Below are 222,873 nucleotides of genomic sequence, written 5' to 3' on the forward strand. Positions count from 1 at the left end.
GAGCGCGATCATGCGGTCGACGAAGGAGGAGCCGGGCGCGACGGTGATCTTCACCCTGATCTCGTCCGACAGCACCTGCGTGCCGCCGGTGACTGCCGAGCGGTCGCCGCCGGATTCGCGGATGACGGGGGCGGATTCGCCGGTGATGGCGCTCTCGTTGACCGAGGCGACGCCCTCGACCACCTCGCCGTCGCCGGGGATCAGTTCGCCGGCGGCCACGAGCACGATGTCGCCGACGGCAAGGGTGGTCGCCGGGATCGTCTCCGTCGCGCCGGCGGCGGTGAGCCGCCGGGCGACGAGTTCGGATTTCGTGCGCTTCAGGCTGTCGGCCTGCGCCCGGCCGCGTCCTTCGGCGACCGCCTCCGCGAAGGTCGCGAAGAGCACGGTGAACCAGAGCCAGGCGGCGATCTGGCCGGAGAAGCCGGCTTCCGCGCTGCCTGTGAGAAGATCGCGCAGGAAGAGCACGGTGACGACGGCCGCGACGGCTTCGGTGACGAAGATCACGGGATTGCGTACGAGCTGGCGCGGGTCGAGCTTGACGAAGGCGTCGCGCGCGGCCGGCATGAGGATGGCGAGGTCGAGGAGGCTTGGAGCGTGATGGTCCTTGGACATGGCTCTTTTCCTTAGAAGGTCTGGCCCGCGAGCATGGCGAGGTGCTCGACGATGGGACCGAGGGCGAGCGCGGGGAAGAATTGCAGGCCGCCCAGGATGAGGATGATGCCGATCAGCAGGCCGACGAAGAGCGGCCCGTCCGTGGGGAACGTCCCCGATGACGGCGGCACCTTGACCTTGGCGGCCAGCGAGCCGGCAATCGCCATGACGGGCACGACATAGGCGAAGCGGCCGAGCAGCATCGCGATGCCGAGCGTCGTGTTGTACCAGACGGTATTGCCCGTCAGGCCGCCGAAGGCCGACCCGTTGTTGCCCGCCGTCGAGGTATAGGCGTAGAGGATTTCCGAAAGGCCGTGCGGTCCCGGCGTGCCGATACTTGCCACCGCGAAGGGCAGCATGGCGGAGATGGCGGTGAAGCCGAGGATGGCGAGCGGCAGCACGAGCACGGCGAGCATGGCGTATTTCATTTCGCGGCCCTCGATCTTCTTGCCGAGGAATTCCGGCGTGCGGCCGACCATCAGGCCGGACACGAAGACGGCAAGCAGCGCGAAGACGAGCATGCCGTAGAGACCGGAGCCGACGCCGCCCGGCAGCACTTCGCCGAGCTGCATCAGGAACATCGGCGCAAGGCCGCCAAGCCCGGTGAAGGAGCCGTGCATGCCGTTGACGCCGCCGTCCGAAAGGCCGGTCGTCACGGCGGCGTAAAGCGCCGTCATGGCCTGGCCGAAGCGGACTTCCTTGCCTTCCATGTTGCCGGCCGAACCATCGACGCCGAGCGCGGTGAGGATCGGGTTTCCGGCCGCTTCCGCCCAGTAGACGGTGGCGACCCCGGCGATGAGCAGGACCGCCATGGCGCTGATGATCGCCCAGCCCTGCCGGCGGTTGCCGACGAGTTCGCCGAAGGTGTAGACCAGCGCCGCCGAGATCGACAGCATGGCGAAGATGTTGAGATAGTTGGAGAATGCGGTCGGATTCTCGAAGGGATGAGCGGCATTGACGTTGAAGAATCCGCCGCCATTGGTGCCGAGCTGCTTAATCGCCTCCTGGCTGGCGACCGGCCCGAGCGAGATCGTCTGACTGGCGCCTTCGAGTGTCGTTGCCGTGACGGAGGCATCCAGCGTCTGCGGCAGGCCCATTGCGACGAAGGCGAGCGCCACGACGAAGGCGAGCGGCAGCAGGACGTAAAGTGTCGCCCGGGTCATATCCACCCAGAAGTTACCGAGGGTCGAGACCTTGGAGCGTGCGAGCGCCCGCGTCAGCGCCACGGCGAGCGCCATGCCCGTCGCGGCGGACAGGAAGTTCTGCACCGTCAGGCCCGCCATCTGGCTGAAATGGCTGAGCGTGGTTTCGCCGCCGTAGTTCTGCCAGTTGGTGTTGGTGACGAAGGAGACCGCCGTGTTGAAGGCGAGATCCGGCGCCATGCCGGCAAAGCCCTGCGGATTGAGCGGCAGATAGGCCTGCAGGCGGAGGATCGCATAGAGCGTAGCGAAACCCGTAAGCGAGAAGACCAGCATGGAGACCGTATAGGCGAGCCAGCCCTGCTCCTTGCCCGGCGAAATACCGGAAAGGCGGTAGAGGTCGGCTTCGAGACGCTCGAGAACCGGCGATAGCGCGGTGCGCTCGCCGGAAAAGACGCGGGCCATGTAGAGGCCGAGCGGCTTGACGGTGATCAGAACCGCAAGGAAGAAGATGGCGATCTGTAGCCACCCGATCATGGTCATGGAATTTCTCCTGGAAGCTCAGAAGCGTTCGGGCCGCAGCAGCGTGACCACGAGATAGACGCCGAGGGCGAGAGCGACGAAAAGGCCGAAGAGAGGTTCGATCATGGGGTCGCCTCACAGCCGGTCGAGCGCGCGGGCATAGGCGGCGAAGACGAGGAACGCGCCGCAGCCGAGCGCAAGAAAGATGACATCGGACATGTCCGTTCTCCTGTTGTGCGAGGAGAAGACTAGGCCCGGCCTGGGTCAGGTTTCGATTGGGAAGGTGTCGGGGCGATGTAAGGAAAAGATAAAGGGGCGCCGGCCGCGCCGCCTTATCCCGCGTCGTTCCGCGTCTGCCCGAGGGCGGCCAGCCATGCGGCGCGATAGGCCGCCAGCCCGGCCATTGCGGCCGGCGGGACGGTGGTCTCGGGTGTCGCCACGGGCTGGATGCCGGTCAGCAGGGAAGCGCCCTGGCTGGTGCCCGTCGAACCCGGCACGGCGACGACCGGCCGCCCGGTCAAGGCGGCGAGCAGGGTGAGATAGAGGCCGTTCGTGGCGAAGGGACCTTCGACGATGCTCGGCCCCCCGGCCCCGATCAGGCCGAGGCAGGTCTCGCTCATCAACGCGAGGTAGAGGCAGGCGGCGGCGTGGCGCTCGGCGGCGCTTGCACCTTCGGCATTCAGCCATTGCCGTTCGTGCCCGGGGAAGGGGCCGGAGCCGGGCGTGACATTCGGCGTGAGCATCAGCGTCTTTTCGATCACGGACGGCAGGGCCGCACGGATATCTGCCTCCGCCGCGCTACCGATCTCGGCCGCGAGGATCTCGAATTCCCGCCCGCCCATGAAGCGGGAGGAGGGGACGGCGCGACCGTGGGCGTCGACATTGGCGAGGGTGTCGCGTGCCGGGTCGAGATGTTCCAGATCGCCGCCGACGGCGAAGTTGATCACCCATGTGCCAGTCGATACGACCGAGAAGGGCGCTTTCCGCGTCACCAGATGCGGCAGCAGCGAGGCGTTGGAATCGTGGATGCCGCAATAGACGGGTACGCAGACGCCGAGGGTTTCGGCGATTTCGGGAAGGATGGGGCCAAGGGCATCGAAGGCCGGGCGGATCGGGGCCATCAGCGGGCGGATGCGGAGCGTGTCCACAAGCGTGGAATAGGCGCCGGCCTCGGGATTCCAGAGGTCGGTGTGGCAGCCGAGCGAGGTGACTTCGTTGGCGGCGACGCCGGTCAGCCGCGCCGCCCAGTATTGCGGATAGGTGACGATGGTTGCGACCCTGGCGAAAGCGTCGGGAAACGCGGTCTTCTGATAATGCAGTTGCGCCCCGACATTGAGACCCATCGACAGGCGCGGGGACCGCGTCTCGGCAAAGGGCGGGCGAAGCGCATCATAGGCTTCGCGGATCGCCTGCGGGTATTCGTGCTCGTAGTCGAGCACTGGCAGGGCAAGCCGGCGGTCAGTGCCGAGCAGGGCGGCCGATGCGCCATGCGTCGTGATCGAGATGGCGTCGAAGCCCGGCGTTTTCGCGAAGCTGCGGAGGGCGTCGAGCGCGAAGGTCCAGAGGGTTTCGACGTCGTAATGCGGGTAGGGGCCGTCCTTGAGAACGGTGTTGGCCATCCGGGCGGCGGCGATTTCCGCGCCCGTCGCGGCGTCGAGGACGACGACCTTGGCGTTGGTCTTGCCGATATCGAGGACGGCGATGCGGGAATAGGCGGTCATGGCATGTGGAAGACGGGAACGAGGTCGCTCTGGACCGGGGAATTGTCCGGGTTGGTCTCCATGATATCGGCCATATGCGCCCACCAGCGCTTCATCACGGGATGCTCGGGCAGGGCGGCCATGGTGTGATCCTTCGGCCGGGTGAGGATGCCGAAGAGGATGTTCGTTTCCGGGTCGAGATAGATGGAATAATCGGAGGCGCCGGCCTTGTGCAGCAGATCGACGAGCTCGGGCCAGATCTCGTCATGGCGCTTCCTGTATTCGGTCTCCATGCCGGGATGGAGCTTCATCTTGAAGGCGTGCCGTTCCATCAGGCTTTCCTCGCATGCTTGATCCGGCGGGCGACGATGGGCAGGGCGATGGTGACGATCAGCAGCAGGCCGATGAAGATGGACATGACGATGCCCGGCACGTTGAGAAGGCCGAGGCCGAAGGTGACGAGGCCCATCACGAAAGCGGCAATGACGACGCCGGCGATGGTGCCCGCCCCGCCGAGGATCGAGACCCCGCCGAGCACGACCATGGTGACGATCTCCAGCTCCCAGCCTTGCGCGATGGAGGGCCGGGTGGAGCCGAGCCGCGAGGTGAGGCAGACGGCGGCGATGCCGCTCATCAGGCCCGTCAGCAGGAAGAGGATGAACTTCACCCGGTCGACGGGAATGCCGGAGAAACGCGCGGCCATGGCGTTGTTGCCGATGACATAGACGTGGCGGCCGAAGTTCGTCCTGTGCAGCAGCACGCCGAAGACCACGGCCATGACGAGGAAGAGCACGAATTCGAAGGAGAAGACCCAGACGACATAGCCCTGTCCGAACCAAGCGAAGTCGGCCGGGTATTTGCCGTAGGCCTGGTCGCCGAGCACGATGTAGGAGATGCCGCGGAAGAGGCTCATCGTGCCGATGGTGACGACGATGGAGGGCAGCTTGAGACCGGCGACGAGCAGGCCGTTGAACGCGCCGCAGGTAAGGCCGGTGCTAATGCCGATCAGCACGAGGCCGGGCGTGCCGACGCCCATCTGCACCGCCGCGCCCATGGCGGTCGAGGCGAGCGCGATGATCGCGGCGACGGAAAGGTCGATCTCCCCGGCGATGATCAGCAGCGCCATGGCGAAGGCGACCAGCGCCTTTTCGGTGAAGTTGAACGTCGCGTCCGAGAGGTTCCAGGCGTCGAGGAAATAGGGCGAGGCGAGGGAATTGGCGATGAAGATGAGGACGGCCACGCAGAAGAGCAGCACCTCCCAGCTTGCCAGCAGCCGCTTCATCGGCGTGCCGAGCCGGTCGGGGATCTGGCGGCGGATCGTGGTCTCGGTGTTCATGCCAGCTTCTCCTTGGCGGCGCGGTCGCGCAGGATGATGCGGCCCTTCTTCTTCTCGGCGCGGGCGTTGAAGACGACGGCGAGGATGATGACGACGCCGGAGATTGCCATCTGCGCGAAGGGCGAGATGCCGATGACGGGCAGCGCATTCTTGATGACGCCGAGGAAGAGCGCGCCGAGCACGGTGCCGATCACGCTGCCGATGCCGCCGGCAATGGAGATGCCGCCGATCACGCAGGCCGCCACGCTGTCCAGCTCGAATCCGGCGGCGATGTCGACATAGGCGACCGCATAGCGCGACACCCAGAGATAGCCGGAAAGGCCGGCGAGCGCGCCGGACAGCACGAAGGCGAGGAAGCGCGAGCGGCCGACATCGATGCCGGCATAGACGGCGGCGGTCGGGTTGCCGCCCGAGGCATAGGCGGCGCGGCCGAAGGGCGTGCGCGTCAGCACGAACCACATCATGAGAACGATGGCGATGGCGACCCAGGAGAGGATCGGCAGGCCGAGGACGGGAAAGCGCGGCAGGTTGAGGAAATCGGGCGTCATCTGGTGGGCGTTCACCCAGCCGCCGCCCGAAAGCACGAAGGCCATGCCGCGATAGATGGTGAGCGTGCCGAGCGTCACGACGATGGGCGGAATCTGCAACAGCCAGACAAGGAAGCCGTTGATCGCGCCGAGCGCCGCGCCGATGCCGATGGCGAGCACGATGAGCAGCGCCAAGGGCAGGCCGGGATAGGCCGCGTCCAGCATCGCGACGGCCATGCCGGTGAAGGCGAGGTTCGCCGCGACGGAAAGGTCGATGGATTTCGTCAGGATCACCGTCATCTGGCCGAGCGCGAGGATGATCAGGATCGAGGTGTCGTTGAAGATGCTGGCGAGGTTGGTGGGGGAGGCGAAGCCGGCTGCGCGCGTGGCGAAGCCCGCAATCATCACGAGGATGATCAGCGCCAGCAGGAGTTCACGGTTCTTGAGAAGACGCTGCATGCTCATCCGCCTCTATGCGTTGCCGGTCGCCGCGCGCACCAGCGTTTCCGCCGTCAGTCCGTCGCGGTCGTATATGCCGGCCATCAGCCCCTCGCGCATCACCATCACGCGGTCCGACATGCCGAGGATTTCCGGCAGTTCGGAGGAGATCATGACGATGGAAAGGCCCTCGCCGGCGAGTTCGGAGATGAAGGCATGAACCGCCGCCTTGGAGCCGATGTCGATGCCCTTGGTCGGCTCGTCGAGGATGATGACCTTCGGCCTGGTGGCGAGCCACTTGCCGATGACGACCTTCTGCTGGTTGCCGCCCGAAAGCGTGCCGACCGGCACGGAGAGCGCGGCGGCGCGAAGGTCCAGCCGCTCGGCATATTTGCGCGCCAGCGCGAACTCGTTGATTGCCTTGAGGAAACCGCGCGCCGAGGTGCGGGCGAGCGAGGGCAGCGACATGTTCTGGTAGATCGGCATTTCCAGCGCCAGGCCGTGGCGTCCGCGTTCCTCCGGCACATAGACGATGCCGGCGGCAATGGCGTTTGCGGAGGAGCGGATGGCAATCTCGCGCCCGTCGAGGAAGGTCTTGCCCGAGGCGGGCACGGTCATGCCGAACAGCGACTGGCAGAGTTCCGAGCGCCCCGCGCCGATCAGCCCGTAGACGCCGAGGATTTCACCGCGCCTAAGGTCGAAGGAGATATCGCGGAATTCCGTATCGTGACAGTAGCCTTCGACTCGGAGCACGGTCTCGCCGATGGCAACCTTGCTCTTGGGGAAGACGTCGTGCACGTCGCGGCCGACCATTAGCCGCACGATTTCCTCCTGCGGCGTTTCCTTGAGCCGGCCCGTGCCGACCATGCGCCCGTCGCGGAAGACGGCGTAGTTCTCGGCGATCTCGTAAAGCTCGTCGAACTTGTGGCTGATGAAGAGGATCGCCTTGCCCTGCTTCTTCAGGTTCTCGACGATGCGGAAGAGATCGTCGATCTCCTTGCGCGAAAGGGCGGCCGTCGGCTCGTCCATGATGACGATGCGCGCCTCGACGGAGAGCGCCCGGGCGATCGCCACCAGATGGCGCTGGGCGATGGAAAGGTCCTTCAGCTTGATCGTCGGGTCGATATTGCTTTCGAGCTGGTGCATCAGCGCGCGGGCGCGCTCGTTGATGGTCTTCCAGTCGATGAGGCCGAAGCGCGTGCGCGGCGCGTGGCCGAGGAAGATGTTCTCCGCGACCGTCAGCTCGTCGAAAAGCACGGTTTCCTGATGGATGGCGGTGACGCCGGCATCGATGGCGGCCTGCGCATTGGCGAAGGTGACGGGCTTGCCGTCCATGACAATCTCGCCCTCGTTGGGGCGGTAGATACCGGTGAGGATCTTCACCAGCGTCGATTTTCCCGCGCCGTTCTCGCCGATCAGCGCGGTCACCTTGCCGGGATAGAGGGCGATATCGACGCCGTCGAGCGCCTTCACGCCGGGGAAGATCTGCGAGATGCCGCGCATCTCCAGAATGGGCGTTCCCGCCGCCTCGGCCCTCGCGACCGGAATGGAAGCTGCTGCGTTCGTCATCGACTACACCGGAAGAGGAAAGGAAACCCGGCGGCCGGAGCCGCCGGGAAGCCGTTTCGAAGGATCAGAAGATCTTCGAGAACTGGTCGATGTTCGAGGCATCGTAGACGAAGGGATCGGCCATGGCGGCTTCGCCATTGTCGCCGACCTTGATCTTGCCCATGCGGCCGGCTTCGATTTCCGAGCCCGGCGCGCCGTCCGTCTCGCCCTTGACGAGGCGATAGGCGATCTGGGTTGCGGAATAGCCGAGGTCGATCGGGTTCCAGATGGCGAATTCCTTGGTCGCGCCCGACTTGATGGCGCCGGCCATCTCGGAGGGCAGGCCGAGGCCCGTCACATAGACCTCGCCGATCTTGCCGGCATCCTTGACGGCCTGCGAGGCGGCGAGAACGCCGACCGTCGTCGGGGCGACGATGACCTTGACGTTCGGCTGGGAGGTCAGCAGACCGTTGGCTTCGCGGTAGGACTTGTCGGCAAGGTCGTCGCCATAGACGGTGGTGACGAGGTTGAGGCCCGGGAAGTCCGTGATCTGCCTCTTCATCTCCTCGATCCAGATGTTCTGGTTGGTCGAGGTCGTCGTTGCCGAGAGGATCGCGAAGTCACCCTTGCCGTCCGGCAGGTGGTTCTTGGCGAGCTGCAGGCACATCTTGCCGATCAGCTCGTTGGAGGAGGGGTTGAGGTGCATGATGCGGCCTTCCGGCGCCACGCCCGAATCCCAGGAGATGACCTTGATGCCGCGCTGCTGGGCCTTCTTCAGTGCCGGGACGACGGCGTCCGGGTCGTTCGCGGAGATCGCGATGGCGTCGACGCCCTGGGCGATCAGCGAGTTGATGACCTCGATCTGGCCTTCGGCTGTCGTCGTGGTCGGGCCGGTATAGATGATCTCGACGCCGCCGAGTTCCTTAGCAGCCTCTTCCGCGCCCCGGTTGGCGGCCTCGAAGAAGCCGTTGCCGAGCGACTTGACGAGAAGGGCGATCTTCATGTCCGCGGCATTGGCCGTGGACACCATGGCGGCAAGCGCGAACGCCGCGCCGGCGAGCAGTTTCGTGGTCAGTTTCATGGTCTTCCTCCCAGTGTTGAAATGTTCACTCCTCCCGGCCGCCGCCTTGTCAGGCCGCCGAGGTGGAATCCTCCCTATCGGCCGAAGCCATCGGCTTGACCGTGATGAGCCTTATGCCGGCATGGGCGACCATGGCGGCCGCCTCGTCCGAAATCCTGTCGTCGGTGATGATCGTGGTGACGTTTTCCAGCGGGCAGAGGATGAGGCTGGAGCGCCGCTCGAACTTGCTGGAATCGACCATCACGATCAGCTCTTCCGCCTGGCGCATCAGCTTCTGCTCGCTCTGGATGACCAGCGCGTCCGCCTCCATGATGCCGAGCGCGTTGACGCCCTGTGCGCCGATGAACATGCGCCGCGCATAGAAATTGCGGATCGCGTCGTTGTCGAAGGGCGAGAGGATGAGGCTCTGGTCGCGGTAGATCGCGCCGCCGGGAACACTCACCGTGCATTTGGAGTGCTTCACCAGATGCTCGGCGATGGCAAAGGAATTTGTCATCACCTGCAGGCGGCGGGCCGACATGAAATGCACCATCTGGAACGTCGTGGTGCCGCCGTTGATGATGATCGAGTCGCCCTCCTCGCACAGCTCCACCGCGCGGCGGGCGATAGCGCGCTTGCGATCGATGTTGATCGATTCGGACACCTTGAACGGACGCGCCGCCAGATTGCCGAGCTGCGGCGGATGCACGGCCTCGGCGCCGCCGCGCACGCGGCGCAGCTTGCCCTGCACATGCAGCGCGGCGATGTCGCGGCGAATGGTGGCTTCGGATGCCTCGGTCAGTTCGGCGATATCCTGCACCGTCACGACGGGCTTTTCCTGAATAGCGCTCAAAATGATGCGATGGCGTTCGCGTTCGTGCATGGGTCTCCTCCTAAGTATGATTTATTCGCATTCAATTTATCCTGTCAATCATAAACGATCAAAAAAGATCATGTTGCGCTGCACAATGATCTTTAATGATCAAAATTGATTGACATCGCGAAGGGAGATGCGCCATAGCTCGAAGAAAGGAGACGGGAAGCCGCCGCGGATTCCCGTGATTGGACAGACCAGGGAGGATGTCATGACGGGTCAGACCCGCCTTCTCGAAAACCGTTGGGACGATGCCCATGCCGCAAGGCTCGATGAGCCGGGCAAGCTGCTCTACCGCTCCAATCTCCTCGGCGCCGACAAGCGCATCACCAATTACGGCGGCGGCAACACCTCGGCCAAGGTGCTGGAAACCGACCCGCTGACGGGCGAAAAGGTCCGCGTCATGTGGGTGAAAGGGTCCGGCGGCGACGTCGGAACGATCAAGCTCGACGGCTTCGCCACCCTCTACATGGAAAAGCTGGAAGCGCTGAAGGGCATCTACAAGGGCGTCGAGGACGAGGACCGCATGGTCGGCTTCCTGCCGCATTGCACCTTCAACCTCAATCCGCGCGCCGCTTCCATCGACACGCCGCTGCACGGCTTCGTGCCCTATGCGCATGTCGACCACATGCATCCGGACGCGATCATCGCCATCGCCGCCTCGAAGAACTCGAAGGAACTGACGGCGCGGATCTTCGGCGAGGAAATCGGCTGGCTGCCCTGGCGCCGCCCCGGCTTCCAGCTCGGCCTCGACCTAGAGGCCTTCGTGAAGGCCAACCCGAAGGCCAAGGGCGTCGTGCTCGAAAGCCACGGCCTCTTCACCTGGGCGGACGACGCCAAGGACTGCTATCTGCTGACGCTCGACATCATCAACCGGGCGATCGAATGGTTTGCGAAGGAGACGGACGGCAAGACGATCTTCGGCGGGGCCGTCGCAAAAAGCCTTGATGAAGCCGAGCGCCGTGCCGTCGCTGCGAAGCTGATGCCGGAAATCCGCGGCCGCATCGGCAAGGGCGAGCGCAAGCTCGGCCATTTCGACGACCAGGCCGCCGTGCTGGAATTCGTCAATTCGAAGGACCTGAAGCCGCTCGGCGCACTCGGCACCTCCTGCCCGGACCATTTCCTGCGCACGAAGATTCGTCCGCTGATCGTCGATTTCGACCCGGCAAAGCCCGATGTGGACGCCGTGATCGCCGGTCTCGACAAGGCGCTGGAGGACTACCGCGCCGACTACACGCGCTATTACGAGACCTGCAAGCGCGGCAACTCGCCGAAGATGCGCGATCCGAACCCGGTCATCTTCCTCGTTCCCGGCGTCGGCATGTTCTCCTTCGCCAAGGACAAGGCGACCGCGCGCATCGCCGGTGAATTCTACGTCAACGCCATCAACGTGATGCGCGGCGCCTCGACGGTTTGCGAATATCAGGGCCTGCCGGAGCAGGAAGCCTTCGACATCGAATACTGGCTGCTGGAGGAAGCGAAGCTCCAGCGCATGCCGAAGCCGAAGAGCCTTGCCGGCCGCGTCGCCTTCGTGACGGGTGGGGCCGGCGGCATCGGCCGCGCGACGGCCGAGCGGCTGGCGGGCGAGGGCGCCTGCGTGGTGCTCGCCGACATCGACGCCAATGCTCTGGCTGAGGTCGGCGCGGATTTCGCAAAAAAATACAGCAGCGATGCGGTGCGCACCGTCACGCTCAACGTGACGGACGAGGCGGGGGTCATTTCCTCCTTCGCGGAAGCGTGCGTCGAATTCGGCGGCGTCGATATCCTCGTCTCCAATGCCGGCATCGCCTCTTCGGCTCCGGTCGAGAGCACCGAGCTTTCGATGTGGAACAAGAATATCGAGATTCTTGCGACCGGCTATTTCCTCGTCTCGCGGGAGGCATTCCGCCTCTTCCGCCGCCAGAATCTCGGCGGCAACGTGGTCTTCGTCGCCTCGAAGAACGGCCTTGCCTCCTCGCCGAACGCCTCGGCCTATTGCACGGCCAAGGCGGCCGAAATCCATCTTGCGCGCTGCCTTGCGCTGGAAGGCGCGGAGGCGGGCATCCGCGTCAATACGGTGAACCCGGACGCGGTGCTGCGCGGCTCCAAGATCTGGGGTGGCGAATGGCGCGAGCAGCGCGCGGCGTCCTCGAAGATCGAGGTGGGCGAGCTGGAGGAGCATTACCGCAAGCGCTCGATGCTGAAGCTCAACGTCTTCCCGGAGGACATTGCCGAGGCGATCTACTTCCTCGCCTCGGACCTTTCGGCCAAGTCGACGGGCAACATCATCAACGTGGATGCCGGCAACGCGCAGAGTTTCCCGCGCTAATCCGCGTGGGTCAGGGAGGACGGAATGGCTGAGTTCAGGATCGCAGAGGATGTGGTCGCGCAGGAAAACGACAAACGGGCTTCGGCGCTGAAGGAAGACTACGCGGCGCTCGGCGCGAACCTAGCCCGCCGTGGCATCGATATCGATGCGATCACGCGCAAGGTCGCGGAATTCTTCGTCGCCGTTCCTTCCTGGGGCGTCGGCACGGGCGGCACGCGCTTCGCGCGCTTTCCTGGAACCGGCGAGCCGCGCGGCATCTTCGACAAGCTGGATGACTGCGCCGTCATCCAGCAATTGACGCGCGCCACGCCGACCGTCTCGCTGCATATCCCGTGGGACAAGGCCGACCCGAAGGAACTGAAGGCCAAGGGCGACGCCCTTGGCCTCGGCTTCGACGCCATGAACTCAAACACCTTCTCCGACGCGCCGGGCCAGACGCATTCCTATAAATACGGTTCGCTCAGCCATACGGATGCGGCGACGCGCGCCCAGGCGGTCGAGCACAATCTGGAATGCATCGAGATCGGCAAGGCCATCGGCTCGAAGGCGCTGACGGTGTGGGTCGGCGACGGCTCCAACTTCCCGGGCCAGAGCAATTTCACCAAGGCCTTCGAGCGCTATCTCGCGGCGATGGCGGAGATCTACAAGGGCCTGCCGGACGACTGGAAGCTCTTCTCCGAGCATAAGATGTACGAGCCGGCCTTCTATTCGACCGTCGTGCAGGACTGGGGCACCAATTACCTGATCGCCCAGACGCTCGGCCCCAAGGCCCAGTGCCTCGTCGATCTCGGCCACCATGCGCCGAACACCAATATCGAGATGATCGTCGCCCGCCTCATCCAGTTCGGCAAGCTCGGTGGCTTCCATTTCAACGATTCCAAATACGGCGACGACGACCTCGACGCCGGCGCCATCGAGCCTTACCGCCTGTTCCTCGTCTTCAACGAGCTGGTGGATGCCGAGGCGCGCGGCGTTAAGGGCTTCCACCCGGCCCATATGATCGACCAGTCGCACAACGTCACCGACCCGATCGAGAGCCTGATCAATAGCGCCAATGAAATCCGCCGCGCCTATGCGCAGGCCCTCATCGTCGACCGCACGGCGCTTGCCGGCTACCAGGACGACAACGACGCCCTGATGGCGACGGAAACGCTGAAGCGCGCCTATCGCGCCGATGTGGAGCCGATCCTCGCCGAGGCGCGCCGTCGCACGGGCGGCGCGATCGATCCGGTCGCGACTTATCGAGCCAGCGGCTACCGCGGGAAGGTCGCGGCGGAGCGCCCGGCATCGGCGGCCGGTGGTGGCGGTATCATCTGAGGACCGCCCGGTTCAGGCACCGAGTGAAACGAGGTCCCGCGGCAGCCGGTTCATGGTCTGCGGGCCGTCCGGTGCGATAAGGAACTGTTCCTCGATCATCAGCGCGCCGAGGCCTTCGGCATAGAAGGGGGCCTCCAGCGCCAGCACCATGCCCGGTTCGATGACGATGGCGTTGCCATGGGAGAGGAACGGCCATTCCTCGATGCCCGCCGCCGCGCCCACGGAATGTCCGAAGTGCCCCCGGTAATATTCATGGAAGCCATGCCGGCGCATGGCGGCGAGCATCGTCGCATGCACATCGCCGAAGGTGTTGCCGGGCCGCAGAACCTCGACGCCCGCAAGGAAGGCGTCGAGCAGGGCCTTGTAGATGTCCGCGGCGAGCGGCGACGGCCTGCCCCAGATGAAGGTGCGCGCGCCGTCGGACGAATAGCCGTCAACCAGCGTGCCGACATCCGCCTTGACGAGACCGCCGGGGCCAAGGGTGGCGGCGGCATCCTGCAGGTTCGGGCCGATGGAGATATAGTCCCAGTGGCCGGAAAGCCCATATCCGCCAAGCCTCGCCGCCTCCCGCGCGCCGGCAAGCCAGGCGGCCGAAAGTTCCGCGACACGCACGCCGGGACGCGCCGCCCGCATCAGGCCTTCAAGCCCCGCTTCCGCGCAATGGGCCGCCCGGCGCAGCCGTTCGATCTCCCGGTCGTTCTTGATGAGGCGCAGCCGCCGGAGAATATCGGAGGCGTCGCGCCAGTCGACGCCGGGAATGGCCGCCTTCAGTGTGGAAAAATCGGCGGCCGGCATGAAATCCAGATCGACCCCGAGTCTTGCCCCGGCAAGGCCGTGCTCGGAGAGGAGGTCGGCAAGAAGGCGGAAGCAAGATTGCTGGTCGAAGGTTTCCGGGCGCGGCCCGACATTGCCGCCTTTGCGATAGGCGGCGTCGATATCCGCCACCGTGCGGACCCCCTCGACTGTCACGCCGTCGATCCAGATGCGATGCGTACGGATATCGATTCTTTCCGACAGATGCCTTGCACCGGCCGCCGCGTGGTCGCTCATGACGGCGGCCAATGGCGCTGCGGCATCCGCGGGCACGAGGGCGATGGCCGAGCCGGCGCGACCCCACATGGTCGCGACGCCGGCCGCAAGGCCGGTCGCATAGCGGAAGGCCTCCGGCCGGAAGAGGACCATCCCGTCCAGTCCTTCTGCCGCAAGCAGCGCCTGCGCTCTCGTGCGGTTCAAGTCGCTCATTCGTCCCTCGCATCTTCCATCATGGCGGCCTGCTTCACAGGCGCGAAAACTATCCATGGATTTGCCGGTCCTTGAAAGACAATTCCCTTTAATTTCCGCAAATTGGAGTGGAAACGCATACCGTTGTCCCGTTAGGATCAATACAATCTTCCTCATGGCGGCCTCGATTGCGGCCGCATCGAAACAGGAGAATGCGATGAACGGTTTCAATATCCCCGGCGGAGCCAGGGGCCGCAGCAACAGGGCCGTGACGGCGGCGCTTGCGGCCGCGCTTGCACTGGGCGTTTCCGGCCAGGCCCTTGCCGCGGAAAGCGATCCGGACGCCACGATCAATATCGGCTCGCTCTACGAGCCGCAGAACCTCGACAACACGGCCGGTGCCGGCCAGGGCATCAACGAAGCCTTCAACGGCAATGTCTACGAGGCGCTGTTCCGCCTGACGGATGCGGGTACGGTCGAACCGGTACTGGCGAAGGACACCAAGGTCAGCGACGACGGCCTGACCTATACGTTCACGTTGCAGCCGGGCGTCACTTTCCATTCCGGCGCGCCGCTGACCTCGAAGGACGTCAAGTTCTCCATCGAGCGCGTGACGGCGGAAGCCTCGAAAAGCTCGCGCAAGAACAGCTTGAAATCCATTGCGGGCATCGAGACGCCGGACGATGCGACCGTGGTCGTCAAGCTCGCCTCGCGCTCGATCTCGCTGCCCTACAATCTAAGCTATGTCTGGATCGCCAATGACGAGGCGACGGACTTCCAGTCGAAGGAAGATGGAACCGGCCCCTATGCGCTGCAGGAATGGCGTCGCGGCTCGTCGCTGGCGATTGCCCGTTTCGACAAATACTGGGGTGAGAAGCCGAAGAACGGCGAGGTCGTCTTCCAGTATTTCACCGAGGCGACGGCGCTCAACAATGCGCTGTTGACCGGCTCGGTCGATATCATCACCTCGGTGCAAAGCCCGGACTCGCTGGCCCAGTTCAAGGACAACCCGGAATTCACCGTCAGCGAGGGCAAGTCAACCACCAAGCTGCTGCTCGCCTATAACGACCGCGTCGCGCCCTTCGACAATGTGAAGGTCCGCAAGGCGCTCGCCCGCGCCATCGACGACGAGAAGCTGCTGAAGGCCGTCTGGGGCGATTACGGCACCCTGATCGGCTCCTTCGTGCCGCCGACGGATGCCTGGTATACCGACCTCACCAAGACCGATGCCTACGACCCGGAAGGCGCCAAGGCGCTGCTGACGGAAGCGGGCTACCCCGATGGTTTCACCTTCACCATCGATACGCCGAACTACGATCCGCATCCCATCGCCGCGCAGTTCATCCAGAGTGAGCTGGCCAAGATCGGCGTGAAGGTCAATATCAACGTCATCACGGCCAACGAGTGGTACACGAAGGTCTACAAGGCGCATGACTTCCAGGCGACGCTGCAGGAGCACGTTAACCACCGCGACATCGTCTTCTACGGCAACCCGGGTTTCTATTGGGGCTACAACAACCCCAAGGTCGTCGACCTGATCAAGGAAGCCGAAGCCAGCGCGACGGAAGCCGAGCAGACCGAGAAGCTGAAGGAAGCCAACACGATCATCGCGGAGGACGCGGCGAGCAACTGGTTCTATCTCTACCCGCAGATCGTCGTGTCGAAGAACACCGTGAGCGGCTATCCGGTCAACGGCCTCAACTCGCAGTTCTTCGCCTACGGCATCACCAAGGCCGAATAAGCGCCGGACCGGCATGCTCGACTCGAAACGCCGCCTGAACTATGTTCGGGCGGCGTCTCCATGAGAGGTAGATACCATACTTTCCTATATATTCCGCCGCACCGCCATTCTGGCGCTATCGGTCGTCATTGCCGCCGTTATCCTGTTCATATTGCTGCGTCTTCTGCCGGGAGACCCCGCCAACGCGCTCGTCTCCGTCGGGGCCGACGCCGCGCAGATCGAGGCCGCGCGCAAGCAGGTCGGTTCCGACCTGCCGCTTTACGAGCAGTTCGTGCGCTTTGCCGGCAGCCTTGCCCGCTTCGATCTCGGCAATTCCTTCGTCAGCGGCGCGCCAGTGCTGGAAGAAATCGGCAAGCGCCTCGTCGTTACCGTGCCGCTGACGCTGATGGCCTTCGTCGTCGCCATCGTGCTCGCGGTGCCGCTCGGCATCCTCTCGGTCGTGCGGCAGAACCGCTGGTATGGCGGCCTTATCTCGGTGGTCTCCCAGCTCGGCATCGCCATACCGGTGTTCTGGATCGGCATCCTCCTCGTCACGGTCTTCGCGGTAAATCTGAGGCTCTTTCCTTCCGGCGGCTTCCCCTCGCGCGGCTGGCAGGCGCCCGGTGCCGCCTTCCAGAACCTTATCCTGCCCGTCGCGACCATCGCCCTCGTCATGTCGGCCTCGCTGATCCGCTATGTGCGCTCGGCCACGCAGGACGTGCTGGGCAGCGACTATTTGCGCACGGCCCGCGCCCTCGGGTCCACTTTCTCCGAAGCGCTCCTTCGCCATGGCATCCGCAACGGGGCGGTGCCAGTCATTTCCATTCTCGGCATCGAGCTTGCCTCGACGCTGCTCGGCGCGGTGGTGGTCGAGCGGGTCTTCGCCCTGCCGGGCCTCGGCTCCATGCTGCTGCTCGGTATAGAGCAGCGCGACTATCCCAATGTGCAGGGCGTGCTGTTCGTCTCGACCTTGCTGGTGCTGCTGGTCGGCTTCGCCGCCGATCTCCTGCAAAGGCTGGTCGATCCGCGCTTGCGCGGCCGGGCTGCGGGAGGTGGCGCATGAGCGGGCACGATGCCGTGACGGCGGGCGAAAGCGCCGTGAAAAAAGCCCAGATCCCGTGGCCGCTGGCTGTTGGCGGGCTTCTGGTCGGCCTGCATGTCGTCGTTGGGCTGCTTTCCCTCGTCTGGACGCCCTACGGGGTCGGCGACATGGTGGGTGGACGCCTCGAAGGTCCATCGCTTGCCCATTGGGCGGGAACGGACCGGCTGGGCCGCGATCTCATGACCCAGATCATGATCGGCTCGCGCATCGCCCTTCTGGTCGGCTGCGGGGCGGTGGCGCTGAGCGCGCTGATCGGCGTTGCGACCGGTGTTCTCGCCGCATTCGCCAGCCGCACGCTCGACGATATCCTCGCCGCCGGACTGGATATTCTCATCGCCTTCCCGACGCTCCTCCTCGCCATGCTGATCGTCGCTTCCAGCGACGGGGCGAGCCTCTGGACGGCGATCCTCGCCATCGGCATTGCCGGTTCGGCCATCGTCGCTCGGCTGACCCGCATCCTCTCGAAGCGGGTCCTTGCGATGGACTACATCACCGCCGCGCGGGTCGCCGGCACGGGCTGGGCGGGCATCGTCCGCATCCATGTCCTGCCGAACATCTGGCCGACACTGATCGTCAATTTCGCCCTGCAATTCGGCCTTGCGGTCATCGCCGAGGCTTCGCTTTCCTATCTCGGCCTCGGCGCGCCGCCGCCGAACGCCTCCTGGGGACGGCTGCTGCAGGAGGCGCAGGCCTCCGTCTACACCGCGCCCTTCGGCGCCATCGCGCCCGGCCTTGCGCTGGTCTCTCTCGTCATCGGCCTCAATCTCTTTGCCGACGGCCTGCGCGACATCGCCGATCCCACCCGCAGGAGGAGCCGATGAGCGCGCTTCTGTCCGTCGAAAACCTCGAAATCCGCACGTTTGCCCGCGTGCTCGTCTCCGGCGTCTCCTTCTCGCTCGCTGCGGGCGAGCGGATCGGCCTTATCGGCGAATCCGGCTCCGGCAAGTCGTTGACGGCGCTCGCCGTGCTCGGTCTCCTGCCGGAGACGATGCGCGTTTCCGGTTCCATCGTGCTGGATGGTCAGCAGGTTGTCGGTGCGCGCGACTGTGATCTCGTGCCCCTGCGTGGCCGCAGCATCGCCGCGGTATTCCAGGAGCCGATGACGGCGCTCGATCCGCTGATGCGCATCGGCGATCAGGTCGCTGAGGTGGTACGCCGCCGTTCCCGGCGCGACGGGATCACGCTCGCCAAGGCGGATGTGAAAGCGCGGGTGGCAGAGCTTCTGCAACGTGTCGCCCTGCCGGAGCCGGAGCGCATCGCCCGCGCTTTCCCGCACGAGATTTCCGGCGGGCAGCGCCAGCGCGCGGCTATCGCGATGGCGCTCGCCTGCCGCCCGAAGCTGCTGATCGCGGACGAGCCGACGACAGCGCTCGACGTGACCACGCAGGCCGAAATCCTGAAATTGCTGGAAATGCTGGTGCGCGACGAGGGCATGGGCCTTCTCTTCATCAGCCACGACCTGCCCGTCGTCGCCACCATTGCCGAGCGGGCGCTGGTGATGCGTCAGGGCGAACTGATCGAGCATGGCCCGGTGGATACGCTCTTCGGCCGTCCTGCCCATCCCTATACGCAAGGGCTTGTCGCGGCCGCCCGCGCCTTCGACGAAGCCCTGGAGGCCGCCCTGTGACGCTGCTCGATCTTTCCGGCGTATCCTTCGGCTATGCGAAGGTAAAGACGGTGCTGCACGGCATCGACCTTTCCGTGGCCGCTGGCGACAATCTCGGCATTGTCGGCGAATCCGGCTCCGGCAAGACGACCCTGCTAAAACTGCTGCTCGGGCTGGAGCGGGTCTCCACCGGCGAGATCTCGTTCCGGGGCGATCCCCTCGATACCACTGACCGGACCTTCATGCGCGGTTTTCGCCGCAGCGTGCAGGCGGTGTTCCAGGATCCCTATTCCTCGCTTGATCCGCGCCAGCGGGTCTTCGACATCATCGCCGAGCCGCTGCGCTCGTTGAAGATCGAAACCGATGTCGCGGCGGCCGTGGCGCAGGCGCTGCGGGACGTCGACCTGCCGGCCGATGCCGCGCAGCGCTATCCGCACGAATTCTCCGGCGGCCAGCGCCAGCGCATCGCCATCGCGCGGGCCATCGTCGCCAATCCCGACCTGATCATCGCCGACGAGGTGGTGAGCGCGCTGGACCTCACCACGCGCACCCGGATCATCGATCTCCTGCGCGCCCTGTCGGCCCGCACGACCTTCATCGTCGTCTCGCACGATATCGCGCTCGTCGCGCTGCTTTGCGAACGGCTCGTCGTACTGGAGAAGGGGCGGATCGTGGAGCAGGGCGCAACGCGCGATATTCTCGCGCGCCCGGCCCATCCCTATACGCAGAATCTGCTGGCCGGCACGCCTCGCATGCCCAGGCGGGCCTGACCCCGGTCAGCCCGCACGCTTCATTGCCGCCTCCAGAACGGTGTAGACGCGCGGCTCGATCATATGCGCGACGTTGAAGCGCATGAAGCCGGCCGCGCCCTGCGAGACGCTGAAGACATTGCCGGGCGCGAACACCACCCCCTCGGCGACGGCCGCCTGCGCCACGGGCGTCGAATCCATTCCCTCCGGTAGCTGGCACCACAGATTGAAACCGCCGCGCGGCAGGAGCACCGGCTCAATGCCCAGCCGGTGGAGCCGGTCGGCGGTCTCGCGCCGCGCGCGCACGAGGCGGCGGCGCAGTTCCTCCATGTGCTTGCGATAGCCGCCGCCCGCCAGCATATGCGCGAGGATTTCGCTGGAGACGGGGCTTGGGCCGCCGAAATTGGTGGCGATCTGCAGGTCGACCAGCCCTTCGATCCAGTCGGGCCGCGCCGCGATATAGCCGCAGCGCGCGGAGGCAGAGAGGGTTTTTGAGAAACTGCCGATGCGGATGACGCGGGAAAGCCCGTCGAGCGCGGCGAGCCGGGTCGAGGGTTCCGGCTCGAAATCGGCGAAGATATCGTCCTCGACGATGATCGTGTCGTTCTCCGCCGCGGCATTCAGCAGCCGGTGCGCCACCTGCGGCGCAAGCGTTGCGCCGGTGGGATTGTGGATCGCCGAATTGGTGATGTAGAGCTGCGGGCGCTCGCTGGCGAGCACGGCTTCGAAGGCCGCGATATCGGGACCGTTCACGCCATAGGGCACCCCGACGATCCGCGCCTGATGCGCCTTCAGCAGGGCCTGGAAATTGAAGTAGGAGGGATCGTCGACAAGCACCGTATCGCCCGGCCGCAGCAGGAAGCGGCAGATCAGGTCGAGCGCCTGCGTGCCCGTGCTGGTCAGCATTAGATGATCCGGCCCGGCCTCCATGCCCTCTTCGCCGAGCCGACCGAGCAGCAGGCGCCGCAGCGCCGGCGAGCCGCGGGTGCTGCCGTAGTAGCTGAGGAGGTCGCCGTTACTGCGCGCAAGGCTGCGCACCGCCCGTCGCAACGCTTCGTCCGGCATCCAGTCGGCCGGCAGCCAGCCACAGCCCGGCTTCAGCACGGCCTCGTCCGCATCGAGCGACTGGCGCGACACCCAGAACGGGTCGACCGCCCGCGCCTTAGGCGTTTCCGCCTCCGCCAGTTTCAGGGGCGGCTTGGCGATGTTCGAGACGTAGAAGCCGGAACCCCGCTGCGGCCGGATCAGTCCTTCCGCCGCAAGACGGTCATAGGCTTCCACGACGGTCGACGGCGAGACGCCCATGGAGGCCGCGAAGCGGCGGATCGAAGGGAGGCGGTCGCCCGGTGCGAGCGCACGACCGGCGATCCGTCCGCGTATGGCCGTCATGACATCAAGGGTCCGGTTTCCGGTGGGGTCGGTCTTTGCCTGCATTCCCATTGTGTGGTTCCATGTATCGGTACAGTTTTGCGAAATTGTACTGCTTTGTCTCTGCCTCTGCCAGCCCCTCGGCAGTATGAAAAGGGGGAATGCGAGGTATCATGAAAACATCTTTGGAAGGTTGGGGCAGCGGGCTGCTCGGGGTCGTCATCTTCAGCGGGTCGCTGCCGGCGACGCGCGTCGCCATTGCGGACTTCTCGCCGATATTCCTGACATCGGCGCGGGCGGTCATCGCCGCCCTTCTGGCCGCGGCCCTGCTTTTCGCACTGCGCCAGCCGAAGCCGTCCCGGGCCGACCTCCTGTCGCTGACGATCGTGGCGCTCGGCGTGGTGGTCGGCTTCCCGCTGCTGACGGCTCTGGCGCTGCAATATATCACTGCCGCCCATTCCATCGTCTTCGTCGGCCTCCTGCCGCTGGCCACCGCCATTTTCGGCGTGCTGCGTGGCGGCGAGCGGCCGAAACCGCTCTTCTGGCTCTTCTCCTGCCTCGGCAGCGCCATGGTCGTCGGCTTCGCGCTGAATTCCGGCGCGGAAATCTCGCTTGTCGGCGACCTCCTGATGATCGCCGCCATCATTGCCTGCGGCCTCGGTTATGCGGAAGGCGCGCAGCTTTCACGCCGACTCGGCGGCTGGCAGGTCATTTCCTGGGCGCTGGTGATCGCGCTGCCGCCGATGGCGATCGTCGCGCTGGTCTCGCTTCCCGCGACATGGGCCGGAATTACCGGTGGCGCATGGGCGGGCCTTGCCTATGTCTCCGTCTTCAGCATGCTGGTCGGCTTCGTCTTCTGGTATCGCGGCCTCGCCGTCGGCGGCATCGCGGCGGTGGGACAGTTGCAGCTCCTCCAGCCTTTCTTCGGCCTGCTGCTGGCCGCGGTGCTGCTGCATGAGAAGGTCAGCCCGCTGATGATCGCCACCACGCTCGCCATCGTGCTTTGCGTCGCCGGCGCGCGGAAATTCGCGCGCTAATCCCGTTGGCCGGCGGGTCCCGCGGCGGTGCGCCGCGGGACCCCGTTCTCGCTCAATTGCACCGCGCGAGGGTGCTTGCGCCAAGCTCCTGGCCGTTCACGAGGAAGACCGAACCGCCGGGCTGCGTGATCGAGCTTCCCAGCCAGGGGTTCGTCTCGCAATCGCGGGGTGTGTTCTTGACGGTGACGTCGCCGGAAAGGTCTTCCAACGGTCCCATCAGGTAAATCCCCGCCTGCCTGGCATTGTCGATGACGACATTCTCGAAGGAGATGTCGGCGACGGGGCCGGTCCAGTCGGAGCCATAGAGGAACATGCCGTATGTTCCGGCATTGGTGATCGTCACGTTCTTCAGGTCGATCCCGGAGACGGGGTTGAAGAAGATGCCGGCATTGGTCGGGCCGTCGATCTTCAGGCCATCGACGCTGACATTGGTCGTCTGGCCCACGTCTTCCAGCGTGGAGGCGGTGACCAGCATCAGGCCGTTGATGCCGCCCTTCAGCGACATGTCGGTGATCCTGACATTCGATGTCGCTTGCAACACGACGAGATCCATATCGCGATCCTGCTTCGTGTTGTCGATCGTCACCTTGTTCATGGTCACGCCGTCGGCAGCGACGAGGAGGATGCCCTCGCGGCGCGAACGGGAGATCGTCACATTGTCGATCACGATGTTGCTGGCGAGATCGGTGATGACCGGCGGCCAGCCGCTGTCGTCAATCGCGCTGCCGGCGAAGATGCCGTAGGTGACGCTGTCGATGGTCGTGTCGCGAACCGTGAGGTTCTTCGTGCCATGCGCGCTGATGGCGGCATAGGGCGCGCGGTTAGGGTCGCCGACGGCGAATTCGCAGGTCGTGTTGTTCGTGCAGATGTAGAGATCGTGGATGGTGCTGTTTTCGACGGCAGCGCCGTCGACGCGCGTCAGGCGGATGCCGTCATGGGCGGTGCGGGAGATGTCGACGGTATCGATGACGAGGCCGGACGTGTCGGTGCTGCCGATGCCGGCAAGGCCGCCGGTGATCGCGAGAGAGGAGATCATGCTGCCCGAGGCCATGGTCACGACGTCCTGTGCGGGATTGTAGCCGGTCAGCGTCGTCGCCGCGCCCCTGTTGGTGAACGTGCCGCGCCCACTGCTGGACGCACCCCGCAGCGCCAGCGTTCCGCCCCCGCCAAGCAGCGCCTGGCCCTCGCCCAGCGTCAGCGAACCGTTGAGGCCGAGATTACCGTCCGCCAGGATGAGTGCGCCGTTCCCGGCGCCGGCCATCAGGGCGTTGATGGCGGCGGCGTCGCCGCTTGCGCCGGAGATGTTCAGCACCGTGCCGACAGTCTGCCCGTTGAAGAGGAAGACGGCGTCTTCCAGCGGGCCGCTCGCGGCGACCTCGGTGCGGATGGATGCACTTCGGCGAACGGCCTGCGTCGTTGCGTCGAACGGATCGATCGCCTCGCCCGCAGGTGCGCCGAACGGGATGCGGACCCGCGCCATGACGCCGCCGGTCAGCTTGTCCTCGTTGTCGTAGGAAGCGCTGGCTCCGAAGGAGAAAGTCGATCCGGCGGGAAGGCCGGCGACGTTGGCGACGGTGAGTTCGGCGCGCAGCCTGCCGCCGAACATGTCGCTGACATTACGGCCGTTGTACCAGTAGCTGCCGGCGAAAAGCTTGAGTTCGGCATTGCCATCCGGCGAAACGCCGGGAACCTTGACGCCGATCTCCGCATCCGCGCCCGCGCGGCCTTCTTCGCGCCCCGCCCGGAACTTCAGGGCGCCGTTGACGACCTCGCCGCGTCCGGCTCCGTCCGCCGCCTTGCCGCCGTGTTGCGGCAGGTAGATGTTGGCGCGCGTTTCGAAGACCGGGCCGAGGGCTTCCGCGCCGAAGGAAAGCTGATGGAAGTCGTTGCCGTAGCTGGAGCGCAGATAGTCGTAATAGCCGTAGAAGCCGAATGTCCATTGGCCGGGCGTTCCCAGGCGGTAGCCCGCGCCGAGCGATCCCTGGCGGACCCCGCCCTCGATGAGCGTACCGTGCAGGTCGAGGAAGAGCGACTGGCTATCGTCGAGGTGGAAGGGCAGCATGATGCCGAGGTCGCCCGCCGCCTCGCCTCCCAGCCATCGTCCCTCGAATTCGGTGAAGCCGCGAATGTCCGTGGCATGGGCGTGCGCGATCCCAACGGCCACCGCTGCTAGCGGCCCGGCTAAGCCTTTAACAATGTTCATAAATATCTCCAGTTCGACTATCCGGGGAGCGGATGCGATGGCGGATATTATATATGACTCCAAGAGTCAACTTTATGAATTGAGGGCTGTGGATGACGCTTTTAGGCCGGCATCCGGGTCGTTTTCCGACTTGTCATGGACAGGGTGCCAGATGCGAAGCAAGGCCGCAAAATCAGGCGACCGCCTTCCGGGTGCGGAGGGCGGTCGTTCATTGGTTGCGGGGCGGCGCAGCCTGCCGCATGCCGGCGACGCGGTGCAGCGTTTCAGTTCGCCTTGCGCGCAGGCTCGTCCTGCGCAGCCGTGATTCCTGCCGCCTGTTCGCAGACTTCGACATGGCGGGCCAGCGCCTGATTGGAGAGGATGGCGCTGATCGTGGTGATGTCACGTCCCTGGTGCCTGGGCGTCTGCTGGGCTGCCTTGAGCCTTTCCAGAAGAGCTAAACGGGTCATGACATACTCCTTCGATAACTGGTGATGGGATAGCCGGCTCGGGGGAGCCGGTTTGGTCGAGGTGGTCCTTCGCTTCCGGAGCGCCGGGCATCCGCAGATGCCCGGAAAGAGAGACAATTGGCGTCAGGCGGCCTTCTTGCCGGCGTCGAACGGGATCTCGATGTCGACGGCGAGCGTGGAGACCTGTGCGCCGCGCTCCATCTTGATGGAGACCTTCTCGTCGTCGACCTGCATGTGCTTGGAAATCGCCTTCAGGATTTCGTCGCGCAGCTTGTTGACGAGGTCCGAGTCGCCGGTGGAGGCCCGCTCATGGGCGAGCAGCACCTGCAGGCGCTCGCGCGCTGCCGGGGCCGACTGGCCGCGAGAGAAGAAACGGAAAGGATTCATGCCGCTTTCCTTCCGAAGATCTTGCCGAGGAAGCTGCGCTTGTCGCCGGGAATGGTGACCGGCAGGTCCTCGCCCTTGAGGCGGCGCGTCGCTTCGAAATAGGCGAGCGCCGGGGCGCTGCGGCCGTCGGCCAGCGTCACGGGCGCGCCGACGTTGGAGGCGCGCAGCACATCCATGCTTTCCGGAATGATGCCGAGCAGCGGGATGGAGAGGATTTCCAGCACGTCGTCGACCTTCAGCATGTCGCCGCGCTCGGCGCGCACGGCGTCGTAGCGGGTCAGCAGCAGGTGCTTTTCGATGCGCTCGCCGTTCTCCGCCTTCAGCGTCTTGGAATCGAGAAGGCCGATGATGCGGTCGGAGTCGCGCACGGAGGAGACTTCCGGATTGGTGACGACGATGGCGACGTCGGCATGGCGCATGGCGAGCGTCGCGCCGCGCTCGATGCCGGCGGGGCTGTCGCAGATCACCCAGTCGAAGGCATTCTTGAGGGCCGCGATGACCTTCTCGACGCCCTCGGGGGTCAGGTTGTCCTTGTCGCGGGTCTGCGATGCCGGCAGCAGGTAGAGCGTCTCGACGCGCTTGTCGCGGATCAGCGCCTGCGTCAGCTTGGCTTCGCCCTGGATGACGTTGACGAGGTCATAGACCACGCGGCGCTCGGCGCCCATGACGAGGTCGAGGTTGCGCAGGCCGACGTCGAAGTCCACGACCACGACCTTCTCGCCGTTCTGCGCCAGCGCGGCGCCCAGTGCGGCCGACGACGTCGTCTTGCCGACGCCGCCCTTGCCCGATGTGACAACGATTACCTTGCCCATATGTGTCTCCAGTGCGTTGGATTTCGTCAGCCGAGAGTCGCGGCCTTGATTGTTTCGCCTTCGAGCCAGACCTGCCCGGGCTTGCCGCGCAGTTCCGGCTCCATGTCGTCAGCCGTCTTGTAGAACCCGTCGATGGCGATCAGCTCCGCTTCCAGCTTGCGGCAGAAGATGCGCGCCGAGGCATTGCCCGTCGAACCTGCCATCGCCCGGCCGCGCAGCGGTCCGTAGACGTGGATGGAACCGCCGGCGACGATCTCCGCGCCCGAGGCGACGGAGCCGATGATGGTGACGTCGCCTTCCGGGAAGAAGATCGACTGGCCGGAGCGCACGGGCCGGGAAACCACCAGCGACGGCGTCGTCTGGACCGGCACGGCGGCGACGGGTGCGGGGCTTGCCGCAGGCTTGGCTGTTTCCGTCGCTGCCGCCGGCTCGCCTTCCGGGGCCTCGATGTCGCCTGCCGGGCGTCCATCGGCCATGGCCGGAGGCATGTCAGGACCGAGCAGGGAGGAGCGTGCGCCCTCGATGCCCATGACGCGTACATTGCGCGCATTGAGCTGGTCGACCAGCTCGCGCAGCTCCGCGCGGTCGATGTCCAGCCCCTCGACGTCCAGCACCACCGGCCGGCGAAGGAAGAAGCCGGCCGAACGGGCGGCGAGGTCGTCGAGCCGCCGCAGCCAGTCCGCGAAGGGCAGCTCCGGGGTCAGCGCAAGCGCAAGGAAGGACCGCCCCTTGAGGCGGATCGGCCGGGGTTGAGTTAACACGTCAGTCATCTTGGTTAATTTTCGGTAGCCCCGGTGTAGCGGTGAAATGGTTAACAAATGGTTAATTTACAGGTCAGGCTGGCGCGAGGCATGCCTTCTCGACGCGGATATCGGCGATCCGGTTGCGGGAGGAAACGTGGAGGTAGACGCGCCTTATTTGGCGCGCTCCGTACGGGTGGCGGAGGCGCCTGCGGCGGGCGTCGTGCCGGGTGATTCGGTGGCGGGAAATTGAGGCGTGGCGTTTGGAGCGTTGCCCCTCACCCTAACCCTCTCCCCGCAAGCGGGGAGAGGGGACGTGCCCCACGCGGCGTTGATGATTTGAGGAGAACAGCGCGGCATATCCCTTCTCCCCGCTTGCGGGGAGAAGGTGGCCGACAAGCCGGATGAGGGGCCTGCCCTGAAGAGAATGTCGCGGCGAAACCCGCCGCGACGTAGGATCAGCCGATAGCCATCAGGCTGGCATTGCCGCCGGCGGCGGCGGTGTTGATGGAGGTCGAAACCTCCTCCAGCAGCCAGTTGAGGCAATAGGCTTCCGGATCGCTGGTCAGTTCCGCGGTGGTCGCCGCCTGCACCAGAACGAGCGGGCCGGGAAGGGCGGCGATCTTGCGGTTGACGCGCTGCACGTCCTCCGCCTCGCCCTCGACGAGCGCACCGGCAAACGGGCTGTCCTTCGCCCAGTCCGCCGTCCACGACAGGCGTGCGGCGACGGAGGCGGGAAGATCGGCCAAGACGGGCTTCAGCGCATCGACGCTGTCGATGACGATCTGGTTGCCCGTCGCGAGCGCTGCCGCGACCTGTCGCAGGAGGCCCGCTTCCGTCTTCGGCACGAGGAGGATGCGGCCGCGCGGATGCAGCGCATAGATGTTGCGCTCACCGACCGGGCCGGGCAGTTCCCGTTCCAGGCCGAGCGCGGAGCGGTTGGCGAAGCCGCGTGCCGTTGCGCCTTCCGCCGCCTTGCCCTTGTGGTCGAGCCAGGTGATGAAGTCGCGCAGCGCCGGGTCGGTATGCACCGAATCCTGCTGCGGCGGGACCGGGGCCTTCTGCACGAGGCGGCCGATATAGAGCGGGCCGCCGGCCTTGGGACCCGTGCCGGAAAGGCCGCGTCCGCCGAAGGGCTGCACGCCGACGACCGCGCCGATGATGTTGCGGTTGACGTAGATATTGCCGACCTTGATGCGGCTGACGACATGCGCGATCGTCTCGTCGAGGCGCGTGTGCAGGCCGAAGGTGAGGCCGTAGCCCGAGGCGTTGATGTCGTCGATCAGCCGGTCAAGATCGGCGCGGCGGAAGCGGATGACGTGCAGGACGGGGCCGAAGACCTCGCGCTTGAGGTCGGAAAGCGTCTTCAGCTCGATGATCGTCGGCGGAACGAAGGTGCCGTTCTCCGTGCCTGCCGACAGCGGAAGCTGCTCGACCTTGTTGCCGAGCTCGCGCATATGCTCGATGTGCTTGACGATGCCATCGCGGGCTTCGGCCGTGATGACCGGGCCGATATCGACATTGAGGCTGTCCGTGCGGCCGAGCGTCAGTTCCTTGAGCGCGCCCTTCAGCATGGTGAGTGTGCGGTCTGCGACGTCGTCCTGCAAGCAGAGCACGCGCAGAGCCGAGCAGCGCTGGCCGGCGCTGTCGAAGGCCGAGGCGATGACGTCGCCGACGACCTGTTCGGCGAGCGCCGAGGAATCGACGATCATGCCGTTCTGGCCGCCGGTTTCGGCGATCAGCGGGATCGGCTTGCCGGTTTCCGAAAGGCGCTCGGCAAGCTGGGCCTGGATGAGGCGGGCGACTTCCGTCGAGCCGGTGAACATGACGCCGGCCGTCTTCGACGCGCCGACGAGGGCAGCGCCAACGCGGCCCGCGCCGGGCACGAACTGCAGCGCGCCGACCGGAACGCCGGCCTCGTGCAGGATCTTCACGCTTTCATGCGCGATGACGGGCGTTTCCTCGGCAGGCTTCGCCAGCACCGCATTGCCGGCGACGAGCGCGGCGGCAACCTGGCCGGTGAAGATGGCGAGCGGGAAGTTCCACGGGCTGATGCAGACGATCGGGCCGAGCGGCAGGTGGGACGGGCCGAGCGTGCGGCGCGCCTGTTCGGCATAGTAGCGCAGGAAGTCGACTGCCTCGCGCACTTCGCCGATGGCGTTGGCCGCCGACTTGCCGGCCTCGCGCATGATGATGCCCATCAGCGACTCGATGCGGGCTTCCATGAGGTCCGCCGCGCGGTCGAGGCAGGCGGCGCGCTCGGCGGGCGAGGTCGCGGCCCAGGCCGCGACGCTGTCGGCAGCCATGGCGACGATGCGCTCGGCATGCTCCGCCTTGATCTCGGTGACGCTGCCGACGATGTCGCGGTGGTCGGCGGGGTTCAGTACGTCGCTCGTCTCGCCGGCGGTGGAGCCGTCTGCCAGCAGCGGGGCGGCGTGCCACTGTTTCGCTGCGGTGCCGGCAAGCTGGCCGGCAAGCGCGGCAAGCGTCGTCTCGTTGGAGAGGTCGAGGCCCTTGGAGTTCTCGCGGTTCTTGCCGAAGAGGTCGCCCGGCAGGGCGATCTGGTCGTGCTGCGCGCCGACGACGGGCATGGCGGCGACGATATCGACCGGATCGGCGATCAGCGATTCCACCGAGACCTTCGGGTCGGAGATACGGTTGACGAAGGAGGAGTTCGCGCCGTTTTCGAGAAGGCGGCGGACGAGATAGGCCAGCAGCGTCTCATGCGTGCCGACGGGAGCGTAGATGCGGCAGGGCCGGTCCAGCTTGTCCTTGCCGACGACCTCGTCGTAAAGCGGCTCGCCCATGCCGTGCAGGCACTGGAACTCGTATTTGCCGACGGCGAAATCCGGGCCTGCGAGCTGGTAGATGGTGGCAAGGCTCTGCGCATTGTGCGTGGCGAACTGCGGGAAGACGGCATCCGGCGCGGCCAGCAGCTTGCGGGCGCAGGCGACATAGGCGACGTCCGTGTAGATCTTGCGCGTATAGACCGGGAAGCCTTCGAGGCCGTCGAGCTGGGCGCGCTTGATCTCGGCATCCCAGTAGGCGCCCTTGACGAGGCGCACCATCACACGCCGGCCGGAGCGGCGGGCAAGGTCGATGATGAAGTCGAGCACGAAGGGGCAGCGCTTGCCATAGGCCTGCACGACGAAGCCGAGGCCGTTCCAGCCCTTGAGGTTCTCGTCGAAGCAGAGGCCTTCGAGCAGGTCGAGCGAAAGCTCCAGCCGGTCGGCTTCCTCGGCGTCGATGTTGAGGCCGATATCGTAGCTCTTGGCGATGGCGGCGAGCGCCTTCACCTTCGGCAGCAGTTCGCCCATGACGCGTTCGACCTGCGCGCGGACATAACGCGGATGCAGCGCCGAAAGCTTGATGGAGATGCCGGGGCCGTCATAGATGCCGCGGCCGTCCGAGGCCTTGCCGATGGCGTGGATCGCCTTCTCGTAGTCGCGGTAGTAGCGCTCGGCGTCGGCGGCGGTGGTCGCGGCTTCGCCCAGCATGTCGTAGGAATAGCGGAAGCCGCGGGCTTCGAGCGGCTTGGAGCGCTTCAGCGCTTCCTCGATGGTCTCGCCGGTGACGAACTGCTCGCCCATCATGCGCATCGCCATGTCGACGCCGCGGCGGATGACCGGCTCGCCGGCGCGCGCGATGAGGCGCGTCAGCGCGGCGGAAAGGCCGCGGTCGTTGACGGTGGAGGTGAGCTTGCCGGTGACGACGAGGCCCCAGGTCGCGGCGTTGACGAACATCGACTTGCCACCGCCGATATGGGAGGTCCAGTCGCCTTCGGCGATCTTGTCGCGGATCAGCGCGTCGCGCGTGTCGGTGTCCGGAATGCGCAGCAGCGCCTCGGCAAGGCACATCAGCGCCACGCCTTCCTGGCTCGACAGCGAATATTCCTGCACCAGACCCTCGACGCCGGTGCCCTTGTGCTTGGCGCGCAGCGCCTCGATCAGCGTGCGGGCTGTGCTGCGGATGTCGTAGCGCTCGGCTTCCGTGACGCGCGCGGCGGCGACGAGCGGCGGCAGGCATTCGGTTTCCGGCCGGCGATAGGCGGCGGTGATGGCCTGGCGCAGTTCACTCTGCGGGCGGATCGGCGGGGCGAAATTGGCGAAGGGGTTCTGCATGGAAGGACCTATGAGACGCGGGGTTCGGTAGGAAATCAGCGGATGAAGGTAATCGACGGCTCGTCCCAGTCGGGGACGTCATGGAACTCCGGCGCGTGATGGAGCAGGATGCTCGGCTCACCGCGCGCGGACCGCTCCGCCTTGATGCTGCAGGCCGCAACCAGCGCCCTTATGCCGAGCGGCTTGTAGTGGCTGAGAAGGTCCGGCCGCATGCTATCATCGAAGCTCTTGTCGTGCACCATCATCCCCCTGTGCTTGACACCGGATCGCCGCCTGCGCCGGCCGCATCCAGAACGGCCGGATTTCGCTTGGTAGATCCGGGAAACTGGTGCGGATAATATCACGATGCTGAAAAACAAATGGACTTCAAATTGTCTTAGATTAGGCTGATCGCATCTATTTTTTGAAGAACGGAGGGTGATTTGCCCGATATTTCCCATGTTGATGGGTCGTTGGATGCCTTCGACCGGAAAATCCTCGAGGAACTCACGGAAAACGGCCGTATTCCCGTCGCGGAGCTCGCGGAGAAGGTGGGCTTGTCGAAGACGCCCTGTCAGAACCGCTTCAAGCGGCTGATCGCGGAAGGCTTCATCCAGGGCTTCAAGGCGATCCTCAACCCCTCGAAGATGAACCTCGACCATATCGCATTCGCCGAGGTGAAGCTGACCAACACCCACGAGGAGGCGCTGAACAGTTTCAACGCGGCGGTCAAGAAGATCAAGGAGGTGGAGGAGTGCCACATGATCGCCGGCCGCTTCGACTATCTCCTGAAGATCCGCACCCGCGACATCAAGAAATACCGCCTCGTGCTCGGCGAGCGCATCTCGAACCTGCCCTACGTCGCCAACACCTCGACCAATGTGGCGATGGAGACGGTGAAGGAGCGGGGGTGACGGGGCGTCCTCTCGATCATCCCGGAACATCGGCCGAGGGCGGGCGTTTACGCTGATATCGCAAGGGAGGCTGCCATGCCGGCAAGATCGAAAGCGCAGCAGAAGGCCGCGGGCGCGGCGCTCGCCGCAAAGCGCGGCGATGTGAAGAAGAGCGCGCTCAAGGGCGCCTCACGGAGCATGGAGAAATCCATGTCGGAAAAGGAACTGGAGGATCTGGCCTCGACCAGCCACAAGGGCAAGCCCGAGCACGTGCCGAAATCGGACTGACGTGCCCGCCGTCAATCCTTCGGGCCGCGTCGGGCGGGTTCCGGCGTCAGCTTCGCCTCGATGGCCGCAAGGCCCGCTTCGAGTTGACGAAGGCCATCCGCCAGAAGCCGCGCCATCTCCTCCTCATAGGCCCGGGCAAGCGTGATCATCTCGCCGTAGATGCGCTTTCCCGCCGGAGTCAGTTCCAGATGCTCGATGCGGCGGTCGCTCATGTCCTCGCTGCGCTTCAGCCAGCGCTTTTCCTCCAGCGCCCGGACCGCACGCGATACCTTCGTCTTGTGCATGCTGGAATTAGCGCCGATCTCCGTCGCCGTCATGCGCCCATAGGCGCCAAGGGCGGCGAGCGCCCGCCATTCCGGCCGGGTCATCCGGTAGCGGTCGCGGTATTGTGCGGCAAAGCGCTGGCTCACCCGTTCGGCCGCCTGGTTGAGCCGATAGGGCAGGAAGGTCTCGAGCTTGAAATCCATAGTGGGCCGCCTTGATGGTTACAAAATGGACGGTTACATCTGTAACCATCTGATAAAGAGCCGTGCGGAGGAGGGCAAGCCATGGCGGAGAGCACCAACAGCCTGAAATACATGCCGGGCTTCGGCAACGATTTCGAGACGGAATCCCTGCCCGGCGCGCTGCCGCAGGGCCAGAACAGCCCGCAGAAGTGCAATTACGGCCTCTATGCAGAGCAGCTTTCCGGCTCGCCCTTCACCGCTCCGCGTGGCACCAACGAGCGCTCCTGGCTCTACCGCATCCGCCCGAGCGTGCGCCATACCCGCCGCTTCTCCAATGCGGACTATCCGCACTGGAAGACAGCGCCCTGCCTCGATGATCATTCCCTGCCGCTCGGCCAGCTTCGCTGGAATCCGTTGCCTGCGCCGCAGGAAACGCAAAACTTCCTCGAAGGCATCCGCACCATGACGACGGCCGGCGACGTGCTGACCCAGGTCGGCATGGCCGCGCACGCCTATACGTTCAACGCCGACATGGTGGACGATTATTTCTTCAATGCCGATGGTGAATTGCTGGTCGTGCCGCAACTGGGCGCGATCCGCGTCTTCACCGAAATGGGCATCATGGATGTCGAGCCGCTGGAGATCTGCCTCATCCCGCGCGGCATGATGTTCAAGGTCTCGCGCATCGGCGAGGGCGATGTGTGGCGCGGCTATGTCTGCGAGAACTACGGCGCGAAGTTCACGCTGCCTGATCGCGGCCCGATCGGCGCGAACTGCCTTGCCAACCCCCGCGACTTCAAGACGCCCGTCGCCGCCTACGAGGACAAGGAGACACCCTGCCGCGTCCACGTCAAATGGTGCGGCAAGTTCTACGTCACCGAGATCGGCCATTCCCCGCTCGACGTCGTCGCCTGGCACGGTAACTACACGCCGTTCAAATACGACCTCAGAACCTATTCGCCGGTCGGCGCGATCCTCTTCGATCATCCCGATCCGTCGATCTTCACGGTGCTGACGGCCCCGACCGAGGAGGCTGGCACGGCGAATATCGACTTCGTCATCTTCCCGCCGCGCTGGATGGTGGCCGAGCACACCTTCCGCCCGCCCTGGTATCACCGCAACATCATGAGCGAGTTCATGGGCCTCATCCACGGCCAGTACGACGCCAAGGAAGAGGGCTTCGTACCCGGCGGCATGAGCCTGCATAACATGATGCTGCCGCACGGCCCCGACGCCACCGGCTTCGAGAAGGCTTCAAACACCGAGCTGAAGCCCGTCAAGCTCGACCATACCATGGCCTTCATGTTCGAGACGCGCTTCCCGCAGCAGCTCACGAAGTTCGCGGCCGAACTGGAGACGCTGCAGGACAACTATCTCGAATGCTGGGACGGCCTGGAGCGCAAGTTCGACGGCACGCCGGGTATCAAGTGAGCCTAACCACCTTGCCAGGCCTTCACGGTGTCCAGCGGCCAGACGAGCATCAGGATGTTCAGCGCCAGCCCGTCGCGGATGAGCCAGGTCGTGGTTGCCTCGAAGACGATAATGAGCGCGACGCTTGCCCAGACGGGCAGGCGCGCGGCGAGGAAGAAGCCGACCACCATGGCGAGGATATCCGCGCTGGAATTGATCACGCTGTCGCCGAAATAGTCGAGCGAGATCGTCGCCTCGCGATAGCGGTTGATGATCATGTCAGTGTTTTCGAGGATTTCCCAGGCGCATTCCACGATGAGCGCCAGCGTCAGCCGCACATTGATGCTCGCCTTGGGGAGGATCAGCGTGAAGAAGCCGTAGAACAGGATGCCGTGGATGATGTGGCTCGGCGTGTACCAGTCGGAAAGCTGCTGCGAATTTTCCGAAGAAAACACCACCCCATGCCACAGTTTCACATATCCGCACTTGCAGATGAGCGGCTGACCCATCGTATAAAGGATGGCGGCTGTCGCGGCGATAAAGCCGGCGACGATCAGCAGGGAATTTCGGACCGTGCGGTTCAAGCGGGATTTCCTTGGAGAGGCGATGCGGCGCGGTTGCGGCGCATGCGGGTGGAGACAGGCGGCCGGAAGATGACACGATCCGCCGGCCGGAAACAAGATCGGGAGCGATACGCATGAAACTTGCGACACTGAAGGATTCCACCCGCGACGGCCGTCTGGTCGTCGTCTCGCGCGACCTGACGCGCTGCTCGGAAGTGGGCCATATCGCCCGCAGCCTGCAGGCGGCGCTGGACGACTGGGCGCATGTCGCGCCGCGGCTGGAACGGGTCGCCGAAGGGTTGGAAACCGGCTCGCAGCCGACCGCCCGCTTCCACGAGCACGACGCGACCTCCCCGCTGCCGCGCGCCTACCAGTGGGCGGATGGCTCGGCCTATGTCAATCACGTCGAACTGGTGCGCAAGGCGCGCAATGCCGAGATGCCGGAGAGCTTCTGGACCGATCCGCTGATGTACCAGGGCGGCTCCGACAGTTTCCTCGGCCCGCGCGACCCGATCCTGGCGTCTGACGAGGCATGGGGTATCGACATGGAAGGCGAGATCGCCGTCGTCGTCGACGACGTGCCGATGGGCGCAAGCGTGGAAGAGGCGCGCGATGCGATCCGCCTCGTCATGCTCGTCAATGACGTCTCGCTGCGTGGCCTCATTCCGGGGGAACTCGCCAAGGGCTTCGGCTTCTTCCAGTCGAAACCCTCCTCCGCCTTCTCCCCCGTCGCCGTCACGCCGGATGAACTGGGCGATGCCTGGGACGGCGGCAAGCTGCACCTTCCGCTTCTCGTCTCGCTCAACGGCAAGGCCTTCGGAAAGGCGGATGCCGGCGTCGACATGACGTTCGATTTCGGCCAGCTCGTCGCTCACGCCGCAAAAACCCGCCCGCTCGTCGCCGGCTCGATCATCGGTTCCGGCACGGTTTCCAACAAGCTGGACGGCGGCCCTGGCAAGCCGGTCTCCGAAGGCGGCGCAGGCTATTCCTGCATCGCCGAGGTGCGCACCATCGAGACGCTCTCGACCGCTGCCCCGAAGACGCCCTTCATGAAGTTCGGCGACATCGTGCGCATCGAGATGAAGGACAAGTCCGGCCATTCCATCTTCGGCGCCATCGAGCAGACCGTGACGCGCTACGAAAAGGACTGACCCGATGAGCGAGGAGATCGTGCTCTACGACTACTGGCGCTCCTCCGCCAGCTACCGCGTGCGCATCGCGCTCGAAAGCCTCGGCCTCGCCTACCGGCGGGTCTCCGTGGACCTTCTGGCCGGTGAGCAGCGCGCGCCCGAACACCGCGCCCGCAATCCGCAGGGCCTCGTCCCGGCGCTGGTGATCGACGGCCAGACGTTGACGCAATCCCTCGCGATCATCGAATACCTCTCGGAAACGCGCCCTGAGGCGCGTTTCCTCCCTGCCGACCCGCTCGGGCGGCAGCGCGTTCGCACGCTCTCCTACGCCATCGCCATGGAAATCCACGCCGTCTGCAACACGGGCATCGTCGGCCACGTCATGGATATCACCGGCGGCGGAGACGAGGTCCGTTCCAACTGGATGAAGAAATTCATCGGCGAAGGCCTCGCCGCCGTCGAAACCCTGCTCGAAAATCCAGCCACCGGCACTTTCTGCCACGGCGATACCCCCACCATGGCCGACTTCTGCCTCGTCCCGCAGGTCTACAACGCCAACCGCTGGGGCGTGGACATATCCGGCCTGGAGCGGGTGCGTCGCATCGCGGAAACCTGCCTGGAATTGCCGGCCTTCAAGGCGGCGCATCCGGAGACGGTGAAGGTGGCCTGAGCTTTGAAAGCCGGATACAGCGTGCTATATATACCCCTAGCCATAAAGGGATATACCATGCCGCTCTATGTAAAGGATCAGGAAGTCGACAGGCTCGCCGACCGGCTTTCCACTCTGCGCAAGGTCAGCAAGACCGAGGCGGTGCGACAGGCATTGGCGCATGAACTCGAGCGGGTTGAAAGCGAGCCGACCTTGGTGGAGAAGGCCGTTGCCATGACCCGAGCGTTGAATCAAAAGTACTCTCCGACGGGTCTCAAGGCCGATAAGGCCTTCATCGATGGCCTTTACGAAGACTGATGTTTATCGATGCCTCGACCATCGTCGCCATGATGGCGGATGAAAGCGATGCGACGATACTGTCCGCGCGTTTGATGAGCGTTGATACGAGGGTGACGTCGCCGATGGCGCTTTGGGAGGCGTCTATCGCTTACAGCAGGATTTTCGGACTTGAGCCGCAAGCAGCCCTGCGTGAGGTGCAGGCCTATATTCGTCCCTTCGATGTTACGGTGGCTACGATCGAGCCGGCAATGACGGCCGCTGCCGTCGATGCCTATCAACGCTTCGGCAAGGGGCGTCATCCTGCAGGCCTCAACTTCGGTGACTGTTTCGCCTATGCCTGCGCCCGGCATCTCAACATGCCGCTGCTCTACAAAGGCGACGACTTCTCCAAAACGGATATCGAAGCTGCATAGAGATCGCCCCACTGAGGTGGGGCGATCCGGGATATGTCAGGCGACGTCGCCCATGCAGACGTATTTCAATTCCAGATAGTCGTCCGCGCCGTGGGCGGAGCCTTCGCGGCCGAGGCCGGACTGCTTGATGCCGCCGAAGGGGGCGGCTTCGGAGGAGATGAGGCCTGTATTGACGCCGACCATGCCGTATTCCAGCGCTTCCGCGACCTTCCAGACCTTCTTGAGATCGCCGGCGAAGAAGTAGGCGGCAAGGCCGAATTCGGTGTCGTTGGCCTGCTCTATCACGTCCTCGACCGTGTCGAAGCGGAAGAGCGGGGCGACGGGGCCGAAGGTCTCTTCCTTCGCCACCGTCATGCCGCGGGCAACGCCCTTCAGCACGGTCGGCTCGAAGAAGGTGCCCTTGCCCTCGATACGCCTGCCGCCGGCAATGACCGTCGCGCCCTTGGAAACGGCATCGGCGATATGGGCCTCGACCTTGTCGATGGCGGCTTCCTCGATCAGCGGGCCGATGGTCGTGCCCTTGTCGAAGCCGTCGCCGACCGAAAGCTCGGCAACCTTCTTCGCCAGCTTCTCGGCAAAGGCGTCATAGACGTTCGACTGCACGTAGAGCCGGTTGGCGCACACGCAGGTCTGGCCGGCATTGCGGTACTTCGAGGCCATCGCGCCTTCGACGGCGGCGTCGAGGTTCGCGTCGTCGAAGACGATGAAGGGTGCGTTGCCGCCAAGCTCCAGGCTCACCTTCTTGATCTGGTCGGAGCACTGGCGCATCAGGATGCGGCCGACTTCCGTGGAGCCGGTGAAGGAGATTTTCCGCACCTTCGGATTGAAGCACAACTCCTTGCCGATGGCGGGACCATCGGTGCCGAGGATGATGTTGAAGGCGCCGGCCGGAATGCCGGCCTTTTCCGCCAGCACGGCGAGGGCGATGGCCGAAAGCGGCGTCTGCTCGGCCGGCTTGGAGACCACCGTGCAGCCGACGGCGAGCGCCGGGGCAGTCTTGCGCGCGATCATCGCCGCCGGGAAGTTCCAGGGCGTGATCGTGCCGACGACGCCGACCGGCTGCTTGATGACGAGCATGCGCTTGTCGGCGGAGGGGGCGGGGATCGTCTCGCCGTTGATGCGCTTGGCCTCTTCCGCGTACCACTCGATATAGGAGGCGGCATAGAGAATCTCGCCCTTGGCTTCGGCCAGCGGCTTGCCCATTTCGGCGGTGAGGATGGCGGCGAGTTCATCGGCGTTGGCGATGATGAGGTCGTACCACTTGCGCAGCAGTACGGAGCGGTCCTTGGCCGGGCGGGCGGCCCAGAGCGGCTGGACCGCATAGGCGGCGTCGATGGCGGCGGCCGTTTCGCTCGCGCCCATTTCCGGCAGCGTCGCCAGCTTTTCGCCGGTCGAGGGATTGAGGACGTCGAAGGTCGCGGCGCCGTTGCCGCCGATCCAGTTGCCGTTGACATAGCCGGCATCGCGCAGGAGATCGGTCGACTTCAGGTGCCTCGTGAGAGCATCATGGAGGGCCATGGTTTCGTTCCTTTTGGACACGGAAGGCCAATCACCCGGAGCTATGCCCCGGGTGTCGCCTTGGGAGGATGTGGTTCAGGTTTCGGCTGCGCTCAGGCGGCGCGGGCCTCGACCATGGCGGCTTCGAGAATGTCGAGCGCCTCGGCAAAAACCTCGTCCTGGATGGTGATCGGCGCGAGGAAGCGGATGACGTTGCCGTGCACGCCGCAGGTGAGCAGGATCAGGCCCTTTTCGAGGGCTTTCAGGCGCACCTTGTTGGCGAAGTCGGCGCTCGGCTGCTTCGTGGCGACGTCGTTGAATTCGACGGCGTTCATGAAGCCCGGGCCGCGGATGTCGACGATCTCCGGCACCTTGTCCTGCAGCGAGGCAAGGCGCTGCTTCAGGCGCGCGCCGAGATTTTCAGCGCGGCCGCACAGGTCCTCGTCCTTGATGACGTCGAGAACGGCATGGGCCGCGGCAACGCCGATCGGGCTGCCGGCATAGGTGCCGCCGAGGCCGCCGGGGCCGGGGGCATCCATGATTTCCGCACGGCCGGTCACGGCCGCGATGGGGAAGCCGCCACCGAGGCCCTTGGCCATGGTCGTGATGTCGGCCGCGATGCCGTAATGCTCCATGGCGAACATCTTGCCGGTGCGCGCAAAGCCGGTCTGCACTTCGTCGGCGATGAGCAGGATGCCGTGCTGGTCGCAGATCTCGCGCAGCGCCTTCATGAAGCTGGCCGGAACCGGATAGAAGCCGCCTTCGCCCTGCACGGGCTCGACGATGATCGCCGCGACGCGGTTCGGGTCGACATCGGCGGCGAAGAGCTTCTTCAGCACGCCCAGCGACTGCTCAACCGTCGTGCCGTGCATCTCGACCGGGAAGGGCGCATGGAAGACGTCGGCCGGCATGGCGCCGAAACCGACCTTGTAGGGCACGACCTTGCCGGTCAGCGCCATGCCCATGAAGGTGCGGCCGTGGAAGCCGCCCGAAAAGGCGATGACGGCCTGGCGGCCGGTGGCGGCGCGGGCGATCTTCACGGCGTTCTCGACGGCTTCCGCGCCGGTCGTGACGAAGATCGTCTTCTTGGCGAAGTTGCCGGGGGTGATGGCGTTCAGGCGCTCGGCCAGCTCGACATAGTTCTCGTAAGGCACGACCTGATGGCAGGTGTGGGTGAAGCGGTCGAGCTGCTTCTTGACGGCCTCGATGACGCGCGGATGGCGGTGGCCGGTATTGACCACGGCGATGCCAGCGGCGAAATCGATATAGCGATTGCCTTCCTTGTCCCAGATCTCGGCATTCTCCGCACGGTCGGCGTAAATCTGCGTGGTCATGCCGACGCCGCGGGAAATGGCGGCGTTCTTGCGGTCTGTCAGAGGCGTGGCGGTCATGGCGCTATTCCTGGATCTGGAGGCTTCGTTTCGTCGAAATTGCATTAACTTACATTTTTTCTGCAAGTCTCAAGTGGAATTCCTACATTTTTTCTGCAAGAATGCAACGGCATTTTACAGCGCGCTCATGACGGATTTTTCAAGCCGCCACGCACGCTGCGGGAATGCTATAGAACGATACTACAGAATCAGGGATTTGGCGCGATGGGTTCCGAGGAGCCGGTGCATTACAAGGTGGCGGAAGCCGCGCGGCTTGCCGGCGTTTCGGCCTCCACGCTCAGGCTCTGGGAGGCGCAGGGCCTCGTCGTGCCCGGCCGCTCGGATACCGGCCATCGGCAATACAGCGCCGAGGACGTCACGCGGGTGAAGCGCATCGCCTGGTACCGCACCGAGCGTGGCCTCAACCCCGCCGCCATCCGTGAGGCGCTGGAAGCCGAGGAGCCGGCCACGGATACCGGCTCCTTCGAGGGCGACGCGCCGCAGGGCGTCGGGCGCAAGCTGCGCAGCCTGCGTCATGCCGCGGGCAAGACGCTGGAGCAGGTCGCCGGCGATATCGGCATCGCCACCTCCGTTCTCTCCACCTTCGAGCGCACCTCGCAGGGTGTGACCTTCCGCGTGCTGCATGACCTTGCCGACTACTACGGCACGACCGTCTCGAAGCTGTCGGGCGAGGAGGAGCAGGACAACCGTTCCATCGTCCGGGCGGGAGAATGGAAGCTGTGGCCGGAAACCTCGCCGGGCGTCACCGTGCAGGTGCTGGCGGACGGACGCAACATGATGGATTGCCACCGCTTCGTGCTCGCCCCGGGCGCATCGAGCGACGGCGCCTACCAGCACGACGGCGAGGAGTTCGTCCATGTGCTCGCTGGCCGCATCGAGATCGTGCTCGACGGCCACGAATTCCACGACCTCGGTCCCGGCGACAGCCTCTATTTCGAAAGCTGCCGGGGGCATGCCTGGCGCAACCGCCACGACAGCGAGACGGTGCTGATCTGGATCAACACGCCGCCGACCTTCTGAGCTTGACGCGGTGCCGGCCATGGGGTTTCTGGCTGCAATTCATTGAAAGAGCAGGAGAAAGCCATGGCGAAATCCATCCATTCCATGATCCGCGTGCTGGATGAGGGCAGGTCCGTGGACTTCTACGGCAAGGCGTTTGGTCTTGCGGTCGCGGAAAGGCTCGATTTCGAGACCTTCACGCTCATCTATCTCAGCAATGCGGAAAGCGAGTTCGAGCTGGAGCTGACAGTCAACAAGGGCCGCACCGAGCCCTACCAATTAGGCGACGGCTACGGTCATTTCGCGGTCTCGGTCGGCGATCTCGACGCCGAGCACGCCCGCATGAGCGAGCTTGGCCTGGCGGTTGGCAAGATCGTCGAGTTCAATCGTGACGGCGGCCTCCTTGCCCGCTTCTTCTTCGTTACGGATCCGGACGGCTACAAGATCGAGGTCCTGCAACGCCACGGCCGCTTCAGGTAGAAGGCGCGCGCCGCTTCAGCTGCTGTTCGCGGAAGAAGATGAAGAGGCCGGAGGCGACGATGAAGCCCGCGCCGACCAGCATGGCCGGGCGCGGCATGTCGCCGAAGAACATCCAGCCGAAGACGACCGCCCAGAGCAGCAGCGTGTATTGCAGCGGTACGACGGTCGCGGCATCCGCCAGCTTCAGCGAGCGGTTGACCAGCATGTGCGCGCTCATTGCCACGATGCCGAGCAGGCTGAGAAGGCCAAAGTCGACGCCGCTCACCGGCGCCCAGCCGGCGGGATCGGCAAGGCACATGACGGCGGCGAAGATGCCGGCGCCGGCGATCTGCCAGAAGACCAGCGTCGTGTCGGGCGTCGCGCGCAGCGAACGGCCGAGCACCATGGCGAGGCCGAAGGCCATGCTGCCGGCGAGCGCGATCAGGGCCGGCAGGGTGAAGGTCTCCTTCGAGGGCGAAAGCGCGATCAGCACGCCGACGAAACCGACGATGATGGCTGTCCAGCGCCGCCAGCCGACCTTTTCCCCGAGCATGACGGACGACAGCGCCGCGACATAGATCGGGGCCGCGAGCCAATAGGTCATGGCATCGGCGAGCGGCATGTAGGCGACGGCGAAGTAGAAGCCGGAGGCTTCAACGGCGAAGAGGGCCGCGCGCAGGACGTGGAGTTTCGGGCGCTCCACGTCGATCAGCCGCCGCCATCCCATGCGCCAGAAGAAGGGCGTCAGGACCACGAGCGCGGCAAAGCTGCGGATCAGCATGAGCTGGCCGACGGAATAGGTCGCGACCAGCCATTTGCCGAGCACGTCGTTCAGCGAGAACATCACCATGCCGAGCAGCATCAGCAGCACGCCGAGGCGGGCGGAGCCGGAAGCGGGCGAGGAAGCGGCGATATCGGTCATGGAGGAAACTCGGATCTGGGGATCGCAGGGCTTTGGCACATTCCACCCGGCCGATCCAGTCAGCAATTTTGATGGCTCGATCAGCCGCGCCGGGCGACGAGGATGCCGGCCAGCACGATCAGGCCGCCGACCGCCTGCATGAGGCCGATGGGCTCCGACAGCAGGATCCAGGCGAGAATGGCGGCGACGACGGGCTGGAGGAGCAGCGTCAGGGATGAAAAGGCCGTCGGCAGGTAGGCGAGGGCGTAGGTGACGAGCCCCTGGCCGCCGACATGGCTGATGAAGGCGAGCCCCAGCACCATGGCCCAGCCAAAGAGCGTGACAGGTACGATCCCGCTCTCGAAGAACAGGGCGAGCGGCAGCACCCAGATAGTGGCGGACAAGGTCGTCCAGACCATGATGCGCAGGGTGGAGAAGCGCGAGCGCACATGGCCGAGCGACAGCATGTAGCAAGCATAGAAGATCGCCGCGACGATGGCCGTCGCATCGCCCGCAAGCTGCCCGCCGCCGATGGCCGCCGGCCCGCCCTTCAGCACGATCACGCCGAGGAGCGCCAGCGCCAGCCCCGTCAGGAAGACCGGGGTGATGCGCGTGCGGAAGATGAGCCACGAGCCGAGCGTCACGAAGACGGGCGCCAGATTAGCCAGCAGCGTCGCATTGGCGACGGAGGTCATGGTGAGCGAGAGGTGCCAGGTCGCAAGATCGACGGCGAGGAATGCGCCGGGCAGCGCCAGGAAAAAGTAGTCGCGGAGGCCGGCGGGCGTCTCGTCCGCCTGTTTCGTCACGCGCGAGATCAGGAAGAACGGCATGAGCGCCAGCGCAACGCGCCAGAACGCCGTCGCCATCGGCCCCACTTCGGAAAGCCGCACGAAGATCGGCGATCCGCCGATGGCGGCGCCTCCGACGAGAAGGGCGATCAGGGCAAGGCGATTATGGCGGGAGGCGGCAAGTGACGACACGACGGCAGTCCGAATGGGGAGGGTGCCGCCGGGCTATCAGACCGGGCCGGATTGAACCAGATGGAGGGTGCTAAATTAGGCGGAATCTTTCGGGCGAAAGCAAAAGCGGCGCCCTTTCGAGCGCCGCCTTCAAATCCGGAGGATTTCTCAGGCCGCGTCCGGCCGGTGCACCGTCTTCACTTCAAGGAAGTCCTCGAGGCCGAACATGCCGCCCTCGCGGCCGTTGCCGGACTGCTTGAAGCCGCCGAAGGGGCTGCCGTAGCGGTGCGGGCCGCCATTGATGTGCACCATGCCGGCGCGAAGGCGGGCGGCGACGCGCTCGGCGCGGTCCGGATTGCCCGTCTGCACATAGGCGGCAAGGCCATAGGCGGTGTCGTTGGCGATCGCGATGGCTTCCTCTTCCGTGTCGAAGGGAATGATCGCGAGAACCGGGCCGAACACTTCTTCACGCGCGATGCGCATGTTGTTGTTGACGTCCGCGAAGATCGTCGGCTTGACGAAATAGCCGGTCTCGAAGCCATCCGGCTTGCCCGGGCCGCCGACGAGAAGCCGCGCGCCTTCGGCAACGCCCGCCTCGATCAGCGCCTGCACGCGGCCGAACTGGATGTGCGAGACGAGCGGACCGATATGGCCGCCTTCCTCTTCCGGGTTGCCGACGGTGGCTTCCTTGCCGGTGCGCTCGGCGATCTCGACCACCTTGTCATAGACCGAGCGCTCGACGAGCATGCGGGTCGGCGCGTCGCAGGACTGGCCGGAATTGTTGAAGCATTCGCGGATGGTGCCGGAAACGCGGTCCTCGAGGTCCGCATCGGCGAAGACGAGGTTCGGCGACTTGCCGCCCAGTTCCAGCGTCACGCGCTTAACCGTCTCGGCCGCATCCTTGCTGACGGCGATGCCGGCGCGGGTGGAACCGGTGAAGGACATCATGTCGACGTCCTTGTGCTTGGAAAGCGCCGCGCCGCATTCGATGCCGTCGCCGTTGACGAGGTTGAACGTGCCCGCCGGGAAGCCGGCCTCATGCACCATCTCGGCATAGAGCATGGCGTTGAGCGGCGTGAATTCGGAGGGCTTCAGCACGCAGGTCGAGCCCGTCGCCAGCGCCGGAACCACCTTCAGCGCGATCTGGTTGATCGGCCAGTTCCAGGGCGTGATGAGGCCGCATACGCCGATGGGCTCGCGGCGCACGACGTCGCCGTTCGGCAGCACTTCGCGGCTCTTGAGGCGCTTCAGCGCATCGATGAAGCCCTGGAGGTGGCCGACGCCGACATCCGCCTGCTGCTCGGTGCTCATGCTGATCGGCGCGCCGAGTTCGAGCGTGATGGTGCGGGCCATCTCGTCATAGCGACGCTTGTAGATCTCCAGCAGCTTTTCGAGCAGAGCGAGGCGCTCGTCCACGCTGGTCTGGCTGTAGGTCGCAAAAGCCTTCTTGGCGGCGGCGACGGCGCGGTCGATATCGGCGGCGGTGCCCATGGTGATGACCGCGACCGGCTTTTCCGTCGCCGGGTTGATGACCTGGAGGTCATTGGGCTTCAGCGGATCGACCCACTGGCCGTCGATGTAGAATTTGCGCTTGTCGAGCATGCTTTTCTCCCGTCACTTCTGTTTTTCGTCGAGCCAGCCCCTTATGAGCTGGCGATAGCGTTCCCCGCCGAAGCTTGGAAAATGGCCGCCATGCACCAGCCGCATCGGCAGGGTCAGGAGCCGTTCCATCGAGGCGATATAGTCCGTCAGGTCGGAATGGTAGGTGTCCTCGATCAGCGGGCCATCGTAGACGATGTCGCCCGAGAAGAGAATTTCGGTTGCCTTCTCGTAGAGTGCAATACCCCCTGGGGAGTGGCCCGGCGTGTGGATGACCTCGAACTGGCGGTCGCCGAGATCGATCATGTCGCCATCCTCGAGGATGCGCGTCGCGGGCGCCTTCTTCACGGCGTAGCATTTCGAGCAATAGGGCTCGGGCGGCAGCGCGTCGAAGATCTCGTCGGTGACGTAAGGGTCGGCCAGCGTGTTCTCCCGCGTCGGATTGGCGAGAAGGTCGGCCTCGGCCGAATGCACCGCGCGGCACTCGAATTCGTGGTGGCAGCCGATATGGTCGAAATGCGTATGGCTCGCCACCGCGATCAGGTCGCGTTCCGTGACGAGCGGCACCCATTGCCTGAGCGAGACGACGCCCATGCCGCTATCGACCAGCATGTCGCGGTCGCGCCCGCGGATGTGCCAGACGTTGCAGCGATAGAATTCCTGGATGTAGGGTTCGCAGATATAGGTCACGTCGTCATCGAGGCGACGAACGCTGTACCAATCCTCCGGCCGGATGCGCCGCATCGATCCTAAACTCCCGCCCCGTCCTGAAGCACGACGATGCTATCCGCCTTCAGCCGAAGGTCAAGCTCGGCGCCGACTTCCGGCGTTTCGGTCTGCGGCAGATGGGCGGTAAGCGTCGCGCCGTTGGCCGCGACATGGCAGCGATGATGCGTGCCGAAGAAGGCGCTGCCGGTGATGCGGCCGTGGCCGAGCGAGAGGGTGGGCACATCGGCATTTGCCGAGCGGAAATGCTCCGGGCGAATGCAGAGCGTCACATCGCTTCCGGCAATGGGGAGGCCGGAAACGAAGGTGGAGGCCGGCAGGACAGCGCGGCCAAGCGGGGTCTCCAGTTCGGCTTCGCCGGCGGCGGTGCGCACGACCTTCGCCGGCAGGAAATTGGCCTCGCCCATGAAGCCGGCGGAAAACAGCGAGCGCGGGCGCATGTAGATCGAGGCCGGCGTGCCGACATCCTCGATGTGGCCCTTGTTCATCACGACGATGCGGTCGGCGATCGCCATCGCCTCCTCCTGGTCGTGGGTGACATGCACGAAGGTCGTGCCGACGCGCTTCTGGATCGCCTTCAATTCGTCCTGCATCTGCCGGCGCAGCTTCAGGTCCAGCGCGCCGAGCGGCTCGTCGAGCAGCAGCACGTCTGGATCGACCGCCAGAGCGCGGGCCAGCGCCACGCGCTGGCGCTGGCCACCCGAAAGCTCATGCGGCTTCTTGGCGGATGATGCCCTCAGGCCGACGAGATCGAGATAGGAGAAGGCCTTTTCGTAGCGCTCCGCCTTACCCATGCCGCGCATGCGAAGGCCGAAGCCGACATTGTCGCGCAGGCACATATGCGGGAAGAGCGCATAGTCCTGGAACATGGTGGTGGTCGGCCGCTTGGCGGGCGAGACATATGTCATGTCGCGCCCGCCGATGGCGATCGTGCCGGACGTCGGCTCGATGAAGCCGCCGAGGATGGAGAGCAGCGTGGTCTTGCCGCAGCCCGACGGGCCGAGCAGCACGATGAACTCGCCGGCCGCGATATCGAGCGAGACATCGTCGAGCGCCCGGAACGCGCCGAAGTCCTTGGTGGCGTTCTTGATGGAAACGTCGGCGGTCATGAGGATTTCCCGGTTTTTCTGAAGACCGTCAGTTCCATGAGGATGAGGAACACGACGGAGATGAGGAAGACGACGCTGCCGATGGCGTTGGTCTTGGGGTCGAGGCCGGAGCGCAGCATGCTCCAGATCTCGACCGGCAGCGTCACGTCGAAGCGCGACAGCAGGAAGGCGACGATGAACTCGTCCCAGCTGAAGGTGACGGAGAGGAAGAAGGCGGCAAGGATCGACGGCAGCAGCATGGGCGCGGTGACGAGCAGCATGACCTGCCAGTCCTTCGCCCCGAGGTCGCGCGCCGCCCGCTCGATGTTCACCTGATGCCCGCCCATCGAGGCGTAGATGATGGCGAAGCAGAGCGGCAGGTTGATCACCACATGGCCGATGCCGACCGTCACGAGCGAAAGCCGCATGCCCGTCACGTTCAGCATGGAGAGGAGGCCGAGGCCGATGATCAGCGTGCTGACCGTCATCGGCGCGACGATGAGGCCGCGCAGAAGCGCGGAGGCCGGCAGCGTGTAGCGCGCGAAGGCATAGGCGGCGAGGAAGCCGAGGATGCAGGCGACGGCCGAGGAAATTACCGCCACCAGCAGCGAATTGCCGAGCGCGGCCATCAGCTTGCCATCGGAGAAGACCGCTTCGTACCAGCGCAGCGTCAGCCCGTTCAGCGGTGGCACGGGCAAGGTGCCGTCCTGGAAGGAGAAGAGCACCAGCACCACGACGGGCAGGAAGATGAAGAGATAGATGAGGCCGGCATAGAGCGCGGCGAGCGCAGTGGAAAGGTGTCGCATGGATCAGGTCCTTTCCATCTTCAGCCAGCGCGCGCAGGCGATGTAGGCGAGCGTGACGACTACCATCAGCACCAGCGAGAGCGCTGCCGCCATCGGGAAGTCCGCTCGCCGCCCGAGCTGCAGCATGATGACCTGCGGCAGCACCAACTCGTTGTTGCCGCCGAGGATCTGCGGCGTGATGTAGTCGCCGATGCACAGCACGAAGGTCAGGAACGCGCCGACCATGATGCCCGGCAGCGTCAGCGGCAGTACGACATGCCAGAAGGTCTGGAAGGCGTTCGCCCCGAGGTCCGCCGCCGCGCGGCGGTAGTTCGGCGAAAGCTGGATGAGGTTGGCGTAGATCGTCAGCGTCAGCAGCATGACGAAGAAATGCACGAAGCCGATCACGGTGCCGGTGCGGTTTGCCGAAAGCTCCAGCGGTTCGGTGATGATGCCGATTGAGAGCAGCGCCTGGTTGACGACACCGCCCTTGGAGAGCACCAGCAGCCAGGAATAGGAGCGCACCACATAGGAGGTCCAGAAGGGCAGGATCGCCATGACGAGGGCGAAGCGCTGCCATTTCTTCGGCACCCGCTCGGCGATGATCCAGGCGAGCGGATAGGCGAGCAGCACGGAGATGACGGTGACGGTCGCCGTGATCTCCAGCGAGACCACCAGCCCCTTGAAGAAATGCGCCTTCGCGAAGAAGGCGACGTAATTGTCGAGCGTCCAGATCGCGACGATCTCGCGCCCCTGCCGCGTCCAGAAGCTGATCGCCACCATGTAGGCGAAGGGCACGAGGAAGAACAGCGCTGTCCAGAGCAGCCCCGGCAGGGCAAAAGCCCATGCCTTGCGGCGCTCCGCGCGTTCGAGGGCTGTTGCGGTCATGGGCGGGTCTCCGTTTGCGCTTTACGCCAGCGCCTGCCCCTCATCCGGCCTGCCGGCCACCTTCTCCCCGCAAGCGGGGAGAAGATGATATGCCGTGCCGTTTTTCTCAACCCTCCAACGATGCGTGGGGCAAGTCCCCTCTCCCCGCTTGCGGGGAGAGGGTTAGGGTGAGGGGCAGCCTTGTGAGCAATATGTGTGCGTGGTGCCCTTACTGCTGCAGCATTTCCGTCCAGATATCCTGCATCGCCGCGTCCATGTCGGCATCCGCCACCGGATAGAGCTGCGAATTCTTCAGGTATTCCGGCTGCTTGTCCCAGCGTAACGCCGTCTTCTGCTGGTCGGTGAGGTGCTCGCCGGCCTTGGCGTTCGCCGGCATGGCCCAGTAGCACGAGGATGTCGCAAGCCGCGCCTGTCCCTCGGGGCTGACGATATACTGCACGAATTTCAGCGCCAGATCCTGCTTCTCGGAATTCTTGAACACGCCGATCGACTGTGCCCAGCGCAGCGCGCCCTGCTTGGGGATCGTCCAGTCGAGATTCGGCTTTTCCGCCGAAAGCCCGGCCGTCAGCCACTCGCCGCCGCCGGCGACGATATCCACCTCGCCGGTCGCCAGCGCCGTCTGCGAAGCGACGACGTCGCTCACCTGGCGGGAGACCTTCTTCATCTCGAAGAGCTTTTCCTTGATGGCCGGCAGGTCGTCCTGCGTGAGGTCGGCGGTCTTCTTGCCGATGGCGACGCCCGTCAGGCCGACCATCGGAAGGTAGTAGTCATAGAGCGCGATACGGCCCTTGTACTTGTCAGACCACATGACCGAGAGGTCTTCCATGTCGGCCGGATCGACCTTCGTCTTGTCGTAGGAAAGCGTGTTGTAGCCGAACTTCTCCGTGACGGCGTAGACCTTGCCGTCGCGGGTGGTCGTCTCGTCCATGCGGACCTCGGGGAAGAGGTCGCCGAGCGGCAGCTTGTCAGCCGGCATTTCGCCGAGGATGTCCATGTCGATGGCGCGCGGCACGTCGACCGCGTCGATGACCAGCACGTCCCAGTCGCCGGGACGGGACTGCTCGATGATCGAGATCGCCGCACCCGTGCCCTCGTATTCCTTGAGGTTCACCTTGACGTTGTTGGCCTTCTCGAACGGCTCGACCAGCGCCGGGTCGGTGTGGTCGCACCAGACGAGGGCGTTCAGCTCGTCCTGCGCCATCGCGGCAGGCGAAAGGGCAATGGTGGCTGCGGTGGCAAGAAGCATGTGGCGGGCGAAGCCGCCGGAAACGGTTTTCGTCATCGTCTTTCCCTCTGGCTGAAGGCGCTTGGCCTTGCTGGTGGCGCTCGTTGCGGCGCCTTGAGAAAAAGATTGAACGAGTTCATTTTTTAAGTCAATCTCATTTTTGAAGAGATTCAGTGGAGGTTCCCATGGCCGGATTGCGGGCGAAACAGAAGGCGGACAAGACGCGCCGCATCCTCGATGCCGCGGCCACCCTGTTCCGCGAGCAGGGCTATGACAGCGCCCGTATCGAGGACATCGCGGAGATGGCGGAGGTCTCCGTCGGCACACTCTACAACTATTACCAGAACAAAGGCGATATCCTTGTCGCCACCGTCGCGATGGAGGTGACGGAGGTGCTGGAGGGCGGCGCGCGGATCGTGGCAAGTCCCCCGCTCAATGTCGCCGAGGCCCTGCAGACGCTGATTGAACAATATTACGACCATTCCCTCGTCTATCTCTCGAAGGAGATGTGGCGCACGGCGATGGCGATCTCCATCCAGCAGCCCGAAACCCCGCTTTCCCGCCGCTATACCGAGCTGGACGGCCAGCTTTGCGCCCAGGTCGTGCGGCTCGTCGAAACATTGCAGGCACGCGGCGTCGTCCATGCGGGGGTGGACGCCAAGGCCATGGGCGAGGTCTTCTTCAACAACCTCAACATGATGTTCATCGAGTTCTGCAAGGTGGACGCCATGTCGCTCGAGGAATTGAAGGCGCGCGTCGAGGCCCAGCATGCGCCCATCGCCGCCCTCATCAGCACCGTCAAGATCGTATGACTTCGGAAAACGCATGACCGACACGCAAGCCGCCGTCCTCTCCGCCGCCGATGCCCTGGTCGCCGCCTTCGCCAGGCACGACCGCGACGCCTATTTCGCTGCCTTCGCGCCGCAGGCGACCTTCCTCTTCTACAATCTCGACCGCCCGCTGGACGGCCGCGCCGCCTATGAGGCCGAATGGGCGCTCTGGGAGGAACGCGACGGCTTCCGCATCCACGCCTGCCGCTCGGCGGACCGCCGCGTCCAGCTCCTCGGCGACGTCGCCATCTTCACCCACGCCGTCGAGACCGAGCTTTCGATGGGTGGCGAGAGGCTGACCAACAACGAGCGTGAAACCATCGTCTTCGCCCGCGACCCCGCCGGCCGCTGGCTCGCCGTGCACGAGCATCTTTCGGCGGCGGCCTGACCTTGAGCATTTCCGGTGAACCGGAATTCACCGGATAATGCTCAAGATTTTTGTTTTTATCGCATTACCCGACGCCGAAGCGGTCCCGCTTCGGCTGCAAATGCTTGTCTTATGATTTTCTGTGCCGAGCAGGCAAGAAGTGAGCGCCGGGAGAGGGTCGCAGCCCTCTCGTCGGCGGCGAGGGTCGGATCGGTGAAATGCTGACCGTTTGACGGGTCGAGCTAGAGTTTGATCGCCCTCGTCTTTCCCTTGAGGCCTGAACGGATACCTGCAGCCAGGCTGCGGACGACAAGCACAGGACAAGCGAAAGATGACCAATGATACCATCGGCGTCGACATCTCGAAAGATCATCTCGACGCCCACCGCATGAGCGACGGCGAAAGCCGCCGCTTCGCCAACGACAAGGCCGGGCACCGGGCGTTCGTAGGCTGGGCGGGCCGATGCGGTGCGCCCAGCCTACGAGCCGACCGGTCCCTATCACCGAGCCTTCGAGCGCAGACTGGCGGAGGCGGGCTTCGCCCTCGTCAAGGTCAACCCGCGACAGGCCAGGCGATTTGCAGAAGCCACCGGCAGGCTCGCCAAGACCGACCGTCTCGACGCCGCCATGCTGGCCCGCATGGGCCCGCTGCTCGACCTTGAAGCGCGGCCGGTGCGCAGCCCGATCCTCAACGATCTCAAGGACCTGCACATGGCGCGCGAGGCACTGGTGAAAAACCGCACGGCGGCAAAGAACAGGGCAAAGACGCTCGCCCTTGTCATCCTCAAGCGCCACAACGCCGAGCAACTCAGGCAGATCGAGCGCCAGATGGCCGCGATCGAAGCCGAGATCAAGGCCTTGATCAAGTCCGATCCCGGTCTCGCGCGCCGCTTCGACATCCTCGTCTCTATCCCGGGCGTCTCGACGATCACCGCCTTCGCGCTGATCATCGACATGCCCGAACTCGGCACCCTCGAAAACGGTCAGGCGGCCTCACTTGCCGGACTGGCTCCCGTTGCCCGCCAATCAGGACGATGGACCGGCCGCGCCTTCATCCGTGGCGGCCGCGCCAATGTCCGTCAGGCGCTCTACATGCCGGCTCTCGTCGCCATGCGCTTCAATCCCAATCTCAAGGTGAAATACGACCAGCTCATCGCCGTCGGTAAAGCTCCAAAGGTCGCCATCACAGCCATCATGCGAAGGCTCGTGGTGCTCGCAAACGCACTGCTCAGGGATGGCCGAAAATGGGCCCAAAACCTGCCTTGAACAACACGGATACTCTAGCAGCACCCCGCCTCGCCCTTTCCGCTCGCAAGCTGCTCGAGGATCGGGCAATCCGGCCGGTCGTCGCCGTGGCAATGGGCGGAGAGGTGCTCCAGCGTGTGCACCATTTCCTCCAGCAACCGCATCTTGGCCTTCATCTCGTCGATATGTTCGCTGGCGATGCGCTTGACGTCGGCGGAGGCGCGGGCGCGGTCCTGCCAGAGGGTGAGCAGGTCGCGGATCTGGGCGATGGAAAAGCCGAGGTCGCGCGCCCTTCGGATGAAGGAGAGTGTCGACAGGTCCCTGGGGCCGTAGACGCGATAGCCGGAGCCGGTGCGGCCGGCGGCGCGGATGAGGCCGATCTGCTCGTAGTGACGGATCATCTTGGCGGTGACGCCCGTCGCCTCTGCCGCCTCGCCGATGTTCATGTCCTGTCTCCCTTGAAGCGCTTCAGCCGCAGCGCGTTGGTGACCACGAAGACGCTGGAGAGCGCCATGGCGCCCGCCGCCAGCGCCGGCGAGAGCTGGATGCCGAAGGCCGGATAGAAGAGGCCGGCGGCGAGCGGAATGAGCGCGACATTATAGCCGAAGGCCCAGAAGAGGTTCTGGCGGATGTTGCGCATCGTCGCCCGCGACAGGGCGATGCCGGTGGCGACGCCCCGCATGTCGCCGGCCATCAGCACCACGTCCGCGCTCTCGATGGCTACGTCCGTGCCGGTGCCGATGGCGATGCCCGTGTCGGCGGCGGCGAGCGCCGGCGCATCGTTGATGCCGTCGCCGACGAAGGCGACCTTCTTTGCGCCGCCCGCCGAAAGTTCGCGCACGGCGGCGACCTTGCCGTCCGGCAGCACCTCCGCCATCACCCTATCGATACCGAGCCTGGCCGCGACGGCCTCGGCGGTGCGGCGGTTGTCGCCGGTGATCATCGCGACCTCTATGCCGAGCGCCTTGAGGCGCGCGACCGCCTCCTTCGTCGTCGGCTTCACCGGATCGGTGACGGCGAAGAGGGCGGCGAGCTTGCCATCCACGGCGGCATAAAGCGGTGAAGCGCCCTCGGCGGCCAGCCGCTCGGCATCGCTGGCAAAGGGGGCGACATCGAGCCCGCGCGCCTGCATGAAGCCGACCGAACCGGCTTCCACCCTGCGGCCGGAAACCTCTGCGGAAATGCCTTGTCCCGATGTGGTGACGAAGCCGGATGCCGCTGGAAGGTCGATACCCTCCGCCACCGCCGCCTCATGGATGGCCGTGGCGATCGGGTGCTCGGAATGCATCTCGGCCGCGGCGACCAGCGTGAGGACGTCCCCGCGCGAAAAGCCTTCCGCCGGCACGATTTCCGTCAGCGTCGGATGGCCGAGCGTCAGCGTGCCGGTCTTGTCGACGGCGACGATATCGGTGCCCTCCAGCGTCTGGAGCGCGGTGCCCTGGCGGAAGAGCACGCCGAGTTCCGCCGCCCGCCCGGTGCCGGTGATGATGGAGGTCGGCGTCGCAAGTCCCATGGCGCAGGGGCAGGCGATGATCAGCACGGCGACGGCGTTGACCAGCGCATGGGCGAGAACCGGGCTTGGCCCCAGCGCCAGCCAGAGGCTGAAGGTGATAAGCGCGACGGCGATGACCGCCGGCACGAACCATTGCGTCACGCGGTCGACCAGCGCCTGGATCGGCAGTTTGGCCGCCTGCGCATCCTCCACCATGCGGATGATCTGTGAAAGCACCGTATCGGCCCCGACGCGGGTGGCGCGGAAGGTGAGGGAGCCGGTCGTGTTGACCGTGCCGCCCGTCACCCGGTCGCCCGCCTGGCGCGCGACGGGCATCGGCTCGCCGGTGATCATGGATTCGTCGATATAGGAGTTGCCGTCCGTCACCTCGCCGTCGACCGGCACTTTCTCGCCGGGCCGCACCAGCAAGATGTCGCCGGGCACGACACTCTCCAGCGGCACGTCCTCCGGCTTGCCGTCGCGCAGCACGCGGGCGGATTTCGCCCGCAGGCCGGCAAGGTGGCGGATCGCCTCGCCGGTGCGCCCCTTGGCGCGCGCCTCCAGATAGCGTCCGGCGAGGATAAGCGTCACGATGACCGCCGCCGCCTCGAAATAGACATTGGCCGTGCCGCCGGGCAGCAGGCCGGGCGCGAAGGTCGCGACCGTGGAAAAGCTCCAGGCGGCGGAGGTACCGATGACGACGAGCGAATTCATATCCGGCGCAAGGCGCAGGAGGCTTGGAATGCCCTTGCGGAAGAAACGCAGCCCCGGGCCGAGAAGCACCAGAGTCGCCAGCACGAACTGGATCACCCGGCTCGTCTGCATGCCGAGAGTTGCATGGATATAATGACCGAAGGAGGGGAAGGCATGCGCGCCCATCTCCATGACGAAGAGCGGCGCGGTGAGCACGGCGGCGATCATGAGATCGCGTCGCAGGGTATTCGCCTCGGCGGCCCGCCGGTCTTCCTCGGGTGCGGCGGCCGTCTCGCGAATGGCCCTGTATCCCGTCTTCTCGATCGCGGCGGCAAGATCCTCGAAGGAGGCAGCCCCCTTGAGAAGGCGCACGCGGGCGCGTTCCTGCGCCAGATTGGCGGTGGCCTCCAGCACGCCGGGCACGGCCTTCAGCGCCTTTTCGACGCGGCCGATGCAGGAGGCGCAGGTCATGCCCTCGACGGGAAATTCCAGCACCTCCTCGGTAACGCCGTAGCCCGTCCTGCGCACCGCCTCGGCGACCGCCGTGGCATCGGGTGCGCCGGCAAAGGTCACGTCGGCCTTTTCCGTCGCGAGGTTGACGGCGGCGCCGGTGACGCCCGGCACCTTTTCGATGGCCTTCTCCACCCGGCGCACGCAGGAGGCGCAGGTCATGTCGGAGATGGAAAGCTTGATGGTCTGCTGGTCGTTCGCGGTGGGCATGGTGCACCTTTCATCCTATTCGGATAGATCGTGCACCTTCCCATGATGTCAAGGTCAAGCGTCCTTTCGACGCATCACGCATCGGCCGGCGAATAGCCTTCCGCCTCGATGACGGAGGCGACGGCGGCCCGGTCGCCGGCATTGGCGATGGAGACGCGCTTGGCGGCAAGGTCGATATCGATCTTGGCGGACGGATAGGCGGCGAGAACGGCGTTGGTGATCGTCTTGGCGCAGTGGCCGCAGGTCATGTCGGACACGGTGAAGGCGAGAGTGGTCTCGTTGCTCATGGGTGGTCTCCTGTTTTGTACCGGCATGCTGAAGCCTTCCCCCATGGCAAGGTCAAGAGCCTATCCGAGAAGACGCCGCAGGAGGGTGAGGAACTGGTCGCGGGCGCGCGTGCCGCCCAGCCGCTCCAGACAGTCCGCCTCGAAATCCGCCTCGGCGCGCCGGGCGTCGGCCAGCAGGCTTTCTCCAGCCGGGGTCAGGTGGATCGCGTAGGAGCGGCGGTCGTTCGGGGCGCTGCGTCGTTCCGTCAGGTGGCGGCTTTCCAGCTCGTTCATCAGCACCACGAAATTCGCCCGCTGGATGCCAAGCGCTGCCGCAATCTCCGATTGCTTCCGGCCGGGATTTTGCGCGATCAGGGACAGGACGCTGAATTCGGCCGGGCGCAGGCTCAGCCTGGAAAAGTGCAGCAGGAAACGGTTCGTGAACTGGCCGTGCGCCCGCCGGAGCTGATGCGTCACGCTTTGGGCGACGGTGGAGGTGTCGAGCGCGTCGTCGGCCGGAAGTTCGTAAGTTTCACTTATCTTTTCCAAGGCTTGGCCATCCTCGCCCGTGCCGGGCAGGTCCCGGCACGCGGTCTGGAATGAACCATAAAGGCACGGATGGCCCGCGCAAGATGCGTCTCGCGAGATTGCAGGAATTTTCTACGCGCAATCCATGGGCGAGAAATGATTTTGCCGGAAACCGTATCCGTCTCCACGCCTGACGTTTACTTCAGGCCGGCGTCACTCAATCATGGGTGGCTGTTTCCTCAGTCGAGGACGAATCGCTGGAGACGGTCCTGCAAGAGGCCGATCGTCGCGACATCGGCATTGGCGAAGGCGAAGCGTAGGTAGCCTTCCTGCCGCGCGCCGAAATAGCTGCCGGGAAGGCAGAGGATGCCGGCTTCCTTGGCCAGCTTCTCCGCCACCCTTGCCGAGGAAACGCCATCGAACGGATGGCCGATGAAAGCGAAATAGGCGCCGACCGCGCCGACACGCCAGGCCGGTGCGCCGGCCATGGTGGCGCGCAGCGCCTCCACCCGGCGGGCGATCTCGCGCCGGTTCTCCTCGCGCCAGTCCGCAAGCAGCGGAAGGGCCGTCGCGACGGCGGCCTGCGCCGAGCGCGGCGGGCAGATCTGGAGATTGTCCATGATTTTCGCCACCTGTTCGACGACGGCGGGGCCGGCCGTGATGGCGCCGAGCCGGTGGCCGGGGATGCAGAAGGATTTCGAGAAGCTGTAGAGGCCGATCAACGTTTCTTCCCAGCCCTTGCGGCCGAAAAGCTCGTGCGGACGGCCCGCGCCGACAGGCAGGAAATCGCGATAGGTCTCGTCGAGGATGAGCCAGATGCCGCGCGCCGCACACAGGTCGTAGATGGCCGAAAGCAGCTCCGGCGGATACACCGCTCCCGTCGGGTTGTTCGGGGAGACGAGGGCGATCGCCCGGACGTCCGGCGCGATGGCGGCGGCAAGCGTATCGATGTCCGGCAGGAAGCCGTTCTCCGGGTCGCAGGGCGCGAAGCGCGTCTTGATGCCGAGCATGGCCAGGGTGGTTTCCTGGTTGAAGTAATAGGGGTCGCTCATCAGCACGGCGTCGCCCGCCCCGGCAATCGCCATGGCGGCGCAGATGAAGGCCTGGTTGCAGCCCGATGTGACATGGACGTTGTCGGCTGCAAGCGGCGCGCCGTAAGTCCCGGCAAGATGTGCGCCATAAGCCTTGCGCAGGTTCTCCTCGCCCTCGATGGGGCCGTATCCGGTATAGGCGCGGGAAGCGGCGTTCTCGCCGAGCAGGCGCAACATTTCCGGATGAGGCGGATAGCCGGGCACGGCCTGCGACAGGTCGATCATCGGCCCGTTGCGGCCGTCATAGGCGGCGGCCCAGGCGAAGACGGAGGGGATCGGCGGGGCGGCGAGGGTTTCGACGAGCGGATTGAAGCGGGGCATGGACGTGTCTCTGAAGGTCAGGCGCGGGTCTTGCGCTGGGGGCTGGAGGCGGTCCGGCGCGGGGCCGGGGCCGGGAGGGGGCGATGGGGTTCGGCTGCGCGGCCGCGGCCGCGCAGCAGCATGCGGGCGGAAGCGTGCGGTTCGGGCAGGTTCTCCTCGAGCGAGGCGAAGAGCCAGTCGATGAACACCTTGACGATCGGCGTCTGGCGGGCGGACTGTCGGCAGGTGACGTAGAAGGCGTGGTTGGCCGGCACCGTCAGGTCGAAGGGCACGACCAGCTCGCCCCGGGCGATGAGGTTGCCGGCGGTGATCGTGTCGCCGAGCGCGATGCCGTGGCCGTGCAGCGCGGCCTCCGTGGAAAGGCGGGCGTCGCTCATGAAGTGCTGGCTGCCGCGCACCATGTCGATGGCGTCGGCCGCCGCGAGCCAGGTGTTCCACTCGCGCCCGTCGTCGCCATGGAAGAGCGTGTGGTCGGCAAGGTCGCGCACGGAGCGCAGCGGCCGGCTGTTGAGCAGCGTCGGGCTGGCGACCGGGAAGAGCTGGATGTTGGACCACAGCCGTGTCCAGCAATCCGGCCAGTTGCCGTCGCCGTAGAAGACACAGACGTCGGTATCCAGCGAGCGTAGGTGATCGGCATCGTTGGAGGCGATCAGCGAGACGCGTACGCCGGGAAACTGGTCGGTGAAGGTGTCGAGGCGCGGAAGCAGCCAGAGCGAGAGCAGGGCCGGCACGCAGGCGATGGTGATCTCGCCGCGCGTTTCCGGCTGGCGCATGAGCGCGGTCGCCGCCGCGATCTCCCCGAACGCATTGGTGACGGCCGGCAGCAGCAGCGCGCCCTGCGGTGTCAGCTTCAGCCGCTTGCCGCCGCGCTCGAAGAGCGCCATGCCGAGCGCCTCCTCCAGCGCGCGGATCTGGTGGCTGATCGCGCCGTGCGTCACGCTCAATTCCCGGGCGGCGGCCGAAACGGATCCCCGGCGGACGGTGGCCTCGAAGGCGCGCAGGGGATTGAGCGGCGGCAGGCGCGAGGCCATGAAAACGAACCCGGTATGTGAATTTTTCTCACCGGAAACGCTATAACAATGTCAATTGATTTTCCAGACGTTTTGCAACGATAATACGAAAAACGAGGGCGTAGCCCCGGGGAACGGATCGGGAGGCTCACGGCCCTGCCCTCAAGAGGGCGAAGGCGCGGCGTACGGCAGGCGATGCCGGGCTTTCTTCCCGAAATTCCTGCCCCGGCGGCTTTCGCCCCTTCCGTGCCGGCGACCGGCTGGCATAGAATGGCGACAACGGGAACAAGCCGGGCGGGATCGACCCGCCGGCCTACAAGGAGAAAGACCACCATGCGTGATATCCTCAAGACCAATGCCAGCCGCCGCGCCGTGCTGGGCGCGGGCGTCGCCGGCGCCTCGCTGCTTGCCATGCCCGCGATCCTGCGCGCGCAGGAACGGTCGCTGAAGGTCGGCGTCTACGGCGGCTATTTCAAGGATTCCTTTGACAAGAACATCTTCGCCGACTTCACGAAGGCGACGGGCATCGCCGTGGAATCGGTCGCCGAGCCGACGGGTGAAGCGTGGCTCGTCCAGCTCGAGCAGGCCGCCCGCGCCGGTCAGGCCCCGGCCGACGTCTCGATGATGTCGCAGGTCGCCATGCTGAAGGGCCAGTCCACCGAACTGTGGGCGCCGCTCGACATGGCGAAGATTCCGAACGCCTCGAACCTCATCGAGCATTTCATCAACAAGTACCCGGATGGCCGCGTGGCCGGCATCGGCGCCGTCGCCTGGTACATCACGCTCGTCACCAACACGGATGTCTTCAAGGAAGCACCGACCTCCTGGGCCGCGTTCTGGGATCCGGCGAACGCCGACAAGCTCGGCCTGCTGGCACTCGTCTCCAACTCCTTCCTGCTGGAAGTGACCGCCAAGACCCATTTCGGCGGCACGAACGTGCTCGACACTGAGGAAGGTATCCTCAAGGCCTTCGAGAAGCTCGCCGAGGTCCGCCCGAACGTGCGCCTGTGGTATCGTGACGAGGCGCAGTTCGAGCAGTCGCTGAAGTCGGGCGAAATCCCGATGGGCCAGTACTATCATGACGTGACGGGCCTTGCCGCCAAAGACGGCCATCCGGTCCGCTCCACCTTCCCCAAGGAAGGCGGCATCATGGATTCAGGCTGCTGGGCGCTGTCGCGCGCTTCCAGCAAGGTCGAGGAAGCCCATATCTTCATGAACTACATGAGCCAGCCGTCGATCCAGGCGCTGCTGTCGCGCAAGGTCGGCACCGCGCCCACCGTCAAGCGTGACCTGCTCGACCTCACGGCCGAGGAATTCGCTGCGGTTTCGTCCGATATCGATCCGATCATCCCGCGCTACGACCTCTACACCACCAAGGCCGACTGGCTGAACCAGAAGTGGACGGAAATGATCGTCGGCTGATAAGAGCCTGCCGATCCCGCCCGGCCGCCCGCATGAAGCGGCCGGGCGCAAGAATAACAAGCGCGCCGAGCGGAGAACCAATGTCCGGGCTGACCCTTCAGAACGTCACCAAGCAATTCGGCACGTTTACGGCCGTCAGGAACGTGCAGCTCACGGTGCCACATGGCACCTTCGTCTGCCTGCTCGGCCCCTCCGGTTGCGGCAAGACCACGCTGATGCGCATGGTCGCCGGTCTCGACCTGCCGACGAGCGGCGAAATCCGCCTTGACGATCGGGACATCACCCATGTCCCGACCCACAAGCGCGACCTCGGTATGGTCTTCCAGTCGCTGGCGCTCTTCCCGCACCTTTCCGTCGGCGAGAACATCGCCTATTCGCTGCGCATCCGTGGCGTCGGCAAGGAGGAACAGAAGAAGCGCGTCGACGAGCTTCTGTCGATGATCCACCTTACGGGCTATGCCGACCGCCCCGTCGCGAAACTCTCCGGCGGCCAGCGCCAGCGTGTCGCCATCGCCCGGGCGCTTGCCATCTCGCCAAAACTCTTCCTGCTCGACGAGCCGCTTTCGGCGCTCGACGCCAAGCTGCGCGAGGCCATGCAGGTGGAGTTGCGCCAGCTCCAGCAGCGCCTCGGCATCACCACCATCGTCGTCACCCACGACCAGCGCGAGGCCATGACCATGGCCGACACGGTCGTGGTGATGAACGGCGGCGAGATCCGCCAGGCCGCCCCGCCGGTCGAGATCTACCGACGCCCTGCCGACACCTTCGTCGCCGACTTCATCGGCATGACGAACCTTATAGACTTCTCCGCCGACGCCACGGGCGCCTCGGTTCTGGGCACAACGGTTTCCGGCCTCGCCATCCCCTCCGGCCTCACCTCGGGCATTCTCTCGGTGCGCCCGGAGGACGTGCGTCTCACAGCCCCCGGCAATGGCGCGATCACCGGCACGGTCACCTTCGTGCGCGATCTCGGCGGCACGGTGGAAACCTTCGTGGAGGCCGGCGGCAAGCAGGTCGTCGCCGTCTCCATGCCGAACGCCCGGCCGGATGTCTCCGTCGGCCAGCAGGTCGGCATCCAGCTCGACCCGGCCGATTGCGTGGTGCTGAAGTCATGAGACGCGAAGCCCCGCAGAAGCTTTCCGATTACGGCCCGCTCGTCTTTCCGGCAGGCATGCTGATCGTCTTCTTCGTCGTGCCCTTCGCGACGATGATCGCCGTCTCCTTCTTCAAGCGCGATCCGGCCGGCTTCTACTCGGCTGATTTCGTCTTCGACAACTACGCCCGTTTCCTCAGCCTGTTCTTCGGCAAGGTGCTCGGCTTCTCGCTGCTTCTCGCCGTCACCGTCGCCATCTGCTGCGTGGCGCTCGCCGTGCCCTTCACCTATCTGCTCTCGCGCGCCAAGCGCCGCACGCAGGTGCTCTGGCTGGTCGGCTTGCTGTCGATCCTGTCGCTGTCGGAAGTCATCATCGGCTTTGCCTGGTCGACGCTGTTCTCGCGCACCGCCGGCATCACCAATCTCCTCGTCACGCTCGGCATCATGAAGGAGGCCGTGGCGCTGAACCCGAGCTTCGGCGCGGTGCTGACCGCCATGGTCTACCAGGCACTGCCCTATACCGTGCTCGTGCTCTATCCGGCCCTCGTGCGGCTCGATCCGACATTGACGGAGGCGGCGCGGACCCTCGGCGCGTCGCCGGTCAAATCCTTCTTCACGGTCGTCGTGCCGGCCCTGCGCAACACCATCGTCGCAACCCTGATCATGGTCTTCATCTTCGCGCTCGGCTCCTATCTCCTGCCGCAGATCCTCGGCCGTCCGCAGCACTGGACGCTTTCCGTGCTCATCACCGACCAGGCGATCTACCAGTCCAACATGCCGTTCGCCGCCGCCATGGCCGTGTTCCTCGTGCTCGTCACGCTCGGCCTCGTCGCGCTCACGGTCTATGCCGGCCGCAAGGGAGAAGCCGCATGAACACCTTCCTGCAGCGCGCCTATCTCGGCCTCGTTGGCCTCTTTCTCTCGCTGCCGATCATCGTCGTCGCGGGCGTTTCGGTGAACGAGAAGCAGACGCTCGCCTTCCCGCCGCAGGGCTTCTCGCTGAGCTGGTACGGCGAGATCTTCGCAAATGCCGAATGGCGCAACGCGCTCTTCGCCTCGGTGACGCTCGCCGCCCTTTCGGCCGCCGTTGCGCTCCTGATCGCGCTGCCGCTCGCCTGGTTCCTCTGGCGGCGCGATGCGCCCTGGGCGAACATCTTCCAGCTTCTCGGCATCGCGCCTTTCACGCTGCCGCCGGTCATCACCGCGCTCGGCCTCCTCACCTTCTGGGCGACGACCGGCTTCTACGGTCAGCCGGTGACCGCTGTCATCAGCCACGCCATCTTCTTCGTGACGCTGCCGCTGGTGACGCTCTCGCTGGGCTTCTCCTCCATAGATCGCTCGCTTGTGGAAGCCGCTGCGACCATGGGTGCGGACGACCGGACGATCTTCCGCACCGTGGTCCTGCCGCTGATCCTGCCCTATCTCGTTTCCGGCTACGCCTTCGCCTTCGTGCTGTCGCTCAACGAATATATCGTGGCCTACATGACGATCGGCTTCACCATGGAGACGCTGCCGATCAAGATCTTCAACGCGCTGCGCTACGGCTATACGCCGACGATGGCCTCGGTCACGGTTCTTTTCGTCGCGATCGCCGCCACCATCTTCGGTCTCGTCGCGCGCTTCGGTGACCTGCCGAGGCTGCTCGGCGCGATGCCGTCAAAGGACTAGAAACCATGCGGATCGCCGCCCTCCAGATGCATGCCATCGCCGGCGACGGCGAAGCCAATCTCCAGCGCATCGCGGCTGCCGCCGCCGATGCCGCAGGCGGCGGTGCCAAGCTGCTGATCGTGCCGGAACTTGCCGTCACCGGCTACGGAGCGGGAGACGCTGCCTTCACCCGGCTGGCCTCGCCGGCGACGGGCGACGTCGCGGCCCGGCTCGGCGCCATCGCACGGGACAACGGCATCGCCATCGTCGCGGGCTTTGCCGAGCGGGAGGGTGCGCTGACCTATAACAGCGCGCTCTTCACCGATGGCATCGGCACCAATGCTGTCTATCGCAAGTCCCATCTCTACGGCGATTACGAGCGCGACGTCTTCCAGCCCGGCACTCCCGCCTCGGTCATGGTGGAACTTGGCGGCGTGCGCCTCGGCATGCTGATCTGCTACGATGTGGAGTTTCCGGAAAACGTGCGCCGTCTGGCGCTGGCCGGCGCCGATCTCGTCGTCGTGCCGACCGCCTTGCCGAAAGGCTCTTCCGGCACCTTCATCGCCAACCACATGATCCAGGTTCGCGCCTTCGAAAACCAGGTTTTCGTCGCCTATATCAACCATTGCGGCGCGGACGACCGCTTCACTTATGCCGGCCTTTCCCGCATCGCCGCCCCGGACGGCAAGCTGCTGGCTGAGGCCCCGGCGGAGGGCGAGACCCTGCTCTTCGCGGAAATCCGCCCCGGCGACTATGCGACGTCCCGCGCGGAAAACACCTATCTCGTCGATCTCGGCCGGCCTGACCGTCAGGCCTGATAGGTGATCCGGCCGTCACAGATCGTGGTGACGGGACGGATCTTCGCGAGATCGCCGAAGTCGGCGGTCTCGACATCGGCCGAGAGCACGACGATATCGGCGAGATAGCCGGGTTTCAGCACGCCCTTGCGGTCCTCCATGAACTCCACCCATGCGCCGTTCTTCGTATAGGCGGCCAGCGTTTCGTGGAGGGAGAGCCGTTCGTCCTTCATGCCGCCCTTCCAGACGGTGCGCGTCATGGCGCATTCGATGCAGTGCATCGGGTCGAGCGGGGAAACCGGCCAGTCGGTGGCGAAGACGATGGGCGCGCCGGCGTCGGTGAGCGTGCGCCAGGCGAAGGCATAGGGCCAGCGTTCCTCGCCGATATAGGAGAGATAGGGTTCGAGCGGCAGGCCCGCGCTGCCCGGCGGATGCGTCGGCTGCATGGAGGCGACGGTGCCGAGTTGCTTGAAGCGCGGAATATCGTCCGGATGGACGACCTCGATATGCTCGATGCGATTGCGGCTGTCGCGCTTGCCATTGGCCTCGATGGCGGCCTCGTAGCCGTTCAGCACCATGCGCACCGCGCCGTCGCCGATGGCGTGCACGGCGACCGGCAGGCCGAGCTTGTCGGCGGCAATGGCGATGGCGTCGAAGCTTTCCTGCGAGAACAGGGGGTCGCCCTTCCAGCCGGGCTGGTGACTGTAGTCGTCGACAAAGACGGCGGTGCCCGATTCGGTCACGCCGTCCATGAAGAGCTTGACGAAATCGGAGCGCAGGCGATCGGTATTGAAGCGCTTGCGCCATGCCGCTGCCTTGGCCTCGATATCGGAGAGCGGCATGAAGTTCTTCATGTGGAAGGGCATGCGCACGCGCACCGGCAGGCCGGTGGTCTTCTCGATCTCGTCCAGCATTTCGAGCTGGTAGAGGCTGCCGTCCATGTTCTGCAGCGAGGTGATGCCGAGCGAGGCGACATAGGCGAGACCTTCCTTGAGAATCTCGATATCCGCGGCGCGCTCTTCAGCCGTCACATGCTCCGGGTCGCCGCCGGTGCCGACGCCGAGCATCTCGCGCCCGCCCGTTTCGCTGAGCGCGGAGACGGGGCGGATGGCGTTGCTCTCGCGCAGCTCCCCGTTGGCCAGCCCGTCCTCGCCCATGACGATTTCGTTGCCGATGCCGACGTCACGCCCTTCGAGGATGCCGCCCATCTTCAGCGCCAGCGTGTTGGCCCAGGCGGTATGATGGTCCGGCGCGAAGATCAGCACGGCGCGATCCGGCAGGATGCGGTCGAGATGATGGCGTGTCACGCGTTCGTCGTCGGAAAGGATCGTGTAGTCGGCATGCTGGGCGATCAGCACCGCGCGCTGCGGATAGTCGGCCGCATAGGCCTTCAGCGCCGCCGAGAGCGCGTCGAAGCCCTTCACGCCCATCAGCGAAAGCTCGCGCAGTTCCGCCGAGCCGCCGAAGATGTGCATATGCGCTTCGTTGAAGCCGGGTAGAACCGTCGCGCCCTTCGCGTCGATCACATGGGTGTCGGGGCCGGAATAGGCGTCGATCTGCGCCTCGGAACCGACGGCCAGGATGCGGTTTGCGGAAACGGCGAGCGCGGCGGCACGCGGATTGGCGTCGTCCATGGTCAGCACCCGCGCGTTGCGGATGATGAAGCTCGCTTCGGTCTGCATGGCGTGTTCCTCGCGTCAGATGGCCCGGCCGCAGAGCGCCCGGAAGAAGGTGAAGATATCCTGGTTCTCTTCGTCGCCGAGCGGTTCCGGCTGGGAGGAGAGCTTGACGATGACCGTCTCGGTGCTGGGATCGACATAGAGCCATTGGCCGTGGATGCCGATAGCACAAAAGGCGTGGTCTGCTTCGCCGGACTGGTACCACTGGCTGCGGTAGCGCCCGTTCGGCAGATCGACATTGCGGCCCTCCCGCCAGGCCTCCCGGTCGCCGTTCTCCTGCATGTCGCGGATCCAGCCTTCCGGAACGACCTGCCGGCCGGCCCGGACGCCATGGTTGCGCAGCAGTTCCCCGAGGCGGGCGAGGTCGCGCGCCGTCATGGAGACGCCGCCGGCGGTGCGCGGCGTGCCGATTGCATCGACCGTGACCTCGGCATTGCCCTTCGCGCCCATCGGCTTCCAGAGAAGGTCGGATGCAAGGTCGGCAAAGCGTGCGCCGGTGGCGCGCTCGATGACAACGCCGAGAAGGTCGGCATTGGGCGAGGCATAGTAGAACGGCCCGCCATGCGGCCGCTCGGCCTTCTGGAGCGTGAGGAGGAAGGCGGCGAGCGTTTCCGGCTCGGCGTCCTTCATCGGCGGGTTCCACAGCATTGCGCGGCGATAGCGGGCGAAGGCGCCGTAGGGATCGAGATAGGCTTCCTCGAAATCGAGGCTGACGCGCATGTCGAGCACGTCGCGATAGGTGCAGTCGCCGTAGACGCTGCCCCTGGCTTCCGGCAGGTAGTCCGTCACCGGTCGATCCGGGTCAAGAAGGCCCTCCGCCTCCAGGATGCCGGAGACGACCGCCGTCAGCGACTTGGAGATCGAGAAGACGAGATGCGGTGCGTTCGGATCGGCGTGCGGGGCGTAGTGCTCCGCGACGATCTCGCCCCGCCGCATCATGACGAAGGCGTCGGTATGGGCGAAGTCGAGGAAGGCGCGGGCGGTCGGCGCGCCCACAAGGCCGGTCTCCATCGCCGCATCGAGGAAGGCGGCGCTTTCGAGCGGCGTTTCGGCCGTCACGACCTCGGCGGCGATCACGGCGGTCGGCACGAGATCGCGCACGTTCTGGAAGGTCCAGCGGCTATAGGGGGCGGTGCGCCAGTTGGCGAGGGTGACGTCGGCGCGGGCGAAGCCGTGCCTGTCCTTGAAGGTCCTGATCATGGAAAATCCGGCCGAAGCGCGGGAAGGCAGGGAGCCTTCCCGCGTCGGGCCGTCCTCATTTTGTGGCGGTGCCGCTTACTTCTGCAACTCGGTCCAGATCTTGGTGTAGAGTTGCTGCGTTTCCGGCTCGCAGCTCAGCAGGAATTCGCCGGCCTTGGCGAATTCCTCCGGGATGACGAGTTCCGGCGCCGACTGCATCTCGGGCGGCAGGAATTTTTCCGAACCCTTGATGCCGTTGGAATATTTCGCGAAGGCGGAGATCATCGCGGCGTTTTCCGGGTCCATGATGAAGTTCATGAACAGCTTGGCGTTGTCGGTGTTCTTGGCATCCTTGAGGATCGCGACGCTATCCATGAAGATGGGGAAGCCTTCCTTCGGATGGCCGAACTTGATGTCCGCGTTCTTCAGGCGCGAGCGCATGATGGCGCCGTTCCAGTAGTAGACGGCCGAGTAGTCGCCGGCGGGGAACTTCTCCGTCACGGAGTAGTCCATGGCGAGCCATTTCGCCTTGGCTTCGACCAGCTTGTCGCGCACCTTGCGCAGCACGTCCTTGTCCATCGTGCACCATTCGCCGCCGAAATACCGGATGGTGGCGAAGAGGACGTCGTTCATTTCCGGCGCGACGTTGATCTTGCCGACCAGCTCTTCCGGCGGGTCGAGGAAGATGGCGGAGGTGTTGATGTCGCCCTTGTAGACGGAGGTGTTGACGCCGATGCCGGTCAGGCCCCAGAGCCACGGAACGCTGTAGTGGCGGCCCGGATCCCACGGCACGTCCACCCAGCGCTCGTCGACATTCTTGAAGTTCTCGAGCTGGTCCGGCCGCGATTCCTGCAGCAGGCCTTCCTTGACCCAGATCTGGAGGTAGTTGGCCGAGGGCACGACGATGTCGAAGCCGTGGCCGCCGGCGCGGACCTTGGCGAGCGCCGTGTCGTTGGAATCGTAGTCGGTGATCGTGACCTTGACGTCGAATTCCTTCTCGAACTTCTTGATGAGTTCCGGGCTGGTATAGTCACCCCAGTTGTAGATGTTGAGCTCGCCGGCCGCGGAGGCGGCGCTCGCAAGGGCCAATACGCCGGCCGCGGCCATCGCCGTCGTGGTCATCCATTTCATTTTCATTCTCTGTTCCTCTCTGTGGTGGTCACTGTTTTTTTCTATTGATGAAGAAGAAGATCACGACCAGCGCGGTGGACAGCGCCAGGAAGACGGTCGCGATCGCGTTGATCTCGGGCGACGTCTCGCGCCGGAGCTGGCCGAGCATGTAGGTCGGCAGCGTGTCCTGCCCGCCGGATTTCACGAATTCCGTGATGACGACGTCGTCCAGCGAGATGACGAAGGCCAGCATGAAGCCGGCGATGATCGCCGGGCGCAGCAGCGGCAGGGTGACATAGCGGAACGTCTGCCAGGACGATGCGTAGAGGTCGGCCGCCGCCCGTTCCAGCGTCAGGTCCATGCTTTCGAGGCGGGCGCGGATCGGCAGGTAGGCGAAGGGGATGCAGAAGGCCGTATGGGCGGCGATCAGGTAGCCGAGGCCCGAATAGCCGGTCCAGACCTTGATGCGCGAGAAGACGATCAGCAGCGCCACGGCCGTCACGATTTCCGGCACCATGAGCGGCTGGTTGATGAGCGCGTATTTGAAGGTCAGGCCGCGATAGGGTTTCGTGCGCGTCGTCGCAAGCGCGGCCATCGTGGCGGCGATCGAGGCGATGAGCGCCGCCCAGGTCGCGATGACCAGCGAGCGGATCGCCGCGTCCTGAACGGCCGCGTTCTGCCAGGCCGCCGCGAACCAGCGGGTGGAGAAGCCGTCCCAGCGCGACAGCGATTCCGCCCCGTTGAACGAGTAGATGACCAGCGCGGCGATCGGCAGGTAGAGCGCGAAGAAGGTGAAGAGCGTGATCAGCCCGAAGCCGGGCTGGGCGCGGATGTCGAAGCGCGATCTACGCATGGCCGGCACCTCCGCGCGAGGCGTTTTTCACGTAGAAGATCAGCGCGATCATCACCAGCGCCATCAGGGTGATGGACATGGCCGCGCCGAGCGGCCAGTTGCGGCCCGAGCCGAATTGCATCTCGATCAGGTTGCCGAGCATCATGTTCTTGCCGCCGCCGAGCACGCGCGGGATGACATAGGCGCCGAGCGAGGGGATGAAGACGAGGATGGAGCCGGCGATGAGGCCCGGCTTCACCAGCGGAATGACGATGCGCCGCAGGACCTGGAAGCGTGTCGCATAGAGGTCGTACCCCGCCTCCACGAGCCGGAAGTCGAGTTTCTCGATCGAGGCATAGAGCGGCAGCACCATGAGCGGCAGGTAGACATAGGTCATGCCGAGCAGGTTGGCGGTGTCCGTATACATGATCTGCAACGGCTGCTTGATGATGCCGAGCCAGAGCAGGGCATTGTTCAGGAGGCCCTCGTTGCGAATGACCTGCTGCATCGCGAAGGCGCGGATGAGAAGGTTGGTCCAGAACGGGATGGTGACGAGGAAGACCCAGATTTCACGCGTGTGCGGCGGGCGGGTCGCGATGAAATAGGCGGTGGGGAAGCCGAGGATCAGGGTGAAGAGCGTCGTGAAGAAGGAAAGCTGGAGCGAGCGCCAGATGATGGAGAGATGCGCGTCGGCAAGTCCCAGCGTATCGTCGAAGATGTCGCGCTGGAAGAGGACCGAAGTCCAGCCGTCGAGCGAGAATTCCCCGAACTTCACGTCGCCATAGTCGCCCTTCGCCATGAAGGAATAGAACAGCATGACGAAGAGCGGCCCGACGGCCGCGCAGAAGATGATGAGCAGGGCCGGCGCGCTAAGCAGCCAGCGGGAGCGGATATCCTTTTTCTCGGCCGCGATGGCGGCTTCCTGTGCGCCGCTCATCGTCAATCCCTCAATATCTGGGCGACGTCGTCGCTGAAGGTGATTCCGATCGGGTCGTCCTTGGCGAAGCCGCAATGGCCGCTGCGGGCGTTCTGCTGGCGCACGGTGAAGGCCGTGCCGTCATCGAGGCGGACGTGGAAATGGGTATCGGTGCCGAGATAGACGATCTCGTGAACGGTGCCGCGCAGGAGCGAGGCGGGCGAGGGCGCGCCGGCCTGGGCATGCTCGGGACGGACCACGATGGTGACCTTGCCGCTCGGCGTGATGTCGGCCGGGAAGGTTGCCGGGATTTCCGCGCCGGAGGAGAGGCGCACGCGCGCGCTGTTGCCGGAGACGGAGACCACCTCGGCCTCCAGGAAATTCGTCTCGCCGATGAAGTCGGCGACGAAGCGCTCGGCCGGACGGTCGTAGATATCCCAGGGCGATCCGACCTGCCGCACGGTGCCCGTCGACATGACGGCGATGCGGTCGGACATGGTGAGCGCCTCTTCCTGGTCGTGGGTGACGAAGACGAAGGTGATGCCGGTTTCGAGCTGAAGGCGCTTCAGTTCCATCTGCATGGACTTGCGCAGCTTCAGGTCTAGGGCGGAAAGTGGCTCGTCGAGCAGCAGCACCTTCGGGCGGGGCGCGAGCGCGCGGGCGAGCGCCACGCGCTGCTGCTGGCCGCCGGAAAGTTGCGTCACCGGATTGTCGCCGCGTCCTTCGAGATGCACGAGCTTCAGCATGTCCCGGATGACGCCGTCGATCTCCGCCTTCGGCTTGCCGAGCATCTTGAGGCCGAAGCCGATATTCTCGGCGACCGTCAGGTGCGGGAAGAGCGCGTAGTTCTGGAAGACGGTGTTGACCGGGCGCTGGTTCGGCAGGAGGCGGGAAATGTCCGTGCCGTCGAGCAGCACCTGCCCCTCGGTCGGCAGCTCGAAGCCGGCGATCATCCGCAGGAGCGTGGTCTTGCCGCAGCCCGAGGGGCCGAGAAGGGTGAAGAACTCGTTCGGGCGGATATCCAGCGTCACATCGTTGACGGCCTGGAAATGGCCGAACCATTTCTGGATGCCATGCATGCCGATGGCGCCGCCATGGGCCGCGGTCGTGCGGGTCTCAGTCATCGGTTCCCCGTTTTTCGGCCGGCGTCCGGGCTTGTCCCACCCATGCCTCCGGCTGTTCCTGCCCGGCCGTCGATCACGGCTCTTATGGGATAGGCTTGTCTTGCTTATGCTTGCAGCAAATCATAATTTGATCAAATCTGTAAAGGGCGATTTTAGGCTTTGCCGATTTATCCGTCCTGCGTGCAAAGCCCTCGGAATTCAGCCCTGGGGCGGTGCGCCGGCGCGGGTCGCGCCTGCAGAAAGGAGGGTTTCAGCATGCTGGTCGCAACCGGCCGGGAGACATCCGAATCCGTCAAGCAGTGGGTCTACCGCGTGCTGCGGCGGGGTATCATGGCGGGCGGGTTCGAACCCGGCGAACCCGTCACCATCAACGGCCTTGCCGAAACGCTCGGCGTCAGCGCCATGCCGGTGCGCGAGGCCCTGCACCGGCTGGTCTCCGAGGGTGCGCTCGAGCTTCTGGACAACCGCCGCGTCCGCGTGCCGGACCTCGACGCCGAGGGTTTCGAGGAGGTGCTGGAGGCGCGTGTCGCGCTGGAGACCCGCGCCGCCGAACGCGCCTTGCCCTTCATCGACGACCTTTACCTCGCCCGGCTGCGCGTCCTCGACGGGCTGGCGGACCAGGCGCTCGCCGCGCGTGATTTCGGGCGGCTGGTGGAGGCGAATTTCGATTTCCACCGCTGTCTCTACACGGCGCGGCCGGACATGGTGACGCTGCCGCTCATCGAATCCCTCTGGCTGCGCCTCGGCCCCTTCATGCGCCGGGCCGGCGAGACCCTGTCGCAGACCTATCAGGTCGACCGCCACGCTGAGGCACTGGCCGCTATCGTCGCTCGGGACGCGGAAGCCCTGAAAGCCGCCATCGCCGCCGACATTTGCGACGGTACGGGGCATCTCGGCCGCGGCCATTTCGAACGTGTCGCGGCGCTCGGAAGGGTCGGCTGAACGGTCCGCCGCCCGATACCCCGCATTCCCCTCCGGGATGCAAAGAATTTTTATGGATCTTGCAGACAGGAGCAGCCGCTTTCTTACGAAACCGGCGGGCGGCGGGCATCATTCGGACTATGCCCGTTCACAAAGGAAGGTCCGCCATGCGCTCCATCGATATCCCCGTCGACACGCTCATCCTGCCGGGCCTCAACGGCTCCTCCGAGGCCCACTGGCAGCGTTACTGGGCGCGTGACAACCCGGAGAGCCGGGTGGTGGAGCAGCATGACTGGGCCTGCCCGCAGCGCGAGAGCTGGCTTGCCGAACTGGAGCGCCAGATCGGGATGATCGGCCGGGATGTCTGGCTTGTCGGCCACAGCCTCGGCTGCGTTCTGGCGGCGCGCTTTGCCGAAAGCCGGCTTGCCGGGCGCGTTCGCGGCGCGCTGCTCGTCGCGCCCTGCGATCTCGACGCGACGGAGAGCCTGCATCCCTGCATCGTCAGGTTCGGCGCGATGCCGCGCCGCCGCCTGCCGTTCCCTTCCCTTGTCGTCGGCAGCCTCAACGATCCCTATATGCCCGTCGACCGGTTGCGCCGCACGGCGGCGGCCTGGGGAAGCGACCTTTTCGATATCGGCGAGGCGGGACACATCAATGTCGCGAGCGGCTTCGGCCGCTGGGCGGCCGGCTACGATTTCCTCGATCTGCTGAAGGAGCGCTCGGCGCTGGGCGCGGCGGGGAATGGCAGGCTGTTCAGCGCGGCCATCGCCGGTGGCGGCCTTTCCCTCAACTGAGGTCAGAGACCGGCTGCCTTGGTGAGGTTGACGCGAAAGCGGTCGCGCCGGCGCTGGTAGCGGCGGGTCATCTCCGCCGAGGCATGGCCGAGCTGTTTCTGGACATGCCGTTCGTCGATCTCGGCGGAGGAGGCAAGGCCGGCGCGCAGGGAGTGGCCGGCGAATTTCAGCGCCCGCTCCGCCTCGGGAAGATCGCCGCGCACGCCGGCGGCGAGCGCCGTCTTCTTGACCAGGCGCGCCACCTCCTGGTCGTTGAGGCGGTTCGGGCCGACCGCCTTGCCCTTGCCGGTCACGCGGCGGAAGAGCGGGCCTCCGGCGATCCTCGCGAACCGGATCCAGGTTTCGAGCGCGGCGACGGGACAGGTGGTTTCGGTGGAACCCCGGCCGATTTCCACCTCGCGCCAGCCGGTTTTCCCGCGCAGCGTCAGGAGTGCGCCCTTGTCGAAGATCTCGACCCAGCCACGGCCGTCCTCCGTCTGGTCGCGCCCGAGGTCGAGGCCGGTGATTTCCGAGCGGCGCAGGCCGCCGGCAAAGCCGAGCAGCAGCATGGCGCGGTCGCGCAGGCCGCGCAGCGAGCCGCGGTCGAGCGTTTCCAGCATGGCGATCAGGTCTTCGGGAAGGATGGCTTCCTTCTGCCGGGGCGGGGCTGCATGCCGGTTGCGGATGCCGGCAAGGACGGTGGCGATGTGGCGGTCGCCGCGATCGAGGGAGAGGCCGCGCTGGGCGCAGTTCCAGCCTATGGCCGAAAGGCGCCGTTCGATGGTCGAGACGGTGTTGGCCTTGCCGCCGCGCCCGGCGGCGCCGGAGGCGCAGGCCGTGATGTAAAGGCCGACGACCTGCGGATCGGGCGGAAGCGGGGAAAGGTTCTGCCGGCGGCACCAGGCGGAGAAATGCTTCCAGTCCGAGGCGTAGGCCTTGCGCGTATTGGCGGAACTGGCCGCCTCGACATAGCCGCGGGCGCGCTCGGTGAGGTCCCGCAGACGCGCGGGAAGGGGCGCATCCTGCGCCGTCATCTCCTGGGGGCGCTTTTCGGGACTGTCGTCGGTGATTCTGGCCATGTCTCCATATAGAGCCACAACCGGCGGCAAGGCGAGAGGCGCGGCCTATTCCATGCTCACCGGCGGCTCGTCCCGGACGCTGCCGCGCAGCGGCCTTTCAGGCATCATGTGGAAGAGGACGAGCGACAGCGCCATGGAACTGGCGCAGGCGACGAAGATGTAGGTGAAGGCCGTCGCCGGCAGGCTGCCCGTCTCGCTCGCCTGCACGGTCTCGCCGACGAGCGGCAGGCCGTTGCCGAGCGCGATGGCGCCGAGGATCGCCACGCCGAGGGCACCGCCGAGGGAGCGCAGGAAGGTCAGCACGCCGGTCGCCACGCCGAGATGCGCCTGATCGACGGCGTTCTGCACGGAGACCGTGGTGACCGGGAAGGTCATGCCCGTGCCGAAGCCCACGCAGAAGATCAGCAGTTCGAAGGTGGGCAGCGAGGTTCGTCCGGCGAAGAAGGCGAGGATGGAGAGGCACAGGACGCTGAACAGCGCGCCGGCAAGGGCGATCCATTTGTAGTGGACGGCCTTCGGGATCGTCCGGCCGCTCGCCACCGCACCGAACACGGTACCCATCAGGATGCCGACCATGGTGAAGCCCGCGTCGGCGGCGGACAGGCCGTGGAACGATTGCACATAGAGCGGGATATAGACGGACAGGCCGACATTGGCCGCCTGTACGAGGAAGATCGCCAGCGTTCCGCAGCGCACGACCGGATCGGCGAGGACTTCCAGCGAGATGAGCGGCTCGGCCGCGCGCCGCAGCCTGAAGGCGAAGGCGGCCCACAGGAGGGCCGACAGGGCCAGAAGGCCGAGGATGGCGAGGGAAAGCCAGGCATAGCGGCTGCCGCCCCAGTTGAGCGCGAGCAGCAGGACCGAGGTCGCCGCGACGAGCAGCGCGGCCCCGGCCGCATCGATGCTGTGCGCGCGGCTGGGCAACGGCAGCTTCTTTAGCGGCCGGTTGATGATCGCCACCACGATGAAGCCGAGCGGGATATTGATCCAGAAGATCAGCGACCAGTGGAGATGTTCGGCGAAGGCGCCGCCGAGCAGCGGGCCGGCGATGCTCGCCACGGCCCAGGTCCCGGAGATCCAGGCCGCGTAGCGGGCGCGCTCGCGCGGGGGCACGAGGTCGCCGATGACCGTCTGCGTCAGCGCGAACAGCCCGCCGCCGCCGAGCCCCTGTACGAGGCGGCCGGCGATCAGCGTCGGCATGTTGGGGGCGAGCGCGTTGATCAGCGAGCCGACGAGGAAGATCGCGATGGCGGCGAAGATCGTCCGCCGCCGCCCGTGGATGTCCGATAGCTTGCCGTAGAGCGGCGCCATGGCGGTCGCGGTCAGCAGATAGCCCGTCACGATCCACGGCAGGTAGTCCGCATGGCCGAGCGCATGGCCGATCGTCGGCATGGCGGGGGCGACGATGGTCTGGTCGAGGGCCGCCAGCAGCATGGACAGGAGCACGCCGGCGATGATGACGTTCTTCTCGCGCTCCGACAGGACAGGGGGCGCTACTGCTGCCGTGCCGTTCGGGTGATGGGCATCATTCATTCATAAAATCCGATGATCTCGCCTGCCTTGGCGGCGGCTCCGTTCCGTCGGAACCCGTCAAACACCTTCTCGGCCGCGAAGTCCACCCAATAGAGCGGTCCCGTCACCTGGCGAGCCGCGCGAAGACGGCGTGCTGCGCATCGAAGGCGCGCCTGTAGGCGGGACGGGCCTCGGCGCGGGCGATATAGGGCCGAAGGTTCGCATAAGCGTCCAGAAGGTCCGTCCGCTCCAGCCGGCGCAGCACCGTCACCATCATGAGGTCGCCCGCGCTGAAGGCGCCGTCGGGCCATTCGGCATCGCCGAGCCGATGGGAAAGCGCCTGCAGCCGGGCATGGACGCGGCCGTCGAGCATCGGCATGCGCTCCCTGTGCCAGGGCTTGTCTCCTTCAGCATAACCGGCCGCCTCGCGCTCGATGATCGGCGGCTCCACGGTGTTGAGCGCGGCGAACATCCAGGCGACGGCGCGCGCCCGGGCATGCGCGTCCCCGGGCAGCAGGCCCGGATGGCGCTCGGCGATATGGAGGACGATGGCGCCGGTCTCGAACAGGGCGAGGCCGTCCTCCTCATAGGTCGGTATCTGCCCGAAGGGCTGGAGGGCGATATGGGCCGGCTCCTTCATCGCCGCGAAGGAGAGGAGGCGGACGTCGTAGGGCTGGCCCACTTCCTCCAGCGCCCAGCGCACCCGCATGTCGCGCGCCTGCCCCCTGCCGCGGTCGGGCGAGCTTTCGAAGGCTGTGATGGTGACGGTCATTGTCGGCTCCGTGGTTGTCTTCCTGAAAGACGGCCGGCATGGCGCGGCGCCGACACCCTACCCGAAACAAGACGCGGCGCCCCGATGTTCCGGGACGCCGCGCCGTCGTCAGTCATGCTGGCAAATGCGGATTACCAGGAGGGGATTAGCGCGCCCTTGAACTCCTCGTTGATGAAGGCCTTGATGCTGTCGTCGTGATAGGCCTCGACGAGCGTCTTTACCCAGGGGGCGTCCTTGTCGGCGCTGCGCACGACGATCAGGTTGGCATAGGGCGATTCGGCGCCTTCGATGGCGATGGCGTCGGACTTCGGGTGAAGGCCGGCTTCCAGCGCATAGTTGGTGTTGATGACGGCCGCGTCGACGTCGTCGAGCGAGCGCGGAAGCTGGGCGGCGTCGAGTTCGGCGAAGGTGATGTTCTTCGGGTTTTCCGTCACGTCGGCCGGGCCGGCCTTGAGGCCTGCTTCCGGGTTGACCTTGATGAGGCCTTCCTTGGCGAGGACGAGAAGCGCGCGGCCGCCGTTGGTCGGGTCGTTCGGAATGGCGACGGTCGCGCCTTCGGCCAGCTCGCCGAGGTTCTTCACCTTCTTGGAATAGACGCCCATCGGGGTGGTGATCGTCTTGCCGACGCTGACGAGGTCGAAGCCGCGATCGGCGATCTGGTTGTCGAGATAGGGCTGGTGCTGGAAGGAATTGGCGTTGAGGTCGCCATCGGCCAGCGCCTGGTTCGGCACGACGTAATCCGAGAATTCGAGGATCTCGATGTTAAGGCCCTTCTGGGCGGCGACGTCCTTGACCTTTTCCATGATCTGCGCGTGCTCGCCCGGCGTGACGCCGATCTTGATGTCTTCGGCGAGCGCAGTGCCGCTGACGAGGGCGGCGAGGGCCGCGGTGACGAGGAATTTCATCATGTGTATCTCCTTCATGATGCTGCTTGGGAGGCGTGAAATCAGGTTTTGCGGTTGCGCTTGTCGAAGCGGCGGGCGAGCGCGTCGCCCGCGCTCTGCACGAGCTGGACGAGGACGATCAGCACCACGACCACCGCCAGCATGACCTCGGGCATGAAGCGCTGGTAGCCGTAGCGGATGCCGAGGTCGCCGAGACCGCCGCCGCCGACCGCCCCGACCATGGCCGAATAGCCGATCAGGCTGACGATGGTCATGGTGAAGGCGAGAAGGATCGCCGGCCGTGCCTCGGCGAGGAGCACCTTCAGGACGATCTGCATCGGCGTCGCGCCCATGGCGCGGGCCGCCTCGATCAGACCCTTGTCCACGTCGCGGATCGCCGCTTCCACGAGGCGCGCGAAGAACGGGACGGTGGCGATGGTGAGCGGCACGATGGCTGCCGTCGTGCCGATGGACGTGCCCGTCAGAAGGCGCGTGAAGGGGATGATGGCGACGACGAGGATGATGAAAGGCGTGGAGCGCGCCGCGTTGACGACGAGACCGATCGCGGAATTGAGCGCCGGGGCCGGGAACAGCTCGCCCCGCGCGCTGGTAGCGAGGAAGACGCCGATGGGCAGGCCGATCAGCGAGCCGACGAGACCCGAGACGGCGACCATGTGCAGCGTCTGCAGCAGCGATTTCCAGAGAATGTCGAAGAGCATGTCAGGCGACATAGCCGAGCACCTCCGTGGCAAGGCCGGTTTCGGCATAGAAGCGGTCGGCGCGTTCGAGGACGTCGGGTGTCGCGGGATAGGCGACGACGAGCGTGCCGAAGGGTTCCCCGGCGATCTCCTCGATGGCCCCTGCGAGGATGTTGACGTCTCCGCCGATCTCCGTGACCAGCCGCGCCGTCAGCGGCTGGAAGGCCGTCGCGCCGAAGAAGGTGAGGCGCACGAGGATGCGGTCGCCGGTGGACGGTGCGGCCTTGACGCCGGAGCGCAGCCATTCCGGCAGGCCGATGCCGAGCGTCGAGGAGAGGAGGATGCGCGTCGTCTCGTGCTGCGGCGCGGTGAAGATGTCGAAGGTGCGGCCCTGCTCGACGATCCGGCCCTTGTCGATGACCGCGACATGCGAGGCGATGGTCTTCACTACCTCCATCTCGTGGGTGATCAGGAGCACCGTCAGGCCGAGATCGGCGTTGATCTGCTTGAGGAGCGCGAGGATCGACTGGGTGGTTTCCGGGTCGAGCGCGGAGGTCGCCTCGTCGGAGAGCAGGAGCTTGGGCGAGGTGGCGAGCGCGCGGGCGATGCCGACGCGCTGCTTCTGGCCGCCGGAAAGTTCGGACGGGTAGCGTTCCGCCTTGTCGCCGAGACCAACGAGATCGAGCAGCGGGCCGACCTTGGCCCTGATCGCGGCGCGGTCCAGTCCGGCGATTTCGAGCGGCAGGGCGATATTGTCGAAGGCGGTGCGCGAGGAGAGTAGGTTGAAGTGCTGGAAGATCATGCCGACTTCGCGGCGAAGGCCGCGCAGGGCCGCATCGTTCAGCCCGCCGACCTCGGTTCCGTCCACCACCACCTCGCCCGCCGTCGCCTTCTCGAGGCCGTTGACGAGGCGGATGAGCGTGGACTTGCCCGCGCCGGACCGTCCGATGATGCCGGTGATGGCGCCGCGGCCGACGGCCATGTCGACGCCGTCGAGCGCGATGAAGGCGTTGGCGTCGTCGCCGAAGCGCTTGGTCACGCCCTTGAAGAGCACCATGGGCGCTGTCTGCCCGGGCGGGGCGGCGGGGGATGCCGCGGTGGGAAATGTCATTGTCTGCTCACGTTTTCAGTCCGGTCGTCCGTGCCAGATAGCATCGCCGCTCCGCCATGCGAAGACGCCAAGCCCCCGATGGAGGGCGACCCACCGTCACAGGTGGGTTCCGACCGGACCACGGATGCCCCGCCCGGCGCGGATTTGACAGGAATAGCATTCCAAAGATTCGCCCATCCACGGAATATCGCGGCGGTCAGGCGCGGTTCCGCTTTGCGAGCTGATGCTCCCGCCAGATGGTGAAGAGGCCCGCGCCGACGACGATGACGGCGCCGACCACCATGTTGGGAGTGATGATCTCGCCGAAGAGGCTGACGGCGAGGATGACGTTGAGGACGAGCTGGAAATAGGTGACCGGCTGGACCTCGGCGGCCGGCAGCAGCCCGTAGGCGCGGATGAGGAAATAGTGGCTGAGCGTGCCGCAAACGCAGAGCGCAGCGAGGGCGAACCAGTCCGCCCCCTGCACCTCGGTCCAGTGGAACGGGCCGATCAGCGAGATCGCGACAGCGCCGGCGACGCCCGCGTAGAACAGGCTCGTCACGGCTGAATCCTCCCGGCTGACCGCGCGCGTGGCGATGCTGTAGAGGGCGAACAGCACGGAGGCGCCGAGCGGCAGGAGCAGCGACATGTCGAAATGGATGTCGACCGGGTTGATGATCACCAGAACGCCGACCAGGCCGACAAGCACGGCCGCGCCCCGCCGCCAGCCGACCGTCTCGCCGAGCAGCGGGATCGACAGGACGGTGATGATCAGCGGCGTCGCCTGGAAGATCGACTGGCTCATGGCGAGGCCGGCATGGACGTAGGAATAGACGATGACGACGATCTCGGCGACCAGCAGCAGGCCGCGCACGATCTGCAGCCAGGGACGCCGCGTCGTGACCGCGCCGCGCACCCCGCCCGGCGAGGAGGCGGCGAAGCAGAACACGAAGACCGCGAAGGCCCAGAACCGGATCATCGTGATGAAAAGCGGCGGATAGCGGTCGCCGAGATATTTGGTAATGGCGTCCTGGCCCGCGAAGATGCAGATCGCGAGGAAGGCAAAGAGGTAGCCGCGGGTCTTGGAGGTCATCGGACAATCAACATGGAATCGGTGCCCCCTGATAGCACGGCGCGTCGGTCTTATGGGCGTGTAGCGTTCGTTCGTTGCAAGAATTTGTTCTTGCAAGACGGGGCGGGAGAATTTCCTCTCTGTGCTTGCGGTCGATTCGCCGCCAATATCCGATGCAAAGGCAGGAGAGACAGATGCTGAGCGCGACCCCAACCCGGCGAACCTTCTTGCAGGCGGGGGCGGCGCTGCTGGCCTCCACGGCCCTGCCGACACTCGGCCTTGCACAGGATGCCCCATCCGGCGGACGGCTGATCGTGGCGGCCGATTCTGAGCCGAAGAACCTCAACCCGGCCATCGTCGCCTCCAACGGCGTGTTCTTCGTGGCGAGCAAGGTGGTGGAGCCGCTGGCCGAGGCCTCCTTCGACGGCAAGGATGGGCTGGCGCCGCGTCTCGCCACCGCCTGGGAAGGCTCGCAGGACGGGCTTTCGGTGACGTTCCATTTGCGCGAGGGCGTGACCTGGCACGACGGCAAGCCCTTCACCTCCGCCGATGTCGCCTTCTCGGCGCTCAACATCTGGAAGCCTCTGCAGAATCTCGGCCGCGTCGTCTTCGCCAATCTGGAGACCGTCGAGACGCCCGACGATGCGACCGCGATCTTCCGCTTCTCCAGGCCCACACCGCTGCAACTCATCCGCAACGCGCTTCCCGTCGTCAGCAGCGTCGTGCCGAAACATCTCTACGAGGGCACGGACATCGCCGCCAACCCGGCGAATATCCAGCTCGTCGGTACCGGCCCCTTCCGTTTCGCCGAATACAAGCCCGGCGAATATTATCGCCTGACCCGCAACGAGGCCTATTGGGACAAAAGCCAGCCGAAGCTCGACGAGATCATCTTCCGCGTGCTGCCGGACCGCGCCGGCGCGGGCGCCGCGCTGGAGGCCGAGGAGATCCAGCTTGCCGCCTTCTCCGCCGTTCCGCTCACCGATCTCGACCGCATCTCCAAGGTGCCGGGCATCGAGGTGATCACCAAGGGCTACGAGGCACTGACCTACCAGCTCGTCGTGGAGATCAACCATCGCCGCAAGGAGCTGGCCGACCTCAAGGTGCGGCAGGCCATCGCCCATGCCATCGACAAGAAATTCGTGGTGGACACGATCTTCCTCGGCTATGCCACGGCCTCCACCGGCCCGGTGCCCAGGAACGCGCCGCAATTCTACGATGCTGACGTGCCCGCCTACGATTTCGACGTCGCCAGGGCCAATGCGCTTCTCGACGAGGCCGGCTATGCCAGGGGCGCGGACGGCAAGCGCTTTGCGCTGAAGCTGCGCCCCGCGCCCTATTTCAACGAGACGCGCCAGTTCGGCGATTACCTGCGGCAGGCGCTCGCCGCGGTCGGCATCGACGCGGAACTGGTCAACGCCGATTCCGCCGCGCACCAGAAGGCGGTCTATACCGATCACGACTTCGACCTCGCCGTCGCCCCGCCGGTCTTCCGCGGCGATCCGGCGATCTCCACGACCATCCTCGTGCAATCCGGCATTCCCGCCGGCGTCAGTTTCTCAAACCAGGGCGGCTATGCCAATGCGGAACTCGACGCGGTGATCACCAGGGCGGCGGAGACGGTGGACGAGGCCGCCCGGACGGAGCTTTACCGGCAGTTCCAGAAGCTGGTCGTCTCCGACCTGCCGCTGATCAACGTCGCCGAATGGGGGTTCATCACGGTCGCGCGCGACACGGTGCAGAACGTCGCCAGCAATCCGCGCTGGGCGGTCTCCAACTGGGCGGATACTGCGCTGCAATCGTGATAGGGTCCGCTCAACGGGAGAATATCGTCAGGTCAGGCGCAGCGTGAACCGAACCCTTCGATTGCTGAGACGCCGCGTGTTCGGCAGCATTCCCGTGCTGCTGATCGTCGTCGTGCTGACATTCTTGCTGCTGGAGGCGGCGGCGGGCGATGCCGTCGATGCCTATCTCCTTTCGATCGGTGGGGGAGATGCGACCATCGCGCAGTCGTTGCGCGTCTCCTACGGCCTCGACCAGTCCATGGCGGCGCGGCTCTGGCTCTACCTCACCTCGCTCGCCCGGCTCGACCTCGGCTGGTCCGTCGCCTTCGACCGGCCGGTGCGCGACCTCATCCTCGAACGCCTGCCCAACACGCTCCTGCTGATGGGCAGCGCCACGGCGCTCTCCTTCGCCATCGGCTCGGCGCTCGGCATCGTCGCCGGGGCAAAGCCCGGCAGCGGGCGCGACCGGGTCCTCTCGACGCTCTCGCTCGTCCTCTACGCCATCCCCGGCTTCTGGCTTGGCCTCGTCCTCAGCATCGTCTTTGCCGTGCAGCTGCGCTGGCTGCCCACCTCCGGCATCGAGACCATCGCCTCCGGGCGCACCGGCCTTTCGCGCGCCGCCGATATCGCCGCCCATCTGGCGCTGCCGGTCGCGACGCTGACGCTGGCCTACACGGCGCTCTTCCTGCGCGTCATGCGGGCCGGGATGGCGGAGGTCTGGGGGCTGGATTTCGTCCTCTTCGCCCGCTCCAAGGGCCTGTCGCGGGCGCGGATCGTGCTCCGGCATGTCGCGCGCAATGCGCTCCTGCCGCTCGTCACCATGCTTGGGCTGCAATCGGCCGCCATGCTCGGCGGCAGCGTCGTCATCGAGAGCATCTTCGCCATTCCCGGCTTCGGGCGGCTGGCGCAGGAGGCGGTGAGCGGGCGCGATACGGCGCTGCTCACCGGCATCATCGTCGTGAGCGCCGTGCTGGTCGTCCTCGTCAATCTGGCGATCGATATCGCCTATGCCGCGCTCGACCCGCGCGTCGGAGCCTCGGAGCGTGGCGCATGAGGCTGCTGCGCAACCTTCTGCGGACGCCTGAGGGCGCGACAGGGCTTTGCCTTCTCGTCGTGCTCGCGCTCGTCGCGCTTCTCGCGCCGGTTCTGTCGCCGGGCGATCCCTTGCGTATCGCCGGCCGCGCGCTGACCGCGCCCTTCACCGATCCGGCCTTCCCGCTCGGCACGGACCGGCTGGGGCGCGATGTTCTGGCGGGCATCGTGCACGGCGCGCGCACCTCGCTTCTCGTCGGGCTGGCGGCGGCGTGCGCCGCCCTTGCCATCGGCCTTTGCGTCGGGCTGGCGGCGGGCTTTGCCGGCGGCATCCTCGACGAGGCGCTGATGCGGGTGGTCGATGCCTTCCAGATCGTGCCGAGCTTCCTTCTGGCGCTCGCCTTCGTCAGCGTCATCGGCGCGTCCGTGCCGGTCGTGGTGCTGGCCATCGCGCTCGGCGCCTGGGCCGATCCGGCGCGGCTGACGCGGGCCGAAGTGCTGTCCGTGCGCGAGCGCGACTATGTCGCCTCGGCGCGCGTCGCCGGCATGCATCCCGTGGAGATCGCCCTGCGGGAAATCCTGCCGAACGTGCTGCCGCCGGTTCTGGCGCTCTCGGCCATCATCGTCGCCGCCGCGATCCTGACGGAAGCGGCGCTCTCCTTCCTCGGCCTCGGCGATCCGAACATCGTCACCTGGGGATCGATGATCGCCGAGGGGCGGAACGTCCTGCGCTCCTCGCCCTTCCTGTCGATTTTCCCCGGCATCGCGCTGGTGGCGACGGTCGTCGGCGTCTATCTCCTGAGCGAGGGGCTGGGCAAGGCGCTCGCCCATCGGGGAGGGGCGGCATGACGGCGCTTTGCGAAATCCGCCAGCTTGCCGTCACCTATCGCGGCCAGCCAGCCTCTGCTCTGAGGGATATCGATCTCGATATCCGCACCGGCGAGCGGCTGGCGATCATCGGCGAAAGCGGCTCCGGCAAGAGCACCTTCGCGCGGGCGCTCGCCGGCCTTTTGCCGGATGGCGCGCGCGTTGCGGGAAGCCTGCGCTGGGCGGCTGGGCATATTCCGCGCGCCGGCCGCGATATCGGCTTCGTCTTCCAGGACCCGTCCGCCAGCCTCAATCCGGTTCTGACTATCGGTGAACAGGTCGCCGAAGGCGCGCGCCGCCACCTCGGGTTTTCGCGCTGGCAAGCTGAGGCCCATGCGCTAGAGATGCTGGTGCGCGTGCACATTCCCGATCCCGAAAGGACCCTCCGCGCCTTCCCTCATCAACTCTCTGGCGGCCAGCGCCAGCGTGTGGCGATTGCGGCGGCGCTGGCGGCGAAGCCCGGCCTGCTGATCGCCGACGAGCCGACCAGCGCGCTCGACATGGTGGTGCAGGCGGAGATCGTCGCGCTGCTCGACGAACTCGTGCGTGAGGGCGGTATGACGCTGGTCTTCGTCACCCACGATATCGCGCTCGCCTCCGGCTTTGCCGACCGGGCGGCGATCTTCCATGACGGGCAGCTTGTCGAAACCGGCGCGACGGCCGAGGTTCTCGCCGCACCGCAGGCGGCCTATACCGCCGCGCTGATCGCCAGCCACCGCGACCTTGCGACACCGCCGCTGATCCGGGAGGCGGGCCGATGACGCTGCTCGATATCCGGGATCTTCGCAAGCGCTACGCATCGGGCGGCCGCGACGTTGCCGCGCTCGACGGCGTGTCGCTGACCCTTGCGGCGGGGGAGACCCTCGGCCTTGCCGGCGCGTCCGGCAGCGGAAAATCGACGCTGGCGCGCGTCCTCACGCGCCTCGTCCCGGCCGATGGCGGTACGATACATTTCGGCGGCGAGGACTGGCTTGCGCTTTCCGGCGGCGAACTGCGCCGGCGACGGGCGAAGATGCAGATGGTGTTCCAGGACGTGCTCGGCGCGTTCAATCCCCGCGCCACCGTCGCTGCCGTGATCGAGGACCCGCTGCGCATCCACGGCACAGTTCCGAAGGCCGGGCGGGAGCGGGAGGTTGCGGCGCTGCTCGACCGCGTCGGCTTGCCGGCGTCCTATGCCGCGCGCTCGATCCGCGACGTGTCGGGCGGCCAGCGCCAGCGCATCGCCATTGCCCGGGCCATTGCCGCGCGGCCCGCCATGATCGTGCTCGACGAGGCGGTTTCCGCCCTCGACGTCTCGCTGCGGGAAAGGATCCTCGAACTCCTCGTCGCCCTGCAGGCCGAGCGCGGCATCGCCTATCTGTTCATCTCCCACGACCTTGCCGTGCTCGCCGCGGTCTCCCACCGCATCGCCATCATGGATGGAGGCAGGATCGTGGGGACCGGACCGGCGGCCGCGGTGACCGGTGCGCCGCAATCGCAAGCTGCCCGCGCGCTCGTGCGCGCGGTGCCGCGCCTTATTATCCGACAGGAAGACCGCAATGCCGTTTGACCACTGGAATGCCCTGAACGACGCTCCCGTCTTCCCGCCCGAGCGCTTCGGCCTCGTCGCCGATAGGCTCGGCAGGATCCTGAAAACCCGGAACGATATCCTGCTGTTCCAGGCGGAGGCTGTCGTGGCGCTGGAGGCGGCAACAGCGAGCCTTGCCCGCCCGGGCCTGAAGGCGATCAACATCGTCACCAGTCCTTTCGGCGCATGGTTCGGCGGCTGGCTGCGGCGGGGCGGCGCGGAGGTGGTGACGCTTTCCGCCGAGCCGGCCCGCTCGATCGACGCCAAGGCCGTGACGGCCGCCTTCGATGCGCATCCGGAAACGAAAGTCGTCATCTTCTGCCATGCGGAATCGGCGAACGGCGTGCTCAACCCGCTGGAGGAGATTGTCGTCGCCGCGCGTGCGCGGGGCATCGTGACGGTGGTGGATGCCGTCGCATCCGTCGGCGGCCATGCGCTGGATGTCGATGCGCTCGGCGTCGATATCGCCGTGATCGGGCCGCAGAAGTCGCTGGCCGGGCCGGCCGGCGTTTCGGCCCTCTCGGTCAGTCCGGCCGCATGGAGACTGATAACGGCCGAAGGCGGACCGCAGGATTCGACGCTGTCGCTGCTCGATCGCAAGGCTTGGCTCGATGCCGGCCGCGGCGCGCTGCCCGGCACCTCCGCCGCACTGGAATTCTTCGCGCTGGAAGCTGCGCTCGACCGTTTCGAGGCGGAAGGCCCGGACGCCGTTCTCGTGCGCCATGCCCAAGCGGCAAAGGCCGCGCGCGAGGGGCTAATCGCGCTCGGGGCGCAGCCTTGGGCCGCGCCCGGCCGCGCGTCGCATCTCGTCACGACGGCAAGGTTGCCCGACGGCGTGGATGCGGAGGCCTTCCTTGCCGCCGCCGCCCATCTCGACACGGATATGTCGCCGGGTGTCGGCCCCGGCGCTGAAAACCTCGTGCGGCTCAACCACACCGGCAGGCGCGCCTGTTTCGAGGCGGTGCTCGGCAATGTCGCGGCCTATGGTATCGCCCTTCGCAAGCTCGGCCTCGAGGCGGATATCGCCACGGCCGCCGCGGCCGTCGCCGCGCATTATGCGGATTGAGAAAAGCGGTGGTGCAAAGCCGCCGCGGCTTCCTGTTCGCCGCCGATCCCCGCGCGGGCTAGGCGGGCGCGGTCGTTGCCGTTAAAAGCATTTCCATCGCAAGGGAGGCGGGGATGTCGTTTTTCGAGGCCGAAGAGGCCGTCTTTTCCAGTTTCGTGCTGGGCAACGCGCCGCTCAAGAAGCTTGCCGGCGGGTTCGACTGGGCCGAGGGTCCGATCTGGTTCGGCGATCACGATTGCCTTCTGTTCTCCGACATTCCCAACAACCGCATGCTGCGCTGGAGCGCCACGCTCGGCATCACGACATTCCGCGAGCCGTCGAATTTTTCCAACGGCAACACGCGCGACCGGGAAGGCCGCCTCGTGACCTGCGAACACGGCACGCGCCGCGTCACGCGTACGGAGCACGATGGCGCCATCACCGTGATCGCTGACCGTTACGAGGGCAAGCCGCTGAACTCGCCCAACGACGTCGTCGTCGCCTCGGACGGTGCGATCTGGTTCACCGATCCGCACTACGGCATCGCTTCGGATTATGAGGGCACGCGCAGCGAGCAGGCGCTGCCCTGCAATGTCTACCGCGTCGATCCGCATTCGGGCCATGTCCGCGCCATGCTGACCGATTTCAACTGCCCGAACGGCCTTGCCTTCAGCCCGGATGAAACGCGCCTCTACGTCGCCGATACCGGGCGCATTCACACGGACGATCCGCGCCACATCCGCGCCTTCGACGTGGCGGCCAACGGGAGCCTGACGGGCGGCGACGTTTTCCATGCCATTTCGCCCGGTTGCGCGGACGGCATGCGCGTGGACGAGAACGGCAATCTCTGGTCCTCGGCGGGCGACGGCGTGCATTGCATCGCCCCTGATGGCCGGCGGCTCGGGAAAATCCTCGTGCCGGAGACGGTTTCGAACGTCTGCTTCGGCGGCCGGAACGGCCATCGCCTCTTCATCACCGCCACGACATCGCTCTATGCCGTGTCGCTCGCCGTGCGCGGCGCGCGACGGCCCTGAAGCAATGGCGGCGCGGAAGGGCAGATTCCGCTATCGCTCCCGGGTGCTTCCCGCCTATAATGCCCGCGGAGCGGAATGGGAGGCCCGATGGCGGTGGATGTTCGGACATCGAAGGAGATGAGCGGGGCGGCGGCGCCGAAGGCGTTGCGCGTCGGTTTCATCCTGTCGAAGAGTTTCACCCTCTCCGCCTTCGCGCTGTTCGTGGATACGCTGCGGCTTGCCAGCGACAGCGAGGACCGCTCCCGCCGCGTCAACTGCGACTGGGACGTCATCAGCAGCACGCGCAACTTCATCTCCTCCTCGAGCGGCATCCAGGTCGCGCCGACCGCGCCCTTCGCCGATCCCTCCAGTTTCGACTACATCGCCGTCGTCGGCGGCCTCCTGAACGTGGAGGAGCCGATCGACAGCTACGCGAGGACCTATCTGCGCAAGGCGGCCGATGCGGGCGTCGGGCTGATCGGTCTCTGTACGGGCAGCTTCATCCTTGCCGAGGCGGGGCTGCTCAAGGGGCATACGGCCTGCGTGAGCTGGCTGCACCACCGCGATTTCCGCGCCCGCTATCCCGATATCGAGGCGACGTCGGAGCAGATCTTCCGCTTCGACGGCAAGGTCGCCACCTGCGCCGGCGGCAGCAGCGTCGCCGACCTTGCGGCGACCCTGGTGCGCCACCATGTCGGCGAAGCGGCCGAGCGCAATGCGCTGGAAATCCTCCAGATCCGCCACCGACGCGACGCTACCGACGTCCAGCCGCGCAATCCGCTGGGCCTCGAAGCGCGCGACCGCCGTGTGCATCTCGCCATCATGATGATGGAGCAGCACACGGAAGACCTGCTCTCCATCGACAGCATCGCCACGATGACGAACGTCTCCCGCCGCCAGCTCGAACGCCTGTTCGAGAGCGACATGGGCGCCTCGCCGAGCGCGATCTACATGAAGATCCGCATGGCTGCCGCGTTGACCATGGTGATGCGCACCAACAAGCCGCTGATCGAGATCGCGCTTGAGACCGGCTTCGAGAGCCTGTCGCATTTCACCCGGCGCTTCCGCGCCGCCTTCGGCGATACGCCTTCGCAGATCCGCCGCGACGGCCGCCGCCAGGCAAGCTGACGGCAATTCTCCCTGCGACTTGGAACCAAGCCGCCCGCCATCCGTTCGTTCCTCATCGCTGACAAGGAGACCGCAATGGCAAGCAACGACGTTCAATCCCAGATTTCCGCTCTCCGCGACGAGATCGCCGCCCTTCAGAAGGACCTCGGCGAGCGGGGTGCCGAAGCCTATGAGACGATGCGCGAGCGCGCTGGCAATGCGATGGACGCTGCCCGCCCCGCCGTTCGCTCGGCCACGAAATATGTCCGCAATGAAGGCGCGGCCGTGGCGCAGGCTGCCCGGGAGCATCCCGCCGCCCTTTCGGGCGTGGTGCTGACGGCCGGGATCGCCGGCATGGTCGTCGGCTATCTGCTCGGCTCCCTGGAAAGCGAGCCGCCCCGCCGCCAACGCTGGTTCTGAGGACAATAAAAAGCCCGGCCATGCCGGGCTTTTTCATAAGCGCAAGGCGCTTTCTCACCGGTGGCGCAGGCCGAAGAGGTAGCCGATGAAGGCCGCGCCGGCCAGGGCCGCGAGCGGATTGGCCTGGATCGTGCGGCGGGCTTCCTCGCGCAGCGACTCCGCCTTGGCGACCGCGATCTGCCCGGTGCCTTCGGCGATCAGCCCCGCGGATTCCTTCATCCGGCCGATCTCAGCCTTCAGCGCCTCGATCTGCTCGTTGATCGTGGCCTCCGCTTCTGCGGCCTTCGCCTCTTGCGAAATGCTGTCGCGCCCCTCAACGACGCCAAGCGTGCGTTTGCCGGTGCTCTTTTCGTCAGCCATGGACATGTCTCCTGGATTGATGGGAATGGCGACAGGAAGAACTTCCGCCGCGCCGGTTGGTTCCCGGCAATGATTCAAACTGTGATCGTTCCGGCGGGAAAGCCTGATTGACTCTTCTCGGAATTGAGAACAAATAGAGAACAATTATCTATCAACCGGGAGCCGCCAAGCCGATGTCCGCCTCCGCCCATGCCGTTGTCGCCGACCTGCGCGACCGCATCCGGCAGTTCGACGGCCGCGCCCTGCGCGACCGGGCGGTGCTGCCCTTCGGCGTGCCGGAGATCGACGAAAGGCTGCCGGGCGGCGGGCTGGCGCTCGCCAGCCTGCATGAGATTTACGGCGGCGGCAATGATGCGGTCGAGGGCGCGGCGGCCATGCTCTTTGCCGCGGGCATCGCGGCGCGCACCAGGGGGCAGGTGCTCTGGTGTCTGACGCGGCCCGATCTCTTCGCCCCGGCGCTGGCGCAGGCGGGCCTTGCGCCCGGTCGCGTCCTCTATGTGGAGGCGCGCGACGAGAAGAGCCTGCTCCTCTGTTTCGAGGAGGGGTTGCGCCATGGCGGGCTGGGCGCTGTCGTGGCGGAGGTCGCGCGCTTGTCGATGACCGCTTCACGCCGCCTGCAACTCGCCGCGGAAGCCGGCGGCACGCTCGGCATCGCCCTGCGCCGTTTCCGGCACCGGCGGGAAGTGGGGACGTTCCTGTTGCCCACGGCCGCCGTGACGCGCTGGCAGGTGTCCGTCGCCCCGTCGGCGCCGCTTCCCGTACCGGGTGTCGGTCGGGCGCGGTGGCGGCTGGAACTCACGCGCTGCCGGGCAGGGGAGGCGGCGGAATTCGAAGTGGAGGCATCCGATGCCGAGGGTCGTATCGCTTTTTCTTCCCGGCTGGCCGATCGATCGCCTGCGGCGGGCCATGGGCGCTTCAGCGCCTCCGCCTGACGCACGGCTCGTCCTCGTCGGGCGCGAGGGATCGCGCCGCGTCGTGACGGCGGTGAGCCGGCCGGCGGAAACGGCGGGACTGCGCGTCGGCATGCCGCTCACCAAGGCTCATGCGCTGCTGCCCGACATCCTGACCATGCCGGCCGATCCCGCTGCGGACGCGGCCGCGCTGGAGCGTCTCGCGCTCTGGGCATTGCAGCACTATGCGCCCATCGTCGCGCCGGATCCGCCGGACGGCCTTGTCATCGACACGACGGGAGCCGATCATCTGCATGGCGGTGAGACGCGCATGCTGGGCGGCCTCGTCAACCGCCTTTCCGCCTCCGGCATTTTCGCCCGCGCGGCCATCGCCGATACGCGGGGTGCGGCCTATGCCGCCGCGCGCTTTCTGGCCGATCCCGTCTGTGTCGTCCCGGATGGTGCGGTGGGGGAGGCCGTCGCGCGCCTGCCGCTTGCGGGGCTGCGCATTCCGCCGGAAACCGTGACGGGCCTGCATGTGCTCGGCTTTTCCACGATCGGCGATGTGCTCGCCGTGCCGCGCGCGCCGCTCGTCCTGCGCTTCGGCGCGCTGCTGGGCCGCCGGCTCGACCAGATACAGGGCACGGTCTCGGAGCCGGTCGATCCGCTGCGCGACCCGGAGCTGGCGACGGTCCGCAAGGTTTTCGGCGAACCCATCGGCGCGCCCGAGACCATTGCCCGTTATACGGCCGGCCTCGTGCACGATCTTTGCCAGGTTCTGGAACGGCGTGGCCTCGGCGCGCGTCGGCTCGATCTGCTCTTCCGCCGCGTCGATAATTCCCTGCAGGCGATCCGCATCGGCACGGCGCGGGCGGCGCGTGACGAGAAGCGCCTGACCCGGCTCATCTGCGACCGGATCGAGACGATCGATCCGGGTTTCGGCATCGAGATCATGGACCTGACCGCGACGCTTGCCGAACCGCTCGTCCTGCAACAGGCCGCCACGTCGCTGATCGAGGAGGAGACAGCGGATCTTGCCGGCCTCGTCGATGTCATCGCCAACCGTATCGGCGCGCGCCGCCTTTACCGCATCGCGCCGGTGGAGAGCGACGTGCCGGAGCGCTCCGTGCGCCGCATCGCGCCGCTCGCCCCGGATGACGGCGGGACATGGCAGGGCCGCTGGCCGCGCCCCGCGCGCCTGCTCGCGCGGCCGGAGCCGATCGAGGTCATGGCACTGCTGCCCGACCAGCCACCCGCCTTCTTCATCTGGCGTGGCGTGCGGCGGCACGTGAAATGCGCCGACGGCCCGGAGCGGATATTCGGTGAATGGTGGAAGCGCGACGCCGAGCTTGCCGCCGTGCGCGATTATTTCCAGGTGGAGGACATGGAGGGGGAGCGGTTCTGGCTGTTCCGCTCGGGAGACGAGGAGCAGGCGACAAGCGGGATCGGCCGCTGGTTCCTGCACGGGGTCTTCGCATGAAACCGTATTATGCCGAGCTGCAGGTCACATCGCATTTCTCGTTCCTGCGCGGGGCGAGCAGCGCGGCGGAACTGTTTGTGCAGGCAAGCGCACTCGGCATCGACGCTCTTGCCGTGGTGGATCGCAACAGTCTCGCGGGTGTCGTGCAGGCCCACAAGGCGGCGAAGGAACTGCCGCCGGATGCGCCTCAGGTCCGCCTCGTCGTCGGCTGCCGGCTCGATCTCGTCGACGGCATGTCCCTGCTGGTGTACCCCACCGACCGCGAGGCCTATGCCCGCCTCTGCCGCCTGCTGACCATCGGCAAGAAGAAGGCCGGCAAGGGCAAGTGCCATCTCGACTGGGCCGATGTCGTGGAATGGAACGAGGGCCTTCTCGCCGTGCTGGTGCCGGAGGAGGCCGACGAGGAGACGGCATTGCGGCTGCGCCGCCTGCGCGAAACCTTCGGTGATCGCGCCTACCTAGCCCTCACGCTGCGCCGCCGCCCGAACGACCAGCTTCGCCTCTTCGCGCTCTCCAACCTCGCCGCGCAGCACCGCGTGCCCACCGTCGTCACCAACGACGTGCTCTACCACGAGCCTGCCCGGCGCATGCTGCAGGACATCGTCACCTGCATCCGCCACAACGTCACCATCGACAATGCCGGCTTCCTGCGCGAACGCCACGCCGACCGCTACCTGAAGCCACCGAAGGAGATGCACCGCCTCTTCTCCCGCTACCCGGAGGCGCTGGCCCGGACGCGGGAAATCGCCGGGCGCTGCCGGTTCTCACTGGACGAGCTGCAATACCAGTACCCGGACGAGAAGGAATATGCGCATCTCACGCCGCAGGAGGCGCTGGAGAAGTATACTTGGGAGGGGGCGGCCGCGTGTTATCCCGGTGGCATCCCGGACAAGGTTCGCGGCAAGCTCATCCACGAGCTGACGCTCATCGCGCATATGCGATACGCCCCGTATTTCCTCACGGTCCGGTCCATCGTGGAATATGCCCGCTCCATCGATATCCTGTGCCAGGGGCGCGGCTCGGCGGCCAACAGCGCGGTTTGCTACGTGCTCGGCATCACTGCCATCGACCCGATGGTGAATGGTCTTCTCTTCGAACGCTTCGTTTCCGAGCAGCGCGGCGAGCCGCCCGATATCGATGTGGATTTCGAGCACGAGCGTCGGGAGGAAGTAATCAAGTGGATTTACGACACCTATGGCACGGATCGCTCCGCCCTCTGCGCCACCGTCATCCGCTACCGCTCGCGGGCGGCCATGCGCGATGTCGGGCGGGCGCTGGGCCTGCCGGAGGACGTGCTGAAGTCACTGTCCTCGCAGGTCTGGGGCTGGTCCAACGACCTGCCGCAAAGTCACGCCGTCGGTGCCGGCCTCAATGTGGATGATCGCCGCATAAAACTGCTGTTCGAGCTTGCCCGCCAGTTGATCGACAGGCCCCGGCACCTCTCGCAGCATCCGGGCGGCTTCGTGCTGACGCGCGACCGGCTGGACGATCTCGTGCCCATCGAGCCGGCGGCCATGGACGGGCGGCAGGTGATCGAATGGGACAAGGACGATATCGAATACCTGAAATTCATGAAGGTCGATGTGCTGGCGCTCGGCATGCTCACCTGCATGCGCCGCGCCTTCGATTTTTTGAAGGAGCACAAGGGAAAGACCTACGATCTCAAAACCATCCCGGAAGATGACGAGGCGACCTACGAGATGATCTCGAAGGCTGACACGATCGGCACTTTCCAGATCGAAAGCCGCGCGCAGATGTCCATGCTGCCGCGCCTTCAGCCGAAGGAATTCTATGACATCGTCATTCAGGTGGCGATCGTTCGGCCGGGGCCAATACAGGGGGACATGGTGCATCCCTATTTGCGCCGACGGCAAGGGTTGGAGGCTGTCGAATATCCCCAGCCCGCTTTTGAGATGGTCCTGAAAAGGACGTTGGGGGTGCCTCTGTTTCAGGAACAAGCGATGCAGGTCGCGATTGAGTGCGCTGGATTTGAAGCTGGTCGGGCCGACCAGCTACGTCGGGCGATGGCGACTTTCAAGCAGACAGGCGGGGTGGACAAATTCCGGGACGAACTGCGCGATGGCATGATTGAAAAGGGCTATGCCAAGGAATTCGCCGAGCGCATGTGCCGCCAGCTCGAAGGCTTCGGCTCCTATGGCTTTCCGGAAAGCCATGCCTATAGCTTCGCCATCATAGCCTATGCCTCGGCCTGGATGAAGTGCCATCACCCGGACGTCTTCTGCGCGGCGCTGCTCAATTCCCAGCCGATGGGGTTCTATGCGCCGGCGCAGATCGTGCGCGATGCGCGCGAGCATGGGGTGGAAGTGCGGCCGGTCTGCGTCAACCGGAGCCGGTGGGACTGTACGCTGGAGCCGGCGGAAGAGACGGGACGGTTTGCGGTCCGGCTGGGATTGCGGCTGGTGAAGGGACTGAGCAACAAGGAGGCAGGTAAGATGGTCGCCAACCGGGAGGAGGAGCCTTTCGTTTCTGTCGATGACGTCTGGCGCCGTGCGGACCTTCCGGCCGATGCGCTGGTCCGGCTTGCGGAGGCGGATGCCTTCCTGCCGTCGCTCGGCCTTTCCCGTCGGGAGGCGCTGTGGGCGATCCGGGGGCTTCGGGACGAGCCTCTGCCGCTCTTCTCGGCCGCCGCCGCGCGGGAGGCGGCGGTGGTTCCCGAACTCAGCGAGCCGGCGGTGGCGCTGCGCCCCATGGCGACAGGCGGCGAGGTGGTGGAGGACTATGGCCATGTCGGCCTGACGCTCAGGGCGCATCCGGTAAGTTTCCTGCGCGAAAGCCTCACGCGCCGCCGCTTCCTCACTTGCGCGGAGGCGACGCGGCTCAAGGATCGCCGCAAGGTCGAGACGGCCGGTATCGTGCTCGTGCGCCAGCAGCCGGGTTCGGCCAAGGGCGTCATCTTCGTGACCATCGAGGACGAGATGGGCATCGCCAACCTCGTCGTCTGGCGCAAGGTCTTCCTCGCGTTCCGCCCCATCGTGATGGGCGCGCCGATGATCGGCGTCAAAGGCTATGTCCAGCGGGAGGGCGAGGTGGTGCATCTCGTGGTGCAGCACCTCACCGATCTTTCGGCGGACTTTGCGACTATCGGCCGGCGCGGCGGCGTGGCGGGGCAGGAAGAGGCGGGCGCGACGGAAGCGATCCGCGTCAAGTCCCGCGATTTCCACTGAGCATGGCGAGTCCGTGCCCGGAGGCACCAAATCCCGTCACATGAAGTCGCGCGCGATGGTCTCCTCGAAGGATTTCTCGAAGACCAGCGTCTCACCTTCGAAGGCGCGGACATTGGCGGCGATCAGCCAGTCCGTCGCCGTGCAGGCGATGGTGGCCGTCGAGACGGTGCGCACGAACCAGCCGGGGCGCTGCATGTCGCAGGTCCAGATCGAGGTGCCGGTCATCGAAAGCGGATCGTCCGGGGCGATGGACCAGACCTCGTCGCGCACCTGCCGCGTCGCAAGTCCCGTGCCGGGGTGTTCGTAAAGGCCGGTATCCTCGTAGATCGAATACTCCGTCAGGCCGTTGGTCAGGTCCCGCTCGACGCTTCTGGCGGTCTCGGCGGGCGCGAGTTCTGTATATTTCGGCAGCGGATCGGGATTTTCCGGTTCGGGCAGGACGATCACCCGATGCTCCCCGAGTTTCGGCAGGAAAAGGCCGAGCGAGGCAAGGTCCAGCGTCACGCCGGCGTCCACCGGCGGCGGCAGCACCATCGGCCAGTAGGCGGTCGAGAGGGACAGGCGGATGCGGTGGCCGGCGCGGAAGCGATAGCCCATCGCATCGAGCACAAGGCGGATGCGGGTCTTTGCGCCCATCGGCATGGCGCTGGGTTCGGCATTGCCGTCGCGATGGGCAAGGTTCAGGACGCCGAAGGTGACGCGTGTCGCGGTACCGTCCGGATGTATGTCGACGAGGCGGGCGCAGAGATTAGCGATCTCCGCCTCCGTGGAAACATCGAGTTCCAGCGCCGGCTGGCCGAGGAAATCCTGCGTCTCGGTCAGCGGCGGCGTCTCGATGACCAGCGAGCCGGCATCGTCGAGGCGCTGGTCGAGCGCCATTTCCGCATCCGGCTTCAGCGTGAACCATTCGCCGGCCATGATGCCGGTATCGAGCGGCGATTTCAGGAAGCGGTCATGGCTTGCGCCGGCTACCGGCGGGCCGGAGACGAGCGCGCCGTGCGGTGCGACATGGAAGGCCGCCATCTCGGGCGTCTCCCAGCGGTCCTTGGCGATCCAGAAGCCGGGATCGCTCTCGCGCCGCAAGGCCGGGCGGGCGGCATCCTGCATATAGGCGCGTACCTGCGGGGCGTCTTGCGCGCCGTTTTCCTCGCCGCGCAGCCAATGGTTCCACCAGGCGATGGCCTCGGCGTGGAAATCCATGCGCGGCTTCGGCCAGGCGAAGTGGGGGTATTTGTGGACCCAGGGGCCGATCAGTGCCTTGGCCTTGTCGCCCAGCCCCTCGACGGCCTTCAGCGGCGTGCTGCGATAGCCGTCCGCCCAGCCGGCGATGACAAGGGCGGGCACGGGAAAACCGGCAAAGTCCTCGCAGATGGAGCCGTGCTTCCAGAAGGCGTCGCGGCGCTGGTGCCGCAGCCATTCCTCCAGGAAGAAGGGTTCGTTCTCCAGCCGCTCCAGCCACATGTCCCGCCACCGGTCGCCGACGATGGCGGGGTCGGGCGAGCGGGACTGGTAGGCGAGCATGGTCGCGGCCCATGAAAGCTGGGCGGAAAGGTGCGTGCCATTCTTGTAGTGGATGTCGTCGTTGTAACGGTCGACGGTGGAGGCGATGGAGATGACAGCCTTCAGGGCCGGTGGCTTGAGGGCGGCGACCTGCAGGCAGTTGAAGCCGCCCCAGGAAATGCCCATCATGCCGACGGAGCCGTTCGACCAGGGCTGGGCGGCGATCCAGGCGATGAGCTCGCGGGCATTCGCCAGCTCCAGCGGGGTGTATTCGCCGTCGATGACACCGTCGGACTCGCCCGAGCCGCGAATATCGACGCGCACGCCGGCAATGCCCGCCGCGGCGAAGACGGGGTAGGTCGATTCATCGCGCAGGCTCGTGCCGTCGCGCTTGCGGTAGGGCAGGAATTCGAGGACGGCGGGCACCGGATCCTGCTCCGCGCCTTCCGGCATCCAGATGCGCGCGGCGAGCCGTGTGCCGTCGGCAAGCGTGATCCATTCGTTTTCGATGGTGGTGAAGGCGCGGGATGTCATGGGCGATCCTCTGTTGCCGCTTCTTTATGCCGTCCGTCCCAAGGGTGGGCAATGGGCGGTTTTGACCCGGCATGTCGCTTTTGCCGCCGGCTTGCCCGTCTTCCAAAACTCGCCTACGAAACGATGAGCGGAGAGGGAGGGACGCCATGCAGGATCGGGAAGAGACGGGACGGCTGGACGACCCGCAGCGCGCCTACAGGGTCCTGATCGCCGATCTCGTCGGCTTGCGCTTCGACGCGGAGGGCGTGCCGGACGCAAGCGAGGTGCGTGCCCATATCGTGGCGCGGGGCGGCGTCTTCCATGAGGGCGGCTACCAGCGCGAGGACCTGCCGCCGGGCATCCATTTCTTCTACCAGCCGGACCTCAGCGCCGAGGCGGAGATCATCGCGCAGACCGCCGATGGCCGCTACGACGCGCTGATCGCGGCAGCGACCTTCATTCCCCGGCAGGCGGTCTTTCCGCTCGGCGGCGTGCGCATCGGCGCGGGCACCGGCAATATGGGGGCTGCCTCCTGGGGTGGCGGCAATGGTGAGGGCGGTGCCGCGCCGCTGATGAACACGCCCGGCATCAACAGCCGCGCGACGGCGCAGATGGCGATGAAGGCGCTGCTGAAGGTGACGCCGGACCTGCCGGTCGATTTGCTGCACGCCCGAGTCGCGGCAGGCGATTTCGATACGGGGCGCGATCTGAGGCTCTATCCGACCTCCAAGCTGGAAGGCCGGCGCATGGCCGTGCTCGGCTACGGCAATATCGGCCATGAGGTCGCGAAGCTCGCCCGCGCTTTCGGCATGGCGGTCGTCATTCATGCCCGCCCGCACCATCGGCAATGGATCGAGGCGGAGGGGTTCGAGTATGCGGAAACGCCCGAGGCCGCGGCGCGTGGGGCGGATGCGTTGTCCGTCCATGTCGGCCTCGGCCGGCTTGACGAGGAGACGCGTCGCTATGCCAATGCCGGCCTCGTCGGCGAGGCGGTACTTGCGGCGATGAGCCCCGGTGCGGTCGTCGTCAACTACGACCGGGGCGAGGTGGTGGATGCTGCGGCGCTCGACAAGGCGCTCGCCTCGGGTCAAGTGCGCCATGCCGCCATCGACGCCGATCTCTTCAAGAGCGCTTCGAGCAGCACGCTCAGCGGGCCGATGCTGCCCTACCTGAAACTGGCCGAACGCCACCCCGGCAAGCTGGAGCTTCTGCCCCATGCGGCGGCGGATACGGACCATCCCTCCCGCGTGGCCGGGGCCTGCCAGGCAGTGGACCAGATCATCGACGTCATCCGCCATCGCCGCGTCGTCAACCTGAAGGGCAGTCTGCCGGAGGGGTTTGTCGATGGCGGCGCGAAGGTGCCGCAGGGCATCGGCCGCGTGACGACGGCGACGCTCGCGGCGGCGGCCACCGATCCCGGTTTTGCGGAGTTGCACGACGTTTCCCGCGAGATCACCGATACGCTGGAGGCCATCGTGGAAGCGGTGGCGGAGGGCATGACGCACCAGCCGGCAAAGGGCGACGTCGCTGCGCTCACGCATCTCCTGCTGCGCCAGCGCCGGCTGCTGGAGGCGCTGGGGCTTGACGGGCCGGCGGAAACCTGACCGGAACTTTTCCGTTTCATGGCCAGTTCTCCCCCTGAAACGATTTTCAGGGAGTGCAAGCCATGACCCACCAGCAGGACGAACGCGGTGATCCGCTCACCCGCATCCACGAGCCGGCCCGCAAGGACTATGCAGCCCGGGAGACCCGGCAGGGCGGCCTGGGCCGGCCGGTGTTGAAGGTGCTCGGCATCAGTCTTGCCCTGGCCTTCCTCGTCTGGGGCGCAGTGGAAATCTGGGGCGAACGTGTCGACCCGTCCAGTCCCGTCGATAGCTCGCAGACATCCTCGACCTCGAACGGCACGCAGACACCCTCGCAGGACACGATCGACAACACCGCTCCTGACGGCGGCCAGACGGTACCGACCGATCGCGATCCGACCCCGCAATCCGGCACCGGCGGCGACAGCCAGCGCGTGACGCCTGACGGCAATGCGAACTAGCCGACCCGGCCGTATTGCCGCATGACGGAAAGCAGGTCGTCGTGCCTGATAGCATCGACGCGCAGCCTGTCATGCGGCGTGCCGCCGGCGTCCTCCGCCGCCAGCATGGCGTTGACCACCGCTTCCTCCACGCTGTCCACCGCCGCAAGGTAGGCGGCGTCGAGATGTTCGTCGTTGAGGATTTCGAGGGAAAGCATTTCCGGCGCGCGATGCGCCATCGCCTGCGGATTGGCGGTGGAGAAGGCGAGGAAAATGTCGCCGGAATTGTTGCCGCCGGGCGTGCCGCCCCGGCCGATGCCGATGGCGGCGCGTCGGGCGAGGCGCTTCAACTGGTGCGGGGCGAGCGGCAGGTCGGTGGCGATGACGACGATGATCGAGCCGCGTTCCTTGAGCTGGCTTTGCGGGGTATTGTCCTGCAGGTGCCTGCCGACGGGTACGCCGCAGACTGTCAGCCAGTCGCGCTGGCCGTGGTTGGCCTGCACCAGCGTGCCGATCGTATAGTCCTTGCCGGCATAGGTGACGATGCGCGATGCGGTGCCCGTGCCGCCCTTGAAGCCGTAGGTGATCATGCCCGTGCCGCCACCGCAATTGCCCTCCTGAACGGGGCCGCGCGAGAGGTTTTCCAGCGCCGCGCGCGCATCCGCTTCCGTCACCGGCATGCCGTTGATGTCGCTCAGCGCTCCGTCATAGGTTTCTGCGATGACGGGCATCAGCCAGAGGAAATCGCCGATCTCGTAGGTCGAGGCGTAGCGCTCCAGCATCCAGCGGATCGTCGCATGGTGGGTGATGCCGACGCCGTGGGTGTTGGTGATCATGACCGGGCCGAGGAAGGTGCCACCGTCCTCGATCCAGTGCGTGCCGGTCATCTCGCCATTGCCGTTGAAGCGGTGCACGCCGGCATAGACGGGCACGGGCGTTTCGCTGCCGCTGTGCGGCAGGATGGCGGTGACGCCGGTGCGCACCGGCAGCTTGCGGCCGGGGCGCGGGGTTTCCTCCCGGATCGTCTGGAAGCCGACGGCGATGCCGTCGACATCGGTGATGGCGTTGAGGGGGCCGGTGCGGCCGGTGAAGGGCAGGCCGAGGTCGCGGGCGCGGGGCTTTGTCTTTTTGTTCATGGTCATTTCTGCCGGGAGCGAAGGTAGAGGCCGAGGGAGGCGATGACGAAGGAGAAGGTCAGCATCATCACGGCGATGGCGTTGATCTCCGGCTTGATGCCGCGCCGGAGCATGGCGAAGATGAACATCGGCAGCGTCGTGACATCGACGCCGGCGATGAAATAGGTGATCACGAGGTCGTCCATCGAGATGATGAAGGCGAGCAGCGCGCCGCCGAGGATGCCCGGCAGGAGCTGCGGGAAGACCACCCTGCGGAAAGTCGTCCATTCGTTTGCCCCGAGATCGGCGGAGGCGTGTTCCAGCGTCCGATCCATGCCGGCGAGCCGGGCGGTGACGACGATGAAGACATAGGAGGTCAGGAAGGTGCACTGGCCGATGATGATCGTGCCGATGCCGAGATGGATGCCGGCATTGACGAAGAAGATCAGCAGAGCGATGCCGAGCACGATATCCGGCATCAGCATCGGCATGAACATGACGACGCGGTAGAAACGGCGGCCGAAGAAATCGAAGCGGTAGAGCGCGATGGCCATGGCCGTGCCGAGCACGGTGGCGATGGCGGTGGTGGAGGCGGCGATCTTCAGGCTGTTGCCGACGGCCTGCACGAGCTGGCCGGTCGATTCGAGATAGAGCGCGTTTTCCGAAATCTTCGTCTTGTAGCCGAGGACCTGGGCGTACCAGTCGGTGGTGAAGCCGGTCCAGGTCATCATGTTCACGGGGTTGGCGTTGAACGAATAGATCGCGATCAGCGCCAGTGGAATGTAGATGAAGGCGAAGAACAGCGCAGTATAGGCCAAGAGGCTGCCGCGGGCGAGGGTGGCGAAAATCTTCATCGATCTCTCCTCAGCGCCCGGTTGCGGCATCGAGGCCGCGGCGGCCGGAAATCACCACATAGACGAAGAGCAGCACCAGCATCACGCTCATCACCATCATCGCGAGCGCCGAGCCGAAGGGCCAGTTGCGCGCGGCGAGGAACTGCTGCTCGATGAGATTGCCGAGCATCATCACCTTCGCGCCGCCAAGGATGGTCGGCACGATGAAGTTGCCGAGCGCGGGGATGAAGACGATGACCGCGCCGCCCGCAATGCCGGGCGCCGTCAGGGGCAGGATGATGCGCAGGAAGGTGCGGATCGGCCCCGCGCCGAGATCGAGTGAGGCGCGCACCAGCGTCCAGTCGAGCTTTTCGACGCTCGCATAGACCGGCATGAACATGAACGGGATGAAGACATAGACCATGCCGAGGATGATCGCGCCTTCGGTATAGATGAGATCCAGCGGCTGGGCGATGAGGCCGGTGTTCAGGAGCACGTCGTTGGCAAGCCCGGTGGGGCGCAGGATCAGCACCCAGACGAAGAGCCGGACGATGAGGCTGGCAAAGAAGGGGAGCGTGATGAGGAAGAGGCAGAAATTCTTCCAGCGCTCGGAAAGACGGCTGATGCAGAAGGCGGCCGGGTAGCAGACGAGAAGCGTTGCGACGACGGTGAGCGCCGCGATCCTCAGCGAGCGCAGGAAGATCGCGATATAGACCGGGTCGAAATCCTCGAACATCGGGTCGGCGAAGCCGAGGATGCGGCCGTAGTTGTGCGGATACCAGCTCCACTCCACCCCGCCATAGAGGCCGGGCGCAAGAAAACTCGTCACGATCATGATGGAGAGCGGGCCGAGGAAGAAGACCGCGAGGAACAGCGAGACCGGACCGAGCAGGACGGCAAGCTGGGCGCGGCGGCGAAAGGCGATCGACGACATGTCAGGCGGCCTCCGCCGGAATGAGGTGCACTGCCGCCGGATCGTAGGCGAGGCGTGCATGACGGGTCTGTTCGACCTCGCCGACGAGATTGCGCCGCGTTGCCGGGATTTCTGCGATGACGCGCCGGCCCGTCGCCGTGCGGCCGAAAAGCTCGAAGGTCGAGCCGACGAAGACGATCTGCTCCAGGTCGATGTCGAGGCTTGGGGCGTCGCTGCCGGCTTCCGCGAGGAAGAATTGTTCCGGACGGATGAGCGCCGTCGCTGCGCCCGTTGTGCCGGGTCTTCCATGCGAGATGGCGAGGCCGTCCTCCGTCACGAGCTGGCCGCTGCCGGCCTTGCCCTCGAAGAGGTTGCTGGCACCGACGAAGGTAGCGACGAAGCTGTTCTTCGGCTGGTCATAGATGGCCCGGGGCGTATCGAGCTGCTGGATACGCCCGCCCGAGAGCACGGCGACGCGGTCCGACATGGTCAGCGCCTCCTGCTGGTCATGGGTGACGAAGATGAAGGAGATGCCAAGCTCGTTCTGCAGCGTCTTCAACTCGATCTGCATGGCCTGCCGCAGGTTCTTGTCGAGAGCCGAGAGCGGCTCGTCGAGGAGGAGGAGTTTCGGGCGGGCGATGATGGCGCGGGCGAGCGCCACGCGCTGCTGCTGGCCTCCGGAAAGCTGGCGCGGCTTGCGGCTTTCCAGCCCTTCGAGGCCCACCATGGCGAGGGCTTCCGCCACGCGCTTCAGCCGCTCGGGCTTCGCGACGCCCGCGACCTCCAACGCATAGCCGGTGTTCTCGCCCACCGACATGTGCGGGAAGAGCGCATAGTTCTGGAACACCGTGTTGACCGGGCGGCGGTAGGGCGGCCTTTCGGTCATGTCCTCGCCGTCGATCAGGATGCGGCCGGAATCGAGTTCCACGAAGCCGCTGATCGCCTGCAGGAGGGTGGTCTTTCCGCAACCCGACGGCCCCAGCAGTGTCAGGAATTCGTTGCGCCGGACATCGAGGTCGATGGCGTCGAGCGCGGTGACCGTCTGGCCTTCGGGCGTGGCAAAGGCCTTCGCCGCCTTCTCCAGGCGGACTATGGAATCTCGCATCGTCGTTCCCCAAAATGTTATAAAAATAACGCTTGTGCGATTTCGATATGTGGATACCATTTGCCTATCCAAGTCAACGGCCGAAAGAAGCCGGGACGGGAAAAGACGGCGCAAAGGAAAGCGCCAGGGCCGCAGGGCCGAACCATCAGAGGAGACTCTTTCCATGACGAAAGCGAAACGCACCGGTGCATCCGGTTTTCAGGCCTGGATGCGCGGTACAGCCCTCTCGCTCGCCGCCATCGTGGCGACGGCGGGCGTTGCGGGCGCCAGCGAACTCAACGTCTACAACTGGGGCGAATACATCAATCCGGAAGTGCTGAAGAAGTTCGAGGAGGAGACCAAGATCAAGGTCAATCTCTCGACCTATTCCTCCAACGAGGAAATGCTGGCGAAGATCCAGGGCGGCGCGACGGGTTACGACGTCGTCTTCCCGTCCGTGCACATGCAGGACATCATGGCCAAGCTCGATCTTCTGGAGAAGACCGACATCAACAAATACGAGGGCTTCAAGAACATCGATCCCGCCTTCCTGCGCGCCAAGAGCGACCCGAACGGCGAATATTGCCTGCCCTACGCCTGGGGTTCGGTCGGCATCTTCTACAACCGCAAGGTTCTCGGCAAGGACGTCACCGGCTGGAAGGACCTCATCGAGACCGTGAAGGCCAAGGGCCTGAAGTTCACCCTGCTCGACGACATGCGCGAGGTGCTGGCCGTCGGCCTCATCCTCAACGGCCACAAGATCAACTCCACCGATCCGGCCGAGCTGCAGCAGGCGGCCGATACGATCATCGCGATGAAGCCGGACGTGGCGGCCTTCACCTATGACGAGCGGCCGATGGTGCAGGCAGGCGATGTTGCCGCCGGCCACGCCTTCGTCGGTGCGATGATCGACGTCTTCGGCAACGAGAAGGACCTCGGCTACGTCATCCCCGAGGAGGGGGCGACCATGTATCAGGAGGATATCTGCGTCCTGAAGAGCGCGCCGAACAAGGAGAACGCCATCAAGTTCCTCCAGTTCTACACCCGCCCGGAGATCGTCGCCCTCAACGTCGCGCAGCAGACCAATGGCACGGCCAATGTGCCGGCGCGGCAATTGACCCCGGAAAAGATCAAGAATAGCAAGGAAATCAACCCGCCGGCCGAGACGATGGACCGTCTCCAGATATTCGAGGATCTGGGACCGGCCCTGCGTCAGGTGGACCGCGTCTGGACGCGGGTCAAGACGGCCCAGTGAGCGCGGTGTGAGCGCGGTTGATCCCCGCCCGTCCTTGGACGGGCGGGCTTTCGAGGAGAGGGGCGACGTGTCGAAACGCATTCTGAAGCTCGTTCAGTCCGACGACCTCAGGCGGTCCAAATCCGACAAGCTGCTCGCCCATTATATCGAGCGGAACATCGCCGAGATTCCCTTCGAGACCGCGCGTTCCATCGCCCATCGTCTTCAGGTCTCGCCGATGACCGTCGGCCGCTATCTGCGGCGCATGGGCTTCGACGGGCTGGACGAGTTGAAGAGCGAATTGCGCCACGGCAGCTCCAACCCGGCCTGGCAGGTCAAGGGCCGGGTCGACCGGCTGCAGCAGGACCGGCAGGAGGGCAAGCTGCTCGCCGGCCTCATCCAGCAGCAGATCGACAATCTCGGCCAGATCTACGCCATCACCAGTGCGCCGGAATGGCAGCAGACCATCGATGCGCTGATCGGCGCGAGCGAGGTCTATGTCGCGGCCTACCAGAACGTGCGCGGCATCGCGCAATATTTCGCCAGCCAGCTTTCCTATACGCGTCCGCGCGTGCAGTTCGTCGACGGGCTGAACGGCACCTATGCGGAACTGCTCGACGGGTCCGTCGAGGGGCGGCTGCTCTTCCTGCATGACGTGCGCCGCTTCTCCGCCAAGGCGCGGCCGCTGGCGCTGGAGGCGCGGCGCGCCGGTGTCAAGGTGGTGCTGCTGACCGACGAATTCTGTCCCTGGGGAGCGGAGGTCTCCGATATCTGCCTCATCGTGCCCGGCTCGCACGGTCCCCTCTGGGACGGGGCCGCAACCATGACTGCCGTCATGGACCTGTTGCTCAGCAACATCATAGTCGTGCTCGGCGAGGAGGTCAGCGAGCGGGTCGATACGCTTACCCGCCTGCAGGACGTTTTCGGGGATTTCGAGACCTGATTGACCCTGTCCATCGGCTGGCGCGCCTGTGGCTCAGTCCTTCCGCGGCAGCGGGCGCGTCACGATGAAAGCGATGCTGCACGCCAGGACAAGCCCGACAGAGATCGCGAGGGCCGGTGAGGGCTGCAGGCGATAGAGCAGGAGAGCGTAGCTCAGGGCGATGAGGCCGACGGCGGCGATCTTGGCGCGGGCCGAGATCGCACCCTCCCGCCGCCAGTTCGCCAGCGGCGGGCCGAGCGTGCGGTGGTCGAGAAGCCATTGCTCGAAACGCGGCGAGGAGCGCGAGAAGCACCAGGCCGCGACGAGCAGGAACGGTGTCGTCGGCAGCAACGGCAGGAAAACGCCGATAATGCCGAGCGCCGTCATCAGGAAGCCGGCCAGCATGTAGATCGAGCGCACGGAACCCTCATCGAAAAACGCGTTCGCGTCCAGATAGAGTGCTTTGCCGCCGTCTCCAAGAGGCAAAGGCGGTGCGCCCTCAGATCGGCTTACTCTCCGCCGCCTTCGAGGCCTTGGCCCTTGCGCCGGCGGCGGCTTTCCCGCCCGGTCCGGCGGCAATGTCGATCAGGGGCTTCTTCGCACGGACGGGCCGTGCATCGGGGGAAAGCGCCACCCGCTCGAACTCCTCGCGCTCGAGCACGGCCTGCGCCCAGTGCTCGACATCGTGCCCGTGAGGGTGGCCGGCCTCTTCCCAGAGCGAGTAGGCCCGCTTGCTGATCCATTCCATTCGCGCATCCGTCATCGTTGAACCTCGTTCGAGAGTGATCGATGCCGTGCCGGTCTGTGGCAGAAGGAAACCGGAACACGGAAGTGGCTGGAGGGCCGGAAACCAACAGCCGGCGGTCCAGGTATCGGCGCACCATGCGCTCCGGGCGAACAGGTCGGGCGGAGCAGGTCTGCAATGTGATTCGCCCCTCTAGGATGCGCCCGATGCGGCGGGGCATCAAGCAGAACGGGGCGGCGGCCGCTGCGGCGTTTTGGCCGGGGCGAGGAAAAAATCACTCTTCCGCCCGCGCAAACAGACTGGATTTTGGAAAAGTTTCATGCTTGCGGGTGGACAGTGCCGATCCTGCCAACGTATTGTCCGGATGAAGGAATCTCCAGCACGGACGGCGATATCGAAAGGCAGGGCGTTTGGCGGCACCAAGGCAACAGGATCGACTTTTTCGTCGGGCTTTCCGCCTTCTCTGCACCGCGCTGACCTGTCTTTTGCTGTTGATATCCACGCTCACGGCCCCGGTTGCGGCGAGCGCGGGGGCAAGGGCGCTGCGCCATGGCGTGCAGAAGGCTGCGGGATATCCAGCGGGCACGGTCGAGGCCGAATGCCGCAAGCGCATTACCGCTGCAAAGGCGATGCGGTCCTGGCTCGGACTTACCTGCCGGTTGATGCGAGCCGGAAGCGATTCCGCCGCGACGGCCTTGGTTCTGCCTTTGCGGTCCGGCAAGGGGGCGCCTGAAACGCGCGGGGCGCGTGCGCCTCCCTTGCATTTCGCCTGACGGCCGGTTCGATCGCTTGCGGTCGCGGCGGCCTTCCCGACGCTGCCGGTGCGCCGGCATAGGAGAAGCTCTGAGGTTCGAAAGCGATCGATCAAACGATGACGGGTGAACTGATTCTGGTCCTGCTGGTCTGCCTTCCCTTCGCGGGGAGCCTTGCCGCGACCGTCCTTCTGCGCACGGATTCCCGCGTTCTGGCGGCGCGCATGGCTGGCGGGGTGGCCTTTGCCTGTCTCGTCCTGACCGCAATGCTCTATCCTGCGGTGCGCAGCGGCGGCCGGGTGCGGCTCGATCTGGAATGGCTTCCGCAGCTTGGCCTCGACGTCACCCTTCGCATGGATGGTTTCGCCTGGCTCTTCGCCATGCTCGTCACCGGCATCGGCTGCCTCGTCGTGCTCTATGCGCGCTACTACATGTCGGAAGAGGATCCGGTTCCGCGCTTCTTCTCGTTCCTTCTCGCCTTCATGGGCTCGATGCTCGGCATCGTCCTGTCGGGCAACATCATCCTGCTCTCGGTGTTCTGGGAGCTGACCAGCATCTTCTCCTTCCTGCTGATCAGCTACTGGCACAACAATGCCGCAGCGCGCGACGGCGCGCGCATGGCGCTGACGATCACCGGCATCGGCGGCTTCTGCCTGCTCGCGGGGCTGCTCGTGCTCGGCCATATCGTCGGCAGCTACGACCTCGACGTGGTGCTGGCGGCCGGCGACAAGATCAAGGCGCATCCGCTCTATCTCACGGCGCTCGTGCTGATCCTCATCGGCGCGCTGACGAAGAGCGCGCAGGTGCCGTTCCACTTCTGGCTGCCGAACGCCATGGCCGCGCCGACGCCGGTTTCGGCCTATCTGCATTCCGCGACCATGGTGAAGGCCGGCGTCTTCCTGCTCGTGCGCTTCTGGCCGGCGCTTTCCGGCACCTATGAATGGTTCATGCTGGTCGGCATCGCCGGCATCAGCACGCTGCTGCTCGGCGCCTATTTCGCCATGTTCCAGCAGGACCTGAAGGGCCTGCTCGCCTATTCGACGATCAGCCATCTCGGCCTCATCACCACGCTGCTCAGCCTCGGCAGCCCGGTCGCGGCGGTGGCGGCGATCTTCCACATGATGAACCACGCCACCTTCAAGGCGTCGCTCTTCATGGCGGCCGGCATCATCGACCACGAGACCGGCACGCGCGACATGCGGCGATTGAGCGGCCTCTTCAAATACCTGCCGATCACCGGAACGCTCGCCATGGTGGCGAGCGCGGCGATGGCCGGCGTGCCGCTGCTGAACGGCTTCATCTCCAAGGAGATGTTCTTCGCCGAGGCGGTGGAGACCCATGCCGATTCCGTGCTCGACCGCATCCTGCCCTATGTCGCGACCCTCGCCGGCGCCTTCTCGGTCGCCTATTCGATCCGCTTCATCCACATGGTCTTCTTCGGCCCCCCGCCGACCGACCTGCCGAAGCCCAAGCCGCACGAACCGCCGCACTGGATGCGCTTCCCCATCGAGTTCCTCGTGCTCGCCTGCCTCGTCGTCGGCATCATCCCGAGCCTGTCCATCGGCCCGTTCCTGCACTCGGCCGTTCTGTCGGTGCTCGGCGAGCGCACGCCGGAATACAGTCTCGCCGTCTGGCATGGCATCAACACGCCGCTCATCATGAGCCTGATCGCGCTTGTCGGCGGCGCGGCGCTGTATTTCGTGCTGAAGGACTATCTGGCGAGGTGCGACGACGGCCCGCCGCTCTTCCGCCAACTCACCGGGCAGCGCATCTTTGAGCGCGTCCTCGTGACGGTGTCGTGGAAATGGGCGCGCTGGCTGGAAAGCAATCTCGGCACCCGCAGCCTTCAGCCGCAGCTGCGCCTCGTGGCCGCCGCCGGACTGCTCGTCGGCGTGGTTCCGCTCTATATCGCCGGTTTCTCGCCGAAGGCGCCGGTTCTGGGGGAGGTCGATCCGATCTTCGCCGTCATCTGGGGCATCGGCGCCTTCTGCGCGCTGGGTGCGGCCTATCAGGCGAAATATCACCGTCTCGCCGCGCTCGTCCTGCTCGGCGGTGCGGGCATCACGACCTGCATCACCTTCGTCTGGCTTTCCGCGCCGGATCTCGCCATCACGCAGCTCGTCGTGGAGATCGTCACGACCGTTCTGCTGCTGCTCGGCCTGCGCTGGCTGCCGAAGCGGTCGGAGAAGGTCGATAACGCCGTGACGCTCGCCGCGCGCAGCCGCCGCTTCCGCGACTTCCTTCTCGCGGTTTCCTGCGGCTTCGGCATGTTCCTGTTCTCCTACGCGATCATGAAGCAGCCGGTGCCGGACGCCATCGCCAGCTATTTCCTCGAAAAGGCCTATACGGAGGGCGGCGGACGCAACGTGGTCAATGTCATCCTCGTCGATTTCCGCGGCTTCGACACGATGGGCGAGATCGCGGTTCTCGCCATCGTGGCGCTGACGGTGTTCGCGCTGCTGCGCCGTTTCCGCCCCGCGCCCGACAGCATCGAGAAGCCGGAGCAGCAGCGTATCCAGAATGCCTATGACGCCGAGCGCCCCGAGCGCTCGGCAGGCGATACGGTGCGCGATTACCTGCTGGTTCCCTCGGTCATCATGCAGTGGATGTTCCCGGTCGTCATCACCTTCTCGATCTATCTCCTGCTGCGCGGCCACGACCTTCCGGGCGGCGGCTTCGCCGGCGGCGTCACCATGGCCATCGCCTTCCTGCTGCAATATCTGGCGGGCGGCGTGCGCTGGGCGGAGGACCGCATCCGCATCCTGCCGCTGCGCTGGATGGGCTTCGGCCTGCTGATGGCCGCGGCCACCGGCATGGGCGCGTGGGTCCTCGGCTATCCGTTCCTGACCACCTATTCGCAATATGTCGTGCTGCCCTTCATCGGCAAGGTGCCGGCCGCGACAGCGCTGTTCTTCGATATCGGCGTCTTCGCGCTCGTCGTCGGCGCGACGGTGCTCATCCTGATCGCGCTTGCGCACCAGTCCGTCCGTATGCACCGGGTCCGCAGCCTCGATGCCGGCAAGGCGGAGGAGGCCTGATGGAGTTCGTCCTTTCCCTCGGTATCGGCATCATGACCGGCTCCGGCGTCTGGCTCATCCTGCGTCCGCGCACCTACCAGGTCATCATCGGTCTTTCGCTGCTGTCCTATGCGGTCAATCTCTTCATCTTCGGCGTCGGCGGCGTGAAATCCAACGCCGCGCCACTGCTGGAGGACGGCGTGCCGATCTCGACCATGACCGATCCGGTGCCGCACGCGCTGGTGCTGACCGCCATCGTCATCGGCTTTGCGACGACGGCGCTCTTCCTCGTGGTCCTGCTCGCCGCGCGCGGCCTCACCGGCACGGACCATGTCGACGGCAGGGAGCAGCCGAAATGAGCGGCTGGCAGCACCACCTCATCATCGCGCCGATCCTGATCCCGCTTGCCGCGGGCGCGCTCCTCCTCTTCTTCGACGAGCGTGAGCGCGTGCTGAAGGCGATGATCAGCGTCGTCTCGTGCCTGGCGCTCGCGGCCGTCGCCTTCAGCCTCTTCCGGCTGGCGGCAAGAGACGGCTTCGACGGCGTCTATCTCCTCGGCAACTGGCCGGCGCCCTTCGGCATCGTGCTGGTCGTGGACCGGCTCTCGGCGCTGATGCTCGTCCTCGCCTCGATCCTCGCCATCCCGACGCTGGTCTATGCGCTGGCCCGCTGGCATACGGCGGGTGCGCATTTCCATTCGCTGTTCCAGTTCCTGTTGATGGGCCTCAACGGCGCTTTCCTGACGGGCGACCTCTTCAACCTCTTCGTCTTCTTCGAGGTGATGCTGGCTGCGTCCTATGGCCTCCTGATGCACGGCTCCGGCTCCATGCGCGTCAAGGCGGGACTGCACTATATCGCGGTCAACCTTGCCGCCGCGCTCTGCTTCCTGATCGGCGTCAGCGCGATCTACGGCTCGGCCGGTACGCTCAACATGGCGGATCTTGCCCTGCGCATCGGCGAGATCGAGGGCGAGCGGCGCATGCTGCTGGAGGCGGGCGCCGGCATCCTCGGCGTCGTCTTCCTCATCAAGGCCGGCATGTGGCCATTGAACTTCTGGCTGCCGGGAGCCTACAGCGCCGCCACGGCCCCGGTCGCCGGCATCTTCGCGATCATGAGCAAGGTCGGCATCTATGTCATCCTGCGCCTGTCGCTGCTGGTCTTCGGGCAGGGCGCATCCGCCGGCCTCGGCCTCAACGTGCTGCTTTACGGCGGCATGGCGACGATCGCCTTCGGCACCATCGGCGTGCTCGCCTCGCAGGCGCTGGGGCGGCTCGCGAGCTATTCCGTGCTCGTCTCCTCGGGAACGCTGCTCGCCGTGCTCGGCCTCAACAACGGCGTGGTGACGGCCGGCGCGCTCTTCTACATGGTCAGCTCCACCCTCACCATCGCCGCCTTCTTCCTGCTCATCGAGCTTGTCGAGCGCGGGCAGGATGCCGGCGCCTCGGTTCTCGCGGTGACGATGGAAGCCTATGGCGATGCGGACGAGGAGGAGGAGGAGGTCGAGGTCGGCGTCACCATGCCGGGGACGATCGCGGTGCTCGGCATCTGCTTCGCGGCCTGCGGCATCCTGCTGTCCGGCCTGCCGCCGCTTTCCGGCTTCGTCGCCAAGTTCGCCATGCTCACCGGCATGATCGGCACGAATGTCGCAGGCGAGGGACCGATCCCCGCCTCCGTCTGGTGGATCGTCGGCCTGCTCATCCTGTCGGGCCTTGCCGCGCTCATCTCGATGACCCGTGCCGGCATCCGCACCTTCTGGGCCTCGATGGAAGGCACCGTGCCGCGCGTGCTCGTGATGGAGATGGCCCCGGTCATGCTGCTGATCGCGCTGACGCTGGCGCTCGCCATCCAGGCTGGTCCCGCCATGCGCTACATGGAAAAGACGGTGCAGACCTTGCAGCAACCGGCCGCCTATATCGACGCGGTGATCAATGCGCGGCGTGCAGGCGTTACCGAGGCCGGCGGGCCGGATGGCGGGGGAGGGATCTGACATGCTGCCCTATCCGCTGCTCAGCGCCTCGCTCGTCCTCATGTGGCTCGCCCTCAACGGCTTCACGCTCGGCCACCTCATCCTCGGCTGCATCGTCTCGGTCTTCGCCTCCTGGGGCGTGGCGGCGCTGCGGCCGGCCAAGCCGCGCCTGCGGAAATGGTATCTGCTGCCAAGGCTCCTCGGCATCGTGCTCTACGATATCGTGCGCTCGAACATCGCCGTCGCCTCGATCCTCGTCAGGGGCCGCAGGGCAAGCTTCAAGTCCGGCTTCATGACGGTCCCGCTCGACCTCCAGGACCCGACGGCGCTCGCGGTGCTGTCCGTTATCGTCACGAGCACGCCCGGCACGGCCTGGCTCGAATACAATTCGCTGAGCAGGACGGTGCTGATCCACGTGCTCGACCTCGTCGAGGAGGAGGAATGGCGCGCCCTGATCAAGGGGCGCTACGAGGCGCTGCTGATGGAGATTTTCGAATGAGCCACACGATCCTCGTCTGGTCCGTCACTTTTTCCCAGGGCTGCCTCGCGCTCGCCATGGTGCTTGCGGCCCTGCGCATGTCTCGCGGCCCGCGCGCGCAGGACCGCGTTCTGGCGCTCGATACGCTCTATGCCTGCTCCATGCTGATGATGATGGTGTTCGGCATCCGCACCGGCAAGGACCTCTATTTCGAGGCTTCGCTGGTCATCGGCATGCTCGGCTTCGTGGCGACGGTGGCGCTCGCGAAGTTCCTGATGCGCGGGGAGGTGATCGAATGAGCATGATGGACCACGCGAAAGACCTGCCGGCCTGGGCCGCCATCGCCGTTTCCGCCTTCCTCGTGATCGGCTCCGTCCTTACGCTCATCGGCGCGATCGGCTTTGCCCGCCTGCCGACCTTCTACGAGCGCATCCATGCCCCGACGCTCGGCACGAGCTGGGGAACGGGCGGCATCGTCATGGCCTCGATGATCTTCTTCACGGTGCTCGGCACGCGGCCTGTCGTGCATGAAATCCTCGTCGGCATCTTCGTCACCGTCACCACACCCGTTACGCTGATGCTGCTCGCCCGCGCCGCGCTCCATCGCGACCGGGCGGAGGGCAATCCGCAGGTGCCTGCGGAGGCGCCCGTCGAGCCGCCGGCGGACGAGGGACTGCCTGCCCCGGGGGAATGATCCCCGCGCAATTCTTCGGAAAATTTTTGTAGCGGTCCGACACGCTCGCAATCCGCCCCGCAGGCGGATTCGAGATGGCCTGAAACGGGATTTGTCGAAGGTTTCTGGTCCGCTCCAAAGACATTGTTAACCTTCATTTTCTAACCATCTACGCATCCCTATCGGCAATGATCGTCGAGATTTCAGGTTCATGCGTATTTCCAGAACAAACTTCTATCCCGTCCTCGAAGCCGAAGGAGAGAATGACGAGCAGGTCTCGTATTCCTCCCATGAAAACAGCGGCTTGATCGAGCAGGCTCCGCACGCGGAAGCCTGGTATGCCGAAGACCAGCCCGCAGCCAACGATGACGAGGACTATCGTCCCCGTTTCCGTTCGCCCGCCCTGCGCAGCTACGATCCCGGCCAATATGCCGACGGTAGCTGGGAGAGCCATTTCTACATGGCGCCGAATGTCCGCTTCACGCGCACGCCGGACAAGATCGCGGCCAAGATCGAGGAAGCTGCTGCCGAGGAACTGGCGCGGCTCGAACCTGCCGTCGAGCAGCCGGCCATGCTGCCCCCCGTCCAGATGCAGCCGACGCCCCAGCCGCCGCAGCTCCCGCCGCAATCCCAGCCGGTGCAGCCTTCCCATGCCGAGCTGCTGCAGCGCTTGCGCGAAGCGCTCGACGATCGTCGCCGCCGCTTCGAGGAGCAGCAGGCGTCGGTTGCGGCGCAGCCCGTCGATCCGGTGCCACAATTCGTCCAGGCGGTCGTGTCGGCTGCGACGAACAGCGTGCCTGCCGATGCCGATGTCGTCTTCAAGCCCGCTCCGGCATTCCTGACCGCGCCGAAGCCTGTTCCCGCCATGCCTGTCGCTCCCGTCGCGCCGCCTGCCGTGAAAGCGGACGTGCGCGAGGCGATCCGCCGCTTCGCCCATCTCTCCGACCATGCCTTCTTCGAGACGCTGGCGCCGGAGGAGATTGTCGCCGACGTGCCGGCCCGGCCCGCGGTCACCGTCGTGCGGATGCCGCTTCCTGTCGCTGCGCCCGTCGCCGTCGCGGCTCCCGTTCCTGCGCCCGAAAAGCGCGAGGAGCCGTCTTCCATCGCCGCGCTCTTCCGGGTCGTCGAGTGCCGCCCGGCCGTTATGCGCCCGGTGCCCGTCGCAACGGCGGTTATGCTCCCCGAAGTGAAGCCGGAACCCGTTGCCGCTGTCGCGATCCCGGCCGTCGAAACGGTTGCCGACGTCATTCCGGCCGTCGAGGACATCAAGCCGGTCCCCGTTGCCGTCACCCCGCCCGCCGTCGTCGAGCCTGTCCGTGAAACGCCTTCGTCGGTTCTGTCGCGCGCCCGGCCGTTCCAGGTCACCCTTGCGACGCCCACCGCCGACACCTACGAATATCCGCCGCGCGATCTCCTGCAGGAGCCGCCGCGCACCGTCGGCTTCGTGCTGACGCAGGAGCAGCTGGAGCAGAATGCCGGCCTGCTCGAAAGCGTGCTGGAAGATTTCGGCGTTCGCGGCGAGATCATCCATGTCCGCCCCGGCCCCGTCGTCACGCTCTACGAATTCGAGCCGGCGCCGGGCGTGAAGTCCTCCCGCGTCATCGGCCTTGCCGACGATATCGCCCGCTCCATGTCGGCGCTCTCGGCGCGTGTCGCCGTCGTGCCCGGCCGCAACGTCATCGGCATCGAACTGCCGAACGCCACCCGTGAGACCGTCTATTTCCGTGAGATGATCGACTCGCCGGACTTCGCCAAGACCGGCTTCAAGCTGCCGATCTGCCTCGGCAAGACCATCGGCGGCGAGCCCGTCATCGCGGAACTCGCGAAGATGCCGCACCTGCTCGTCGCCGGCACCACCGGTTCGGGCAAGTCCGTCGCCATCAACACGATGATCCTGTCGCTGCTCTACCGGTTCCGCCCGGAAGAATGCCGCCTGATCATGGTCGATCCCAAGATGCTGGAACTGTCGATCTACGACGGTATCCCGCATCTCCTGACCCCCGTCGTCACCGATCCCAAGAAGGCCGTCATGGCGCTGAAATGGGCGGTGCGCGAGATGGAGGACCGTTACAGGAAGATGTCGCGCCTCGGCGTTCGCAATATCGACGGCTACAACAACCGCGTTGCTGTCGCCCGCGACAAGGGCGAGTCCATCTCGATCAGCGTCCAGACCGGCTTCGACAAGGGAACCGGCGAGGCGATCAACGAGGAGCAGGAACTCTCCCTCGAGCCGATGCCCTATATCGTCGTCATCGTCGACGAGATGGCCGACCTGATGATGGTCGCCGGCAAGGAGATCGAAGGGGCGATCCAGCGTCTCGCCCAGATGGCCCGCGCCGCCGGCATCCACCTGATCATGGCGACGCAGCGTCCGTCCGTCGATGTCATCACCGGCACGATCAAGGCGAACTTCCCGACGCGCATCTCCTTCCAGGTGACGTCGAAGATCGACAGCCGCACCATTCTCGGCGAACAGGGTGCCGAACAGCTCCTCGGTCAGGGCGACATGTTGCACATGGCCGGCGGCGGGCGCATCTCGCGCGTCCACGGCCCGTTCGTTTCCGACGAGGAAGTCGAGAAGGTCGTGCTGCACCTGAAGGCCCAGGGCCGTCCGGAATATCTGGAGACGGTGACGGCGGACGAAGAGGAAGAAGAGGACGAGAAGCCGGCTGCCGGCGGTGCGGTCTTCGACAAGGGCGACATCGCCTCCGAAGACGGCGACGACCTCTACGAGAAGGCCGTCAAGGTCGTCATGCGCGACCGCAAGTGCTCGACCTCCTATATCCAGCGCCGTCTTGCCGTCGGCTACAACCGCGCCGCATCCCTCGTCGAGCGCATGGAGAAGGAGGGCCTCGTCGGCCCCGCCAACCATGTCGGCAAACGCGAGATCATCACCGGTGAGCGTGGCGGCTTCCAGCCGCCGGAAGCGGACGACGCGGAATAACACCTGATCCCGGCCGTTGATGGTTCCGCGGCCGGGGCGCGCAATAGTCCTATTTATCTGAATCCGAATGGATTTTCGCAATCCGGCCTGCACCTGCGGGCCGGATTTTTACCGTTTCCGCAAGAAATTTATTTCCGCCGCTCCATTTAATCGATTTGGCCTTTGATGGGGTCTTTCAGGCCTGTTGCATATGGCGGACGATGAGTGAATAGTGCCGCCAACCCTAAGAAATCTGCATCCAAGGAGGACAGGAATGGCATTGATCACCATGCGGCAATTGCTCGATCACGCAGCGGAGAACGACTACGCACTGCCCGCATTCAACGTCAACAACCTGGAATATATCCAGGCGGTCATGCGCGCGGCGGATGCCACGGACTCCCCGGTGATCCTGCAGGCGAGCCGCGGTGCGCGCTCCTATGCCGGCGATGCCTTCCTGCGTCACCTTATCCTCGGCGCGGCCGAGGAGTATCCGCATATCCCGATCTGCCTGCATCTCGACCACGGCGACCAGCCCTCCACCTGCATCTCGGCCATCACCAACGGCTTCACCTCCGTCATGATGGACGGTTCGCTGCTCGCCGACGGCAAGACCGTTGCCAGCTACGAGTACAATGTCGATGTGACCGCCGAAGTCGTGAAGATCGCGCATGCGGCCGGCGTTTCGGTCGAGGGTGAGCTTGGATGCCTCGGCAACCTGGAAACGGGCGCGGGCGACAAGGAGGACGGCCACGGCTTCGAGGGCAAGCTCTCCCGCGAGGAACTGCTGACCGACCCGGACCAGGCGCTCGACTTCGTTTCCAAGACGGGCGTCGACGCGCTCGCCGTCGCCATCGGCACCAGCCACGGCGCCTACAAGTTCACCCGCGCGCCGGACGGCGACATCCTGTCGATCGACACGATCGCCAGGATCAACAAGAAGCTGCCGAACACCCATCTCGTCATGCACGGCTCGTCCTCTGTTCCGCAGGATCTGCAGGATCTCTTCACCACCTATGGCGGCGAGATGAAGCAGACCTGGGGCGTGCCGGTCGCCGAAATCCAGAAGGCGATCCCGCTCGGCGTGCGCAAGGTCAATATCGACACGGACCTGCGCCTTGCCATGACCGGCACGATCCGCAAGAACTTCAAGGAAAAGCCGGACAATTTCGACCCGCGCAACTACCTCAAGCCGGCGACCGCCCGCATGATGGAAGTCTGCAAGGAACGCTTCGAGGCTTTCCGCACCGCCGGCAAGGCCTCCAGCATCCGCGTCAAGCGCCTGCCCGACATGGCGAAGTTCTACGCTACGAAGTAAGCCGCTTCCGGCTCATCCTGACACCCTCCCGGTCTTCCGCCGGGAGGGTTTTGTTTTTTGCGCCGCATGCCCGCACGAATCCGTTGCGGGCGGACGAGCCTGCCCGTAAAAGATTGCGACCCATACGGAAGCGGAATGCCGCGATGCGCGGCCGGTGCGAGGACGACATGAGCGTGGAACAGGCCCTGACGATCGCTGACCTCAAGAAGCAGGCGCGCCGTCGCGTGCCGAAGATGTTCTTCGATTATGCCGATTCCGGCGCCTGGACCGAAGGTACCTATCGCGCCAACGAGGAGGACTTCCATAAGGTCAAGCTCCGCCAGCGCGTGCTTGTCGATATGACCGACCGATCGCTGGAAAGCGAGATGATCGGCGAGAAGGTCTCCATGCCCGTGGCGCTCGCGCCGACCGGCCTCACCGGCATGCAGCATGCCGACGGCGAGATGCTCGCCGCGCAGGCGGCCGAGGCGTTCGGCGTGCCCTTCACGCTCTCCACCATGAGCATCTGCTCCATCGAGGATGTGCGTTCCGTCACCACGAAGCCCTTCTGGTTCCAGCTCTACGTGATGCAGGACAAGGACTTCGTCCATAACCTCATCGACCGCGCCAAGGCGGCCGGCTGCTCGGCCCTCGTGCTGACACTCGACCTGCAGATCCTCGGCCAGCGCCATAAGGATTTGCGCAACGGCCTTTCCGCTCCGCCGCGCTTCACCCCGAAGCATGTGTGGCAGATGGCGACGCGGCCCTTCTGGTGCCTCGACATGCTGGGCACCAAGCGCCGCACCTTCGGCAACATCGTCGGCCACGCCAAGGGCGTCACGGATCTCTCGTCGCTCTCCTCCTGGACCTCGGAACAGTTCGACCCGCAGCTTTCGTGGAAGGACATCGAGTGGATCCGCGACCGCTGGGGCGGCAAGCTCATCCTCAAGGGCATCCTCGACGAGGAGGATGCGCGCATGTCGCTCGGCAGCGGGGCGGATGCGATCATCGTCTCCAACCACGGCGGTCGCCAGCTCGACGGCGCGGCCTCCTCGATCAGCATGCTGCCGCGCATCGTCGATGCGGTGGGCGACAGGATGGAAGTGCATCTGGACGGCGGCATTCGCTCGGGCCAGGACGTGCTGAAGGCGATCTGCTACGGCGCCAAGGGCACCTATATCGGACGTCCTTTCCTCTACGGCCTCGGTGCGGGTGGCAAGGCAGGCGTGCACCGCGCGCTGGAGATCATCCGCAAGGAACTCGACGTCACCATGGCGCTGTGCGGCGAACGCGACCTGAAGAACCTCTCGCGCGACAACCTGCACAAGGACGTTTAGGCGGGCCGGCGCGGTTTACGCCGCCGGGGTTCCGGCGGCGGCCAGCAGGATCGCCAGTCCGAGATGGGTCAGGTGATGCAGGCTCTGGTCCGCGCCGAAGAGCCACCAGAAACCGGCCTGCCGGGGCGTTACCCGCATGCGCCGGGCGGCAAGGCTCTTCAGCCGGTCGATGAGGCCGTGCAAGATGGCGTCGGCAAGGCCCAGCCAGGCGAGCGGCGGCGCGACGGCGAGAAAAAGCGCGGCGGTCATCGCGCCATGCACGCCGGCATGGGCGGCAAGCGGCGGCAGCCAGCCCCGCGGTTTCTCCTTGCCCGCCGCCATCCAGTCCGTCTGGAAGAGGAAATCGGCAAGGAAGTGCTTGGCGAGGAACGCCGCCGAGGCGGCGGCGATCCACAGGGTTGAAATTTGGTCCGGTATGTCGATCATTGCGCTCCCGTACCGATAGGCCGGATCGTCAGTTGCCGCCCGCCTCGATGATGCCCTTCGTCAGGCTGCCCGTCGCCGGATAGAGCGGGATCAGGCAGGCCTGCAGCGCATGATAGATGTCGCCCTTGCCGGCGAACAGGGTGTAGCTCGGCGCAAGGTCCTCGGTCAGTTCTTCATGCCAGCCGCCGCGATCCTGGTCGAGGAAGTGGCGGGAGATCGTGTCCCAGATGGTGCGATACCAGGTTTCGTGGAAATCGTCCGGCATATGCTCGCAGAGGAATGCGGCCGCGCCGGCGCCTTCGGCGATCGGCCACCAGAACTTGTAGCGCTTGGCCGGCTCGTCATTCCAATCGAGCGTATAGAAGAAGCCGCCCTTCTCCTTGTCCCAGCCGAGCGTGACGGACTGGGCGAAGAGCGCTCTCGCGGCCTCCGGCATCCAGGCGTGCTTCCTGCCGCCGAGCGCGTAGAGCTGGAGGATGAGGCGCGCCCATTCCAGCCAGTGGCCGGGAGTGGTGCCGGCCGGGCGGAACATCTCGTGGCCGCTATAGTCCTTGTCCAGAACCCAGTTTTCGTCGAAATGCTCGGGCACGCGGAAGCCGTTTTCGCCCGCGCGGCGGCGGATGAGGAGGTCGGCGATGCTTTCGGCCTTGTCGAGATAGCTTCTCTCGCCCGTCGCCTCGAAGGCGGCCATCAGAGCCTCGGTGAGATGCATGTTGGAATTCTGGCCGCGATAGCCGGGAACCGGAGTCCAGTCCGCCTCGAATTCCTCCGCGATGGCCCCGTGTTCGCGCTCCCAGAAGCGCTCTTCCAGGATCTGCGTGATGTCGGCGATCATGCGGTCGGCGTCCGGATGGCCGGCGACCTTGGCGCTGGAGGCGGCGAGCAGCACGAAGGCATGGCCGTAGCCCTGCTTGCTCGTGTCGAGCAGGCCGGAATTGTCGAGCGACCAGTGGTAGCCGCCGCGCTCGTGATCGCGGTGCTTTTCCCAGAGATACTTCATGCCGTGGTCGACGATCGCGTCCGAACCGGGACGGCCGAGCAGGCTGCCGATGGCGAAGCAATGCACCATGCGGGCCGTGGAATGGATGCCGCGCACCGGATTGCCGGGATTGATCGGCCGGCCCTCCGCGTCGAGCTCATGGAAACCGCCGAGCGGATTGAAGGCCCGGTTCTGGAAGAAGTCGAACAGGCGGTTCGCTTCCCGCCAGAGCCATTGACGGTGGTAGTCGCGCTTGCGCCAGGCCGTGCCGAGCTGTCCCGTTTCGCCCATGATGCGTTCTCCTTCTTCTCGGTCCGCATAGTCTTTTCCGGTGCCGGGGCATGCCTGAACGCGGGCGGGGAGCGCCGTGGCGTGGGGATCACGCACGGCCTGCAACGCTCGCGATGACGGCTGGCCTCGACAGATGGGGAGGGTTTTATGACCCAGAAAGAAGTGCATCGCAACCCGCGGGCCGTACGGTTCGGCCGGCCGGCGGCGGGAACGCGAATTTACGATTGCGGCGAAAATGAGAAAAAATAGCCTACCAATCTTATAGGGATACTATATGAATATGCGGAGAGAGCGGGCGGAGATGACATTCCGCCCCAAGGGAGCGCCTTCAGGACTCCCAAGCAAGGAAAGATGGCGATGAGCAATGCGAATCTCGACGGCCGTTCCGCAGCAGGCGCTTTCGGCGCCCTGAATACGCGTCGGGCGCGTCGTGCCGAGCGTCAGATTCTCGTCAACAATGTCGCCGTCGCCGGTGCCTTCCTCTTCGTCAGCGCCGTCGTCTTCGGCCTCGTCTGACACCTCCATCCGCCGTCATCGTCATAGGTGAATTGTGCCGGCTATCCGGAAGGGTGGCCGTATGCGTGATCCTTTGCGTGCTCGAAAAGAGCGCGCTCCGTGCATTTAATAATGCTTTTCGGAAACGTCTTCTTCGCTTTTGATACCCGTGGGAAGCAGGCTCTGGGAGGTGCCGGCTACCGTTTTGGGAGGAACAAGATGAAGAATACGACGGATAAGGCGCGCCTGCTGCTCGGCGCGTCGGTTGCACTTCTGTGCTCGGTGGCGATGGCGGCGGCCGAGGACCTCCAGAAGGTCACCTTCATGACGAGCTGGTATGCGCAGGCCGAACATGGCGGCTTCTACCAGGCCAAGGCGACGGGGCTTTACGAGAAGGCGGGCCTCGACGTCACCATCAAGATGGGCGGGCCGCAGATCAACGGCATGCAGCTTCTGCTCGCCGGCGAGACCGATTTCTACAACGGTTTCGATTTCCAGGTCCTGAGCGGCGTCGAGCAGAAGCTGCCGGTCAAGGCGGTTGCCGCCATGTTCCAGCACGACGTCAACGGTATGCTGACCCACAAGGACGTTTCGAGCCTCGAGGGCCTCAAGGACAAGACCCTGATGATCGCGACGACCGCCCGGGCATCCTGGTGGCCGTGGCTGAAGTCCAAGTACGGCCTCCAGGATTCGCAGGTCAAGCCGTATACCTTCAATGTCCAGCCGTTCCTCGTCGATCCGCAGGCGGCCCAGCAAGCCTTCCCCAGCTCCGAGCCGTTCACGCTCGAGCAGCAGGGCGTGCCCTACAACTTCTTCCTCTTCGCCGACGAGGGCTATCCGCCCTACGGCATCACGCTCGTCACGCGCACGGATGTCATCGACGGCAAGCCGGATGTGGTGGAGAAGTTCGTGCGCGCCTCGATCGAGGGCTGGAAGAGCTATCTCGCCGATCCGTCGGCCGGCAATGCGCTGATCAAGCAGGCCAATCCCAAGATGACCGACAAACAGCTCGCCTTCGCGCTGAAGCGCATGAAGGAACTGGGCCTTGTCGCCGGCGGCGACGCGGCGACGGACGGCATCGGCATCATGAAGGAAGAGCGCTGGAAGGCGAGCTACGACTACATGGTCTCCGCCGGCCTGCTGAAGGCCGAGACGAACTGGAAGGACGCCTTCACGACCGACTACGTGAAGGACCTGAAGATCAAGCCGGATTGAGGCAAGGATGGCCCCTCTGGCACTTTCAAGGAAGGTCGAAAACGACATGGCGCTTGCCCCTGAGACACCCGTCATCGATGTCCGCTCGGCGGAGAAGACGTTCCCCAACGGTTTCAGGGGGCTTGAACCCGTCGACCTGCGCGTGGAGCCGGGCGAGTTCCTGACGCTGATCGGCCCGTCGGGCTGCGGCAAGAGCACGCTTCTCGGCATGATGACGAACCTCTTGAAGCCCTCTGCCGGCGAAATGCGCTGGTGGGGCGGTTCGTTCGACCAGACGGGGACGACGGGCAAGTCGCTGTCCATCGTCTTCCAGGACGCGACGCTGATGCCCTGGGCAACGATCCAGGCGAATGTGCGCCTACCGCTCGATCTCGCCAGGGCGCCCCGCAAGGAGGCGGACGAGCGGGTACGGCAGGCGCTTGAGAAGGTGGGGCTGGCCGGATTCGAGGACCGGCTGCCCCGCCAGCTTTCCGGCGGCATGCGCATGCGCGTGTCCATCGCGCGCTCGCTGGTGACGGAACCGAACCTCCTCCTGATGGACGAGCCCTTCGGCGCGTTGGACGAGTTCACCCGCAACAAGCTGGATTCCGATCTTCTCGACCTCTGGCGCGAGAAGGGCCTTTCCATCGTCTTCGTGACCCACTCGATCTACGAGGCGGTTTTCCTGTCGACGCGCGTCGTCGTCATGGCGGCCCGGCCGGGCCGCATCTCGAAGATCATCGACATCGACGCCCCCTGGCCGCGCGACGAGGCCTTCCGGGGCAGCCCGCGCTTTGCAGCGCTTTGCGCGGAGCTGTCGCGGGAACTGCGCGAAGCGTCGGAGAAGTCCGGCACCATGGCGCAAGGAGCAAAACCATGAAGACCGCGAGTGCAAACTTCGACAGCACGCTCCGCATCGCCGGGCCGATCGCCGTTGGCGTCATCCTCCTCATCCTCTGGCAGGTGCTCTGCACCGTCAAAGAGGTGCCGATCTACCTCTTCCCGAAGCCGACCGACATCTGGACGAGCTTCACGGCGAACCTGCCGTCGCTGCTCAGGGCGCTGTCGGTGACGCTGATGGTGACGCTGCAGGCCTTCGTCGTCGCGGTGGTCGTCGGCACGGCCATCGCCTTCGTGTTCAACCAGAGCCGTCTCATCGAGGCGTGCCTGTTTCCCTATGCGATCATCCTGCAGGTCACGCCCATCGTCGCCATCTCGCCGCTTATCATCATCCTGGTGAAGGACACGCGGCTGGCGCTGACGGTCTGCGCGGCGATCGTGGCGCTGTTCCCGATCATCTCGAACACCACGCTCGGGCTGCGCAGCGTCGATCCGGGGCTGGTGAACCTCTTCCGCGCCAACAAGGCGTCCCGGTTGCAGACGCTGATGCGCCTGCGAATCCCGAGCGCCTTGCCCTATTTCTTCGCGGGCCTGCGCATATCGAGCGGCCTTGCGCTGATCGGGGCGGTCGTCGCGGAATTCGTGGCCGGTACGGGCGGAATGGGATCGGGCCTTGCCTATGAGATCCTCCAGGCCGGCTTCCAGCTCGACATCCCGCTGATGTTCGCCGCGCTCGGCCTTATCACCCTCGTCGGCATCGCGCTCTTCGTCGTCATGTCGGCGCTGTCGAACTGGGCGATCGGGTCCTGGCACGAGAGCCATGCGGAGGAGCGCGGGCACGGCTAGCCCGCACGCAGGAAGACCAATCGACCAGAGACGGTCCCCCATGCCCCGCGCGGGCATGGGCAGGAACCCCTCATGCCAACATCACGGAATGCAGGAACATTCAGATGAGCTACATGGAAACAGTACACTACGACAAGGTCCGTGCGATCTACGCGATCCTGCAGGGAGAGCGCGAGGCGGATCTTCTCCTGAAGAACCTGAACATCCTGGATGTGCATGGCGAGACGGTCTACCAGGGCTCGATCCTGGTCTACGACAAGCGCATCGTCGCGCTGAACCCGGACGAGAGCGTGGTGAAGGTGAAGGAGGTGTTCGACGGCAAGGGGCTTTACGCCATCCCCGGCCTGATCGACGCCCATATCCACTTCGAATCCCAGCTCGCCCATCCGACCGCGCTCGCCGAGGCCATGGTGCCCTGCGGCACGACGACGATCTATTCCGAATGCCTCGACCTCTTGAGCGCAGCCGGCGAGGAGGGCGTGGAAGCGGCCGAGAACCTCTTCCGCGACCATGACAAGCTGCCCTACCGCCTCTATGCCTTCGCCCCGGGCAAGAAGGTCTCGGCGGCGGTGACGAACCGGGTGCTCGACATGGAGCCGGTGATCGGTCTCGGCGAGTTCGAGCACTTCACCTATTCGTCGGGCAATGACGACGACTTCCGCAAGGCCGCCTGGGTGCGCGCGCGCGGCGGCTTCATGAACGGCCACTGGGGCGTCACGGCACTTTCCGACATGGTGCTGAACTACCTGCCGGCCATCGGCTGCTCGAACAACCACGACGTCTGGAACGAGAAGGACATCGAGAAGAGCATCCGCTACGGCTTCCCGACCCATATCAAGTTCGGCGTGGGCAGCGCGGAGGTGATCAAGGTGCTGTTGCGCGCCATCGTCGACCGCAAGTGGCCGACGGACAATTTCATGCTGTGCACGGACAATATCTCCGTCGAGCGGCTGCTGACGCAGGGGCATATGGACTGGATCATCTCGCTGTGTGCCGAGATGGGCATCAACCCGATCCATGCGATCAAGATGGCGACGCTGAACACGGCGCGGTCCTTCCACATGGAGGACAGGATCGGCTCGCTGACGCCGGGCCGCTTCGCCGACATCGTGCTGACGGACAGCCTGTCGAAGATCAACCCGCTCTATGTGTTCAAGGATGGGGAGCTTGTGGCGAAGGACCGCAAGATCCTGAAGAACGCCGCGATCGACTATTCGGGCATGTGCAAGAAGGGCGTTCCGGGTCTGAACGATCTGACGCCCGACCAGCTCGACATCGTGCCGCTGGAGGTGTCGGAGGACGGCAAGAGCGCGAAGGTGTATCTGTTCGACGTCTATGGCCGTGGCCATGCGAAGTTCTACCAGGAGGTCTGGGTTCCGCTGAAAGACGGCCGGATCGTTCCGGAGGTGGACGGCGTGAAGTACAGCCGTCTTTCGGTGGTGCAGCGCTATGCGGAGGGCCAGCGTCACATCGTCAACGGCCTGTTCAAGGGCGTCTCGCTCGACCGTGGTGCTGTCGCGACGTTCTGGCCCGCGCCGAAGCCGTATTTCGTGATCGTGGGCGAGGACAGCGCGGAGATGTGCCATTGCATCAAGCAGGTGGACAGCCATGCGGGGGCCTGCATCGTGACGGACGGTGGGGTGGAGAAGGCGGCGCTGCCGCTGGAGATCTACGGGGTGATGGCGAACATGACGGTGTCGGAGCTGACGGCGGCGGCAAGTTCCATCGACGCGGCGCTCGAGGACCTCGGCAACCGCAACGAGGGCGAACCCGTCGTCAACAAGCTCCTATCCCTCTTCATCTCCCTCCACAGGTTCAGGCTCATGCACTGAGCGGTGGGCCGGAGGATCCCCCGCACTCCCCGCGCGGGGATCCTCGATTGATCTGTGCCCGGAAACCGGTATTTTCGTGCAGGACCGATCCCGTCCGAGGATGAGTGATGCTGCATTCGCGCGTGCTGCGCTATATCGACGAGGTCGCGCGCCTCGGCTCCATCCGGGCGGCGGGCGATTCCCTGCATGTCGCCCCCTCCGCCATCAACAAGCATATCCTTCAACTGGAGGAGGCCATCGGCGAGCCGCTGTTCGAGCGCCTGCCGCGCGGCCTGCGGCTGACGCCGGCGGGCGAGATTCTAGTCGCGCATGTGCGGCGAACCATGAAGGAATACAGCCAGGTCGAGGCGGAAATCCGCGACATCAAGGGCCTGCAGAGCGGCGAGGTGATCATCGCCACGACCAACGGGCTTGCGGAAGGGATCGTCGCCAAGACGGCGACCGGCTTCTGCTCCCGTCATCCGCGCATCAAACTCTCCATTCGCAACATGCCGATCCGCGAGATCGTCAAGTCGGTGGCCGATGGCGAGGCCGATCTCGGCCTTGCCTTCAACCTGCCGACGACGGCGCAGATCGAAACGCTCGTGCGGTTCGAAACACGCCTCGGCGCGGTGGTGTCGAGCGACCATCCGCTCGCCGGACTGGAAATGATGCCGCTGAGGAACTGCCTCGGCTACCCGCTGATCTTCGCGGATCGGTCGATGGTCATGCATTCCATCGTCTCGGAAGCCTTCACGACGGCCGGTCTCGTCGCCGAGCCGACCTTCGTCACGAACTCCATCGAGGCCATGAAATCTCTCGCCGCCCTCAGCGACGGGATTGCCTTCCTCAGCAAGTTCGACGTGGCGGAAGAGCAGCACAACGGCACGCTCTCCTATATTTCCATCCGGGACGGGACGTTCGGCAAGAACGTGCTTTCGCTGGTCCAGCGCGAGAAGCGCGGAAGGGCCATCGCGGCCACCATCTTCGCGGAAGATCTGAAGCGTTCCCTGCACTGAGCGTTGTGCAGGACGGAAAGGGACGCGTCGCCGTCTGAGCGGCGCGCCCGGTCTTTGTCAGAACTCGTCCCAGCCCTGCTCGATGGCGGGGGCGGCGCTGCCACCGCCGAAGGCGCTGGCGAGCTTGCCGACCATCCGGCGGGCCGGCGAGGCGACAGGCTGCGAGGCCGTGCCGGCGCGGACGGGTGCTGCTGCGGCATGGACGCGGCCGGAGCCGGCGACGGTACCGACCTGGAACTGGCCGACAAGCTGGCGCAGCTTCTCGGCATCGCCGGCCAGCGAGGCGCTGGCGGCCGTCGACTGCTCCACCATGGCGGCGTTCTGCTGCGTCGTCTGGTCCATCTGGTTGACGGCGGCGTTCACTTCCGCAAGGCCGACCGACTGTTCGCGCGCCGAAAGGGCGATGGCGTCGAGCTGGAGGTTGATGTCGCTGACATGCTGGTTGATCACCTTCAGCGCCTCGCCGGTCTGCATCACGAGACGCACGCCGCCTTCCACCTCGCTTGCCGAATGGCGGATCAGTTCCTTGATCTCCTTGGCCGCCTGCGCCGAACGCTGGGCAAGCTCGCGCACTTCCTGCGCCACGACGGCGAAGCCCTTGCCGGCTTCACCGGCACGCGCCGCTTCCACGCCCGCATTGAGGGCAAGCAGGTTGGTCTGGAAGGCGATCTCGTCGATGACGCCGATGATGTTGGAAATCTGGCCGGAAGACTGCTCGATGCGCTGCATGGCGGCAACAGCGTCGGAGACGACCACGGTGGAGTGGTTGGCCGAGCCGTTGGCTTCCAGCGCCTTGCTGCGGGCCTCTTCGGCGCGCTTGGAGGACTGGGAGACGTTCGCGGTGATCTCGTCGAGGGCGGCGGCGGTCTCCTCGAGGGCGGCAGCCTGCTGCTCGGTGCGGCGCGACAGGTCGTTGGCGGCCTGGCTCAGCTCACGCGAGCCGCTGTCGATGGAGCCGGTGGCCTCGGAGACCGAGTGCAGCGCGGTGCGCAACTGGCCGACGGCGGCGTTGAAATCCTGGCGCAGGGATTCGAATTCCGGCGAGAAGGCCTGGGTCAGCTCGCAGGAAAGATCGCCGCCGGCCATGCGCTTGAGGCCGCCGGCAAGGCCTTCGGTGGCCTGCGCCATGGCGGCGCTGCGCACACGGTCGGCTTCCAGATTGCGCTCGCGCTCGGCCTCGCTGGCGTGGCGGGCGGCTTCGGAGGAGGCCTCCAGGGTTCGGGTGCGCAGGCCGTTGTCCTTGAAGACCTGCACGGCGCGGGCCATGCCGCCCACTTCGTCGCGACGGTCGGTCTCGGCGATGTCGATGTCGAGATTGCCGCCCGCGAGCGTCGTCATGGTGCCGGCCAGCGTGTTGAGCGGACGGGAGATCCAGGCGCGCACGGCGAAGAAGCTGGCGATCAGGATCGTCGCCAGGCCGATGACGACGCTGAGAACCGTCGTCATGATGGTGGCGCGCGTGGTTTCGATGAGCGCTGCCTGGCGGGCCTCGGCCGTGGCGGTGATGCTGTTAATCTCGTCGGTCAGGGCGGCGATGGCGGCGGTGAAGGCGGGCTTGCAGTCAGTTGCGAACTCGGTCTGCGCCCGGATGTTCGCGGCGTCGTCGAAGGTCGCGGCAGCGGCGGCGACCAGCGGGCCGCAATTGGTGTTCAGGGCGTCGAGCGCGCTGGCCTTGATCGCCTTGATCCGCGTGCTGTCCTCCACGGCGGTCATGGCGGTGTCCATCTGCTTGGTGAAGAAGCCTTCGCTCAGCGTCATGTCCTCGACGGCGGCGTCTTTGGCCTCTTTGGTGCGGGCGATCAGGACATCGGCGATGGCCGAGCGCGCGGACACCAGGCTGCGGCTGGCGCGCGCCAGCATCAGCGTCGCCGTGGAGTCCTCGTCCAGCAGCGAGGTATAGGCGGAATCGATGAAGGAGATGCGTGACGTGCTGTAGGCTGTGACGCCGGCCACGAACAGGCCGAACGCACTGAGGATGAGGAGAAATTTGCCGATGATCGGGATATTGCGCATGGCGGCCGCCTGTTATGGAGAAACTGCTCCACGGGTAGAGGGCGGCGGTTAGATTTGATTTAAACTCTCTGTTCTGAAATGGAAAAAGACCTTTTCGCTTCGGGAGGGAATCGCCCGTCAGCTCTTCCAGAACAGCGGCGTCAGCACGACGAGCACGGTCAGCACCTCAAGGCGTCCGAGGAGCATCATCAGGGACAGCAGATAAAGGGCCGGATCGGAGATCGTCGAGAAATTGCCGGCCGGCCCAACGATGGGACCGATCCCCGGCCCGACATTCGAGAGCGCGGTGATGACGGACGAGGTGGACGTCACCACGTCGTAGCCCATGGCCGACATGGCGAGGCTGCCGACCGCCCACAGCATGAGATAGGTGGTGAAGAACAGCACGACGCTGCGCTGCAGGTCCGCGTCCACCGTCATGTTGCCGTAGCGCACGGCATGGATGCCGTTGGGGTAGATGAGCTTGTAGAGGCCCGTGCGGATGGAATTGAAGAGGATGATGAAGCGGTAGGCCTTGATGCCGCCGGCTGTCGAGCCGGAACAGCCGCCCATGAAGGTCATGAAGAAGGCCATCGCGACGACGAAGGGTCCCCAGAGCGTATAGTCCTCGCTGGCAAAGCCAGTCGTGGAGAGGATCGTCGAGACGGTGAAGAAGGAATGGGCGAGAGCGGCGTGGAACGGCACGCCGTTCTGCAGCCGGTGATAGACGGCGATGGCGATGGAGAAGGCGACGAGATAGGCGAGGAACACGGCGATCTGCGGGTCGCGCAGCGCATCGAGGCGGCCGCGCACCATGAAGACGATCAGGATTGAGAAGGGCAGACTGCACACGGTCATGAAGAAGGTGGCGGCCCAGAGCAGCGGCAGGCTGTTGAAATAGCCGAAGGATGCGTCATGGGTGGAAAAGCCGCCGGTCGCCACCGTCGCCATGGCGTGATTGATGGCGTCGAAGCGGCTCATGCCGAGAACGGCGAAAGTAAGCGTGCAGGCGATGGTGATCAGCACATAGACGAGGACGAAGGCGCGCGTGAAGCTGGCGATCCGGGCGAAGGGCTTGTCGTTCGTGTCGGAGGATTCCATCTTGAAGAAGGAGATGCCGCCGACGCGCAGATAGGGCATCACGAAAAGTCCGAGCGCGACGATGCCGATGCCGCCGAGCCAGTGCAGCAGCGAGCGCCACATCAGGATGCCGGGCGGAACATGGTCGAGGCCGGAGATGACGGTGGAGCCGGTCGTGGTGATCGCGGAGATCGATTCGAACAGGGCCTTGGCGAAGCCGAGGTCGAGGGACGACAGCATGAAGGGAACGGCGCCGACGAGCGAGAAGACGAGCCAGAGCAGGTTGACGAGCAGGAAGCCCATCTTCTTGTTGAACGGCGGCGGGCCGGCGCGCGTGGCGGCGGCGGCCAGCAGCGAAAGCCCCCCGACCAGCATCGCCGAGAGCAGGAAGACCTGCCAGTCGCGATGGCCGAAATAAAGGTCCACCGCGGCGGGAACAAGCATGGCGGCCGCCAGATAGAGGCCGCAGATGGCCGCGATGTTGATGGCTGAGCGATAGACCGTCGCGTTCACGAAATTGATCCCAGGGAGCAGCGCTCGGCGATGGCCTCGCCATGGAGCGGCAGAAAGGCCGTAGCCTGTCTATCGGCCGAACTCAAGGAGGGGCATGCGAGGGCCGGGGGCCGCGCGCGCCCGGCCCGCGCCTCTGCTGTCGACGCGTAATCGAGACCTTCGATTAATTGAGGTCGATACCGGACCTTGTTTAAGCCCGTGCCTGCCGAATACTGATCCTGAAACGATGCTGAGGGACAATGAGCATGGCAACGACCGCGGAAGCTGCAATCGATCAATCTGCCGATCCCATCGATCGCCTTATTGCCGCGCATCGGCCGGGCCACGGGCTTGCCCGCGCGTTCTATTGCGATCCGGAGATCTACCGGCGCGACATGGAGCGGGTCTTCCGCCGACACTGGCACTGCATCGCCCATGAGAGCGTGATCCCGAACGTCAACGATTTCGAGGTCTTCCGCATCGATACCGAGCAGGTGATCGTCACCCGCACGGCCGACGGATCGGTCCACGCCATGCTCAATGTCTGTCGCCATCGCGGTGCGGAAGTCTGCACGAAGCAGAAGGGCAATGCGCGCGTCTTCGTCTGTCCCTATCACGCCTGGACCTACGCCAACGATGGAAGCCTCCGGGCCGCGCGCCTCATGCCGAAGGATTTCAAGCGGGAGGAGCACGGGCTGAAGACCCTGCATGTGCGCGTCGTCGAGGGCCTGATCTTCATCTCCTTCGCCGAGCAGCCCCTGGACTTCTCCGAGGTGGAGAACCTCCTGCACGCAACCTGCGGCCAGTACGGCTGGGCGAGCGCAAGGATCGCCCACCGGGAGACCTATCCGGTTTCGGCCAACTGGAAGCTGGCCGTGGAGAACTATGTGGAATGCTATCATTGCGGGCCGGCGCATCCCGAATATTCGCAAACCCACGCGCTGGAGCAGCCCCTTCACATGATCGAGGCGCTGAACGAGGCGATGGAGGCGCGCACCTGCGCGCTCGGCATCGAGGTCGGCTCCGGCAACCATTGGCAGACCTCGCGCGAGGGCCGCGAGGCGATCCATGCCTTCCGCTACGCGCTCTACGACGGGGTGCAGAGCGGCAGCGAGGACGGCAAGGCCGTCGCTCCGCTGATGGGCCGTTTCACCGATTTCGACGGCGGCGTGACCTCCATCCATCTCGGCGGCACGACCTTCCTCGTCTGCTATCCCGATCACGGCATGATCTACCGCTTCATCCCGAAGACGGCGGATAGCTGCGAGATGGAGCTGATCTGGCTCGTGGACGGCAAGGCGGAAGAGGGCAGGGACTACGACCTGACAAAGCTCACCTGGCTGTGGACGGTCACCACGGCGGAGGACAAGGCGATCATCGAGCATACGGCGCGGGGCGTGCAGTCGCATTATTTCGTGCCGGGGCCGATCGCGCCGATGGAGCAGAACGAGCTGCGCTATATCAACTGGTATCTGGACGAGATCAGCCGGGCCTGACGCGCGGAGCCGCGCTGTCCCGTCACCGTGTTCGTGGCCCGGTCCCAAGGATCGGGCCACAATCGTTTGGGGATGCCCATGCCCGATTCCGAGGGAAGGGAAAAGGGGGAATGCGCGCACCCTGGCATGCTTGTTGTGGATATCGCGCCGTCTCCCCGCTATCCACAGCACTTGCAGACAATTTTCATTTCATTCGTCGGATTTCATCCCAGTCATTGACGTAATTTTTACCTAGGATACTATATATAGTGTTCAGGCGCGCCGATTCGTAAGGGTGGCCAGCCGGAACGGGAACCCGGCATGCAGCGGCCACAGTGCCTGCGCAGAGCCGGAGCCACCCCCGCAACTGCAGCGGCGCCCTGCGTTCGGTCCCTCACGGGTGGCGGGGCGCGCTTGTCCGCCCCACATTGGCCCCTCGGCGGATGGGTCGGTGTGAATGACATCGAGAGAAACACGAGGAAAGCCATGTCCATCACCGTCTATTCGAAGCCTGCCTGCGTCCAGTGCACAGCGACGACGCGCGCGCTCGATCGCCAGGGTATCGACTACAGCGTCGTCGACATCTCGCAGGACGCGGATGCATTCGCGCTGGTGCAGGGCCTGGGCTACCGCCAGGTTCCGGTGGTGATCGCCGGCGAGCAGCACTGGGCCGGCTTCCGCCCGGACATGATCAGCGCGCTGGCCTGATTTCGGGGGCGGCGGGATATGGGCGGCCTCGTCTATTTTTCCAGCCGGTCGGAAAACACCCACCGCTTCGTCCAGAAGCTCGGGCTGGCGGCGGTGCGGCTGCCGGTCGATGCGAGCGAGGAGCCGCCGGAGGTCGATGCGCCCTTCGTGCTGGTGCTGCCGACCTACGGTGGCGGCGGTGAGAAGGGGGCGGTGCCGAAGCCGGTCATCCGCTTCCTCAACAATCCGCACAACAGAAGCCTGATCCGCGGCGTGATCGCGGCGGGCAATACGAATTTCGGCACGGGATACGCGACGGCGGGCAATATCATCGCCGCCAAGTGCGCCGTGCCGTTCCTCTATCGTTTCGAGTTGCTCGGCACGGATGAGGACGTCGCCAATGTCAGACAGGGACTGGAACGATTTTGGACACGCTGAACACGATGACGCACCGCGATGCAGGTGAGAAGGCCTTGAAGTCCCCTGAGATCACGGGGGTGGATTATCATGCGCTGAACGCGATGCTGAACCTCTACGACGAGGAGGGGCGGATCCAGCTGGACAAGGACCGTCAGGCGGCCAAGCAGTATTTCCTGCAGCACGTCAACCAGAACACGGTTTTCTTCCATAATCTGCGGGAGAAGCTGGATTACCTTGTGACGGAGGGCTACTACGAGCAGGAGGTTCTGGACCAGTACGCGTTCAACTTCGTGCGCGACCTGTTCGACGCCGCCTATGACAGGAAGTTCCGCTTCCCGACGTTCCTCGGCGCGTTCAAGTACTACACGTCCTATACGCTGAAGACCTTCGACGGGAAGCGCTACCTGGAGCGCTACGAGGACCGGGTGTGCATGGTGGCGCTGACGCTTGCGCGCGGCAACGAGCAGCTTGCGCGCGAGCTGATGGACGAGATCATCTCGGGCCGCTTCCAGCCGGCGACGCCGACCTTCCTCAATGCGGGCAAGAAGCAGCGCGGCGAGCTGGTCTCGTGCTTCCTGCTGCGGGTCGAGGACAACATGGAGAGCATCGGCCGGTCGATCAACTCGGCGCTGCAGCTTTCCAAGCGCGGCGGGGGCGTTGCGCTGTCGCTGACGAACCTGCGCGAGATGGGCGCGCCGATCAAGCAGATCGAGAACCAGTCGTCGGGCGTCATTCCCGTCATGAAGCTTTTGGAGGATTCGTTCTCCTACGCCAACCAGCTCGGCGCGCGCCAGGGCGCGGGCGCGGTCTATCTCAACGCGCACCACCCCGACATCATGCGCTTCCTCGACACCAAGCGCGAGAACGCCGACGAGAAGATCCGCATCAAGACGCTGTCGCTCGGCGTCGTCATCCCCGACATCACCTTCGAGCTGGCGAAGAACAACGAGGACATGTACCTGTTCTCGCCGCATGACGTGGAGCGGGTCTACGGCGTGCCGTTCACCGAGATCTCGGTGACGGAGAAGTACCGCGAGATGGTCGAGGACGGCCGGATCAAGAAGAAGAAGATCAAGGCGCGCGACTTCTTCCAGGTGATCGCCGAGATCCAGTTCGAGTCGGGCTATCCCTACATCATGTTCGAGGACACGGTGAACCGGGCGAACCCGATTGCCGGGCGCATCACCATGAGCAACCTGTGCTCGGAGATCCTGCAGGTCAGCGAGGCGAGCGAGTTCAACGAGGACCTGTCCTATTCGAAGATGGGCAAGGACATCTCGTGCAATCTCGGCTCGCTGAACATCGCGGCCGCCATGGACAGCCCCGACTTCGGCCAGACGATCGCGACCTCCATCCGCGCGCTGACGGCGGTCTCCGAGATGAGCCACATCTCCTCGGTGCCGTCGATCGAGAAGGGCAACGACGACAGCCACGCCATCGGCCTCGGCCAGATGAACCTGCACGGCTATCTCGCCCGCGAGCGGATCTTCTATGGGTCCGAAGAAGGCGTCGACTTCACCAATATCTACTTCTACACGGTGACCTACCACGCCATCCGCGCGTCGAACCGGATCGCGGTGGAGAAGGGCGAGACCTTCAAGGGCTTCGAGAACTCGAAGTATGCCTCGGGCGAATATTTCGACAAGTACACCGAGGCCGAATGGCTGCCGGCGACGGAGAAGGTGAAGGGTCTCTTCGAGGAGGCCGGCATCCATATTCCGACGCAGGAGGACTGGCTGGCGCTGAAGGCCGAGGTGATGAAGGGCGGTCTCTACAACCAGAACCTCCAGGCGGTTCCGCCGACGGGCTCGATCTCCTACATCAACCACTCGACCTCCTCGATCCATCCGATCGTCTCGAAGATCGAGATCCGCAAGGAAGGCAAGATCGGCCGCGTCTACTATCCGGCCGCCTTCATGACGAACGACAACCTGGATTACTACCAGGACGCCTACGAGATCGGCCCGGAGAAGATCATCGACACCTATGCGGCGGCCACGCAGCATGTCGACCAGGGTCTTTCGCTGACGCTGTTCTTCCGCGACACGGCGACGACGCGCGACATCAACCGGGCGCAGATCTATGCCTGGAAGAAGGGCATCAAGACGATCTACTACATCCGCCTTCGCCAGATGGCGCTGTCCGGCACGGAAGTGCAGGGCTGTGTCTCCTGCGCGCTTTGACCTGACCTTCTGGTGACGAACATGAACAGCCACGTGAAGACGAAGGCGGCCAAGGCCGCGAGCGCGATCCGCGCGATCAACTGGAACCGCATCGAGGACGACAAGGACCTCGAAGTGTGGAACCGCCTGACGGGGAACTTCTGGCTGCCGGAGAAGGTGCCGCTGTCGAACGACATCCCGTCCTGGGCGACGCTGAAGCCGCAGGAGCAGCAGCTGACGATCCGGGTGTTCACCGGCCTGACGCTGCTCGACACGATCCAGAACGGCGTCGGCTCGGTGAAGCTGATGGAGGACAGCGTGACGCCGCACGAGGAGGCGGTTCTGTCGAACGTCTCCTTCATGGAGGCGGTGCATGCGCGGTCCTATTCGTCGATCTTCTCGACGCTGTGCCTGACGCCGGACGTGGACGACGCCTATCGCTGGTCTGAGGAGAACGAGTTCCTGCAGAGGAAGTCGACGCTGATCATGGAGCAGTACGCCTCGGGCGACCCCTTGAAGAAGAAGGTGGCCTCGGTCTTCCTGGAAAGCTTCCTGTTCTATTCCGGCTTCTATCTTCCGATGTACTGGTCGAGCCGGGCGAAGCTGACGAACACGGCCGACCTCATCCGCCTGATCATCCGCGACGAGGCGGTGCACGGCTACTATATCGGCTACAAGTTCCAGCGGGGCCTGGAGCGCCTGTCGGAAGAGCGCCGCCAGGAGATCAAGGACTTCGCCTTCGATCTCTTGCTGGAACTCTACGACAACGAGGCGAAGTACACCGAGGACCTGTACGACGCCGTCGGCCTCACCGAGGACGTCAAGAAGTTCCTGCATTACAACGCCAATAAGGCGCTGATGAACCTCGGCTACGAGGCGCTGTTCCCGCCCGAGGCCTGCAAGGTCAACCCCGCCATCCTGTCGGCCCTCTCGCCCAACGCCGACGAGAACCACGACTTCTTCTCCGGCTCCGGATCCTCATACGTCATCGGCAAAGCCGTCGCCACCGAAGACGACGATTGGGACTTCTGAAGACGGATAGTCCCGGCATGTTTCAACCCCAGCTCCGGAAATCCCGGGCTGGGGTTTTGCTTGTCCGGGCCGCGCCGCGCGGCGTCTACCTGCCGAAAAGCTTGACCAGATCGACGGCGTCGCCGGTGCGCGCGCCGATCTGAAGGTGGCGCTCGATGTGCTTGAGGTGGATCGTCATCATGCGTGCGGCCCGTTCCGCATCCCGCGCGTGGAAAGCCTCGACGATCGAGGTGTGCTCGTCGTCCCGACAGTTGTGCACACCCGGAGCGCCGAAGATGCCGATGATCAGCGAGGTGCGCGCGACGAGTTCCTTCATGGTGCGCAGGAGGATGGCGTTGCCGGCGACCTGTGCGAGCATGGTGTGGAACTGGCCGGAGAGGCGGATCGCATCGTGGCGATGCCGCTCGTCATGGGCGGCGTGCTCCATTTCCAGATGACGGACCAGCATGGCGATGTCGTCGTCGCTGGCGCGCTGCACGGCAAGGCGCGCGATGTTCGGCTCCAGCGTCAGCCGCGCCTCGAAGACTTCCCGCGCCTGCTCGGCGGTGGGGGAGGCGATGAAGGCGCCGCGATTGGCATGAAGCTCGACCACCTCGCGGCTCGCGAGCAGCAGCAGGGTCCGGCGGATGCGCATGCGGCCGACGCCGAAGGCGTCGCAAAGGGCCGATTCGGAAAGCTTGGTGCCGGGGGGCAGCCGCTGCTCCATCACCGCTTCGAAGATGCGCTCGACGATCTCGCTCTCGTCGATCTCCTCCGCTTCCACGGGATTGCCCCTGCCGACCTCTGCCACGTCCTTCACCTCGATATGCGCGCTCATGCTGCGAGCCTATGTAATAGGTCCGATTTGGTTGACCAACAAGCGTCTATTTCGTCGACATGCTTCTGAAATCTTGTTTACGAGCGCTTGACAAAATTGTTAACAATGCGCTCAATGCTCTGGCCAAGGTTGAACGGGGCCGCCTACGCGGTCCGTCTGCCAAATAGAAAACAGATCAATGGCCCAGAGGAAGAACACAATGCACAAGCGCACATTCCTTAAGTTTTCCGCCCTTGCCGCGGCGACCGTCTTGGCGATGCCCCTGATGGCATATGCCGAGAACGCCAAGCTGAAGGTCGGCTTTGTCGGCGTCACCTCCGGCCCCGCCGCGGCCTGGGGCATTTCCAACCAGCGCTCGATGGAGGCCCGCGCCGCCTGGCTCAACGAACTCGGCGGCGTGAAGATCGGCGACAAGACCTACGATATCGAGATCGTCGCCTTCGACGACCAGAAGGACCCCAAGCGCGCCATCGCCGGCATGGAGAAGATGGCGCAGGACGGCATCCACTATGTCGTCGGCCCGAACGTCGATGACGGCGCGGCGGCCGTCCGCCCGGTCGCCGAGCAGAGCGGCATCATGTATTTCCCCTATTCCTTCCCCAAGGCGCTCTTCTCTCCGCCGGCATCCAACGCGATCCTCGGCATGGTGGCCAACTATCAGTCGGGTCCGGCCATCTATAAGTACCTCATGGAGAACAAGGGCGTGAAGAAGGTGGCCTTCGTCGCCGCCAACGAATCCGACCCGCTGAGCCAGCGCGAGTCCGGCGTCGCGGCCGCACAGGCGCTCGGCCTGGAAGTCGTCTCCGGCAACGTGACCTACCAGGTGGATACGACCGACTTCACGCCGGTGCTTCTGCCGGTTATCCAGGCCGCGCCCGACCTGCTCGTCCTTTCGGGCGTCTCGCCGGCCAATGCCCCGCAGCTCATCCGCTCGGCGCGCGAGCTCGGCTATACCGGCCTCATCTCCACGGAAACGGCGCAGGACGCGGCCGTGCTGCAGGAAGGCGCAGGCGACCTTGCCGAAGGCTTCATCTCGGTCGGCGGCGCTTCCACGCCGGAGCTGGCCAGCGACACGATGAAGGAGTTCGTCGACCGCTACACCAAGATGTTCGGCGAATACAACGACGAGTCCAACACCAAGGTCTACGCTCTCGAATACATCATCGAGACGCTGAAGGCGAACCCGGCAGCCATCGACAATGTCGACGAGTACAAGAAGACCATGGACACGTTTGAGGCCCCGAACCCCTTCATGAAGGGCGACGCCAAGCTGAAATATGTCGGCATGACCTCCTTCGGCCAGAAGCGTCAGGTCTCTGTCCCGCTCGTCGTCAACGAATACAAGAGCGGCAAGTTCGAGACGCTGTTCGTCGGCCAGGTCGACTGATCGGAGCCAAAGGCACTGACACGATAAGGGGATCCGGGCGGCGCTTGTCGCCCGGCCGGGTCTTCCTTTGCCTGAACACTCTTTCCATTGGAGGCTCACGATGGAACAGATAATCGCCAACGGTCTCTACCTCGGGGCGCAATATGCGTTGATCGCCCTCGGTCTGACCTTGATCTTCTCGCTGATGAACGTGCTGAACTTCGCCCACGGGCAGATGTACGTCTTCGGCGGCTTCGTCACCTACACGGTCGTCGTTCAGCTCGGCCTGCCCTTCGTCGTCGGTCTCTTCGCCTCGGCGGTGGTCCTTGCGGTCATGGGCGCGCTGATCGAGAAATTCCTCTTCGCACCGGTCGTGCGCCGCTCCAAGCGCGATGAATCGACCATGCTGCTTGCCGCTGGTGTCGCCTTCTTCCTCGATGCCATCATCCTGCTCCTCTTCGGCGAGAAGCAGCGCGGCGTGCCGAAGATCGTGAACGGCGTGTTCAACTGGGACATGCGCATCATCATGCCCTATGACCGCATCCTGATCGGCGTCCTCGCCATCCTGCTGATCGTGGTCTTCATCGGCTTCATGAACTATTCCCGCACCGGCCGCGCCATGCGCGCGCTGGCCCAGGACAAGATGGCGGCCCAGCTCATGGGCGTGAACGTCTCCCGCTACTCGATGATCGGCTTTGCGCTCGGCGCCATGCTGGCCGGCCTCGTCGGCGGCCTTCTCGTCACCATCACCGGCGTCAATCTCGGCATGGGCGGGCCGACCTCGGTCAAGGCCTTCCTGATGATCATGATCGGCGGCGCGGGCGTCATTTCGGGCGCGATCGCCGGCGGGTTCATCCTCGGCATGATGGAGAGCGTCGGCCTCACCGTGCTCTCGGCCTATGGCGACATCACCTATCTCGCCATCTTCGCCTCGTTGATGGTTTTCCTGGCCATCCGCCCGCAGGGGCTGATGGGCAAGCCGTGGGGTTGAGACCATGAATTCGAAAACGCTTCTCGGCTTCGCAGCCCTCCTTCTCGCCGTCTTCGTGCTCGTGCCGCTGTTCATCGGCGCCACCGGCCGCGTCGACTTCTACTACACGTTGACCTCGGTCGCCCTGCTTGCCGTCGGCGCCGCCGGCGTCTGGCTCACCTTCTATATCGGCCGCATCAATATCGGGCAGGGCGCCTATGCCCTGGTCGGCGGCTATGTCTCGGCCATCCTGGTCACGCAATACGGCGTTTCCTTCTGGCTGACGCTGCCGTTGGCCGGCCTCTTCTGCGCCGTCGTCTCGGTTGCGATCGGCCTGCCGATCCTGCGCCTGCGCGGCGTCTACTTCGCCATGGTCACGCTGGTGCTGACGGAGGTCGCGCGTCTCTCGGCGCTCGCCCTGCCCATCACCAACGGGGCGAAGGGCATCACCTCCATCCCTCTGCCGGGTGAATTGTCGGTCTTCGGCCTGACGATCATTCCCGCCTTCGGCTCGCTCGCCAATCCGCGCGTCGGCTTCTACATGATGGCCGCAGCGCTGATGATCGTCACCTATCTGGTGCTGTGGCGCATCGTGAACTCGCGGCTCGGGCACCTGTGCCGCAGCCTGCAGCAGAACGAGGAACTGTCGGCCTCCATCGGCGTGAACACGGCATACCTGCGGGTGCTCGCCTATGCGATCTCCTCCTTCTTCGGCGGTATCGCGGGCGCCATGTTCGCCTCCATCGCCCAGTCGATCTACCCGTCCTCCTTCGTGGTCGCCGACAGCGTGAACTTCATGCTCTACTGCTTCCTCGGCGGCCTCGGCTATGTCTTCGGCCCGATGCTCGGCACGTTCCTGCTCTACTTCGGCTGGGACCTGCTCTCCATCGCCCGGGAATATCAGCTTCTCATCTATTCCGGCGTCATGATCGCGCTCATGCTGATCCTGCCGAACGGTGTCCTCAGCCTTCTCGACAAGAAGGAGGGCGGCAAATGACCCCCATCCTGCAGATCAAGAACATCACCAAGCGCTATGGCGGCCTGACCGCGGTGAACGACGTGTCCTTCGACGTGAAGGCCGGCGAGATCCTCTCGGTCATCGGCCCGAACGGCGCCGGCAAGTCGACGCTCTTCAAGCTGATCTCCTCCTTCGTCCCGGCGACGAGCGGGGAAGTGCTCTTCAACGGAGAGCGCATCTCCAGCCTGGCGCCCCACAAGGTCGCGCAGATGGGGGTCGTGCGCACCTTCCAGGAAACGACGATCTTCCGCTCCATGACGGTGCGCGAGAACATCATCGTCTCCCATCACCTGCGCTCCAAGGCGAACCTCTTCGGGTTCTTCCTCGGCACCAAGCAGGCGAGAGAGGACGAGGCGGCCTTCGCGGCCTCGGCCGATAACATCGTGGATTTCCTCGGCCTCCAGGCCATCCGCAACGAGCTCGCCTCCAACCTGCCGCAGGGGCACCTGCGCGCGCTCGGCATGGCCATCGGCCTTGCCACCGATCCGAAGGTCATCCTGCTGGACGAACCCTTCGCCGGCATGAACCACGACGAGACGATGAAGATGGTGGGCCTCGTCCGCCGGCTTCGCGACGAGCGTGGTGTCACGGTCCTGCTCGTCGAGCACGACATGCCCGCCGTGATGAAGATCAGTGACCGGATCGTGTGCATCAACTTCGGCCAGAAGCTGGCCGAGGGCACACCCCAGGAAATCCGCGAGAACGAGAAGGTGATCGAAGCCTATCTCGGCTCCGAAGATGCGGCGATCGGGATGTAAGCCATGACCAAGATATTGAGCGTTGAAAATGTCGAACTCTATTACGACCACATCTATGCGCTGAAGGGCGTGTCGATCGATGTGGACGAAGGCGAAACCGTCGCGCTGATCGGCGCGAACGGGGCGGGCAAGTCCTCGATCCTGAGGGCGATCACGGGTCTGAGGCCCGTGAAGTCCGGCCAGATCACCTATCAGGGCCAGCGGCTCGACGGCACGCCCGCCGCCGAGATCGTGCGCAGGGGCATCTCCATGGTGCCGGAGGGACGCCGCGCCTTCCCGCTGATGTCGGTGAAGGACAACCTGCTGATGGGCGCCTTCACCCGCACCGACAAGGCGGAAATCGAGCAGACGCTGGAAAACGTGCTGACACGCTTCCCGCGTCTTCGCGAGCGCTATCACCAGCAGGCCAACACCATGTCCGGCGGCGAGCAGCAGATGATGGTGATCGGCCGCGCGCTGATGGCCCGTCCGAAGCTGCTGCTGCTGGATGAGCCCTCGCTCGGCATCGCGCCGAAGCTGGTGCAGGACATCGCCCGCGCCATCGTGGCCATCAGCCGCGACGAGAAGGTCTCCATCCTCCTCGTCGAGCAGAACAGCCGCATGGCGCTCTCCATCTCCAACCGCGCCTATGCGCTTTCCACCGGGTCGATCGCACTTTCAGGCAATTCCAGGGACCTGATGAACGACGACCGCATCAAGGCTGCCTACCTCGGAGGCGAACTCTGACATGAAAATCCTCGTCATCAACCCCAACACGACTGCATCGATGACGGACCATATCGGGAAGGCGGCGCGCGCCGCCGCCTCTCCCGGAACGGAGGTCACCGCCGTCAATCCGGTGCACGGCCCCCGTTCCATCGAGGGCTATTTCGACGAGGCGATGAGCCTCGCCGGCCTGCTGGAGACGATCCACCGCAGTCCGGATTGCGACGCCGTGGTCATCGCCTGCTTCGACGACACAGGTCTCGACGCCGCCCGCTGCCTCACCGACAAGCCGGTCATCGGCATCGGCGAGGCGGCCTATCACTTCGCCTCGATGATCTCGAACAAGTTCTCCGTCGTGACGACGCTCGCCCGCTCCGTGCCGGCGCTGGAACACAATCTCGCGCGCTACGGCCTCATCGCCCGCTGCGCCCGGGTGCGCTCGTCGGAGGTCGCCGTGCTGGAACTGGAGCAGCCCGGCTCGAACGCCAGGCAGAAGATCAGCGCCGAGATCGGCCTCGCCGTCGTGGAGGACAATGCGGAGGCCATCGTGCTCGGCTGCGCCGGCATGGCCGGCCTTGCCGCCGACCTTGCGGCCGAGCACGGCCTGCCCGTGCTCGACGGCGTCACCTGCGCGGTCAAGCTCGCCGAAGCCATGGCCGGCCTCGGGATGCGCACCTCCCGCCTTGGCGGCTACGCTCCGCCGCCGGCGGAAAAGCTGAAGCATATCTTCCCGGCGGGGTAATCCCCCCCGGGAGGATCCCGTCGCCCCGCTACTGGCCCCCCGCTACTGGCCGAAGAACAGCACGGCTGCGATGACGACGGAGGCGCCTACGGCCGAAAGCGTCCCGGCGCCCTGGAGAACGCCCATGCGATAGAGCAGGAGGGCGAAGCCCGCGATGACGGGGGCGGCGACCATGAGGCCGAACTGTGCGTCGGTCATGAGAAATATCCTTTCCTTTGCCGTCACCATATGCCGCCTTCGGTCGCGCTCCTCTTTGTGCCCGCGCAAAGAAGGCCTTCGTCCCGCCGGATAGAAACGGGCATGGCGACCACAGACGACTTCAGCATGGCAACGGCACAGGGCAAGGAAGCGGATTCCCTGCTCCTGTGGATTCTGGTGTGGAGCGAGCTTGCCGTCTTCGGTGCGTTGCTCGTCGCCTTCATGGTCTTGACCATGATGGACATGGAGGGCGCGGCGCTGTTTCGCGCGCATCTCCATCCGGGCCTTGCGGCGGCCAATACCATCATCCTCGTCTTGAGCGGCTGGCAGGCCGCGCTCGCGGTACGGCTCGGCGCGGAAGGCCGGCCCGTTCGCCGGCCCCTCGTGCTGGCGGCGCTGCTCGGCCTTGTCTTCGTCGCCGTGAAAATCTTCGAATACACGCTTGAGGCCCGCGCGGGCATCGGCGGCCTCGGCGCGCTTGCCGAACTCTATTTCCTCGTCACGGGCTTCCATCTCCTGCACGTCGTCTTCGGCGCGGCAATCCTGCTCCTCGTCGCCCGGCGGCCCTCGCAGGCCAATGTCGTGATGATCGCGACGCTCTGGCACGCGATCGACCTCGTCTGGCTCGTCATGTTCCCCATCGTCTATCTCACGTGAGGATTTTCCGATGACCCGGCAGGCCCGAGAACAGTTCGTCGCAACGCTCGCCATGCTGCTGACGCTCGCCGCCGGCGGCGCCTTCGTCGGCGGCCTTTCGGGCGGACTGCTGGTGCCGATAGCCGCCGTGCTTGTCATGGCCTATGCCAAGGGCCGCTTCGTCGTGCTCGACTTCATGGAACTGCGCGCCACCCGCGGCGCGCTGCGTTCCGCGCTTCTCGCCTGGCCGGCGATCCTGCTTTCGCTCGCGCTCGTGCGTGCCGTCGCCGTCACGCTCCTTAGCTGACGAACCGCGCCGCTCTTTGCCTGCGCGCAAAGAAGCCTTTTCTCCCTTCGCTAGAACGAAAGCGTCCCGCACCGTCGGCGAGGGGATCGCCGGCATTCGTTTCGCGGGGTTTGACACCGGGGGCCAAGCGGCTTCTGGCCAAGGAAAGGACCAGGGGATGGCAGAGCGCCTAACCAAGACCGGGGCCCGTAACGTCTTCTATGGCGGGTCCATCTTCTTCTTCACGATCTTCGTGGGGCTGACGGCCCACTCGCATTACTACATGCGCACGACCTCCACCGACGAGACGACGCTGACCGACAGCGTCGCGCGCGGCAAGCACGTCTGGGAAAAGAACGCCTGCATCAACTGCCATACGCTGCTCGGGGAAGGCGCCTATTTCGCGCCCGAACTCGGCAATGTGTGGAAGCGCTACGGCGGCGTGGAAGACCCCGAGGGCGCGCGCGAGGCGCTGAAGGCCTGGATGGCCGCCCAGCCGAGCGGGGCGGAGGGCCGGCGGCAGATGCCGCAGTTCAACCTCACCGAACAGGAGGTCAACGACCTCGCCGACTTCCTCGAATGGACGAGCCGGATCAAGACCCAGAACTGGCCGCCGAACGACGCCGGTTGACCGATCGCGCTCAGGAGACAAGACATGAAATATCAAACGCAAAAGGTCGCGATGCTGTACTTCTACGGCGCGCTCGGCCTGTTCCTCGCCCAGGTGGCCTTCGGCGTCCTCGCCGGCACGATCTACGTGCTGCCGAACACGCTGTCCGAGCTGCTGCCCTTCAACATCGTGCGCATGATCCACACCAACGCGCTCGTCGTCTGGCTGCTCATGGGCTTCATGGGCTCGGCCTACTACCTCATCCCGGAAGAGACCGAGACGGAGCTCTACAGCCCCAAGCTCGCCGTCGCGCAGTTCTGGATGTTCTTCGTGGCCGCGGGCCTGACGGTCGTCGGCTACATGTTCCGCATCCATGAGGGCCGCGAGTTCCTCGAGCAGACCTTCATCGCCAAGGTCGGCATCGTCGTGGTCGTGCTGATGTTCCTGTTCAACATCACCATGACGGCACTGAAGGGCCGTAAGACCACCGTGGTCAATATCCTGCTCTTCGGCCTGTGGGGCCTTGCGCTCTTCTTCCTCTTCGCCTTCTACAACCCGGCGAATCTGGCGCTCGACAAGATGTACTGGTGGTACGTCATCCATCTGTGGGTCGAGGGCGTCTGGGAGCTGATCATGGCCTCCGTGCTCGCCTTCCTGATGATCAAGCTCAACGGCATCGACCGCGAGGTCGTGGAGAAGTGGCTCTATGTCATCGTCGGCCTTGCGCTCTTCTCGGGCATCCTCGGCACGGGCCACCACTATTACTGGATCGGCGCGCCGGGCTACTGGCAGTGGATCGGCTCGCTCTTCTCGACGCTGGAAGTCGCACCCTTCTTCACCATGGTCATCTTCACCTTCGTGATGACCTGGAAGGCCGGCCGCAACCATCCGAACAAGGCCGCGCTGCTGTGGTCGATCGGCTGCTCGGTCATGGCCTTCTTCGGCGCGGGCGTCTGGGGCTTCCTGCATACGCTGTCGTCGGTGAACTACTACAGCCACGGCACGCAGGTCACCGCCGCGCACGGGCACCTCGCCTTCTTCGGCGCCTATGTGATGCTGAACCTCGCCATGATGGCCTATGCCATTCCGGAGATCCGCGGCCGCCAGCCCTTCAACCAGTGGCTCTCGATCGCCTCCTTCTGGCTGATGTGCACGGCCATGTCGGTGATGACTTTCGCGCTGACCTTCGCGGGCGTCGTGCAGATCCATCTCCAGCGCGTGCTCGGCGAGGGCTTCATGGACGTGCAGGACCAGCTTGCGCTGTTCTACTGGGTCCGCCTCGGCTCGGGCGTCGTCGTCCTCATCTCGGCGCTGATGTTCATCTGGGCCGTGCTGGTGCCCGGCCGCGAGCGTGCCGACAGCCTCACCCGGCTGGTCCAGCCGGCCGAGTGAGCGCTGGCCGGCCCCGTCATCCCGCGGGGCCGGCACTTCCCCCCCTCTATAGACTTTGGAGTTCGACATGAACGTGATGCTCAAGGCCACGCGCGCCGACATCCCCGCCTACAGCCCTTCCGGCAACGAATGCGACCTGTTCGAGAAGGCCTGGACGCGCCAGCTCCCCCTTTTGCTGAAAGGCCCGACCGGCTGCGGCAAGACCCGCTTCGTCAGCCACATGGCCGCAAAGCTCTCGCTGCCGCTGTCGACCGTCTCGTGCCATGACGACCTGTCGTCCGCCGATCTCACCGGCCGCTACCTGCTCAAGGGCGGCGACACGGTCTGGGTCGACGGGCCGCTGACGCGCGCCGTGCGCAACGGGGGCGTGTGCTATCTCGATGAGATCGTCGAGGCCCGCAAGGACGTCGCGGTGGTGCTGCATCCGCTGACGGACGACCGCCGCATCCTGCCGCTGGAGCGCACCGGCGAGGTGCTGGAGGCCCCGCCCGGCTTCATGCTCGTCGTCTCCTACAATCCCGGCTACCAGAACCTGCTGAAGGCTCTGAAGCCCTCCACCCGCCAGCGCTTCGTCGCCATCGAGTTCGACTTCCTGCCGAAGGCCGAGGAGATCGCCGTCGTTGCCGGCGAGAGCGGGCTGGACGAGGCGCGCGTCGCCCCGCTGGTCGCGCTGGCGCACAAGCTGCGCGCACTGAAGGGCCATGACCTCGAGGAAGGCGTCTCGACGCGTCTCCTCGTCTATTGCGCCTGCCTCATCGACAGCGGCATGGAGACGCGCGCGGCCGTGCGGGCCGCGATGATCGAGCCTCTGACGGACGAGCCGGACGTGCGCGCCGCGCTTCTGGAAATCGCCGACGCGATGATCCGGTGAGGTCCCGCCATGCTGGATTTCCTGGAGCTTGAGGAGACCGTCGGCCGGGCCTGGCACCGGCTGGTCGGCAATACCGGAAGCTGGCCGCGCCATCCGGACCACGCCGTGCGGCTGGAGGATGTCCGCCCGGTGCTCGCCGTCTGCTTCCGCGGCTTCGGCGGCGAGGCGGCGGTGCAGATCGCGCCGGCGCGCGGGCGCACCTCGATGCACCGCCTGCGGCTCCGCCAGCGCCTCGGCCTCGGCGAGGAGAAGCTGGTGCAGCCCGGCCGCGACCACGGCACGGTGATGCTGCCCGGCGCGATCGATCTCTTCCCCGATCGCGGTCTCAACCGGGACCTTTATGTCTGGCTTGCCGCCGCCATGGCGCTGATGCCGCTCGATCCCATCGCCGAGAGCGATCCGCTCCAGCGCGACCTTGCCGTGCTCGGCCGGGCCGAGGAGACGGTGAAGGCCGTGCTTGCGGCCTTTCCCGGCCTTGCCCGGCGATATGGCCGGCTTTCGGCCGCGTTCCTGGAGGCGCGCCAGCACCGGCCGCTTCCCTCCATCGAGCGCCATGTCGAGAACCGCATCGTACGCCTCCTGCGCAAGGGCGCGGGCCTTGCCGACGAAACGCTGCCGGTGATCTTCCCGCATCGCGCGCCGGCGGGCTACCTGCCCATGCTGCCCGTGCCGCTCTGGCCGGACGCGATCTTGCGCGAGGAGGGCGAGGGGCGCGGCGAGGAGGAGGACCAGCCGGCGGCGGGCGGCACGCCCGAGACGCCGGAGACCGGCCGCCATGTGGCGCTGCGCGAGAAGGCGGAGGACCGCAAGGGCGAGCGCAGCCCCTTCATCCTCAACCGCTTCGAGAAGATCCTGGCGATGGCCGAGATGGTCAATGTCGACCGCCCCGGCGACGACAGCGACGACCACGATTCCTCGGCCGCCGAGGAGCTGGACGACATGACGCTCGGCGAGCGCAAGGGACGCCCCGCCGCCCGCTTCCGCTTCGATCTCGACCTGCCGCCCGAAGCGCTCGACCGCACGCCGCTGACGGGCGAATACACCTATCCCGAATGGGACTACCGCACGGCGACCTATCTTGCGGACCATTGCCGCGTGCTGGCCTCGCCCGCGCCGGACACGGCCGCCGTGCCCGAGGCCGACGCGGACACGAAGAGCCTCATCCGCCGCGTTCGCCGGCAGTTCGAGGTTCTGCGGCCGCGCCGGGAGATGCTGCGCGCGCAGCTCGACGGCGTGGAACTCGACCTCGACGCGGTGGTTCGGGCGCGCAGCGACCTTGCCGCCGGCGGGCCGGGCAGCGACCGCATCCACATGATGAGCCGGCCGCAGGCGCACGACCTCGCCGTGACGATCCTCGTCGACGTCTCGCTGTCGACGGACGCCTGGTTCGACAACCGCCGGGTGCTCGACGTCGAGAAGGAGGCGCTGCTGGTGCTCTCGCATGGCCTTGCCGCCTGCGGCGACAGCCACTCGATCCTCACCTTCACCTCGCGCCGCCGCTCCTGGGTGCGCGTGGAGACGGTGAAGGATTTCGGCGAGCCGATGAACCATGGCGTGGAGGCGCGCATCGCAGCGCTGAAGCCGGGCTTCTATACCCGCATCGGCCCGGCGATCCGCCATGCGGCGGCAAAGCTGCGCGAGCAGCCGAGCCGGCGCAAGCTCCTCCTGATCCTGACCGACGGCAAGCCGAACGACGTGGACCACTACGAGGGGCGCTTCGCGCTGGAGGACAGCCGCAGGGCCGTCAACGAGGCGCGGCGCACGGGTCTCAGCGTGTTCGGAGTGACGGTCGACCGGGAGGCGCAGGCCTATGTGCCGGCCATGTTCGGCCGCAACGGCTACGCCATCGTCAGCAATATCGCCCGGCTGCCAGCGGCGCTGCCGGCGATCTATCGCGGTCTCGTGGGATAGAGGGCACGGGATCTGCGAGGGAAGGCCCGGCGTGCCGCACCACGCCGGGCCTTCTATTTTTTTGAGATGGAGACCCGGTCAGGCCGCCTTGCTGTGGGTGCGGGCCGACTGGTCGATATAGGCGTCGAAGGCGGCGGCGACGGCCCGGATGATGAAGCGATGGTCCTGCCGCACGGCGACCGTACCGCCTTGGATATCGACGGCGCCGTCACTCAAGAGCGCGGCCAGCTTCGCATTGCCTTGCAGCAGCGGCGCGGCGTCGAAGCCGTGGTGGGCGGCGATGGCCGCGATGTCGGCGGAGAAATCGCACATCAGCCGCTCGATGATCTCCGCGCGTAGCCGGTCCTCGGCGGTCAGCCGGTAACCCTTGACGGTGGCGAGGCGGCCGGAGGCGATGCGCTGGGCGTAAACGCCCGGCGGCACCTCATTCTGGATATAGCCGTCCGGTGTGCGGCCGATGGCCGAGGCGCCGAAGCCGATCAGCGTCTCGCAGGCATCCGTCGTATAGCCTTGGAAGTTGCGGCGCAGCCGGCCGCGCCCGGCCGCGACGGCGAGGCTGTCGCCGGGCAGCGCGTAGTGGTCGAGACCGATTCGGACATAGCCGGCCTCGGCAAGCGTTTCGGCGATCGCCTCGGCCTGCTCGGCGCGGGCGGGGGCGTCCGGCAAGGCGCGCTCGTCGATCAGCCGCTGGTGCTTCTTGAAGGAGGGGATATGGGCGTAGCCGAAGACGGCGAAGCGCTCCGGCCGCATGGCGACGGCGGCCTTCGCCGTCGTGATGCAGGAGGCGACCGTCTGGTGCGGCAGGCCGTAGATCAGGTCGAAATTGATGCCGCCGACCCCGGCTGCGCGCAGCCGCGTCACCGCCTCGGCGGTCTGCGCCTCGCTCTGCATGCGGTTGATCGCCTTCTGCACGACGGGATCGAAGCTCTGCACGCCGAGGCTGGCGCGGGTGACGCCGGCCTTGCCGAGCGCGTCGGCCATTTCCGCCGTCAGCGTGCGCGGATCGATCTCGACGGCGATCTCCGCCCCGGCGGAAAGGCCGAAGCGGGTTTCCAAGAGGCCGATCAGGTCACGGAATTCCTCAGGCTGCATGATGGTCGGCGTGCCGCCGCCGAAATGGACGTGCCGGACCTTGAGACGGTTCCCGACGCGTTCGGCGACGAGGTCGATCTCCTTTCGCAGCATGTCGATATAGTCGAGGATCGGCTCGTCGCGCTGGGTGATGGTGGTGTGGCAGCCGCAGTACCAGCACATGGAGCGACAGAAGGGAATGTGCAGGTAGAGCGAGGCATCCGTACCGGGCGCGATGTCGGAGAGCCAGTCGCCATAGGTGCCGGCGCCGACGACGGGCGCGAAGGCGGGCGCTGTCGGATAACTCGTGTAGCGCGGCAGGCGCGCCTCGCCGTATTTTTCGATCAGGGCCTGTTGCATGCGTGTTCCTTTCCGTGTCTCGATTGGCGAAAGCCTAGGAGCGGGCGGCAGGTGCTTCTTTGCGAAAAGCCAAGCAACGGGGTGGAACGCCGTGAAATCCGGAATTGTTTGCGCGGGGTCAAAGTGGCGGGCGGGCCACGAGGTTAGCGTCAGGCGGTTCCGGTCGGGTCGGGCCGTGCCTCTCCGGAACGGGATCGGAGCGGCCGGGACGGAACAGCAGAATATGTCAGAGACCCTGGACAAACCCCTGATCGACGTGCGCGTCATTCCCCCGCGCGAGCGTCATCCGCGCATCTTCGGCATGCTCGGCGCGCTGACGCCCGGCCAGTCGATGCTGATCACCAGCGACCATGACCCGCGCCCGCTACACTACCAGCTTGAGACGAATTTCCCCGGCCAGTTCGGTTGGGATTATCTCGAGCAGGGGCCGGAAGTCTGGCGCGTCGAGATCGACCGGCTGGAAGACGGCGGCTGCGACTGCTGCTGCGGCTCGGATCACTGAAACAAGCGCGGCGAGGGAACCGACATGCCGGGCGCAACACTTTCCCGCTGGACCATGTCCTACTTCGCCGCCGCCTGCCTCATGCTCGTTCTCGGGCAGGGGTTGATGGTGGCCGGCTACGGCTATCCCTTCGCCGATGTGAGCGCGCCGGAAACGCTGGCGCTCGTCCATGTCGTCGTCATCGGCTGGCTGAGCCTGCTGATGGCCGGCGCGCTCCTGCAATTCGTGCCCGTGCTGGTCGCCCGGCCGATTGTCGGCGGACGTTTCGCCGCGCCGGCCCTCGTGCTGCTTCTCGGCGGACTGGGCACCCTTGTCGGCGGGTTCGTCTCGCTGTCGGGGGCGGTCGACCTGCCGCTTCCTCTCCTGCCCGCTGGCGGCGCGCTGCTGCTTGCGGGCTTCGGCCTGTTCGGCGCCATCCTCGCCGCGACGCTTCATGCCGCGCGGCCTCTCTCGCTTCCCGCCCGCTTCGTCGCCACTGGTCTTGCCGCGCTTGTCGGCGCTGCTCTTCTCGGCGCCGCCTTCACATTTGTGCTGTCCGGCGTCGTGGAAAGCCTGCCCCTCGCGCGGCTCGTCGCCGAGGGCGTCGGCCTCCATGCGGCGCTCGGCCTCGGCGGCTGGCTGAGCGCGACGGCGGTGGGGGTCAGCTACCGGCTGTTCTCGATGTTCCTGCTCGCCCCCGAGATCGACCGGACGACGAGCCGCGCCGCCTGGTGGGGGATGAGCCTTGCCACCGGCCTCGTCGCAACGGCGGCAGTGCTGGTGCTGAGCGGGATTCTCGGTGCGGCCTTTTTCTTTGCCGCCGCGCTGCTGCTGGCGCTGGTGGCGGTTGTCCTCTACGGCGCAGATGTCGTACATATCTACCGGGCGCGCAAGCGCAAGCAGGCGGAGTTGAACATCCGCGCGAGCCTTGCCGCTCTCGGCCTCTTCGCCCTGTCCCTGCTTCTTCTCAACGTGCCGGCGTTGCGGGCGGGCGACCTGCTGCCGGCCGTCGTCTATCTCTTCGTGTTCGGCTGGCTCACCGGGCTGGGCCTCGCCCAGCTCTACAAGATCGTCGCCTTCCTCACTTGGCTGGAGGCCTACGGGCCGCTGCTCGGCCGCGCGCCGGTGCCGCGGGTGCAGGATCTTGTCGACGAGCACCGTGCGCATATCCTGTTCCGGGTCTATTATGGCGCGGTGGTGGTGGCGGCGCTGGCGCTTGCCATGGGTGCGGCGGGTCTTTTCCGTGCGGCGGTCGCGGCGCAGCTTCTTGCGACGCTCTGCCTCATTCGCGAGTTCGTCCGGGCGCGCCGCCTCACCGTCGTGCCGGCCGCCCTGCGCGCACCGGCCGGCATGGTGCGCCCGCACCTCTTCCTCCCTCTATCCGTTTGCCAAGGAGATAAATGATGTCCGAGACTTCAACCGGGATCGCGCCGCATGTGCTCGATGTGCGCCCGATCCTCAAGAGCGGCGGGGAGCCGTTCCAGGCGATCATGCAGGCCGTGCAGGGGCTGCAGCCGGGGCAGGGGCTGAAGCTGCTGGCCACCTTTCGCCCCGTGCCGCTGTTTCGCGTGATGCAGGGCCGCGGCTTCGACCACGAGGACCGCGAGATCGGAGGCGGAGACTGGGAGGTGCTCTTCACGCCGCAGGCGGAGGCCGCGCCCGTCGAAATCTCCGTCGATGCGGACCGTCCGGAAACCTGGCCGGATCCCTCCGACCATCTGGACCTTTCCGATCTCGATCCGCCGGAGCCGATGGTGCGCATCCTTGCGGCGGTCGAGGCGATGGAGCCGGGTGAGGTGCTCTTCGCCGTGCTTTCGCGCGAGCCGGTCTTCCTCTTCCCCGAACTGACGCGGCGCGGCCACCAGTGGGCGGGCAATTTCGACGAAACGGGAGCCGCCTACCGCATCCTCGTGCGGATCGGCGAAGCAAAGGCTTGACGGTCATGGAAGAGGCGGACATCCGGGACGCGCTGCGCGTCATCATCGACCCCGAGATCGGCAAGAACATCGTCGATCTCGGGCTGGTCTATGATATTTCCGTGGAGAGGGGCGGCGTGGTTCGCGTCAGCATGACGACGACGACGCGGTTCTGTCCGGCGAGCGACTTCCTTCGGGAGGCGGTGGAGGTCTGCGTGGCCTCCCTGCCGGGAGTGACCAAGGCCGAGGTGCAGCTGACCTATGAGCCGCCCTGGACGCCTGACAGGATGGAATTGGCGTAAGCAAATCGGCCCGGAGACAATCTCCGGGCCGATTGCGTTTCAGACCGGTGCGCGGCGCTTGCGCGCAAGGATCGGTGCGTATTCCAGCCCGTAGAGGCCGAAGGCGGCGATCCAGAGCAGGCCGGACGCGGCGTAGAAGGCGGGAGCCATGTCCGGCAGAAGCTCTGCGAGCGGACGCACCAGCGCGCACAGGATGAGGGCCGCGTAGGAGGCGACGGTGAGCTTGGAGGCGATAAGGGCGCGGCCGGTATGGCCGAGGCTTGCCCGCGTCATCACCGCCAGCATCATGCAGGCGATGGCGCCGACGGAGAGCAGGTGCAGCACCGAGCGCTCCTCCAGATAGCCGAGCGCGCTGAGGGCGATGGAGAAGAGGCCCAGCGGCACGAAGAGATAGGCGATGTGGAGGATGACCAGGATCGGCTCACGCGCCGTCGTCCAGCCGCGCCAGCGGTGAAGGCGGATGCAATGGAGCGCGGCGGCGGCAAGACCGACAAACGCCGTTGCCGGATGATCGGGCCGTACGGCCCACACGCCGAGGGCGGCGGTGCCGACGAGGATCGCGGTCATGTCGAACCGGTTGTAGGGGACCGGGAAGTCCGTGCGCCCGACCTTGTTGAGCCAGTTGCGCGTGAAGCTCGGCAGGATGCGCCCGCCGACGATCATCACCAGCACGACATACGCGGAGACGGCGAGCCGGATCGCCATGTAGCTATGCTCCCCGTCGATCGCCGCCACATGATAGAGAGCGTTGGCGAGCGAAAGGGCCAGCAGTCCGCCGAGCACCTTCAGGTCCTTCCACTTGCGCCCGGCCACGACCTCGCGTGTGCAGATGGCGAGGAGGGCGGGTAGGAAGAGCGCGTCGACGGCGGCCGCGACGGCGACGCCGAGCATGTCGGATGCGAGAAGCGCGATGCGCCCGGCGCACCACAGGGCGAAAAGCCCGCCGAGCGGCCAGCCGGAGACCGGCAGGCGTCCCGTCCAGTTGGGTACCGCCGTCAAAAGGAAGCCGGCGAGCACGGCGGAGGCGAAGCCGAAGAGCATTTCATGGGCGTGCCAGTTGGCCGCGCCATACTCTTCCGCAAGCGTGAGATGACCGCTGATCGCCGCGATCCACAAGGTCATGGCGGCGATGGCCCAGAGCGCGCCGCCGAGGAAGAACGGCCGGAAGCCGTAGGAGAAAAGCACCGGGCCGGTGCGGGAAAGGCCACGCGGAACGGGGCGGCTGACGGAGGGACTTGGGGGCATGGTCGTCTCTTTCCTTTGCAATCGTCAGCTTGTTCTAAGGGAGGCGAGGGGCGTTTTCTTTGCGAGATGGCAAAGAGCAAATTGCGCCTGCCAAAATGCCGCAGCAACCGGAAAGGGTAATTTGAGCCATCACAAAGAGGCCTGCGCGAATGCTCCTAAAACAGAGGGGACAGGGCGGACACATCGCCCCGTCCTTTCGAAAAGGAGATTACCAATGACCGAGCAGTTTCAGATGACACGCCGTACGATCCTCGGCGGAGCCGCCTTTGCCGGCGTCCTGACGCCGATCATTGCGGCGTCGATGGCCCGCGCCGAAGGCGGCGCGATCGAAACGAACGCCGCTGCGACCGCGGCCGATATCGCCAAGCTGGAGCGCGTGAAGGTTGAGCTGGTCAAGCCGCCCTTCGTGCATGCCCACACCCAGAAGGCCGAGGGCGGCCCGAAGGTCTATGAATTCACCCTGAAGATCGAGGAAAAGAAGATGATCCTCGACGACAAGGGCACGGAAGTTCATGCCATGACCTTCAACGGCTCGGTTCCCGGCCCGCTGATGGTCGTGCACCAGAACGACTATGTCGAGCTGACCCTGATCAACCCCGAGACCAACGAGCTGCAGCACAATATCGACTTCCATGCGGCCACCGGCGCGCTTGGCGGCGGTGCGCTGACGGTGGTCAACCCGGGCGAAAGCACGGTCCTGCGCTTCAAGGCCACCAAGGCGGGCGTCTTTGTCTACCACTGCGCACCTCCCGGAATGGTGCCCTGGCACGTTGCTTCGGGCATGAACGGCGCCATCATGGTACTGCCGCGCGAAGGCCTGACCGATGGCCACGGCAAGGAGCTGACCTATGACCACGTCTACTATGTCGGCGAGCAGGACTTCTATGTGCCTCGCGATGCGGACGGGAACTACAAGAAGTACGCCAGCGTCGGCGAATCGTATACCGACACGCTGGCGGTCATGCGGACCCTCACCCCGAGCCATATCGTCTTCAACGGCGCCGTGGGCGCACTGACCGGCGACAACGCGCTCAAGGCCAAGGTGGGCGACAAGGTGCTTGTCGTGCATTCGCAGGCCAACCGCGACACCCGCCCGCACCTCATCGGCGGCCATGGTGACTACGTCTGGCAGACCGGCAAGTTCCACAACCCGCCGGATGTCGACCAGGAAACCTGGTTCATTCCGGGCGGCACGGCTGGCGCGGCCTTCTACACCTTCCAGCAGCCGGGCATCTACGCCTATGTGAACCACAACCTCATCGAGGCGTTCGAACTGGGCGCGGCCGGTCACTTCGCGGTCACCGGCGACTGGAACGACGACCTGATGACCTCGGTCACGCCGCCGACCGGCGCCTGACCCATCCGACAACGATGCGCCCGCCGCTGCGGCGGGCGCATCTTCCCCAATCGGTGCCGCACCCGGGCGCCGAACGACCGTCCGGGTGAAGCGCGAGGAGGCCATCATGGCTGCGCTGACTTCGAAACCCCTGATCCCTTGGACATCGCTTGCATTGCCCGCCATCCTGCTGGCCGCCTTGGCCACGACGGTGGCCGTCAAGGCCGATCTCGTCGGTGCTGCGCCCGCCGGCCCCGTGCTGGACGAACCGCTGACGGTGGAAATCGCGCCGCGCAGCTTCGACTATCGCGACAGTGGTGAGTTCTTCCGCAACGGTTTCGCCGTGGACGGACCGGTCCGGAGCGTCACCGTGCGCCGACCGCTGACCATCATGAAATTCCAGGTGACGGCCGCCGACTATGGCCGCTGCGTCGCCGACGGCGCCTGCCCGCCGGCCGAGCCGGGCTTTGCGCCCGGGGATGCCACCACTACGCCGGTGACCGGCGTCAGCTACGACGATGCCATCGCCTATGCCGGCTGGCTGAGCGCCCGCACGGGCGAGGTCTGGACGCTGCCGACCGATCGGGACCTTGCCTTCGCCGCCGGCACGCGCTTCCCCGATGACGCCCTCGGCGTGGATATCGACAGCACCAACCCTGCCGACCGCTGGCTCGCCGACTATCGCCGCGAGGCGGCGCGCAAGGCCTCGCGCGACCCCGTGCCGCAGACGCTCGGCAGATTCGGAGAGAACGAATACGGCTTCGCCGACTTTGCCGGCAATGTCTGGGAATGGACAGGGACATGCAACCGCCGCGTCAATCTCGACAGGAAGGGCGAGGTGCTGAACGACGTCTCGTCGTGCGGCATTTATGTCGCCAGCGGCAAGCATAGGGCGGCGATGAGTTCGTTCGTGCGCAACCCCAAGGGTGGCGGCTGTGCGGTCGGCGTGCCGCCGGACAATGTCGGCTTCCGGCTGGTCAAGGATACGCGCTGGTATGCGCCGCTGCTTGCGGCACTTCGCGCACGTGGAATGCCGGTCTGAACTTTCGACCGGGCGTAAGGCGTGATAGGAGTCCGGTGACTTTCACGCCGACGCGAGAGGAACACGATCTTGAAGATTGACCGGACCGTCGTCCGGTCGCTCGCCCTGTTCGACCGGATGAGCGACGACGACCTCGACAGACTGCTGAACCATGCGACCGCACGGCGCGTCGCGCAGGGCGATGCCGTCTTCGAGCAGGGCCAGCAGGCGGCGAGCTTCTTCCTGCTGCTGCACGGCCGTCTCAAGGTGACGCAGGTGACGGCGGACGGCCAGCAGATCATCGTGCGCGTGGTGCATCCGGGCGACCTGTTCGGCTTCGCCAAGGCGCTGCAGCGCACGGACTACCCCGGCACGGCCAAGGCGGCGACGGAAAGCGTCATCCTCGGCTGGCCGACGGATTTGTGGCCGCATTTCGTCGAGCAGAATCCCCGCCTCGCCGTCACCGCCATGCAGACGATCGGCCAGCGGCTGGAGGAAGCCCATACCCGCATCCGCGAAATGTCGACGCAGGAGGTGGAGCGGCGCGTCGCCCATGCCGTGCTGCGCCTTTCCAAGCAGGCGGGCCGGAAGGAAGGCGAGGGCATCCGCATCGATTTTCCGATCTCGCGGCAGGACATCGCCGAGATGACCGGAACGACGCTGCACACCGTCTCGCGCATCCTCAGCGCCTGGGAATCGCAAGGACTCGTCGAGGGCGGGCGGCAGAAGCTGCTGATCCTCGACCTGAGCGGCCTGTCCGCGCTCGCCGAGGGCGCGCGAGAGTGAGGCAGGGTGCCGGGCGTTTCCGCCCGGCAACGGTTTTCGTCAGCCTTCGACCGTGATCCGCCCCTTCATGTTGGGGTGGAGGCGGCAATAGTAATCCACGGTATCATCGGCCGTAGCGACATGCGTCGCCACCTTGCCGGGCGGGATGACGACCTCCCAGCCGCCCTTGACGGTGACTGTGTGGGCGAAACGATCCTTGTTCGTCCACTCGATGGTCTCGCCGGCCTTCACCGTAATCTCTGCCGGCAGGAAGGCGAGGTTCTCGATCGTCACATGCACGGTGCCGTTGTGTGCGCGGGCGAGTTTGGCGCCCGCCAGCGCCACGGCCCCCGTCAGGAGAAGCTGGCGCCGGTTGAGAAACCCCGCCGTCATTTCAGGCCTGCCGCGACATGCTCGGCATGCTGCTGGTGGCCCTGGAAGAGCTTCAGGCCGGTTTCCAGCAGGCCCTTCAATTCGGCGTTCTGCGCCGAGGGGATGAGCAGCGTTTCGAGCGCGCCGTTGACCTGCTGGTGATAGGCGACCTCATTGTCGACATAGGCCTTGTCGAAGGCTGCGCCGTCGAGCTTGCCGAGCTCGGCGCGCTTGTCCTCGGCCGCCTTGGCGAGCGCCTGGCTGGTTGCGTTGTCCTCCGGCGTGACGTTCAGCTTCTTGACGAGCGCCAGCGCCATGTCGTTGACGGCCTCGTGGTCCTTCTGCATGGATTCGGCGAAGGCCTTGACGTCGGCATTCGCCGTCTTCGACAGGGCTAGCTTGGCCGCCTCCACATCGATGACGCCGGCGGTGTAGGCGATATGGGCGATCTGCGGATCGGTCGGCTTGTCGTCCGCCATGGCGAAGGTGGAGGCAAGAGCAAGGCTTGCGGCGGCGACTGCGAGGGTGAAGGTCTTCATCGGGGTCTCCTTGGCGCCGGTGATGGCCGGCGCCTGTTTCGGTTCACGCGGCATTGGATGCCGGCCCACCGAGGAGGTTCCCGTTATTTTTCAAGTCCGAGTTTTTCGATGACGGCCTCCGTCAGCCGGTCGCAGCGCGTGCCGGCGAAAGGAAAGGCATCGACGAGCACGGGGCCGATCTGTTCCTCCAGACGCGTGCGGATCAGCTTGCGGGCGCGATGCAGCCGCGTCTTGACGGTCGCAGGCGGCAGGTCCAGTACCGCCGCTGTCTCCTCGACGCTGAGGCCCTCGATGACGCGTGCGACAAAGACGAGGCGGAAGGTATCGGGAAGCGCGTTGGTCGCCTCCTCGACAAGGTGGAGAAGCTGTCGCTGGGCCATGGCGCGCTCGGGATCGATGGAGATGGCGGAGGAATGCGGGAAGGGAATGATTTCGGCCTCGCCCGCACCGGACGGCGGGGCGGTCCGCTTCAGTCGTTTCTGCGCCCGCTGCCGCATGAAGGCGGCATTGAGGGCGATGCGCGACAGCCAGGTCGACAGGGAAGAATCGCCCTGGAACGTGGCGAGGCCGGCGAAGGCGCGAAGATAGGCTTCCTGCAGCACGTCCTCGGCATCCGCGTTGCTGCGGACGACGGCGCGCACGAGGCGGTAGAGGCGCTGGTTGTGCGTCTTGATGATCTGGCGCACGGCGTCCGCATCGCCCGCAACGGCGCGGCGGATGAGGTCGGTTTCCTGCAGGACGGGTGAGAGGTTCTGGACGGTCGGCATCGGCATGCTCCTTTCGGGACCCTATTGGATGCCGCCGCTGCCGGAAGGTTCCCGCCCGTTACACCATCCCCTATCGCACCGCCCTGTAGCTGTGCCACGTGCCGTGGCCGAGCAGGGGGAAGATGACGATGAGGCCGACAAGGCCCGTCGCGATGCCGATGAGCGTGAGGATGAGCACGATGCCGCCCCAGGTCAGCATGACCGGCAGGTTGCGGAAGACGAGCGAGATGCTGGTGCCCATGGCGGTGAAGGCGTCCGTTTTCTCGGCCAGCAGCATCGGAATGGCGAAGGTGCTGATGGCGAAGGAGAAGGCGGCAAAAAGCCCACCGACGGCGGTACCGACGACCAGCATGCCCAGTCCCTCGGGCGTCCCGAACAGCATGGCGACGACGTGGTCGAGGCCGGGGAAGGGGCGCAGCCCCACGAAGAGCGCATAGATGATAACGGCGGCGCGCATCCAGACCAGCATGAGCAGGCAGAGGATCGCGCCGGTATACCAGACCTGCCCGCCCGACTCGGCCTTCACGAAGATCATGCGTGACAGGCTGGTAGGGGTGCCTTCCTCGAGGTCCCGGCTCTTGCGGTAGAGACCGATGGCCATCAGCGGGCCGACGACCATGAAGCCGGCCAGCGCCGGGAAGAGAATATAGTCCAGCTCCATGTGGAAGAGGCACCAGACCACCGCCACCGAGATGAGGAAGACGGCAAAGCCGTAGAGGAGGCTCGGCAGCGGATTGCGCCAGAGGTCGCGCCAGCCGGCGGAAAGCCAGCCGAAGGCGGCGCCCGCCGGCAGGTGGCGGCGGCGCTGCTCGGCGAGCGGCACGGGGGCGTTAGCCGTCTTTTCAGTCGTTCCCATGAGTTCCTCCTCCGGTCAGCAGGACGGCCGGGCGGCGCGGTACGCGCCGTCATGGCCTTCCGTCTTGAGGTGCTCCACGCAGTCAGGCTGCGAGGAAAGCGCGACATGCACGAGATGCGCATTCGCCCCGATGAAGATGAGCGCGCCCGCCCCGACGATGAGGAACGAAACGAGCCGCCAGTTGAGGCGCGGCCTGCCGGCGAGTGCGGTCATGGCGCCTTCTCCCCGAGCGTGCCGACATAGAGCGCCAGCAGCTTGATATCGACCGGCGGAAGGCGGCCTTCCCAATGGGGCATGTGGCCCTGCCGGCCGGAATAGATCGTGGTGAAGACGGATTGCGCGTCGCTGCCGTAGATCCATGCCGCGTCGGTGAGGTCGGGCGCGCCCGCGTCCGTGCTGCCGCGGGCATCCTCGCCGTGGCAGGCGACGCAATTGGCGGCGAAGACCTCCTGGCCCGCCGCGATGCGCGCCTTGTCGTTCTCGTCCATGGGCAGGTTCGAGAGCGAGCGCACATAGGCGGCGACCGCGCGGATCTGCTTGTCGTCGAGCACGCCGTCACGGCCGAAAGCCATCATCTGCGAAACGCGGGTCTCCTCGTTGGTGGAGTTGATGCCGATGCGGATCGTCTCGGCGATCGTCTCCGGGTCGCCGCCCCACAGTCGCGCCTTGGCGGCAAGATTCGGGAAGCCGGGGCCGCCGGTGCCGCGCGTGCCGTGGCAGACGGCGCAGTTGTCGATGAAGAGCGTGCGGCCTGTCTCCTGCACATGGGCCATCAGCGCCGGGTCGGCGGCGATGTCCTCGAGGCTCGCCTCGGCGATGCGGCCGGTCCAGGCGGCGCGGGCCGCGGCGGCGTCCTCGACCTGTTTCGTCACCACGGCGCGCTGGTCGATGCCGAGCAGGCCCTTCGTGTAGGTGACGCCGAGCGGCCAGGCCGGCATCAGGATCCAGTAGCCGATGGCGAACAGCGTGGTGACGGTGAGGAAGAAGATGACGACGCGCGGAATGGGCGTCTCCAGCTCCTCGATGCCGTTCCACTCATGCCCGGTGGTAGTCCGCCCGGTGGCGGGATCGTGTCTTTCCGTCGCCATCGTCTATTCCTTCGGCCGGTCGTCTTTGTCGAGGATGCTGGTCTTGGCGCGGGTGAAGCGTTTCCGGTTGCCCGGCCACAGGGCATAGACCAGAACGCCCGCGGCCATGGCGATCAGGTAGAACAGGCCCCAGCTCTTGGCGAAGGCGACGATGCTGTCGTGATCGGTCTCCATGCTACTCCTCCTTCGCTGCGGTTTCCTGGTGCGCGGCCTGCGTGAGCTGGCCGACGATCTGGAGATAGGCGACGAGCGCGTCCATCTCCGTCAGGAGGCCCGGATTGCCGTCGAAGACGCGCACATTCGTCGCCTCGCCGTAGCGCTCGCTGACGCCGGAAGCCTCCGCGCCGTCCGGGTTCGCCTGGCCGCGGGCATCGGCGGTGGCGTTCTCGATCATCGCGTCCGTATAGGGCACGCCGACGGCGCGCTGGGCGGCGAGGTGCTCGCCGAGATCGTCGATCCTCAGCGCGTTGCGCTTCAGCCAGCCGTAGCGCGGCATCACCGATTCCGGCACCACGTCGCGCGGGTTCATCAGGTGGGCGACGTGCCATGCGTCGGAATACTTGCCGCCGAGGCGGGCAAGGTCCGGCCCGGTGCGCTTGGAACCCCAGAGCATCGGGTGGTCGTATTTCGATTCCACGGCGAGTGAGTAGGGACCGTAGCGCTCCACCTCGTCGCGCAGCGTGCGGATCATCTGCGAATGGCAGGCATAGCAGCCCTCGCGGAGATAGATGTTGCGGCCGGCAAGCTCCAGCGGCGTGTAGAGCCGCATGTCCGGCGCGTCCTCCACCGTCTCGTGGATGGTGAAGAGCGGGGCGATCTCGACGATGCCGCCGATGGAGGCGACGCCGACGATGGCGAGCACGAAGCCGATGGCGTTGCGCTCGATCTTGCGGTGGAAGAATTCCTTCATGGTCATTCTCCCGCCTGTGCCGCGCCGGCCTGTCCATAGAGCGGTACGTCGCCGGAAGCTTCCGTCTTGCGGGCGTGGCGCGCCATGCGGATCGTCATGCCGACATTGAAGGAGCAGACGACGGCACCGGTGAGGAACAGGAGGCCGCCGAAGGCGCGGGCGATATAGTAGGGATGCATGGCGACGAGACTGTCGATGAAGGAATAGGCGAGCGTGCCGCTGTCGTTATAGGTGCGCCACATCAGGCCCTGGATGATGCCCGAATTCCACATGGAGAAGACGTAGACGACGGTGCCGGCCAGCGCGAGCCAGAAATGCACCTCGATCAGCTTGGGCGAATACATGCGTTCCGTCTTCCACATCCAGGGCACGAGGGCGTAGAGCGAGCCGAAGGTGATCATCGCCACCCAGCCGAGCGCGCCGGCATGGACATGGCCGACCGTCCAGTCGGTGTAGTGCGACAGCGAGTTGACGGCGCGGATCGCCATGAACGAGCCTTCGAAGGTGGAGAGGCCGTAGAACACGGCGGCGACCATCATGAAGCGCAGCGTCGCGTCGTCGCGCACCTTGTTCCAGGCGCCGTTCAGCGTCGCCAGCGCGTTGCCGGCGGAAGCCCAGGAGGGCACGAGGAGCACGATGGAGAAGGTCATGCCGAGGGTCTGCACCCATTGCGGCAGGGCGGTGTAGTGCAGGTGGTGCGCGCCCGCCCACATATACATGAAGGTGATGCCCCAGAAGCTGATGATGGAGAGCCGGTAGGAGAAGATCGGCCGCTCGGCGCGCTTGGGCAGGTAATAGTACATCATGCCGAGGAAGCCGGCCGTCAGGAAGAAGGCGACGGCGTTGTGGCCGTACCACCATTGCGTCATGGCGTCCTGCACGCCGGCGAAGAGCGAATAGCTCTTGGCATGGCCGAAGGAGACCGGCACGGCGAGGTTGTTGACGATATGCAACACCGCGACGATCAGGATGAAGGCCATGTAGTACCAGTTCGCCACGTAGATATGCGGCTCCTTGCGGCGCTGGAGCGTGCGGATGTAGATCAGGAAATAGACGACCCAGACGATCACCAGCCAGATATCGGCATACCATTCCGGCTCGGCATATTCCTTGGACTGGGTGAGGCCGATCAGGTAGCCGGTGGCGGCGACGAGACAGAAGAGATTGTAGCCGATCAGCACGAACCACGGGCTGAACTGGTCCGGCAGCCGCGCGCGACAGGTGCGCTGGAGGACGTGGAAGGAAGTGGCGATGAGCGCATTGCCGCCGAAGCCGAAGATGACGCCGGACGTGTGCACGGGCCGCAGCCGGCCGAAGCTCGCCCAGGCCGAATCGACGAAGGTCAGCTCCGGCCAGGCCAGCAGCGCGGCCACCCAGACGCCGACGAACATGCCGACGACCGCCCAGGCGAGCGAGAGGACGATGCCGACCCGCGTCGGGTCGTCGTAATATTCCGAGAGCCGGCTTTCCGGCGGTTCGGGAGCAAACAGCGCGGAGAGCACGGCAAAACCGAGGCCGACGCTGAAGGCGAGCACGATATAGCCGTGCACGGCGAGCGGATCGCCCTGGCCGCCCACCGCCATGGCAAGTCCCGTCAGGGCGAGCGCGCCGAGCACGAAGAGGGCGAGGTGCCGCTCCGAAACCGTCAATCCCGATATCATCGATATCCCCTTCGTCTCACGCCGCCACGGCATCGATGCCGAGCAGCGGGCCGAGCGCGGCCCTGTTGCGGACAATATCTTCAAGCGTGTATTTGTCGAGCACCGCAAGGAATGCGGAAAGCGCCTCGTGCAGCACGCCTTTCAGCCGGCAGGCCGGCGAGATCGCGCAGGGCCGCCCCCCGGCTTGCATGCATTCGGCCAGGCAGAATTCCTCCTCGGTCGCCCGCACCAGTGCGCCGATGGCTATCGTGCTCGGAGCCTTGGCCAGCCGGATGCCGCCCGCCCGGCCTCGTGCCGTCTCCACGACGCCGAGGTCGCGCAGGGTCTGCGCCACTTTCAGGAGATGGTTGCGGGAAAGCCCGTAGGCCTCCGCCACATCGTTGGCGGTGCATATGCCGCCCGGCCGCGTGGCCACGTAGATCAGCATGCGCAGGGCGTAGTCCGTGTGAAGCGTCATCCGCATGCCGGTGTCTCTCGCAAGGCCTTAAAAAGGTATTATGGATACCACTTTTAGTGCAAGCCGTATCCGACGGAAAGTGCAATAGCGTCGCAGGCTCTTGCACGGGATGGGCTGCATGCCGCGCGAAATCCGTTATTTTGCTCCGGTCTGATTCGAACGAAAGAGAAGAGCGATGCGCGCGACACTGAACGAGCTTGCAACGAACCTCGCCACGGGCAAGGTCACGGCCTCGTATCTCATCGAGGATGCGCTGGCGCGCATCGCCGACGAAGCCGGGGAGGGTGCGCGCGCTTTCCTCAAGGTCCATGCGGGCAAGGCGCGCACCGCCGCAAGGGCGGCCGACGACCTGCGCGGGGCGGGCCTTGCGCCCTCGCGCTTCGCCGGCATTCCGATCGCGGTGAAGGATCTCTTCGACCTTGCGGGCGAGGCGACGCCCGCCGGCTCGATAGCACTGGTCGATGCACCGCCCGCCGGCACCGATGCTGTCGCCGTCGCGCGCCTCAAGGCCGCCGGCTTCATTGTCGTCGGCCGCAACAACATGACCGAGTTCGCCTTTTCCGGCGTTGGCATCAACCCGCATTACGGCACGCCCGCCAACCCCTATGACCGTGCCACCGGCCGCATTCCCGGCGGTTCATCCTCGGGCGCGGCCGTCAGCGTGGCGGACGGCATGGTTGCCGCCGCCATCGGCTCCGATACCGGTGGCTCCTGCCGGATTCCCGCCGCGCTTTGCGGCGTCGTCGGCTACAAGCCGACCGCCAGCACCGTGCCGCTTGACGGGGCGCTGCCGCTCTCCTTCACGCTTGATTCCATCGGCCCGCTGGCGGGCAGCGTCGATTGCTGCGCCAGCCTGCATGAGATTCTCAGCGGCGCTTCGCTCGCCAGCGCGGGGGAGCGCCCCGTCGCCGGTCTCAGGATCGCCGTGCCGCAGTCGGTCGTCTTCGACGGCATTGAGCCGTATGTGGCGCGGACCTTCGAGGCGGCGCTCGCGCGTCTTGCCGATGCCGGCGCACTTGTCACGGAAATTCCGCTGAAGGAATTCGAGATGGTCGGCCGCATCAATGCCAAGGGCGGGTTCCCTGCACCCGAGGCGCTGTCATGGCATCGCGACCTGCTGGAGACGCATGGCGAGCAATATGACCAGCGTGTGCGCGCCCGCATCCTGCGCGCCCACGAGCAGACGGCGGCGGACTATATCGACATGCTGCATCTGCGCCGCGCCTATATCGCGCAGACGAACCGGGCCATCGCGCCCTATGACGTCCTTGCCATGCCGACCGTACCGATGGTCGCGCCGGCCATCGGCATGCTGGAGGCCGACAACGACCTCTTCGTGAAGACCAACCTGACGCTGCTGCGCAACCCGACGCTCATCAACATGCTGGACGGCTGCGCCATCTCGCTGCCGGTGCAGGACGAAGGTGAAGCGCCGGTCGGCCTGATGCTGGCGGCGAGCGGCGGGCGCGACGCGGCGCTGTTCGCGGCGGCGCGGGCGGTGGAGGCGGCGCTGCGGCGGTAAAGGGCTGCGCCGGTAAAGGGCTGCGCCGGCCGCTTTGCCGGGCCTGGCATTTGGCGGCGGCGCGAATCGTGCGATGCAGGGTAGAGGAACGTGAAAAGAGGGGGACGTCATGCTCGCAAAGCTGTTGTCGGCAAGCCGCTACATGATGGTTCTGCCCGTGATCGGCACGCTGATCGGTTCGCTTGCCCTGATCATCTATGAGCTTGCGGTGATGGGCCACGCCGTCGTCATCGCCGTGCGGAATGCGGAGCTTTCGCCCAAGGCCGCCAAGATTTTCGCCGTCGGCATCATCGAGAGCGTCGATGTGTTCCTCATCGCCATTGCCGTCTACATCATCAGCATCGGCCTCTATGCACTCTTCGTCGACGAGACCGTGGAGCGCCCGCGCTGGCTTCAGTTGAAGGATCTGGAAGACCTGAAGGCGCACCTCGTCAGCGTCGTCATCGCGGTCCTGGCCGTTCTCTTCCTGCGCGAGGCGGTCGCCTGGGACGGATCGAGGGCCATCCTCGAACTTGGCGTCGCCGTCGCGGCCACCATCGGGGCGCTCGCGCTGTTTCTCAGAACGAAGAAAGGCGGTTCCTGACCGCCGTGTAGAGGCGGAGCGGCTGGAATGCCGCCCGCTCAAATATGGACGTTACGCGCACGGACTGGTTCTTACGTTAAGAGAAAACCGCGAGCAGGGCCGTTCAATCAATCGTGGCCGTGATGGTGGTGCCCATGCTCATGGTCTCCGTGGTCATGCCCACCATGGCCGTGTCCATGTCCGTGCGTGGAGCCGTGATAGGCGCCGCGCAACGGATGGAACGGTTCCGATATCTCGCGCACGCCGGCGCCGAGGCCGATCAGCATGTCCCGGATGACGTGGTCACGCAGGATGACGATACGCGCGGCCTCGATCTGTGCTGGCAGGTGGCGGTTGCCCAGATGCCAGGCGAGTTCCAGGAGGTGCAGGCCGTTTCTCGGCGTCACCTCGTAGAGCGCTTCCTCGGCGGCGATCACCTCGATCGTTTCGCCCGTCTCCGTCAGCAGGAGGTCGCCATGGGCGAGTTGCACCGGTTCCTTCAGGTCCAGCATGACGACATCGTCATGCTGGGTATGCAGGAGCTTGCGGCGCACGTGGCGCTGGTCGTGCGCCAGCACGACGATATCGATGGACATGCGACCTGCACCGCCGTCATGGGGCAGGATTTGCGTGGAGCGATGGGGCAAGGACGGGTTCCTTCGGATGGGGCTATTCCGCCGGGGGCGGGGGTGTCAGGGCCTTGAACGATCCCGCTCCCAGCAGCATGAGCCAGGTGACGAGGACGAAACTGGAGGTCAGCACCGGCATGCTGATCGGCGTCAGGAAGATGGCGATGGAAGCCCAGAGCCAACTCGATATGACGGCGCCGAAGACGGCGTAGAGGAAGCTCTGCCAGGTCAGCGCGAGGAACACGCCGCCGAGCGCCATGGCCGTCAGCGCCGAATTATAGCCGAAGAGGCCGTCGCGAACCGCGCCTTCCGGGCCGCCGTAGATGGCCGCGATAGCCGTGCCGACGATGGCCCCGATGAGGCCCATGAGGGCGCCGGCGCGCGAATTGATGGCGATGCCGACGAGGATGAGATAGCCGGTGATCCAGTTGTCCTGGAAGAAGATCTGGCCGATGGACGTGCCGATGCCCTCGTACCAGGTCGCTACGACATAGGGCACCGCGTCGGAGAACTGCTCCGGCGAGATCGGCTTGGCCATGGGACCGGCATCGATGGCGTCGAATTTGAGGACCGCGAAGAGGAACAGCCAGCCGACGAGCACGAAAGGTGCAGTCAGCGCCGCCGTCTTGTAGGGCGCAAGGACATTGGCGATGCTGGCGAAGGCCATGCTGCTGAACGCCGCGCCGCAGATGAGGTAGACGAGCATGGCCGGCGACGGCACGGCGCCCGTGCGGAAATTCTCGCTGGTGAAGGCGATGAGCGCAAGGCCGACCAGCACGCCGTTGAAGCCGAACAGGCCATCGCGGATGAGCGCCCTGTCGGCCTTCAGGATCACGGCCGTTCCGGTGGCCGCAACCACGCCGATGACGCAGATCGCCGCATAGATCCACGAATTGAAGGCCAGCGCGCCCAGGATCACCAGCCCGGAGATCGGATTGTTCTGGAACACGACCTGGCCGATGCCGCGCAACGACCAGTCGACGAAGGAAAGGGAGGGATGGTCTTGGAAACGGTTCGTCTGCATGCGCCGCGCTCTCGCTCGAAGGGAGGTAACCGGGCGCCTGGCGGCGCCCGGGGCGTTTGCAAAGGGGTCAGAACAGGAAGTAGCGCTGCGCCATCGGCAGCACGTCCGCCGGCTCGCAGGTGATCAACTCGCCGTCGACGCGGACGTTGTAGTTCTGCGGGTCGACTTCCAGCTTCGGCGTGCGGTTGTTGTGGATCATGTCCTTCTTGCGCACCGTGCGCGTGCCCTTGACGGCGGAGAGCTGCTTGGTGAGCTTCAGCTTCTCGCCGATTCCGTCGTCGAGCGCCGCCTGCGAGACGAAGGTCACGCCGGTCGAGCCGATCGCCCGGCCAAGCACGCCGTACATCGGCCGGTAATGCACCGGCTGCGGTGTGGAGATCGATGCGTTCGGATCGCCCATCGGGGCCATCGCGATCATGCCGCCGATCATCACGAGCTGCGGCTTGACGCCGAAGAAGGCGGGTTTCCACAGCACGAGGTCTGCCCGCTTGCCGACCTGGATCGAGCCGATCTCATGGGCGAAGCCATGGGTCAGGGCGGGATTGATCGTGTACTTGGCGACGTAGCGCTTGACGCGGAAGTTGTCGTTGCGGCTGCTGTCTTCCGGCAGCGGGCCGCGCTGGACCTTCATCTTGTGGGCGGTCTGCCAGCAGCGCGTCGTCGTCTCGCCGATGCGGCCCATGGCCTGCGAGTCCGACGACATCATCGAGAAGACGCCGAGATCGTGCAGGATGTCTTCCGCGGCGATGGTTTCGCGGCGGATGCGCGATTCGGCGAAGGCGACGTCCTCCGGGATCTGCGGGCTGAGATGGTGGCAGACCATCAGCATGTCGAGATGTTCGTCGACGGTGTTGATGGTGTAGGGGCGCGTCGGGTTGGTCGAGGCGGGCAGGATGTTCTCTTCCCCGGCCGCCGTGATGATGTCGGGGGCGTGGCCGCCGCCGGCGCCCTCGGTGTGGAAGCTGTGGATCGTGCGGCCCTTCATGGCGGCGAAGGTGTCGCGCACGAAGCCGCTCTCGTTGAGCGTGTCGGAGTGCAGCGCGACCTGGATGTCCATCTCGTCGGCGACGGTCAGGCAGTTGTCGATGGCCGCGGGGGTGGTGCCCCAGTCCTCGTGCAACTTCAGGCCGACGGCACCCGCGCGGACCTGCTCGCGCAGGGGATCCGGCTGGCTGACATTGCCCTTGCCGAGCAGGCCGACATTGATCGGCAGCGCCTCGATGGCCTCCAGCATCCGGTGGATGGCCCAGGGGCCGGCCGTTACTGTCGTCGCCAGCGTGCCGACGGTCGGACCCATGCCGCCGCCCACAAGCGTCGTCGTGCCGCTCGACAGGGCCTCCTCGGCCTGCTGCGGCGCGATGAAGTGGATATGCGTGTCGATGCCGCCGGCCGTGATGATCTTGCCTTCGCCGGCGATGATGTCCGTGCCGCCGCCGATGACGATGTTGACGCCGGGCTGGATATCCGGGTTGCCGGCCTTGCCGATGCCGGTGATGCGGCCGTTCTTGATGCCGATGTCGGCTTTGACGATGCCCCAGTGGTCGAGGATGATGACATTGGTGATGACCACGTCGGCGACTTCGGACGCCGGGCGCTGGCTCTGGCCCATGCCGTCGCGGATGACCTTGCCGCCGCCGAAGGTGACCTCTTCGCCATAGACGGTGCGGTCTTCCTCGATCTCGATGATGAGTTCCGTGTCGGCCAGCCGAAGGCGGTCACCCTTGGTGGGGCCGTAGAGGTCGGAATAGGCCTGTCTAGTGATCGTTGTCATCCGTGCCTCCTACAGCTTGCCCATGACCTTGGCGTTGAAGCCGTAAACCTCGCGCTTGCCGTCAAGCGCCACGAGTTCCACGGTGCGTTCCTGACCCGGCTCGAAACGGACCGCCGTTCCCGCGGGAATGTTGAGGCGGAAGCCGCGCGTGGCGTCCCGGTCGAACAGCAACGCCGTGTTCGTTTCGTAGAAATGGTAGTGCGAGCCGACCTGGATGGGGCGGTCGCCCGAATTGGCGACGTCGACCTTGATCGTCTGCCGTCCCTTGTTCAGCTCGATGGAGCCATCCTCGATAAAGTATTCGCCCGGAATCATGACGGTCTCCTTACGGGACAGGGTTGTGAACGGTGACGAGCTTCGTGCCGTCCGGGAACGTCGCCTCGACCTGGATGTCGTGGATCATTTCCGGAACGCCCTCCATCACGTCGTCGCGCGTCAGAAGCGTCGCGCCGTAGGACATCAGGTCGGCGACCGTCCGTCCCTCGCGCGCGCCTTCCAGGATCGCGGCCGAGATATAGGCCACGACTTCAGGATAATTCAGCTTCAGGCCACGCGCCTTGCGGCGTTCGGCCAGAAGACCTGCCGTGAACAGCAGAAGCTTGTCTTTCTCTCGCGGTAGAAGTTCCATACCTCGATCCTCTTCGTTTTTTTAAATTCACGTTGCCCAGACGCGCGGCGCGACTGCCTTTTTCCGCAGGCCGTGTTCGCGCAGGATGCTCCACGCCTGGAGAAAGAGCGCCTTGCCCTCCGACATGCGCTCTCCAAGGTAGCGGCAGACGATGACCCGCTCGAGCTGGCTTGCGGAAAAGACCCCGCTGGCCGCTTCGCCGAGGCCCTCGCGGATGCGCTCCACGGTGTCGTCCAGCATGGGGCCGGCATAGACCATCGTTCCGGCGATCGGATGCCCCGCGAAGGCGAAGGGCGCGTCGAGCACGTCGGGCGCGCTGGAGAAGGCGACCTGCTCGAACCAGATGGGCTCGTCCCCCCGGAAGATCTCGACGCGCTGGCGAAGCCGGCCTGCGAGGAACCGTTCTTTGGCGGCCGGGCGGCCGAGGCTCACGAAATCCCAGCCGATATAGGCCGAATCCTCGGCGAGCGTGACGCGCGTGATCACCGCCGCGTCCGCACCCTCGAACAGGATCGTCTCCTGCGGCAGGTTCTCGCATGTCGCGCCGGCGCCGACATCGATCACTGTGCGCTGCGTGCTGGTGCCCCGTTCGCTGCGATAGAATTTCGTCGCGCCGGGCGTCGTGAGCACGGCGCGCGCCTCGGGCGCTATGTGGCAGGTGATTTCGAGATTGTCGCCGCCCGCCACGCCGCCCGGCGGATGCAGGAGGTAGACATGGGCCGAACCATCGGCCTCGGGATGGAAGGCGCGCTGCACCGCAAGCGGGCCGCAATGGCGGCGGCGTACAAGACGGGTCTTGCCGTGCGCATTGGCAAACCAAAGCTCAAGCTCGGCGTGCCATCCCCCACTCGACATGCGCTGAATCCCCCAAAATTATTCGCGGTTCGTTCTTATTCAAATTTGATATATGTTATTCAGAACAAAACGCTTTTTATCTATTGTTCCTTGAACAGTAGCTCGACAAGGGTATAGATTCAAGGTTCAAATGCGAGGCGGCGGCGCGGTGCCGTTCCCAGGCTTATCGAGGCACGAATATGGCATCAGCGAATGGTCCCCTGCGCGTCGGAATCGGCGGTCCGGTCGGGTCGGGCAAGACCACCCTTACGGAAAAACTCTGCAAGGCGCTGCGGGATCGGTATTCGATCGCGGTGATCACCAACGACATCTATACGCAGGAGGATGCGCTCATCCTGGCGCGCCTGCAGGCCCTTTCGGAAGACCGGATCATGGGGGTGGAGACCGGTGGCTGCCCGCATACCGCCATCCGCGAGGACGCCTCGATCAATCTTCAGGCCATCGCCGAGATGAACCGGAAATTTCCGGACCTCGACATCGTCTTCATCGAATCGGGCGGCGACAACCTGGCAGCCACCTTCTCACCCGATCTCGCCGACCTGACGCTCTATGTCATCTCGGTGTGCCAGGGTGAGGAGATTCCCCGCAAGGGCGGCCCGGGCATCACGCGGTCCGACTTCCTCGTCATCAACAAGTCCGACCTTGCGCCGCATGTGAACGTGAACCTCGATGTCATGCAGGCTGACGCGACCCGCATGCGGGACGGGCGCCCCTTCGGCTTCACGGACCTGCAGCGTGGCAAGGGGCTGGATGCGGTGATCGACTATATCGTCTCGCATGGCGGCCTCGATATGGTTGAGGCTCCCGCTCAGGCGCGCGGCTAAGGCGTTACCGGGTGCGACGACGCGCCGAACGTTGTTGAAAATGCTTTAGAAAAGGCCGGGCGGGCCATCCGCCCGGCCTTTTCCGTTCAGTGGCGCGGCGGTGCGTTGCTGTCGCCCCGGCTCTGCCGTTCCTGCTCCGACAGGTGCGACGAGCTGGCCGCCAGTTTCATGGCGCCGCTGAGCAGCAGCGCCGAAGCCGGCAGCACGAGCGCGTTCCAGTCCGGCGGCGTCTCCGATTCGCCGACCTGGGCGGCGAAGTGGACGACGAGGTAGAGAATGATGGTCTGGAAGAACAGGCTCTTCAGTTCGCCCACCGTGTCGATGATCATCCATTGCGGCAGTTCGGAGCGCTGGTCCGCGGGAATGTCGATGATGAAGCCGAGTGCGATGCCGCAGCCGACCACCATCAGGACGATCCCCAGCAGCACCTTGTCCGTGGCGCGCAGGACGGCGACGACGACCGACATGTCGGGATCGAGCCGGGCCATGCGGTAGCCGTCGATCAGCATCAGCGAGGCTTCCCAGAACATGAGGAGCGCGCCGAAGAGCACGGCGGCGGCGGCGAGGACGAGGATGTATCTCAGGCCGCTGAAGAAGGATACCATGCGTTGTTTCTCCCGGATCAGTTGGCGGAGGGGGCCGGCGCCCCGTTCTGCTGTGTTTCGTCCGCGTCCGCTCCGCCGGCATCCGAAATGTCGGTCGAGCCGAAGAGGCGCCGCTTGATCGCCTCGCGCAGCGTCTGCACGAGGATGTAGAGCAAGGGGATGATCAACAGCCCGACGAGGGTGCCGACGAGCAGGCCGCCGAGCACGGTCGCGCCGATGGCCTGCCGGCTGCCCGCGCCCGCGCCGATGGCGAGCACGAGCGGCACGACGCCGAGAATGGAGGCCATTGCGGTCATCAGCACCGGGCGGAAGCGTTGCGAGGTGCCCTCGGTCGCCGCATCCTCGATACTCATCCCCGCCTCGCGCCGTTCCTTGGCGAATTCCACGATCAGGATCGCGTTCTTCGCCGCAAGTCCGATCAGCAGGAGAAGGCCGATCTGCGCATAGATGTTGAGGTCGATGCCGCCGACGAGCAGCGCGCCCAGCGCGCCGAGAACGGCTACCGTGACGGACATCATCACGGCCACCGGCACGCTCCAGCTCTCGTATTGCGCAACGAGGAAGAGGTAGGTGAAAACGATGCCCATGATCAGGATGATGGCCGTCTGGTTGCCGGATTGCTGTTCCTGCAGGGCAAGGCCCGTCCATTCGTAGCCGAAGCCGGCCGGCAGGGTCTTTTCGGCCAGCGCCTCCATGGCAATGAGCGCATCGCCCGTGCTGGTGCCGGCGGCCGCCTGCCCGTTGATCGCGACCGAGGGGAAGAGGTTGTAGCGGTTGATCGAGCTGGGGCCGTAGACCGTCGAGATCGTCAGGAGGCCCTGCAGCGGAACGAGGTCTCCCGTGTCGCTGCGCACCCGAAGCCGCTGAATATCCTCGATGCGGCTGCGGAAGGCCGGTTCGTCCTGGATACGGACCTGGAAGACGCGCGACAGGATGTTGAAATCGTCCACATAGGACGAGCCGAGATGGGCCTGCAATGTGCTGAAGATTGTGGCGGGCGAGATGCCGAAGAGCTCGGCCCGCTCACGGTCGATATCGAGATAGACCTGCGGCACATCCGCGGCGAAGGTGCTGAACACCGCGGAGAGGCCCGGCGTCCGGTTCGCGCCGATGATCAGGCTGCGCATCACCTCGGCAAGCTCGCCCTGGCTCTGGCCGGCGCGCGCCTGCAGGCGCAGGTCGAAACCGCCCGTCGCGCCGAGGCCGGGAATGGCCGGCGGATTGAACGGTATGACCGTGGCCGTGGAGATCGCCGCAAGCTCGCCGCGCAACCGGTCGATCAGTGCGAAGGCGCTCTGGTCCGCGCCGCGTTCGCTCCAGGGCTTCAGCGCTGTGATGATCATGCCGGAATTCGAGCCGCCGCCGCCGATCATGCTCACGCCGGCGATGCCGATCGTGTTGGCGATGCCGGGCGTGCGCTGGAGGAGTGCGCTGACCTCTGCGATCGTCTGTTCCGTCCGCTCCAGCGAGGCTGCGTTCGGCAGCTGCACGTTCATGAACAGGTAGCCTTGGTCCTCGGCGGGCACGAAGCCGGTCGGCAGGACACGGTAGAGGCCGTAGATGCCGCCCATGATGGCGACGAGCATGAGCGAGGCGAGCACGAGGCGTCGCGTGAAGGCCAGCAGCAGCTTCAGATAGAAGCGCCGGGAGGCGTCGAGGCCGTTGTTCAGCTTCTCGAACAGGCTGTGGCGGCGCTTCGGCGAGGGGCGCAGCATCAGCACGCAGAGAGCCGGGCTGAGGGTCAGCGCGTTGACGGTCGAGAAGACGATGGTGACGAGGATGGTGACGGCGAACTGGCGGTAAAGCTCGCCGGTTATGCCGGCGAGGAAGGCCACCGGCACGAAGAGCGCGGCGAGCACCAGCGTCGTGGCGACGATCGGTCCGGTGACCTGCCCCATGGTGCGCACGGTCGCTTCGCGCACGTCGGCGCCGGTCTCGTCCATGACACGCTGAACGTTCTCGACGACGATGATGGCGTCGTCGACCACCAGGCTGATGGCGAGGATGACCGCGAAGAGCGTGATCGTGTTGGCCGAATAGCCGAGCACATAGAGGACGGCGAAGCCGCCGATGAGCGAGACCGGGATTGTCAGGGTCGGGATGACCGTCGCCCGCCAGTCCTGCAGGAAGGCGTAGACCACCGCGACGACGAGGGCGAAGGTGATCGCCAGCGTGATGAAGATCTCGTGGATGGTCGCCTCGACGAAGGTGGTCGTGTCGAAGACCACCGTATAGGCGATATCGTCGGGGAACTGCCGCGACAGCGTCTCCAGCTCGCTGACGACCGCCTCGGAAACCGAAAGCGCATTGGCGTCCGAGGATTGGTAGACGACGAGCGTGGCGCTCGCCAGTCCGTTCAGCGTGGATGTCGTGTCATAGGACTGCGCACCCAGTTCGACGCGCGCGACGTCGCGCAGGCGCACGATCGCGCCGTCGCGGTTGGTGCGCACGATGATGGCGCCGAACTCCTTCTCGTCGGCGAGCCGGCCCTGCGCCAGAACGGTGAGCTGGAGCTGCTGGCCGGAGACGGAGGGCGGCGCGCCGATCTGGCCGGCGGAGGCCTGGGCGTTCTGCGCCCGGATGGCGGTCATTAGGTCCGCCGCCGTGACGCCGAGCGCCTGCATGCGGTCCGGGTTCATCCAGATCCGCATGCTGTAGGTCGGGCCGAACACGCTCGCCTCGCCGACGCCGGGCAGGCGGGCGATGGTGTCGCGGATGTTGACGGTGGCATAGTTGCTGAGGAAGACGTTGTCGTGCGTGCCCTTGGGCGAATAGATCGCGACGCCCATCAGCATGCTGGAGGAGCGGCTGCGGACGGAGACGCCGGTCTGGGTGACGGCGGCGGGCAGGCGCGGGGTCGCCATCGACACGCGGTTCTGCACGTTGACCTGCGCGATGGCCGGGTCGGTTCCCGGCGCGAAGGTCACCGTCAGGCTGTAGGTGCCGTTATTGGTGCTGGAGGAGGACATGTAGAGCATGTCCTCGACGCCGTTCACCTGGTCCTCGATCGGCGCGCCGACGCTGTCGGTCATCACGCTGGCATTCGCGCCCGGATAGCTTGCCGAGACCTGTACCTCGGGCGGCGTGATCTGCGGGAACTGGGCGACGGGAATCTGCAGCAGCGCGACCGCGCCGGCGATCAGCATGATCACCGCGATGACCATCGCAAAGCGTGGCCGGTCGATGAAGGGAGCGGAGATATTCATTGCGCGGCGTCCGTGTCGTCGTCCGGCACCGCATGCGCCTCGACGGGCGATCCCTCGGTCACGTTTGCGAGGCCCTCGACGATCAGCGTTTCCCCGCCCTCAAGGCCGCTGTCGACAGTCCAGTTGCCGTTCGCCTGCTCGGAGACCGTGATGCGGCGCAGGGCCGCCTTGCCGTCGCCGTCGACGAGCAGGACATATCTGCCCTCGCGGTCCTGCTGCACCGCGCCGAGGGGAACCACGGGGCGCATCTTGCGCTCGGTCTCGGCGATGACGACCGTGACGAACTGGCCCGGCACGAGGAGGAGGGCCGGATTGGCGAACTGCGCCCGCACGGCGAGCGTTCCGGTCCGTTCGTCGATTTCGTTGCCGAAGAACTCGATCTTGCCTGTCCGATCGTAGGGCTGCCCGTTCGAAAGGCGCAGCGACGGCTCGAAGCGGCGGGCGAGTTCGTCCTTGCTGATCTCTCCGGCTGCCGTGCGCAAGTCCAGCACCGCCCGGTCGCTCACGGAGAAAACGACGCGGATCGGGTCCATCTGCACGACCCGCGCCAGCGCCGGCGAGCTGGCATTGACGAAGCTGCCCGCCGAAAGGGACGCCCCGCCGATGCGGCCGGCGAGGGGAGAGGTTATCCTGGTGTAGCTGAGATTGAGCTCGGCCTGCCGCACGCGGGCCTCCGCCGAAAGCACGGCCGCGCCCGCATTCTCGCGTGCCGCCTGGCTTTCCTCAAGCACCGCGCGGGAGACCGTCTGGCTCAGGGAGCGATTGCGCTCGAGGCGGCGCACGGCATCCGCTTCGGACGCCTTCGCGCTCGCCAGATTCGCCCGGGCTTCGTCCAGCGCGATCTCAAGGCCGCGCGCATCGATCAGGAAAAGCGGCTGGCCCGCCTCCACGACGCTTCCCTCGTCGAACAGCCGCTTTTCGATGAAGCCGTCGATACGGGAGCGCAGGTCGACGGAATCCATGGCCTCAACGCGGCCGACGAATTCGTGCCGGGGCGACACGTCCTCCACCTGAACCGTCATCGTGCCGACCGCCGCCGTCTGCGCCTGAAGGGCTGTCGGTGTAACGCTTAACGTCGCCAGAAGAACCAGGTGGCGCAGGTGCGTTTCACGGGGGAAGGGGAACATGGTGAACTCCGGCAATGAATGATCCGCAATAGGAAAAAACCGGAGCATCAGGCAAATCTCAGGCCCTGTCCGAGACGAGAATCCTGGGGAAGTTGGGTCCGTGCGCTCCATGGAACGCACGGATATGTCGTGCCGACCGAGGGCCGGATCCTATCGCCGGGGGCAATCGGCGATGTAGCGGCGGCCGTGGCGGTCGCGGAAGTAGCAGCGTCCCGGCTGGCCGGCGACATTGCCGATGACCGCTCCGGTCACGCCACCGATCGCCGCGCCGACGGCGGCTCCGCGTACGTTACCGGTAATCGCACCGCCGATCACTGCGCCCGAAGCCGCACCGATGCCCGCGCCGCGTTCCGTGGGTGTGCACCCTGCCAGAGCTAGCGTTCCGAAAAGGAAGAGAAAGGCAACCCGCTTCATGAGCATCTCCTAATGTTAATTGCCGACAGGCGCACCGTAGGCATGGTGGCCGGCCTTGTCCATCCCCGCCGCCCCGCAACCTTAAAAAGTGATAGGCCTAAAACGGGTGCGAAAGCCGGGGCCAGGCTGTAGCGACGTATCGGAATTCTGCCCTTTTCCGCTGCCAAAAGGCGGGTTAAGGGAATGTGGGCAGGTTCTGCGAGAGAGACGGAATTCGGCCTTCGAGCCGGAACCGGGGGCGAGATATGGACGATGAAGCTGGAAAGTCCGCCGCGCGCGCATTGTCCGATGCGGGCCTCGACGATTTTCTTCCGTTGTCTCCCGCCGAGGCCGAAATCGTCTCCAGCCGGCGAGGATTCGGCATCGAGCGTGTGGGCGACGGGCTTCGGCCGAACGAGGAGCGCCCCGAACGCTCCGTACGGGCCGAGTTCCTGCGCTATCTCATCCTGAGGGACAGTAGCGCCTCCTCGCAAGGGCGGGGTCTGAAGCTGAGCGGGGCCTGGATCACCGGCGTTCTCGACCTCGAAGGCTGCCGTATTCCGAAGGATATCGGCCTCAAGGACTGCCATTTCGATTCCGTGCCCATCCTGCGCGCCGCCATCATCGACAGCCTGTTCCTCGACGGCTCCCGCCTGCCGGGCCTGCAGGCCGACCGGCTGGAGGCCCGAGGGTCCGTCTCCATGAAAGGCTCGGCCTTCACAGGCGCGGTCAGGATGATCGGCGCGCGCCTCGGCGGCACCATGGAAGCCGACGGCGTCACGCTCGAATGGCCCGGCGAGACCGCGCTGGATGCCGGCGGCATCGAGGTGCGGGGTAATGTCCTGCTGCGCGGCGGGCGCGTGAAGGGCAGCATCAATCTGGCGTCGGCGCGGCTCGGCGGGGGGATCAATACGGCCGGAGTGCATATCGAGCGGCCGGGCGAAATCGCGCTGAACGGCGATGCCCTCGCTGCGGAAGGGGACTTCGTCCTGAGCGGCGCGGACATTGCCGGCGAGACGCGGCTGCTCTCCGTCCGGCTGGGCGGCGACGTCAATTGCACCGCCGTGACGCTCACCCAGCCCGGGGGATTTGCCCTGCGGCTCAACCACGCCGCGATCGCCGGCGCCTTCGTGCTGCGCGAGGATGCAAAGGTCGACGGTGTGCTCGACCTGACGGCGGCCACTATCGGCGCGATCGACGACGACCGGGAAAGCTGGCCCAAGCCGGAAAACCTGCTTCTCAACCGATGCCAGTACGGCGCCTTCATCGGCGGGCCGGTGGATGCGGCGAGCCGCCTCGAATGGCTGGGACGGCAGGCGCCCACCCGCTGGGCCACCGATTTCTGGCCGCAGCCTTATGAACATCTCTCCGTGGTCTTCTGTGACATGGGGCATGACGAGGACGCCCGGGAAGTGCTGATCGCCAAGGAACGCTTGCAGCGGCGCGCCCGCCGTGGCCGCACACGCAGCGACCTGGTGCGCTTTCTCCTGACCCTCGGCGACGGTATCCTGAACATCACGGTGCGCTACGGCCGCCAGCCGCTCTACGCCCTGATCTGGATCCTGTTGTTCTGGGTCGTCGGCATCGGGGTCTTCTTCTTCGCATACAAGACCGGCGCGATGATGCCGAGCAGCCCGGTCATGCTGCGCTCGCTGGAATGGACGATGTGCAACCTGCCCGATACGCAGGAGCGCTACATGCCCTCCAGCGGCCAGAGCTGGCAGGGCCGCGCCAAAGCCGGTGAGACGCAGCTTACCTGCTTCCTCAATCAGCCCGAGGCATCGAGCTATCCGGAATTCAATGCGGGAATGTACTCGCTGGACGTCCTGCTGCCGGTTCTGTCCATCGGCCAGAAGGATTACTGGCGGCCGAACTCCATGAAGCCGGGCGGGGGCTTTGCCCTGCGTTACTTCTTCTTCCACTCGATCATCGGCTGGGCGCTCGGCCTTCTGGCGGTCGCCGGCTTCTCGGGTCTGGTGAAATCGCGGTAGCGCGTTCCCGGCGCGGCGCGTAGGTCGTCGGGAACGTCTCTGGCGGTCAGGAACGGAAGAGGCGGCTGTACTGCGTCTCGTGCCAGGCGCTGGCCATGGCCATGGCGGGCGCGGCATTGCCGATCTCGTCGTCCTGCAGGGTGGAGGCCTTGCGGGCCGCGCGCTCGATGACGGGAGGGCTTGCGACGAGAATGCGCTGGCCGTCCGTGTGCCCGAGCGGCACGAGGCGGATGGCGGCGGTCACCTGGTTCTCCACGACGCTCCACAACAGCCCGCGCAGCGCATCCTGCGGCGCGACCTGCCAGTGCGTGGCGGCGAGCGCGAACGCGGCGGGAAAGCCGAGCTTCCGGTCGGCGAGGGCTTCGGCCGTGGGCACGCCCAGCTCCTGAAGAATCCGCAGCAGGGACTCGCCCATCCGCCGGTCTTCCTGCTCGATCTCGCGGCTTTCCCGCGCGGCCGAAAGCCAGGCGTCGGCCTTGAGGAAGGCGGCTTGGTCGCCGTCTGCGAGAGCGTGCATCATGCGCCAGAACAGGGCGCCGTCGAGCGCCGCGTAGCTATGCTCAAGCAGGCCGAATATCCAGGCGTCGGCCGATGCCTCGTCCTTCACCGTGCCGACATGGACCGCCCATTCCAGCGCGCGGGAATAGGAGAACGCGCCGACCGGCTGGCTCGGGCTGACGAGCCGGAGCAGGTGGATCGGAAGGCTGCCGCCCCCGGCGACGCCGGGGGAAAGGGGCGTTTGCTGCACCGGCCGGAACTCAGAACGAGCCGAATGTCGCGCCGAGCGCGAAGACGGCGACGAGCGAGATGATGACGCTGACGATCACGGTCATCACCATGTCGAGATAGCTGCTGGAATGGGTCTGCTTGCTGATCTGCAACAGCAGCAGAACCGTACCGTTGTGCGGCAGCGCGTCGAGCGTACCCGCGCTGATGACGGTCAGGCGGTGCATCAGTTCCGGGTTGATGCCGTATTCGGCGGCAAGGCGCATGTACTCGCTGCCGAGCGCCCCGAGCGCGATCGCCATGCCGCCGGAGGCGGTGCCCGTCAGGGCGGCCAGCGTGTTCATCGCCACGACGAGCGACACGAGAGGACCGCCGGGCATCTTGAGGACCGCGTCGCGCACCAGTTCGAAGGCCGGCATCGCCGCGACGACGGCGCCGAAGCCCACGAGGCTCGCGACCGTGATGATGGGCAGGACCGACGAATTCGCGCCCGCATCGAGGCTCTCGCGCAGATTGCCGAAACGCTTGTAGTTGCAGACGATAAGGGTGACGATCGCCGCGGCGAGCGCGATGAGGACGGCCCAGACGCCGATCGTGGAGGTGATGTTGATGCCGAGCATCTGTTCGGCGACGGAGAAGTCGACCCGTGGCAGCACCACCAGCGCCATGAGGAAGTTGACGGTGATGACGACGATCAGCGGCAGGACGGCGATGAAGAAGGGCGGGTTGGTGTTCGCGCGCTGGCCGTGCGTCAGTTCGCTGGGGTCGAAGTCGCCGGCGGCCGTCGCCTGCTCGCGCACCTTCTCGGTGATGACGGTCTCGCTGTCGTCCTCGACATAGCCTTCGCCCGCCGCGCGTGCCTTCGCTTCCGCGCGCGCCAGCCACCACATGCCGAAGGCGAAGGTGATGACCGAGGCGATGATGCCGAGGCCCGGCGCGGCGAAGGTCGTCGTGCCGAAGTAGGGCATGGGGATGGCGTTGTTGGTGGAGGGGCTGCCGGGCATGGCCGACATGGTGAAGGTGAAGGCGCCGAGACCGATCGCCGCCGGCATCAGCCGGGCGGGGATGTTTGCGGCGCGGAACATCTCACGGGTCATCGGCACGAGGACGAAGAACGCCACGAACACGCTCACGCCGCCGTAGGTCACGACCGCTGAGGCAAGGACCACCGAAAGCATGGTCCGCTTCACGCCGAGCTTTTCCGTCAGGTAGTGGGCGATCGAAGTGATCGAGCCGCTATCGTCCATCATCTTGCCGAAGATGCCGCCCAGGAGGAAGAGCGGCAGCCATTGTGCGACGAAGCGCGAGGTGCCGGCCATGAACGTTCCCGTCCAGTGCGGCAGCAGGGGCTGGCCCGAAAGAAGGGCCACGATCAGCGCCGCGGCGGGGGCGAGCAGGAGAACGCTCCATCCGCGGTAGGCGAACCACATCAGGAACCCGAGGCCCAGTAGAATGCCCAACAAACCCATAAGCCAATCCTCGAATATATTCCGTTAGAATCCAAGCGCGCGAAGCAAGTCCATAGCACTAAAGCATTTTCAGGCGATACTATTCAAGTGGGCGCGATGTGGTGCTCTTAGCGTGCCTTGCCGGACGGCCGCCGCCGGGACGGTCCGGCTGCGGACCTTCACCGACCCGTCTCGTTTCCTGTGAAGCGCCGTCCGTCCGGCAGGAAGACCGTCAGCGGAAGCGCGATCGCGCTCGAGGCGACAGCCTCGGCGAAGTCGATCGGCGCGGCCTGTGTCTGGCCGGTGACGAGGGCGTTGTGCGAGATCCGGTTGTTCTCGACGAGCCTCGTCATCGTCTCGGACTGGGCGAAGACGGTGTGGCCGCCGCCGTCCACCTTCGAGACGTCGATCACCGTGATGCCGCTGCGTTGCAGGAGGGCGATATCGTCGACGTTGCCGACGCGCGGGTGCCCGCCGGCCAGGAAACGCGAAAGGCCGATTGCCCGGTCGCGCTGCGAGATCAGGATCGTGAAGGGCGAGGGCAGGGTGCCGATATCGTGGACCTGACCCTTGAAAACATCGACGTCGATATCCGGCGCGGCCAGGACGACGCCGCCGAAGCGCTTGAAATAGCGGGACTTTCCACGAAGCGCGAGTGTCCGCAGCGCCTCCATCGCCACGAAGGCGCCCATCGAATGGGCGACGAGGACGATGTCCTTCGCCTTTGTCTGCGCGGCTAGCTCGATCGTGTCGGCCAGTCCGTCCCGGGCGAAGATCGCGCTGTCGCGGTCGAACACGTAGAGCGGCAGCGAGCCGGCCGAGGGCCAGGCGTAGTGCAGCGGCACGGACTGGATGTCGAAGTCGGACACGATCTGCGCCGCCCGGAAAAGGCTCTCGGAGATGTTGTTGTTGTAGCCGTGGACGAAGATGAAGATTTCCCGGTCCTGCGGCGGAAGCCGTTCCAGGGTGGCATTGATCTGCGCGATGATCTGCGCGCGGCTGTCGATGTCGTGATAGACGGCGGTGAACCGGCGCTTGGGATCGTTTCCGCCGACGGGGACCTGGCCCAGTGCGCGATTGGCAGGGGCGCTGACGTCGAAACGAGCGAAGCTGAGCGCAAGCGAACGGTCGGCGGTGAATGGACCGCCTGCCGCGTCCGTTCTCTTCCGGTTCGTCGACAGGAAGATCGGTGTGGTCTCGTCCCTGTCCTGCACCGTGCCGGCGGCGTAGAGGCCCGTGGGCGCGCGCTGCATCGAGCAGGCGTTCAAGGTGAGGATGGCGCACAGGGCGAGCAGGAACGCCCCGCCTTTGCGGGGCCTGCGTTCGTCACGAATCGCGAGGCCGTTCGGATAGGAAGGCGTCATTGCGGCTCTTCGCGATACGGGGTTGTGTTGAAAACGGCGCTTCTGCCGGTGCCGGCACGTACAATCTCAGTTCTTCCGGCAAAGTCCCGGTCTCCGGCCGTCATAAGGTTCCCCGTTCATGGCGCTCCGAAGGCGACGCGGCGGAAAGCCGCCGCGTCGCTCCAGCGCTTTTCTAGATAGTCCTGGTGTCTGCGTCTCAGCGGACGCAGACGTGTCCGCGCGCACCGAAGAAGCAGACGGTGCCGCGACCCGGGCGATGGTGACCGCCGCCGACGCGGTCGAGGAAGCGGGAGTTGATCCAGCCGGTGCGGCCGCGGCGCGGCTGCACATGGCACCAGCGGAGCGAACGGTCGCAACGGTTCACGCGCACGCGCTCGCGGGAATGCACGGTGCCGACGACCCGGTAGTTATGGCTCGGCCCGGAGCGAAGCTGGGTCGTTCTGGTGACGACCGCGGATGCGGCCTGGGCTTCAGCCACGCCAGAGAGCGCCATGGCGCCAAAAACGATCATGACCGAGAACAGTTTCTTCAGGAACATGGATCTCTCCTTCAGTTCGAATTGTACCGGAGCCGGTTGTGGACTCACGGGGCCATGAAGTCAGCGAACGCCGCGCTTGGCAAGGTCATTTTTGGCCCTTCCGCGATTTTCGGAAGGGGAAGCGGCGGGCCTGTCGGCGTCTATTGAAGGGCTTCGCTCAGCGCCGTGGCGGCGGCATACCAGGTCATGCCGTGATCGAACGCGCCCGTTTCGAGGAAGTGCAGCGTTTCCATGACGACAATGGGGTTGAACATCATGAATGTATGCGTCGCGTGCACCACCAGATGGTCGGCAGCGCCCTCCAGCCGGGTGGAGGCGACCGTGACCTTGCCGTCATCCGGTCCGGTGAGGATGGAGGCGTAGATCGGATTGAGGGAGATGTCGCCGGCAATGATGCCGAGGGAGAAGTCGGGCTTCGGCAGCGTTGCTGGCGTCGCGGTCCGGTCCGTTCCCAGTTCCAGTCCGGCGGGGCCGTTGATCCAGTAGAAGGGCTGAAGGTCGCCGAAGACGTCGACGATCTCGGACCCCTGGTTCGGTGGGGCGAGCATCACCACGCGCCCGAGATTTTCCGGGCGATGGCCGGCCAGCCAGTAGCGCACGAGGATGCCGCCCATGGAATGGGTGACGAAATTGACGCGGTGCGGCCCGCATTCGGCAACCGCCGCGCCGACATGGTCGGCAAGCGCGGCGATGGTGTCGGTCGTGGAGGGATAGTCCCTGTTGACGACATGATAGCCCTTGGAGGCCAACAGTTTCTCGACCAGCCAGAGCGAGCCGCTACCGCGCGCAAGCCCGTGCATGAGGACCGCGCATTCGCCCGCGTCCTGCTGCGCCCTTACAGGCGGGGACGGCAGCAGACAGGCAAGCACGAGAAGGAGGCGGAGCGCCGGAAACGGCGTGTGGCTCCGCCTCCGGCCGTCACGCATCCGCGGTCTCGGCCGGCTTGTTCGCCAGGATCGCCGCAAGCCAGCGCGCTGCGGGCGAGCCTTCGCAATAGGTGACGAATGCGATGAGTATCGGCACGCCGAGGAAGGCGCCCGCCATGCCCCACATGAAGCTCCAGAAGAATACGGCGAAGATCACCGCGAGCGGGGAGAGCGACAGCGATGCGCCGGCCAGCCGCGGCTCCAGATAGCTGCCGATGATGAACTGGATGATGTTCAGGCTGGCGAAGATGACGAGGACCATTTCCCAGGACCCGAAATGGGCGACCGCGAAGATCGTCGGCAGGAAGGTGGCCACGAAGGGGCCGATGAACGGAATATAGTTGAGGGCGAAGGCGATGGCGCCCCAGGCCGAGGCCAGTTCCAGCCCCATGCCCAGCGTGAAGACCCAGACGAAGAAGCCGGTCAGCAGGCTGGCGACGGTGCGCACGATCATGAAGCGCCGCAGCTTGACGGCGATGGTGCTGTTGGCGGCGAGGATACGGCTGCCGTAGGGCTGGGCTTCCGGCGCGGCGAGGCGCGCGCCGAATTCCTCGACCTCGAGAAGCCCGAGCATGACGAAGATCAGCACGAGGACCGTGAAGCCCGCGAAGCTGTTCAGCCGGCCGGCCGTGCTCTGCATGACGCCGACGAGCCAGCGCACGTCGAACCGGTCCGACAGGGTCCCCATGACGGGAATGCCATGCTGCTCCAGCCAGTCCGCCCAGATCGTATAGACCGCCTGGAGCTGTTCGGCGTTGAGGAACAGCCAGCGGCCGACCTGCGTGAGGCCCCAGGCGACGGCGAAGCCGAGCGCCAGGATGACCGCCATGGTCAGTGAAAGGGTGATGAACAGCGCGACGAGGCGCGGCATCCGGCGCTGCAGGGCGAACTGGCACGGCCACATGAGCGCGATGACGATCAGGGAGAAGAAGAGCGGCGCGAAGATCGACTGCGCAACGTTAAGAAGAGCGAGAACCAGAATTCCGGTGCTGATCGCGCCGAACATGCCCTTGTTGCCAGCGCCAGTCATGCGAGCCTCGAGATTGGGTCTATGCCGAACCTAAAGCATTTCCGGTTCACCGAAAATGCTTTAGGTTTTTGTTTTTACTGCATTATCCGACGTCGAAGCGAGATCGCTTCGACTGGAAACGCTCTAGCCGTGCGGGACCTCTGCCGCGCACGGCCGGAAAGGAATGCGACGGGCCGGTCAGCCGGCAGCCTGCGCCTTGTGCAGCGCATCGCGCAGCACCTGCTCCTTGCTTTCGTCGAGCGAGGTCTGCAGCACCTCGCCGCCGAAGGCCGAGATGTCCTTGAGCACCTTGTCGGCCGTCATGCTGCGCACCAGCACGAAGAGGGCGGCGTGGCCGTCCTGCAGCTTGCCGGCAAGGTCCTTCATGAAGTTGTCGTTGATGCCGACATCCGACAGTGCGCCGCCGATGGCGCCGGAAGCCGCGCCGACGGCAACGCCCAGCAGCGGGTTGAGGAAGATGACGCCGATCAGGAGGCCCCAGAAGCTGCCCGACGTCGCGCCTGCGGCCGTCGTGTTGAACAGCTGGTTGAGCTTGACCTTGCCGCCTTCCGACTTGGTGGCGATGACGGCGTCCCCGATCGTGATCAGATATTCCTTCTGCAGTTCGAAGAGGCGCTGGCGGACTTCTTCCGCCTTGGCTTCGGAGGGGTAAACAATCGCAATCAGGTCAGACATTTCGGTTTCCTCGACTCTGGTTTACACCCGATCACTCGAAGCAAATTTCCACAGGGATTGCAACGTGGAATCGGTGCAGCCCCGAGGACTGCGATAAAGTGCCTTACGATTTCGTTGCCTGCCGGCCCGGGCGCGCGGCCACGGCCTACAACGTCGCCTTGCGGGCCGTGAAGGCGACGAGCGCATAGGAGAGGCCTGCGACGAGCAGGGCTATTCCCGCGATCGTGCCCGGCTCGAACCCGGCCGTGACCGGCAGCTTCACGATGATGGCGATGCCGGCGGCAATGGCGACAAGTCCGGAAATCGCGATCCAGTAGCGGCCCGGCGTGGCGCGCAGCCGGAAGGACAGGCCGATCTGCGCCGCTCCGTGGATAAGCAGGACGATGGCGATGAGGAGCGCAACTGCCAGCGCGCCCTTGAAGGGGCTGACGAGAAGCAGAATGCCGCCGATCAGCTCGACGATGCCCGCCGCCTCCTGCCAGGCGAATCCTTTCCATTCCCGCATCCGCAGGGACTGGACGATCTTGAATATACCGACCACCGTCAGGACCGCGCCGAGCACGACACCGGAGGCGAAGGCGGCGACGGAGGGCAGGAAGATCGAGACCGTGCCGCCGGCGAGCATGAGGACAGAGAGGAGCATGAACCGTTTCCACCCGCCGTTATCGGCGTTCCCGCCCTGTGCCTGACTTACGCTCATCGGTTCCAGCTCCCGCTCAAGATCGGGGCAAGATAAACGCGATCGCCGATTTGCCGTCAAGCGCGGGGCAGGCGGGCGATTCCGGTGGGTCTTTGCCCCTCAATGCATGCAGGCGGTTGAAGTCGCTGCTGCTTTTCCACTAGTCTGCCCTTTCGCCGATGGCAGGCAATGCCGACAGACAGGGAGAATAGGGTGAACTTGAACAGCGCTTCGAACAAGATATCGCGTGCGGCCAGGGCGTCTCTGGCGGCGGCCTGCGTCGCCGTGCTTCTGGCGGGACCCGCCGCCGCCCAGTTCTCCGGCTCGCAGCGCGCCCCCGCCGTCACGACGGTGGAGCAGGTGCGGCACGAGCGGCACGGTGCGGTGGTTTCCCTGCAGGGTTCGCTTACCAAGGAGGTCCGCCGGGCGCAGTACATGTTCAAGGACAAGACCGGTGAGGTGCGCGTGCGCATCCAGCGTGAACTCTGGCGCGGCCGCGAGATTACCGGAAAGACCTTGCTTCGCCTGAAGGGCAGGGTTCAGTCCGACGTGCGCGGCCGCTTCGTGTATGTCGATTCGGTGCAGGTCCTAAAATAGGACCTGTCCGTCAGGACGCCGGGGCCACCGGCATGATGTGCAGGTGGCCGTATCGCACGGCTCGCTCCGAGATCACGTGTTCCGCGAAGTGCTGCATCTCGCCGGACGATCCCTTCAGGATGCTGACCTCCAGGCAGTTCTTCTCGTCGAGATGGACGTGGAGGCTGGAGACGGTCAGGTCGTGGTGGCTGTGGAATGTGCTGGTCAGCCGTTTCGCCAGTTCGCGGGCCTCGTGGTCGAAGACATAGCTCAGCACGCCGATGGCGCTGCCGAGCGAGCCGCTCTCTATGGATGTATGCTTCAGCCCGGCGCGCGCGAGATCGCGGATGGCTTCGGAACGGTTCTGGTAGCCGCGCGCCTTGATCATCTCGTCGAGCGCTTCCATCAGGTCGTCGTCGAGGGTGACGGTCACTCTTTGCATGGGAGAATCCTGCGCATGGGCCAATCCTTATGGACGTCGCCCGCATCTGCGGCGGCGCCTCTCGAAGGCCTGTGATACCCCATGGAGGAGCAAGCTCCAACAGCTTTCGGTGTCCCCGATCGGGACGCGGCCGGCCGTTTCCCCGCTGGAATCGCCTGCGCCGGCGCGGATAATGCGTTCCGGGCCAGGCAGTAAGCAATTTCTCCATAGACATCATACGCCGTCGTTTCTATTGTTCGCGAGGCATGGCATTCGATCGAGGGGATTGCAGGGTATGGCAACAAGGAAATTGACGGTTCTCGCTGCGGTTTCGGTCCTTTCGCTGCTGGCCGCGCCGGTGCTGGCGGCGGAGAAGTCCGAGCTGGTCCTGGCGATCGGCGGGGAGCCGGATACGGGCTACGATCCCCTGCTCGGCTGGGGACGCTATGGCCATCCCCTGTTCCAGTCCACCCTGCTCAGCCGCGACGCCGACCTCGTCACGCAGCCGGACCTTGCGACCGCATGGACGCTCTCCGACGACAAGCTGACCTGGACGATCACCATCCGCGACGGCGTGGCCTTTTCCGACGGCACGCCGCTGACCGCGAAGGATGTCGCCTTCACCTTCACCAGGGCCGCGACGGCGGGCGGCGCGCTCGACCTCACGGCCATGGTCTCGGCCGAGGCGACGGATGACCGGACGGTGGTGATCCGGCTCAAGCAGCCGTGGATCACCTTCTCGGAGAACTTCTATTCGCTGGGCATCGTGCCGGCGGCGACATACGGCGCGGACTATGCCCGCGAACCGATCGGCTCCGGTCCGTACCGGCTGGTATCGTGGAAGCAGGGCGAACAGCTCATCGTCGAGGCCAATCCGAATTATTACGGCCGCAAGTCACCCTTCAGCCGTCTGACGTTCCTGTTCACCGGCGAGGACACCAGCCTGGCCGCCGCCGGGGCGGGGCAGGTGGACATGGTCTCCGTGCCGGTGACGCTCGCCGATGCGGTGCCCGCGGGCTTCAACGCCGTGGTGGTCGATACCGTCGATAACCGGGGCATCCATTTCCCGATGACGCCGGACGAGGGCAGGAAGGACGCGAAGGGCAACGCCGTCGGCAACAGCGTGACGGCCGACCTTGCCATCCGCCGGGCGATCAACCTCGGCGTCGACCGCCAGAAGATCGTGGACACGGTTCTCCTGGGACACGGCACGCCGGCCTATGGCCCGGCGGACGGTCTGCCCTGGTCCAATCCGCAGGCGGCCGTGACATACGACCTCGACGCCGCCAAGCGCCTGCTGGACGAGGCGGGCTGGGTGCCCGGCGCGGACGGCATTCGCGAGAAGAACGGCCTGCGCGCCGCCTTCCCCATCAATTATCCCGCGTCCGATTCCACCCGTCAGGCCATCTCGGTCGTGCTCGCCGACCTCCTGAAGCCGCTCGGCATCGAGGCGAAGCCGACCGGCGCAACCTGGGAGGCCATCGAGCGGGTCATGCATTCGCAGCCGGTCGCATTCGGCTGGGGTAGCCATAGCCCGCTCGAAGTCTATAGCCTCTATCAGAGCGGCTGGGGCGGCGTGGACTATTACAATCCCGGCTTCTTCTCCAATGCCGCCGTCGACGGGCATTTCGAGGCGGCGCAGCACGCCGCGAGCCTGGAGGCGTCCTATCCCGAATGGCAGAAGGCCGAATGGGACGGCACGACCGGCTTCAGCGCGAAGGGCGAGGCCGGCTGGGCCTGGCTGGTCAATCTCGATCACGTCTATTTCGTCAACAAGTGCCTGGATGTGGGCAAGACCCAGATCGAGCCGCACGGCCATGGCTGGCCGATCACGGCCGGCATCCAGAACTGGACCTGGACCTGCGACTGAGGAACGCCAATGGGATCCTGGAAGGCTTTCGTTCTCGTCCGCTTTGCCCGCCTGGCGCTGGTGCTGGCGGGCGTGGCGGTCGTCGCCTTCCTCCTGGCGAAGCTCTCGCCGGTCGATCCCATCGATGCCTATCTCGGGCCGGATATTGCGCGCGTCGGCCCCGAGCAGCGCGCGCTGATCGCCGCGAAATGGGGACTGGACCAGCCGGCGGGCGTCCAGTTCATGAAGTGGTTCTCCAGTATCCTGTCGGGGGACCTCGGATGGAGTGTCACCTATAACGCCTCCGTCGCCGATGTGATCGCGGACCGCTTCCGCTCCTCCATCGTCTTGATGGGGCTGGCATGGGTCTTTTCCGGGATCATCGGCTTTTCGCTCGGCATATGGGCCGGCGGCAATCCCGGTAGCTGGAGCGACCGCATCATCCGGCTCTACGCCTATGTCCTGGCGGCGACGCCGACATTCTGGATCGCGATCCTGCTGCTGATCGTCTTTTCCGTGGGGCTGCGCTGGACGCCCGTCTGCTGCGCCGCGCCCATCGGCGTGCTGCCGCAGGACGTCACGCTGCTGCAGCGCCTGCACCATCTCCTGCTGCCCCTCGTCGCGCTGTCGATCCTCGGCGTCGCGCAGATCGCGCTGCATACCCGCGCCAAGATGACCGAGATCATGCAGTCCGACTTCGTGCTCTATGCCCGCGCGCAGGGCGGCACGACGCTCGATATCGTCCTGCGCCATGGCGTGCGGAATGCGGCGCTGCCGGCGATCACCGTTCTCTTCGCCTCGCTGGGTGAGTTGTTCGGCGGCTCGATCCTCGCGGAGACCGTCTTCTCCTATCCGGGGCTGGGCAGCGCCACCATCGAGGCTGGCATTCGCGGCGACGTACCGCTGCTTCTCGCCATTACCCTCCTGACGACATTGTTCGTCTCGGTCGGCAATACCATCGCGGATGTCCTCTACCGTGTGGCGGACCCGCGGATTTCATCGGCGCGTGAGCGCTGGCAGGGAGTTTCGGAATGACGGTCGTCTTCGAAAAACCCACGGAAGCACCGTCGCTGGGCCGGGCAAGCCCCGCCCTCGTCGCAACGGGGATCGCGGCGCTGCTTCTCGCGGCGATCCTGCTTGCGGCCTGGCTCACCGGCGCGTCGGGCCTGACGAACGATTTTCAGGCGCGGCTTCAGTCGCCCTCCTGGCAGCATCTCTTCGGTACGGACATGTTCGGGCGCGACGTGCTGGCAAGGACCATCAAGGGGCTGGCGCTCAGTTTCCGCGTCGGCTTCCTGGCGGCAGGCATATCGGTCGTCATCGCCACCGGCCTTGCCGTCCTCGCGGCCAGCGGCTCGCGGCTGGCCGACAGCGTGGTGTCGCTGCTCGTCGACATGACGATGGGGCTGCCGCATCTCGTCCTGCTGATCCTGATCTCCTTCGCGCTCGGCGGCGGCACGGGCGCCGTCGTCATCGCCGTCGCGGTGACGCACTGGCCGCGGCTCACCCGCATCCTGCGCGCGGAAATCCTGCAATTGCGCGATGCCGACTATGTGGTCGCCTCCCGCAATTTCGGCAAGTCGCGCTGGTTCATCGCCCGGCACCATATCCTGCCGCATCTGGTTCCCCAGATGATCGTCGGTTTCGTCCTGCTCTTCCCGCACGCCATCCTGCACGAGGCGGGGCTGACATTCCTCGGTTTCGGCCTGGAACCCGGGAAGCCCGCCATCGGCATCCTGCTGTCCGAATCGATGCGCTACCTGATGGCCGGCAAGTGGTGGCTCGGCCTGTTTCCGGGCCTTGCGCTGCTGGTGGCGGTCCTCTGCTTCGATATCATCGGCAACGGCCTGCGCGCGCTGACGGACCCGCGGGGAGGCCGCGCATGAGCCTGCTGGAGATCGAGAGGCTGACAGTTTCGTTCCATCGCCGCGATGGGCTGATGCGGCGGGTCACCGTCGATTGCGTCAGCGATATCTCCCTTTCCGTCGCGCGCGGCGAGGTGCTGGCCCTGTTCGGCGCGTCCGGCGCGGGCAAGAGCCTGCTCGCCCATGCCGTCATGGGCCTGTTGCCGGAAAACGCCCCTGTTGGCGGTCTCATGCGCTTCGACGGGCGTATCCTGGACCGGCGGGCTCAGATGGCGCTGCGCGGCAATCGCATTGCGCTCGTCCCGCAATCGGTCGGCTATCTCGATCCGCTCGCCACGGTCGGCCAGCAGCTGCGCTGGGCCGCCCGGCGCGCGCGCCAGCCGATGACCTTGGCGGGGGCGGCGGAAGGGGCGCTGTCGCGCTTCGACCTGGCCCCCGCCGTCGCCCGCGCCTTTCCGCACATGCTGTCGGGCGGCATGGCGCGACGCGTCATGCTGGCGATGACGACCGCCTCAGGCGCGGACCTCGTCATCGCCGATGAGCCCAGCAACGGCCTCGACGCCGAGAACACTGCCCGGGTCTTCCGTTGCCTCAAGTCCTTCGCCGAGGCGGGAAAGGCCGTTATCGTCATCTCGCACGACCTTCCGGCGGCGCTGAAGGTCGCGGACCGTGTGGTCATCCTGCGTGACGGGCGGGTTGCCGCGCAAGAGCGGGCCGACGCCTTCGCTGGCGGCGGCGAGGCGCTGTCGGCTACCTATGCGCGCGCGATCTGGAGCGCGCTGCCGCAGAACGGTTTTGCACGAGCGCACCATGAGGCTTGAAGCGGCGGGGGTCGGGTTCGGTTTTGCCGGCGGAGCGCCTGTCCTGGACGGCGTCGATCTTGCGGTCGACAGCGGCCGGATCGTTGGGCTGACGGGCAAATCGGGACGCGGCAAGTCGACGCTCGGGAGAATTCTCGCCCGGCATCTCCTGCCGACGAAGGGCAGGGTGCTGATCGACGGCGCCGCGCTGCCGGTCGCGGGCTTCAATCCTGTCCAACTGGTGCACCAGACGGCGATCTTCGCCGTCAATCCGCGATGGAAGGTAGGACGGATCGTCTCGGAAGCCTCTCCACCCGACGAAACCCTGATGCAGGCGCTCGGCGTGAGGCGCTCGTGGCTCGATCGCTACCCGCACGAGCTTTCCGGCGGCGAGTTGCAGCGCGTGGCGCTGCTGCGCTCTCTGGCGCCAGCCACTCGCTTCCTGGTCGCCGATGAGATCACCTCCATGCTCGATCCCATCGCGCAGCGCGAAATCTGGCACGCCCTGATCGATGTCTGCAGGCATCGGGATATCGGTGTCCTGGCGATCAGTCACGATCTCGCGCTCCTCGACAAGGTGGCGAGCCGCACGGTCACGCTGTAGGGCGGCCATACGCTCCTTTTCGCCGTTCAGAAGACGAGCCTGCCGGCGATATAGCTGACGCCGATGGTGCCGATACCGATGGCGAGGGTGCGCACGAGCGTCGTCGTGACATTGAGGTGGCCGGCCCTTGCCCCGATGATCGACGTCACGGTGAGCGACGCCGCCACGGCGGCGAGGATCACGCCCGCCTCCAGCCGGACAGGCACGGCCACGGTGATGGAGAGGGGGATGGCCGCGCCCAGCGCATAGGCTGCGGCCGATGCCAGGCTCGCCCGCGCGACGTCAAGGCGCGACATGACCTCGACGATGCCATGGTCGCTCTCCAGCTTCGCCTTCAGCGGTGAGCGCCGCATCAGTTCCTTCGCGACCTCGCGGGCAAGGCCGGGGCTCAGGCCCTTCTCCTCGTAATAGGCGGCAAGCTCGGCCAGTTCGGTTTCCGGCTGCTGCCGGATCTCGGCCCTTTCCTCCGCCACGGCGGCGAGTTGGACCTCGCGCTCCGTCACCGCCTCGACCCATTTCGCGCTGGCGGCCGTGATCATGCCCGCGATCGTCGCCACGGTCGCCGCCGTCACCAGTGTCGCGTCGTTCGCGCCCGCCCCGGCGAAACCTTCGAGCATGCCGGCGGTTGCGATGATCCCGTCATTGGCCACCAATGTGGCATTCCGGCTCGCTGCGGGGTCCGTCAGGGCGGACATCGCCCTCCTGAACAGCGCGTCGATGGATCGTGGCATGCGGGTCTTCCCGGTGTCGATTGATGGAGGCGGTCGTCGTGGCGACGGCGAAGAACGGCCATGGCCGACAACCTCCGCTTTCTTATCGGGAAATATTTCCGGAGAAGAAAGCGAATTCGTCTGGCAGGCGGGAAGGCGCGTTGCGCGTATACATCGACGACCCCGCATCCCCCTTGGAATCTATAGGGAAATACGCGCCGACTCCTAGTTGAGCATATTGCCAAAGAGCGCAAGAAATGGCACCAGTCGAACTGGCGAATTGTCGCCAGCAGCGCCAGTGGGCGCGGTCGCAAGGTGGACGATCTCCGTTCGCTTGCGGTCGTCCGGTCCGGCGTTCGCGTTTCAAACACGAGCGGGGCGGATCGTCGTGCTGGCTCTGGTGTGATCGAAGAGGGGTCGCTATGCCGTTGCATTTCCGGAAAAGCAAGCACAAGGCGATCGTCTTTGCCGCGATGTTGGCATCCGCCGCGCTCGCGGGCTGCCAGGGTGGCGAGGAGGCCGAGGAGCTGCCGCCGCGTCCGGTAAAGGCCCAGGCCGTCTCCTTCAATGCGGAGGATACGTTCGGCTCCCTCGTCGGCGAGATCCAGCCGCGCGTCGAGACCAGCTTCGGCTTCCGTCAGGGCGGCGAGATCCGGGAACGCGACGTGGATGTCGGCGATCTGGTCGATGTCGGCACGGTCATCGCCCGCCTCGATCCCGAGGACGCGCAGGATGCGCTGCGCAAGGCCGAAGCGAACCTCTTCTCGGCGCAATCCTCCCTCGAGAACGCAGTGACTGAGCGTAACCGCGCCCAGCAGCTTTATCCCCGCACGACGACGCGTCAGCAGTTGGACGCCGCCATCGCGCGGGCGGACATCGCCCAGGCCGGCGTGGACGCCGCGCAGGCGGCGCTGCGCATCGCCCAGACCAATCTCGACAACCGCGTCCTCAAGGCCAATGCGGCCGGCATCGTGACGGCCATCGGCGGCGAGGTCGGCCAGGTGGTCGGCGGTGGCCAGATGGTCGTGCGCGTGGCCCAGCTCGGCCCGCGCGACGCGGTCTTCCAGGTGCCCGAGGCGACGATCCAGGCCACAGGCGGCCAGGCGAACGTCAATGTGCAGCTTTTGAGCAATGCCGAGATCAAGGCGGCGGGAACGGTGCGCGAGATTTCGCCGACCGCCAACCCGGTCACCCGTAATTTCACCGTTCGCGTCGGCCTCGACAATGCGCCGGAAGCCTTCCGTTTCGGCAGCGCCGTGCGAGGCACCATCCAGATTGGCGGCGTGCCCGCCGCCCGCCTGCCGATGACCGCGCTTTTCAACCAGAACAACCAGCCCGCCGTGTGGATCGTCGACCCGGCGGACAGCACGACCAAGCTCGTGCCTGTGGAAGTGCACCGTTTCGACGCGCAGGACTTCCTCGTGACCAAGGGACTGTCTAGCGGCGATCAGGTGGTGATCGCCGGCGTTCAGCAACTGCGTCCCGGCATGCCGGTTCGGCTGCTTGAAGGAAGCGCGCAATGAACGCAGGCTTCAATCTTTCGGAATGGGCCATCCAGCGGCGCAGCCTGATCCTGTTCCTGGCGGCGCTCAGCGCCATCGGCGGTATCATCGCCTACTTCAATCTCGGCCGTGACGAGGACCCCGAATTCACCTTCAAGACGATGATCGTCTCGGCCGCCTGGCCGGGCGCGACCATCGAGCAGACGACGGACCAGATCACCGACCGCCTGGAGCGGACGCTGGAGGAGGTGCCGAACCTCGATCACCTGCGCAGCCTGACCAGCGCCGGCCAGACGGTTATCTATGTGACGCTCGACGATGCGACGCCACCGGCCGATGTCGGCGAATCCTGGTATCAGGCGCGCAAGAAGGTCGGCGATATCGTCACGACGCTGCCGGCCGGCGTGCGCGGCCCGTTCTTCAACGACGACTTCGGCGATACGTTCGGCATCATCTACGGCTTCACCGCCGACGGCTTCAGCGACCGCGAGGTTCGCGACTGGGCCTATGAGGCGCGCAACCGCCTGCTCAAGCTCGACGATATCGGCAAGGTGCAGTTGATCGGCACGCAGGACGAGACGATCTTCGTCGAGTTCTCGACCGAGCGGCTCGCCAGCCTCGGCCTTAGCGCCTCCACCGTCATCTCCACGATCCAGGCGCAGAACGCCGTCCTCCCCTCCGGTCAATTGACCACCGACCGCGACCGGACGGAACTGCAGGTTTCGGGCAGCCTCGTCAGCGAAAAGGACCTGCGCGAACTGAATATCCCCACCGCGTCCGGCTTCGTTCGCCTCGGCGATATCGCCAGCATCGTGCGCGGTACCGTCGATCCGCCGCAGCCGCGCTACCGCATCAACGGCAAGCCGGGGATCGGACTTGCGATCTCGATGGCGTCCGGCGGCGATATCCTGGAACTCGGCCGGAACATCGACCGCGTCATGGATCGTTTCGAGCATGACCTGCCGATCGGCATCAACCTTACGCGCGTGGCGAGCCAGCCTGCCGTGGTGCAGAACGCGATCCGCGGCTTCACCTCCTCGCTCGGGCAGGCCATCGTGATCGTTCTGGCCGTCAGCTTCGTGGCCCTAGGGGTGCGCGCGGGGCTTGCGGTGGCCGTTTCGATCCCGCTCGTCATGGCGCTGACCTTCCTCTTCATGGACATCACGGGCATCGCCCTGCAGCGCGTCTCGCTCGGCGCGCTGATCATCGCCCTGACGCTGATGATCGATGACACGATGGTGACCGTCGAGATCACCATGGCCAAGCTGGACGAGGGCATGGACCGGATGAAGGCCGCAGCCTTCGCCTATACCTCGACCGCCTTCCCCATGCTGGCCGGAACGCTCGTCACCATCGCCGGCTTCATTCCGGTCGGTTTCGCCCAGAGTTCGTCGGGCGAATATGTCCGCTCGCTGTTCTTCGTCATCGGCTTCTCGCTCATCGTCTCCTGGCTGGTCGCGGTCCTGTTGACCCCGATCGTCGGCCTTGCGGTTCTGAAGGCGGGCGCGACGACCGGGGAGAAAAAGCCGGAAGGCGCGCTTCTGCGCGGCTTCAAGAACGTGCTCTATATCTGCGTGAAGATGCGCGTCGTCGTGATCCTCGCGACCATCGCCATCTTCGCAGCCTCGCTGTTCGGTTCGCAATATATGCGCCGGCAGTTCTTCCCCTCGTCCGACCGACCGGAGCTGCTTCTGTCGCTCACCCTGCCGCAAAGCGCGTCGCAGGATGCGACCAGCGCGCAGGTGGCGCGCGTGGAGGAGATTCTTGCCGGGGATGCGAGCGTCGCCGACTGGAGCTTCTATTCGGGATCGGATCCCATCCGCTTCTACCTGTCGATGGATATCAACCCGCCGGCGCCGTTCCGCGCGCAGGCGGTGGTGCTCGCCAAGAGCGTTGCCGAACGCGACGACCTGCAGATGCGATTGCAGAAGGCGCTCGACGACCAGCTTCCCGAGATCATCGCCCGCGTCGCGCCGCTGGAAATGGGGCCGCCGGTCGGCTGGCCCGTCCAATACCGCGTCAGCGGACCGGACATTCCCGGTGTCCGCGATCTCGCCTGGAAGGTCGCCGACGTCCTCCAGGGTGTGCCGGGAGCGGTCAAGCCGCATCTCGACTGGAACGAGCCGATCCGCAAGGTCGTCATCGACGTCGATCAGGATCGCGCGCGGCTGGTCGGGCTGAATTCCGCGGCCATCACGCAGACGCTCTTCGCCACGGCCACGGGGCTGCCGATCACGCAGGTCCGCGACTCGATCTATCTGGTCAATGTCGTCGCCCGGGCGACGGAGGAGCAGCGCGTCGATATCAATACGCTCCGCTCGCTGCAGATTCCGGTCGGGCCGAACCATACCGTGCCGCTCTCCAGCATCGCGACGGTCGAGTACCAGACGACGCAGCCGCTGATCTGGCGTCGTGACCGCTCGACCACGATCACGGTGCAGGCGGATGCGGCCCCCGGCGTGCTGGCGGCCAATATCGTCGATGCGGCGGAAACCGGGATCAAGGCGCTCGCCGCCGAGAACCCGAACTACAACATCGAGGTCGGCGGAGCGGTCGAAGGGGCCGAGGACGGCCTTGCGGCGGTCGTCGCCATGCTGCCGCTGATGGCGATCATCATCCTCGTCGTGCTGATGTTCCAGTTGCAGAGCGTCCAGCGCCTGCTTCTGGTGATCAGCGTCGTGCCGCTCGGGCTGATCGGCGTCGTGCTGATCATGCTGGTGACGCGCGTGCCGGTCGGCTTCATCGCCGTGCTCGGCATGATCGCGCTGATCGGGATGATCACGCGAAACTCGGTCGTGCTCATCGACCAGATCGACAACCGGATGGAAGAGGAAGGCCGGAGCTGGAATGGCGTCATCGACGTCACCGCGCAGCGTCTGCGCCCCGTCTTCCTGACGGCCGGCTCGACGATCCTCGGCATGGTGCCGATCATCCGCGATCCCTTCTGGTCGCCGCTCGCCTTCACGGTTGTCGGCGGTCTCGTGGTCGCCGCCGCGCTCACGCTGATCTTCCTGCCGGCGCTTTACGTCCTGTGGTTCCGCATTCCGAAGGAACTGGAGGAGAAGCGCGCGCCTGTCGGGAGCGAGGAGCAGAGCCTCAGCCCGGCGTGACGCCAAGGCTGGACGTGATGCAGTAAAAAATATGCCGGAGGCCCGGTGTTCCCGCAGCAATTCGGGAGCGCCGGGCCTTCGGCATTTCGGGATGGGCATCGTGAGGAGCGGCTGGTAACCCCGCGTTTTCAGACGGTTCCGAGCTGCGGTCTTCCCGCTTGATTGTCGTGAGCATGGCTTTCGGTCATTTGCTGAGCACCGCGAGGGGGAAGCGGGAGGCCTGCCGTGGCTGGTAGCCTCTTCCATGTATGGGCGTGTTCGATCACCGTCGGATTGGACGGGAAGCCGGCGAGGTCATGTTCGTTCGCGGCAGGCTGACGCCGTTGTCACCCCTTGACCGCGCCCGCCGTCATGGAGCCGCTGATCTGGCGGTACATGAGAAGGCCGAGCAGCATGGGGGGGAGCGCGCCGACGATCATAACGGCCGAGGCGACGCCCCATTGCACGCCGCCGCCGCTGGCGGCGAAGAAGAACGAGGCGCCGACGGTGATCGGCACGGCCTTGGAGGTCGTCAGCATCAGGCCGAAGAGGAATTCGTTCCAGGCGGTGATGAAGCCGAAGATCACGCCCGTCACGATGGCCGGGCGGCAGAGCGGGGCGATGACCTGCAGGAGGATCTGCGTGCGCGTCGCCCCGTCCATCAGCGCGGCCTCGTCCAGTTCGACCGGCAGGTCGCGGATGGCGTTGACGAGGATGACGAGGGCGAGAGGCAGGTTGACGATGGTGAGGATCAGACCGAGGCCGAGCCGCGTGTCGAGCAGCGAGAGCCACTGGAACATCATGTAGAGCGGGATCGCGAAGATGACGAGCGGCACGGCGCGCAGGTTCACGATGAGCGGCAATAGCGTGCGCTCGCCCACCTTGCCGCGCGCGATGGCATAGGCGGCGGGTAGCGCCAGCGCCACGGCGAGCAGCGTGCCGAGCGCGGCGACGGCAAGGCTGTTGGCGAGATAGAGGAAGATATTCAGCCGGTCCGAGACGGTGAAGACCGTCGCATAGTTCTCCAGCGTCGGCGCCTGCACCCACAGGCCCGGATTGGACGTCACCTCGCGCGCGCTCTTGAAGGAGGTGACCAGCGTCACGAGGATGGGGAAGTTCATCGCGAAGGCCGCGAGGGCGAAGACGATCCAGCGCAGGATATTGATCATCGGGCGGCTCCCTTGCGGCGGGCGGCGATGGCGTTGAGGCCGTAGAGCACGGTGAAGGAGGCGAGGAACAGGAGAACCGAGGCGGCGACCGCCTTGCCGATGGCGCCCTGCTTGAAGAAGGCCTCGTAGATATAGATGGAGAGCGATGCGGTGGACCCGCCGGGGCCGCTGCCGGTCAGCACATAGACATTGTCGAAGACGCGGAAGCCGTCGATGAAGCGGATGAGCAGCGCCACCACGATGGTCGGCGCCATCAGCGGCAGTTCGATATACCAGAGCCGGTGGCGATAGAGCGCGCCGTCCATCTGGGAAGCCTCGATGATCTCGCGGGGGATCGCCTGATAGGCCATGTAGAACAGCAGGAAGGCGAAGGGCGTCCACTGCAGCGTCTCCACGACGATCAGCGTCCAGAAGGCAGAGCCGGGGCCGAGGAAGGAGAGGCTCGCGCCGAACCAGGCCCAGAGATAATAGGGCACGGGGCCGGCGAATTCGTGCAGCACGAGCCGGTACATGAGGCCGACCAGCGCCGGGGCCACCATCAGCGGCAGCATCAGGATCGCCATCAGCCAGCTTCGCTTCTCGATGAGCGGGGCGAGGAAGATGGCGAGGAACAGGCCGAGTGCGCATTCCAGTACGGCCGTCAGCAGGCCGAAGCGCAGAGAGAACCAGCTTGCCTGCCAGAAGGCGGCGTCAGTCCACACTGCGGCGAAATTGCCGAACCCGATGATCTGCGGGCTGCGCAGGGTCTCGAAGCTGACCTCGGAGACGGAATAGACCAGATTGACGATGGCCGGGAAGCCGAGGAAGACGAGCAGGAACACCACCAGCGGGATCGTCAGCAGGCGGAATTCGGATGCGGGGCTGTGCTGCGACTTCGTTGTCATCGGTCGATCCTGGTTCGCACTCCCGGCAAGCGGGAAAGCCGGCGGCGGGAGGCCGCCGCCGGCGAAGGGCTTACTTGAGCAGTTCGCTCATGCCCTTTTCGGTGTTCTTCAGCGCGTCGTCGAGCGACTGCTGGCCGGACCAGTAGCCGGTGAACTCCTTGGCCTGAAGCTCGTAAACCGAGAGCGCCTTGGCCGAGGTGCCGCCGTTCATGACATAGCCGTACTTGCCGGCGAATTCGCCGAGCTTGACGAGGTCCGGCCGCTCGGCGGCGACTTCCTTTACCACCTCGGGCGTCAGCGCCGGCGCGCCGCTGTTACGGGCATAGACCAGTGCGGCCTCCTTGGAGGAGAGCCATGCGATGAAGGCCTTTGCGCCCTCCTTGTTGGCGGCGTTCTTGTTGAGGCCGAAGCCAAGGCCGTGGATATGGGTGAAGCGCCCTTCGGGGCCGGCCGGCGGGGCGATGGTCTCGGTGACCTCGCCGACGGCCGGCGACTTCTCCTTGGACATCAGCTCGGAGGCGGCCGCGTTCCACTGCACCATGGCCGCGACCTGGCCCGAGGCATAGGCGGCGTTCGCCTCGGCGAATTCGTAGGACAGCGAGTCGCGCGGCGTCGCGCCTGCATCATAGAGCATCTTGTAGGTTTCGAGGCCCTTGCGATAGGCGTCGGAATCCACCGTGATCTTACCGCTCTCGTCCATCCAGTTGCCGCCGTAGGCACGCGGCAGGGACTGGAACACCATCATGTTGAACAGCAGGTTCTTGAGCTGGAGCACGGTGCCGTAGCGGGTCGGGCTGTCGGGGTTCACGGCCTGCGTGAAGTAGAGCGCCGTCGCGGCATAGTCGTCCCAGGTCCATTCGTCGGGATTCTTCGGCTCCAGCTTCTTGCCGAGGTGCTTTTCCGAGATCTCGGCATATTTCGCCTTGGCCGCGTCATCCTTCAGCAAGGCGTCGATCAGGTCCTTGCGGTAATACATGAAATGCAGCGAGAGGTCGGTCGGCACGCCGTACTGCTTGCCCTCGTACTGCATGGTGGTGAGGACCTGATCGCCGTAGACGGCCTTCGCCTCGCCCGAAAGCTCGACCGGCTCCATGAAGGGCGCGTAGCGGCCGATGGAATAGGTTGCCAGCAGGTTCACGTCGAAGGCGGTGGAGCCGGCGGCAAGGTCGGCCTGCAGCTTGTCCCAGAAGCCGTCGCGGTTGAAGAACAGCAGCTCGACCTTGTTGTCGTCGGAAACGTCCGCCTTGGCGTTGTAGGTATCGGCGGCGGCGCGAAGGGCCGCCTCTTCCGGGCCGCCCGGCCAGCCGAGCACGGTCACTTTTGCAAAGGCGGGGCCGGCCAGCAGGCTGGCGATCGCGGCGGCGATCAGGCCGCCCCTCTTCATTCTGGCAAAGGTCATGTCTGGTTCTCCCTCATATTAATTCTGACGTCTTGCTAGATCCGCGATCCCCACCACTCCGGCCTTCTCGGCGAGCGCGGCGGGATGAAGCTGCGGGGTGAGCCGTGGCGGCAGGCCGGCGAGGGCCTGACGGACGGATTCGAGATAGCCGGGCGCAAGGCCGATGCCGCCGCCGATGACGATGCGGGCGGGATCGAGCGCAAGCTGGATATTGCCGCAGAGCAGCGCGGTCTCGCGCGCCGAGGCGTTGACGATGGTTGCAGCCCAACCTTCGCCGCCGGCGGCCGCTTCGAAGACGTCGCGGGCGGTGGCGCCCGGCAGGTAGGGCGCGGCCTCGGCGGCGATCCAGTTACCGGAGACCCTGTCCTCAAGCGTGCGGCCCTCTTCGCCAAGGCTGCGGAACTGGCCGAAATGGCCGGCAAGGCCGCCGAGCAGGCGGCCGCCAACGACGATGCCGCCGCCGATGCCAGTGGAGACCGTGAGAAAGACGAGGTCATGGCCCTGGCCTGCCCCGAAGGCATATTCGCCCCAGGCGGCTGCCTGCGCATCGTTGGCGGCAAACACCCGGTCGATGCCGGCAAGCCGTGCGACCGTCGCCACGAGCGGAAAGCGGTCCGGAATATCGAGGGTCCGGCGGTTGAGCGGCGACCAGCAGCCTTCGTCGATGATGCCGCTGACGGCGATGCCTGCCGTATCGTATCGCCCCTTCCAGCCGGCGATGGCGGAAAAGAGGGCGGTAAGCCAGGCTTCCGGATCGCCGTTGCGCGGGGTTGCCATGGTGTGCGCCTCGACCACCGTATCCCCGCGCACGAGCGCGGCGAGCATCTTGGTGCCGCCGATGTCGAGGGCGAGAATGGTGTCGGGGCGGGCCACGGTGCTCAGGCTCCCCGGCCGGCGATGGCGGTGTCGAGCGCCGAGCGGAACCAGGACGTGACATATTCCGGCCGGGTGATGGCCGAGCCGACAACGACCATGGAGGCTCCGGCGATCAGGGCCTGCTGGGCCTGCGCGGGCGTGCGGATGTTGCCCTCGGCCACGACATGCGGCGTGAGGCGGCGCATGGCGGCGACGAGGTCGAGATCGGGTTCGGTCGGCTCGACCGGGCCGGTATAGCCCGCCAATGTGGAGCCGACGACGTCCGCCCCTTCCGATAATGCCTGTTCGGCGTCCGTGAGGATGGAGCAGTCGGCCATGGCGATGCGGCCATGGGCGTGGATGCGCTCGACGAGCGCGCGGGTCGGTGCGGGGCGCAGGCGCTGCGTGGCGTCATAGGCGATGATGTCCGCTCCGGCCCGCGCCAGCGCGTCGATATCCTCGATCCAGGGGGTGATGCGCACGGGGCTGTCGGCAAGGTCACGCTTGACGAGGCCGATGATCGGCCTGTCGGTCGCCGCGCGCACGGCCGCGACGTAGTCCGCCGATTCGATGCGGAGCGCGGCGGCACCTCCATCGAGCGCTGCAAGCGCGAAACCGACGACCATCTCGGCCCGGTCCATGGCGCCGCCCTTCACGGGCTGGCAGGATACGATGAGACCCTTGTCGAGCGTTTTGAAGTCGAGCGGCACCGGCTATCTCCTGTCGTTGGCCGGATGGTAGCAAAACAAGACCAGATGGCAACAGGCTTTAAACTGGTATTATCGCATCAGCTCGATGACGAAGTCGTAGACGTCGCCGCGATATTTGGTCTGGGTGAACTCGACGATCTGCCCGTCTGCAAGGAAGCAGCGGCGCTCCATGATGAGAAGGGAGGCGTCGTCCGGCGCGGCGAGCAGGCGGCGCTCCTCCTCGTTGCCGGGTTTGGCCTGCATGCGCTGGAGCGCGCGCACCGGCAGCGCGCCGGTGGTTTCGAGATATTCGTAGAGCGAATCCCCGATAGCCTGCGGTTCGGGCACGAAGCGCGCGGGAAGCGTCGCCATTTCGATGGCGATCGGCACGCCGTCGGCGGTGCGCAGGCGGTTGAGCCGTACCACCCTCTCGCTGCCGGAAATGCCGAGCGCCATCATCTCCGCCGGGGAAGGCCTTGAAATCTCCCGCGAAATCCAGATGCAGCCGGGGGAAAGCCCGCGCGAGCGCATATCCTCGGAAAAGCTGGTCATCGTGGAAAGCGACTTTTCCAGCCGGGAGGAGACAACCGTCTTCGCACCCTGCCGGCGGTCGAGGAAGCCGTCCGAGACGAGACCGTCGATGGCCTTGCGCACGGTGACGCGGGAAAGGCCGAGCGCCTCGCTCAGCACCCGCTCGCTGGGGATGACGGCGCCGCGCTTGATCCGGGCCGAGGCGAGGGCCTGCTTCAAAGCGTTTTCCAGCCGCCGGTAAAGCGGTTCGGGGCTGGCGGCGGCAAGCTCGCCGGCGAGGAAGTCGAGGATCGGTCGATCGGTCATGGAAGCGCGCCCCTGCGGCGAATCCCCGTCAAAAGTTTTTTCTGATGTTAAACTGGTATTGGTTCCATGCAACGGATTTCGGCGCAGGCGTTCTGAGCGGCCTCCTTGCCGGGCGCGCACAGGGGCGAATTCTTGTCCGGGGTATGGAGGAGACTAGATTCCCGAGCCGTCGAGCTGCTGGTCATCGTCGCCTTCCCAGGGGGAGGGCGCGCTGGCGCGATCGAGCTTGGCCGAGGGCAATGGCATCCAGCATTTCAGCTCCGGCTCGGCATATTCGATGATGCAGCCGGGTGCGGAATCGGAGGCGCGCCAGCCTTCCGCGCCGAACCGGTCGCCATGCGACCAATAGGCGACATCGACTTCCGCCGGTCCCTGTTCGGACGAGCGGACCGTGACGAGGATACGGCTGCTGTCTTTCGGCGCGCTTGCCATGTGGCGCCACCGGTCTGGCTGGTCCATTGCGTTTTCTCCTGCATTGCTGCGGATCGAAGTGTCGCGCCGCCATCGCAGACGGTCAACCCAAACTTTGCCGCGCCGTCGCGAAAGTCCGTGTCAGCGCGCCTCGGACGACAGGGCGCTGCGATGGGCGTCCCCGCCGGCTGCCTTGGCCGCATAAAGCGCCATGTCGGCGCGCGTGAACACGGCGGAGGGCGTCTCGCCATGGGCGAAGGCGAAGCCGATGGAGGTTGTTATGCCGAATGTGCGCCCGGAACAGGCCATCGGCGCACGCGCGGCGACGGCCAGTCGCTGCGCCACGGCCTCGATCGCCTGCAGGTTTACGGAGGGGCCGAAGACGACCGCGAACTCGTCCCCGCCGATGCGTGCGATGAGGTCGGCGGACTGGCACGCCGACGAAAGGCGGCGCGTGAACTCGATCAGGCACTCGTCGCCGATGGCATGTCCCAGCGTGTCGTTGACCTGCTTGAAGCCGTCGAGGTCGACAAGCATCAGTGCGCCGCCCGTTCCGTCAGGCCCACAGATATCGGCAAGGCGCATCTGGAACTGCGTGCGGTTGGCAAGACCCGTCATGACACCGTGCTCGGCCATATGCCGCATGTGCTCGAGGGTCTTCTTCTCCTCCGTGATATCCTGCTTGACGCCGAGGAGGCGGATGGCCTGTCCGTTCCGGCGCTCGATGCTGGCGGTTATCCTGATCCAACGCTTTCCGGCCTCCGGGTGCCTGATTTCCGCGTCCAGCGTGAAGCCGTCCCCCGATGCGATGGCGTTGCCGCGAACCGCCTGTAGGCGCGCGAGCGATTCTTCCGAATAGCTTTTCAGGATGTCGCGACGCACGAGGCCGGCGCTGCGCTGAAGGCCGAAGAGGTCGTAGGTCCCGCCGCTCCAGGTCAGTTCCTCGCTGGGCAACTCGCATTGCCAGGTGCCCATGCGCGCGGTCATGGAGGCGCGTTCGAAAATCTCGGCGCCGGCCAGCGCCGCCTCGACCTGTTGAACGAGGGCGGTCTGCCGCCCGATCTGCCGCCGCAATTGCCACAGCGTTCGCGGGTCGAAAGGGCTTGCAAGGGCGCAGCGCAGGCTTTCCAGCAGCGAGCCGATGGGGGTGCGGGGCGCGGGGACCGGGTCGCAATCCGCCGGACGGTCGCTCGGCCGCGGGTCGCTTGCTGGATTTGCCATGGTCGTCACCGCGATTGATGAAACTGACTTTTGACAAGTCCTACCGTGAAATCCTTAACCTTAGGTGAGAGCGCGGCCGGATAATGCGTTCGATACGGAATGCTACACGCCGCCGAAACACCTGCTGGTTTCGACGGCGTTCATGCCACCTCAGGGCTTGGCGTGTCGGGGAGCCGATGCCCCCGACGGCCTATATTGTCGGGAAGTGGCAGGCCACCTTGCGGCCGTCGCCGAAGGATTGCGCCTGCGGCCGTTCGGTGCGGCAGCGGTCCTGAGCGATGGGGCAGCGCGGATGGAAACGGCAGCCCGAGGGCGGGTTGAGCGGGCTTGGCACGTCGCCGGTCAGGAGAATGCGCCGGCGCGAGCCGCCGGGCGTCGTCTCCACCACCGGCACGGCCGAGATCAGCGCCTGGCTGTAGGGATGGGCCGGTGCGGAGAACACCTCTTCTGCCGGGCCTTCTTCCACCACGGAGCCGAGATACATCACCGCGATGCGCGTAGAGACCTGGCGCACGACCGAGAGGTCGTGGGCGATGAAGATATAGGTAAGGTTCAGCTTCTCCTGCAGGTCGGCGAGCAGGTTGACGATCTGCGCCTGTACCGACACGTCGAGCGCCGAGACCGGTTCGTCCAGCACCACGAGGTCCGGATTGAGCGCGATGGCCCGGGCGATGCCGACGCGCTGGCGCTGGCCGCCGGAGAATTCGTGTGGATAGCGCGTGACATGGTCCGGCAGGAGGCCGACGATGTCGAAGAGTTCGGCGACCCGTTTGTCGATCTCGGACGAGGAAAGCCTGGTATGGATGCGCAGCGGCTCGGCGACGAGATCGCCGACGCGGCGGCGCGGATTGAGCGAGGCGGAGGGGTCCTGGAAGACCATCTGCAGGCGGCGTCGCATCGGGCGCAGCTCCCGCAGCGACTTGCCGGTGATGTCCTCGCCCTCGAAGAAGAGCGTGCCGTCGGTGATGTCGTAGAGCCGCACCAGACAGCGTGCGAGCGTGGACTTGCCGCAGCCGGACTCGCCGACGAGGCCGAGCGTTTCGCCGCGTCGCACCGTCAGAGACACGTTGTCGACGGCATGGACGGTGCGCCGGCCTTCCGCCGAAAAGCGGGTGCCGATCGAAAAGCGCTTCATCAGCGAGCGGGTTTCGAGGATGGGGCCTTCAGTCTTCGTCATCGTGTCGCTCATGCTTGTGCCTCGCGGAGGCAGGCGGCGGCGTGGGGACCGCTTCCAAGGGCGGGCTTTTCCGCCTCGCAGGTCTCGAAACGCACCGGACAGCGCGGGCCGAAGGCGCAGCCCTGCGGCAGGCGCAGCAGGGAAGGCGGCGAGCCGGGGATGGCCGGCAGGCGATGGGGCTTTTCGCCGGTCAGCGGCGGGATCGAGCCGAGCAGCGCGCGGGTATAGGGATGGCGCGGGTCGGAGAACAGCGCCGTGCGGCTGCCGCGTTCCACCACCCGGCCCGCATACATGACCATCACCCGGTCGGCGAGTTCGGAGACCACGCCCATGTCGTGCGTGATGAAGACGACCGCCGAATTATGCGTGGACCGCAGCTTGCGCACGAGGTCGAGGATGCCGGCCTGTACGGTGACGTCGAGCGCCGTCGTCGGCTCGTCCGCCACCAGCAGCGCCGGGTTGCAGGACAGCGCCATGGCGATGACCGCGCGCTGGCGCATGCCACCGGAAAGCTGGTGCGGATAGCGCGACATCGCCTCGCGCGGATTGGGGAAATTCACTTCCGCCAGCAGTTCCTCCACCCGGTCCAGCGCCTTCGCCTTGCTGATGTTCCGGTGGGCGCGGATCTGTTCGGCGATCTGCCAGCCGATCGTGTAGACGGGCGTCAGCGCCGTCATCGGATCCTGGAAGATCATGGCGATCTCGTTGCCGCGCAGGCGCCTGAGTTCGCGGGCCGGAAGGCCGACCAGCTCGCGGCCCTTGTAGCGGATCGAGCCTTCGATCGTGGCGTTGGGATCGGTGATGAGACCCATGACTGCCAGCAGCGAGACGGTCTTGCCGGAGCCGGATTCGCCGACGACGCCGAGGATCTCGCCCTCTTCCAGATCGAAGGAAACGCCGTCGATGGCCCGCACCAAGCCGTCTTCGGTGCGGAACGATACCCTGAGGTCGCGCACGGAGAGCATCATGACGTCCTCACACGGGGATCGAGAAGGATATAGACGAAGTCGACCACCGCATTGGCGATGACGACGAACATCGAAGCGTACATCACCGTTGCCATGATCATCGGCAGGTCGAGGTTCTGCATGGCGTCATAGGTGAGCTTGCCGATGCCGTTGAGGCCGAAGACGACCTCCGTCAGCAGCGCCGAGCCGCCGACGAGCGCGCCGAAATCGAGGCCGAACAGGGTTACGAAGGCGATCAGCGAAGTGCGCAGGGCATGGCGCAGCAGGATGCGCGTTTCCGACAGGCCCTTGGCCCGCGCCGTGCGGATGAAGTCCTCCTGCATGGATTCGATGATCGCGGCGCGCAGAACGCGGCCGTAGATGCCGATATAAAGCACCGCGAGCGTGATCCACGGGATGACCAGCGTCAGGAACCAGCCCCTCGGGTCCTCCATCAGCGGCTTGTAGCCGAGCGGCGGAACCCAGGAGAACAGCCAGGTATCGTGATAGCGGCTCTGGCTCATGAGGTTCATCACCTCGCCGAGCCAGTAGACCGGCATGGAGATGCCGATGAGGCCAAGGGCCATCAGCAGCTTGTCCAGCCAGCTATCGCGCGTGGCGGCGGCGACGATGCCGATGATCACCGAGACGACCACCCACAGGATCGCCGCGCCGAAGACCAGCGACAGGGTGACCGGAATGGCGTCGAGCACGGCCGGAACGACCTTCCAGCCGCGATTGACGAAGGATGTGAGGTCGCCGGTGATGAAGATCTTCTGCATCATCAGGCCGTATTGGACGTAAAGCGGCTTGTCGAAGCCGAAGGAGTGGCGCACGGCCTCCAGCACCTCGGGCGAGGCGTTACGGCCGGCGATGCGCGCGGCAGGGTCGGAGCCGGGCGTCGCAAAGAAGATCAGGAAGACGATCACGGAAATGCCGAACATCACGAACAGCATCTGACCGAAGCGGCGCAGGATGGCGTAGATCATCAGGTGCGCCCCAGTTGAACTTTCGAGCGTGGGTCGAGCGCGTCGCGCAGACCGTCGCCGAAGACGTTGAGCACCATGACAGACAGCGCGATGGCGATGCCCGGCGCGAGCGCCACGAGCGGGCGCGTATAGAGCAGCGACTGGCCGTCCTGGATGATCGTGCCCCAGCTTGCCGCCGGCGGCTGCACGCCGATGGACAGGAACGACAGCGCCGATTCCGTCAGCATGTTCAATGCCATCATCAGTGGCACGAAGACGATGAGGGTCGTCGTGATGTTCGGCTGGATGTCGCGCAGCAGGATGCGCCAGCCGGGCACGCCGAGATTGACGGCCGCCAGCACGAACTCGCTGTTGCGCAGCGAGAGGACCTGACCGCGGATGGGTCGCGCCACATAGGGCACATAGACGATGCCGATGATGATGACCGGCAGCCAGAGACTGCCGGATTCGATGAGGATCGGCCCGATGGAAATGCCGGCGGTGATGGTGACGATGGAAAGCGAGATCGCCAGAAGATAGATCGGGAAGGCCCAGAGGATATCGAGCAGGCGCGAGAGGACGGTGTCGGTGACACCGCCGAAATAACCGGCGACGAGACCCGTCGTGGTGCCGACGATCAGCGTGAAGACCGTGGCGGCGGCGGCGATCATCAGCGAGTTCAGCCCGCCATAGAGCAGGCGGGCCATGACGTCACGGCCCTGGCCATCCGCGCCGAGGAAGTAGTTGCCGAGTTCCCAGGTGGGACCGATCGGCGTATAGCCAAGCCCCAGCCCCTCCGTGGAGGCCTCCATCACCGGTACTTCGACGCCATTGACCATGATGACGGCATCGAGCGTCGAGGTGAAGGGATCCACGCCTGCCCAGCGCGCATAGAGCGGCGCGCTAAGACAGGAAAGGACGATGAACAGGAACACCGCCAGGGACGCCATGGCGGCCCTGTTGCGCTTCAATCGCACGAAAGCGAGGGCCCAAGGCCCTCGCGTCCTGCGCTGCACGGCAACGACTTCATTCGACACGCAACTGTCCTCCGCCGGGTCTTACTGTACCCACGACTGGGTGATCATCCAGTCGAACTGGCGGTTGAACTTGAAGTTGCCGAGACGCTTGCTGACGAAGTCGAGGCGCTTCGGCGTGAAGAGGCCGATGGCCGCGGCCTGATCGGTGATCGCCCGGTCGATCTCCGCCCAGATCGCATCCGCCGCGGCCTGATCGGTCACGCCGAGATCGAGCGCCTTCTGCATCTTGGCGTCGATATCCTTGTCGCAGAAGCCGGAGATGTTGATCGAGGCGTCCGAGCCTTCGCGGAAGGAAGCGCAGCTGAACAGGATGTTGAGGAAGTTCGAGGCCGCCGGATAGTCCTTGTACCACTGGCTCACCGACATCTGCACCTTGTTGTTGGTGTTCTGGATATAGGTGAACTGGATATTGGAGGAGATCGGCTTGACGTCGGCGACATAGCCGATGCTGGTCAGCACGCTCTGCAGGTAGACGCCGATGGCGCGCGAGACCGAGGTGTCCTCGACGATGATCGTCACTTCCTGGCCCTTGGTGCCCGACTCCTCGACAAGCTGCCGCGCCCTTTCAAGATCGGGGGCCGACCACGTGGCGCCCGGATCCTTCGTGTAGGGGCAGTAATCGACATGGCCGGGGAAGTCCGGCGGCAGGATCTGGCAGACCGGCGAGGCGAGCACCTTGCCGCCGAAGAGCTTGACCAGCGTGTTGCGGTCGACCGCGTAGGCGACGGCCTGACGGGCCTTGAGGTTGTCGAAGGGAGCCAGGCGCGTGTTGAGCGGCGCATACCACCAGGCCGAAAGCGGCGCGATGTGGAGCTGGTCCTTGTACTTGGTGCCGACTTCGGCGAGACGGTCGCTCGGCAGCGCGTCGAACATCCAGTCCGCCTCGCCGTTCTGGATCGCCGTTACCGCCGCTTCCTCGGAGAGGCCGAAGTCGTACTGCACGACATCCGGGTAGCCGTCCGGCTGGGCGTCCTCGCTCCACTGCTTGAAGTGCGGATTGCGCGAGACGGTCATGCCCTTGTTGGGGTCGAAGGCGGAGATCATGTAGGGGCCGGTGCTCGGGATCGGCACGGAACCCATGTCCTCGGCGGGCGTGTCGGCCGGCAGGATCGCTGCATGGGGCAGGGCGATCTTGTAGAGGAATTCGGCGTCCGGCTTCGTCAGGTTGATGGTGATCGTGCCGGCGGCCTCGTCGCCAACCACGCCGCCTTCAAGCGTGCAGCTCTTGGTGTCGGCAAGGCATTTGTCGGCGCCGACGATGCCGGCATAGAAGGTGCCGGAGGTCGGGCCGGAGACCTTGAAGATGCGCTGGAACGAGGAGACCACGTCCTTCACGCCGACTTCCTGGCCGTTCGAGAACTTGATGCCCTTGCGCAGCTTGAAGGTGAAGGTCTTGCCGTCTTCGCTGACCTCCGGCATCGCCTCGGCAAGGTCCGCGACCACGGTGAAGCCGTCCATGCCCTCGGCCTTGCGGAAGGTGACGAGGCCGTCATAGATCGGCTGGTACATCTGCCAGCCCTGGGAGGTGTAGTTGATATGCGGGTCGAGCGTGCCGGCCGCCGAGCGGGCGAGAAGCCGCATGGTGCCGCCGCGGTGTTCCTGAAGATACTCGGCCTGTGCCGGAGCCAGCCATGTGCCGGCCATGAGAGCGACGGCCGATGCCGCCAGAAGCAGTTTTTTCATGTTCGATCCCCTTTTCGGTCCGTTTCTATTTTCTATCGGTCATGCTGGTTGAGGAAGTCCCCCACCAGCCGCATGCACGCATCCTGTTCCTCGACATGCGGCATGTGGCTGGAATGCTCGAATATCTCCCAGCGCGCGCCCCTGATGCCGTCCTTGAAGGGTTGCACGGTGGCGGGCGTGGCTTCGTCGTGGCGCCCGGAGATGATCAGCGTCGGCGTGTCGATGGCCGCAAGGCGGTCGATGACGCTCCAGGTCTTCAGGGTGCCGATGACGTGGAATTCGTTCGGCCCGTTCATCAGCGTGTAGACGGTCGGGTTGCGCGCCGCCTGCTCGAAGCTCGCCGTCACTTCGGGCGGGAAGGGCACGACGCGGCAGACGTGCCGCTCGTAGAATGCCATCGTCGCCGCCTGGTAATCCGCATGGTCCGTCGTGCCGGCCGTCTCGTGCCGCGTCAGGGTGTCCTGTACGTCCTGCGGCAGGTCGGCGCGCAGCCGGTTCGCTTCCTCGACCCAGAGCTTCATGGAGGCGGGCGAATTGGCGATGGTGAGCGAAGCGAGGCCCTTGGGGCCAAGCACGGCATATTCGGAGCCGAGCATGCCGCCCCAGCTCTGGCCGAGCACATGGAAGCCGCCGCGGATACCAAGATGGTCGACGAGGTTTTCCAGTTCGTCGATGAAGAGCTGCGGCGTCCAGAAGTCCGCGCCCTTTTCCGGCAGCAGCGTGGAGTTGCCGCAGCCGAGCTGGTCGTAGTGGATGACCGCGCGCCCGTCGCGGGCAAGCAGCTTGTAGGCGTCGACATAGTTGTGCGCGACGCCCGGCCCGCCATGCAGGATGACGACCGGCAGCTTGCCGCTGTCAAGGTCGCCGCTGACGCGGTACCAGGTCTCGTGGCCCCTGAACGGCGCCCGACCTTCCGTGCTGTTGATCCGATCCGACATGTTCACCCCTCCCAAGGTCAAGCCGCTTAAGCGCCCGTCCTCGTCGTCCGTACCCATTCTTCCAGCATCTGCACGCCGAAGGCGGTGGCGCCTTCCCGGCCGAGCGGGCGATCCTCCCCGGCCAGTTCCTTGCCGGCAATGTCGAGATGCACCCAGGGGCGGTCTTGCGTGAAGTGACGCAGGAACGCTGCCGCATAGGGCGCATCGCCGTCCTCCATGTCCTTGGCATGGTGGCGCAGGTCCGCCAGTGGCGATTTCAGCCCGTCGTCATAGGCGTGGTCGAGTGGCAGGCGCCAGAAACGCTCGCCGACCGTCTCGCCCGCCGCGATCATCCCGTCGGCGATGGCGTCGTCCGTGCTGAACAGGCCGGCGAAGATCGAGCCGAGGCCGCGCATCACGGAATAGGTGAGCGTGGCGAGGTCGACGATGACGGACGGCTCGAAGCGCGTTGCCGCGTAGTGGAGACAGTCCGCAAGGATGAGGCGGCCTTCCGCGTCGGTGTCGAAGACCTCGACGGTCTGGCCCGAGCCGGTGGTGATGATCTCGCGGGGCTTGAGCGCGGTGCCGGACGGCAGGTTCTCGGCGATGCCGAGGATGCCGACGGCGTGGACCGGGCTGTTCTGCCGGGCAAGCGACAAAAGGAGGCCGACGACAGCCGCTGCGCCGCCCATGTCGGCCTTCATGTCGAACATCTGCGCGCCGCCCTTGATGCACAGGCCGCCGGAATCGAAGCAGACGCCCTTGCCGACAAAGGCGAGCGGCTGTTCGCCCGATCCTTCGCCGCGATAGCGCAGCACCGCGATTTTCGGCGCGCGCACCGAACCGGCGCCGACCGCGAGGATCGCGTTCATGCCGAGGTCCTTCAGCCGGTCCGCGTCCAGCACCTCGACCTCGATGCCGGCTCCGCGCAGCGGTTCCAGATGGCTGGGGAAACTGTCCGGATGGAGATGGTTCGGCGGCAGGTTGACGAGCGTGCGGGCATATTCGACGCCCTCCGCCACCGCGTTCGTGCGGGCGAGCACGGCATCGAGCGCCTTGCCGTCCGCGCCGACGAGCCGGATTCGCCAGGCCTTGTCCTCGGCGGCGACGGGACGCAGGTTGCGCAGGTCGAAACGATAGCGCCGCAGGCGCAGCCCAAGCGCGACGCGCGCCAGCACCTCGGCCTCGGAAAGGGAAATGCCGGCGACGGCGTCGAGAACGATGGTCGCTTCGTCCTCGCCCCTGGCTTCCAGATGGGCGGCGAGGTTGCCGCCGGCCTTCGCCAGCGAAAGGGCGCTGACAGCCTCCGCCTTGCCGAGCGACAGGACGATCAGGCGGCGGGCCGCAACGCCCTGCGGCGGGACGAGATCGATGCAGTCGCCGGCCTCGGCCGTGCCGGAACAGGCGCGGGAGAGAATGCCGCCGGCGGCCGCGTCAAGCGCGGCGGCGCGGGGGCCGAGGGCCTGCCCGTCGGCCTTCAGGATCACGATGACCGGAGCGTCGGCGGCGATGGCGTCGGCTGCTTCGAAGACCGGGACGGGCGATTGGGGCATGAAAATCCGCTTCCTGCTGTGCGCCGCAAGGGCTGGCTGTCACAGGCACGTCCCATCGACCCGGAAGGCGGCGATTGCCAGCCCGAAAGCGATGGCCGTACCGGTAACCAACCATCACCGGCGGCGATATGGATGCCAGAGCGGAATAACCGTTTTCTCATGGCGACTTAGGGCTTGTCCTAAATCGGTACCGCCGAAGGGGGCGAGCGTTCAAGCGTCAATTTCGTTCATATCGATTGACAAAAACTCACGCGATAATCCATGGTCCGGCCATGGCTTTACCTTCACTCAACGGCATGCGTGCTTTCGAGGCCGCCGCGCGCCTCGGCAGCATCAAGGATGCGGCGGAGGAATTGCACCTGACCCCTTCGGCGGTCAGCCGGCACATCCGCACGCTGGAGAAGACGCTTGGCCAGGAACTGTTCGAGCGCGGCTTCCGGCAGGTGACGCCGACGATGCGCGGGTCCTATTACGCGCGTACGCTTTCGGAAGCTTTCGAGACGATCTGGCGCGCGACGGAGGATGTCAGCCTGCGCGACGGGCCACGCAGCCGTAAGGCGCAGCGGGTCAAGCTGATGTGCGAACCGACCTTCCTGAACCTTTGGCTGGCCGACCGGCTGCCGGATTTTCGCCGCCTGCATCCGAGCGTCGACCTGGAGATATCCACCTCCGGCAAGCGAACCAATGTCGACCTCGCGATTGTCGACGAGTTCGTCTACAAGGCCGGTCCGGCGCTTACCATGATGATCCCGCTGCTGCTGACGCCCGTCTGCGCGCCGTCCCTGCTGGAAGGAAGCAGGCCGTTGCGCTCGCCCGCCGATCTCCTCGACCACCATCTCATCCATGAATGCGAGACGACACGCTGGAAGCAATGGCTGGAACAGGAAGGGCTTGCCTCCGCCAGCGTTCCGGTGGGGTCCACCCTGCACGACTGCACGCTCATCATGCGTGAGGCGATGAACGGCGCGGGCGTCGCGCTCGCCGATACGATCATGGCGGAGGATCTCCTGCGGCAGGGCAAGCTCGTCGCTCCCTTCGCCGCCCGCCATGCCTATCCGGCCGGCTATTACCTCCAGCAGCGCCGCAGCATCGGCAATAAGGCCGGCGCGGGCATCTTCCAGGAATGGCTTCTGGCCGAGGTCGCCGAACACAAGCGGGCGATGAGGATCGAATAGGCCGCCTAGCCGACTCTCTCGGAACGCCGGGGCTTCGCCTTGCCGTGCAGGCCGGGATCGGCGATGCCGCTTTCCACGTCCTTGCCGAGCATGTTCGCCAGAACCCGGCGCGCATTGGCCGCGCAGTCGATATCGTCCGGCTTCGCCTCGATATCGGCGATGAGCGTGACCAGTTGCGCCTTGCTCCCGGCAAGCCTTGCTTCCAGTGCCTCGATGTCGGCTACTTTGCGGCGGAGCGCCTCGACCAGTTCGGTGTGCTGCCAGCGCTCGAGATCCGACGGCAGGAGCGTGCGGATCTCTTCCAGGCTGAAGCCCGCCTTCTGCGCCGTCGCGATCAGTTCCAGCACGAGCACCGCCTGCTGCGGATAGGTGCGGTAGCCGTTCGGCCGGCGGTCGACCGCCGTCAGGAGACCGGCGCTTTCATAGAAACGGATGCGCGAGCTGGTGAGGCCGGTGCGCTTGGCCAGTTCCCCGATATTCACGATGGACGCTCCTTCAAAAAAGCCGCTTGACCTTAAAGTTAACTAAAAGGTTATGCTGTGTCCAAATCAATCTTCGGAGACCGATCCATGTCCCTGTTTTCCCCGCTTGCGCTGCCCAATGGTGCGCTCATTCCTAACCGTATCGCCAAGGCCGCGATGGAAGAGAACATGGCCGATGGCGACCATGCGCCCTCCGCCGAGCTACTGCGTCTCTACGCGGCCTGGGCCGAGGGCGAAGCAGGGCTGATCATCACCGGCAACGTGATGGTCGACGCCCGCGCCATGACCGGTCCCGGTGGCGTGGTGCTGGAGGACGACCGCCATCTCGACCGCTTTTCGGCCTGGGCCGAGGCGGGGCGTTCGCGCGGCGCGCAGATGTGGATGCAGATCAACCATCCCGGCCGCCAGATGCCGGCCGCGCTCGGCCAGGAGACGCTGGCGCCCTCGGCCGTGGCGATGGAGATGGGTGCGCTGTCGAAGCAGTTTCCGGTGCCGCGCCAAATGACGGCGGCCGATATCGCGGAGGTCGAGCGCCGTTTCGTTGCGACCGCGCTGCTCGCCGAGCGCGCGGGCTTCACCGGTGTCGAGGTGCATGCCGCCCATGGCTATCTGCTCAGCCAGTTCCTGTCGCCCCTGACGAACCGCCGGCAGGACCATTGGGGCGGGGGCCTTGAGAACCGTGCGCGCCTGCTGCTCGATATCGTGCGCGCCATTCGCTCTGCGGTCGCGCCCGGCTTCGCGGTGGCGGTCAAGCTCAACTCGGCCGATTTTCAGCGTGGCGGCTTCTCGCCCGAGGATGCGCAGGCGGTGGTGCGGATGCTCGGAGGCCTGGGTGTCGATCTCGTCGAATTGTCGGGCGGCAGCTACGAGGCGCCCGCCATGATGGGGTCGGCGCGTGACGAGCGCACGCTCGCCCGGGAAGCCTACTTCCTCGATTTCGCCCGCGATATCGCCGGGGTGGCGACCATGCCGCTGATGGTGACGGGCGGCATTCGCCGCCGGGAGGTCGCCGAAGAGGTCGTCGCCAGCGGCATCGCCATGGCTGGCATCGCCACGGCGCTCGCCATCGAACCGGCCCTGCCGCGCAACTGGCGGCTCGGGCGGGGGGGCGTTCCTGTGCTGAAGCCCATCGCCTGGAAGAACAAGCAGCTAGCCTCGACGGCGCATATGGCCGCAGTCAAATACCAGCTCACGCGCCTCAGCCGCCGGCAGCGCCCGGCCCCGGGCGTGTCGCCCGCCTGGGCGCTGGTTCTGTCGCAGATGGCGACGCGCCGCCGGGCGAAGCGCTACCGCCGCTGGATGGAAACGCGCCGCGCGGCGGCTTAATCGGGAGGGAGGCAGCCATGGAGCGACCTGTTGTCGATGTGGAATTTGGCGGGAAGACCGTGCAGGTTCCTGCCGGCGGGTACTACGACCGCTTCCGCATGAACCCGGATCTCGACGACGTCGCCCGGGATCCGGCGGCGGGGAACATCGATTTCTTCCGCCGCATTCCCAAGCAGATCGTGCCTTCGCGGGTCGGCCCCGTCTTGGCGCCGAATTTCTACTATCGCAGCAGCAATGTTCAGTTGCTTTTCCTTGCCCCGCTCACACGCTTGCGGGCAATGCTGCCCATGCCGCTCGAACCGCTCTGCGCCGTTCCCGGCCATGGTCTCGTCGCGCTGACCTTCTATTCCTACGCGGTCTGCGACAACGATCCCTATAACGAGGCCTCCATCGCGGTCATCGTCCGCCGGCCGGGCGCGCATGGATCGCAGGGGCTGGAGCTGCTGCGATCCATGCGCCGCCGCAGCTTCCACGCCCATGTGCTGGCGCTTCCCGTGACGACGGAGATCGCGCGGGTGCGCGGGGTGCATGGCTACCAGCTTCCCAAATGGCGGGCGGAGATCGACCTTGCCATCGGCGCGGCGGTGACGGCCCGGATCGCGGCGGCTGACGGAACGCCCGATCTTGCACTCGGCGCGCCGCTTCCGGCCTTGCGCGACGTCGCGCCGCAATCCCATATGGCAAGCAATATAGCGCTCAACCTGATCGACGGGCGCTGGCACCAGACCGTCGTGCAATGGAACATGCTGTCCTTCGCGCAGACGCTCTTTCCCAAGAGCGTCGAACTGACGCGGGCGGGCGGGCCGATGAGCCAGCTTCTCGACGGGCTGGGCGCGCGGAAGGTGCTGCGTCTCGACGTGGTGAAGGATGCGCAACTGGTTCTCAACATGCCGCGGCCGGTGGCCGCGCTCGACGACATCTGAAGATGGAGAAAGCATGACCCAGCCGACCGCGGCGACAAAGGACGATGCCCGCGCCCTTCTCGACGGCCAGCGCCGGGCCTTCCTGCGGGAGGGGCCGCCGGATATCCGCCAGCGCAAGGCCGCCCTTGCGCGGCTGCGGGCCGCGGTGCTTGCCCACCGCGCCACGGTGGCGGAGGCGATCAGTGCCGATTTCGGACATCGCTCGCGCCACGAGACCGATCTCATGGAGGTCTTCGGCGTCGTTCAGTCGATCGACTATCTCCGCCGCAACCTTTCCCGTTTCATGAAGCCGGAGCGCCGGCATGTCGGGCTGTTCTACCGGGCAGGCCGGGCCTATGTGGAATACCAGCCGAAAGGCGTCGTCGGCGTGATGGCGCCATGGAATTATCCCTTCTCGCTGTCCCTCATCCCGCTCGCAACCGCCCTTGCCGCCGGTAACCGGGTGATGTTGAAACCCTCCGAGCTGACCCCGCGCACGAGCGCGGCGATGCAGCGCATGCTCGCGGAGATATTCACGCCCGAGGAGGTGTCCGTGGTGCTCGGCGGGCCGGAGGTCGGCGCGGCCTTCAGCGCCTTGCCCTTCGATCATCTGCTCTTCACCGGCAGCACGGATGTCGGCCGCAAGGTCATGATGGCGGCGGGCGGGAACCTGGTGCCGCTGACCCTGGAACTCGGCGGCAAAAGCCCGGTCATCGTCGCGCGCGGCCATGCCGGCGAGCGGACCCTCGACAGCATCGTCTTCGGCAAGCTCTCGAATAGCGGCCAGACCTGCGTCGCACCGGATTATGCGCTTGTCCACGAGGACGACCTTGCGGCTTTCGTCGAAGGGTATGGCAAGGCCGTCGCCCGCGCCTATCCCGCCGGGCCGGCGAGCGACGACTATACGTCCATCGTCAGCGACCGGCACTTCGCGCGATTGCAGGGGCTTCTCGACGACGCGCGCGACAGGGGCGCGCAGGTGACAGCAGTCGGCGCGCGGCCCGAGACGGCTGCGACCCGGCCACGCACGCTCGCCCCGACGCTGGTCCTCAATGCCGGCGACGACGCTGCCGTCATGCGCGAGGAGATCTTCGGCCCGATCCTGCCTGTGCGCGCCTATCGCACGCTCGACGAGGTGATCGATCACGTCAATGGCCGCCCACGCCCGCTGGCGCTCTACTATTTCGGTGAGGAGGACGGCGACTGCGCGCGTCTGCTGCGGCGGACGACATCCGGCAATGTCGGCATCAACAACACGATGATCCACGTCGCGCAGGACGACCTGCCCTTCGGGGGCATCGGCCCAAGCGGCATGGGCGCCTATCACGGTCCCGAGGGTTTCCGCGCGATGAGCCACGCCAAGGGCGTCTTCGTCCAGGGGCGCTGGAACCTGCCGCGCCTCCTGCGCCCGCCATTCGGCAGGCTGGTGGAGAGGGCGCTGGCCGTGACGCTGGGGAAGCGGTAGGGGCTGCTGCGTCAGGGGCCGACGCGCAGGATCTCGGCCTCGATCAGCGAGAGGAAGCGCTGCGCCAATGGAGAGAGCAACGCATCCTTGTTGAGGATGATGTTGTAGGCCGGCACGCTGACGCGGCGGGCCATGTCGAGCGTGACGATGCGTGCGCTGAGGTCTTCCGCCATCAGAAGATTGGCGACCTCGCGCGCGAAGGGGGCGATGGCGTCGGTGCGCGAGACCGTTGTCAGCGTCAGCAGGACGGAGGCGGAATAGGTGACGCGCTCCGGGAAGTCGGCGCGGTCGGCGCGGAAGGCTTCGGCGACCGTCGACCAGATCGGCGAGCCGGCCGGCTGGATGATCCAGTCGTAGGGCGAGAGATCGCTAAAGCCGAGCTGTTCGCGCCCGGCAAGCGGATGCTCGTCCCGCACGGCGAAGCTCAATATCTCCTCCCCGATCGGCCGCACGTCGTAGGCGGCCGGATCGTCGGCCGCGCTTACCCGCGCCAGGACGAAATCGTATTCGCCGGCCCGCATGCGCTGCATCAGGGTCAGGCTCGGCTCGACATCCACCTGCAACTGGGCATGCGGCGCCTGCGCGCGCAGCGCCAGCGAGGCCGGCAGGGCATAGGCGACGGCGGCGGCCGTCACCGCGCCGATCCGGACCCGGCCGCGCAGGCCGTCCGCCACCTCCTGCATGTCGCGGCCGATGTTCTCCACCTCCGCGACGACGCGGTTGGCGCGGGCCGCCAGCACGTTGCCGAACTCGTTGAAGACGAAGCCGTGCGCATTGCGGGTGCATATCTGCCGGCCGACCAGCGCCTCGATCTCGGCGAGCGTGCGCGAGGCGGCCGGCTGCGAGATGTTCATCTCCTCGGCGGCAAGGCTGAGCTTGCCCTTGCGCTTGAGGGCGGCGAGGAAACGGAGCTGGTTGAGCTTGAGGTAATGGGCTTTCATGCCGCCAGCCTAGTGCCGGCGGTATCATGATGCAATTGATATGCAGGGATGCCTGCGGATGATCCGGCCGGTATGTGTCAGGCCGTCCCACCGGCGATGGCATAGGCGGCGGCGCCCGGCGCGCAGGCGATGACGATGTGGCCGTAGGGTGCGCGCCATTCGCTGTGGGGGTGAGTGTTTTCCGGCAGGTCGAGGCTCGCGGTGGCCAGTGCGCCGGCCTGTTCGAAGACGACGGGTTCGCCGTTGACCGTCAGCCAGAGCAGCGGAGCTTCGCTTTGCGCCCGGATCGTCAGGCGCTGGCATCCGGGACCGGCGGAGGTGGCCGTTACGGTGAGCTGCAGGTCGGCTGCGTCCGGCAGGGCAGGCCCGGCGGCGGGCAGGGCGGCAAGCTCCGGCGTTCGCGGCGGCGTTTCGCGGTAGCGGCCGGTTCGTTCGAAGGCGCAGGCATAGGCCAGCAGCGCCGTGTCGTCCCACGCCCGGCCGGCGAAGGTCAGGCCCGCCGGCATGGCGATATCGTCCAGCATGCCCATGGGGACGGTCACCGTCGGGATGCCGAGATGGCGGATCGCCAGATTGCCGTTGGCGACCCAGGTGCCGTTGCGCCAGGTGAGGTCGGCGGATGCGGGGTTCACGTCGGCATCCGCCGGGCCGATATCGGCGACGGCCGGGAAGATCACCGCGTCGAGCCCCAGTTCGTCCATCCAGGCCTCAAGGTCGATGCGCCGGGTCTCCTCCAGTCCGCGCAGCCCTTCGGCAAGCTCCGGTATGTCCTCGAACGTGGCGACCGGATGGTTCCGTATGTGGGCGGGGTAGTCGGCGATATGGTCGTCGAAGCCCTGATAGCGGTCGGGCAGGCTGCCCGCAGGCGCGGGGAAGATACGCGCGCCGTCGACATCGGCGAGCCGCGACAGCGCCGGATCGGCGTTGGCCGTCAGAAAATCGTCCCAGGCCCAGGCGGAAAGATCGACGATCTCACGCCGGAGATAGGCTGCGGAGACGAGGCCGCGCGTCGCGGTGGTCGGCGCGCCGGGGCGGTCGCCCTCGTAGTTGCTGACGACGGGGAAATCGGTCACCACGACCTCGGCCCCAGCCGCCTCGAGGGCGGCGCGCGCGGCCATGCACAGGGCGAGCATCGAGGGGCGGGTGTCGATCCGCTGGCCGGTCGCGCCGCCGATGCCTACCTTCCCGCCGGTGCCCGCCTGCGGGTCGGCGTTGATATACATTGCCGGCAGGCCGAAACGCTTGCCCGCAAGGTTCGCCGTGCCGGCGATCGCGGCGTAGGACGGCGGGCGGATGGTAGAGACCTTGGGGATGGGAACCCAGGTCTGGCGGCGCCAGAGGTCGCCGCGGCTTTCCGGATCGTCGGCGACGATGATGTCGAGCAGTTCCAGCATGTCCGCCATCGAGCGGCTGTGCGGCACCACGACATCCATGGTCGGCACGAGCGGCCAGTTGCCGCGCACCGAGATGACACCCCGGCTCGGCGTATAGGCGCAAAGCCCGTTGTTGGCGGCGGGTGCGCGCCCGCTCGACCAGGTCTCCTCGCCAAGCCCGAAGGCTGCGAAGCTCGCAGCGGTCGCGGTGCCTGAGCCGTTCGAGGAACCGGAGCCGAAGGCGGCCGTCAGGTAGTCCGCGTTGTAGGGGGATTCCGCGCGGCCGTAGACGCCGCGCTGCATGCCGCCATTGGCCATCGGCGGCATGTTCGTCAGGCCGATCAGCACGGCGCCCGCCGCCCGCAGGCGAGAGATCGCAAAGGCGTCCTCCGTCGCGATGAGATCGGCGAAGGCGGGCGAGCCGGATGCGACGCTCAACCCTTTCACCTTGTAGCTGTCCTTGGCGGTATAGGGGATGCCGTCGAGCGGGCCGAGACTTGTCCCGCGCGCGCGGCGCAGGTCCGCGGCGCGTGCCTCGGCGAACATGTCGGGATTGAGGACCGGCACGGCATTGAGGGCGATGCCGTGCCGGTCGTAATGCGCGATGCGGTTCAGATAGGCGGCCACGAGACCGACGCTGGTTGCCCGCCCCGTTTGCAGTGCTTCGCGCAATTCACCGATCGAGGCTTCGACGACGTTCATGGATGCCCTCCCGCAGGCGCTCTGTTTCCGGCTCCGCCCGGTTCTAGCCCCGGGTCTTCTCGCCGGCAATGTTCCTTTTGGCGTATAGGCCGGCCGCTATGGCTAGCGCAGTCCCTTCGCCCGATCCCAGGCCTGCGACCATAGTTTCAGGGCCTTCTGGTCCAGTGCCTTCGGCAGGTGCAGGCGCTTCTGCTCTTCCTCGGAGGGATAGAGGTCCGGATTGGTCCGCAGCTTTTCATCGAGGAGGGCGAGCGCCATCTTGTTGGCGGTGGAGAACCCCGTCTCCGTGGCCGCGGCGGCGGCGATCTCCGGCCGCAGGAAGAAATCGATGAAGGCATGGGCGGCCTGGGGGTGGGGTGCGTCGGCGGGGATGGCAAGCACGTCGGACCAGACGAGATTTCCTTCCTTTGCGAGACGGTAGGCGATGCTGAAGGGCTTGCCCGCCTCTTTCGCCCGGCTGCTGGCGATCAGCATGTCGCCGGAAAAGCCGATGGCGAGGCAGAGGTCGCCGTCGGCGAGGTCGTTGACATAGCTGGAGCTGTGGAACTTGCGCACATAGGGGCGGACCCGGGAGACCACCTCCACCGCCTTCTCCAGTTCGTCCCTGTCGGTCGTGTCGGGGTTCAGCCCGAGATAGATGAGGGCGAGGCCCAGAACCTGCTCGGCATCGTCGAGCATGCCGACGCCGCAGGAGGCGAACTTCTCGACCACGGCCGGGTCGAAGACCATGCGCAGGGAATCGACTGGCGCATCGGGCATGATCGCCTGCACCTTCTCCACATTGTAGCCGACGCCGGTCGTGCCCCACATCCACGGCACGTTATGGGCGTTGCCGGCATCGACGGCGGCGCCCCGGGCGAGGGCCGCCGGGTCGAGATTGTCGAGGTTGGAGAGCCGGGCGCGATCCAGCGGCGTCCAGATGCCGACGGGGAGCTGGCGCAGGAAATGAGGCGAGAGGTTGACGGTCACGAGGTCGTAGCCCGAATTGCCGGTCAACAGCTTGGTCTCGACGATGTCGTTGGAATCGAACACGTCGTAGGAGACCTTGATGCCCGTCTCCTTTTCGAAGGCGGCAATGGACTGGGCGCTGAAATAGGATTCCCAGGAGTAGAGGTAGAGCACCTTCTCCTCCGCTCCTGCGGGGGCGGCGAAAAGGCATGCGGCGGCGAGCGCGAGCCAGCGTTTCATCGTCTTTCTCCGTTTCTGATAGGGTCTCGGTCTGGCAGTCGCCGTATGGCTACAGCGGCTGTTCCTGTGTGATGCAATGGATCGCGCCCCCGGCGGGAACGACGGCGCCGACATCGACGGTGACGATGCGCCGGTCCGGGAAGGCGCGGGCGACCGCCGCCCTGGCCTCATCGCTGGAAGACCGGCCGAAGGTCGGCATCACGACGCCGCCGTTGGCGAGGGCGAAATTGATGTAGGAGCGCGCGAAAATCTCGCTGGTCGCCTCCACGTCGTAGGCTTCCGGAATGGGGATGACCTCGAAGCTGCGTCCGCGCGCGTCGGTCTGGCTTTTCAGGGCCGCCAGGTTGTCGGCGAGGATGCGGCCGTGCAGGTCGTCGGGGTCGGGATTGTATTCGAACATCACGACGCCGGGCCGCACGAAGCAACACATGCCGTCGACATGGCCGTCCGTTTCCAGGTCGAGCGGGTCGCCGGGCAGCCAGACGACTTTTTCGAGATCGAGCATGCGCAGAAGCTCCTGTTCCACCCACGCCTTGGACAGGCCCGGATTGCGGTTGGGGTGGAGCAGGCTCGTTTCGGTGACGATCAGCGTACCGTCGCCGTCGCAGGCGAGCGAGCCACCCTCGCAGTGCAGGAAGGAGCGGACGATCTCTGCCTCCTCATAGGCAAGCACCCGGCCTGCCAGCGCGTCGTCGGCGTCGTAGGGCTCGTGCTTGCGGCCCCAGGCGTTGAAGCGCCAGGAGACGCCGGAAAGCCCGCCATCCTCCCGCTTCAGGAATGTCGGTCCGGAATCGCGGATCCAGCAATCGTCGATCGGCAGGGCGACGATCTCGATATCCGCGCCGAGCTGCGTCCGGGCGCTCTTGGTGTGGTCGGGATGGACCACCATGCTGACAGGCTCGAACTGGGCGATCGCCCTGGCCACATCGGCATAGGCCCGCTGCATGGCCGGCAGGGTCGCGCCGTAGAGATCCTTGCGGTGGGGCCAGGCCATCCAGGTCTTGGCGTGAGGTTCGAATTCGCCCGGCCGGCGGCGCTTCACCCGCGGCTTCGCCCGCATCGTCGTGTCCATGATTGACTCCTATTCATGTATGACGCTCACTATCAGCCCGTTGGAGCGCGGATACAAACGAGAAGCATTCCTGTTTTTGATGAATGGATTTCATGTATGGTCAAGTTTCGCCATATCCCGCCGACCCAGTTCCTGAAGGGCTTCGAGGCGGCCGCGCGGCTCGAGAGCTTCAGTCGGGCGGCGGAGGAGGTCGGCCTGACGCAATCGGCAATCAGCCATCAGATGCGGTTGCTGGAGGGGCAGGTCGGCCAGCCCCTGTTCCTGCGCATCGGGCGGGAGGTGCGCCTGACGGACGCCGGGCGCGACTATCATCGCACGGTGCGGCGCTGTCTGGAGATGCTGGAGGAAGGCTATCGGCGGCTGGAGCCGTATCGCAAGCCCGGTAGCGTCGTCATCTATGCGCCGCGTGGTGTCGCGCGGCGCTGGCTCCTGCCGCGCCTGCCGGCGCTGAAGGCGGCCGCGCCGGCCTGCGAACCCTGGCTGGACACGTCGGGCGCGGCGGTTGATTTCGATACGATGGAAGTGGATATCGCCATCGTCCATGCCCACGAGCCGCCCGTCGGCTGCGAAAGCCTTTTGCTTGCGCGCGACCGCCTGTCGCCCGTCGCCGGGCCGGCGCTCGCCGGCACGCTCCGCGAACCGGCCGACATTCTGGGCGCGCCGCTGATCCACGAGGAAGGACCTGTCGGATGGGCTGATTGGCTGGCGCAGGTGGGTATTACCCCGGCTGCCGTGTGGCGGGGAGTGAATTTCAGCGACGGCGATACCGCGCTCACCGCGGCTGAACTCGGTCAGGGCGTTGCCCTCGCCAGCCTGTTTCTCGCGCAGGACGCGCTGGCCGCCGGCATGCTTGCCCGGCCGTTCGGGGCAACGATGGAAACCGGGCGCTGCTGGTATGCCATATCCAGCCCGGCGCGTCTGAGGGACGAGGACGTGCGCGATGTCTGGCGCTGGCTGGGAACGCTGGCGCCGGAGGAGGCATGAGCGACGCAGCCCTCAGCGGATGAAGAGCAGCCCCATGCCGACGACGACGAGGGCCGCGCCCGCCCAGGCCCCGGCGGCGGGGCGCTCGCCGGTCCTCAGCCAGAGCATGGGCAGGATCAGCGCGGGGGAGGTGGCCGACAGGGTGGAGAC

Annotated in this window: 213 protein-coding genes and 3 pseudogenes (2 of these 216 running past the window's edge); 99 read left to right on the forward strand and 117 right to left on the reverse strand. The window is 65.7% G+C overall.

Going from position 1 to position 222,873, the window contains the following annotated elements; genetic code table 11:
- The 10 genes from kdpB to MOE34_RS21755 all read right to left on the reverse strand — a co-directional run.
- Positions 1-612, reverse strand: the 5' end (the start) of a protein-coding gene (gene kdpB, locus MOE34_RS21715; RefSeq protein WP_277955669.1) for a potassium-transporting ATPase subunit KdpB. 1,425 nt of this gene lie to the left of the window's left edge; the window shows 612 of its 2,037 coding nt (coding positions 1-612); the start codon lies at positions 610-612; the stop codon falls past the left edge of the window.
- 11 nt (positions 613-623) lie between these two features.
- Positions 624-2,333 (reverse strand): potassium-transporting ATPase subunit KdpA, encoded by a 1,710-nt coding sequence (kdpA, locus tag MOE34_RS21720; protein ID WP_242224631.1) that lies wholly within the window; start codon positions 2,331-2,333, stop codon positions 624-626.
- A gap of 18 nt (positions 2,334-2,351) precedes the next feature.
- The gene (gene kdpF, locus MOE34_RS25615; protein ID WP_160785919.1) at positions 2,352-2,438 is read right to left on the reverse strand and encodes a K(+)-transporting ATPase subunit F; all 87 of its coding nucleotides are present in this window, start codon (positions 2,436-2,438) and stop codon (positions 2,352-2,354) included.
- A 206-nt stretch (positions 2,439-2,644) separates the two neighbouring features.
- The gene (locus MOE34_RS21725) at positions 2,645-4,033 is read right to left on the reverse strand and encodes an FGGY-family carbohydrate kinase (RefSeq protein WP_242224633.1); all 1,389 of its coding nucleotides are present in this window, start codon (positions 4,031-4,033) and stop codon (positions 2,645-2,647) included.
- Positions 4,030-4,344, reverse strand: coding sequence for an L-rhamnose mutarotase (gene rhaM, locus MOE34_RS21730; protein ID WP_242224635.1), 315 nt, complete (start codon positions 4,342-4,344; stop codon positions 4,030-4,032). Before rhaM ends, MOE34_RS21725 begins: the two co-directional genes overlap by 4 nt.
- On the reverse strand, positions 4,344-5,348 hold the full coding sequence (locus MOE34_RS21735) for an ABC transporter permease (RefSeq protein ID WP_242224637.1): 1,005 nt from the start codon (positions 5,346-5,348) through the stop codon (positions 4,344-4,346). Before MOE34_RS21735 ends, rhaM begins: the two co-directional genes overlap by 1 nt.
- Positions 5,345-6,334 carry an ABC transporter permease gene (locus MOE34_RS21740; protein WP_242224640.1) on the reverse strand — a complete coding sequence of 330 codons (990 nt, stop codon included), beginning with the start codon at positions 6,332-6,334 and terminating at the stop codon, positions 5,345-5,347. The genes MOE34_RS21735 and MOE34_RS21740 overlap by 4 nt, the downstream gene beginning before the upstream one ends.
- Positions 6,335-6,346: 12 nt before the next feature.
- A complete protein-coding gene (locus tag MOE34_RS21745; RefSeq protein ID WP_242224642.1) occupies positions 6,347-7,882 on the reverse strand; it encodes a sugar ABC transporter ATP-binding protein in 1,536 nt (511 codons plus the stop codon).
- A 64-nt stretch (positions 7,883-7,946) separates the two neighbouring features.
- The gene (gene rhaS, locus MOE34_RS21750) at positions 7,947-8,942 is read right to left on the reverse strand and encodes a rhamnose ABC transporter substrate-binding protein (RefSeq protein WP_242224644.1); all 996 of its coding nucleotides are present in this window, start codon (positions 8,940-8,942) and stop codon (positions 7,947-7,949) included.
- A gap of 49 nt (positions 8,943-8,991) precedes the next feature.
- Complete coding sequence (locus MOE34_RS21755; RefSeq protein WP_242224659.1) at positions 8,992-9,804, reverse strand: DeoR/GlpR family DNA-binding transcription regulator; 813 nt, start codon at positions 9,802-9,804, stop codon at positions 8,992-8,994.
- Between the two features lie 202 nt (positions 9,805-10,006).
- Between MOE34_RS21755 and MOE34_RS21760 the strand changes: the two genes are divergently transcribed.
- Entirely contained in the window at positions 10,007-12,103 is a 2,097-nt protein-coding gene (locus MOE34_RS21760; RefSeq protein ID WP_242224661.1) for a bifunctional rhamnulose-1-phosphate aldolase/short-chain dehydrogenase, read from the forward strand.
- 24 nt (positions 12,104-12,127) lie between these two features.
- The gene (gene rhaI, locus MOE34_RS21765; RefSeq protein ID WP_242224663.1) at positions 12,128-13,420 is read left to right on the forward strand and encodes an L-rhamnose catabolism isomerase; all 1,293 of its coding nucleotides are present in this window, start codon (positions 12,128-12,130) and stop codon (positions 13,418-13,420) included.
- A gap of 12 nt (positions 13,421-13,432) precedes the next feature.
- Here the strand turns inward: rhaI and MOE34_RS21770 are convergent, their stop codons facing one another.
- The gene (locus MOE34_RS21770) at positions 13,433-14,662 is read right to left on the reverse strand and encodes a M24 family metallopeptidase (RefSeq protein ID WP_242224665.1); all 1,230 of its coding nucleotides are present in this window, start codon (positions 14,660-14,662) and stop codon (positions 13,433-13,435) included.
- A 196-nt stretch (positions 14,663-14,858) separates the two neighbouring features.
- On the opposite strand from MOE34_RS21770, the gene MOE34_RS21775 reads away from it, so the two are divergent.
- The 5 genes from MOE34_RS21775 (at position 14,859) to MOE34_RS21795 (ending at position 19,839) form a co-directional block, all read left to right on the forward strand.
- Positions 14,859-16,382 (forward strand): ABC transporter substrate-binding protein, encoded by a 1,524-nt coding sequence (locus MOE34_RS21775; RefSeq protein ID WP_242224667.1) that lies wholly within the window; start codon positions 14,859-14,861, stop codon positions 16,380-16,382.
- Positions 16,383-16,458: 76 nt separating this feature from the next.
- Positions 16,459-17,424, forward strand: coding sequence for an ABC transporter permease (locus MOE34_RS21780; RefSeq protein ID WP_242224901.1), 966 nt, complete (start codon positions 16,459-16,461; stop codon positions 17,422-17,424).
- Positions 17,421-18,284, forward strand: coding sequence for an ABC transporter permease (locus MOE34_RS21785; RefSeq protein ID WP_242224670.1), 864 nt, complete (start codon positions 17,421-17,423; stop codon positions 18,282-18,284). The genes MOE34_RS21780 and MOE34_RS21785 overlap by 4 nt, the downstream gene beginning before the upstream one ends.
- The gene (locus MOE34_RS21790) at positions 18,281-19,090 is read left to right on the forward strand and encodes an ATP-binding cassette domain-containing protein (RefSeq protein ID WP_242224672.1); all 810 of its coding nucleotides are present in this window, start codon (positions 18,281-18,283) and stop codon (positions 19,088-19,090) included. Before MOE34_RS21785 ends, MOE34_RS21790 begins: the two co-directional genes overlap by 4 nt.
- Positions 19,087-19,839 carry an ABC transporter ATP-binding protein gene (locus tag MOE34_RS21795; RefSeq protein ID WP_242224676.1) on the forward strand — a complete coding sequence of 251 codons (753 nt, stop codon included), beginning with the start codon at positions 19,087-19,089 and terminating at the stop codon, positions 19,837-19,839. The genes MOE34_RS21790 and MOE34_RS21795 overlap by 4 nt, the downstream gene beginning before the upstream one ends.
- A gap of 6 nt (positions 19,840-19,845) precedes the next feature.
- Here the strand turns inward: MOE34_RS21795 and MOE34_RS21800 are convergent, their stop codons facing one another.
- Positions 19,846-21,207, reverse strand: coding sequence for a PLP-dependent aminotransferase family protein (locus MOE34_RS21800; RefSeq protein WP_242224679.1), 1,362 nt, complete (start codon positions 21,205-21,207; stop codon positions 19,846-19,848).
- Between the two features lie 152 nt (positions 21,208-21,359).
- Between MOE34_RS21800 and MOE34_RS21805 the strand changes: the two genes are divergently transcribed.
- Entirely contained in the window at positions 21,360-22,223 is an 864-nt protein-coding gene (locus MOE34_RS21805; RefSeq protein WP_242224681.1) for a DMT family transporter, read from the forward strand.
- A 52-nt stretch (positions 22,224-22,275) separates the two neighbouring features.
- On the opposite strand, the gene MOE34_RS21810 is transcribed toward MOE34_RS21805, so the two are convergent.
- The 7 genes from MOE34_RS21810 to MOE34_RS21840 all read right to left on the reverse strand — a co-directional run bounded on the left by MOE34_RS21810 (position 22,276) and on the right by MOE34_RS21840 (position 31,180).
- Complete coding sequence (locus MOE34_RS21810) at positions 22,276-24,426, reverse strand: right-handed parallel beta-helix repeat-containing protein (RefSeq protein WP_242224686.1); 2,151 nt, start codon at positions 24,424-24,426, stop codon at positions 22,276-22,278.
- Between the two features lie 263 nt (positions 24,427-24,689).
- Complete coding sequence (locus MOE34_RS21815; RefSeq protein ID WP_242224688.1) at positions 24,690-24,875, reverse strand: hypothetical protein; 186 nt, start codon at positions 24,873-24,875, stop codon at positions 24,690-24,692.
- Positions 24,876-24,998: 123 nt separating this feature from the next.
- Entirely contained in the window at positions 24,999-25,262 is a 264-nt protein-coding gene (gene minE, locus MOE34_RS21820; RefSeq protein ID WP_242224691.1) for a cell division topological specificity factor MinE, read from the reverse strand.
- The gene (gene minD, locus MOE34_RS21825) at positions 25,259-26,074 is read right to left on the reverse strand and encodes a septum site-determining protein MinD (RefSeq protein ID WP_242224693.1); all 816 of its coding nucleotides are present in this window, start codon (positions 26,072-26,074) and stop codon (positions 25,259-25,261) included. Before minD ends, minE begins: the two co-directional genes overlap by 4 nt.
- Before the next feature lie 26 nt (positions 26,075-26,100).
- Positions 26,101-26,844 (reverse strand): septum site-determining protein MinC, encoded by a 744-nt coding sequence (minC, locus tag MOE34_RS21830; protein ID WP_242224695.1) that lies wholly within the window; start codon positions 26,842-26,844, stop codon positions 26,101-26,103.
- Positions 26,845-27,272: 428 nt separating this feature from the next.
- Entirely contained in the window at positions 27,273-30,935 is a 3,663-nt protein-coding gene (gene putA, locus MOE34_RS21835) for a trifunctional transcriptional regulator/proline dehydrogenase/L-glutamate gamma-semialdehyde dehydrogenase (protein ID WP_242224697.1), read from the reverse strand.
- 35 nt (positions 30,936-30,970) lie between these two features.
- Complete coding sequence (locus MOE34_RS21840; RefSeq protein WP_242224700.1) at positions 30,971-31,180, reverse strand: hypothetical protein; 210 nt, start codon at positions 31,178-31,180, stop codon at positions 30,971-30,973.
- Between the two features lie 177 nt (positions 31,181-31,357).
- Between MOE34_RS21840 and MOE34_RS21845 the strand changes: the two genes are divergently transcribed.
- Both MOE34_RS21845 and MOE34_RS21850 read left to right on the forward strand, forming a co-directional pair.
- Positions 31,358-31,828 (forward strand): Lrp/AsnC family transcriptional regulator, encoded by a 471-nt coding sequence (locus MOE34_RS21845; protein WP_242224702.1) that lies wholly within the window; start codon positions 31,358-31,360, stop codon positions 31,826-31,828.
- Between the two features lie 75 nt (positions 31,829-31,903).
- The gene (locus tag MOE34_RS21850) at positions 31,904-32,095 is read left to right on the forward strand and encodes a DUF3008 family protein (protein ID WP_242224704.1); all 192 of its coding nucleotides are present in this window, start codon (positions 31,904-31,906) and stop codon (positions 32,093-32,095) included.
- Between the two features lie 11 nt (positions 32,096-32,106).
- Here MOE34_RS21850 and MOE34_RS21855 read toward each other — a convergent pair whose 3' ends face one another.
- Positions 32,107-32,562 (reverse strand): MarR family winged helix-turn-helix transcriptional regulator, encoded by a 456-nt coding sequence (locus tag MOE34_RS21855; RefSeq protein WP_242224706.1) that lies wholly within the window; start codon positions 32,560-32,562, stop codon positions 32,107-32,109.
- An 81-nt stretch (positions 32,563-32,643) separates the two neighbouring features.
- Here MOE34_RS21855 and hmgA point away from each other — a divergent pair, with 81 nt between their 5' ends.
- Positions 32,644-33,972: a homogentisate 1,2-dioxygenase gene (gene hmgA, locus MOE34_RS21860; protein ID WP_242224708.1), complete on the forward strand. Its 1,329-nt coding sequence runs from the start codon at positions 32,644-32,646 to the stop codon at positions 33,970-33,972.
- 2 nt (positions 33,973-33,974) lie between these two features.
- Here the strand turns inward: hmgA and MOE34_RS21865 are convergent, their stop codons facing one another.
- Positions 33,975-34,535: a DUF2585 domain-containing protein gene (locus MOE34_RS21865; protein ID WP_242224710.1), complete on the reverse strand. Its 561-nt coding sequence runs from the start codon at positions 34,533-34,535 to the stop codon at positions 33,975-33,977.
- Between the two features lie 113 nt (positions 34,536-34,648).
- On the opposite strand from MOE34_RS21865, the gene MOE34_RS21870 reads away from it, so the two are divergent.
- From MOE34_RS21870 to MOE34_RS21885, 4 genes are read left to right on the forward strand one after another with little or no spacing between them, the layout of a single operon-like run.
- Positions 34,649-35,665: a fumarylacetoacetate hydrolase family protein gene (locus MOE34_RS21870; RefSeq protein ID WP_242224712.1), complete on the forward strand. Its 1,017-nt coding sequence runs from the start codon at positions 34,649-34,651 to the stop codon at positions 35,663-35,665.
- Between the two features lie 4 nt (positions 35,666-35,669).
- Positions 35,670-36,314, forward strand: a complete 645-nt coding sequence (maiA, locus tag MOE34_RS21875) for a maleylacetoacetate isomerase (protein WP_242224714.1) — start codon at positions 35,670-35,672, stop codon at positions 36,312-36,314.
- A 57-nt stretch (positions 36,315-36,371) separates the two neighbouring features.
- The gene (locus MOE34_RS21880) at positions 36,372-36,611 is read left to right on the forward strand and encodes a type II toxin-antitoxin system VapB family antitoxin (protein WP_242224716.1); all 240 of its coding nucleotides are present in this window, start codon (positions 36,372-36,374) and stop codon (positions 36,609-36,611) included.
- Positions 36,611-37,006, forward strand: coding sequence for a type II toxin-antitoxin system VapC family toxin (locus tag MOE34_RS21885; protein WP_242224717.1), 396 nt, complete (start codon positions 36,611-36,613; stop codon positions 37,004-37,006). Before MOE34_RS21880 ends, MOE34_RS21885 begins: the two co-directional genes overlap by 1 nt.
- A 36-nt stretch (positions 37,007-37,042) precedes the next feature.
- Here the strand turns inward: MOE34_RS21885 and MOE34_RS21890 are convergent, their stop codons facing one another.
- Both MOE34_RS21890 and MOE34_RS21895 read right to left on the reverse strand, forming a co-directional pair.
- Complete coding sequence (locus MOE34_RS21890; protein ID WP_242224719.1) at positions 37,043-38,524, reverse strand: NAD-dependent succinate-semialdehyde dehydrogenase; 1,482 nt, start codon at positions 38,522-38,524, stop codon at positions 37,043-37,045.
- Between the two features lie 92 nt (positions 38,525-38,616).
- The gene (locus MOE34_RS21895; RefSeq protein ID WP_242224721.1) at positions 38,617-39,894 is read right to left on the reverse strand and encodes a 4-aminobutyrate--2-oxoglutarate transaminase; all 1,278 of its coding nucleotides are present in this window, start codon (positions 39,892-39,894) and stop codon (positions 38,617-38,619) included.
- 204 nt (positions 39,895-40,098) lie between these two features.
- Here MOE34_RS21895 and MOE34_RS21900 point away from each other — a divergent pair, with 204 nt between their 5' ends.
- Positions 40,099-40,914, forward strand: coding sequence for a MerR family transcriptional regulator (locus MOE34_RS21900; RefSeq protein WP_242224723.1), 816 nt, complete (start codon positions 40,099-40,101; stop codon positions 40,912-40,914).
- A 63-nt stretch (positions 40,915-40,977) separates the two neighbouring features.
- On the forward strand, positions 40,978-41,373 hold the full coding sequence (locus MOE34_RS21905; protein WP_242224724.1) for a VOC family protein: 396 nt from the start codon (positions 40,978-40,980) through the stop codon (positions 41,371-41,373).
- On the opposite strand, the gene MOE34_RS21910 is transcribed toward MOE34_RS21905, so the two are convergent.
- The 8 genes from MOE34_RS21910 to MOE34_RS21950 form a co-directional block, all read right to left on the reverse strand.
- Positions 41,366-42,274: a DMT family transporter gene (locus tag MOE34_RS21910; protein WP_242224726.1), complete on the reverse strand. Its 909-nt coding sequence runs from the start codon at positions 42,272-42,274 to the stop codon at positions 41,366-41,368. The two genes, MOE34_RS21905 and MOE34_RS21910, sit on opposite strands and share 8 nt — an antisense overlap.
- A gap of 80 nt (positions 42,275-42,354) precedes the next feature.
- A complete protein-coding gene (locus tag MOE34_RS21915) occupies positions 42,355-43,233 on the reverse strand; it encodes a DMT family transporter (protein ID WP_242224728.1) in 879 nt (292 codons plus the stop codon).
- Between the two features lie 147 nt (positions 43,234-43,380).
- Positions 43,381-44,814 (reverse strand): aldehyde dehydrogenase family protein, encoded by a 1,434-nt coding sequence (locus MOE34_RS21920; protein WP_242224730.1) that lies wholly within the window; start codon positions 44,812-44,814, stop codon positions 43,381-43,383.
- A gap of 12 nt (positions 44,815-44,826) precedes the next feature.
- Positions 44,827-45,555, reverse strand: coding sequence for an MBL fold metallo-hydrolase (locus MOE34_RS21925; protein ID WP_242224733.1), 729 nt, complete (start codon positions 45,553-45,555; stop codon positions 44,827-44,829).
- Positions 45,556-45,560: 5 nt separating this feature from the next.
- Positions 45,561-46,646 (reverse strand): ABC transporter ATP-binding protein, encoded by a 1,086-nt coding sequence (locus MOE34_RS25530; RefSeq protein WP_347342768.1) that lies wholly within the window; start codon positions 46,644-46,646, stop codon positions 45,561-45,563.
- The gene (locus tag MOE34_RS21940) at positions 46,643-47,431 is read right to left on the reverse strand and encodes an ABC transporter permease (RefSeq protein ID WP_242224735.1); all 789 of its coding nucleotides are present in this window, start codon (positions 47,429-47,431) and stop codon (positions 46,643-46,645) included. Before MOE34_RS21940 ends, MOE34_RS25530 begins: the two co-directional genes overlap by 4 nt.
- A 3-nt stretch (positions 47,432-47,434) precedes the next feature.
- The gene (locus MOE34_RS21945; RefSeq protein WP_242224736.1) at positions 47,435-48,298 is read right to left on the reverse strand and encodes an ABC transporter permease; all 864 of its coding nucleotides are present in this window, start codon (positions 48,296-48,298) and stop codon (positions 47,435-47,437) included.
- 208 nt (positions 48,299-48,506) lie between these two features.
- Positions 48,507-49,580 carry an ABC transporter substrate-binding protein gene (locus MOE34_RS21950; RefSeq protein WP_242224737.1) on the reverse strand — a complete coding sequence of 358 codons (1,074 nt, stop codon included), beginning with the start codon at positions 49,578-49,580 and terminating at the stop codon, positions 48,507-48,509.
- A 128-nt stretch (positions 49,581-49,708) separates the two neighbouring features.
- Between MOE34_RS21950 and MOE34_RS21955 the strand changes: the two genes are divergently transcribed.
- The 3 genes and pseudogenes from MOE34_RS21955 (at position 49,709) to MOE34_RS21965 (ending at position 51,985) form a co-directional block, all read left to right on the forward strand.
- Complete coding sequence (locus tag MOE34_RS21955; RefSeq protein WP_242224738.1) at positions 49,709-50,335, forward strand: TetR/AcrR family transcriptional regulator; 627 nt, start codon at positions 49,709-49,711, stop codon at positions 50,333-50,335.
- 13 nt (positions 50,336-50,348) lie between these two features.
- Complete coding sequence (locus tag MOE34_RS21960; protein ID WP_242224739.1) at positions 50,349-50,741, forward strand: YybH family protein; 393 nt, start codon at positions 50,349-50,351, stop codon at positions 50,739-50,741.
- A 310-nt stretch (positions 50,742-51,051) separates the two neighbouring features.
- Positions 51,052-51,985: pseudogene (locus tag MOE34_RS21965) on the forward strand (IS110 family transposase).
- Between the two features lie 14 nt (positions 51,986-51,999).
- Here the strand turns inward: MOE34_RS21965 and cueR are convergent.
- The 6 genes from cueR to MOE34_RS21995 all read right to left on the reverse strand — a co-directional run bounded on the left by cueR (position 52,000) and on the right by MOE34_RS21995 (position 58,106).
- Positions 52,000-52,410 (reverse strand): Cu(I)-responsive transcriptional regulator, encoded by a 411-nt coding sequence (cueR, locus tag MOE34_RS21970; protein WP_242224740.1) that lies wholly within the window; start codon positions 52,408-52,410, stop codon positions 52,000-52,002.
- Positions 52,407-54,869, reverse strand: coding sequence for a heavy metal translocating P-type ATPase (locus MOE34_RS21975; protein ID WP_242224741.1), 2,463 nt, complete (start codon positions 54,867-54,869; stop codon positions 52,407-52,409). The genes cueR and MOE34_RS21975 overlap by 4 nt, the downstream gene beginning before the upstream one ends.
- Positions 54,870-54,943: 74 nt before the next feature.
- Entirely contained in the window at positions 54,944-55,156 is a 213-nt protein-coding gene (locus MOE34_RS21980; protein WP_242224742.1) for a heavy-metal-associated domain-containing protein, read from the reverse strand.
- Positions 55,157-55,216: 60 nt separating this feature from the next.
- On the reverse strand, positions 55,217-55,684 hold the full coding sequence (locus tag MOE34_RS21985; RefSeq protein ID WP_242224744.1) for a MarR family winged helix-turn-helix transcriptional regulator: 468 nt from the start codon (positions 55,682-55,684) through the stop codon (positions 55,217-55,219).
- A gap of 218 nt (positions 55,685-55,902) precedes the next feature.
- Positions 55,903-57,075 carry an aminotransferase gene (locus tag MOE34_RS21990; protein ID WP_242224746.1) on the reverse strand — a complete coding sequence of 391 codons (1,173 nt, stop codon included), beginning with the start codon at positions 57,073-57,075 and terminating at the stop codon, positions 55,903-55,905.
- A 17-nt stretch (positions 57,076-57,092) separates the two neighbouring features.
- Positions 57,093-58,106, reverse strand: coding sequence for a LysR substrate-binding domain-containing protein (locus MOE34_RS21995; protein WP_242224747.1), 1,014 nt, complete (start codon positions 58,104-58,106; stop codon positions 57,093-57,095).
- 312 nt (positions 58,107-58,418) lie between these two features.
- On the opposite strand from MOE34_RS21995, the gene MOE34_RS22000 reads away from it, so the two are divergent.
- From MOE34_RS22000 to MOE34_RS22020, 5 genes are all read left to right on the forward strand, one after another.
- A complete protein-coding gene (locus MOE34_RS22000) occupies positions 58,419-59,507 on the forward strand; it encodes an ABC transporter substrate-binding protein (protein WP_242224749.1) in 1,089 nt (362 codons plus the stop codon).
- 80 nt (positions 59,508-59,587) lie between these two features.
- A complete protein-coding gene (locus tag MOE34_RS22005) occupies positions 59,588-60,622 on the forward strand; it encodes an ABC transporter ATP-binding protein (protein ID WP_242224750.1) in 1,035 nt (344 codons plus the stop codon).
- A complete protein-coding gene (locus MOE34_RS22010; RefSeq protein WP_160785762.1) occupies positions 60,619-61,473 on the forward strand; it encodes an ABC transporter permease in 855 nt (284 codons plus the stop codon). Before MOE34_RS22005 ends, MOE34_RS22010 begins: the two co-directional genes overlap by 4 nt.
- A complete protein-coding gene (locus MOE34_RS22015; protein ID WP_242224751.1) occupies positions 61,470-62,267 on the forward strand; it encodes an ABC transporter permease in 798 nt (265 codons plus the stop codon). The genes MOE34_RS22010 and MOE34_RS22015 overlap by 4 nt, the downstream gene beginning before the upstream one ends.
- 5 nt (positions 62,268-62,272) lie before the next feature.
- Positions 62,273-63,064, forward strand: coding sequence for a carbon-nitrogen hydrolase family protein (locus tag MOE34_RS22020; protein WP_242224752.1), 792 nt, complete (start codon positions 62,273-62,275; stop codon positions 63,062-63,064).
- Here the strand turns inward: MOE34_RS22020 and MOE34_RS22025 are convergent.
- The 6 genes from MOE34_RS22025 to MOE34_RS22050 all read right to left on the reverse strand — a co-directional run bounded on the left by MOE34_RS22025 (position 63,055) and on the right by MOE34_RS22050 (position 69,838).
- Positions 63,055-64,725: an amidohydrolase gene (locus MOE34_RS22025; protein ID WP_242224753.1), complete on the reverse strand. Its 1,671-nt coding sequence runs from the start codon at positions 64,723-64,725 to the stop codon at positions 63,055-63,057. The genes MOE34_RS22020 and MOE34_RS22025 overlap by 10 nt on opposite strands.
- A gap of 15 nt (positions 64,726-64,740) precedes the next feature.
- Positions 64,741-65,922 (reverse strand): serine hydrolase domain-containing protein, encoded by a 1,182-nt coding sequence (locus MOE34_RS22030; RefSeq protein WP_242224754.1) that lies wholly within the window; start codon positions 65,920-65,922, stop codon positions 64,741-64,743.
- Positions 65,923-65,997: 75 nt separating this feature from the next.
- Complete coding sequence (locus tag MOE34_RS22035) at positions 65,998-67,032, reverse strand: extracellular solute-binding protein (protein WP_242224905.1); 1,035 nt, start codon at positions 67,030-67,032, stop codon at positions 65,998-66,000.
- A gap of 28 nt (positions 67,033-67,060) precedes the next feature.
- Positions 67,061-67,864, reverse strand: a complete 804-nt coding sequence (locus MOE34_RS22040; protein ID WP_242224755.1) for an ABC transporter permease — start codon at positions 67,862-67,864, stop codon at positions 67,061-67,063.
- Positions 67,857-68,780 carry an ABC transporter permease gene (locus MOE34_RS22045; protein WP_242224756.1) on the reverse strand — a complete coding sequence of 308 codons (924 nt, stop codon included), beginning with the start codon at positions 68,778-68,780 and terminating at the stop codon, positions 67,857-67,859. The genes MOE34_RS22040 and MOE34_RS22045 overlap by 8 nt, the downstream gene beginning before the upstream one ends.
- A gap of 2 nt (positions 68,781-68,782) precedes the next feature.
- Positions 68,783-69,838 carry an ABC transporter ATP-binding protein gene (locus MOE34_RS22050; RefSeq protein ID WP_242224907.1) on the reverse strand — a complete coding sequence of 352 codons (1,056 nt, stop codon included), beginning with the start codon at positions 69,836-69,838 and terminating at the stop codon, positions 68,783-68,785.
- 300 nt (positions 69,839-70,138) lie between these two features.
- On the opposite strand from MOE34_RS22050, the gene MOE34_RS22055 reads away from it, so the two are divergent.
- Together MOE34_RS22055 and MOE34_RS22060 are read left to right on the forward strand one after the other, a co-directional pair.
- Positions 70,139-70,825, forward strand: coding sequence for a GntR family transcriptional regulator (locus MOE34_RS22055; protein WP_242224757.1), 687 nt, complete (start codon positions 70,139-70,141; stop codon positions 70,823-70,825).
- Positions 70,826-70,971: 146 nt separating this feature from the next.
- On the forward strand, positions 70,972-71,598 hold the full coding sequence (locus MOE34_RS22060; RefSeq protein ID WP_242224758.1) for an RBBP9/YdeN family alpha/beta hydrolase: 627 nt from the start codon (positions 70,972-70,974) through the stop codon (positions 71,596-71,598).
- Positions 71,599-71,600: 2 nt separating this feature from the next.
- Here the strand turns inward: MOE34_RS22060 and MOE34_RS22065 are convergent, their stop codons facing one another.
- The 7 genes from MOE34_RS22065 to MOE34_RS22095 form a co-directional block, all read right to left on the reverse strand.
- Positions 71,601-72,611, reverse strand: a complete 1,011-nt coding sequence (locus tag MOE34_RS22065; protein WP_242224910.1) for a tyrosine-type recombinase/integrase — start codon at positions 72,609-72,611, stop codon at positions 71,601-71,603.
- A 90-nt stretch (positions 72,612-72,701) separates the two neighbouring features.
- Positions 72,702-74,189: an MDR family MFS transporter gene (locus MOE34_RS22070; protein ID WP_242224759.1), complete on the reverse strand. Its 1,488-nt coding sequence runs from the start codon at positions 74,187-74,189 to the stop codon at positions 72,702-72,704.
- Between the two features lie 103 nt (positions 74,190-74,292).
- Positions 74,293-74,940, reverse strand: coding sequence for a glutathione S-transferase family protein (locus tag MOE34_RS22075; protein WP_242224761.1), 648 nt, complete (start codon positions 74,938-74,940; stop codon positions 74,293-74,295).
- Positions 74,941-75,071: 131 nt separating this feature from the next.
- On the reverse strand, positions 75,072-75,848 hold the full coding sequence (locus MOE34_RS22080) for a MetQ/NlpA family ABC transporter substrate-binding protein (protein WP_242224763.1): 777 nt from the start codon (positions 75,846-75,848) through the stop codon (positions 75,072-75,074).
- 38 nt (positions 75,849-75,886) lie between these two features.
- A complete protein-coding gene (locus tag MOE34_RS22085) occupies positions 75,887-76,555 on the reverse strand; it encodes a methionine ABC transporter permease (protein WP_242224764.1) in 669 nt (222 codons plus the stop codon).
- Positions 76,545-77,579 carry a methionine ABC transporter ATP-binding protein gene (locus tag MOE34_RS22090; protein WP_242224912.1) on the reverse strand — a complete coding sequence of 345 codons (1,035 nt, stop codon included), beginning with the start codon at positions 77,577-77,579 and terminating at the stop codon, positions 76,545-76,547. The genes MOE34_RS22085 and MOE34_RS22090 overlap by 11 nt, the downstream gene beginning before the upstream one ends.
- A 250-nt stretch (positions 77,580-77,829) precedes the next feature.
- A complete protein-coding gene (locus MOE34_RS22095; protein ID WP_242224766.1) occupies positions 77,830-78,705 on the reverse strand; it encodes a DMT family transporter in 876 nt (291 codons plus the stop codon).
- A gap of 173 nt (positions 78,706-78,878) precedes the next feature.
- On the opposite strand from MOE34_RS22095, the gene MOE34_RS22100 reads away from it, so the two are divergent.
- From MOE34_RS22100 to MOE34_RS22140, 9 genes are all read left to right on the forward strand, one after another.
- Entirely contained in the window at positions 78,879-80,489 is a 1,611-nt protein-coding gene (locus MOE34_RS22100; protein WP_242224768.1) for an ABC transporter substrate-binding protein, read from the forward strand.
- 43 nt (positions 80,490-80,532) lie between these two features.
- Positions 80,533-81,522 carry an ABC transporter permease gene (locus MOE34_RS22105; RefSeq protein WP_242224770.1) on the forward strand — a complete coding sequence of 330 codons (990 nt, stop codon included), beginning with the start codon at positions 80,533-80,535 and terminating at the stop codon, positions 81,520-81,522.
- Positions 81,519-82,349: an ABC transporter permease gene (locus MOE34_RS22110; protein ID WP_242224772.1), complete on the forward strand. Its 831-nt coding sequence runs from the start codon at positions 81,519-81,521 to the stop codon at positions 82,347-82,349. Before MOE34_RS22105 ends, MOE34_RS22110 begins: the two co-directional genes overlap by 4 nt.
- The gene (locus MOE34_RS22115; protein WP_242224775.1) at positions 82,346-83,128 is read left to right on the forward strand and encodes an ABC transporter ATP-binding protein; all 783 of its coding nucleotides are present in this window, start codon (positions 82,346-82,348) and stop codon (positions 83,126-83,128) included. Before MOE34_RS22110 ends, MOE34_RS22115 begins: the two co-directional genes overlap by 4 nt.
- Positions 83,125-83,916 carry an ABC transporter ATP-binding protein gene (locus MOE34_RS22120; RefSeq protein ID WP_242224778.1) on the forward strand — a complete coding sequence of 264 codons (792 nt, stop codon included), beginning with the start codon at positions 83,125-83,127 and terminating at the stop codon, positions 83,914-83,916. Before MOE34_RS22115 ends, MOE34_RS22120 begins: the two co-directional genes overlap by 4 nt.
- Positions 83,906-85,000: a pyridoxal-phosphate-dependent aminotransferase family protein gene (locus tag MOE34_RS22125; RefSeq protein ID WP_242224780.1), complete on the forward strand. Its 1,095-nt coding sequence runs from the start codon at positions 83,906-83,908 to the stop codon at positions 84,998-85,000. Before MOE34_RS22120 ends, MOE34_RS22125 begins: the two co-directional genes overlap by 11 nt.
- A gap of 113 nt (positions 85,001-85,113) precedes the next feature.
- Positions 85,114-86,013: an SMP-30/gluconolactonase/LRE family protein gene (locus MOE34_RS22130; protein ID WP_242224783.1), complete on the forward strand. Its 900-nt coding sequence runs from the start codon at positions 85,114-85,116 to the stop codon at positions 86,011-86,013.
- Positions 86,014-86,100: 87 nt separating this feature from the next.
- On the forward strand, positions 86,101-87,120 hold the full coding sequence (locus tag MOE34_RS22135) for a GlxA family transcriptional regulator (RefSeq protein ID WP_242224785.1): 1,020 nt from the start codon (positions 86,101-86,103) through the stop codon (positions 87,118-87,120).
- Positions 87,121-87,195: 75 nt separating this feature from the next.
- Positions 87,196-87,519 (forward strand): hypothetical protein, encoded by a 324-nt coding sequence (locus MOE34_RS22140; protein WP_242224787.1) that lies wholly within the window; start codon positions 87,196-87,198, stop codon positions 87,517-87,519.
- A gap of 54 nt (positions 87,520-87,573) precedes the next feature.
- On the opposite strand, the gene MOE34_RS22145 is transcribed toward MOE34_RS22140, so the two are convergent.
- The gene (locus tag MOE34_RS22145) at positions 87,574-87,879 is read right to left on the reverse strand and encodes a hypothetical protein (RefSeq protein WP_242224789.1); all 306 of its coding nucleotides are present in this window, start codon (positions 87,877-87,879) and stop codon (positions 87,574-87,576) included.
- 173 nt (positions 87,880-88,052) lie between these two features.
- Here MOE34_RS22145 and MOE34_RS22150 point away from each other — a divergent pair, with 173 nt between their 5' ends.
- Genes MOE34_RS22150 through MOE34_RS22160 form a run of 3 tightly spaced genes read left to right on the forward strand, consistent with a single transcriptional unit; the run spans position 88,053 to position 93,434 of the window.
- The gene (locus MOE34_RS22150) at positions 88,053-88,811 is read left to right on the forward strand and encodes an ImuA family protein (RefSeq protein ID WP_242224791.1); all 759 of its coding nucleotides are present in this window, start codon (positions 88,053-88,055) and stop codon (positions 88,809-88,811) included.
- Positions 88,726-90,249 (forward strand): Y-family DNA polymerase, encoded by a 1,524-nt coding sequence (locus MOE34_RS22155; RefSeq protein ID WP_242224793.1) that lies wholly within the window; start codon positions 88,726-88,728, stop codon positions 90,247-90,249. The genes MOE34_RS22150 and MOE34_RS22155 overlap by 86 nt, the downstream gene beginning before the upstream one ends.
- A complete protein-coding gene (locus tag MOE34_RS22160) occupies positions 90,246-93,434 on the forward strand; it encodes an error-prone DNA polymerase (protein ID WP_242224795.1) in 3,189 nt (1,062 codons plus the stop codon). The genes MOE34_RS22155 and MOE34_RS22160 overlap by 4 nt, the downstream gene beginning before the upstream one ends.
- Before the next feature lie 36 nt (positions 93,435-93,470).
- On the opposite strand, the gene MOE34_RS22165 is transcribed toward MOE34_RS22160, so the two are convergent.
- The gene (locus MOE34_RS22165; RefSeq protein WP_242224797.1) at positions 93,471-95,468 is read right to left on the reverse strand and encodes a CocE/NonD family hydrolase; all 1,998 of its coding nucleotides are present in this window, start codon (positions 95,466-95,468) and stop codon (positions 93,471-93,473) included.
- A 170-nt stretch (positions 95,469-95,638) separates the two neighbouring features.
- Here MOE34_RS22165 and MOE34_RS22170 point away from each other — a divergent pair.
- Together MOE34_RS22170 and MOE34_RS22175 are read left to right on the forward strand one after the other, a co-directional pair.
- Positions 95,639-97,051: pseudogene (locus tag MOE34_RS22170) on the forward strand (NAD(P)-dependent oxidoreductase); the annotation flags it as partial.
- A 62-nt stretch (positions 97,052-97,113) separates the two neighbouring features.
- Positions 97,114-97,491 (forward strand): hypothetical protein, encoded by a 378-nt coding sequence (locus MOE34_RS22175; protein ID WP_242224799.1) that lies wholly within the window; start codon positions 97,114-97,116, stop codon positions 97,489-97,491.
- Here MOE34_RS22175 and MOE34_RS22180 read toward each other — a convergent pair.
- Genes MOE34_RS22180 through MOE34_RS22195 form a run of 4 tightly spaced genes read right to left on the reverse strand, consistent with a single transcriptional unit; the run spans position 97,488 to position 101,436 of the window.
- Positions 97,488-98,606: a P1 family peptidase gene (locus MOE34_RS22180; protein WP_242224801.1), complete on the reverse strand. Its 1,119-nt coding sequence runs from the start codon at positions 98,604-98,606 to the stop codon at positions 97,488-97,490. The genes MOE34_RS22175 and MOE34_RS22180 overlap by 4 nt on opposite strands.
- 2 nt (positions 98,607-98,608) lie before the next feature.
- Positions 98,609-99,439 (reverse strand): ABC transporter permease, encoded by an 831-nt coding sequence (locus tag MOE34_RS22185; protein WP_242224803.1) that lies wholly within the window; start codon positions 99,437-99,439, stop codon positions 98,609-98,611.
- A 10-nt stretch (positions 99,440-99,449) separates the two neighbouring features.
- Positions 99,450-100,352: an ABC transporter permease gene (locus MOE34_RS22190; RefSeq protein ID WP_242224805.1), complete on the reverse strand. Its 903-nt coding sequence runs from the start codon at positions 100,350-100,352 to the stop codon at positions 99,450-99,452.
- Position 100,353: 1 nt separating this feature from the next.
- Complete coding sequence (locus MOE34_RS22195; RefSeq protein WP_242224806.1) at positions 100,354-101,436, reverse strand: ABC transporter ATP-binding protein; 1,083 nt, start codon at positions 101,434-101,436, stop codon at positions 100,354-100,356.
- Positions 101,437-101,644: 208 nt separating this feature from the next.
- Between MOE34_RS22195 and MOE34_RS22200 the strand changes: the two genes are divergently transcribed.
- Positions 101,645-102,670 (forward strand): polyamine ABC transporter substrate-binding protein, encoded by a 1,026-nt coding sequence (locus MOE34_RS22200; RefSeq protein ID WP_242224914.1) that lies wholly within the window; start codon positions 101,645-101,647, stop codon positions 102,668-102,670.
- 67 nt (positions 102,671-102,737) lie between these two features.
- On the forward strand, positions 102,738-103,592 hold the full coding sequence (locus MOE34_RS22205; RefSeq protein ID WP_242224807.1) for a MurR/RpiR family transcriptional regulator: 855 nt from the start codon (positions 102,738-102,740) through the stop codon (positions 103,590-103,592).
- A gap of 33 nt (positions 103,593-103,625) precedes the next feature.
- Here the strand turns inward: MOE34_RS22205 and MOE34_RS22210 are convergent, their stop codons facing one another.
- Both MOE34_RS22210 and MOE34_RS22215 read right to left on the reverse strand, forming a co-directional pair.
- The gene (locus MOE34_RS22210; protein ID WP_242224808.1) at positions 103,626-103,991 is read right to left on the reverse strand and encodes a YbaN family protein; all 366 of its coding nucleotides are present in this window, start codon (positions 103,989-103,991) and stop codon (positions 103,626-103,628) included.
- A gap of 79 nt (positions 103,992-104,070) precedes the next feature.
- Positions 104,071-104,319: a DUF2934 domain-containing protein gene (locus MOE34_RS22215; RefSeq protein WP_431522462.1), complete on the reverse strand. Its 249-nt coding sequence runs from the start codon at positions 104,317-104,319 to the stop codon at positions 104,071-104,073.
- 868 nt (positions 104,320-105,187) lie between these two features.
- On the opposite strand from MOE34_RS22215, the gene MOE34_RS22220 reads away from it, so the two are divergent.
- The 9 genes from MOE34_RS22220 (at position 105,188) to MOE34_RS22260 (ending at position 116,759) form a co-directional block, all read left to right on the forward strand.
- Complete coding sequence (locus tag MOE34_RS22220) at positions 105,188-108,106, forward strand: monovalent cation/H+ antiporter subunit A (protein ID WP_242224810.1); 2,919 nt, start codon at positions 105,188-105,190, stop codon at positions 108,104-108,106.
- Complete coding sequence (locus MOE34_RS22225; RefSeq protein ID WP_242224811.1) at positions 108,106-108,444, forward strand: Na+/H+ antiporter subunit C; 339 nt, start codon at positions 108,106-108,108, stop codon at positions 108,442-108,444. Before MOE34_RS22220 ends, MOE34_RS22225 begins: the two co-directional genes overlap by 1 nt.
- The gene (locus MOE34_RS22230; RefSeq protein ID WP_242224812.1) at positions 108,441-110,072 is read left to right on the forward strand and encodes a monovalent cation/H+ antiporter subunit D; all 1,632 of its coding nucleotides are present in this window, start codon (positions 108,441-108,443) and stop codon (positions 110,070-110,072) included. Before MOE34_RS22225 ends, MOE34_RS22230 begins: the two co-directional genes overlap by 4 nt.
- Position 110,073: 1 nt before the next feature.
- Positions 110,074-110,550, forward strand: coding sequence for a Na+/H+ antiporter subunit E (locus tag MOE34_RS22235; protein WP_242224814.1), 477 nt, complete (start codon positions 110,074-110,076; stop codon positions 110,548-110,550).
- Complete coding sequence (locus MOE34_RS22240) at positions 110,547-110,828, forward strand: K+/H+ antiporter subunit F (RefSeq protein WP_242224816.1); 282 nt, start codon at positions 110,547-110,549, stop codon at positions 110,826-110,828. Before MOE34_RS22235 ends, MOE34_RS22240 begins: the two co-directional genes overlap by 4 nt.
- Positions 110,829-110,830: 2 nt before the next feature.
- Positions 110,831-111,223 (forward strand): monovalent cation/H(+) antiporter subunit G, encoded by a 393-nt coding sequence (mnhG, locus tag MOE34_RS22245; protein ID WP_431522463.1) that lies wholly within the window; start codon positions 110,831-110,833, stop codon positions 111,221-111,223.
- Positions 111,224-111,413: 190 nt separating this feature from the next.
- Entirely contained in the window at positions 111,414-114,146 is a 2,733-nt protein-coding gene (locus tag MOE34_RS22250) for a DNA translocase FtsK (RefSeq protein WP_242224818.1), read from the forward strand.
- 253 nt (positions 114,147-114,399) lie between these two features.
- On the forward strand, positions 114,400-115,443 hold the full coding sequence (gene fba / locus MOE34_RS22255; RefSeq protein ID WP_242224821.1) for a class II fructose-bisphosphate aldolase: 1,044 nt from the start codon (positions 114,400-114,402) through the stop codon (positions 115,441-115,443).
- A gap of 173 nt (positions 115,444-115,616) precedes the next feature.
- Positions 115,617-116,759 carry an alpha-hydroxy acid oxidase gene (locus MOE34_RS22260; protein ID WP_277955670.1) on the forward strand — a complete coding sequence of 381 codons (1,143 nt, stop codon included), beginning with the start codon at positions 115,617-115,619 and terminating at the stop codon, positions 116,757-116,759.
- 15 nt (positions 116,760-116,774) lie between these two features.
- Here the strand turns inward: MOE34_RS22260 and MOE34_RS22265 are convergent, their stop codons facing one another.
- Both MOE34_RS22265 and MOE34_RS22270 read right to left on the reverse strand, forming a co-directional pair.
- Positions 116,775-117,185, reverse strand: coding sequence for a DUF3307 domain-containing protein (locus MOE34_RS22265; RefSeq protein WP_242224825.1), 411 nt, complete (start codon positions 117,183-117,185; stop codon positions 116,775-116,777).
- Between the two features lie 28 nt (positions 117,186-117,213).
- Complete coding sequence (locus MOE34_RS22270) at positions 117,214-118,455, reverse strand: AGE family epimerase/isomerase (RefSeq protein WP_242224826.1); 1,242 nt, start codon at positions 118,453-118,455, stop codon at positions 117,214-117,216.
- 357 nt (positions 118,456-118,812) lie between these two features.
- Here MOE34_RS22270 and MOE34_RS22275 point away from each other — a divergent pair, with 357 nt between their 5' ends.
- The 6 genes from MOE34_RS22275 (at position 118,813) to MOE34_RS22300 (ending at position 124,660) form a co-directional block, all read left to right on the forward strand.
- Positions 118,813-118,971 (forward strand): hypothetical protein, encoded by a 159-nt coding sequence (locus MOE34_RS22275; RefSeq protein WP_160785714.1) that lies wholly within the window; start codon positions 118,813-118,815, stop codon positions 118,969-118,971.
- Between the two features lie 198 nt (positions 118,972-119,169).
- Positions 119,170-120,165: an ABC transporter substrate-binding protein gene (locus tag MOE34_RS22280; RefSeq protein WP_242224828.1), complete on the forward strand. Its 996-nt coding sequence runs from the start codon at positions 119,170-119,172 to the stop codon at positions 120,163-120,165.
- Between the two features lie 7 nt (positions 120,166-120,172).
- The gene (locus MOE34_RS22285) at positions 120,173-121,024 is read left to right on the forward strand and encodes an ABC transporter ATP-binding protein (protein WP_242224829.1); all 852 of its coding nucleotides are present in this window, start codon (positions 120,173-120,175) and stop codon (positions 121,022-121,024) included.
- The gene (locus tag MOE34_RS22290; RefSeq protein WP_242224830.1) at positions 121,021-121,830 is read left to right on the forward strand and encodes an ABC transporter permease; all 810 of its coding nucleotides are present in this window, start codon (positions 121,021-121,023) and stop codon (positions 121,828-121,830) included. The genes MOE34_RS22285 and MOE34_RS22290 overlap by 4 nt, the downstream gene beginning before the upstream one ends.
- 104 nt (positions 121,831-121,934) lie before the next feature.
- Positions 121,935-123,662 carry an amidohydrolase family protein gene (locus MOE34_RS22295; RefSeq protein ID WP_242224831.1) on the forward strand — a complete coding sequence of 576 codons (1,728 nt, stop codon included), beginning with the start codon at positions 121,935-121,937 and terminating at the stop codon, positions 123,660-123,662.
- Between the two features lie 107 nt (positions 123,663-123,769).
- Positions 123,770-124,660, forward strand: coding sequence for a LysR family transcriptional regulator (locus tag MOE34_RS22300; protein ID WP_242224832.1), 891 nt, complete (start codon positions 123,770-123,772; stop codon positions 124,658-124,660).
- Positions 124,661-124,717: 57 nt separating this feature from the next.
- Here the strand turns inward: MOE34_RS22300 and MOE34_RS22305 are convergent, their stop codons facing one another.
- Both MOE34_RS22305 and MOE34_RS22310 read right to left on the reverse strand, forming a co-directional pair.
- The gene (locus MOE34_RS22305) at positions 124,718-126,673 is read right to left on the reverse strand and encodes a methyl-accepting chemotaxis protein (protein ID WP_242224833.1); all 1,956 of its coding nucleotides are present in this window, start codon (positions 126,671-126,673) and stop codon (positions 124,718-124,720) included.
- Positions 126,674-126,790: 117 nt separating this feature from the next.
- Entirely contained in the window at positions 126,791-128,176 is a 1,386-nt protein-coding gene (locus tag MOE34_RS22310; protein WP_431522464.1) for a TrkH family potassium uptake protein, read from the reverse strand.
- A 314-nt stretch (positions 128,177-128,490) separates the two neighbouring features.
- Here MOE34_RS22310 and MOE34_RS22315 point away from each other — a divergent pair, with 314 nt between their 5' ends.
- The 5 genes from MOE34_RS22315 (at position 128,491) to nrdF (ending at position 134,000) form a co-directional block, all read left to right on the forward strand.
- Complete coding sequence (locus MOE34_RS22315; protein WP_242224836.1) at positions 128,491-129,720, forward strand: aromatic ring-hydroxylating oxygenase subunit alpha; 1,230 nt, start codon at positions 128,491-128,493, stop codon at positions 129,718-129,720.
- 465 nt (positions 129,721-130,185) lie between these two features.
- Positions 130,186-130,407 (forward strand): glutaredoxin-like protein NrdH, encoded by a 222-nt coding sequence (gene nrdH, locus MOE34_RS22320; RefSeq protein WP_160785706.1) that lies wholly within the window; start codon positions 130,186-130,188, stop codon positions 130,405-130,407.
- A gap of 18 nt (positions 130,408-130,425) precedes the next feature.
- Positions 130,426-130,824 carry a class Ib ribonucleoside-diphosphate reductase assembly flavoprotein NrdI gene (gene nrdI / locus MOE34_RS22325; RefSeq protein WP_242224839.1) on the forward strand — a complete coding sequence of 133 codons (399 nt, stop codon included), beginning with the start codon at positions 130,426-130,428 and terminating at the stop codon, positions 130,822-130,824.
- 5 nt (positions 130,825-130,829) lie between these two features.
- The gene (gene nrdE, locus MOE34_RS22330; RefSeq protein ID WP_242224882.1) at positions 130,830-132,989 is read left to right on the forward strand and encodes a class 1b ribonucleoside-diphosphate reductase subunit alpha; all 2,160 of its coding nucleotides are present in this window, start codon (positions 130,830-130,832) and stop codon (positions 132,987-132,989) included.
- Positions 132,990-133,010: 21 nt separating this feature from the next.
- Positions 133,011-134,000: a class 1b ribonucleoside-diphosphate reductase subunit beta gene (gene nrdF, locus MOE34_RS22335; RefSeq protein ID WP_242224413.1), complete on the forward strand. Its 990-nt coding sequence runs from the start codon at positions 133,011-133,013 to the stop codon at positions 133,998-134,000.
- Between the two features lie 85 nt (positions 134,001-134,085).
- Here nrdF and MOE34_RS22340 read toward each other — a convergent pair whose 3' ends face one another.
- Entirely contained in the window at positions 134,086-134,817 is a 732-nt protein-coding gene (locus MOE34_RS22340) for a GntR family transcriptional regulator (RefSeq protein ID WP_242224841.1), read from the reverse strand.
- Between the two features lie 199 nt (positions 134,818-135,016).
- On the opposite strand from MOE34_RS22340, the gene MOE34_RS22345 reads away from it, so the two are divergent.
- The 6 genes from MOE34_RS22345 to MOE34_RS22370 all read left to right on the forward strand — a co-directional run bounded on the left by MOE34_RS22345 (position 135,017) and on the right by MOE34_RS22370 (position 140,376).
- Positions 135,017-136,204: an ABC transporter substrate-binding protein gene (locus MOE34_RS22345; protein WP_242224843.1), complete on the forward strand. Its 1,188-nt coding sequence runs from the start codon at positions 135,017-135,019 to the stop codon at positions 136,202-136,204.
- Positions 136,205-136,304: 100 nt separating this feature from the next.
- The gene (locus MOE34_RS22350; RefSeq protein ID WP_242224845.1) at positions 136,305-137,174 is read left to right on the forward strand and encodes a branched-chain amino acid ABC transporter permease; all 870 of its coding nucleotides are present in this window, start codon (positions 136,305-136,307) and stop codon (positions 137,172-137,174) included.
- A 4-nt stretch (positions 137,175-137,178) separates the two neighbouring features.
- Positions 137,179-138,150 (forward strand): branched-chain amino acid ABC transporter permease, encoded by a 972-nt coding sequence (locus MOE34_RS22355; RefSeq protein WP_242224846.1) that lies wholly within the window; start codon positions 137,179-137,181, stop codon positions 138,148-138,150.
- The gene (locus MOE34_RS22360; protein WP_242224848.1) at positions 138,147-138,929 is read left to right on the forward strand and encodes an ABC transporter ATP-binding protein; all 783 of its coding nucleotides are present in this window, start codon (positions 138,147-138,149) and stop codon (positions 138,927-138,929) included. Before MOE34_RS22355 ends, MOE34_RS22360 begins: the two co-directional genes overlap by 4 nt.
- 3 nt (positions 138,930-138,932) lie before the next feature.
- Positions 138,933-139,655: an ABC transporter ATP-binding protein gene (locus tag MOE34_RS22365; protein ID WP_242224850.1), complete on the forward strand. Its 723-nt coding sequence runs from the start codon at positions 138,933-138,935 to the stop codon at positions 139,653-139,655.
- Between the two features lies 1 nt (position 139,656).
- Positions 139,657-140,376, forward strand: coding sequence for an aspartate/glutamate racemase family protein (locus MOE34_RS22370; RefSeq protein WP_242224852.1), 720 nt, complete (start codon positions 139,657-139,659; stop codon positions 140,374-140,376).
- A gap of 42 nt (positions 140,377-140,418) precedes the next feature.
- On the opposite strand, the gene MOE34_RS22375 is transcribed toward MOE34_RS22370, so the two are convergent.
- Positions 140,419-140,574: a hypothetical protein gene (locus tag MOE34_RS22375; protein WP_242224854.1), complete on the reverse strand. Its 156-nt coding sequence runs from the start codon at positions 140,572-140,574 to the stop codon at positions 140,419-140,421.
- 102 nt (positions 140,575-140,676) lie between these two features.
- On the opposite strand from MOE34_RS22375, the gene MOE34_RS22380 reads away from it, so the two are divergent.
- The 6 genes from MOE34_RS22380 to MOE34_RS22405 all read left to right on the forward strand — a co-directional run bounded on the left by MOE34_RS22380 (position 140,677) and on the right by MOE34_RS22405 (position 146,280).
- Complete coding sequence (locus MOE34_RS22380) at positions 140,677-141,231, forward strand: cytochrome c oxidase subunit 3 (RefSeq protein ID WP_242224856.1); 555 nt, start codon at positions 140,677-140,679, stop codon at positions 141,229-141,231.
- Between the two features lie 10 nt (positions 141,232-141,241).
- Positions 141,242-141,517 carry a cytochrome C oxidase subunit IV family protein gene (locus tag MOE34_RS22385; protein ID WP_242224858.1) on the forward strand — a complete coding sequence of 92 codons (276 nt, stop codon included), beginning with the start codon at positions 141,242-141,244 and terminating at the stop codon, positions 141,515-141,517.
- Positions 141,518-141,674: 157 nt separating this feature from the next.
- A complete protein-coding gene (locus tag MOE34_RS22390) occupies positions 141,675-142,127 on the forward strand; it encodes a c-type cytochrome (RefSeq protein ID WP_242224860.1) in 453 nt (150 codons plus the stop codon).
- Positions 142,128-142,151: 24 nt separating this feature from the next.
- On the forward strand, positions 142,152-143,498 hold the full coding sequence (locus tag MOE34_RS22395) for a nitric-oxide reductase large subunit (protein ID WP_242224861.1): 1,347 nt from the start codon (positions 142,152-142,154) through the stop codon (positions 143,496-143,498).
- A gap of 67 nt (positions 143,499-143,565) precedes the next feature.
- The gene (locus MOE34_RS22400) at positions 143,566-144,369 is read left to right on the forward strand and encodes a CbbQ/NirQ/NorQ/GpvN family protein (protein WP_242224864.1); all 804 of its coding nucleotides are present in this window, start codon (positions 143,566-143,568) and stop codon (positions 144,367-144,369) included.
- A gap of 9 nt (positions 144,370-144,378) precedes the next feature.
- A complete protein-coding gene (locus MOE34_RS22405; protein WP_242224865.1) occupies positions 144,379-146,280 on the forward strand; it encodes a nitric oxide reductase activation protein NorD in 1,902 nt (633 codons plus the stop codon).
- Between the two features lie 78 nt (positions 146,281-146,358).
- On the opposite strand, the gene hemN is transcribed toward MOE34_RS22405, so the two are convergent.
- Positions 146,359-147,711 (reverse strand): oxygen-independent coproporphyrinogen III oxidase, encoded by a 1,353-nt coding sequence (hemN, locus tag MOE34_RS22410; RefSeq protein WP_242224867.1) that lies wholly within the window; start codon positions 147,709-147,711, stop codon positions 146,359-146,361.
- A 223-nt stretch (positions 147,712-147,934) separates the two neighbouring features.
- Between hemN and MOE34_RS22415 the strand changes: the two genes are divergently transcribed.
- The 4 genes from MOE34_RS22415 to MOE34_RS22430 are packed head-to-tail and all read left to right on the forward strand — an operon-like array spanning position 147,935 to position 150,410.
- Complete coding sequence (locus tag MOE34_RS22415; protein WP_242224869.1) at positions 147,935-148,213, forward strand: DUF2249 domain-containing protein; 279 nt, start codon at positions 147,935-147,937, stop codon at positions 148,211-148,213.
- Positions 148,214-148,237: 24 nt separating this feature from the next.
- Positions 148,238-149,596 (forward strand): hypothetical protein, encoded by a 1,359-nt coding sequence (locus MOE34_RS22420; protein WP_242224871.1) that lies wholly within the window; start codon positions 148,238-148,240, stop codon positions 149,594-149,596.
- Entirely contained in the window at positions 149,596-150,129 is a 534-nt protein-coding gene (locus MOE34_RS22425; RefSeq protein WP_242224873.1) for a DUF2249 domain-containing protein, read from the forward strand. The genes MOE34_RS22420 and MOE34_RS22425 overlap by 1 nt, the downstream gene beginning before the upstream one ends.
- 5 nt (positions 150,130-150,134) lie before the next feature.
- Positions 150,135-150,410, forward strand: a complete 276-nt coding sequence (locus MOE34_RS22430) for a metal-sulfur cluster assembly factor (RefSeq protein ID WP_242224918.1) — start codon at positions 150,135-150,137, stop codon at positions 150,408-150,410.
- A 39-nt stretch (positions 150,411-150,449) separates the two neighbouring features.
- Here the strand turns inward: MOE34_RS22430 and MOE34_RS22435 are convergent, their stop codons facing one another.
- Positions 150,450-151,655, reverse strand: a complete 1,206-nt coding sequence (locus MOE34_RS22435; protein WP_242224875.1) for an NnrS family protein — start codon at positions 151,653-151,655, stop codon at positions 150,450-150,452.
- Positions 151,656-151,869: 214 nt separating this feature from the next.
- Between MOE34_RS22435 and nirK the strand changes: the two genes are divergently transcribed.
- The 3 genes from nirK (at position 151,870) to MOE34_RS22450 (ending at position 154,798) form a co-directional block, all read left to right on the forward strand.
- Positions 151,870-153,012 (forward strand): copper-containing nitrite reductase, encoded by a 1,143-nt coding sequence (nirK, locus tag MOE34_RS22440; RefSeq protein WP_242224878.1) that lies wholly within the window; start codon positions 151,870-151,872, stop codon positions 153,010-153,012.
- Between the two features lie 106 nt (positions 153,013-153,118).
- A complete protein-coding gene (locus tag MOE34_RS22445) occupies positions 153,119-154,033 on the forward strand; it encodes an SUMF1/EgtB/PvdO family nonheme iron enzyme (protein WP_242224880.1) in 915 nt (304 codons plus the stop codon).
- Between the two features lie 69 nt (positions 154,034-154,102).
- Positions 154,103-154,798 (forward strand): Crp/Fnr family transcriptional regulator, encoded by a 696-nt coding sequence (locus MOE34_RS22450; RefSeq protein WP_242224241.1) that lies wholly within the window; start codon positions 154,103-154,105, stop codon positions 154,796-154,798.
- Positions 154,799-154,837: 39 nt separating this feature from the next.
- Here the strand turns inward: MOE34_RS22450 and MOE34_RS22455 are convergent, their stop codons facing one another.
- The 10 genes from MOE34_RS22455 to MOE34_RS22500 all read right to left on the reverse strand — a co-directional run bounded on the left by MOE34_RS22455 (position 154,838) and on the right by MOE34_RS22500 (position 161,433).
- Positions 154,838-155,170, reverse strand: a complete 333-nt coding sequence (locus MOE34_RS22455) for a cupredoxin domain-containing protein (RefSeq protein ID WP_242224243.1) — start codon at positions 155,168-155,170, stop codon at positions 154,838-154,840.
- Positions 155,167-155,688, reverse strand: a complete 522-nt coding sequence (locus MOE34_RS22460) for a DUF4142 domain-containing protein (RefSeq protein ID WP_242224245.1) — start codon at positions 155,686-155,688, stop codon at positions 155,167-155,169. Before MOE34_RS22460 ends, MOE34_RS22455 begins: the two co-directional genes overlap by 4 nt.
- 83 nt (positions 155,689-155,771) lie before the next feature.
- Positions 155,772-156,455, reverse strand: a complete 684-nt coding sequence (locus tag MOE34_RS22465) for an RNA polymerase sigma factor (RefSeq protein ID WP_242224247.1) — start codon at positions 156,453-156,455, stop codon at positions 155,772-155,774.
- Between the two features lie 70 nt (positions 156,456-156,525).
- On the reverse strand, positions 156,526-157,311 hold the full coding sequence (locus MOE34_RS22470; protein WP_242224249.1) for a DUF2189 domain-containing protein: 786 nt from the start codon (positions 157,309-157,311) through the stop codon (positions 156,526-156,528).
- Between the two features lie 15 nt (positions 157,312-157,326).
- Positions 157,327-157,524 (reverse strand): hypothetical protein, encoded by a 198-nt coding sequence (locus MOE34_RS22475; RefSeq protein WP_242224251.1) that lies wholly within the window; start codon positions 157,522-157,524, stop codon positions 157,327-157,329.
- Positions 157,521-158,399 (reverse strand): cytochrome-c oxidase, cbb3-type subunit III, encoded by an 879-nt coding sequence (gene ccoP, locus MOE34_RS22480; protein ID WP_242224253.1) that lies wholly within the window; start codon positions 158,397-158,399, stop codon positions 157,521-157,523. The genes MOE34_RS22475 and ccoP overlap by 4 nt, the downstream gene beginning before the upstream one ends.
- 3 nt (positions 158,400-158,402) lie before the next feature.
- A complete protein-coding gene (locus MOE34_RS22485) occupies positions 158,403-158,573 on the reverse strand; it encodes a cbb3-type cytochrome c oxidase subunit 3 (RefSeq protein ID WP_242224254.1) in 171 nt (56 codons plus the stop codon).
- A 1-nt stretch (position 158,574) separates the two neighbouring features.
- A complete protein-coding gene (gene ccoO, locus MOE34_RS22490; RefSeq protein WP_242224256.1) occupies positions 158,575-159,309 on the reverse strand; it encodes a cytochrome-c oxidase, cbb3-type subunit II in 735 nt (244 codons plus the stop codon).
- Positions 159,310-159,311: 2 nt separating this feature from the next.
- On the reverse strand, positions 159,312-160,970 hold the full coding sequence (gene ccoN, locus MOE34_RS22495) for a cytochrome-c oxidase, cbb3-type subunit I (RefSeq protein ID WP_242224258.1): 1,659 nt from the start codon (positions 160,968-160,970) through the stop codon (positions 159,312-159,314).
- Between the two features lie 16 nt (positions 160,971-160,986).
- Complete coding sequence (locus MOE34_RS22500) at positions 160,987-161,433, reverse strand: Rrf2 family transcriptional regulator (RefSeq protein WP_242224260.1); 447 nt, start codon at positions 161,431-161,433, stop codon at positions 160,987-160,989.
- 169 nt (positions 161,434-161,602) lie between these two features.
- Here MOE34_RS22500 and MOE34_RS22505 point away from each other — a divergent pair, with 169 nt between their 5' ends.
- Entirely contained in the window at positions 161,603-162,949 is a 1,347-nt protein-coding gene (locus MOE34_RS22505) for an amidase (RefSeq protein ID WP_242224261.1), read from the forward strand.
- A gap of 109 nt (positions 162,950-163,058) precedes the next feature.
- Entirely contained in the window at positions 163,059-163,532 is a 474-nt protein-coding gene (locus MOE34_RS22510) for a YqhA family protein (protein WP_242224262.1), read from the forward strand.
- 107 nt (positions 163,533-163,639) lie between these two features.
- On the opposite strand, the gene MOE34_RS22515 is transcribed toward MOE34_RS22510, so the two are convergent.
- From MOE34_RS22515 to MOE34_RS22540, 6 genes are all read right to left on the reverse strand, one after another.
- Positions 163,640-164,107 (reverse strand): urease accessory protein UreE, encoded by a 468-nt coding sequence (locus tag MOE34_RS22515; RefSeq protein WP_242224920.1) that lies wholly within the window; start codon positions 164,105-164,107, stop codon positions 163,640-163,642.
- Positions 164,108-164,180: 73 nt separating this feature from the next.
- Complete coding sequence (locus MOE34_RS22520; RefSeq protein ID WP_242224263.1) at positions 164,181-165,164, reverse strand: urea transporter; 984 nt, start codon at positions 165,162-165,164, stop codon at positions 164,181-164,183.
- A 67-nt stretch (positions 165,165-165,231) separates the two neighbouring features.
- Complete coding sequence (gene ureC / locus MOE34_RS22525; RefSeq protein WP_242224264.1) at positions 165,232-166,935, reverse strand: urease subunit alpha; 1,704 nt, start codon at positions 166,933-166,935, stop codon at positions 165,232-165,234.
- A 9-nt stretch (positions 166,936-166,944) separates the two neighbouring features.
- Positions 166,945-167,250: an urease subunit beta gene (locus MOE34_RS22530; RefSeq protein WP_242224265.1), complete on the reverse strand. Its 306-nt coding sequence runs from the start codon at positions 167,248-167,250 to the stop codon at positions 166,945-166,947.
- 10 nt (positions 167,251-167,260) lie between these two features.
- Complete coding sequence (gene ureA, locus MOE34_RS22535) at positions 167,261-167,563, reverse strand: urease subunit gamma (protein WP_242224266.1); 303 nt, start codon at positions 167,561-167,563, stop codon at positions 167,261-167,263.
- A gap of 27 nt (positions 167,564-167,590) precedes the next feature.
- A complete protein-coding gene (locus MOE34_RS22540; protein ID WP_242224267.1) occupies positions 167,591-168,418 on the reverse strand; it encodes an urease accessory protein UreD in 828 nt (275 codons plus the stop codon).
- A gap of 179 nt (positions 168,419-168,597) precedes the next feature.
- Here MOE34_RS22540 and ureG point away from each other — a divergent pair, with 179 nt between their 5' ends.
- A complete protein-coding gene (gene ureG / locus MOE34_RS22545; RefSeq protein WP_242224269.1) occupies positions 168,598-169,242 on the forward strand; it encodes an urease accessory protein UreG in 645 nt (214 codons plus the stop codon).
- Between the two features lie 86 nt (positions 169,243-169,328).
- On the opposite strand, the gene MOE34_RS22550 is transcribed toward ureG, so the two are convergent.
- From MOE34_RS22550 to MOE34_RS22565, 4 genes are all read right to left on the reverse strand, one after another.
- Positions 169,329-169,847 (reverse strand): YqhA family protein, encoded by a 519-nt coding sequence (locus tag MOE34_RS22550; protein WP_242224271.1) that lies wholly within the window; start codon positions 169,845-169,847, stop codon positions 169,329-169,331.
- A gap of 17 nt (positions 169,848-169,864) precedes the next feature.
- A complete protein-coding gene (locus MOE34_RS22555; RefSeq protein WP_242224273.1) occupies positions 169,865-173,053 on the reverse strand; it encodes an efflux RND transporter permease subunit in 3,189 nt (1,062 codons plus the stop codon).
- Positions 173,050-174,180, reverse strand: coding sequence for an efflux RND transporter periplasmic adaptor subunit (locus MOE34_RS22560; RefSeq protein WP_242224275.1), 1,131 nt, complete (start codon positions 174,178-174,180; stop codon positions 173,050-173,052). The genes MOE34_RS22555 and MOE34_RS22560 overlap by 4 nt, the downstream gene beginning before the upstream one ends.
- A gap of 150 nt (positions 174,181-174,330) precedes the next feature.
- Positions 174,331-174,594, reverse strand: coding sequence for a YMGG-like glycine zipper-containing protein (locus MOE34_RS22565; protein ID WP_242224278.1), 264 nt, complete (start codon positions 174,592-174,594; stop codon positions 174,331-174,333).
- A 245-nt stretch (positions 174,595-174,839) separates the two neighbouring features.
- Here MOE34_RS22565 and MOE34_RS22570 point away from each other — a divergent pair, with 245 nt between their 5' ends.
- Entirely contained in the window at positions 174,840-176,564 is a 1,725-nt protein-coding gene (locus MOE34_RS22570) for a hypothetical protein (RefSeq protein ID WP_242224280.1), read from the forward strand.
- 46 nt (positions 176,565-176,610) lie between these two features.
- Here MOE34_RS22570 and MOE34_RS22575 read toward each other — a convergent pair whose 3' ends face one another.
- The 8 genes from MOE34_RS22575 to MOE34_RS22610 all read right to left on the reverse strand — a co-directional run bounded on the left by MOE34_RS22575 (position 176,611) and on the right by MOE34_RS22610 (position 183,914).
- Positions 176,611-177,312, reverse strand: a complete 702-nt coding sequence (locus tag MOE34_RS22575; protein ID WP_242224281.1) for an urease accessory protein UreF — start codon at positions 177,310-177,312, stop codon at positions 176,611-176,613.
- Between the two features lie 10 nt (positions 177,313-177,322).
- On the reverse strand, positions 177,323-178,759 hold the full coding sequence (locus MOE34_RS22580; RefSeq protein WP_242224282.1) for a GntP family permease: 1,437 nt from the start codon (positions 178,757-178,759) through the stop codon (positions 177,323-177,325).
- A gap of 158 nt (positions 178,760-178,917) precedes the next feature.
- Positions 178,918-180,102 carry an alpha/beta hydrolase gene (locus MOE34_RS22585; RefSeq protein WP_242224283.1) on the reverse strand — a complete coding sequence of 395 codons (1,185 nt, stop codon included), beginning with the start codon at positions 180,100-180,102 and terminating at the stop codon, positions 178,918-178,920.
- Between the two features lie 196 nt (positions 180,103-180,298).
- Complete coding sequence (locus tag MOE34_RS22590) at positions 180,299-180,640, reverse strand: SH3 domain-containing protein (RefSeq protein ID WP_242224284.1); 342 nt, start codon at positions 180,638-180,640, stop codon at positions 180,299-180,301.
- A 140-nt stretch (positions 180,641-180,780) separates the two neighbouring features.
- On the reverse strand, positions 180,781-181,566 hold the full coding sequence (locus MOE34_RS22595; protein ID WP_242224285.1) for an alpha/beta fold hydrolase: 786 nt from the start codon (positions 181,564-181,566) through the stop codon (positions 180,781-180,783).
- Positions 181,559-182,596: an AI-2E family transporter gene (locus MOE34_RS22600; protein ID WP_242224286.1), complete on the reverse strand. Its 1,038-nt coding sequence runs from the start codon at positions 182,594-182,596 to the stop codon at positions 181,559-181,561. The genes MOE34_RS22595 and MOE34_RS22600 overlap by 8 nt, the downstream gene beginning before the upstream one ends.
- Before the next feature lie 177 nt (positions 182,597-182,773).
- On the reverse strand, positions 182,774-183,271 hold the full coding sequence (locus tag MOE34_RS22605) for a DUF1269 domain-containing protein (protein ID WP_242224287.1): 498 nt from the start codon (positions 183,269-183,271) through the stop codon (positions 182,774-182,776).
- Positions 183,272-183,416: 145 nt separating this feature from the next.
- A complete protein-coding gene (locus tag MOE34_RS22610; RefSeq protein ID WP_242224289.1) occupies positions 183,417-183,914 on the reverse strand; it encodes an HdeD family acid-resistance protein in 498 nt (165 codons plus the stop codon).
- Between the two features lie 249 nt (positions 183,915-184,163).
- Between MOE34_RS22610 and MOE34_RS22615 the strand changes: the two genes are divergently transcribed.
- Entirely contained in the window at positions 184,164-184,547 is a 384-nt protein-coding gene (locus MOE34_RS22615) for a YgiW/YdeI family stress tolerance OB fold protein (protein WP_242224291.1), read from the forward strand.
- A 10-nt stretch (positions 184,548-184,557) separates the two neighbouring features.
- Here the strand turns inward: MOE34_RS22615 and nikR are convergent, their stop codons facing one another.
- Positions 184,558-184,968 carry a nickel-responsive transcriptional regulator NikR gene (gene nikR, locus MOE34_RS22620; protein WP_242224293.1) on the reverse strand — a complete coding sequence of 137 codons (411 nt, stop codon included), beginning with the start codon at positions 184,966-184,968 and terminating at the stop codon, positions 184,558-184,560.
- Positions 184,969-185,242: 274 nt separating this feature from the next.
- Between nikR and MOE34_RS22625 the strand changes: the two genes are divergently transcribed.
- The 5 genes from MOE34_RS22625 to MOE34_RS22645 are packed head-to-tail and all read left to right on the forward strand — an operon-like array spanning position 185,243 to position 190,065.
- On the forward strand, positions 185,243-186,817 hold the full coding sequence (locus MOE34_RS22625) for an ABC transporter substrate-binding protein (RefSeq protein ID WP_242224294.1): 1,575 nt from the start codon (positions 185,243-185,245) through the stop codon (positions 186,815-186,817).
- Between the two features lie 9 nt (positions 186,818-186,826).
- A complete protein-coding gene (locus tag MOE34_RS22630) occupies positions 186,827-187,831 on the forward strand; it encodes an ABC transporter permease (RefSeq protein WP_242224296.1) in 1,005 nt (334 codons plus the stop codon).
- The gene (locus MOE34_RS22635; RefSeq protein WP_242224299.1) at positions 187,828-188,682 is read left to right on the forward strand and encodes an ABC transporter permease; all 855 of its coding nucleotides are present in this window, start codon (positions 187,828-187,830) and stop codon (positions 188,680-188,682) included. Before MOE34_RS22630 ends, MOE34_RS22635 begins: the two co-directional genes overlap by 4 nt.
- Positions 188,679-189,482 (forward strand): ATP-binding cassette domain-containing protein, encoded by an 804-nt coding sequence (locus tag MOE34_RS22640; protein WP_242224301.1) that lies wholly within the window; start codon positions 188,679-188,681, stop codon positions 189,480-189,482. The genes MOE34_RS22635 and MOE34_RS22640 overlap by 4 nt, the downstream gene beginning before the upstream one ends.
- Entirely contained in the window at positions 189,472-190,065 is a 594-nt protein-coding gene (locus tag MOE34_RS22645; RefSeq protein ID WP_242224303.1) for an ABC transporter ATP-binding protein, read from the forward strand. Before MOE34_RS22640 ends, MOE34_RS22645 begins: the two co-directional genes overlap by 11 nt.
- A gap of 26 nt (positions 190,066-190,091) precedes the next feature.
- Here the strand turns inward: MOE34_RS22645 and MOE34_RS22650 are convergent, their stop codons facing one another.
- Complete coding sequence (locus tag MOE34_RS22650; RefSeq protein ID WP_242224305.1) at positions 190,092-190,796, reverse strand: VIT1/CCC1 transporter family protein; 705 nt, start codon at positions 190,794-190,796, stop codon at positions 190,092-190,094.
- A gap of 401 nt (positions 190,797-191,197) precedes the next feature.
- Here MOE34_RS22650 and MOE34_RS22655 point away from each other — a divergent pair, with 401 nt between their 5' ends.
- Together MOE34_RS22655 and MOE34_RS22660 are read left to right on the forward strand one after the other, a co-directional pair.
- Positions 191,198-192,298: an efflux RND transporter periplasmic adaptor subunit gene (locus tag MOE34_RS22655; RefSeq protein WP_242224306.1), complete on the forward strand. Its 1,101-nt coding sequence runs from the start codon at positions 191,198-191,200 to the stop codon at positions 192,296-192,298.
- Positions 192,295-195,387 (forward strand): efflux RND transporter permease subunit, encoded by a 3,093-nt coding sequence (locus MOE34_RS22660; protein ID WP_242224307.1) that lies wholly within the window; start codon positions 192,295-192,297, stop codon positions 195,385-195,387. Before MOE34_RS22655 ends, MOE34_RS22660 begins: the two co-directional genes overlap by 4 nt.
- A gap of 326 nt (positions 195,388-195,713) precedes the next feature.
- Here MOE34_RS22660 and MOE34_RS22665 read toward each other — a convergent pair whose 3' ends face one another.
- The 15 genes from MOE34_RS22665 to MOE34_RS22735 form a co-directional block, all read right to left on the reverse strand.
- Positions 195,714-196,535, reverse strand: coding sequence for a carbohydrate ABC transporter permease (locus MOE34_RS22665; protein ID WP_242224310.1), 822 nt, complete (start codon positions 196,533-196,535; stop codon positions 195,714-195,716).
- Entirely contained in the window at positions 196,532-197,419 is an 888-nt protein-coding gene (locus tag MOE34_RS22670) for a carbohydrate ABC transporter permease (RefSeq protein ID WP_242224312.1), read from the reverse strand. Before MOE34_RS22670 ends, MOE34_RS22665 begins: the two co-directional genes overlap by 4 nt.
- Before the next feature lie 70 nt (positions 197,420-197,489).
- Positions 197,490-198,818: an extracellular solute-binding protein gene (locus tag MOE34_RS22675; RefSeq protein ID WP_242224314.1), complete on the reverse strand. Its 1,329-nt coding sequence runs from the start codon at positions 198,816-198,818 to the stop codon at positions 197,490-197,492.
- An 18-nt stretch (positions 198,819-198,836) separates the two neighbouring features.
- Positions 198,837-199,691, reverse strand: coding sequence for an ROK family protein (locus MOE34_RS22680; RefSeq protein ID WP_242224316.1), 855 nt, complete (start codon positions 199,689-199,691; stop codon positions 198,837-198,839).
- A gap of 5 nt (positions 199,692-199,696) precedes the next feature.
- Positions 199,697-200,383: an N-acetylmannosamine-6-phosphate 2-epimerase gene (locus MOE34_RS22685; RefSeq protein WP_242224318.1), complete on the reverse strand. Its 687-nt coding sequence runs from the start codon at positions 200,381-200,383 to the stop codon at positions 199,697-199,699.
- Positions 200,384-200,452: 69 nt separating this feature from the next.
- Complete coding sequence (locus MOE34_RS22690) at positions 200,453-201,199, reverse strand: GntR family transcriptional regulator (RefSeq protein ID WP_242224320.1); 747 nt, start codon at positions 201,197-201,199, stop codon at positions 200,453-200,455.
- Between the two features lie 153 nt (positions 201,200-201,352).
- Complete coding sequence (locus MOE34_RS22695) at positions 201,353-201,658, reverse strand: hypothetical protein (protein ID WP_242224321.1); 306 nt, start codon at positions 201,656-201,658, stop codon at positions 201,353-201,355.
- Between the two features lie 93 nt (positions 201,659-201,751).
- Positions 201,752-202,831, reverse strand: coding sequence for a sensor domain-containing diguanylate cyclase (locus tag MOE34_RS22700; protein WP_242224322.1), 1,080 nt, complete (start codon positions 202,829-202,831; stop codon positions 201,752-201,754).
- A 190-nt stretch (positions 202,832-203,021) separates the two neighbouring features.
- Positions 203,022-204,020, reverse strand: a complete 999-nt coding sequence (locus tag MOE34_RS22705) for an ABC transporter ATP-binding protein (protein WP_431522456.1) — start codon at positions 204,018-204,020, stop codon at positions 203,022-203,024.
- Positions 204,017-204,976: an ABC transporter ATP-binding protein gene (locus MOE34_RS22710; RefSeq protein ID WP_242224323.1), complete on the reverse strand. Its 960-nt coding sequence runs from the start codon at positions 204,974-204,976 to the stop codon at positions 204,017-204,019. Before MOE34_RS22710 ends, MOE34_RS22705 begins: the two co-directional genes overlap by 4 nt.
- Positions 204,973-205,944 carry an ABC transporter permease gene (locus tag MOE34_RS22715; protein ID WP_242224324.1) on the reverse strand — a complete coding sequence of 324 codons (972 nt, stop codon included), beginning with the start codon at positions 205,942-205,944 and terminating at the stop codon, positions 204,973-204,975. Before MOE34_RS22715 ends, MOE34_RS22710 begins: the two co-directional genes overlap by 4 nt.
- Positions 205,944-206,960 (reverse strand): ABC transporter permease, encoded by a 1,017-nt coding sequence (locus MOE34_RS22720; RefSeq protein ID WP_242224325.1) that lies wholly within the window; start codon positions 206,958-206,960, stop codon positions 205,944-205,946. Before MOE34_RS22720 ends, MOE34_RS22715 begins: the two co-directional genes overlap by 1 nt.
- Positions 206,961-206,981: 21 nt before the next feature.
- The gene (locus tag MOE34_RS22725) at positions 206,982-208,643 is read right to left on the reverse strand and encodes an ABC transporter substrate-binding protein (RefSeq protein ID WP_242224326.1); all 1,662 of its coding nucleotides are present in this window, start codon (positions 208,641-208,643) and stop codon (positions 206,982-206,984) included.
- A gap of 32 nt (positions 208,644-208,675) precedes the next feature.
- Positions 208,676-209,581 carry a proline iminopeptidase-family hydrolase gene (locus MOE34_RS22730; protein ID WP_242224329.1) on the reverse strand — a complete coding sequence of 302 codons (906 nt, stop codon included), beginning with the start codon at positions 209,579-209,581 and terminating at the stop codon, positions 208,676-208,678.
- A 26-nt stretch (positions 209,582-209,607) separates the two neighbouring features.
- Entirely contained in the window at positions 209,608-211,113 is a 1,506-nt protein-coding gene (locus MOE34_RS22735; RefSeq protein WP_242224331.1) for a leucyl aminopeptidase, read from the reverse strand.
- A 272-nt stretch (positions 211,114-211,385) separates the two neighbouring features.
- On the opposite strand from MOE34_RS22735, the gene MOE34_RS22740 reads away from it, so the two are divergent.
- Positions 211,386-212,288 (forward strand): LysR family transcriptional regulator, encoded by a 903-nt coding sequence (locus MOE34_RS22740; RefSeq protein ID WP_242224332.1) that lies wholly within the window; start codon positions 211,386-211,388, stop codon positions 212,286-212,288.
- A gap of 5 nt (positions 212,289-212,293) precedes the next feature.
- Here the strand turns inward: MOE34_RS22740 and MOE34_RS22745 are convergent, their stop codons facing one another.
- Positions 212,294-212,770, reverse strand: a complete 477-nt coding sequence (locus MOE34_RS22745) for a MerR family transcriptional regulator (RefSeq protein WP_242224335.1) — start codon at positions 212,768-212,770, stop codon at positions 212,294-212,296.
- 87 nt (positions 212,771-212,857) lie between these two features.
- On the opposite strand from MOE34_RS22745, the gene MOE34_RS22750 reads away from it, so the two are divergent.
- From MOE34_RS22750 to MOE34_RS22760, 3 genes are read left to right on the forward strand one after another with little or no spacing between them, the layout of a single operon-like run.
- Entirely contained in the window at positions 212,858-214,096 is a 1,239-nt protein-coding gene (locus MOE34_RS22750; RefSeq protein ID WP_242224338.1) for an NADH:flavin oxidoreductase/NADH oxidase family protein, read from the forward strand.
- Positions 214,097-214,113: 17 nt separating this feature from the next.
- On the forward strand, positions 214,114-215,019 hold the full coding sequence (locus MOE34_RS22755) for an acetoacetate decarboxylase family protein (protein ID WP_242224340.1): 906 nt from the start codon (positions 214,114-214,116) through the stop codon (positions 215,017-215,019).
- Between the two features lie 13 nt (positions 215,020-215,032).
- Positions 215,033-216,463 carry a coniferyl aldehyde dehydrogenase gene (locus MOE34_RS22760; protein ID WP_242224341.1) on the forward strand — a complete coding sequence of 477 codons (1,431 nt, stop codon included), beginning with the start codon at positions 215,033-215,035 and terminating at the stop codon, positions 216,461-216,463.
- 11 nt (positions 216,464-216,474) lie between these two features.
- Here the strand turns inward: MOE34_RS22760 and MOE34_RS22765 are convergent, their stop codons facing one another.
- From MOE34_RS22765 to MOE34_RS22780, 4 genes and pseudogenes are all read right to left on the reverse strand, one after another.
- Positions 216,475-217,404 (reverse strand): LysR family transcriptional regulator, encoded by a 930-nt coding sequence (locus MOE34_RS22765; RefSeq protein WP_242224343.1) that lies wholly within the window; start codon positions 217,402-217,404, stop codon positions 216,475-216,477.
- Positions 217,405-217,790: 386 nt separating this feature from the next.
- Positions 217,791-219,479: pseudogene (locus MOE34_RS22770) on the reverse strand (amidase); the annotation flags it as partial.
- A 102-nt stretch (positions 219,480-219,581) separates the two neighbouring features.
- Positions 219,582-220,667, reverse strand: coding sequence for an extracellular solute-binding protein (locus MOE34_RS22775; RefSeq protein ID WP_242224345.1), 1,086 nt, complete (start codon positions 220,665-220,667; stop codon positions 219,582-219,584).
- Positions 220,668-220,716: 49 nt separating this feature from the next.
- On the reverse strand, positions 220,717-221,739 hold the full coding sequence (locus tag MOE34_RS22780; protein WP_242224347.1) for an agmatine deiminase family protein: 1,023 nt from the start codon (positions 221,737-221,739) through the stop codon (positions 220,717-220,719).
- A 96-nt stretch (positions 221,740-221,835) separates the two neighbouring features.
- Between MOE34_RS22780 and MOE34_RS22785 the strand changes: the two genes are divergently transcribed.
- Entirely contained in the window at positions 221,836-222,723 is an 888-nt protein-coding gene (locus MOE34_RS22785; protein ID WP_242224349.1) for a LysR substrate-binding domain-containing protein, read from the forward strand.
- Positions 222,724-222,735: 12 nt separating this feature from the next.
- On the opposite strand, the gene MOE34_RS22790 is transcribed toward MOE34_RS22785, so the two are convergent.
- Positions 222,736-222,873, reverse strand: partial view of a DMT family transporter gene (locus tag MOE34_RS22790; RefSeq protein WP_242224351.1) — the end only. The gene runs 756 nt beyond the window's last position; 138 of the gene's 894 nt are visible here — the last part of the coding sequence; its start codon lies beyond the right edge, outside the window — the gene reads right to left on this strand; its stop codon occupies positions 222,736-222,738.

The organism is Shinella zoogloeoides (assembly GCF_022682305.1).
GTDB classification, from domain to species: Bacteria; Pseudomonadota; Alphaproteobacteria; order Rhizobiales; family Rhizobiaceae; genus Shinella; species Shinella zoogloeoides_B.

Excerpts from the sequence above, each read along its gene's own strand:
- kdpA (WP_242224631.1), bottom strand. The coding sequence starts at position 2,333 with ATGACCATGATCGGGTGGCTACAGATCGCCATCTTCTTCCTTGCGGTT.
- kdpF (WP_160785919.1), bottom strand. The coding sequence starts at position 2,438 with ATGATCGAACCTCTCTTCGGCCTTTTCGTCGCTCTCGCCCTCGGCGTC.
- MOE34_RS21725 (WP_242224633.1), bottom strand. The coding sequence starts at position 4,033 with ATGACCGCCTATTCCCGCATCGCCGTCCTCGATATCGGCAAGACCAAC.
- rhaM (WP_242224635.1), bottom strand. The coding sequence starts at position 4,344 with ATGGAACGGCACGCCTTCAAGATGAAGCTCCATCCCGGCATGGAGACC.
- MOE34_RS21735 (WP_242224637.1), bottom strand. The coding sequence starts at position 5,348 with ATGAACACCGAGACCACGATCCGCCGCCAGATCCCCGACCGGCTCGGC.
- MOE34_RS21740 (WP_242224640.1), bottom strand. The coding sequence starts at position 6,334 with ATGCAGCGTCTTCTCAAGAACCGTGAACTCCTGCTGGCGCTGATCATC.
- MOE34_RS21745 (WP_242224642.1), bottom strand. The coding sequence starts at position 7,882 with ATGACGAACGCAGCAGCTTCCATTCCGGTCGCGAGGGCCGAGGCGGCG.
- rhaS (WP_242224644.1), bottom strand. The coding sequence starts at position 8,942 with ATGAAACTGACCACGAAACTGCTCGCCGGCGCGGCGTTCGCGCTTGCC.
- MOE34_RS21755 (WP_242224659.1), bottom strand. The coding sequence starts at position 9,804 with ATGCACGAACGCGAACGCCATCGCATCATTTTGAGCGCTATTCAGGAA.
- MOE34_RS21760 (WP_242224661.1), top strand. The coding sequence starts at position 10,007 with ATGACGGGTCAGACCCGCCTTCTCGAAAACCGTTGGGACGATGCCCAT.
- rhaI (WP_242224663.1), top strand. The coding sequence starts at position 12,128 with ATGGCTGAGTTCAGGATCGCAGAGGATGTGGTCGCGCAGGAAAACGAC.
- MOE34_RS21770 (WP_242224665.1), bottom strand. The coding sequence starts at position 14,662 with ATGAGCGACTTGAACCGCACGAGAGCGCAGGCGCTGCTTGCGGCAGAA.
- MOE34_RS21775 (WP_242224667.1), top strand. The coding sequence starts at position 14,859 with ATGAACGGTTTCAATATCCCCGGCGGAGCCAGGGGCCGCAGCAACAGG.
- MOE34_RS21785 (WP_242224670.1), top strand. The coding sequence starts at position 17,421 with ATGAGCGGGCACGATGCCGTGACGGCGGGCGAAAGCGCCGTGAAAAAA.
- MOE34_RS21790 (WP_242224672.1), top strand. The coding sequence starts at position 18,281 with ATGAGCGCGCTTCTGTCCGTCGAAAACCTCGAAATCCGCACGTTTGCC.
- MOE34_RS21800 (WP_242224679.1), bottom strand. The coding sequence starts at position 21,207 with ATGACGGCCATACGCGGACGGATCGCCGGTCGTGCGCTCGCACCGGGC.
- MOE34_RS21805 (WP_242224681.1), top strand. The coding sequence starts at position 21,360 with ATGAAAACATCTTTGGAAGGTTGGGGCAGCGGGCTGCTCGGGGTCGTC.
- MOE34_RS21810 (WP_242224686.1), bottom strand. The coding sequence starts at position 24,426 with ATGAACATTGTTAAAGGCTTAGCCGGGCCGCTAGCAGCGGTGGCCGTT.
- MOE34_RS21815 (WP_242224688.1), bottom strand. The coding sequence starts at position 24,875 with ATGACCCGTTTAGCTCTTCTGGAAAGGCTCAAGGCAGCCCAGCAGACG.
- minE (WP_242224691.1), bottom strand. The coding sequence starts at position 25,262 with ATGAATCCTTTCCGTTTCTTCTCTCGCGGCCAGTCGGCCCCGGCAGCG.
- minD (WP_242224693.1), bottom strand. The coding sequence starts at position 26,074 with ATGGGCAAGGTAATCGTTGTCACATCGGGCAAGGGCGGCGTCGGCAAG.
- minC (WP_242224695.1), bottom strand. The coding sequence starts at position 26,844 with ATGACTGACGTGTTAACTCAACCCCGGCCGATCCGCCTCAAGGGGCGG.
- putA (WP_242224697.1), bottom strand. The coding sequence starts at position 30,935 with ATGCAGAACCCCTTCGCCAATTTCGCCCCGCCGATCCGCCCGCAGAGT.
- MOE34_RS21840 (WP_242224700.1), bottom strand. The coding sequence starts at position 31,180 with ATGATGGTGCACGACAAGAGCTTCGATGATAGCATGCGGCCGGACCTT.
- MOE34_RS21850 (WP_242224704.1), top strand. The coding sequence starts at position 31,904 with ATGCCGGCAAGATCGAAAGCGCAGCAGAAGGCCGCGGGCGCGGCGCTC.
- MOE34_RS21855 (WP_242224706.1), bottom strand. The coding sequence starts at position 32,562 with ATGGATTTCAAGCTCGAGACCTTCCTGCCCTATCGGCTCAACCAGGCG.
- hmgA (WP_242224708.1), top strand. The coding sequence starts at position 32,644 with ATGGCGGAGAGCACCAACAGCCTGAAATACATGCCGGGCTTCGGCAAC.
- MOE34_RS21870 (WP_242224712.1), top strand. The coding sequence starts at position 34,649 with ATGAAACTTGCGACACTGAAGGATTCCACCCGCGACGGCCGTCTGGTC.
- maiA (WP_242224714.1), top strand. The coding sequence starts at position 35,670 with ATGAGCGAGGAGATCGTGCTCTACGACTACTGGCGCTCCTCCGCCAGC.
- MOE34_RS21880 (WP_242224716.1), top strand. The coding sequence starts at position 36,372 with ATGCCGCTCTATGTAAAGGATCAGGAAGTCGACAGGCTCGCCGACCGG.
- MOE34_RS21885 (WP_242224717.1), top strand. The coding sequence starts at position 36,611 with ATGTTTATCGATGCCTCGACCATCGTCGCCATGATGGCGGATGAAAGC.
- MOE34_RS21890 (WP_242224719.1), bottom strand. The coding sequence starts at position 38,524 with ATGGCCCTCCATGATGCTCTCACGAGGCACCTGAAGTCGACCGATCTC.
- MOE34_RS21895 (WP_242224721.1), bottom strand. The coding sequence starts at position 39,894 with ATGACCGCCACGCCTCTGACAGACCGCAAGAACGCCGCCATTTCCCGC.
- MOE34_RS21900 (WP_242224723.1), top strand. The coding sequence starts at position 40,099 with ATGGGTTCCGAGGAGCCGGTGCATTACAAGGTGGCGGAAGCCGCGCGG.
- MOE34_RS21905 (WP_242224724.1), top strand. The coding sequence starts at position 40,978 with ATGGCGAAATCCATCCATTCCATGATCCGCGTGCTGGATGAGGGCAGG.
- MOE34_RS21910 (WP_242224726.1), bottom strand. The coding sequence starts at position 42,274 with ATGACCGATATCGCCGCTTCCTCGCCCGCTTCCGGCTCCGCCCGCCTC.
- MOE34_RS21920 (WP_242224730.1), bottom strand. The coding sequence starts at position 44,814 with ATGCTCGACAAGCGCAAATTCTACATCGACGGCCAGTGGGTCGATCCG.
- MOE34_RS21925 (WP_242224733.1), bottom strand. The coding sequence starts at position 45,555 with ATGCGGCGCATCCGGCCGGAGGATTGGTACAGCGTTCGTCGCCTCGAT.
- MOE34_RS25530 (WP_347342768.1), bottom strand. The coding sequence starts at position 46,646 with ATGACCGCCGACGTTTCCATCAAGAACGCCACCAAGGACTTCGGCGCG.
- MOE34_RS21940 (WP_242224735.1), bottom strand. The coding sequence starts at position 47,431 with ATGCGACACCTTTCCACTGCGCTCGCCGCGCTCTATGCCGGCCTCATC.
- MOE34_RS21945 (WP_242224736.1), bottom strand. The coding sequence starts at position 48,298 with ATGACCGCAACAGCCCTCGAACGCGCGGAGCGCCGCAAGGCATGGGCT.
- MOE34_RS21950 (WP_242224737.1), bottom strand. The coding sequence starts at position 49,580 with ATGACGAAAACCGTTTCCGGCGGCTTCGCCCGCCACATGCTTCTTGCC.
- MOE34_RS21955 (WP_242224738.1), top strand. The coding sequence starts at position 49,709 with ATGGCCGGATTGCGGGCGAAACAGAAGGCGGACAAGACGCGCCGCATC.
- MOE34_RS21960 (WP_242224739.1), top strand. The coding sequence starts at position 50,349 with ATGACCGACACGCAAGCCGCCGTCCTCTCCGCCGCCGATGCCCTGGTC.
- cueR (WP_242224740.1), bottom strand. The coding sequence starts at position 52,410 with ATGAACATCGGCGAGGCGGCAGAGGCGACGGGCGTCACCGCCAAGATG.
- MOE34_RS21975 (WP_242224741.1), bottom strand. The coding sequence starts at position 54,869 with ATGCCCACCGCGAACGACCAGCAGACCATCAAGCTTTCCATCTCCGAC.
- MOE34_RS21980 (WP_242224742.1), bottom strand. The coding sequence starts at position 55,156 with ATGAGCAACGAGACCACTCTCGCCTTCACCGTGTCCGACATGACCTGC.
- MOE34_RS21990 (WP_242224746.1), bottom strand. The coding sequence starts at position 57,075 with ATGCCCCGCTTCAATCCGCTCGTCGAAACCCTCGCCGCCCCGCCGATC.
- MOE34_RS21995 (WP_242224747.1), bottom strand. The coding sequence starts at position 58,106 with ATGGCCTCGCGCCTGCCGCCGCTCAATCCCCTGCGCGCCTTCGAGGCC.
- MOE34_RS22000 (WP_242224749.1), top strand. The coding sequence starts at position 58,419 with ATGCGTGATATCCTCAAGACCAATGCCAGCCGCCGCGCCGTGCTGGGC.
- MOE34_RS22005 (WP_242224750.1), top strand. The coding sequence starts at position 59,588 with ATGTCCGGGCTGACCCTTCAGAACGTCACCAAGCAATTCGGCACGTTT.
- MOE34_RS22010 (WP_160785762.1), top strand. The coding sequence starts at position 60,619 with ATGAGACGCGAAGCCCCGCAGAAGCTTTCCGATTACGGCCCGCTCGTC.
- MOE34_RS22015 (WP_242224751.1), top strand. The coding sequence starts at position 61,470 with ATGAACACCTTCCTGCAGCGCGCCTATCTCGGCCTCGTTGGCCTCTTT.
- MOE34_RS22020 (WP_242224752.1), top strand. The coding sequence starts at position 62,273 with ATGCGGATCGCCGCCCTCCAGATGCATGCCATCGCCGGCGACGGCGAA.
- MOE34_RS22025 (WP_242224753.1), bottom strand. The coding sequence starts at position 64,725 with ATGCAGACCGAAGCGAGCTTCATCATCCGCAACGCGCGGGTGCTGACC.
- MOE34_RS22030 (WP_242224754.1), bottom strand. The coding sequence starts at position 65,922 with ATGATCAGGACCTTCAAGGACAGGCACGGCTTCGCCCGCGCCGACGTC.
- MOE34_RS22035 (WP_242224905.1), bottom strand. The coding sequence starts at position 67,032 with ATGAAATGGATGACCACGACGGCGATGGCCGCGGCCGGCGTATTGGCC.
- MOE34_RS22040 (WP_242224755.1), bottom strand. The coding sequence starts at position 67,864 with ATGCGTAGATCGCGCTTCGACATCCGCGCCCAGCCCGGCTTCGGGCTG.
- MOE34_RS22045 (WP_242224756.1), bottom strand. The coding sequence starts at position 68,780 with ATGAGCGGCGCACAGGAAGCCGCCATCGCGGCCGAGAAAAAGGATATC.
- MOE34_RS22050 (WP_242224907.1), bottom strand. The coding sequence starts at position 69,838 with ATGCATGGCATCCAGAAATGGTTCGGCCATTTCCAGGCCGTCAACGAT.
- MOE34_RS22055 (WP_242224757.1), top strand. The coding sequence starts at position 70,139 with ATGCTGGTCGCAACCGGCCGGGAGACATCCGAATCCGTCAAGCAGTGG.
- MOE34_RS22060 (WP_242224758.1), top strand. The coding sequence starts at position 70,972 with ATGCGCTCCATCGATATCCCCGTCGACACGCTCATCCTGCCGGGCCTC.
- MOE34_RS22065 (WP_242224910.1), bottom strand. The coding sequence starts at position 72,611 with ATGACGGCGCAGGATGCGCCCCTTCCCGCGCGTCTGCGGGACCTCACC.
- MOE34_RS22070 (WP_242224759.1), bottom strand. The coding sequence starts at position 74,189 with ATGAATGATGCCCATCACCCGAACGGCACGGCAGCAGTAGCGCCCCCT.
- MOE34_RS22075 (WP_242224761.1), bottom strand. The coding sequence starts at position 74,940 with ATGACCGTCACCATCACAGCCTTCGAAAGCTCGCCCGACCGCGGCAGG.
- MOE34_RS22080 (WP_242224763.1), bottom strand. The coding sequence starts at position 75,848 with ATGATGAAATTCCTCGTCACCGCGGCCCTCGCCGCCCTCGTCAGCGGC.
- MOE34_RS22085 (WP_242224764.1), bottom strand. The coding sequence starts at position 76,555 with ATGTCGCCTGACATGCTCTTCGACATTCTCTGGAAATCGCTGCTGCAG.
- MOE34_RS22090 (WP_242224912.1), bottom strand. The coding sequence starts at position 77,579 with ATGGTGCTCTTCAAGGGCGTGACCAAGCGCTTCGGCGACGACGCCAAC.
- MOE34_RS22095 (WP_242224766.1), bottom strand. The coding sequence starts at position 78,705 with ATGACCTCCAAGACCCGCGGCTACCTCTTTGCCTTCCTCGCGATCTGC.
- MOE34_RS22100 (WP_242224768.1), top strand. The coding sequence starts at position 78,879 with ATGCTGAGCGCGACCCCAACCCGGCGAACCTTCTTGCAGGCGGGGGCG.
- MOE34_RS22110 (WP_242224772.1), top strand. The coding sequence starts at position 81,519 with ATGAGGCTGCTGCGCAACCTTCTGCGGACGCCTGAGGGCGCGACAGGG.
- MOE34_RS22115 (WP_242224775.1), top strand. The coding sequence starts at position 82,346 with ATGACGGCGCTTTGCGAAATCCGCCAGCTTGCCGTCACCTATCGCGGC.
- MOE34_RS22120 (WP_242224778.1), top strand. The coding sequence starts at position 83,125 with ATGACGCTGCTCGATATCCGGGATCTTCGCAAGCGCTACGCATCGGGC.
- MOE34_RS22125 (WP_242224780.1), top strand. The coding sequence starts at position 83,906 with ATGCCGTTTGACCACTGGAATGCCCTGAACGACGCTCCCGTCTTCCCG.
- MOE34_RS22130 (WP_242224783.1), top strand. The coding sequence starts at position 85,114 with ATGTCGTTTTTCGAGGCCGAAGAGGCCGTCTTTTCCAGTTTCGTGCTG.
- MOE34_RS22135 (WP_242224785.1), top strand. The coding sequence starts at position 86,101 with ATGGCGGTGGATGTTCGGACATCGAAGGAGATGAGCGGGGCGGCGGCG.
- MOE34_RS22140 (WP_242224787.1), top strand. The coding sequence starts at position 87,196 with ATGGCAAGCAACGACGTTCAATCCCAGATTTCCGCTCTCCGCGACGAG.
- MOE34_RS22145 (WP_242224789.1), bottom strand. The coding sequence starts at position 87,879 with ATGGCTGACGAAAAGAGCACCGGCAAACGCACGCTTGGCGTCGTTGAG.
- MOE34_RS22150 (WP_242224791.1), top strand. The coding sequence starts at position 88,053 with ATGTCCGCCTCCGCCCATGCCGTTGTCGCCGACCTGCGCGACCGCATC.
- MOE34_RS22155 (WP_242224793.1), top strand. The coding sequence starts at position 88,726 with ATGCCGAGGGTCGTATCGCTTTTTCTTCCCGGCTGGCCGATCGATCGC.
- MOE34_RS22160 (WP_242224795.1), top strand. The coding sequence starts at position 90,246 with ATGAAACCGTATTATGCCGAGCTGCAGGTCACATCGCATTTCTCGTTC.
- MOE34_RS22165 (WP_242224797.1), bottom strand. The coding sequence starts at position 95,468 with ATGACATCCCGCGCCTTCACCACCATCGAAAACGAATGGATCACGCTT.
- MOE34_RS22175 (WP_242224799.1), top strand. The coding sequence starts at position 97,114 with ATGACCCACCAGCAGGACGAACGCGGTGATCCGCTCACCCGCATCCAC.
- MOE34_RS22180 (WP_242224801.1), bottom strand. The coding sequence starts at position 98,606 with ATGAACAAAAAGACAAAGCCCCGCGCCCGCGACCTCGGCCTGCCCTTC.
- MOE34_RS22185 (WP_242224803.1), bottom strand. The coding sequence starts at position 99,439 with ATGAAGATTTTCGCCACCCTCGCCCGCGGCAGCCTCTTGGCCTATACT.
- MOE34_RS22190 (WP_242224805.1), bottom strand. The coding sequence starts at position 100,352 with ATGTCGTCGATCGCCTTTCGCCGCCGCGCCCAGCTTGCCGTCCTGCTC.
- MOE34_RS22195 (WP_242224806.1), bottom strand. The coding sequence starts at position 101,436 with ATGCGAGATTCCATAGTCCGCCTGGAGAAGGCGGCGAAGGCCTTTGCC.
- MOE34_RS22200 (WP_242224914.1), top strand. The coding sequence starts at position 101,645 with ATGCGCGGTACAGCCCTCTCGCTCGCCGCCATCGTGGCGACGGCGGGC.
- MOE34_RS22215 (WP_431522462.1), bottom strand. The coding sequence starts at position 104,319 with ATGGAATGGATCAGCAAGCGGGCCTACTCGCTCTGGGAAGAGGCCGGC.
- MOE34_RS22220 (WP_242224810.1), top strand. The coding sequence starts at position 105,188 with ATGACGGGTGAACTGATTCTGGTCCTGCTGGTCTGCCTTCCCTTCGCG.
- MOE34_RS22225 (WP_242224811.1), top strand. The coding sequence starts at position 108,106 with ATGGAGTTCGTCCTTTCCCTCGGTATCGGCATCATGACCGGCTCCGGC.
- MOE34_RS22230 (WP_242224812.1), top strand. The coding sequence starts at position 108,441 with ATGAGCGGCTGGCAGCACCACCTCATCATCGCGCCGATCCTGATCCCG.
- MOE34_RS22235 (WP_242224814.1), top strand. The coding sequence starts at position 110,074 with ATGCTGCCCTATCCGCTGCTCAGCGCCTCGCTCGTCCTCATGTGGCTC.
- MOE34_RS22240 (WP_242224816.1), top strand. The coding sequence starts at position 110,547 with ATGAGCCACACGATCCTCGTCTGGTCCGTCACTTTTTCCCAGGGCTGC.
- mnhG (WP_431522463.1), top strand. The coding sequence starts at position 110,831 with ATGATGGACCACGCGAAAGACCTGCCGGCCTGGGCCGCCATCGCCGTT.
- MOE34_RS22250 (WP_242224818.1), top strand. The coding sequence starts at position 111,414 with ATGCGTATTTCCAGAACAAACTTCTATCCCGTCCTCGAAGCCGAAGGA.
- fba (WP_242224821.1), top strand. The coding sequence starts at position 114,400 with ATGGCATTGATCACCATGCGGCAATTGCTCGATCACGCAGCGGAGAAC.
- MOE34_RS22265 (WP_242224825.1), bottom strand. The coding sequence starts at position 117,185 with ATGATCGACATACCGGACCAAATTTCAACCCTGTGGATCGCCGCCGCC.
- MOE34_RS22270 (WP_242224826.1), bottom strand. The coding sequence starts at position 118,455 with ATGGGCGAAACGGGACAGCTCGGCACGGCCTGGCGCAAGCGCGACTAC.
- MOE34_RS22275 (WP_160785714.1), top strand. The coding sequence starts at position 118,813 with ATGAGCAATGCGAATCTCGACGGCCGTTCCGCAGCAGGCGCTTTCGGC.
- MOE34_RS22280 (WP_242224828.1), top strand. The coding sequence starts at position 119,170 with ATGAAGAATACGACGGATAAGGCGCGCCTGCTGCTCGGCGCGTCGGTT.
- MOE34_RS22285 (WP_242224829.1), top strand. The coding sequence starts at position 120,173 with ATGGCCCCTCTGGCACTTTCAAGGAAGGTCGAAAACGACATGGCGCTT.
- MOE34_RS22290 (WP_242224830.1), top strand. The coding sequence starts at position 121,021 with ATGAAGACCGCGAGTGCAAACTTCGACAGCACGCTCCGCATCGCCGGG.
- MOE34_RS22295 (WP_242224831.1), top strand. The coding sequence starts at position 121,935 with ATGAGCTACATGGAAACAGTACACTACGACAAGGTCCGTGCGATCTAC.
- MOE34_RS22300 (WP_242224832.1), top strand. The coding sequence starts at position 123,770 with ATGCTGCATTCGCGCGTGCTGCGCTATATCGACGAGGTCGCGCGCCTC.
- MOE34_RS22305 (WP_242224833.1), bottom strand. The coding sequence starts at position 126,673 with ATGCGCAATATCCCGATCATCGGCAAATTTCTCCTCATCCTCAGTGCG.
- MOE34_RS22310 (WP_431522464.1), bottom strand. The coding sequence starts at position 128,176 with ATGCTTGTTCCCGCCGCGGTGGACCTTTATTTCGGCCATCGCGACTGG.
- MOE34_RS22315 (WP_242224836.1), top strand. The coding sequence starts at position 128,491 with ATGGCAACGACCGCGGAAGCTGCAATCGATCAATCTGCCGATCCCATC.
- nrdH (WP_160785706.1), top strand. The coding sequence starts at position 130,186 with ATGTCCATCACCGTCTATTCGAAGCCTGCCTGCGTCCAGTGCACAGCG.
- nrdI (WP_242224839.1), top strand. The coding sequence starts at position 130,426 with ATGGGCGGCCTCGTCTATTTTTCCAGCCGGTCGGAAAACACCCACCGC.
- nrdE (WP_242224882.1), top strand. The coding sequence starts at position 130,830 with ATGACGCACCGCGATGCAGGTGAGAAGGCCTTGAAGTCCCCTGAGATC.
- nrdF (WP_242224413.1), top strand. The coding sequence starts at position 133,011 with ATGAACAGCCACGTGAAGACGAAGGCGGCCAAGGCCGCGAGCGCGATC.
- MOE34_RS22340 (WP_242224841.1), bottom strand. The coding sequence starts at position 134,817 with ATGAGCGCGCATATCGAGGTGAAGGACGTGGCAGAGGTCGGCAGGGGC.
- MOE34_RS22345 (WP_242224843.1), top strand. The coding sequence starts at position 135,017 with ATGCACAAGCGCACATTCCTTAAGTTTTCCGCCCTTGCCGCGGCGACC.
- MOE34_RS22350 (WP_242224845.1), top strand. The coding sequence starts at position 136,305 with ATGGAACAGATAATCGCCAACGGTCTCTACCTCGGGGCGCAATATGCG.
- MOE34_RS22355 (WP_242224846.1), top strand. The coding sequence starts at position 137,179 with ATGAATTCGAAAACGCTTCTCGGCTTCGCAGCCCTCCTTCTCGCCGTC.
- MOE34_RS22360 (WP_242224848.1), top strand. The coding sequence starts at position 138,147 with ATGACCCCCATCCTGCAGATCAAGAACATCACCAAGCGCTATGGCGGC.
- MOE34_RS22365 (WP_242224850.1), top strand. The coding sequence starts at position 138,933 with ATGACCAAGATATTGAGCGTTGAAAATGTCGAACTCTATTACGACCAC.
- MOE34_RS22370 (WP_242224852.1), top strand. The coding sequence starts at position 139,657 with ATGAAAATCCTCGTCATCAACCCCAACACGACTGCATCGATGACGGAC.
- MOE34_RS22375 (WP_242224854.1), bottom strand. The coding sequence starts at position 140,574 with ATGACCGACGCACAGTTCGGCCTCATGGTCGCCGCCCCCGTCATCGCG.
- MOE34_RS22380 (WP_242224856.1), top strand. The coding sequence starts at position 140,677 with ATGGCGACCACAGACGACTTCAGCATGGCAACGGCACAGGGCAAGGAA.
- MOE34_RS22385 (WP_242224858.1), top strand. The coding sequence starts at position 141,242 with ATGACCCGGCAGGCCCGAGAACAGTTCGTCGCAACGCTCGCCATGCTG.
- MOE34_RS22390 (WP_242224860.1), top strand. The coding sequence starts at position 141,675 with ATGGCAGAGCGCCTAACCAAGACCGGGGCCCGTAACGTCTTCTATGGC.
- MOE34_RS22395 (WP_242224861.1), top strand. The coding sequence starts at position 142,152 with ATGAAATATCAAACGCAAAAGGTCGCGATGCTGTACTTCTACGGCGCG.
- MOE34_RS22400 (WP_242224864.1), top strand. The coding sequence starts at position 143,566 with ATGAACGTGATGCTCAAGGCCACGCGCGCCGACATCCCCGCCTACAGC.
- MOE34_RS22405 (WP_242224865.1), top strand. The coding sequence starts at position 144,379 with ATGCTGGATTTCCTGGAGCTTGAGGAGACCGTCGGCCGGGCCTGGCAC.
- hemN (WP_242224867.1), bottom strand. The coding sequence starts at position 147,711 with ATGCAACAGGCCCTGATCGAAAAATACGGCGAGGCGCGCCTGCCGCGC.
- MOE34_RS22415 (WP_242224869.1), top strand. The coding sequence starts at position 147,935 with ATGTCAGAGACCCTGGACAAACCCCTGATCGACGTGCGCGTCATTCCC.
- MOE34_RS22420 (WP_242224871.1), top strand. The coding sequence starts at position 148,238 with ATGCCGGGCGCAACACTTTCCCGCTGGACCATGTCCTACTTCGCCGCC.
- MOE34_RS22425 (WP_242224873.1), top strand. The coding sequence starts at position 149,596 with ATGTCCGAGACTTCAACCGGGATCGCGCCGCATGTGCTCGATGTGCGC.
- MOE34_RS22430 (WP_242224918.1), top strand. The coding sequence starts at position 150,135 with ATGGAAGAGGCGGACATCCGGGACGCGCTGCGCGTCATCATCGACCCC.
- MOE34_RS22435 (WP_242224875.1), bottom strand. The coding sequence starts at position 151,655 with ATGCCCCCAAGTCCCTCCGTCAGCCGCCCCGTTCCGCGTGGCCTTTCC.
- nirK (WP_242224878.1), top strand. The coding sequence starts at position 151,870 with ATGACCGAGCAGTTTCAGATGACACGCCGTACGATCCTCGGCGGAGCC.
- MOE34_RS22445 (WP_242224880.1), top strand. The coding sequence starts at position 153,119 with ATGGCTGCGCTGACTTCGAAACCCCTGATCCCTTGGACATCGCTTGCA.
- MOE34_RS22455 (WP_242224243.1), bottom strand. The coding sequence starts at position 155,170 with ATGACGGCGGGGTTTCTCAACCGGCGCCAGCTTCTCCTGACGGGGGCC.
- MOE34_RS22460 (WP_242224245.1), bottom strand. The coding sequence starts at position 155,688 with ATGAAGACCTTCACCCTCGCAGTCGCCGCCGCAAGCCTTGCTCTTGCC.
- MOE34_RS22465 (WP_242224247.1), bottom strand. The coding sequence starts at position 156,455 with ATGCCGACCGTCCAGAACCTCTCACCCGTCCTGCAGGAAACCGACCTC.
- MOE34_RS22470 (WP_242224249.1), bottom strand. The coding sequence starts at position 157,311 with ATGGGAACGACTGAAAAGACGGCTAACGCCCCCGTGCCGCTCGCCGAG.
- MOE34_RS22475 (WP_242224251.1), bottom strand. The coding sequence starts at position 157,524 with ATGACCGCACTCGCCGGCAGGCCGCGCCTCAACTGGCGGCTCGTTTCG.
- ccoP (WP_242224253.1), bottom strand. The coding sequence starts at position 158,399 with ATGGCGACGGAAAGACACGATCCCGCCACCGGGCGGACTACCACCGGG.
- MOE34_RS22485 (WP_242224254.1), bottom strand. The coding sequence starts at position 158,573 with ATGGAGACCGATCACGACAGCATCGTCGCCTTCGCCAAGAGCTGGGGC.
- ccoO (WP_242224256.1), bottom strand. The coding sequence starts at position 159,309 with ATGAAGGAATTCTTCCACCGCAAGATCGAGCGCAACGCCATCGGCTTC.
- ccoN (WP_242224258.1), bottom strand. The coding sequence starts at position 160,970 with ATGATATCGGGATTGACGGTTTCGGAGCGGCACCTCGCCCTCTTCGTG.
- MOE34_RS22500 (WP_242224260.1), bottom strand. The coding sequence starts at position 161,433 with ATGCGGATGACGCTTCACACGGACTACGCCCTGCGCATGCTGATCTAC.
- MOE34_RS22505 (WP_242224261.1), top strand. The coding sequence starts at position 161,603 with ATGCGCGCGACACTGAACGAGCTTGCAACGAACCTCGCCACGGGCAAG.
- MOE34_RS22510 (WP_242224262.1), top strand. The coding sequence starts at position 163,059 with ATGCTCGCAAAGCTGTTGTCGGCAAGCCGCTACATGATGGTTCTGCCC.
- MOE34_RS22515 (WP_242224920.1), bottom strand. The coding sequence starts at position 164,107 with ATGTCCATCGATATCGTCGTGCTGGCGCACGACCAGCGCCACGTGCGC.
- MOE34_RS22520 (WP_242224263.1), bottom strand. The coding sequence starts at position 165,164 with ATGCAGACGAACCGTTTCCAAGACCATCCCTCCCTTTCCTTCGTCGAC.
- ureC (WP_242224264.1), bottom strand. The coding sequence starts at position 166,935 with ATGACAACGATCACTAGACAGGCCTATTCCGACCTCTACGGCCCCACC.
- MOE34_RS22530 (WP_242224265.1), bottom strand. The coding sequence starts at position 167,250 with ATGATTCCGGGCGAATACTTTATCGAGGATGGCTCCATCGAGCTGAAC.
- ureA (WP_242224266.1), bottom strand. The coding sequence starts at position 167,563 with ATGGAACTTCTACCGCGAGAGAAAGACAAGCTTCTGCTGTTCACGGCA.
- MOE34_RS22540 (WP_242224267.1), bottom strand. The coding sequence starts at position 168,418 with ATGTCGAGTGGGGGATGGCACGCCGAGCTTGAGCTTTGGTTTGCCAAT.
- ureG (WP_242224269.1), top strand. The coding sequence starts at position 168,598 with ATGGCATCAGCGAATGGTCCCCTGCGCGTCGGAATCGGCGGTCCGGTC.
- MOE34_RS22550 (WP_242224271.1), bottom strand. The coding sequence starts at position 169,847 with ATGGTATCCTTCTTCAGCGGCCTGAGATACATCCTCGTCCTCGCCGCC.
- MOE34_RS22555 (WP_242224273.1), bottom strand. The coding sequence starts at position 173,053 with ATGAATATCTCCGCTCCCTTCATCGACCGGCCACGCTTTGCGATGGTC.
- MOE34_RS22560 (WP_242224275.1), bottom strand. The coding sequence starts at position 174,180 with ATGTTCCCCTTCCCCCGTGAAACGCACCTGCGCCACCTGGTTCTTCTG.
- MOE34_RS22565 (WP_242224278.1), bottom strand. The coding sequence starts at position 174,594 with ATGAAGCGGGTTGCCTTTCTCTTCCTTTTCGGAACGCTAGCTCTGGCA.
- MOE34_RS22570 (WP_242224280.1), top strand. The coding sequence starts at position 174,840 with ATGGACGATGAAGCTGGAAAGTCCGCCGCGCGCGCATTGTCCGATGCG.
- MOE34_RS22580 (WP_242224282.1), bottom strand. The coding sequence starts at position 178,759 with ATGGGTTTGTTGGGCATTCTACTGGGCCTCGGGTTCCTGATGTGGTTC.
- MOE34_RS22585 (WP_242224283.1), bottom strand. The coding sequence starts at position 180,102 with ATGACGCCTTCCTATCCGAACGGCCTCGCGATTCGTGACGAACGCAGG.
- MOE34_RS22590 (WP_242224284.1), bottom strand. The coding sequence starts at position 180,640 with ATGTTCCTGAAGAAACTGTTCTCGGTCATGATCGTTTTTGGCGCCATG.
- MOE34_RS22595 (WP_242224285.1), bottom strand. The coding sequence starts at position 181,566 with ATGCGTGACGGCCGGAGGCGGAGCCACACGCCGTTTCCGGCGCTCCGC.
- MOE34_RS22600 (WP_242224286.1), bottom strand. The coding sequence starts at position 182,596 with ATGACTGGCGCTGGCAACAAGGGCATGTTCGGCGCGATCAGCACCGGA.
- MOE34_RS22605 (WP_242224287.1), bottom strand. The coding sequence starts at position 183,271 with ATGTCTGACCTGATTGCGATTGTTTACCCCTCCGAAGCCAAGGCGGAA.
- MOE34_RS22610 (WP_242224289.1), bottom strand. The coding sequence starts at position 183,914 with ATGCTCCTCTCTGTCCTCATGCTCGCCGGCGGCACGGTCTCGATCTTC.
- nikR (WP_242224293.1), bottom strand. The coding sequence starts at position 184,968 with ATGCAAAGAGTGACCGTCACCCTCGACGACGACCTGATGGAAGCGCTC.
- MOE34_RS22625 (WP_242224294.1), top strand. The coding sequence starts at position 185,243 with ATGGCAACAAGGAAATTGACGGTTCTCGCTGCGGTTTCGGTCCTTTCG.
- MOE34_RS22630 (WP_242224296.1), top strand. The coding sequence starts at position 186,827 with ATGGGATCCTGGAAGGCTTTCGTTCTCGTCCGCTTTGCCCGCCTGGCG.
- MOE34_RS22635 (WP_242224299.1), top strand. The coding sequence starts at position 187,828 with ATGACGGTCGTCTTCGAAAAACCCACGGAAGCACCGTCGCTGGGCCGG.
- MOE34_RS22640 (WP_242224301.1), top strand. The coding sequence starts at position 188,679 with ATGAGCCTGCTGGAGATCGAGAGGCTGACAGTTTCGTTCCATCGCCGC.
- MOE34_RS22645 (WP_242224303.1), top strand. The coding sequence starts at position 189,472 with ATGAGGCTTGAAGCGGCGGGGGTCGGGTTCGGTTTTGCCGGCGGAGCG.
- MOE34_RS22650 (WP_242224305.1), bottom strand. The coding sequence starts at position 190,796 with ATGCCACGATCCATCGACGCGCTGTTCAGGAGGGCGATGTCCGCCCTG.
- MOE34_RS22655 (WP_242224306.1), top strand. The coding sequence starts at position 191,198 with ATGCCGTTGCATTTCCGGAAAAGCAAGCACAAGGCGATCGTCTTTGCC.
- MOE34_RS22660 (WP_242224307.1), top strand. The coding sequence starts at position 192,295 with ATGAACGCAGGCTTCAATCTTTCGGAATGGGCCATCCAGCGGCGCAGC.
- MOE34_RS22665 (WP_242224310.1), bottom strand. The coding sequence starts at position 196,535 with ATGATCAATATCCTGCGCTGGATCGTCTTCGCCCTCGCGGCCTTCGCG.
- MOE34_RS22670 (WP_242224312.1), bottom strand. The coding sequence starts at position 197,419 with ATGACAACGAAGTCGCAGCACAGCCCCGCATCCGAATTCCGCCTGCTG.
- MOE34_RS22675 (WP_242224314.1), bottom strand. The coding sequence starts at position 198,818 with ATGACCTTTGCCAGAATGAAGAGGGGCGGCCTGATCGCCGCCGCGATC.
- MOE34_RS22690 (WP_242224320.1), bottom strand. The coding sequence starts at position 201,199 with ATGACCGATCGACCGATCCTCGACTTCCTCGCCGGCGAGCTTGCCGCC.
- MOE34_RS22695 (WP_242224321.1), bottom strand. The coding sequence starts at position 201,658 with ATGGACCAGCCAGACCGGTGGCGCCACATGGCAAGCGCGCCGAAAGAC.
- MOE34_RS22700 (WP_242224322.1), bottom strand. The coding sequence starts at position 202,831 with ATGGCAAATCCAGCAAGCGACCCGCGGCCGAGCGACCGTCCGGCGGAT.
- MOE34_RS22705 (WP_431522456.1), bottom strand. The coding sequence starts at position 204,020 with ATGAGCGACACGATGACGAAGACTGAAGGCCCCATCCTCGAAACCCGC.
- MOE34_RS22710 (WP_242224323.1), bottom strand. The coding sequence starts at position 204,976 with ATGATGCTCTCCGTGCGCGACCTCAGGGTATCGTTCCGCACCGAAGAC.
- MOE34_RS22715 (WP_242224324.1), bottom strand. The coding sequence starts at position 205,944 with ATGATCTACGCCATCCTGCGCCGCTTCGGTCAGATGCTGTTCGTGATG.
- MOE34_RS22725 (WP_242224326.1), bottom strand. The coding sequence starts at position 208,643 with ATGAAAAAACTGCTTCTGGCGGCATCGGCCGTCGCTCTCATGGCCGGC.
- MOE34_RS22730 (WP_242224329.1), bottom strand. The coding sequence starts at position 209,581 with ATGTCGGATCGGATCAACAGCACGGAAGGTCGGGCGCCGTTCAGGGGC.
- MOE34_RS22735 (WP_242224331.1), bottom strand. The coding sequence starts at position 211,113 with ATGCCCCAATCGCCCGTCCCGGTCTTCGAAGCAGCCGACGCCATCGCC.
- MOE34_RS22740 (WP_242224332.1), top strand. The coding sequence starts at position 211,386 with ATGGCTTTACCTTCACTCAACGGCATGCGTGCTTTCGAGGCCGCCGCG.
- MOE34_RS22750 (WP_242224338.1), top strand. The coding sequence starts at position 212,858 with ATGTCCCTGTTTTCCCCGCTTGCGCTGCCCAATGGTGCGCTCATTCCT.
- MOE34_RS22755 (WP_242224340.1), top strand. The coding sequence starts at position 214,114 with ATGGAGCGACCTGTTGTCGATGTGGAATTTGGCGGGAAGACCGTGCAG.
- MOE34_RS22760 (WP_242224341.1), top strand. The coding sequence starts at position 215,033 with ATGACCCAGCCGACCGCGGCGACAAAGGACGATGCCCGCGCCCTTCTC.
- MOE34_RS22765 (WP_242224343.1), bottom strand. The coding sequence starts at position 217,404 with ATGAAAGCCCATTACCTCAAGCTCAACCAGCTCCGTTTCCTCGCCGCC.
- MOE34_RS22775 (WP_242224345.1), bottom strand. The coding sequence starts at position 220,667 with ATGAAACGCTGGCTCGCGCTCGCCGCCGCATGCCTTTTCGCCGCCCCC.
- MOE34_RS22780 (WP_242224347.1), bottom strand. The coding sequence starts at position 221,739 with ATGGACACGACGATGCGGGCGAAGCCGCGGGTGAAGCGCCGCCGGCCG.
- MOE34_RS22785 (WP_242224349.1), top strand. The coding sequence starts at position 221,836 with ATGGTCAAGTTTCGCCATATCCCGCCGACCCAGTTCCTGAAGGGCTTC.